This window comes from Streptomyces sp. NPDC052299 (assembly GCF_040679335.1).
In the GTDB taxonomy this organism is placed as follows: domain Bacteria; phylum Actinomycetota; class Actinomycetes; order Streptomycetales; family Streptomycetaceae; genus Streptomyces.
Map to the genome: position 1 here is coordinate 1 of NZ_JBFAUP010000008.1, position 229124 is coordinate 229124.

The window sequence follows — 229124 nt, forward strand, 5'->3', positions numbered from 1 at the left end:
CGTTTCGTCGATCCGGTCGACGAGCAGGCGTACCTGTACACCCAGTTCGAGGTGCCGGATGCGCGCCGGGTCTTCGCGAGCTTCGAGCAGCCGGACCTGAAGGCGACGTTCCGGTTCACTGTGAAGGCGCCGTCGGGCTGGACGGTGATCTCCAACTCGCCGACGCCGGAGCCGAAGGACGACGTCTGGTCGTTCGAGCCGACGCCGCGCATCTCCTCGTACATCACCGCGCTGATCGTCGGGCCGTACCACTCGGTGCACAGCAGCTACGAGAAGGACGGCCGGACCGTCCCCCTCGGCATCTACTGCCGGCCCTCGCTCGCCGAGTACCTGGACGCGGACGCGATCTTCGACGTGACCCGGATGGGCTTCGACTGGTTCCAGGAGAAGTTCGACTACGCGTACCCGTTCGCCAAGTACGACCAGCTCTTCGTCCCCGAGTTCAACGCGGGCGCGATGGAGAACGCGGGCGCGGTCACCATCCGCGACCAGTACGTCTTCCGGTCCAAGGTGACCGACGCGGCGTACGAGACGCGGGCCGAGACCATCCTGCACGAGCTGGCCCACATGTGGTTCGGCGACCTCGTCACCATGGAGTGGTGGAACGACCTCTGGCTGAACGAGTCGTTCGCCACGTACACCTCGATCGCCTGCCTGGCGTACGCCGAGGGCTCGGGGTGGCCGCAGTCCTGGACCACGTTCGCCAACTCCATGAAGACGTGGGCCTACCGGCAGGACCAGCTGCCCTCCACCCACCCGATCATGGCCGACATCCGCGACCTGGACGACGTCCTGGTCAACTTCGACGGCATCACGTACGCCAAGGGCGCCTCGGTCCTCAAGCAGCTCGTCGCGTACGTCGGCATGGACGCGTTCTTCAAGGGCGTCCAGGCGTACTTCAAGGCGCACGCCTTCGGCAACACACGGCTGACCGACCTCCTGGGCGCGCTGGAGGAGACCTCCGGGCGCGACCTGAAGACCTGGTCGAAGGCGTGGCTGGAGACGGCCGGGATCAACATCCTGCGTCCGGAGATCGAGACCGACGAGAACGGTCACGTCACCTCGTTCACCGTGCTGCAGGAGGCGCCCGCGCTGCCCGCGGGGGCCAAGGGCGAGCCGACGCTGCGGCCGCACCGGATCGCCATTGGCTGCTATGCCATCGACCCTGCCGCCGACGGCAAGCTGGTCCGCACGGACCGGATCGAGCTGGACGTCGACGGCGAGCGCACCACCGTGCCGTTCCCGGCGGGCAAGGCGCGCCCGGCCGTCATCCTGCTCAACGACGACGACCTGTCGTACGCGAAGGTCCGCCTGGACGAGGAGTCGCTGCGGGTCGTCACCGAGCACCTGGGCGACTTCACCGAATCCCTGCCGCGCGCCCTGTGCTGGGCCTCCGCCTGGGACATGACCCGCGACGGCGAGCTGGCCACCCGCGACTACCTCGCGCTGGTCCTCTCGGGAATCGGCAAGGAGTCGGACATCGGCGTCGTGCAGTCGCTGCACCGCCAGGTCAAGACGGCGATCGACCTGTACGCGACGCCGGAATGGCGCGAGGCGGGCCTGACGCAGTGGACCGAGGCGACGCTCGCGCACCTGCGCGCCGCCGAGCCCGGCAGCGACCACCAGCTGGCCTGGGCGCGCGCCTTCGCGGCCACCGCCCGCACCCCGCAGCAGCTGGACCTGCTCCGCTCGCTGCTCGACGGCACCGAGGCGATCGAGGGCCTGACCGTGGACACCGAGCTGCGCTGGGCGTTCGTCCAGCGGCTCGCCGCCACCGGGCTCATCGACGAGGAGGAGATCGACGCCGAGTACGCGCGGGACCGGACGGCGGCGGGCGAGCGCCACGCCGCCTCCGCGCGGGCGGCGCGGCCGAGCGAGGAGGCGAAGGCCGAGGCGTGGGCGTCGGTCGTGGAGTCGGACAAGCTGCCGAACTCCCTCCAGGAGGCGGTCATCGCCGGCTTCGTGCAGACGGACCAGCGCGAGCTGCTGGCCCCGTACACCGAGAAGTTCTTCGCCGCGGTGAAGGGCGTCTGGGACTCGCGGAGCCACGAGATGGCCCAGCAGGTCGCGATCGGCCTGTACCCGGCGCTCCAGGTCTCGCAGGAGACCCTGGACGCCACGGACGCCTGGCTGGCCTCGGCCGAGCCGGGCGCGGGGCTGCGCCGGCTGATCTCGGAGTCCCGTTCGGGCGTGGAGCGCGCGCTGCGGGCCCGGACGGCGGACGCGGCAGCAGCGACCGCGTAACCCGGCTGGAAACCGCCCGGCGGACAGGCGCTGAAGCGCAGCCGTCCGCCGGGCGGGGGCTCACGAGGCCGACGCCTCGTAGCGGGCCCGGAGGTCCGCCGCGCCGGACTCGGTCAGGGAGCCGTGCAGGCGCATCCGGGCGACTCCGCCGTCGGGGAAGGCGTCGAGGCGCACGTGAGTGACCACGGCCTCGTCCGGCAGCGTGAAGCGGTGCAGGGTGTCGGGCTGGAGGCGGGTGCGCGGGATGATCTCGGACCACTCACCGCTCTCGCCGTCCCGGCCGTGCAGGGCGATCCAGCCGGCCGCGTTGCCCTTGAGGTAGGCGGTGTCGATCTCGACCGCGCGGACGGCGCCCTGGGCGGGCAGCCGGAAGCGGACCCAGTCGTTGGTGTCGCGGACCCGGCGGCGGCGGTTCTCCCAGCCGTCGTCCATCTTGCGCGAGGTGCCCGGCAGGATGATCTGGGTCGGCGAGGAGTAGAACCGGTCCGAGGCGTCCTCGTAACTGCCGCCGTTCAGGACCGAGATCAGGTCGAACGTGCCGAGCGTGGCCAGCCAGGACGGGTCGGGGACGACCTCGCCGTGCACCCGGAGGCGTGCGATGCCGCCGTCGGGGTGCTGGCAGAGGCGGATGTGGGTCCAGCGGCGTCCGCCGGTGATCTCGAAGCCGTTGGCGGCGTGGCCGCGCACGGGCGTCGGGGGGACGATCTCCTCCCACTTCACGTCGTCGGCGAGCAGTTCCTCCGGGCCGGGCGCGCCCTCGACGCAGGTGGCCTGGACGGAGACGCGCTGCGGGTAGTTGCCCCGGAAGTGGGCGGTGTCCACGACGATGCCGCGGATGATGCCGGGGGCGCCGAGCCGGATCAGCGCCCAGTCGTGCTCGTCGGGGGCCGGGAACGGGTGCCGGGCGTCCGCGCCGCGCCGGCGGCGGGTCTCCCAGCCGTCCATGATCTTGCCCTTGTGGCCGAAGTGCTCGGGGTCGAAGACCGCGCGTTCCCGGACGAGCAGGTTCTCGCGCTGGGCGAAGAACTCGTCGTTGGCGGCGATCACGCCCGCGCCGAGCCGCCGGTCGGCGAGGTCCACGAGGCCGGTGAAGGGGAGGTCGGCGGTGCGGTAGTCGGCGTAGGGGTCACCGCCGCCGTACGGTGCCGCCTCGTTGGCGTGGGGGTCGTCGTGCCGGATCTCATTCTGTTCGGTGGTCATGCGGTCACTGTCGTACGCCGGAAGCCGGTAGGTCCATCGAAAGTTTCCGCATGAATCGTTCAGCTGGGCTGAACGGTGGTGCCGTCCCCGTACGGCTCCGCCGCCTCGCGCAGCGCCGCGAGGACCCGGGCCACGGCGGGGGCGTCCTCTCCCCCGCGCCGGACGGCGGCGACGACGTGGCGGCGGGGCCGGTCCGCGTCGAGGACCCGCATCACCACGCCCTCCCGGCCGTGCCGTTCCACCGAGGCCATGCGCGGAACGAGCGCGATCCCCAGGTCCGCGGCGACCATGGCGAGGATCGCCGTCCAGCCGGACGCGCTGTGCGCCTGCTCGGGTACGAAGCCCGCCGCCCGGCACGCGGAGACGGTGATCTCCGACCAGGGGCCGGAGCCGCCGTAGATCCAGGGCTCGGCGGACAGGTCGGCGAGGCGCAGTCCGGGCGCGTCCGCGAGGCGGTGCCCGGCCGGGAGCGCCACGTCGAGCGGGTCGGCGAGCAGCGGCAGAACGGCGAACCGGGGGTCGCGGGCCGTCGGCGCGTCGGCGGCCAGCGACAGGGCGAGGTCGACCTCGGCGGCGGCGAGCAGTTCGTACGCCTGGGCGGCCTCCGCCTCGCGCACCCGGACCTCGGGGCCGGGGCGGGGGTCGGCGCGCAGCCGCTGCACGGCCGGGACGACGAGGGCGGGCACGGCGGTGGCGAACGCGGCGACCCGGACCTCGCCCGCCTCGCCGCGCAGATAGCCGGTCAGCTCGGCGTCGGCGCGTTCCAGTTGGGCGAAGACCGCCTCGGCGTGGCGCAGGACGAGCTGGGCGGCGTCGGTGAGGCGGACGCGGCGGCCCTGTGCCTCCAGGAGCGGCACGCCGAGCTGTCTGGCCAGGTTGGAGAGCTGCTGCGAGACCGCCGAGGGGGTCATCAGCAGGGCGTCGGCGGTCGCGGTGACCGTGCCCCGGTCGCGCAGGGTGCGCAGGATGCGGAGCTTCTTGACGTCCCACTCGGTCATGGGCGCAACCTACCGCCGCGTCCGGGTCCGGACATGCGGGTGCGCCGCGCGGTAGCGGCTACCGTGCGGCGCACCCGTGCCGTGCGGGACGGGACCGGGGCGGGGCCCCGGTCGCCGGGCAGGTGGGTCAGGCCTGCTTCTTGGACTTGTCGAGGACCATGACCAGGCCCGCGATGACCCCGAACAGGACGAGCGGCGCCAGGACGAACAGGCCGAGCGTGTCGAGCACGCTCAGGCCGGTACCCGGGTCGTCGCCGTCGTCGCGGGTGAGCGCGAGCGCGGGGGACGACATCAGCAGCATCATCAGCGTCGTTCCGGCGGCGACGGCGCCGGCGCGCATAGCGTTCTTCTTGTCCACGGTGCAAACGTAGCGAACGCCCGCGCGGGCCGCGCGCCCGGGGGTGCCGTACGGGGCCCGGTCATGGCAGGCGGGCCTCCCCGGGCTCCCGCGGGGCGCGCAGGACGTCCATCAGGCGGTGCAGCCGGGGCGAGGCGGCCAGTTGTTCCAGCGTGACCGGGACGCCCTCGGCGTCGGCGACGGGCAGCCGCCAGTTCGGATACTGGTCCCAGGTGCCCGGGAGGTTCTGCGGGCGGCGGTCGCCGACGGTGTCGGGGAGCCAGATCCCGGTCATCCGGGCGGGGGTGCGCAGCAGGAAGCGGTGGACGGCTTGGACGGCCGCCTCCTCGTCGGCGCCGCCCTCGGCCCCGGGAAGCGCGGCGCCGCCGGGGAGCAGGCCGAGCCGGGTGAGCAGGGCCAGCCACTCGGCCGTGTCCGCGCCGTCCTCCCGCAGCTCCTCGTCCAGCGGGCGGGTGAGCAGGCCGAGGCGGTGGCGGAGCGCCACGTGGTCGCCGGTCAGCCGGGCGGCGGTGGACGGCAGGTCGTGGGTGGTCGCGGTGGCCAGGCAGTCCCGGCGCCACCGCTCGGGGGCCAGGGGGCGTCCGTCGCCCGCCCAGTCCCGCTCGAACCAGAGCACCGAGGTGCCGAGGACGCCGCGACGGGCCAGCGCCTCGCGGACGCCGGGCTCGACCGTGCCCAGGTCCTCACCGACGACGACGGTGCCGGCCCGGTGCGCCTCCAGGACCAGGACGGCGAGCATCGCCTCCGCGTCGTGCGAGACGTAGGTGCCCTCGGTGGGCGGGCGGCCCTCGGGCACCCACCAGAGCCGGAACAGGCCCATCACGTGGTCGATGCGGAGGGCGCCCGCGTGGGCGAGGACACCGCGCAGCAGGCCGCGGTACGGGGCGTAGCCGGAGGCGGCGAGGGCGTCCGGGCGCCAGGGCGGCAGACCCCAGTCCTGGCCGCGCGCGTTGAACGCGTCCGGGGGCGCGCCGACGGACATGCCGTGGGCGAAGGCGTCCTGCTGGGCCCAGGTGTCGGCGCCGCCGGGGTGCACGCCGACCGCGAGGTCGTGGACGACGCCGACGGGCATCCCGGCCTCCCGGGCGGCGCGCTGGGCGTCGGCGAGCTGGCCGGCGGTCAGCCAGGCGAGCCGGCAGTGGTGGTCGACCCGGTCCAGCAGCTCGGCGCGGGCGCGGGCGGTGGCGTCGGAGCGGGGGTCGCGCAGCTCCTCCGGCCAGTCGTGCCAGTCGGGGCCGTGCACCTCGGCGAGCGCGCACCACAGGGCGTGGTCCTCCAGGGCGCGGCCTTGGGCGGCGAGGAAGTCGCAGTAATCGGCGTGCCGGCCGGGGGTGAGGGGGACCGCGAGGATCAGGTCGAGGGCCTGCCGCTTGAGGGCCCAGACGGCGTCCCGGTCGATGAGGGCGCCCTTGTCCAGGACGGCTTCCCGCAGCTCGGCGCCCTTGCGGCGCAGCGCGTCCAGGTCGACCGGGTCGGGCACGTGCCCGTACTCCGGGACGGACTCGACGCGCAGGTGCACGGGGTCGGGGAAGCGCCGGGAGGAGGGGCGGTAGGGCGAGGGGTCGGTGGGGTCGCCGGGCAGCGCCGCGTGCAGCGGGTTGACCTGGACGAAGCCGGCGCCGAGGCGGCGGCCGGACCAGGAGGCGAGGTCGGCGAGGTCACCGAGGTCGCCCATGCCCCAGGAGCGGGCGGAGAGCAGGGAGTAGAGCTGGACCAGGAAGCCGTGGGTGCGGGCGGGCGGCTGGGGGGCGCGGTCCGGGGCGACGACGAGCGTGCAGTCCTGGGCTCCGCGGCCCGGCGCGCGGACGGTGAGCCGGTGCACGCCGAACGGGGGCTCGGTCCACCAGGCGCTTCCCGGTCCGGCCGGATCAGGTCCCCCGGTGGGGACCCGCAGCAGGACCGGCTCGTCGCTCTCCTCCGGCCGGACCGTCAGCTCCGTGCCGGGCGGCAGTCCGGTCAGCGCGGGCGGGAGCGGTTCGCCGGACCACACCACCAGCGTGTCCGGGAGGAGCCGATTGCGGGCGGCCGACTCGGCGGCGGCGAGTGCGTCGCGTACCGCTTCGGGCGTCGTGGCGTCGACACCGAGCGCGCCGAGCACGGCGACGACCGTGGTCTCGGGGACGGACCCGGTGACGCCGGCGGACGGGGAGAAGGAGGTGGCGACGCCGTGCAGTGCGGCGAGCCGGGACAAGCCCATTCAGACTCCTGGGGACTCCGGGCCCCATGCGCAGCCGGACGCGGCCGGTTCGCTGGTCAGCGGGGCGAGGACGGCGAGCGGGGGCTCGCTGGTCAGGGGGGTGGCCTCGGCGAGCGGGGGCTCGCTGGTCAGGGGTATGGCGTCGGCGAGCGGCGCTTCGCTCGTGAGCGGGCCGGGCACGGCGGCGGGGGACGCGCTGATCAGCGGGGCGGATGCCTGTTTGGGGAGGGCGGAGAGCGGGCGCTGCGCGGTGGCGGGCATGGTGGCCTCCTGGCCGTGGAGAACAGGACAGTGACGGCCTACCCAGCGGGCGCCGCCGCAGACGTAGGCGTTACAACAACGAGTTCAACGTGCTCCGGGTCACATTCCGTTCCCGAAGGGCCCGTTGCCCGCAAGACGTTCGCCTTTTTCGGCCATTCGGCGCTGTCTTTCGCGTATCGCCCCGCCGCACGCACCCCGTTCATCACACCGGTCACATCAGGGCATTTCCGTACCGAACACCTCGCGCATTGACACCCTCGCGCGCGGGGTGGTGGGCTCGGTACCCACGGGTAGGGCGAGGGGAGAGACAGGGATGCGGCTCAGTGGGAGGACGCGGGCGACGGCCGTCGCCGTGGCCGTGCTCGGCGGGCTGCTCGCCGCCGGGGCCCCGCCCGCGCTCGCCGCTCCCCCGGACCCGGCGTCCAGGTCCGCGGCCGACCGGAGCCGCGCGGCGGACTCCGCGCTCCCCGCCGTGTGGCCGCGCCCGCAGAGCATGGCGGCGGCCGGGCCCGCCGTCGCCCTGGGCCGCGAGGTCACCCTGATCGCGGACGCGGAGGCCGACCCGTACGCCGTGAAGGAGCTGCGCGCGATCCTGGCGGACGCCGGGGTGCGCACGGTCCACGAGGCGCTGCCGGGTGCCGGTCCTGTCCTGCGTCTCGGCGGCGACGGGGCGGCGGACGCACTGCGCGGCCTGGGCGCCCCGGACCGCGCGGACCTCCCGGCGGGCGGCTACCGGCTGGCGGCCGGGCGGGTCGCGGAGCGGGACACGGTGGCCATCGAGGGCGTCGGCGAGGACGGGCTCTTCCACGCGGTGCAGACGCTGCGCCAGCTGGTCCGGGGCGGGAAGGTCGCCGGGGTCACCGTGCGGGACTGGCCGTCCACCGCCGTGCGCGGGCTGACCGAGGGGTTCTACGGGCAGCCGTGGAGCCAGGAGGACCGGCTCGCGCAGCTCGGCTTCCTGGGGCGCACCAAGCAGAACCGCTATCTGTACGCGGCGGGCGACGACCCGTACCGCCAGGCCCGTTGGCGCGACCCGTACCCGGCGGCGCGGAAGGCCGGCTTCCGGGCGCTGGCCGAGCGGGCCGCGGCCGAGCACGTGACGCTCGGCTGGGCGGTGGCGCCGGGCCAGTCCATGTGCCTGTCGTCGGACCGTGACCTCAGGGCGCTGAACCGCAAGATCGACGCGATGTGGGACCTGGGGGTGCGGGTCTTCCAGGTGCAGTTCCAGGACGTCAGCTACAGCGAGTGGCACTGCGCGGCCGACGCGGACGCCTTCGGCAGCGGCCCCGCGGCGGCGGCCCGGGCACAGGCCCGGGTCGTGAACGGCGTGGCCCGGCACCTGGCGGAGCGGCACGCGGACGCCCCGCCGCTGTCGGTGATGCCGACCGAGTACTACCAGGACGGGGCGACGGCGTACCGCACGGCGCTCGCCCGGGAGCTGGCGGACGGGGTCGAGGTCGCCTGGACGGGCGTCGGGGTCGTGCCGAGGACCATCACCGGCGGCGAACTGGCCGGGGCGCGCGCCGCGTTCGGGCACCCGCTGGTGACCATGGACAACTACCCGGTCAACGACTACGCGCAGGACCGGATCTTCCTCGGCCCGTACACCGGCCGGGACCCGGCGGTGGCGTCCGGTTCGGCGGCGCTGCTCGCCAACGCGATGGAGCAGCCCGCCGCGTCCCGCATCCCGCTCTTCACGGCCGCCGACTTCGCGTGGAACCCGAGGGGCTACGACCCCGCGAAGTCCTGGGACGCCGCGATCGACGACCTCGCGGGCGGCGACGGCCGGAGCGCCGGCGCGCTGCGGGCGCTCGCGGGCAACAGCGCGGGCTCCGTGCTCGGCTCCACCGAGTCCGCGTATCTGCGGCCGTTGATCGCCGCGTTCCGCGAGGCGTACGCGGACGGCGCGGGCAAGGCGCTCGACGCGGCGGCGGACCGGCTGCGGGACGCCTTCGGCGAGATGCGGGCGGCCCCGGCGCGGCTCGCGGGCGTCGCCGGGGGCCGGCTCGGCGCCGAGGTCCGGCCGTGGAGCGCACAGCTGTCCCGCTACGGCCACGCGGGCGAGCTGGCCGTGGACCTGCTGTGCGCCCAGGCCCGGGGCGACGGCGCCGCCGCCTGGCGGGCGTCCCTGGCGCTGGAACCGGTCCGGAAGGACATCGCGGCGGGCGGCGCGAAGGTCGGCGAGGGCGTGCTCGACGCGTTCCTCGACCGGGTCCGCGAGGACGCCCGCTCCTGGACCGGCACGGACCGGCCGGGCGGCGAGGTGTCCGAGGCGCCGGGCAGCTACACGGTGCGCCTCGGCCGGGCCCGTCCGCTGGAGGCGGTCACCGCGACGACCGTGCCGGACGACGGGGTGGCCGCGGGCGCGACGGTCCAGGCGCATGTGCCGGGCGAGGGGTGGCTCGCGCTCGGCCCGTTGTCGGCGAGCGGCTGGACCCAGGCGGCGGGCGAGGGGGTGCGGGCCGACGCGGTCCGGATCAGCTGGCCGGCCGCGACCCCGCTGGCGGACGGGGCGCCGCCCCTGGTCATCCCGCCCCTGGCGGGGGCGTCCGTCCGCGCGGGGGCCGCCCCGGAGGTGCGCTCCCTGGTCCCCTGGTTCGGCGACGAGCCGGCCGCCCGGCTGGACCTGGCACGCGGCGAGACGGACGCGGTCATCGGCGGCGGGCCGCAGGAGGTCCGGGCCCGGCTGTCCGGCCGGCGCCCCGCCGAGGTGAGCGGCCGGCTGACCGCGAAGGCGCCCGGGGGCATCGAGGTCCGGGTGCCGAAGCGGACGACCGTGCCGCGCGGGACGCGGACCGAGGTCCCGGTGCGGATCACGGTCCCGGAGGACACCCCGGCCGGGGAGTACGAGGTGCCGTTCGCCTTCGGCGACGAGAGGACCACGCTGACCGTCCGGGCCTACCCGCGCACCGCCGGACCCGACCTGCTGCGCGGGGCCGCCGCGTCCTCGTCGGGCGACGAGACCGAGGACTTCCCGGCGTCCGCCGCGTCCGACGGCGACCCGGAGACCCGCTGGTCCTCACCGGCCGCGGACGGGGCGTGGTGGCAGGCGGAACTGGCCGCGCCGGTCCGGCTCGGCCGGGTGGTGCTGCACTGGCAGGACGCGTACGCCTCGCGCTACCGCGTCCAGGTCTCCTCGGACGGCCGCACCTGGCGCACCGCCGCGACCGTCCGCGAGGGCCGGGGCGGCCGCGAGTCGGTGCGGATGGACGCGGAGGACACCCGGTTCGTGCGCGTCGTGGGCGACGAACGGGCCACGAAGTACGGGATCTCGCTCTGGTCGGCCGAGGCGTACGCGGTAGCGGAGGACGACTGACTGGGCACGGGCAGGCCGGGGCCCCGGGGCGGCGGCGGGCCGCCCCGGAAAGCACGCGGGCCCGGTCTCAGGCTGAGATGCCGTCGATCCGGGCCATCGCGTCGTCCGCGCCGAACGGTTGCAGATAGGGCAGCCAGCGCGGGTCGCGGTGCCCCGTGCCGATGATCCGCCAGGCCAGTCCGGTCGGCGGGGCGGGCTGCTGGTGCAGCCGCCAGCCGAGCTCGGGCAGATGGCGGTCGGCCTTGACGTGGTTGCAGCGGCGGCAGGCCGCCACCACGTTGTCCCAGGCGTGCCGGCCGCCCCGGCTGCGCGGGATGACGTGGTCGACACTGGTCGCGGCGGCCCCGCAGTACATGCAGCGCCCCCCGTCCCTGGCGAACAGGGCCCGCCGGGTCAGCGGCACCGGACCCCGGTAGGGGACGCGGACGAACCGCTTGAGCCGGACGACGCTGGGGGCCGGGACGGTCCGGGTCGCGCTGTGCATGAGGGCGCCGGACTCTTCAAGACAGATGGCCTTGTTCTCGAGGACGAGGACGAGTGCGCGGCGGAGCGGTACGACGCCGAGCGGCTCGTACGACGCGTTGAGAACCAGGACATGCGGCACGTATGCCTCCTTGTACGCCGGCGGCGCGTGGCTCGCGCCGGGACGATCTCCGCTCTCAGTCTCCCCTCACGCCTGGTCGGAGCGCCACCACGTACGGGTAACGGGCCGGAACGAATTTTTCCCGCAGGGGTCCCCCGTTAGTGTGGTTGTTCAGCGCTCTTCCGCTCAGCGCCCGCCCCCTGGAGGTCTCGCCGTGTCCCTGTCCGCCCTGTTGGCCGCAGCCCCGTCACCCGAGCCCGGCGGCTCGCTGGACGAAGCCGCGAAGCAGGCGGGAGACGCCGCGGGCTGGGTGGAGGAGAACTGGTCCACCTGGCTGAACACCGGGCTGCGGATCGTCCTCATCGCGGCCGTCGCGGTCGTCCTGCGCCATCTGGTCCGCCGCGCCCTGAGCAAGTTCATAGAACGGATGAACCGCAGCGCGCAGGCCGTCCAGGGCACCGCGCTGGGCAGCCTCCTGGTCAACGCGGAGCGCCGCCGCCAGCGGTCGGAGGCGATCGGCTCGGTGCTCCGTTCGGTGGCCTCGTTCCTGATCCTGGGCACCGCCGCGCTGATGATCCTGGGCGCGTTCCAGATCAATCTGGCCCCGTTGCTCGCCTCCGCCGGGGTCGCCGGTGTGGCGCTGGGCTTCGGCGCCCGCAACCTGGTCACCGACTTCCTGTCCGGGGTCTTCATGATCCTGGAGGACCAGTACGGGGTCGGCGACCAGATCGACGCGGGCGTCGCCTCCGGCGAGGTCATCGAGGTGGGCCTGCGGGTCACGAAGCTGCGCGGCGAGAACGGCGCGATCTGGTACGTCCGCAACGGCGAGGTCAAGCGGATCGGCAACCTCAGCCAGGGCTGGTCCACGGCGGGCGTCGACGTCCAGGTCCGCCCGACGGAGGACCTGGAGAAGATCCGTGAGGTGATCACCGAGGCGGCCCAGGTGATGGCCAAGGAGGAGCCCTGGAGCGAGCGGCTGTGGGGCCCGGTGGAGATCCTGGGCCTGGACACGGTGCTGCTGGACTCGATGACCGTCCGGGTGAGCGCGAAGACCATGCCGGGCGAGGCGGCCGGTGTGGAGCGGGAGCTGCGCTGGCGCATCAAGGTGGCGCTGGACGCGGCGGGCATCAGCATGGTGACCGGCGCCCCGGAGGAGGCGCCGGAGGGCGCCGACCCCACGGCCGGGATGGCCGCCCCGTCCGCGTACGCCTCGGCGACATCCCCGCAGTCGCTCGCGACGGCCCCGATCCCGCCGCCGAGCACCACGAAGTAGGGCCTTTCACGTCGGGCAGGCCGGGGACCGCGAGGTCCCCGGCCGCTGTCGTTTCCGGCCGGGTAACGCTTTGGTTGCCACCGGCCGTCAGGTCATTGACGCCCCGGTGGCCCGGGCCCTACCTTCCTCTCACCGAACAGGAAACTTTCCTAACAGAGGGCAGGTGCCACGCTCATGGCCGGAAACACGCCGGGTACACCCAGCGTCCTGCGCGCCATGAACGACCGCGCCGCCCTCGATCTGCTCCTGGAGCACGGCCCCCTGTCGCGGACCCGGATCGGGAAGCTCACCGGACTCTCCAAGCCCACCGCCTCCCAGCTGCTGGCCCGCCTCGAAGCCGCCGGGCTCGTCGTCGCCACCGGGACCGCCGCCGGGCGCCCCGGCCCCAACGCCCAGCTGTACGCGGTCAACGCCGCCGCCGCCCACGTCGCCGGGCTCGACGTCAACGCGCACCGCATCGTCGCCGCCGTCGCCGATGTGACCGGCGAGACGGTCGGGGAGTTCGAGCTGCGGACCCCCGGGCGGCGCGCCGACGGCGTGGTGCGCGAGGTGACCGAGGCGCTGGACGGCGCGGTGGCGGCCGCCGGGCTGACCCGGGCCGACGTGCACCGGGTGGTCATCGGCACACCGGGCGCCTTCGACCCGAACACCGGCCGGCTGAGGTACGCCTCGCACCTGCCCGGCTGGCACTCCGCCACGCTGCTCGACGAGCTGGCGGCGGTGCTGCCGATGCCCGTCGAGTACGAGAACGACGTCAACCTCGTCGCGGTGGCCGAGCAGCGGCGCGGCGCGGCGCGGGGCCACGACGACTTCGTGCTCCTGTGGAACGAGGAGGGCCTGGGCGCCGCCCTGGTCATCAACGGCCGGCTGCACCGGGGCTTCACCGGAGGTGCCGGCGAGGTCGGCTTCCTGCCGGTGCCGGGGGCGCCGCTGGTCCGCCAGGTCACCAAGGCCAACGCGGGCGGCTTCCAGGAACTGGCGGGCGCCCAGGTGCTCGCGCGCCTGGCCCGGGAGCTGGGCATCGAGGAGGCGCCGGGCTCCGGCACCCACCACGAGATCGCCGCCGAGCTGGTGGGCCGGGCCGCCGAGGCCGTGGAACGGGGCGAGGCGGGGCCGTACGCCGCGCTGCTCGACCGGTTCGCCACCGGCCTCGCGACCGGCCTGGCCTCCCTGGTCGCCGTCCTCGACCCGGAGATCGTCGTGCTCTCCGGTGAGCTGTTCTCGCGCGGCGGGGAGCAGTTGCGCGCCCGGGTCGCGGCCGAGCTGGCCGAGCTCGCCGCGTCCAGGCCCCGGCTGCTCGCCGGGGACGTCACCCACCGGCCCGTTCTGCGCGGCGCGCTGGAGAGCGCGCTCGCGACCACCCGCGACGAAGTGTTCGACACCTCGCGCTGACCACTCACGCCACTGCTTTCCCGTACACGCCCCGTCCCAGCCCACCGCTTCACCGGGAGACACCACCATGTCCGGAAACCGCCGGAAGCCGGCCGTCGCGCTCGCCGCGACCGCCGCGATAGCCCTGTTCGCCTCCGCCTGTACCGGGCAGAGCAATGCGGGGGCCAACGATGACGCGTCCAAGGAGACGACCATCACGTTCTGGCACGGCTGGAGCGCGCCGGGCGAGGTGAAGGGCATCGAGGCCACGATCGCCGCCTTCGAGAAGGCCCACCCCAACATCCACGTGAAGGTCGTCGGCAACATGACCGACGACAAGATCAACCAGGCGCTGCGCGCCGGCGGGTCCAAGGCGCCGGACGTGGTCTCGTCGTTCACCACGAACAACGTGGGCAAGTTCTGCTCGTCGAAGGCGTTCGTGGACCTCAACCCGTTCCTGAAGAAGGACGGCATCGACCCCGAGGCGACCTTCCCGAAGGCGATGAACGAGTACACCCAGTACGAAGGGGTGCGCTGCACGGTCCCGCTGCTGGGTGACGCGTACGGGCTCTACTACAACAAGGACGCGTTCGAGAAGGCCGGGATCGCGAACCCGCCGAAGACCTGGTCCGAGTTCGCGGCCGACGCCAAGAAGCTGACGAAGACCAAGGGCGACTCGTACGAGCAGCTGGGCTTCATGCCGAACTACCACGGCTACGAGTCGACCACCGAGCACTACCTCGGTGCCTGGAACCCCACCTACTTCGACGCGGACGGCAAGTCGAACATCGCGAAGGACCCGGCGTTCGCCGCGCTGCTCACCAACCAGAAGAAGCTGGTCGACTCGCTCGGCGGCTACGCGAAGCTGGAGAAGTTCCGCACCGGCTTCGGTGACGAGTGGGGCGCCAAGCACCCGTTCCACACCGGCCAGGTCGCCATGCAGCTGGACGGTGAGTGGCGGCTCGGCATGGCCGAGGACACCAAGCCGGGCTTCGAGATCGGGGTGGCCCCGATGCCCGTCGCGGACGACGAGGCCGACACGTACGGCAAGGGCTATCTGACCGGCACCATCGCGGGCATCGCCTCGACCTCCAGCAAGCAGAACGCCGCCTGGGAGCTGGTCAAGTTCATGACGACCGACACCGACGCGGTCGTGAACTTCGCCAACGCCATCCACAACGTCCCCTCCACGCTGGCCGCGCTGAAGTCGCCGAAGCTGAAGTACGACCCGCGCTTCAAGACCTTCCTGGACATCGCCGCGAACCCGAAGTCGACCACCACCCCGCCCTCGGTGAACGGCGGCGCGTACCTGACGTCCCTGCAGAACCTCGGCTTCGACGTCGAGAAGGGCAAGCAGACGGACATCCAGGCCGGTCTGGAGAAGACCGCGAAGGAAATCGACGCGGCGATCGCCCAGGCGAAGTAGAGCCGACGCGATGAGCACGTACACACTCCGTTCGAAGCGCCGCAGGTCGGCGCTTCGGACGGCGGCCTTCATGTCGCCCTGGCTGATCGGGTTCTGCGTCTTCTTCGCCTACCCGCTGATCTCCACGGTCTACTTCTCCTTCACCAGTTACGACGGGTTCGCCGCCCCCGAGTTCAGCGGCTTCAAGAACTGGTCGTACGTCTTCGGTGACTACCCGCTGTTCTGGCCGGCGTTGCGCAACACGCTGTGGCTGGTCGTCGTGATGGTGACCTGCCGGGTGGTCTTCGGACTCGGCGTCGGGATGCTGATCACCAGGATCAAGACGGGCACGGGCGTCTTCCGGACGCTGTTCTACCTGCCCTATCTGGCGCCGCCGGTCGCGGCCACGCTGGGCTTCGTCTTCCTCCTCAACCCCGGGACCGGGCCGGTCAACTCGATCCTCGGCGACCTGGGGATGGGCACGCCCGGCTGGTTCACCGACGCCACCTGGTCGAAGCCCGCGCTGACCGCGCTCGCAGTGTGGGGGGTGGGCGACCTGATGGTGATCTTCATGGCCGCGCTGCTCGACGTGCCGAAGGAGCAGTACGAGGCGGCGGAGCTGGACGGGGCGACCGCGTACCACCGGTTCCGGTACGTCACGCTGCCGAACATCTCGCCGATCATCATGTTCGCCGTGGTCACCGGCGTCATCCAGACGATGCAGTACTACACCCAGCCGCTGGTGGCCGGGAAGGTCGCGTCCGGCGTGATGGGCGGCTCGGGCCAGCAGTTCGAGCCCGGCTATCCCGACAAGTCGACACTGACGCTTCCGCAGCTGGTCTACAACCTCGGTTTCCAGCGCTTCGACTACGGCTCCGCCTGTGTGGTCGCGCTCGTTCTCTTCGTCCTCGCCATGGCGTTCACCGCACTGCTGATGCGGCGCCGCAGCGGACTGATCCAGGCAGGTGAGTGACATGGCGCAGGTTCTCGACCTCCCGGAGACCGCCGGACCGGCGGGTGGCCCCGCCACCCCGGCCCAGCGCGTCGCGCGCCGCAAGGCGCTGCTGAACTGGATCGCCGTGCACGCGCTCGGCGTCGCCGCCGCGCTCTTCTTCGTGCTGCCGTTCGTCTTCCTCGTGCTCACCTCACTGATGAGCGACCAGCAGGCCCTCACCCGGGACCTGTGGCCGCACCCCTTCGAGTGGGCCAACTACAAGCGGGTGTTCGACACCCCGGGCTTCCTGACCTGGTGGCGGAACACCCTGCTGTACGCGGGCCTGGGCACCGTCCTCACGGTGGTGTCCTCGCTGCCGGTGGCGTACGCGCTCGCCAAGTTCCGCTTCCGCGGCCGGCGGCTTTCGCTGATGCTCGTCATCTCGATGATGATGCTGCCGCCGCAGGTCGTGGTCATCCCGATGTACCTGTTCTGGGCCAAGCAGCTGGACCTGTCCGGCACGCTCTGGCCGCTGATCATCCCGATGGCCTTCGGCGACGCGTTCTCCATCTTCCTGCTGCGGCAGTTCCTGCTGACCATCCCCGACGAGTACCTCGACGCGGCGAAGGTCGACGGCTGCGGCGAACTGCGCGCCCTGCTGCGCGTGGTGGTGCCGATGGCCAAGCCGGGGATCGCCGCCGTCGCCCTCTTCCAGTTCTTCTACGCCTGGAACGACTACTTCGGCCCGCAGATCTACGCCTCGGAGAACCCGGGCGCCTGGACGCTGAGTTACGGCCTTGAGTCCTTCAAGGGCGCACACCACACCGACTGGAACCTGACCATGGCCGCGACCGTTCTGGTCATGGCCCCTGTGATCGTCGTCTTCTTCTTCGCACAGAAGGCCTTTGTCGAGGGCGTCACACTGACCGGAGTAAAGGGCTGAACCATGAAGCTCGCTGTAGTGGGTGGCGGGTCCACCTACACCCCCGAACTGATCGACGGATTCGCCCGGCTGCGTGACACGCTGCCGGTCGAGGAGCTGGTCCTCGTCGACCCGGCCGCCGACCGGCTCGACCTCGTGGGCGGCCTCGCCCGGCGCATCTTCGCCAAGCAGGGCCACCCGGGCCGCATCGTCACCACCTCGGACGTCGACGCGGGCGTCGCCGGAGCGGACGCCGTCCTGCTCCAGCTGCGCGTCGGCGGCCAGGCCGCCCGCAACCAGGACGAGACCTGGCCCCTGGAGTGCGGCTGCGTCGGCCAGGAGACCACCGGGGCCGGCGGCCTCGCCAAGGCGCTGCGCACCGTCCCGGTCGTCCTGGACATCGCCGAACGCGTCCGGCGCACCAACCCGGACGCCTGGATCATCGACTTCACCAACCCGGTCGGCATCGTCACCCGCGCCCTGCTCCGGGCCGGGCACAAGGCCGTCGGCCTGTGCAACGTGGCCATCGGCTTCCAGCGCAAGTTCGCCCGGCTGCTCGACGTCGCCCCCGCCGAGGTGCACCTCGACCACGTCGGGCTGAACCACCTCACCTGGGAGCTGGGGGTGCGCCTCGGCGGCCCCCGGGGGGAGGACGTGCTGCCCCGGCTGATCGCCGAACACGGCGACGCCATCGCGGACGACCTCCACATGCCGCGCGCGGTCGTGGACCGGCTCGGCGTCGTCCCCTCGTACTACCTGCGGTACTTCTACGCGCACGACGAGGTCGTCCGCGAGCTCGGCACCAAGCCCTCGCGGGCCGCCGAGGTCGCCGCCATGGAGAAGGAGCTCCTGGCGATGTACGGCGACCCGGCGCTGGACGAGAAGCCCGCGCTGCTCGCCAAGCGCGGCGGCGCCTTCTACTCGGAGGCGGCCGTGGACCTGGCGGCGGCCCTGCTGGGCGGCGGCGGCTCGGCGCACCAGGTGGTCAACACGTACAACAACGGCACCCTGCCGTTCCTGCCGGACGACGCGGTGATCGAGGTCCAGGCGAAGGTCGACGGCTCGGGCGCCACGCCGCTCGCCGTGCCCGCCCTGGACCCGCTGTACGCGGGGCTCATCGCCAACGTCACGGCGTACGAGGGCCTGGCGCTGGAGGCCGCGCTGCACGGCGGCCGGGACCGGGTCTTCAAGGCGCTGCTCGCGCACCCCCTGATCGGCCAGTTCGAGTACGCCGACGCGCTGACCGACAAGCTGATCGCGCACAACCGGGAGCACCTTTCGTGGGCGTGAACGGTTCCGTCCTCGCGATCGACGCGGGGAACAGCAAGACCGATGTGGCCCTCATCGGTGCGGACGGCACGGTGCTGTCCACGGCCAGGGGCGGCGGTTTCCAGCCGCCGCTGGCCGGAGTGGAGACGGCCGTCGACGTGCTCGGCGCGGCGGTGGAGCGGGCGTTCACCGAGGCCGGGGCGGACGCCGGGCAGGTCGCCCACGTGTCCGCCTGCCTCGCCAACGCGGACCTGCCGGTCGAGGAGGAGCAGCTGACGGCGGCGCTGGCCGCGCGCGGCTGGGGCCGGACCGTCGAGGTGCGCAACGACACCTTCGCGATCCTGCGCGCCGGGGTGGACGAGCCGCGCGGCGTGGCCGTGGTGTGCGGCGCGGGCATCAACTGCGTCGGCATGGTCCCGGACGGGCGCACCGCGCGCTTCCCGGCGATCGGGCGGATCTCCGGTGACTGGGGCGGCGGTTCGGGTCTGTCCGAGGAGGCGCTGTGGTTCGCCGCGCGCGCCGAGGACGGCCGGGGAGAGCCGACCGAGCTGGCCCGGACGCTCCCCGCGCACTTCGGGCTCGGCTCGATGTACGCGCTGATCGAGGCGCTGCACCTGGGCCGCATCGCGCCGGAGCGCCGACACGAGCTGGCCCCGGTGCTCTTCGCCACGAGCGCGGCGGGCGACCCGGTCGCGCGGGCCCTGGTGGACCGGCTGGCCGAAGAGGTCGTGGCGCTGGCCTCGGTCGCGCTGACCCGGCTCGGGCTGCTGGACGAGGAGGCGCCGGTGCTGCTCGGCGGCAGCGTCCTGGCGGCGCGTCACCCGCGGCTGGACGACCGCATCCGCGAACTCCTCGCGGCGCGGGCCCCGAAGGCCGTGGTGCGCGTGGTGCAGGAGTCACCGGTCCTCGGCGCCGGGCTCCTGGGCCTGGATCACACGGGCGCCGCGCCGGAGGTGCACGCGCGCCTGCGGGCGCAGTACGCCTGATCACCGGGCCGTCAGGGGCGCCCCGTGGCCTGCGGGTTTCGGGGCGCCCCACGCGTTCGGGAACCGATCGGGCGTCCCGGTCGTGTTGTTGAGGGGAGGACGGCCCGGTGGGGGATCGTGCCGTTCGCCTTGATCAACGGCGCCGGTCTTGATCGAATGCGGTTGACTGCGGCCGGTCGCGGCCGGCCGCGGCGTGGTCCGGTGCCCGATCCAGGCGTTCTGGATGTGGGTGCCGGTCCCTGAGGCCATACTTCTGGCCGGGCACCAGCCTCCCGATCGGCCGGGGGCGGGCCGCCGTCAGTGACCGAGGGGGAGGTCGAGTGACACACCCGCCGAGTGCGCGTGAGGCGCTGCAACGCGCGCTGGGACAGGCGCCCGCGCCGGAGGCCGCGCCCGTTCCGGCGCCCGTGCCCGTGCCCGTGCCACAGCAGCCGAGCGCCCGGGCCGCCGTGATCGGGCAGTTGCGTGCCGCCGCGACCACCGAGCCGGGGCGGCTGCGCGTCATCGGGGCCGTCCTGGCGCTCCTGGTCCTCGCGTTCGGGGCGGTGACGGCGGTCCAGATCAACGACCGGGCCGCGTCCGCCGACGACGTGGTGGAGCGCAGCCAGCCGCTCAGCGCCGACGCGGCGGGCATCTACCGCTCGCTCGCGGACGCGGACGCGGCGGCGGCGAGCGGCTTCCTGGCCGGGCCGCAGGAGCCGCGCGCGGTGCACGACCAGTATGTGAAGGACATCGAGGAGGCGTCCCGGCTGCTGGTGAAGGCCGCGGCGAACACGGACGCCGCCACCGCGTCCGCCCGCGAGATCACCACGCTCAACGAAGGGCTCCCCCGCTACACGGGCCTGATCGAGCGCGCCCGCGCCAACAACCGCCAGGGCCTCCCGCTGGGCGGCGCCTATCTGCGGTACGCGAACCAGACGATGTCCGGCGAGCTGCTGCCGGCCGCCGAGCGGCTGTACGCGGCGGAGACCGGCCGGCTCGGCGACGACCAGGGCTCCGCCCGGTCCTGGCCGCTGCTCGCGCTCGGCACCGGTGTCGTCGCCCTGGCCGTGCTGGCCTGGGCGCAGCGCCGCAACTACCGCCGGACGAACCGGGTGTTCAACCACGGCCTGCTGGCCGCGACGGCCGCGACGACGGTGTTGCTGCTGTGGCTCGCGGTCGGGCACACGGTGGCCAGGTCCGGCCTGGCCGAGGCCGATTCGCACGGGCAGCGGCCGATGGACGTGCTCAACCGGGCCCGCATCGACTCGCTGAAGGCGCGCGCCGACGAGAACCTGACGGTGGTCGCCCGGGGCGCGGTGCTCACCGCGGACGGCAAGAACGACAAGTACGAGACCGACTACACGGCGGGCATGAAGGCGCTCGGCGGCGAGCTGGCCGCGGCGGCGAAGCTGGCCGAAGAGACCGGGGACGGCGAGGGCGGCAAGCCGGTCGCCGCGGCGGCCGAGGCGGTCAAGGAGTGGCAGGGCCGCCACCGTACGGCCCGCAGGACCGACGACGCCGGGGACTACGAATCGGCCCTGGAGCAGATCATCGGCCAGGAGAACTCCACGGGCGAGTCCTTCAAGAAGGTGGACGACGCGCTGCGCGACGCCCTGGCGCACGAGCAGGACGACTTCACCCGGGCCGCACGGGACGGCCGCGGCGCGCTGGGCGGCCTGCCGGCCGGCGCGGTGATCCTGGCCGTGCTGGGCGCGGTCGCGGCGATCGTCGGCGTCAACCGCAGGCTTTCGGAGTTCCGGTGAGAGGGGGATCGATGACAGCGAAGAACCCGAAGGGCATCGGCCGGCTGCGCGGCTGGGGCGGGGTGACCGCCATGGCCGCCGCCTGCGCGCTGACCGCGTCGCTGACCCTGCTGCCCCTCTCCCACCCGGGCGACGACGTCTTCGGCCCGCAGGTGACGGGGCCGGGCGCGGCGCACGCCCTCCAGGCGAAGGCCGACGCCTGCACGGACCCGGAGGCGAGCCTGCGGCCGGGCGCCGTGGACGGGGACGCGGTCCGCAAGATCAAGGAGCGCGGCAAGCTCATCGCGGGCGTGGACCAGAACAGCTTCCAGTGGGGCTTCCGCAATCCGGCGACCGGGGACCTCGAAGGCTTCGACATCGACCTGGTCCGGGCCATCGCCAAGGACATCCTCGGTGACGGCGGCAAGGTGATCTTCCGGGCCATCCCGACCAACCAGCGCATCGCCGCGCTGGAGAACGACAAGGTCGACGTGGTCGTGCGGACGATGACGATCAACTGCGCCCGGCTGAAGCAGGTCTCGTTCTCCACCGCCTACTTCCAGGCCGGCCAGCAGGTCCTCGCCGCGAAGGAGGACCACTCGATCACCGGTTTCAACTCCACGCTGGCCGGCAAGCGCATCTGCACCGCCGAGGGCTCGACGGCGTACGACGCCCTGGAGAAGGAGTCGTTCGGCTCGGTCTTCAAGGACGAGCACGACGGCACGGCGGCCGACGAGGACCGGCTGACCGTGCCCAACCAGCTGGACTGCCTGGTACGGCTCCAGCTGGGCGAGGTCGACGCGGTCGTCACGGACAACGCGCTGGCCGCGGGCCAGGCCGCCCAGGACCCGGCGGTCGAGCTCAAGGGCGACCCGTTCACCACCGAGTACTACGGCGTGGCCACGAAGAAGGGCGCGGACGACCTGGTGTCCCGGGTCAACAAGGTCCTGGTCGACTACCGGGCGGGCGGCGCGGACAGCCTCTGGATGAAGTCGTACCGCGCCTGGCTCCAGGAGGGCCTGCCGGGGGTCCAGGCCCCGCCGGAGCCGAAGTACCGGGACTAGCGGCGGCCCCGCCCTGCGGGCGGCGGCACTGATCCCGCGGGGCCCAGGCCCGGCGGGGAGAGCGGAGAGTGATCGATGGGCGTCGCTGGCCCCTTCCCCAGCTACGCGGCCCGGCCCCCCGGTCCGGTCATGGACCGGGACGAGGCCGACCGCGCGCTGTCCCGGCTCGGCGCGGAGCACGAGGCGATCGAGACCTCGCTCCTCGCCCTCCAGGACCACGCGGGCCGCAGGCTCCTGGAGGGCGCCGAGCTGTCCGGTGTCACCAGGGAGCGGTGGGCCGTCACCGAGCGGTCGGTCACGCTGCTGTGGAGCTACTTCGACGCGTACACGGGGGTGCTCGAGCGGGCCCGCGAGGTGCGGGCCCGGCGCCGCCACCCCAACCGCGAGGACCTGACGGCCCTGACCGAACTGCTGCGCGGCCAGGGCGTCACCGTGGCGCACGCCGTCGCCGGGCACGACCCGTCCGTCTCCGGCCCGGCCCGCCTCTCCGAGCGGTTCACGCTGGAGGAGCTGGTCTCCCGGATGAACGGCCTGTACGCGAGCGCCCTGGACATGGTCGTGGCCTCGGACACGGTGTGGTCGGCGATGCCCGCCCGCATAGACCTCCTCGCCGCCGAGCTGCGCCGCACCCACTCGCTGGCGCACTCGGTGGGCGTCCGGCCCGGTGAGCACCCGGCGGGCGACGAGCTGGAGGCGATCACCGGCGAGCTGGCCACGCTGCGGGCGCAGGTGATCTCGGACCCGCTGGCCTTCTGGCTGCCGGGCCCCGGCAGCGCGGCGCCCGGCGGCGGACGCCCCGACACGACGCGCTACGACCGGGCGGCCCGGGCGCTGGAGGAGGTGCGGCGCGAGGTCGAGGCGGTGCTCGCCGTACGGCAGGACGCCGAACAGCGGCTGGTGCACCTGCGCGACGTGCTGTCCCGGGCCGATCGCACGCTGGCCGAGGCCCGGGTGGCGCGCGGCGAGGTGCTGGCCAAGATCGCCGCGTCGGAGGTGCCCGTGGTCAACGGACCGCCGACCGTCCTCCAGGAGCGGCTGGCCGCCGCGTCGGAGTACCGCAGGCACGCCCGCTGGCACCGCCTCTCGCCGCTCCTGGAGACCCTGGAGCGGGAGGCGGAGGAGGAGTTGCTGCGGGCCCGCGAGCAGCTGACGGCGGTGACCGCGCCGCTGGCCGTCCGGGCGGAGCTGCGCGGCCGGCTCGACGCGTACAAGGCGAAGGTGGCCCGCAACGGCCTCGCGGAGGACCCGGTCCTGATCGAGCGGTACGACGCGGCGCGCCGGATGCTGTGGAGCGCCCCGTGCGATCTGCGGGTGGCGGCGCAGGCGGTGCAGCGCTACCAGGACGCGGCCCTGGACCTGCTGGGCAGAGGTGACCAACCGTCGTGGCGGCGGGGCGAAGAGGGGGAACGGACATGAGTACGCAGTGCCAGCGCCCCGCGTGCGAGGGCAGTTACGAGGACATGGGCGGCGGTGAGCTGTACTGCGACACCTGCGGCCTGGCGCCCGTCGTCTCCCCGAACGGGATGGTGAGTTCACCGCCCACCGGGGTCGCGGTCGGCGGGCGGGGCAGCCGGGGGTCCAACAGCGCTTCGGCGCGCAGCAGTTCGCAGTCCTCCTCGCGGGCTTCCTCGCGGTCCTCGTCGCGGTCCTCCACGTCGCGGCGTTCGGTGTCGGGGCGGCTCTCGCGTTCGCTGTCGGTGTCCGGCCAAACCGGCACGCACTCGGTGTCGGTGCGCTCGTCCGCCAAGTCGACCAACGCCTCCGGCCGCAACCGGCTGGGCGCGGGCCTGGTGCAGGTGCCGGACGTGCCGCGGCCCGACCCGCGTACGGCCGTGATGGAGAACCCGGAGGTGCCCGAGCGCAAGCGGTTCTGCTCGCGCTCCGACTGCGGGGCACCGGTGGGCCGGGCCCGGGGCGACCGGCCGGGCCGCACCGAGGGGTTCTGCACCAAGTGCGGCCACCCGTACTCCTTCGTGCCGAAGCTGGAGGCGGGCGACGTCGTCCACGGGCAGTACGAGGTCGCGGGCTGTCTCGCGCACGGCGGGCTCGGCTGGGTCTACCTCGCGGTGGACAAGGCGGTGTCGGACCGCTGGGTGGTGCTCAAGGGCCTGCTGGACACGGGTGACCAGGACGCCATGGCGGCGGCGATCTCGGAGCGGCGGTTCCTCGCGGAGATCGAGCACTCCAACATCGTCCGCATCTACAACTTCGTGGAGCACCTGGACCAGCGGACCGGTTCGCTCGACGGCTACATCGTCATGGAGTACGTCGGCGGCAAGTCGCTCAAGGAGATCGCCAACGAGCGCCGCACACCGGCCGGGAAGCGCGATCCCCTGCCGGTCGAGCAGGCGTGCGCGTTCGGCATCGAGGCCCTGGAGGCCCTGGGCCACCTGCACAGCCGCAACCTGCTGTACTGCGACTTCAAGGTCGACAACGCGATCCAGACCGAGGACCAGCTGAAGCTGATCGACATGGGCGCGGTCCGCCGGATGGACGACGAGGAGTCGGCGATCTACGGCACCGTCGGCTACCAGGCGCCCGAGGTCGCGGAGGTCGGCCCGTCGGTCGCCTCCGACCTGTACACGGTGGCGCGCACCCTCGCGGTGCTCACCTTCGACTTCCAGGGGTACACGAACGTCTTCGTGGACTCGCTGCCGGACCCGGACAACATCGAGGTGTTCCGGAGCTACGAGTCGTTCTACCGGCTCCTGGTACGCGCCACCGACCCCGACCCGGCGCGCCGGTTCGCCTCGGCGGCGGAGATGGCCGAGCAGCTGACGGGCGTCCTGCGCGAGGTGGTCTCGCTCCAGTCGGGGCGCCCGCGCCCGGCGCTGTCCACGCTGTTCGGGGCGGAGCTCCGGGTCACCGACACGGAGCTGTTCGCGGACGCGGCGGGCGAGGTGTCGCGCCTGGGGGCGCGGGCCGCCGCCGGGCCGGGAGGCTTCCTCGGCCGCCGCCGGAACGGGACGAGCGCCCCGGCACCCGCCGCCGCGACCCCGCCCGGGGGCATGCCGGGGGCGCTGCCCGCCGGTCCGCCTCCCGCCTCGCCCACGGGGGCGGCACCGGTGCCATCGGCCGCCACCCATGTCCGTACGCCGGGCGGGGCGGGCACCGGTCCGGGCCCCCTGCCGTACGCGCCCGCCGCGAGCGTCCCCGCTCCGCGCAGCCCGGTCCCCTCCCCCGGTGCCGCTCCGGTGCCGGCGGGCTCCGGATCTCCCCGGCTCGCCGGGCTCGACGTGCGGGGGACCTCGCTCGCGCTGCCCGTGCCGCGGGTCGACGCGAGCGACCCGAACGCCGGGTTCCTGGCCGGGGTGATGGCCTCGGCGCCCGCCGAACTGGTCGCCGCGCTGCAGGCGGTGCCCACCGCGTCGCTGGAGACCAGGCTGCGGGAGCTGCGCGCCTACCTGGAGATGGGCGACCTCGCCGCCGCCGCGGAGACCCTGGCCGCGCTGGAGGGGCAGCACGCCGACGACTGGCGCGTCGTCTGGTACCGGGGCCTCACCTCGCTGGTGACCGGCGACAAGGAGAACGCCGCGCTTTCCTTCGACGCGGTGTACGACGCGTTCCCCGGGGAGCCCGCGCCGAAGCTGGCCCTCGGCATCTGCGCGGAGGTCCTCGGGCAGCTGGACAACGCCGCCGAGTACTACCGGCTGGTGTGGCTGACCGACCCGAGCTTCGTGAGCGCGGCCTTCGGTCTGGCCCGGGTGCAGATCGCGGCCGGGGACCGGAGCGCGGCGGTCCGGACGCTGGAGTCGGTGCCGGAGGCGTCGATCCACTACACGGCGGCCCGGATAGCCGCCGTCCGGGCCCGGCTGCGCGAACGGGCCCCGGACGAGCCGCTGATGGCGGACCTGACGGCCGCCGCGGCCCAGGTGTCGGCCCTGTCGGGGCTGGGGCTCGACGCGGTCCGGCGGGAACGCCTCTCGGCCGAGGTGCTGGGTACGGCGCTGGACTGGGTACTCTCCGGTAGCCCTTCGGGGCCGCAGTCGGCCGCGCACGCCGGGCCGCACGGCCCGGGGACGCTGCTCGGCAGCGAGCTGGACGAGCGCGGACTGCGGTTCGGCCTGGAGCGTGCGTACCGGATGCTCGCCCGGCTCGCGGAGCCCGGGGCCGAGAGGATCGAACTGGTGGAGCGGGCCAACCGTTTCCGCCCCCGAACGTGGGTGTGAACATGTCGCAGAACCACCAGGAGAACGCCTTGCCGAGGTGCCCCGGCTGCGAGGAGCCGCTGGAGCAGGGCGACTTGTTCTGCGGCGCCTGCGGGTACGACCTGTCGGCCGTGCCCGAGCCGCCCCGCGACCGCCCGACGGTCGCCATCGCCACCCCGGGAGCGGCGGCCGCCCCGGGGGTCCGTCGCGACGGACCCGGTGCCTCCGGCGACTTCGAGCTCGCCGCCCCGGGTGCGGCGCCCGATCCCCGTGCGGTCCCGGAGCCTCCGCGGGCCCCCGCCCCGGCCCCGGCGGCCGGCGGCAAGGTGTGCGTGGCCTGCCGGGCCGGGCGGGTCGACGGCGACGGCTACTGCGAGAACTGCGGCCACGCGCAGCCGCGCGAGCGCGACCACATGGAGCAGGAGCTCGGCGCGGTCGCCGCGGTGAGCGACCGGGGGCTGCGCCACCACCGCAACGAGGACTCGTTCGCGGTGTCCACGACGGCCCTGCCGGACGGTTCGGCGGCCGTCGTGGCGATCGTCTGCGACGGGGTGTCGTCGGCCAGCCGGCCGGACGAGGCGTCGGCGGCGGCGGCGAGCGCCGCCAACGAGTCCCTGCTGGCGTCGCTGCCGCGCGGCACGCATCCGCAGCAGGCGATGCACGAGGCGATCGTGGCGGCTGCGGATTCGGTCAACCGGCTGGCCCAGGAGCCCGGGGGGCCTGAGCGCGATCCGCACCGCCACCAGAACGCCCCGGCGTGCACGCTGGTCGGCGCGGTCATGGCGAGCGGGCTGCTCGTCGTCGGCTGGGTCGGCGACAGCCGCGTGTACTGGGTGCCCGAGGACCGTTCCACCGCGCCCGCCCGGCTCACCGAGGACGACTCGTGGGCCGCGCAGATGGTGGCGACCGGCCTGATGAACGAGGCGGAGGCGTACGCGGACGAGCGCGCCCACGCCATCACGGGCTGGCTCGGCGCGGACGCGTACGAACTGGAGCCGCACACCGCCTCGTTCAAGCCGGACCGGCCGGGCGTCGTGGTGGTCTGCACGGACGGCCTGTGGAACTACGCGGAGTCGGCCGCCGAGATGGCCGCCGCGGTGCCGGAGGACGCCTACGCCCGCCCGCTGCACGGCGCCCAGGTGCTGGTCGGCCACGCCCTGGACGGCGGCGGCCACGACAACGTAACAGTGGCCCTGCTGCCGTTCGCCGTGTCACCGCAAGGGGGTGCCTGACAAATGCCCGTGGAAGAAGGAGCGGCGTCTGGCGCGTGCGATCGCAAGGCGCCGGGAAGTCCTCGGATGGGGCCTCCCCTGCTCGTCAGAGCTTGGGGAAGGAGCTACTAGGGCTTTTCGGCAACGCCGCGAGCGTGCGTGCCAGACGCCGCGACGCCGCGGGGATTTGTCAGGCACCCCCTGGGGGCAGGCTCCGCCTGATACCGGGTGATTCACCCCTCTACGCCTTTGTCCGTACCTCTGGCTTCATCCGACACGTGGAGCCTCAAGGAGCCGATCAGATGGCCAACTTCTCCAAGTCGAACGTGCCGCAGTTCTCCGTCGAGGTGTACCAGAACGAGTTCCTGCCCGAGGGCGGCCGCGAGGTGAACGGCATCATCACGGTCACCTCGACCGGGGGCGGCACCACCGGGGGCGTGCCGCTGCCGGGGCGGGCCGCCGGGGCCGCCGTGGTGATCATGGTGGACTGCTCGGGTTCGATGGACTACCCGCCGACCAAGATGCGCAACGCCCGCGACGCGACGGCGGCGGCCGTGGACACCCTGCGCGACGGCACCTCGTTCGCCGTGGTCGCCGGGACGCACGTGGCCAAGGAGGTCTATCCGGGCAACGGCCGGCTCGCGGTCGCCGACCCGCGGACCCGGGCCGAGGCCCGGGAGGCCCTGCGGCGGCTGAGCGCGGGCGGCGGTACGGCGATCGGGACCTGGCTGCGGCTGGCGGACCGGCTGCTCGGCGCGGCGGACGTGGACATCCGGCACGGCATCCTGCTCACCGACGGGCGCAACGAGCACGAGTCGCCCGAGGACCTGCGCGCGGCGCTCGACGCCTGCGCGGGGCGGTTCACGTGTGACGCCCGCGGGGTCGGCACCGACTGGGAGGTGAAAGAGGTCACAGGGATCGCCTCGGCGCTCCTCGGCACGGCCGACATCGTCGCCGACCCGGCCGGGCTCGCGGCGGACTTCACGCGGATGATGGAGAACGCCATGGGCAAGGAGGTCGCGGACGTGGCGCTGCGGCTGTGGACCCCGGTCGGCGTGGAGATCCAGTTCGTGAAGCAGGTGGCGCCGACGGTCGCCGACCTGACCGCCCGCCGCACCGAGGCGGGTCCCCGCGCCGGGGACTATCCGACCGGTTCCTGGGGCGACGAGTCCCGCGACTACCACGTCTGTGTCCGGGTGCCGGAGGCCGGCATCGGGCAGGAGATGCTCGCCGCCCGGGTGTCGCTGATCCTTCCCGACCCGTCGGGCGGGGCCCCGCAGACGCTCTCGCAGGGGCTGGTGCGGGCGGTGTGGACGGACGACATGGTGGCGTCGACCTCGATCAATCCGCAGGTGGCGCACTACACGGGCCAGGCCGAACTGGCACAAGTCATCCAGCAGGGGCTCGATGCCCGCAAGTCGGGAGACTTCGACGGCGCGACGGCCAAACTGGGCCGGGCGGTGCAGTTGGCATCGGCGTCCGGGAACGAGGACACTGCGAAACTGCTTTCGAAGGTGGTAGACGTGGTCGATGCGGCGACGGGTACTGTGCGACTGAAGGCGAAGGTCGCGGAAGCGGACGAGATGACTCTCGAAACGCGCTCCACGAAGACGGTCCGCGTCAAGAAATAACCACATATCCGCAACGATCAGCCGCCCGCCGGTTCAGGTCCGCCGGGCGGCGGAGCACGCCACATGACCGGCCCGCGGGCCGGAGAAGGAGAGGGGGAAGCGCCGACATGCCGACCTGCCCGAACGGACACCAGTCGGGTTCCGAGGACTGGTGCGAGGTCTGCGGCCACCGCATGACCGGGGCGGGCGCGCCTGCGGGTGCGGTCCCCCCGCCGCCTCCCCCGCCGCCCGCTCACGGTTACGGATATCCCCGGCCGCACGACCCGGACGCGACCGCCCAGGCCGAGCTGTGCCCGCAGTGCCGGACGCCGCGCGAGGCGATGGCGCCGTTCTGCGAGGAGTGCCGCTGGAACTTCCTCACGAACACGGCGACGTCCTACACCCCGCTGGCCCCCCGGCACAACATCCCGGGCGACCCCGGCCCCGCCGGCAACCGGCCGCCGGGCTTCCCGGCGCAGCAGCCGCCGGGCCCGCCGCAGTCGCGCGACCCCTTCGACTACCAGGGCTCCCGCCCCTCGCAGGTGAACCGGTCCGCCGAGCCCCTGTCCGCGGGGCCGGGCCAGTCCGGCCACCAGGGTCAGGGCCAGGGGCAGCCGCCCTTCGGCCAGGGCCCGCAGGGCGGCCCGCCGCCGTTCGGCCAGGGCGGCCCCGGCCCCCAGGGCCCCGGCCCTCAGGGTCCTGGCCCGCAGGGCCCCGGTCCCGGACCGCAGGGCCGGCAGGGTCCGCCGCCCCCGCCGCCGTACCAGCAGGGTCCGCAGGGCGGCCCGCAGAGCTCGCCGCCGCCGTTCCAGCAGCAGGGCCCGCCGCCCGCCTTCCAGCAGCAGACGGCGCCGCCGCCGGCCCCGCCGCGCTCCGACGGCGACGACTGGCTGCTGTCGCCGCCTTCGCAGCCCGCGCCCCCGCCGGGTCCGGGCCCGCAGCCCCCGTTCCCGGGCCAGCAGGGCCCCGGCCAGCACGGCGGCCCCGGTCCGCAGGGTCCCGGTCCTCAGCATGGCCCGGGCCCGCAGGGTCCCGGCCAGCACGGCCCCGGCCAGCACGGCGCCCCCGGCCCTCAGCACGGTCCCGGCCCCGGTCAGCCGCCGCTGTCCAACAACTGGACCGCGTTCATCGCGCCCGACCGCGAGTACTTCCTGGCGATGATGCAGCGCAGCGGCCCCGAGGCGACCGGGCTCAACCTGCCCGCGTACTCCCCGGAGCAGCAGCTCGCGCTCACCGGCGGGCAGATCACGATCGGCCGCCGCCGGCACAGCACGGGCGAGTCCCCGGACATCGACCTGTCGGTGCCGCCGGAGGACCCGGGCGTCTCCCACCAGCACGCCGTGCTGGTGCAGCAGCCGGACGGCAGCTGGGCCGTGGTCGACCAGAACTCCACCAACGGCACGACGGTCAACGGCTCCGAGGAGCCGATCCAGCCCTACGTCCCCGTGCCGCTCCAGGACGGCGACCAGGTGCACGTCGGCGCATGGACGACGATCACGGTGCGCCGGGACTGACCGACCGCGCGTGAAAGGGCGGGCGGTGAAGGGGGTGCCCCTTCACCGCCCGCCCTTCGCTGTGGTAGTTCGCGCTACGAATGACCGGTCGGGACGGGTCCGTACCGCTCGCGGCTGTCATATTCTGTTCACATGCGAAAGGCCGACGAGGGGCAGATGGGGATCGCCACCGCTTTGGTGCGCTCCGCATTCCTGGTGAATGCCGTGTACGCCGATTCCGGCCGCGAACACGGAATCACCGCCCAGCAGGGCCAGCTGCTCTGCGTGCTGATGGTGAAGCCGTACGGCATGCGCGAGCTGGGCGCCGTACTGGGTCTGGCGAAGTCCAGCCTCACCGGCCTGGTGGACCGGAGCGTGCAGCGCGGCCTGGTGCGCCGGGAGCCCGACCCGGAGGACGGGCGCGCGGTGCGGGTCGCCCCGACCGAGGCCGGGAGCGCGCTCGCCGAGGTGTTCTACGCGGAGACCTGCCGGCGCGTCGAGGCCCTGACGGACGGGCTCGACGCCGCCGACCGGGAGCAGCTGACCGCGCTCCTGGGCCGCCTGGTGCTGGAGAACAAGGTCCCCGTGGTCTTCCGCGGCGAGTCCTGCGAGAACGCCCCGGCGGTCACCCCCGGCTGCTGAGGGCCACCGGCACGTCAGCGCACGATGCCGAAGAGCTCCGCGAAGCGCCCGGTGAACAGGTCCTTGCCCTTGTACGCGCTGACCTCCTCCGCGGACAGCAGCACCGGCCCGCCCGGCGAGGGGACCTGCCCCACCCCGCCGCCGGGCCCGAGCGGAAGCAGCGCGGACCGCACCGGGGACGGCAGATAGACGGCCGCCGGGTCCTCGCCGCGCACCTGGGCGAGGATGTTGGCCGCGACCACCTCGGCGTGCTTCATCGCGTAACCGGCCATCTTGGCCTCGGCCAGGTCGGTGAGGTCGCCCAGGGCGTAGATGTGGTCGTGGCCCACGACGTTGAGCCGTTCGTCCACCGGGACCCGGCCCTGCGCGTCGCGCTCGGCGACCCGGCCGTCGGCGAGGTAGTCGCCGTTGGAGCGCACGCCGTGGCAGCGGAACCAGATGTCGGCCGCGATGCGCTCACCGCCGTCGGTGGTCACCGTGAACGGGTCGAGCCGCCCGGGGCCGGCCGCCGGCTCGCCGGTGAGCGCGGTGGACAGCCGCAGCTCGACGCCGAGCGCGTCCAGCTGGCGCAGCAGTTCCTCGCGGACCTCGGGCAGGAAGCCCGGCAGCAGTTCCTCGGCCGGGTCGGTGATGACCACGTGCTTCTCGGGCCAGACCGCCTTGATCTCGCCGGACAGCTCCAGGCCGACCGGCCCGGCGCCGGTGATCAGGACCCGCGCGGCCCCGGCCAGCTCCTGGTGCGCCGCCCTGATCCGGGCCAGCGCCTCGCCCGCCAGGTCGGTGTCGGTCTTGGCCGGGAAGGGGTAGTCGGACCCGGAGGCGAACACCAGGTAGTCGGCGTCGACGCGCTCGCCGCCGGCCAGGGTGACCCCGCCGGGGTCCACGGCGACGGCCCGCTCGCGGCGGACGGTGCCGCGCTTCAGCAGGGTGTCGTACGGGAAGAAGATGTTCTCCGCCCAGTCGGGCCTGACCAGCGCCCGCAGTGAGCCCGCCGCGTGGACGAATGCGTCCTTAGGGTCGACCAGCACCACATCGGTTTCCTCGTCGAGCGCCTTCGCGACGGCGGAGCCGCCGTATCCGCCACCGATGACGACGACGGTGCGATTCCCTTTTCCGTTTGTCATGCCGACCCCAGCCCTTGAATGGAGATCCTATTTCGTTCGTTGCACGAACCATAGTAGTTCGCACAACGAACCGACAAGAGCGGAAAGGGAAGGAACGGAGAAGATCCCCCGGGCCCGGCGTACTGCGCGTCTGCGACCATGGACGGGTGACTGAGAATCCGCGCGACACGGTGCAGGAGCCGACCTTCTACGAGCAGGTCGGCGGCGAGGAGACCTTCAGGCGCCTGGTCCACCGCTTCTACCAGGGCGTCGCCGATGACCCGCTGCTGCGGCCGATGTATCCCGAGGAGGACCTCGGTCCGGCCGAGGAGCGGTTCGCGCTGTTCCTCATGCAGTACTGGGGCGGACCGCGCACCTACAGCGACCGGCGCGGACACCCCCGGCTGCGGATGCGGCACGCGCCGTTCCGGGTGGACCGCGCCGCGCACGACGCCTGGCTGCACCACATGCGCGTCGCGCTGGACGAGCTCGGCCTCGCCCCGGAGCACGAGCGCCGGCTCTGGGACTACCTCACCTACGCGGCCGCCTCGATGGTGAACACCGACGGCTGACCACTGGTCACCGATCGCCCACATCCGTGCGGAATCCGGTGCTCCGCGGCCGGATAGCGGTCACGAATGCATCAAGTTGTACCCGTAAGCGGTTTCCAGGGACGCGGGCCGTCTGACAGCATCCAGACAAAGCCGGGGGCGCGCGTGCGGTGAGTGGTGACTGGGGGGCAAGTGACGGGGTTCGTCTTTCTGCGGGTGAGGGCGCACCGGCTCCTCCTCGCGGCGGCCGTGCTGGCCGTGCTCCTGACCACCTCGGTCCTGGCCGCGCTCACCGCGTTCTCCGGTTCCGTCGGCGACGCCGCGCTGCGCCACACGCTCACCCACCGCTCCGCCGTCCCCGCCTCGCTGGTGGTCTCCGCGCAGCTGGACCCGGACGAGCGGCAGCCGGCCGACGCGGCGGCACGCAAGGCCGCCCGGGAGACCTTCGACGGACTGCCGGTGACCGTGCGGAAGCTGGAGGCGTCCGGCCCGTACGCGCTGCCGCGCAACCTCCAGGACCCGGCCGCCCGGCGCGGTGATCCCGACCTCACGCACTTCGCCTCGCTGGACCGCAGCCGTGTCCGCCTCACCGCCGGACGCATGCCCGCCGCCGGGGCGGGGAAGACCGGCGCCCCCGTCGAAGTGGCGCTGCCCGCGACGGCCGCCGATGCGCTGTCGCTGAAGCCCGGCGCCCGGCTGAGGCTCACCGACCGGCTGAGCGGCCCGGCGGTGGACGTCGTGATCACCGGGCTCTACAAGGCCGCGGACCAGGCCGACCCGTACTGGCAGCTGGACGAGCTCGGCGGGCGCGGCGTCCGCAAGGTCGTCTTCACCACGTACGGACCCCTGCTCACCGACCCCGCCGTGCTCGGCTCCGGCCGGACCAGCTCGGGCGAGGTGTCCTGGCTGGCGTCCGCCGACTTCCGCTCGGTCACCACGGACCGGATGGCGGCGCTGCGCGACGCGGCGACCGCGGGCCCGAAGAAGCTGCTGGCCGAGCCCGGCTTCGCGGACGGGGCCACCGCGCAGACCTCCCTGCCCACCGTCCTGGAACAGATCGACCGCGCCCTGCTGGTCTCCCGCTCGACGCTCACCATCGTGGCCGTGCAGCTGGTCCTGCTCGCCGGTTACGCCCTGCTCCTCGTGGCCCGGCTGCTCAGCAGCGAACGCGCGGGAGAGACCGAACTGCTGCGGGCGCGCGGCGGCTCCCGGGCCCGGATCACCTGGCTCGCCTCCGTGGAGGCGCTGCTCCTCGCGCTCCCGGCGGCCGTCGTCGCACCCCTGCTCTCCGGCCCGCTGACCCGGCTCCTCGCGGACCGCAGCGAGCTGTCCCGGATCGGGCTCCGCCTGGACACCGGGGTCACGGGACAGGTGTGGCTGATCGCCGCCGTCACCGCGCTGGCCTGCGCGCTCGCCGTCGTGGCGCCCGCCCTGACCGCCGGCGGGGGCCGCCGCACCACGCGTTCCGCCGCCCTGCCGGGCCCGGTGCGGGCGGGCGCCGACCTCGCGCTGCTGCTCGTCGCGGCGGTGGCGTACTGGCAGCTGGACCGGCAGACGAAGGGCTCGGGGAGCGGCGCGCTCAGCGGGGACCGGGCGGGCGGGCTCGGGATCGACCCGCTGCTGGTGGCCGCGCCCGCACTGGCCCTGCTCGCCGGCACCGTACTGACGCTGCGTCTGCTGCCGCCCGCCGCCAGGCTGGCGGAGCGGCGCGCTTCCGGCGGGCGGGGGCTGGCGACCGCGCTGGCGGGCTGGCAGTTCAGCCGTCGGCCGCTGCGGGGCGCCGGACCCGTGCTGCTGCTGGTCCTCTCGGTGGCGATGGGCATGCTGGCGATCGGGCAGAGCGCGTCGTGGAACCGCTCGCAGAGCGACCAGGCCGACTTCCGGTCCGGCGCCTCGGTGCGCATGACCGCCGGCATCAACACGGACCCGGCGAAGGCACCCGCGTACGGGCAGCTGCCGGGAGTCCGCGAGGCGGCGCCCGCCTACCGCACGACGGTGAGCCTTTCCGGCGAGCGCACCGCCGAGATCCTCGCCCTGGACACCGCGCACGCCGACGAGCGGATGCTGATGCGCGACGACCTCGGTGACGGTCCGGTGGCGGAGCTCTTCGACACCCTGACCCCGCCGAAGGCGGCCCGCGCCGGGCTGCCGCTGCCGGAGCGCAGCTCGCGCCTCCACTTCGACGTACGGATATCCGCCGACGGCGCCCCCCGCGAGGTCTCGCCGTCCGGCATGACCGCCCGGGTCTCCGTCCTCCTGGAGGACCGCTACGGACTGCCCTACCAGGTCGTCGCCGGGTCCGTCCCGGTCGACGGCAAGGCGCACCCGCTCTCCGTCGCCGTGGCGCCCGCGGGCGGGTTCGCCGTCACCGGGATCGAGCTGAGCGGCAAGCAGCCCGTGGACCGCGCGGAATCGCACCGGCTGACCGTGAGCGCGCTGCGGACCACCGCCGCCGACGGCACCGAGCGCCCCGTCCCGGTCCCCGACGGCTTCCGCTGGCAGGGCGAGAAGACCGAGGACGCCCTCCTCGACGAGCCGAAGCCGGGCACGCCCCTCACCCCGGCCGCGTCGGCCGCCGCCCCCCTCTCCGTCGGCTACTCCACCGGATCGGTCACCGCCGAGGACGCGGCGTACGCGGTCCCCACGATCGGCGTGCGGCTCACCGCGGCCCGGCCCGAGGCACCGGCCCTGAACGCCGTGGCCACGGACGCGTACCTCAAGGCGACCGGTGCGAAACCCGGTCAGAAGGCCGATGTGACCGTGGCCGGCGAGACGGTCCGGGTGACGATCACCCGGACCGTGCACCGGCTGCCCACGACCGGACCCGGCTCGGGCTCCTCCGCCGCGTCGGCCGAGTCCCAGCGGGCCAGGGACGGCGGGGCGCTCCTGCTGGACCTGCGCGCCCTCGGCGAGGTCTTCGCCGCCCGCCCGACCGCCCGGCTGACCGCCACGGAGTGGTGGCTGAGCACCGACCCCGGCCGGACGGCGGAGGTGGCGGCGGCGCTCCGCGCGCAGCCCGACACCGACCCCGTCCAGGTCCAGGTGCGCGACGAGATCGCCGACGAGCTGGTCACCGACCCGCTGGGGGCGGGCCCGCAGTCCGCGCTGCTCGCCGTCGCGGTGATCGCCGCCGCACTGGCCGCGGTCGGCTTCGCGGTGACCGCGGTCGGCTCGCAGCGGGAACGTTCCGCCGAGTTCGCCGTGCTCCGGGCCCTGGGCACCCCGCGCCGCCAGCTGGCCCGGATGACCGCCGCCGAACAGGGCGTCCTGATCGCCATCGCGCTGCTCGTCGGGGCCCTGCTCGGGGCCCTGCTGACCCGGGCGGTCGTGCCGCTGATCGTGCTGACCGGGCAGGCCGCCCAGCCGGTGCCGCCGGTCCTGGTGCGGCTGCCGCCCGGACAGGTCGCCGCGCTGCTGGCCGGAGTCGCCGCACTGCCCCTCGTCATCGTCGCCGTTCTGGCCCTGCGCCGCGCCGACCCCGCGACCTCGCTGCGCACCCAGGGGGACAACTGACATGAGTGCCCGAACCCCCCGCGCCGCGGCCCCCTGGGTGCGCACCCGGCTGCGCACCGCACCCGGCGCCGCCTGCGCGTTCGCGCTGCTGGTGCTGGTGACCGCGTTCCTCGCCGCCGCCCTCCCGCGCTCCGTCGACGCGTACGAGACGAAGGGGCTGCGCCACGACCTCGGCACGGCGGCCCCGGCGCACAGCGTGCTGGAGCTGAAGGGCCCCCAGCCCGGCCTCGAACTGCGCCCGGCGGCGCGCGAGGCCGCGGTGCGCGAGGACACCATGGCCGCCGCCCACGCCCAGATCCTGAAGCGGCTGCCCGCCCCGCTGCGCGCCGACACCGCCGAGTCGGCGTACGGGGTGCGCACCTCGACGCCGATCGCGGCCCAGGAGCCGTGGTTCCCGCGCCCGTTCGGCCTGGACCCGACACTGACGTACGTCACCCGGTCCGGGCTGTCCTCCCACGCCACCCTGCGCACGGGCAGCTGGCCGGCCACGCACGGCACGGTGTCCCTGACCACCCGGGAGGTCGAGGCCGCCGTCACCGAGGCGACCGCGAAGGCGCTGCGGATCAAGGCCGGTGCCACGATCGCCGTCCCCACCCGGGGCGAGGACACCCTGACCGTACGGATCACCGGCATCGTCGCCCCGAAGAACCCGGCGGGTTCCTACTGGTCGGCCGAGCCGCTGCTGCGGACGCCCTCGCTGGTGGCCAAGCCCACCAAGGACACGCCCCGCTACTACTGGATCGCCGCGCTGCTGCTGCCGCCGGACGCCGCGCCCGCCCTGCTCGCCACGCCCGGACAGCCCGAGCTGTACTGGCGGATCGCGCCGGACGTCTCGCGCCTCACCGCGCTGGACGTACCGGAGCTGCGGACCTCGGTGGCATCGCTGGAGGGCGGCCCGGGGCTGCTGGCGATGCGCGACGTGGCCGGTGCCACGGTGAGCATGGCGACGGACCTGGACGAGATCCTGACCGGGTACGACGGGATGCGGACCGCGATCCAGCCGGTCGTCACCGTCGCCGCCGTCGGCATCGGCGCGGTCGCCGCCGTCGTCCTGCTGATGACGGGCGGGCTGCTGGCGAGCCGCAGACACGCCGAACTCGCGCTGCTGCGGGCCCGGGGCGGCTCCCTGCGGGGCATCGGTGGCCGGCTCCTCGCCGAGACCGCGGTCACCGCGGTGCCCGCCGGGGCGCTCGGCCTGCTGCTCGCCGTGGTCGCCGTGGGCGACGCCCGGCTGTGGCCCGCGGCGGCCGGCGCCGGGGCGGTCGTCGCGCTGGTCTGCGTCGCGCTCCCGCTGCGCACCGCCCTGCGGCACCGCACCCCGCAGACCCACATCGACCGGGACGACCTGGCGACCGCCCGCCCGTCCCGGCGGCGCACCGTCGCCGAAGTCACCCTGCTGGTCCTCGCCGTCGGCGCGGTCGCGGCGCTGCGCCGACGCGGCACGGACGCGGAGGGCGGCACCGACCTGCTGGTCAGCGCCGCGCCGGTACTGGTCGCCCTGATCGCGGCGGTGGTGCTGGTCCGGCTCTACCCGCTGCCGCTGCGCCTGGCCCTGCGCTCGGTGTCCCGGCTGCGTGGGGCGGTCGGCTTCCTGGCGCTGGCCCGGGCCGGGCGCACCTCGGCCGCCGGCACCCTGCCGCTGCTCGCCCTGCTGGTCGCGCTGACCACGGCCGCGTTCGGCGGTTCGGTGCTGGCCGGGGTCGCGGGCGCCCGCGACGACGCCGCCGTCCTGGCCACCGGCGCCGACGCCCGGGTCACCGGCGAGGCCGACTCCGTACCGCTGTCGGCCGGTCTGGTCCGCGCGGTGGAGCGGGCCGACGGGGTACGCGGATCGGCCCGGGTCCAGGTCGAGTTCGGGGTGGCCCTGCCGGCCCCGGACAACGGCACCCAGGACGCCAAGGGCACGACCCTGGTGGGCGTCGACCCCGCCACGTACGCCGCGCTGGCCCGCTCCACCGGGCTCGGCCCGTTCTCCGCCGACCGGCTGCGGGCGAAGGGCGCGGCGGTCCGCGAGGGGACTCCGCCGGACGAGGACCGGGTCGTGCCCGCCCTGGTCTCGCCGTCCGTCGCCGAACGCCTCGGCGGCCGGCCGCTCGGCCTCCGCTCGCTGGCCGGCAACTTCAAGGTGCGGGCCGCCGCCACGGTCACGCGGACGCCCGCCGTGGACGGCAGCTCCTTCATCGTCGTGGACGCCGCCGCGTTCACCCACCGGCAGACCACGGCGCTGCTGCTGACCGGCTCCGGACTGGACGCGAAGGAACTGCGCGCGGCGGCCCGGCACGCGGGCGAGAAGGCCTCCGTGCGGCTGCGCTCCGAGGAGCGGGCCACGTACGTCGACACCCCGATGCAGTCCGGGGCGGAGCGGATCTACCTGGCGGCGATCATCGCCGGCGCCGGATACGCGCTGCTCGCCGTGCTGCTCTCGCTGCTCCGGACCGCGCCGGAGCGCACCACGCTGCTGGCCCGGCTGCGCACCATGGGCCTGACCTCGCGGCAGGGCGGGCGGCTCCTGGGCTTCGAGGCCCTGCCGCAGGCGCTGCTCGCGGCCGTCGGCGGGCTCCTCGTCGGCTGGGCGACCATCGCCCTGCTGGCCCCGGGGGTCGACCTCGTACGCCTGGCACTCTCGTCCGGCCCCGGTACCGGCCCGCTGGACAGCGCGCCGCTGCGCACCGATCCGTGGTCGCTGGTCCTCCCGGCGCTCGGGGTCATCGTGCTGACCGGCGCGGTCGCCGGTGTGCAGGCGTGGTGGGCCGGCCGCCGCGGATCGATCACCGAACTCAGGGCAGGAGACTCCCGATGACGACGCCGTCGACCGATTCCACGCTGGCGGAGCTCGAACAGCGGGCCGCCGCCCGGCGCGACCGGCCCTCCTATGGCCATGACGCGCTGATCGCCTGCGACCGGCTGGTGCGCATCTTCACCACGGACGGGGTGGAGGTGCAGGCTCTCCAGGGCCTCGATCTGCTGGTGGAGGAGGGCGAGCTGCTCGCGCTGGTCGGCGCGTCCGGCAGCGGCAAGTCGACGCTGATGAACATCCTGGCGGGCCTGGACGAGCCGACGGCCGGGGCGGCGAAGGTGGCGGGCTGCGACCTGCTGTCCATGGGCCCGAAGGAACGCCTCCGCTACCGCCGGGACGTGGTCGGCTTCGTCTGGCAGCAGACCGCCCGCAACCTGCTGCCGTATCTCACGGCGATCCAGAACGTCACCCTGCCCATGCAGCTGCGCGGCCGGGGCCGCGGCCGTGAACGGGCGGCGCGCGCCGAGGCGTTGCTGAAGATGCTGGAGGTCGAGGACTGCCGCGACCGGCGCCCGCAGCAGATGTCGGGCGGCCAGCAGCAGCGGGTGGCCATCGCCGTCTCGCTCGCCAACTCCCCCTCGGTGCTGCTCGCCGACGAGCCGACCGGCGAACTCGACTCGGCCACCGGCGAACAGGTCTTCGCCGCGTTCCGCCGCGCCAACGAGGAGCTGGGCACGACCATCGTGATCGTCACCCATGACCAGGCGGTGGCCAGTGAGGTGCGGCGCACGGTCGCGATCCGCGACGGCCGCACGTCCTTCGAGGTGCTGCGCCGCACCGAGGTCGACGCGGCGACCGGCCAGGAGTCCCAGGTCGCCCGCGAGTACGCGATGCTCGACCGCGCCGGACGGCTGCAACTGCCCGCCGACTACACCGAGGCGCTGGGCATGGAGCACCGGGTGATGCTGGAGCTGGAGCAGGACCACATCGGGGTGTGGCCGGACGGCCCGAAGGGCGGGTGACCGGCCCCGGAAGGCCGGCTGACCGGCCGTTAGTATCCGGCCATGACGACGTTCGAACGCGAGATCACCGAGCCGGTCGACCTGTGCCTGCCCGACGGCCGCCTCGACCCGGCGGCGGTCGGCTGGTCGCGGACCCCGCTGCACCGCACCCAGCTGCGCGGCTGGGGCCGGACGAAGCGGTGGGAGTACTGGTGCGTGACCACGCCCACCCATCTGGTGGCGCTGACCGTCAGCGATCTGGACTTCCTCGGCCTGAACAGCGTCTACCTGCTGGAATACGCGCCCGGCGGCCTTGAGTTCGAACGTACGGCGATCCTGCCCGCCGGTCTCGGCGCCCGCCTCCCCGACGTGGTGGCCGGCTCCCCCGGCGCCCCGGCCGTGGTGACGGGCCCGGCGCGCCCGACGGGCGGCAAGGTGCGCGTGGAGATCCGCGACGAGCCCGGGGGCACCCGGCTGCGGGCCCGCTGTCTGACCCCGGAGCGGGTCCCGGTGGAGGTGGACCTCCTCGTCGCCCGCCCGGAGGGCCACGAATCGCTCTCCGTCGTCGTGCCGTGGAGCAGCCGCCGCTTCCAGTACACCTCCAAGCAGACCGCGCTGCCCGCGTCCGGCCGGGTCAGGGTGGGCGGGGAGTTCCTGGATTTCGACGGGGACGACACCTGGGCGGTCCTGGACCACGGCCGGGGCCGCTGGCCGCGTACGGTCCGCTGGAACTGGGGCGCCGCCTCCGGCCGCACCGACGGGCACACCCTGGGGGTCCAGCTCGGCGGGCAGTGGACGCTGGGCACCGGCTCCACCGAGAACGCGCTCTGCGTGGACGGCCGGCTCAGCAAGATCGGGGAGGAGCTGGACTGGCGCTGGTCCGCCTCGGAACCGCTCCGGCCGTGGACGGTCCGCACCCCGCTGACCGGGCAGGTCGACCTGACGTTCACCCCGTTCCACAACCGCCGTGTCCGCACCGAGGCGGGGGTGCTGGCCAATCGCACGGACCAGCTGTTCGGCCACTACGACGGCACGGTCCGCGCGGACGACGGGACGCGGATCGCGGTGGAGCGGCTGCTGGGGTGGGCGGAGGACGTGCGGATGCGGTGGTGAGCCGGCTCTCAGCCGTTCACGGAGACCGCGAGGTTCCCCAGGCCGCCCGCCGCCCCGGCCCGGCGCAGGGCGACGGAGCCGTACGGGGTGCGCAGGCGCAGCCAGCTGCCGGCCGTCAGGAGGGCGACCGGGAAGGCGGGGTCGGCGCGCAGGAAGCCGAGGGACTGCGCGGCGTGGACCGCGCGCAGCGGGAGTTCGGTGTCCGCGAGGGTGCGGGACCAGATGTCGTGGCCGATGCGGTCCCGCTCGGCACGGGTGCGCCGGTCCTCGGGCAGGGCCTCGTCGCGGACCCGGAATTCGTTGACGGCCGCGGTGAGCGCGGCGCGCAGGGCGACGGGTCCGGGGAGCCCGGACCGCTCCCGCCAGCCGCCGCGCGGCGGGAGGACACCGGCCCAGGGCGGTCCGGTGACCGGCGCGGGCAGGGCGGCGTGGTCCCGCCCTTCGTCCGGCAGGGCTTCCAGGAGGTCGCCGGCCGACACGGTGACGTCGAAGTCGTGCGCGTCGGCGAGCCGGGCCGTGCGGATCGCCAGCACGTCGAAGGACGGCGGCCTGCCGAACACGGCGAGCGCGCCGCCGCCCGCCTGGAGGCGTACGGCGGCGGCGCGGTCGTAGTGGAGCAGCCGCCCGAGGAAGGCGCCGAGATCGGCGGCCTCCCTCGCGTCGGCGAACCGCAGCGGCTGTACGGACACGGTCATACCGCGGCGGGCTCCTCGGCCAGGTACTCCTGGAGGAACAGCTTCTCCTCCGGGGAGATGCGCCGGGGGCGCTCGGCGGCCAGGTCGTACGGCACGACGACGGTCGAGGCGCGTACGTAGACCTGGTCCGGGTCCTTGATCTCGTAGGCGATCGTCAGGGACGCGGCGCCTATCTTCGTGACCCAGGACTCGACGGTCACCGGCCGGTGCCGGTGGACCAGCGGCCGCACGTAGTCGATCTCGTGCCGCGCCACGACGGAGCCGCCCGCAAAGGACGGCGAGCCGTCCCCGGGCGCCAGCCGGAACATGAAGTCGATCCGCGCCTCCTCCAGATAGCGGAGGAAGACCACGTTGTTGACGTGGCCGAAGGCGTCCATGTCCGACCAGCGCAGCGGGCAGCTGTAGATGTGACGAGCCAAGACGATCAGCCTCGCGTGAGCTTCTTGTACGTGGCGCGGTGCGGACGGGCCGCGTCCGGGCCGAGGCGGTCGACCTTGTTCTTCTCGTACGACTCGAAGTTGCCCTCGAACCAGTACCACTTGGAGTCGCCCTCGTACGCCAGGATGTGCGTGGCGACGCGGTCCAGGAACCAGCGGTCGTGGGAGATGACGACGGCCGCGCCGGGGAACTCCAGGAGGGCGTTCTCCAGCGAGGACAGGGTCTCGACGTCGAGGTCGTTGGTGGGCTCGTCGAGGAGCAGCAGGTTGCCGCCCTCCTTGAGCGTCAGCGCCAGGTTGAGGCGGTTGCGCTCACCACCGGAGAGGACCCCGGCCGGCTTCTGCTGGTCCGGGCCCTTGAAGCCGAACGCGGAGACGTACGCCCGCGAGGGCATCTCGACCTGGCCGACGTTGATGTAGTCCAGCTCGTCCGAGACGACGGCCCAGAGGGTCTTCTTCGGGTCGATGTTGGCGCGGGACTGGTCGACGTAGGAGATCTTGACGGTCTCGCCGACCTTGATGGAGCCGCTGTCCGGCGTCTCCAGGCCCTGGATCATCTTGAACAGCGTGGTCTTGCCGGCGCCGTTCGGACCGATGACGCCGACGATGCCGTTGCGCGGCAGCGTGAACGACAGGTCGTCGATGAGGACCTTGTCGCCGAAGGCCTTCGAGAGGTTCTCGACCTCGACGACGATGGAACCGAGGCGCGGCCCCGGCGGGATCTGGATCTCCTCGAAGTCCAGCTTCCGCATCTTGTCGGCTTCGGCGGCCATCTCCTCGTAACGGGCGAGACGGGCCTTGGACTTGGTCTGGCGCCCCTTGGCGTTGGACCGCACCCACTCCAGCTCTTCCTTGAGCCGCTTCTGGCGCTTCTCGTCCTTGCGGCCCTCGACCTTGAGGCGGGCGGCCTTCTTGTCGAGGTACGTGGAGTAGTTGCCCTCGTACGGGAGCGCGCGGCCGCGGTCCAGTTCGAGGATCCACTCGGCGACGTTGTTGAGGAAGTAGCGGTCGTGGGTGACGGCGACCACGGCGCCCGCGTACTTGGAGAGGTGCTGCTCCAGCCAGTTCACCGACTCGGCGTCGAGGTGGTTGGTGGGCTCGTCGAGGAGCAGCAGGTCGGGCGCCTCGATGAGGAGCTTGCAGAGCGCGACGCGGCGCTTCTCGCCACCGGAGAGGTTGACGACGGGCCAGTCGCCGGGCGGGCAGCCCAGGGCGTCCATGGCCTGCTCCAGCTGGGCGTCCAGGTCCCACGCGTTGGCGTGGTCCAGGTCCTCCTGGAGCTTGCCCATCTCGTCCATGAGCGCGTCGGAGTAGTCGGTCGCCATCAGCTCGGCGACCTCGTTGAAGCGCTTGAGCTTGCCCATGACCTCGGCGGCGCCGTCCTGCACGTTCTCCAGGACCGTCTTGTTCTCGTCGAGCTCCGGCTCCTGCATGAGGATGCCGACGCTGAAGCCGGGCGACAGGAACGCGTCACCGTTGGACGGCTGCTCCAGGCCCGCCATGATCTTCAGCACCGTGGACTTACCGGCGCCGTTGGGCCCCACGACACCGATCTTCGCGCCGGGCAGGAAGTTCAGGGTGACGTCATCGAGGATCACCTTGTCGCCGTGCGCCTTGCGCGTCTTGCGCATGGTGTAGATGAACTCAGCCAAGAGAAACCGTCCGGCAATCGATGTGTGGGCAGATACACCCCATCTTGCCTGACGGCCGCCTCTTGACGGAAACCGGTCCGGTGCGCGATACGCGCGGTCCCGGGTCGCGGTACGTGCGGGCCGGGCGGGGCGGTGCGGCGGGGGTGCGCGAAGGCCCCGGCGGGCCGAAGCCTGCCGGGGCCTTGATCAGTGCGTGTGACGGTGTGCTACCGCTGGTCACTCACTGGCGGTGCGGCCCTTGCGGCGCAGGAGCACGACCGCGCCGCCGCCGACGACGACCAGGGCGATGGCGATGCCCGCGATCATCGGGGTGGCGCTGGAGCTGCCGGTCTCGGCGAGGTTGGTGTCGTCGCCGCCCGTGTTGCCGCCGGCCGTGGCCGTGGTCGTCGTGGGCGTGTCACCACCGGTCTGGGTGTCGGTGCCACCGCTGCCGCTGCCGCCGGTGCCGCTGCTGGTGGTCTTGCAGTCCAGGACGCCCTTGAAGGTCTTGGAGAAGCCGTTCGGGCCCGTGACCGTGATGTCGTAGGCCTGGTCCTCGGCGACCGGCACGGTGACGGTGACGGTCTTGCCGGCCTCGACGGTGTTCTCCTTGCCGTCGAGCTCGAAGGTGAACGCCTCGTCGCCCTTGTTGCCGACGGTGATGTCGACGCCGCCCTTGTCGCAGTTCTTCTCGGCGGTGGCCGTCGGGATCGGGCCCTGCTTGGCCCAGGTGGCGGTGGCGGTCGCGGAGACCGTCGACTCGCTGGAGCCGGCCAGGATCTGGGTCTGGCTCTTGGTGACCCCGGCGAACGCGCGGCCGACCGGGACGGAGGTGGCGGCCTGGACGGTCAGCGAGGCGGTGCCCTCCTCGGAGCCGGCGGGCACGTCGAAGTAGAGCTGGTCGCCGTCGGACGCCGTGGTGACGGGCTTGCCCGCCTTGTCGGTGACCTTCACACCGCTGGCGAGGTCCGCCGGCGGGGTCACCGTGGCCTGGCCGGCGTTGGTGCGGACGGTCACCGGGCCGAGGCGCTCACCGGACCGGCCGGAGACCGCGACCGGGTCGAGCGCGAGGGACGCCTTGGGCTCGGGGGTGACGGTGGCGGACTTCTCCAGCCAGTCCGCGAGCTTCTCCGCCTGCTCGTCCTGGGCGGTCACGTCGACGTGGTCGGAGAACCGCCAGATCGCGACCTGGGTGCCGGCCGCCGCGGTCTTCTCGGTGAGCGTGCCGGTGCCGGCCGCCTTGGCGAGCTCCGAGAGGTTGTCGACCTGGGGGTACGAGTGCTGCAGGACCCAGAGGATCTTGCCGGCGTCCTTGTTGCTGCCGAGCGAGGTCTGGCCCCAGGGGGTCTCCAGGTACTTCGCCTGGTCCTGGGTGTGGTTGTGGATGTCGATGCAGTACGTCTTGAGCTTGCCGCCGCCGTCGACGTTCATCTCGAACAGGCCCGCGGACACCTTGTCCTTCTTGCCGCCCGTGTGGACGTAGGCGGTGTCATAGGTCTTGAGGCCGTCCAGTACGGCGGTGGCCCCGCCCTGGTGCGCGGGCACCTCGTCGGCCGTCGCGGTCCCGGCGCCGACGAGGGCTCCGGCCACGACCAGGCCGGACGCCATCGCGGAAGCGGTCAGCCGGGCTATGCGCCCGCGTCGTGCGGTCGGGACCGTCGCCTTGGCGGACGAGGCGGTCGCTGAAGAAACAGAAAACACTTATTTCCCCTCCGGGCGAGACCCTCGCGCCCGGTACGCGTGTGGGGATTGTCCCGCCTGCTACTCAAGTGCCTTGTGAGTACGGGGAGATCCTATGGAGCGGGCCATGAACAGTCCCCCGTCATACCATCCGACAACCATTCCGAATCGCAATCGTTATCCCGGGCAACACGCGCCCCCTTGCGCCCCCGCCCGGCCCACCCGGTCCTCACGCGGTGACCAGATCGGAGTCGGGCTTCCGGGGCGCCGCACCCCCTTTCTGACGCACCGTCCGCCGCCGCGCCGCCGTCCGCTCTCGCACCGGCGCCTCTTCCGACGGCTCCGCGCCGCCCGCCGGTCCGTCCTCGCCCACCGGCTCCCCGCCCGGCCGCTCCGGCGCCTCCCGCACCGCCCACGGATCGGCCCCCGCCGCCACCGGCGCCGGACCGTACCTCGATGTCAGCCCCGGCTCGCCCCGGACCACCCGGCGGAAGGCCGCGGTGCCCCGGGTCAGATCGTGGCCCACCGCCACCGCCTCGATGTCCACGAAGGTCCGGCGCTGCCCCTCCACCTCCTCCTCGCGCACCTTGAGCCTGCCGTGCACCACCAGGGGCTCCCCCACCGCGACCGAGCCCGTCAGATTCGCGGCCAGCGTGCGCCACGCCCACACGGTGTAGAAGCTCGTGTGCCCGTCGGCCCAGGCTTCCTTGGCCCGGTCCCACCGCCGGGGCGTCACCGCGAACCTGAACCGGGCCATGCCCCCGGTCGCCGTGTCCCGGAACTCCACCGCGGTCGCCGCGTTGCCCACCAGCGTCACCAGCGTCTCGTTCATGACTCCGCCTCCCCTTCGCCCGGGTCCCGTGACCGCGCCGTACGCGCGGTCACCGGTCCCATGCTGGAGGGGAGGCGGAAATCCTGCCGGGAGCTGTGGACTAACGGCCCGTTGTGGAAAACTCCGTTACCGCCACGTAGCGTTCGCGCACTTCGCGGTAGCGCATCAGCTCGGCCGCGACCGGGTCGAGCACCCGGGCCCGCCCGCAGGCCGCCGCCGCCTCGCGCAACCGCCGTTCGGCCTCCTGGCCGTACCGCCGGGCGGGCCCCCGGGCCGCCGCCGCGCACGACCACTCGACGAGCGGGCCGCCCACGATGCCCGCGAGCATCACCAGGGTGGGCGTCAGCAGCCCGGGCTCCAGTACGCCGATGATCTGGCCGGCCAGCCACAGGCCGCCGAAGATCTGCAGCAGCGTCATCGCGACCTGCGCCAGCACCGCTGCCGGCCACCACGCGGGACGCGGCGGCTTCCCGGCGGCGCGCCCGCCCCGGGCCTCCCCCGCCGGGCCTCCCGCGGCCTGTGACGCCGAAGCGCACACCGCCGCACCGCCCGCGCCCCGCGCCGCCGTCTCGCCGCCCGTCAAACGCTCCGCCAGTTCGTCCAGCGCGTCCGGCAGCCCCTTCGCCCCGTGCACCGCGGCCTCCCGCACCGCCTGCGCCCAGGGCCCGGGCAGCCCGGCCGCGGCGTCGTCCGCGACCGTGCGCACGGCCTGCTCGACGCGCTGGCGTGCGGTGAGCCGTTCCTCGGGCGGGGCGGCGAGCGGGACCCGGTCCCGGCTGCCGGGCTGCCGCGTGGCCTCGTACCAGCGCCACAGCCGCAGCCACGGCGTGCCGCAGGCCCGTCCGGCGTTGCGGCGCCACTCGCGCTCGGCCGCCTGGCCCGCCGCCGCCGCGCCCACGGCCTCCGCGAGCCGGTCCGTGAACTCCTCCCGGGCCCGCTCCCCCAGCCCCGGCCGTCCCTCGGCGACGTACACCGGGCGGAGCCTGGCCGCCGCCGCGTCCACATCGGCGGACAGCCGGCGGGTGGCGGCCGTGCGGTCCTGGACGAACCGGCCCAGCAGCTCGCGCAGTTCACCGACTCCCTCGCCGGTGAGGGCGGAAAGCGGCAGGACGGTGGCTCCGGGCTCGCCGTGCTCGCCGAGCGCCATGCCGTCCTCGTCCAGCAGCCGGCGCAGGTCGTCCAGGACCTGGTCGGCGGCCTCGCCCGGGAGCCGGTCGATCTGGTTGAGCACGACGAAGGTGACCTCGGCGTGGCCGGCCAGGGGCCGCAGATAGCGCTCGTGCAGGGCGGCGTCCGCGTATTTCTCCGGGTCCACCACCCAGATCACCGCGTCGACCAGCGCGAGCACCCGGTCCACCTGGTCGCGGTGGCCCTTCGCCGCCGAGTCGTGGTCGGGCAGGTCGACCAGGACGAGGCCCTGCAGCGCCTCGTCGGCCGCCGCGCCCGGCGACGGCCTGCGCCGGAGCCTGCCGGGCACGGCGAGGCGGTCCAGCAGCCCGGCGGCCCCGTCGGTCCAGGAGCAGGCGAGCGGGGAGGAGGTGGTGGGGCGGCGCAGGCCGGTCTCGGAGAGCTGGGCACCGGCGAGCGCGTTGAAGAGGGCCGACTTCCCGCTGCCGCTCGCCCCGGCGATGGCGACGACGGTGTGCCGGGAGGAGAGCCGCTGCCGGGCGGCGGCCTCGTCCAGCACCCGGCCCGCCTCGGCGAGCGCGGCCCGGTCCAGGCGGGCCCGGGAGAGCCCGACGAGCTCGCGCAGGGCGTCCAGGCGCGGCCGGAGCGGGCTGCCGGAGTCCACGTACGCCTCGACCTGCGGCCGTCCGTCGTCCTCGTCGCCCGGGGTCTCGTCCGGGGCCTGCTCGGCCTCCTTGCGGGCGGCCTGCGCGCGCCGGGCGATCAGCCCGTCGTCCCAGCCGGTGCCGGAACGGGCGGCGTCGGAGCCGGAGGTGCCGGAGGTGCCGGAGGTGCCGGAGGTGCCGGAGGTGCCGGAGGTGCCGGAGGTGCCGGAGGTGCCGGAGGTGCCGCAGGCTTCGGAGCCGGCGTCCGACAGCTGCTCCCCGGTCCCGCCCTGCCCCGGGTTCTCGTCAGTGACGGCAGTCATCGCTGCCACCTCTCCTTCTGCAGTAGGGACAGCGCGGCAATGAGTTCGGCCTGTGGCTCGGGGGCCACGTCGAGGGCGTCCAGGGGGGCGAGCCGCCGGTCGCGTTCGCCGTTGAGCACGTGGTCGAGGCAGTTGGTGAGCAGCGCGCCGCCCTTGTCGCGCAACCGCAGCGCGCCCTGCGCCCCGATGCGTTCGGCGAGCTGTTCGCCGGCGGTGCGGGCGCGGCGTCCGCCGAGCAGGGCGGCGGCCAGCAGGGTGGCGACGGTCTCGGGGTCCGGGGCGGTGTTGCGCTCCATCAGGCGCAGCTCCTCCTCGGCGAGTTCTTCCAGGATGCGGCGCCATCTGCGTACGGTCATGTCGATCCGGCCCCGGATGTCCTCGGCCGGTCCCCAGCCGCCCTCCTCACGGCCCGCAGCCTCGAAGGCGAAGGCGGCCGCCGCGGGCTCCTTGCGCCAGACGGCGCGGATCTGCTCGTCGGCGGCGGCGACGCCGCACTCCAGGAGCGCGGCCAGGCTCTCGACCAGCGCGTCGAGCACCTCGTCGGAGGTGCTGTACGTGGGGTAGCCGCGCCACCTGGTCCGGGCGTCGCCGGCGAGCGCGCCGCCGTTCTTCAGCCTGCGCCGGAGCCGGGCGCCCTCCTTCCGGTACGCCTCCTCGACCACGCCCGTGAGCCGTACGGCGGCGGCGTACTGCGCGGCGACGGCTCCGGCGAGCGCGGGCATCCGGACGTCGAGGGAGTCGATGACCCCGGCGGCGGTCCGGCCGACGGCCTGCTGGCGGGCGGCCGGGTCCTGGGCGCGGTGCGCAAGCCAGGCGCGGAGCGGGGCGACGGCGGTGGTGGGCAGGAGGCCGCTGCCGCCGCCCGCCGATTCGGGCAGCTCGGGGATGGTGAAGCGGGGCACCTCGCCGAGCCCGGCCTTGGTGAGCAGGGCCCCGTACTGGCGCGAGACCTCGGCGATCACCTGGTGCGGGACGCGGTCGAGGACGGTGACGAGCGAGGCGTTGTACTCCTTGGCGGTACGCAGCAGATGCCAGGGCACGGCGTCGGCGTACCGGGAGGCCGTCGTGACCATGACCCAGATGTCGGCGGCGCAGATGAGTTCGGCGGCCAGGACCCGGTTTCGCACCACGAGGGAGTCGATGTCGGGGGCGTCCAGCAGGGCGAGTCCGCGCGGCAGCCCGGTCGCGGTCTCGACGCGCAGCGCGGTGCCCTCCTCGGCCGCGTGGCCGTCGGGTCCGTCGAGGTCGTCGCACTGGCCGGGCTCGGGGTACTCCTCGGGCGGCAGCCAGACCCGGGTGAGCTGCGGCAGCACCCGTACGTCCACGAACCAGTGCTGGTCGTCCGGGTGGCAGACGAGGACGGGCGTGCGGGTGGTGGGCCGCAGCACCCCGGCCTCGCTGACCCGGCGGCCCACCAGGGAATTGACGAGCGTCGACTTGCCCGCGCCGGTCGATCCGCCGATGACGGCGAGCAGGGGCGCCTCGGGGTCCTTGAGCCGGGGCAGCAGGTAGTCGTCCAGCTGGGCGAGCAGCTCGGTCCTGGTCTGCCTGGCGCGGGGGGCGCCCGGCAGCGGGAGTGGGAGACGCACGGCGGCGACACGGTCGCGCAGGGCGGAGAGTGCGTCGATGAGCTGAGGCCGTACGTCCAAGGTCACCACATGCGAAGAATGCCCAATTTTGGAGCCTTTTTGAAGCGTATAGCCACCTCTGCGCGCCGGTTCCTCCGTCCGGACAGAGGGGATGAGTGGGGCGCAGGCATAACGAGTGCACAACACCCGTGGCGTGAAGCGTCAAAAGCGGTGCGTGATCCGGGCCTACCTGCGATTATCGTTTCGCTTCACCGAACCTCCACATCGTGCCACGCAGGTGAAGCAACGAGGTCGAGCCAATCGGAGCCCTATCCTTGTCCCGGCAAGGTCACGGACCGCCCGGGTCCCGGGGCTCCTGACCACCGCAGCCACCACCCGGCCCCCGTAGCTCAGTGGATAGAGCAGGTGCCTTCTAAGCACTTGGCCGCAGGTTCGAGTCCTGCCGGGGGCGCATCCGCCCAGCCGCCCGCGCCGGACCTCCCCCCGAGGGAGGTCCCTTTTTTTCGCGGGGCACAGCACGCTAGCGCGATCCGTGTAGTGACCGCGTAAAAACCGCCGCGCCCCGGGAGAGCGCGCCGCTCCCCCGGGGCGCCGGTGCCCTCCGTCAGTCCATCTCGCCCTCTCCCCTGTCCTCCACGGCGTCCCCGCCGCCCTTCAGCCGGTCCGCGCGGGTGATCGCGTCGGCCAGCTTCGTCACCGAGGCGTCCTCGGTCGTCGTGGCCAGCTTCTCGGCCCGGTCGGCGAGTTCGCCGAGGCCCGGGGTGCCGGGCAGGCCCGCCCCGCGCAGGTTCTCCGCGAAGTAGGCGGCCACCGCCGTCACCTGGAGGCGGGTGCTCCGGCCGCCCCAGAGCTTGCCGGTGATCGCCCCGGTCGCCACGGAGCCGGTCTCCTCGTGCGGCTTGCGGGTCTTCGGGTCGAGCCAGCGCACGGTCGCGGTGGCGACATGGCCGGAGGCGCCGTCGCGCAGCCGCACCGCGTACAGGGCGGTGACGGTGTGACCGGGACCGACCTCGCCGCCGTCCACGGTGTCGTCGCGGAAGTCGTCGTCGGCGACCTTGCGGTCCTCATAGCCGATCAGCTTGAACTTCTCGACGGTCTTCCGGTCGAAGGCGACCTGCGCCTTGGCGTCCCGGGCGGTCAGTTCGAGGTGGGCGGGGAGCTGGTCCACGAAGACCTTGCGGGCCTGTTCCTCGTCGGCGATGTACGTGGTGTGGCCGTCGCCCTTGTTGGTCAGCCGCTCCATGAACGCGTCGCCGTAGTCGCTGCCGACGCCCACGCCGAACAGCGTGATGCCGTGCTCGCGGCGGGCCGAGTCGATCCGTTCGAGGATGTCGTCCGCCTCGGTGTCGCCGGTGTTGGCCAGCGCGTCGGAGAGCAGGACGACGCGGTTGTTGACGCCCTTGCGCCGGCCCTCCACCGCCTCCTCGTAACCGCGCTCGATGCCCGCCCCGACGTTGGTGGAGGCGGCCGGTTCCAGTGAGTCGACGGCGTCGCGGATGCTGCTCCGGTGGCCGCCCAGCCGGGTCATCGGAAGGACGGTCTCCGCCTCGTCGCTGAAGGTCACCAGGCTGATCGAGTCGTCGTCGCGCAGTTCGTCCGTGAGGATGCCGAGCGAGGTCTTGACCAGGCCGAGCCGGTCGGGCGAGTTCATCGAGCCGGAGACGTCGACCACGAAGGTGAGGGCGGCCGGGGGCCGTTCGTCGGTGCTGGGCGCGGCCTTCGTGGCCAGGCCGACCCGGACCAGCGACCAGTCGCCGTCCTCGCCGGCGGCCCTGGCTCCGTCGACGGAGACGGAGAAGCCGTTGCCCTCGGGGCGCCGGTAGCCCTGGCGGAAGCTGTTGACGAACTCCTCGGGCCGCACGGTCTCCGGTCCGGGCAGCCGGCCGTCGGCGAGGGTGCGGCGGGCGTAGCCGTACGAGGCGGTGTCGACGTCCAGCGCGAAGGTGGAGAGGTAGTCGGGCGGTGCCGTCTCCTTGAGCCGGTCCGCCTCGCCCTCCTGCTCCTTCGCCCCACCCGTGTAGGCGGGCGCGGGCGCCCCCGCGCGCCGTTCGTCGGACGTCGCCTTGCCACCCCCGTCGTCCGTCCCCGAGCAGCCGGTGAGCAGCACGCCCGCCGCGAGCAACAGCCCCACTGCGCCCCGGTACTTCCGTGTGCGGTGTTCCATCCCGTACCCCCTGTGTCGTCACGTCAGCACTTGTGAATGTGACGTGCGAGGGGGCGGCCCGGACCGGCCGAAAGGGTTGCGGAACGATCTCGATGCGGCAACGACGAGCGCGGAACCGGCGGAATGTCAAGCTCAGGACACGATGTCCTTACGGCTGAACCCGCGGAACGCGAAAGCGAACAGGATCAGGGCATACGTCACCGATACGGCCGCGCCCTTCGCCATGCCGCCCCACTCGATCGTGGGCTGGAGCGCGTCCGCCCAGGCGAACTGCCAGTGGGCGGGCAGGAAGTCGCGCCAGGAGCCGAGCGCGGTCACGGCGTCGAGCACATTGCCGACGATGGTCAGTCCGACCGCGCCGCCGACCGCGCCGAGCGGGGCGTCGGTCTTGGTCGACAGCCAGAACGCGAGCCCCGCGGTCACCAGTTGGGAGACGAAGACGAACGCGACGACGAGCGCGAGGCGCCCCACCGCGTCCCCGGCCGACAGCGCTCCCCCGGTCGGCAGCTGGAGCGGCCCCCAGCCGTAGGCCGCGGCCCCGGCCGCGAGCGCGACGAGCGGCAGCAGCACCATGGCGGCCAGGCTGAAGCCCAGCGCGACGACGAGCTTGCTCCACAGCAGCCTGGCCCGGGGCACGGGCGCGGCCAGCAGATAGCGCAGCGAGGACCAGCTCGCCTCGGAGGCCACCGTGTCGCCGCAGAACAGCGCGACCGGCACGACGAGCAGGAAGCCCGCCGAGACGAACAGGCAGGTCGCGGCGAAGTTCGCGGCGGACGCGGTCGCCGTGTCCATCAGCGTGATCCGGTCCCCGCCGCCGGGCCCGCCGTCCGGGGTGCCGCCGATCGCGAACGCGATGATCAGGATGAACGGCAGCGCGGCCAGCACTCCGCCCATGAGCAGCGTGCGGCGTCTGCGCAGCTGCCGGACCGCCTCGACGCGCAGCGGGAGGGTGTGGCGGGCCCGGTAACCGGGCGCCTCGGGGGCCTCGGCGAGGCCGGCTGCGGTGCTCATGCGGAGCCTCCGGAGATCAGGGTGAGGAAGGCGTCCTCCAGGCGGCGGTGCGGGCCGACGCCCGTCAGCGGCACGTCGAGGCGGACCAGCTCGGCGACCAGCTGCGGCGCGCTCGCCCCGTCGAGCCGGACGAGGAGCCCGTGCCCGTCGTCCGTGCGGACGGCGGAGCCGATGCCCGGCAGGGCGGCGACCTTCTCCACGAGGGGTTCGGTGAGCGGGTCGGCAGCGGTGACCAGGAGCATGTCGCCGGAGCCCGTGATCTCGGCGACGGGGCCCGCCTGGACGAGCCTGCCCCGGTCCATGACGACCAGATGCGTGCAGGACTGCTCGACCTCGGACAGGAGGTGGCTGGAGACGATCACGGTGCGGCCCCCGGCCGCGTAGCGGATCATCACGTCCCGCATCTCGCGGATCTGCGGCGGGTCCAGCCCGTTGGTCGGTTCGTCCAGGATGAGCAGGTCCGGCATGCCGAGCATGGCCTGCGCGATGGCGAGCCGCTGCCGCATGCCCTGCGAGTACGTGCGCACGGCGCGGGCCAGGGCGTCACCGAGCCCGGCGATCTCCAGGGCCTCCTCGATGCGCGCGTCCTCGTCGGGGCGTCCGGTGGCCTTCCAGTACAGCTCAAGGTTGGCGCGCCCGGACAGGTGCGGCAGGAATCCCGCGCCCTCCACGAAGCAGCCGACCCGGGACAGCACGGGGGCGCCGGGGCGGATGGCCCGCCCGAAGACCCGGATCTCGCCGTCGTCGGGGGTGATGAGCCCCATGAGCATGCGCAGGGTGGTGGTCTTCCCGGCGCCGTTGGGGCCCAGCAGGCCGAGCACCTGCCCCTTCTCGACACGGAAGGAGAGGTCGCGCACGGCGTACCTGTCGGCCGACTTGGCGTACTTCTTGGACAGACCGGTGATCTGCAGCGGAACGTCGGCGAGTGCGGGGTCGGGTGCGGGCGTCGCGGTACGGCGCCGGGCGGTGAGCAGCAGGGCCGCGGCGATCACCAGCGCGGCGGCCGGCAGCCCCCAGGTCCACCAGGGCAGCGCGGCCGAGGCGGTTCTCAGGCCGGGGGCGGTGGGCAGCGTGAGGGCCCCGTCGAGGGAGACGGTGTACGTGGCCGGCTCGGCCGGGGACGCGTAGCCGAGGTCGGTCGCGGCGAGGACGAGGCGGAGGCGGTGGCCCGCGTCGAGTTCGTGGTCGACGGCGGGCAGGGTCAGCTCGACCGGCTTGCCCTGCTGCTCCGGCGTGATCCGGTACGGCGCGACGAGCTGGGCGGGCAGCACCTGCCGCTTCCCGTCCGGCGACACGTCGTACACCTTGCCGAACAGGACCGCGTCGCCGTGGTCGGCCCGCACGGTCACCCGGACCGTGGGGGCGCCGGTGATGCGGCGGGCGGCGGGCAGCGGGGCGGAGTCGAAGCGGGCGTACTGGCCGGGGAAGTCAAGGGCGAGGCCGCCGACGCCGAGGGTGGAGAGCTGGGCGAGCGAGCCGCCGACGCCGGGCACGGCGGAGATCGACGGCGGGTTGGCCCCCGCGGGGTTGCTGATCTTCTGGGTGCGCCCGTGCAGTGCGACGGCCAGCGGGCCGCTGTGCAGGCCCGGGTACGTGTCGCTGCTCGCGCCCCGGGTGAGGGCGGCGCCGTCCGTGGAGTCGATGCCGCCGGTCCGGGTGACGCGGAAGGCGGGGCCGGTGTCGGTGCCCTCCTCCCCCTTCAGGTACCGGTCGAACCAGGCGGCGATCCTCTTCTGTACCCGGCCGGTCTCCATGTCGCCCCCGTCGTGCCCGCCGGCCGCCCAGTCGACGGAGACGGGGGCGCCGTTGGCGGCGATGGCCTTCGCCATGGCATCGGCCTGGCCGAGCGGGAACAGGGAGTCGGTCTGGCCCTGCACGATGAGCGCGGGGGCCTGGATGCGGTCGGCGACGGCGCTCGGGGAGCGCTTCGTGAGCAGGGCGCGCGCGGCGGCGTCCGGCTTGCCGCTGACGGCGACCCGTTCGTACAGGTCGCACAGCTCCTTCTCGAAGTTGCCGCAGCCGCCGCCGGAGTTGACGAAGATCCCGGCCCAGAGCTTCTTGAACACCCCGTCCGGGAAGAGCGCGTCGGCGAGGTTCCAGTAGGTGATCTGCGGGGCGATGGCGTCGACACGGTCGTCGTACCCGGCGGCGAGCAGCGAGACCGCGCCGCCGTAGGACGCCCCGGTGATGCCGACGCGCGGGTCGCCCTCGGCGTCGAGCCGGACCTCGGGGCGGCCGGCGAGCCAGTCGATCAGCCGGGACACGTCCTTGACCTCGCGGTCCGGCGCGTTCAGCCCGATCTCGCCGCCCGACTTGCCGAAGCCGCGCGCGGACCAGGTGAGGACGGCGTATCCGTCGCGGGCCAGCTGCTCGGCCTGCGCCCGGGTCTCCGTCTTGCTGCCGCCGAATCCGTGGCCGATGAGCACGGCGGGCCGCCGCCCGGCGTCCCCGGCCGTGAAGTACGAGGTGTCGAGCGAGACCCCGTCGACGCGCATCATCCGGTCCTGGCGGCGCACGGCCGGGCCGCTGTCGTCGGCCACCGCCGTCCAGGTGCCGGCACCGGCGAGCACGAGGAGCGCGGCGCCCGCCGCCGCCCACCGGCCTCGGGTGCGGGGCAGCAGCCGCCGCCACCGGGACGTACGCGCAACAGGGGAGTCCATGCGTCCGACCCTATGCGGCCCGCCGCCCCGTCCCACCTGCCGCCGGGCTGAACTCCCGGGCATCCTCGAGGCGTACGGAAGCGGGCCTCGTACTCCGGACGCGGTATGTCCCGGGTCGCGAAGCGCGCTCTAGACGGCTTCGCGGGCCGTGGGCAGCGGGGTGCCCTCCGGCAGCGGGTAGGGCGTCTCGGCGGGCAGCAGCGCGGTCGCGGCCTCCGTCTCGCCCGCCCTCGCCAGCGCGTGGATCTCCCGGGCGAGCGGGGTGACATCGCGGATCGAGACCGTCCACTCGTCCGCGTAGCGCCGTGACGCCTCCCCGGCCAGGCCGAGCTGGAGCGAGCGGTACGGGAGCCGGTTCAGCTGGAGGTCGCGCTCCGGGTCCCACTGGACGCGGGCGGGGGCTCGGCGCAGATCGCGCTGCCAGGTGGCCCGGTCCGGGTGCACGCCGTCCTGGTAGTGGGAGAGTTCGGCGTGACCGAGGGCCCAGTCGAAGCCCTCGCGGGTGATCTCGACGGCGAGGACGGTCTCCTGGCCCTCCTTCGTCCCCCAGCCGCAGCGGTACATCATCCACAGGAAGCTCGGCTTGATCCACGTCATGCGGTCGCGCTTCCAGGCGGCCGGGAAACGCCCGTCGCGGGCGGCGGGCAGGCCGAGCGACGGGGTGTACGCCTGATAGACGGTCACGGTGCCGGCGGTGTGGAGGGCGCGGATCTGGTGCTGGGGCGGGATGGCTGCGGATGGGATCATGCAGCCATCCCAGCACCGGCGGCGGTGGGACGGCGAACGAGTTTCCGGCCGGTGCTAGCGCGCGGCGTGCATCACGCGGACGCCGGACCACACGACGACGTGGTCCCCGGTCGACGCCTTCGCGCCGGAGGTGGAGTTCCCGTAGTAGTTCCAGCGCCAGGTACCGGACTCGGCGGCCTTGACGGTGGTCTTGAGCGCCCCCGTCGAACTGGACGTCACCTTCTTGACCGTCGTGTACGAGGACGCGCCGTCCGCCTTGAACTGCAGGCTGACCGTGCGGCCCCCGTACCCCTGGTACGTGTGGGTGTCCCAGTTCGCCCGGGTGACCTTGCCGGTCACGGTGAGCGTCTTGCCGATCACGACCGGCTCGGGCGCGGCGTTGACGGTGACGCGGGTGGCGCGCTGGACCTGGACCGGGATGTTCATGTCGTCGAAGTCGTAGTCGTCACCGACGTAGAAGATGCGGGCAGCGGTCCGCCAGGTCCCCGCGTCCTCGTTGCCGAAGTCGACGTGGCGCGGGTCGATGGTCAGCCATTCCTTGAAGTCGCAGACCCCCTTCGCCACGGGGTGGCAGTCAGTGGTGGTGATGCTGTTCCACAGGGCGTCGCCGCCGTCGAGTCTTCCCCGGTAGGGATACACCACCGGTCCGTAATCGAACTTGCGCGTGGTCGTCATCCGGAAGGAGCCCGTTACCTCGACCTCCTCCTGCACCCCGATCACGATCGGCTTTCCGCTGTTGAGCGATACCCGGGAGAAGGAGGCTCCCCCCTCCGCCGCCCCCGCCGGTGCCGCCGCCATCGTGGTGAACACGGCTGCCGCTCCCACGGCCACCACCGTGTTCCACATCGTCTTCGCCATACGAAAGACCGTCCCCTCCCTTGAAAAACCGGAACGTCAGTGGGACCGGGGAGGACCCGACCCGGTTGTACGCCGTACGGCAACGATCGGGTCACGCGCTCGGAGCCGTACAAACGCATGGCGGAGGCCATGACATTCGTCATGCGGAGGTCGGTACACGCGGCTCTGCCGGGGAGGGGGCCCCGATCGGCAGTCTGTACGTGTCGAGAGCGGGAGCCACGGAGGCGCCGCCGCAACGGGAGGAACCGACATGAGCAGCCCGGCCGCCACACTCACCGCACCCGTCGCCGAAGCCGCCCCGATCGCGCCCCGCAAGGCTTTCGTGGACAGCCTGGCGCCGCTGCTGGTGGACGTCGCGCTGCCGGTCGCCGCGTACTACGCGCTGAAGGCGGCGGGGCTCGGCACGTTCGGCGCACTGGCCTGGAGCAGTGTGGTCCCGGCGGTCCGCACCGTGTGGGGCGCGGTGCGCGAGCGCCGGCTCAACGGCCTCGCGGCGCTGATGGTGTCGGTCAACGCGGTCTCGCTGCTGCTGGGCCTGGTGTCCGGTGACCCCCGGCTGATGCTCCTCAAGGACAGCGGGGTGAGCAGCATCATCGGCCTGACGTTCCTGGTGACGGCGGTGCGGGGCCGCCCCATGCTGTCGGCGGGCCTGCGGCCGTGGCTGACCCGGGGCGAGGCCGCCAAGTCTGCCGCCTGGGAACGGCTCTCCGCCGGTTCGCCGGCGTTCCGCAAGGCCGAGACCCGGTTCTCGGCGGTGTGGGGCGGGGCGCTGCTCGCCGAGTGCGCGGTGCGGGCCGTGGGCGCGTACACCGTGCCCGTCGAGACGATGGTGTGGGCGGGGACGGTGCTCATGGTCGTCTCGATGGTGCTGGCCTTCCTCGTCTCGGGTCGCTTCGGGGTCGTCCCGATGGAGCGCATGATCGCGGCCGAGGCCGAGGCCGCCGCCGCGACGGACCGCTGACGGTCCGCCAGAACGCCGCAGGGCCACTCCGGGGGAGTGGCCCTGCGGTCATGTGCGGCCCGAAAATCGCTTGACCTCGGTGTTTACCGTTCTCGTATGACTGATTCGCTGAGGCTGGCCCAGGTCGGCGCCGGGAACGTGGACGAAGCGATCGGGCTGCGGGTGCGGCCCGATCAGGAGCATCTGGTGGCGCCAGTGGTGAAGTCCCTGGCCGAGGCGTACGCGCACGGGGAGGCCGCCTGGCCCCGGCTCGTCCTCGACGGCGACCGGCTCGTCGGCTTCCTGATGGCCTTCCTGGACATCGACTTCGCGGGTGACGGCACCGGGCGCGACATCCGCTCGGGGCTGTGGCGCCTCAACATCGCGGCCGGTGAACAGGGGCGCGGCTACGGCCGGTTCGCGGTCGAGTCGGTGGCCGCCGAGATCCGCCGGCGCGGCGGCACCCGCATGTACGTCACGTGGCACCCCGGCGACGACGGCCCCGAGGGCTTCTACCTGGGGCTCGGATTCCGGCCCACGGGCGAGACGAGCGGGGACCAGACGGTCGGGGTGCTGGAGCTGGGCTGAGGGACGGGCCCGGAGCCCGGCCCGTCCCTCGGACCGTCGCCGGGTCAGTGGTTCCTGGGGAAGCCCAGGTCCACGCCTGCCGGGGCGTCCGCCGGGTCCGGCCAGCGGGTCGTGGTGACCTTGCCCCGGGTGTAGAAGTGGACGCCGTCGTTGCCGTAGATGTGGTGGTCGCCGAAGAGGGAGTCCTTCCAGCCGCCGAACGAGTGGTAGCCGACGGGGACCGGGATCGGCACGTTGACGCCGACCATGCCGGCCTCGATCTCCAGCTGGAAGCGGCGGGCCGCGCCACCGTCGCGGGTGAAGATCGCGGTGCCGTTGCCGTACGGCGAGGCGTTCATGAGGGCGACGCCCTCCTCGTACGTCGCCACGCGCAGCACGCACAGCACCGGGCCGAAGATCTCGTCCCGGTACGCGTCGGAGTCGGTGGAGACGTGGTCGAGGAGCGAGAGGCCGATCCAGTGGCCGTCCTCGAAGCCGTCGACGGTGAATCCGGTGCCGTCGAGGACCACTTCGGCGCCCTGGGCGGCGGCGCCGGTGACGTAGGAGGCGACCTTGTCGCGGTGGGCGGCGGTGATCAGCGGCCCCATCTCGGACGTGGGGTCCGTGCCGGGGCCGATCTTGATCCGGGCGGCCCGCTCCTTGATGCGGGCGACCAGCTCGTCGCCGATCGCGCCCACGGCGACGACTGCGGAGATCGCCATGCAGCGCTCCCCCGCCGAGCCGTACGCGGCGGAGACGGCGGCGTCGGCGGCGGCGTCCAGGTCCGCGTCGGGCAGCACCAACATGTGGTTCTTCGCGCCGCCGAGCGCCTGCACGTGCTTGCCGTTGGCCGAGGCGGTGGCGTGGATGTGGCGGGCGATGGGCGTCGAGCCGACGAAGGAGACGGCGGCGACGTCCGGGTGGTTCAGCAGCGCGTCGACCGCGACCCGGTCCCCGTGCAGGACATTGAGCACACCGTCCGGAAGCCCGGCCTCCGCCGCCAGCTCGGCCAGCAGGTTGGCGGCGGACGGGTCCTTCTCGCTGGGCTTGAGCACGAAGGTGTTGCCGCAGGCGACGGCCAGCGGGAACATCCACATCGGCACCATGGCCGGGAAGTTGAACGGGGTGATCCCGGCGACCACGCCCAGCGGCTGACGGATCGAGGAGACGTCGACCCGGTGGGAGACCTGGGTGGACAGCTCGCCCTTGAGCTGCGTCGTGATCCCGCAGGCCAGCTCCACGATCTCCAGACCGCGCGCCACCTCGCCCAGCGCGTCGGAGTGCACCTTGCCGTGCTCGGCGGTGATCAGGGCGGCGATCTCGTCGCGGTGGGCGTCCAGCAGCGCGTGGTAGCGGAACAGCACCGCCGTGCGGGCGGAGAGCGAGGAGTCGCGCCAGGTCCGGTACGCGTCCTTCGCCGCCGCCACCGCCGTATCGGCCTCGTCCGGCGAGGCGAACGCGACCCGGGTGGTGACGGCGCCGGTGGCGGGGTCGGTGACCTCGCCGTAGTTGCCCGAGGTGCCCTCGACGGTCTTGCCACCGATCCAGTGGTTCACGGTCTTCATGCTGTGGCTCCTTCAGAGGTGACGGCGTCGGCCGGCGCTGTGTCGTTCGTACTCTTTCCGTGCTTCGACCGCCGCGGGGCGGGTGGCCGTCCCGGCCACGGGGACATCCCACCACGCCTGCGCCTCCGGAGGACCCTGTCCGGCGCCGGGTGTTGCCGTCTCGACGTGTACGCAGACGGGCCGGGCTTCGGCGCGGGCCTCGGCGAGGGCCGCCCGCAGCCCGGCCACCGTCCCGGCACGCAGCACCCGCATGCCGAGCGAGGCGGCGTTGGCCGCGAGGTCCACGGGGAGCGGCGGTCCGGTGAAGCCTCCGTCCGCCGAGCGGTGGCGGTAGTCCGTGCCGAAGCCCTCACCGCCGGTCGCCCCGGAGAGGCCGCCGATCGAGGCGTAGCCGTGGTTCTGCAGGACGACGAGCTTGACCGGCAGGTTCTCCTGGACGGCGGTGACGATCTCGGTGGGGTTCATGAGGTAGGTGCCGTCACCGACGAGCGCCCAGACCGGGCGGCCCGGCGCCGCCGTGCACACGCCGATCGCGGCCGGGATCTCGTAGCCCATGCAGGAGTAGCCGTACTCCACGTGGTACTGGCGCGGGGAGCGGGTCCGCCAGAGCTTGTGCAGGTCGCCGGGGAGCGAACCGGCCGCGTTGATGAGGATGTCCTCGTCGGTGACGAGCTCGTCCAGGAGGCCGAGGACCTGGGTCTGGGTGGGGCGGGCATCCGGGTCGGGCGTGGCGTACGCGGCGTCGACGCGCCGCTCCCAGCGGGCCTTGGCCTCGCCGTACTCGGCCTCGTAGGCGGGGTCCGTACGGTGTCCGGCCAGGGCCTCGGTGAGGGCGTCGAGGGCGGTGCGGGCGTCGGCGACGAGCGGGAGGGCGGCGAGCTTGTGGGCGTCGAAGCCGGTGAGGTTGACGTTGAGGAAGCGGACGCCGGGGTGCTGGAAGAGGGTCGCGGACGCGGTGGTGAAGTCGGTGTACCGGGTGCCGACTCCGATGACGAGGTCGGCGGTGCGGGCGAGGTCGTCGGCGGTGGCGGTGCCGGTGTGGCCGATGCCTCCGACGTCGGCGGGGTGGTCGTGGCGCAGCGAGCCCTTGCCCGCCTGGGTGGAGGCGACGGGGATGCCGGTGGCGGCGGCGAACGCGGCGAGGGCGTCCTCGGCGGCGCTGTGGTGGACCCCGCCGCCCGCGACGACGAGGGGGCGGCGGGCGGCGCGCACCGCCCGTACGGCCCGGCCGAGTTCGTACGGGTCGGGGGCGGGGCGGCGCACGTGCCAGACCCGCTCCGCGAAGAACTCCGCCGGCCAGTCGTGCGCCTCGGCCTGGACGTCCTGCGGCAGCGCGAGGGTGACCGCGCCGGTCTCCGCCGGGTCGGCCAGGACGCGCATGGCGTGCAGCGCGGCCGGGATCAGGGCCTCGGGGCGGGTGATCCGGTCGAAGTAGCGGGAGACCGGGCGCAGGCAGTCGTTGACGGAGACGTCGCCCGCGTACGCCACTTCCAGCTGCTGGAGCACGGGGTCGGCGGGGCGGGTCGCGAAGGTGTCGCCGGGCAGCAGCAGGACGGGGAGGTGGTTGACGGTGGCGAGGGCGGCGCCGGTGACGAGGTTGGTGGCGCCGGGGCCGATGGACGTGGTGACGGCGTGGGCGGACAGCCGGCCGGACTGGCGGGCGTGGCCCACGGCCGCGTGCACCATGGCCTGTTCGTTGCGGCCCTGGAAGTACGGCATGGCGGGTCCGGTCTCCAGGAGCGCCTGGCCGATTCCGGCGACGTTGCCGTGGCCGAAGATGCCCCAGGTGGCGGCGATCAGCCGGTGGCGTTCGCCGTCGCGCTCGGCGTACTGGCGCGCGAGGAAGGCGATGAGTGCCTGGGCGGTGGTGAGGCGGCGGGTGCCGCCACCGGCCGGTCCGGTCGTGCCGGGCGTCGCGGTCATGCGTGGTCCTCCGGTCCGTGGAGCGGCAGCCGGGGGTCGACCGGCTGGGACGGCCAGGTGTCGCGCACCCACCGGTGGTCGGGGTGGTCGCGGATCAGCCACTCCCGCTGCTCGCCGGGGCCCGCCATGACGTTGAGGTAGTACAGGGTGCGGCCGGGCTGGGCGATGGACGGGCCGTGCCAGCCGTCCGGGATGAGGACCGCGTCGCCGCTGCGGACCTCGGCCAGCACGTCCGTGCCACCGGGGCGGGACGGGGAGACGCGGTGGTAGCCGAGGCCGTCGTCCTCGACCTCGAAGTAGTAGATCTCCTCCAGGACGGACTCCTCGCCGGGGTGGTGCTCATCGTGTTTGTGCGGCGGGTAGGAGGACCAGTTGCCGCCGGGCGTGAGGACTTCCACGGCGATGAGGCGGTCGCAGTCGAAGGCGTCCGCGGCGGCGAAGTTGTTGACCTGGCGGGAGCAGGTGCCCGCGCCGCGCAGTTCCACGCGTACCTCCGGCGCGGGGCCGTAGCGAGCGGGGAGTCGTCGCTCGCACTTCGCTCCTGCCAGGGCGAAGCGGCCGCCTGCGCCGGAGGCGATCTGTGCGTGGGCGTCGCGCGGTACATAGGCGAAGTCGGAAACGCCGCTGAACACGCTCCTACGGCCCAGCAGTTCAAAGATCTCATCTGAGATGTGCACCGTACAGCTGCCGGTCAACGGCAGTACGATCCACTCGCTCTCCCCGGTGACGAGTGTGTGAACTCCTCCCGGTTCCAGCTCCAGCACGCGGAGCCCCGAGCGCTCCCAGCCGGCCAGGTCCGGGCCGATGTCCAGGGTGTACGGGCCGTGCGCGGTGGAGCCCGAGGGCAGGTGGTATGCCGGATCGTCGCGCATGCTCAGGCTCCTTCGGTGTGTGCGGTGACCGCGCCTTCGGCGAGCGCGGCTTCGATCTCGTACGGGAAGGGCATCGCGGAGGAGCAGGCGAGCCGGGCGGCGACGATGGCGCCGGCGGCGTTGGCGTACCGCATGGTGCGCGCGATGTCCCAGCCGCTCAGCAGCCCGTGGCAGAGGGCGCCGCCGAACGCGTCGCCCGCGCCGAGGCCGTTGACCACGTCGACGGGGAGCGGCGGGACGTCGGCGACGGTGCCGTCCCGGTGGACGGCGAGGACGCCCGCGGGGCCCTGCTTGACGACGGCCAGCTCGACGCCGGCCCCGATGAGGGCGCGGGCCGCCGCGTGCGGTTCGCGCTCCCCGGTGGCGATCTCGCACTCGTCCAGATTGCCGACGGCGACCGTCGCGTGGGCCAGGGCCTCGCGGTAGCGGGCGGACGGGCCCGGCCCACCGGCGCCCGGCGGCCAGAACACCGGCCGCCAGTCGAGGTCGAAGACGGTGATGCCGGAGCGGTCGCGGGCGCGCAGCGCGGCGAGGGTCGCCGTGCGGCTCGGCTCGGCGCACAGCCCGGTGCCGGTCATCCAGAACACCCGGGCGGCCCGGACCGCTTCGAGGTCCAGCTCGGCGGTGTGGATCTCCAGATCGGGGGCCTTGGGCTGCCGGTAGAAGTACAGCGGGAAGTCGTCGGGCGGGAAGACCTCGCAGAAGGTGACGGGTGTCGGGTAGGCGGCGACGGGCGTCACCCACCGGTCGTCCACCCCGAACTCCCGCAGCTGCTCGCGCAGGTAGTCACCGAACGGGTCCGCGCCGGTCCGGGTCACCACGGCGGTGCGACGGCCGAGGCGGGCGGCGGCGACGGCCACGTTGGACGGGGAGCCGCCGAGGAACTTCCCGAAGGTGTCGACCCGGGCCAGCGGCACGCCCGTCCGCAGCGGGTAGAGGTCCACCCCGATCCGCCCCATCGTGATCACGTCGTACGGCTGCTCAGGCATGAAACGTCCCTTCGGCTGGGCGCCTGTACCTGGATCATCTCCGCTCGGGTCACCGTCAATCGCCCGCCGCACCGGCGACTGCCCGCGCTCCTGCGGGCGTCCCCCCGGGGCGCCCCGACGCTTTCGCCGACGCTCCCGGGTGCTTCGCGCGGTTCGACGGGCCTCGGCAGTGACGTGGAGCCGGTTCGGGCTGTTGTCCTCGGTGAGACCGGGCCCCCGGGCCCGCCCCCCGCACTCACCGAGGAGCGACCACCATGTCCCGAACCCCCCTGTCCCCGCGCCGGTCCGCCGGCGCCTCGGCCCTGACCACCGGGCTCCTGGCCGCCGTCGCGCTGGCCGCCGCCGTGGCGGCCGCCCCGGGGGCCGCCGCCGATGCCGAGAATGTGCCCCCGGCCGGGTCCAGCCCCGTGTGCGCCTTCTACGACGGGGACGGGCTGACCGTCTTCGGCGACCGGGGCGACCGCGCCTTCCAGGTGCAGTGCATGCTGGCCAACCGGCGCTACCTGCCGTGGGACGCGGTGGACGGGACGTTCGGCCTGCGCACCCTGGACGCCGTCCGGCGCTTCCAGGCCGACCACCCGCCCCTGCTCGGCACCGGAGTGGTCGACGCGGACACCTGGACCGCGCTCTGGCGCGGTGACGTCCCGGTCGACGCCGCGGCGTGACGCCGGGCGGGGTCCGCGCCGCCCGGCGCCCGGCTCACGTCCGCGTGCGGTTCACGCGCCGCTGGGCACCCGTTCCGCCTCGGCGTCCCGCTCCGGTATGGACTCCGGCGCATCCGGCCGCCCGGGCCCGCCCTCGCTCAGCCCGAACCGCTGGTGGAACCTCCGCAGCGGTGCCGGGGCCCACCAGCTCGCCCGGCCCATGAGCTTCATGACCGTCGGGACGAGCAGGCTGCGGACCACCATCGCGTCCATGAGCACGGCGAGCGCGATGCCGAGGCCGAGCATCTTGGTGTTGGTCACCCGCGAGGTGCCGATGGCGACCATCACGACCGCCAGGATCACGGCCGCCGCGGTGATCAGCCCGCCGGTGCGCCGCAGTCCGAAGGCGACGGCCTGCTCGTGTGCGCCGGTGCGGTCGTACTCCTCCTTGATCCGGGAGAGCAGGAACACCCCGTAGTCCATGGAGAGGCCGAAGGCGACGCAGAACATGAGCACCGGCAGCGTCGTCTCTATGTCCCCGGTACTGGTGAAGGCGAGCGGCCCGGACAGGTGGCCGTCCTGGAAGACCCAGACGACGGCTCCGAACATCGCGGTGAGGCTCAGGGCGTTGAGCACGACGGCCTGGACGGGGATCAGGACGCTTCCGGTCAGCAGGAAGACCAGCAGCAGCGTCACCACGGCGATGATGCCCACCGCCCATGGCAGCCGGTCGCCGATGGCGGCCTTGGAGTCGACCAGGACCGCCGCCGTGCCCGTCACGGAGGTGTCGAAGGGGGCGGGCTCGGCGCGCAGGTCCTTCACCAGGCGCTGGGTCTCCTCCCCGACCGGCTCGCCCTTGCCGAGCACGCTGAAGTAGGCGTTCCGCCCCTCCGTGACCGGCCCGTCCACCCGGAGGACCCCCGGCAGCGCGGCGAGCCTGCTGCGGTAGTCGGCGTACTGGGCGGGGGTCGCCCCGCCCTCCGCCAGGATGTCGAGGCTCCCGCCGGGGCTCCCGGGGAAGCCGTCCCGCAGATGCTGCTGCACCACGTGGGACTCGGAGGCGGCGGGCAGCTGCCGGTCGTCCGCCGTACCGAACTTCACGCCCAGGAAGGGCAGTCCGAGGAGGACGAGCCCGACGCCCGTGACCACCGCGAAGACCGGAGCCCTGCGCATCACCAGAGCCGTGAACCGGGCCCACCCCGCACCGGCCTCCGCCTGCGGCTCCGGGCGCCCGCGCCGCAGCAGCCTCCGGAGGTCGAGGGAGTTCACCCGGCGGCCGAGGAGCATCAGCGCGGCCGGGAGGAGGATCAGCGCGGCTGCGGCGGCGAGGAGCACCACGGCGATGCCCGCGTAGGCGAAGGAGCGCAGGAAGTACTGCGGGAAGACGAGCATCGCGGCGAGCGACACCGCCACGGTCAGCGCGGAGAACAGCACGGTCCGGCCCGCCGTGCGCAGCGTCGCACCGATGGCCTCCCTGGTCGGGGCCCCGGCCGCCAGCTCCTCGCGGAAGCGGCGCACGATGAACAGGGCGTAGTCGATGGCGAGCCCGAGCCCGAGTGCCGTGGTGAGGTTCTGGGCGAAGACGGAGACGTCGGTGAACTCGGTGATGCCGCGCAGCACCGCGTTGGTCCCCAGGATGGCGACGATGCCCACGCCCAGGGGCAGCAGGGCGGCGATGGCGCTGCCGAAGACCATGACGAGCAGCACCAGCGTCACCGGAAGGGCGATCATCTCGGCCCTCAGCAGGTCCTCCTGGATGATCGTCTGCATCTCGTGCTGCACGGCCACGGGCCCGCCGATCGAGACGTGCACCGGCCCGTGCTCGCCGCGGTAGGCCGGGGCCAACCGGTCCAGCACCTCGCCCGACGCCTTGTCGTCGCCCTCGATCCGGGCGGCGATCAGCGCCTCCTTGCCGTCCTCGGCGCGCAGCGCGGGCGCCTTGTCCTGCCAGTAGGAGCGGACGCCGACGACATCCGCCTCACCGGCCAGCCGCTTCGTCAGGCGCGCCGCCTCGGCCGCCACGGCGGGGTCGTCGACGGAGGCGCCGCCGCTGTCGACGAGCAGCAGCAGATTCGGCTGGGAGGCAGGGAACTCACGCTCCAGCGCCTTCGTGGCGTAGGTCGACTCCGCGTCCGGGGCCTGCCAGCCGCCGCTGCCCATGCGGTCGGCGACCCCGCTGCCCGCGAGGACCGCGAGCGCGGTGATCACCAGTGCCGTCAGCAGCGAGAGCCGGGGACGCGCGGTGACGAAGCGCGTCCAGCCTCCCGGTCGCCGCGGGCCGTTGACTTCAGGCATGGTGCGATGTCCCCTTTCCCCGGATCCGGGCGCGCGGGGCGGCAGCACGAGGCAGCCGCGCAGGGCAGCATGGATCAGTCATTGCCACATACACTGGCAAACACGAGTCATCGCTCGCGTTTCTCAAGAATGCGAGCGACCACTCGCGTTTGTCAACCGCGCACGAAAGCTGGGGATTCACCGTGTCGCAGTCCAGAGCGGCCGGCTCCGAGGACACCGGGGCCACCCGGGGAGCCGGGGCCACCGACCACACCGACACCCCCGCCCGGCCGCGCAGGCGGCAGGCCCGGGGCGAGGCCCGCATCGCGCAGCTGCTCCAGGCCGCCGCCAACGTGTTCTGCACGACCGGCTACACCGCGGCGAGCACCAACGCCATCGCGCGGGAGGCCGGGGTCTCCCCCGGCACGCTCTACCAGTTCTTCCCCAACAAGGAAGCCATCGCGGTCGAGCTCGGCGACCAGCTCCTGACCCGCTGGCGGGACACCTACGGGGCCGCGTTCCTGGCCGACCACCTGGAGCTCCCGCTGGACCGGATGCTCGACGCCACCCTCGACCCGCTGATCGAGTTCAACTGCGCGAACCCGGCGTTCACGGTCCTGATGCACGGCTCCGAGATTCCCGGCATGGTCACCAAGGACCACGACGCCGTGCACGTCACGATGCTGAGCCGCGTCGAGACGATCCTGGCCGGATACCTGCCGGACAAGCCACCGGCCGAGGTCACCCGGATCGCCACGATGATCTTCAACATCTTCAAGTCCGGACTGGACGTGATCATGGCGCACGAGGGGGACGAGCGCGAGGCGTACATCCAGGAGATGAAGACGGTCCTCCACCGGTACCTCGAACCCATGCTCCCCGACGACACGGCGACCGGACCCCGCTCGCGTCATACCCCCTAGGGGTATAGAGTGGGCTCGTGGAGGCGCACCGGTACGCGCCCATCCGCCCCCGTGTGCCCGTCGAAGAGGAGAACACCATGACCGCCGAGACCCAGCTCCCCCAGGCGACCGGCTCCTGCTGCTCGCCCAGCGGTTCCTGCCACGACAGCGCGGGCGCCGACGCCGGACAGTCCGGCGTGACCACCGTCTACCAGGTGGCCGGCATGACCTGCGGCCACTGCGAGGGCGCCGTCTCCGAGGAGGTCTCCGCCATCGAGGGTGTCACCTCGGTGAAGGCCGTGGCGTCCACCGGGCAGGTGACGGTGGTCTCGCAGGCCCCCCTGGACGACGAGGCCGTGCGCGCCGCCGTGGACGAGGCGGGTTACGAGCTCACCGGGCGCGTCTGACCGACCCGGGAGCGACCCGCACCACCCGCACCACTCGCACCACCCGTCACCGCCGGGCCGGACCGACCAGCAGATACTGGTGGGGTACGGCCCGGTCGGCGTTCCAGGAGTACGGACATGCACAGCGCATCGGATACGCACAGCACGACGGAGGCCGGAGCCCCGGCGGAGCCTTCGCGGGCCGAGTTCATGATCGGCGGCATGACCTGCGCCTCCTGCGCGGCCCGCGTCGAGAAGAAGCTCAACCGGATGGACGGCGTCACCGCCACCGTCAACTACGCCACCGAGAAGGCCCGCGTCAGCTATGACGGCGCCGCCGTCTCCGTGGACGATCTTGTCGCCACCGTGGAGCGGACCGGCTACACGGCGAAGCCGCTGCCCGGGGCGGCCGTACGGACCCCCGGCCCCGCCGCCATGGAAGCCCCCCGGGCCACCGGACCCGCCGCGACCGCCGAAGCTCCGCACACCACCGCCGCCCCGGACCCGCGGCCCGCCGGGCCCTCCCGCCACGAGCCCGCGCCGCGCGCCCCCCGACCGGAACCGGAACCGGAGGCCCCACCGCACCCCCACGCCGCCGAGGACACTCCCGACCCCGCCCTCACCGCCCTCCGGCAGCGGCTCGTCGTCTCCGCCGTGCTCGCCGCCCCCGTGGTCGCCCTGGCGATGATCCCCGCCCTCCAGTTCGACTTCTGGCAGTGGCTCTCGCTCACCCTCGCCGCGCCCGTCGTGGTCTGGGGCGGGCTGCCCTTCCACCGGGCCACCTGGACCAACCTGAGGCACGGCGCGGCGACCATGGACACCCTCGTCTCCGTCGGGACGCTCGCCGCCTTCGGCTGGTCGTTGTGGGCGCTGTTCCTCGGGGACGCCGGAATGCCCGGCATGCGGCACGGCTTCGACCTGACGGCCTCCCGGGCCGACGCCTCGTCCACCATCTACCTGGAGGTCGCGGCGGGCGTCGTCACCTTCATCCTGCTGGGCCGCTACCTGGAAGCGAAGTCCAAGCGGAGGGCCGGGGCCGCGCTGCGCGCCCTGATGCGCCTCGGCGCCAAGGACGTGACCGTCCTGCGCGACGGCGCCGAGGTCCGCGTCCCCGTCGCCCGGCTCGTCGTGGGTGACCGCTTCCTCGTCCGCCCCGGCGAGAAGATCGCCACGGACGGCACCGTGGTCGAGGGTTCCTCGGCGGTGGACGCGTCCATGCTCACCGGCGAGTCCGTGCCCGTGGACGTGGCCGTCGGCGACACGGTGACCGGCGCGACGCTCAATGTCTCGGGCCGCCTCGTCGTGGAGGCGACCCGCGTCGGCGGGGACACCCAGCTGGCCCGGATGGCGAAGCTGGTGGAGGACGCGCAGAACGGCAAGGCCGAGGTGCAGCGCCTCGCGGACCGGATCTCGGCGGTCTTCGTCCCGGTCGTCCTGCTGCTCGCCCTCGGCACGCTCATCGGCTGGCTGCTGGCCACCGACGACGTGACGGCCGCGTTCACGGCGGCGGTGGCGGTCCTGATCATCGCCTGCCCCTGCGCCCTCGGCCTCGCCACCCCGACCGCGCTCATGGTCGGCACCGGACGAGGCGCCCAGCTCGGCATCCTCATCAAGGGCCCCGAGGTCCTGGAGTCCACCCGCCGCGTCGACACCGTCGTCCTGGACAAGACCGGCACCGTCACCACCGGCCGCATGACCCTCCAGGCCGTCCACACGGCCCCCGGAACCACCGAGACCGACGCCCTCCGCCTCGCCGGAGCCCTCGAACACGCCTCCGAACACCCCATCGCCCAGGCCGTCGCCACCGGAGCCACCGACCGCACCGGCACCGCCCTTCCCACCCCCGAGGACTTCGCCAACGTCCCCGGCCTCGGCGTCCAGGGCACCGTCGAGGGCCACACCGTCCTCGTCGGGCGCTCCCGGCTGCTCGCCGAGGCCGGAATGCCCCTCCCCGACGCGCTGGCCGCCGCCGTCACGGACGCCGCCGCCCAAGGACGTACGGCCATCGCGGTCGGCTGGGACGGCGAGGCGCGCGCGGTCCTGGAAGTCGCCGACGCGATCAAGGACAGCAGCGCCGAGGCCGTCGCCGCGCTCCGGGATCTCGGTCTCACACCGATCCTGCTGACCGGTGACAACCGCGCCGTGGCGGAGTCCGTGGCCCGTGAGGCCGGGATCGGGGAGGTCCGCGCCGAGGTGCTGCCGGAGGAGAAGGCGCACGTCATCCGGGGGCTCCAGGAGCAGGGACGGGTCGTCGCCATGGTCGGCGACGGGGTCAACGACGCCGCCGCGCTGGCCACCGCCGACCTGGGCCTGGCAATGGGCACCGGCACGGACGCGGCGATCGAGGCGAGCGACCTCACCCTGGTTCGTGGAGATCTCAAGGTGACAGCGGACGCCATCCGCCTCTCCCGACGCACCCTCACCACCATCAGGGGCAACCTTTTCTGGGCATTCGGCTACAACGTGGCCGCCCTACCCCTTGCGGCATTTGGGCTGCTCAACCCTATGATTGCCGGAGCGGCGATGGCCTTCTCATCGGTCTTCGTCGTGACGAACAGTCTGCGCCTGCGGTCCTTCACGTAATTTCCACAATGAGATTCAGATCACATCGGTTTCAGGGTAACCATTCGATGGGCTCGTAAGTCTTAGAGTGCGATGCCAAGGATGTCTTGGGGGACGTCCGACGGAGCGTCTTGGGGGATGCTCCGGGCAAGAGTGGGCCGGGGCACGTACACCGGGGAGCTTTGAGCGGCCCTCCCGTCGGTACGTACCCCGGCAGACCACAGCGCAGTAGCAGGACAAGCAGTACCGAGGCACAGCCCAGGAGCTACGGCTCCCACTGAACGCCCGGCCGGATCCCGTGGGGGGAATCCGCTCCGGGACATGGGAAGCGCCTCGCTGTCGGCCCGTGGGGGGATCGATGGCGAGGCGCTTCTCTCTTGCGCGGGAGCGCTCCCGGACCGGCCCTCGCCGCACATACCCACGGAACGCCACACGCCCCCGGCCGCCGCGTCGCTCGGGGCGAAGGCGCGGCAGGCGGGGGCGCGGGTTCCGGCGTCAGTCAGGGCCGGGGAAAGCGCGAGGGATCGTTCAGCGGCCCTCGACCGGGACGAAGTCGCGCAGGACCTCGCCGGTGTAGATCTGGCGCGGGCGGCCGATGCGGGAGCCGGGCTCCTTGATCATCTCGTGCCACTGGGCGATCCAGCCGGGGAGCCGGCCGAGCGCGAAGAGCACGGTGAACATCTCGGTCGGGAAGCCCATCGCGCGGTAGATGAGGCCCGTGTAGAAGTCCACGTTCGGGTAGAGGTTGCGCGAGACGAAGTACTCGTCGGAGAGCGCGTGCTCCTCCAGCTTGAGCGCGATGTCCAGCAGCTCGTCGGACTTGCCGAGGGCGGACAGCACGTCGTGCGCGGCGGCCTTGATGATCTTGGCGCGCGGGTCGAAGGACTTGTACACCCGGTGGCCGAAGCCCATCAGGCGGACGCCGTCCTCCTTGTTCTTCACCTTGCGGATGAAGGAGTCGACGTCGCCGCCGTTGGCCTGGATGCCTTCCAGCATCTCCAGGACGGACTGGTTGGCGCCGCCGTGCAGGGGGCCCCAGAGCGCCGAGATGCCGGCGGAGATCGAGGCGAACATGTTCGCCTGCGAGGAGCCGACCAGGCGCACGGTGGAGGTCGAACAGTTCTGCTCGTGGTCCGCGTGCAGGATGAGCAGCTTGTCGAGCGCCGAGACGACGACCGGGTCGAGCTCGTACTCCTGGGCCGGGACCGAGAAGGTCATGCGCAGGAAGTTCTCGACGTAGCCCAGGTCGTTGCGCGGGTAGACGAACGGGTGACCGATCGACTTCTTGTACGCGTACGCGGCGATGGTCGGGAGCTTGGCGAGCAGCCGGATGGTCGAGAGGTGGCGCTGCTCCTCGTCGAACGGGTTGTGGCTGTCCTGGTAGAACGTGGACAGCGCACTGACGACCGAGGACAGCATGGCCATCGGGTGGGCGTCGCGGGGGAAGCCGTCGAAGAACCGCTTGACGTCCTCGTGCAGCAGCGTGTGCTGGGTGATCTCGTTCTTGAAGGTCGACAGCTCGTCGACCTTGGGAAGCTCACCGTTGATCAGCGTGTACGCGACCTCGAGGAAGGTCGAACGCTCCGCGAGCTGCTCGATCGGGTAGCCGCGGTAGCGCAGGATGCCCTGCTCGCCGTCGAGGTAGGTGATGGCCGATTTATAGGCAGCGGTGTTGCCGTATCCACTGTCCAGCGTCACCAGGCCGGTGTTCGCCCGGAGCTTCCCGATGTCGAAGCCCTTGTCGCCGACGGTGCTGTCGATCACCGGGTAGGTGTACTCGCCATCGCCGTACCGCAGTACCACAGCGTTGTTGGTGTGCTCGCTCACGTCATCCCTCACCGACGTAGTGCCTCTTCTTCGAGGTTCCCTGACTGTCTCCACCCTCCCCCATTTGGCTCAGGAGAGTGCACTCGGGGTCGTCCATTGGACCTACTCGCGGCACTGAGTGCCGCGAACTTAGCCATCCTGCCCCCTTGACTGCGGTTCCGGAAGACCTCCGTGATGTTTCCCACCGATTTGATCGATCATTTTTACCGACGATCCTCCGTCGCCGCCTCCCCGGAGCCGGTGATCCAGCGCCGTACAGCGTCTGCCTGCGGAAACCGTGCGGACCGCCTGGCCGATCGCCTGTCGCGAGCCGACCAGCACGACGAGCTTCTTGGCCCTGGTCACGGCGGTGTAGAGCAGGTTGCGCTGGAGCATCATCCAGGCACTCTTCGTGACGGGGATGACGACGGCCGGGTACTCGCTGCCCTGGGAACGGTGGATCGTCATGGCGTACGCGTGGGCGAGCTCGTCCAGCTCGTCGAAGTCGTAGCCGATCTCCTCGTCCTCGTCGGTGAGCACCGTCAGCCGCTGTTCGTCCAGGTCGAGGCCGGTGACGACGCCCACGGTGCCGTTGAAGACACCGTTTTCCCCCTTGTCGTAGTTGTTACGGATCTGGGTGACCTTGTCCCCCACCCGGAAGACCCGACCGCCGAACCGCTTCTCGGGCACGCCCGGCCGGCCCGGGGTGATCGCCTGCTGGAGCAGACCGTTGAGATGCCCGGCCCCCGCCGGGCCCCGGTGCATCGGCGCGAGCACCTGGACGTCCCGGCGCGGGTTCAGCCCGAACTTGGCCGGAATGCGGCGGGACGCGACGTCCACCGCGAGCACCCCGGCATCCTCCGTCTCGTCCTCCACGAAGAGGAAGAAGTCACTGAGCCCCTGGGTGAGGGGCGGTACGCCGGAATTGATGCGGTGCGCGTTGGTGACCACGCCCGACTGCTGGGCCTGGCGGAAAATCGTGGTCAGCCGGACGGCGGGCACGGGGCCGCCCTCGGCGAGGAGGTCCCGCAGCACCTCCCCCGCGCCCACGGACGGCAGTTGGTCCACATCGCCGACGAGCAGCAGGTGGGCACCCGGTGCCACCGCCTTCACCAGCTTGTTGGCGAGCAGCAGATCGAGCATCGACGCCTCGTCCACGACGACCAGATCGGCGTCGAGCGGGCGGTCCTTGTCGTACGCCGCGTCGCCGCCGGGCTTCAGTTCCAGGAGGCGGTGCACGGTGGACGCCTCGGCGCCCGCCAGCTCGGAGAGCCGCTTGGCCGCCCGGCCGGTGGGCGCGGCGAGGACCACCTTCGCCTTCTTGGCGCGGGCCAGCTCCACGATGGACCGGACCGTGAACGACTTGCCGCAGCCGGGGCCGCCGGTGAGCACGGCGACCTTCCGGGTCAGCGCGAGCCGTACGGCGGCCTCCTGCTCGGGCGCCAGCTTGGCGCCCGTCCGGCCCGCGAGCCACTTCAGCGCCTTGTCCCAGTCCACGTCCGCGAAGGCGGGCATCCGCTCCTCCGGGGTCCGCAGCAGCCGCCGTACCTGGGCGGCGAGGGAGATCTCCGCCCGGTGGAACGGCACCAGGTACACCGCGGTGACCGGCTCCCCGCCCTCGGGCGAGGGCACCTTCTCCCGTACGACGCCCTCCGGCTCCTCGGCCAGCTCGGCCAGGCACTCGATGACGAGCCCGGTGTCCACCTGGAGCAGCTTCACCGCGTCCGCGATCAGCCGCTCCTCGGGCAGGAAGCAGTGGCCCTGGTCGGTGGACTGCGACAGCGCGTACTGCAGCCCCGCCTTCACCCGTTCCGGGCTGTCGTGCGGGATGCCCACGGCCTGGGCGATCCTGTCGGCGGTCAGGAAGCCGATGCCCCAGACGTCGGCGGCCAGCCGGTAGGGCTGGTTCTTCACGACGGAGATCGAGGCGTCCTCGTACTTCTTGTAGATCCGCACGGCGATGGACGTCGAGACGCCGACGCCCTGGAGGAAGACCATGACCTCCTTGATGGCCTTCTGCTCCTCCCAGGCGGCGGCGATCATCTTCGTCCGCTTGGGGCCCAGCCCGGGGACCTCGATGAGGCGCTTGGGCTCGCGCTCGATGATGTCCAGCGTGTCCACGCCGAAATGGGTGGTGATCCGGTCGGCCATGACCGGCCCGATGCCCTTGATCAGCCCGGAGCCGAGGTAGCGCCGGATGCCCTGGATCGTGGCGGGGAGGACGGTCCGGTAGTTCTCGACGTGGAACTGCTTCCCGTACTGCGAGTGGGACGCCCAACGCCCCTCCATCCGCAAGGACTCCCCGGGCTGCGCCCCGAGCAACGCCCCGACGACGGTGAGCAGATCGTTGCTCCCGCGCCCGGTGTCGACTCGGGCGACGGTGTAGCCGTTCTCCTCGTTGGCGTACGTGATCCTCTCCAGAACGCCTTCCAGGACGGCCAGGTTGGGGGTGTGGGGCGTGGTGGTGGCCATGGGGCGACGGTATCGGGTGGGTGCGACAGCACGGCTCCCAGCGCGAGCGGGCCTCGACTGGTACCATAAGCAGTACCAGTCGGTCGCGGTAGAAGAGGTTCCGAGATGTCGATAACGGCAAGCGAAGCCCGAAAGCACCTTTTCCCGCTGATCGAGCAGGTCAACGAGGACCATGCCCCCGTGCACATCACCTCGCGCAAGGGCAACGCGGTCCTCATGTCCGAGCAGGACTTCACCTCGTGGCAGGAGACGATCTACCTGCTGCGCACCCCCGCCAACGCGCGTCGACTGCTCGACTCCATCGCGGAAGCCGAGGCGGGCGGGACCGAGTACCACGAACTGACGGACGTGCCGGACGACGACGGCGAGGGACGCGCGTGAAACTCGCGTTCACCACGCGTGGTTGGGACGACTACACCTTCTGGTCGGAGAGCGACCGGCGCATGACGCGTCGCATCAACAAACTGATCGCCGACACCATCCGAGACCCCTTCAACGGCATCGGCAAACCGGAGCCGCTGCGGGGCGACCTGAGCGGCTACTGGTCGCGGCGCATCGACGACGAGCACCGTCTCGTGTACAAGCCGACGGAGTCGGAGCTCATCGTCGTGCAGGCCCGGTACCACTACACCTGACTTCGCGGATCGGTCAGGAGGCCACCGCGGTCAGCGAGCGGCTGTGCTTCGGGGTCTCGATCTCGTCGATCAGGGCGACCGCCAGGTCCGCGTACGAGAAGGAGTCGGCGTCCGGCAGCAGGGCCTCGCCGCCCGTCCGGTAGTGACCGGTGCGGTCGGCCCGGTCGTCCAGGAAGACCGGCGGCGGGGCGAGCACCACCCAGTCGACGGGGGTCTCGGCGGTGCGCAGTACGTCCAGTTCCGCCGCGTGGCCGAGCGAGAAGGTCCGGGCGTCCGCCGGGAAGCCGGGGGTGTCGTGGAGCATGACGCCCGGCGCCGCCTCCAGCGTCGTACCGATCCCGACCAGCACCAGCCGGGGCACGCCCGCCCGCTCCAGCCCGGTCAGCAGCGCGTGCGCCGCACCCACGAAGAACTCCGCCGACGGCACGTCCATCCGCGCCGCCGCACCGATCGCCGCGTCATGGCCCTCCGCCACCGCCGCCACGCTCTCCGCGTCGGTCACGTCCCCGGCGACCACATCCACCCCGGGCCCGGCGAGCTCCGGGTGCGTGGCGGGGTCCCGCACCACGGCCGTCACCCGGTGTCCCCGCTCCACGGCCTCCCTGACCGCCCGCCGCCCCGCGCGTCCACCGGCTCCGAACACAACGATCCTGCTCATGGGTCGCCCCCCTGCCAGGGCCCGCGTCGTCCGCAGGCCGTCGCCGCGACGCTAGACCGGCAACCCATGGTTTCCGCAACGATAGTTACGTACGCTCGGCGGCGTGAGCCAACCCCTTGATGCCGATATGTTCACCGGCTGCGACCACACCGAATCGCCGTTCCGGCTGGGCGGCAAGTGGACCGCGAAGATCGTCCGGTGCCTGGAGGACGGCCCCCGGCGCTTCTCCGAACTGGCGGTCCCCCTGCGCGGCATCACCCCGAAGGTCCTCACCGAGACCCTCCGCTCCATGGAACGGGACGGCCTGATCACCCGCACCGTCGGCGACGGCATCCCGCCCCGCGTCGACTACGCGCTCTCCCCGCTCGGCCGCTCGTTGCTCGCCCCCATGGCCGCCTGCTGCGCCTGGGCCGCCGCGCACCTCCCGGAGGTGGAGGGCGCCCGCGAGGCGTACGAGGGCGCCGGGCAGGCCCTCCGCTGACGCCTTGGCCCCTTCCGGCACGAGAGCCCGCCGCCCGGCCGCGGCCCCGCCCCGGGGCGGGGCCGTTCCCGCCCGGAGCCGGGTCCTGGAGCGCTGTCTTCCGCCTGCCGTACGCCTGTACGGTGTGCGTTCCGTGCTGCCGCCCGAAAGGTGCTGAGTGTGTTCCGTTCCCGCGTCCTCGCCCTCCCCCTCGTAGCGCTCGCCGGAGCCGTGTTCGCCCTGGCCGGCTGCTCGTCGGACGACGGGGGCTCCGGCAAGGACGCCCCGTCCGACGGCGCGGGGAAGAAGGGCACGGCGAGCGCGCCGGCCGATGACGGGAAGGACGACGGTGACGCCGGTTCCGAGGCGTCGGGGTCGGGCAAGGGGTCCGCGAAGCTCACGTACAGCGGGGGTGCCAGTGGCGAGGCGTCCATCGCGGAGGTGACCTGCGCGGTGCTGGCCGGGAAGCTGGCAGCCGTCAACGCGCCGGACAACTCCGGGAGTTCCGACCCGGCGAAGCCGTCCTTCTCCGCCGTCCTGAGTGACGGCAAGGCGATGACCACGTTGGTCACGGAGGACGGCAAGACCTATCTGGCCACCTCGGCGCCCGGGATCACCAGCCGGGAGAGCGGCGGCACGTGGGTCGTCACCGTGGCCGGGCTGAAGCTGCAGCCGGCCGAATCGCAGGGCGACGCGATCACCGTCGACGGGGACATCACCTGCGGGTCCGTCGCCGGGGTGTAGGACGCCCGTCGCACCCGCACCGGCGCCCCGGGACCCGCACCGCACAGGCGGGCCCCGGGGCGGACCGGCTTCAGCAGGCGTGTTCCGCGTAGCGGGACGCCACCTCCGCCAGGACCTCCGCGCCGTCCCTCGCCCACAGCGCCTCGTTGAAGATCTCCACCTCGACCGGGCCGTCGAAGCCCGTCGCCTCCACCGCCTCGCGGAAGAAGCGGAAGTCCACGCTGCCGTCGCCGAGTTGGCCCCGGCCGAGCAGGACGCCCGCCGGGAGCGGGGTGATCCAGTCCGCGAGCTGGAAGGAGTGGATGCGGCCGGACGCACCGGCCCGCGCGATCTGGGCGGGGGCCTGGTCGTCCCACCAGAGGTGGTACGTGTCCACGACGACGCCCACCTGCTCGGCGGGGAAGCGCTCGGCGAGGTCCAGGGCCTGGGAGAGCGTCGAGACCACGCAGCGGTCCGAGGCGAACATGGGGTGCAGGGGCTCGATGGCCAAACGCACCCCGCGTTCGGCGGCGTACGGGGCCAGCTCGGCCAGGGCGTCCGCGATGCGTTCGCGGGCGCCGTACAGGTCCTTGCTGCCCTCCGGGAGTCCGCCCGAGACGAGGACCAGGGTGTCCGTGCCCACGCCCGCCGCCTCGTCCAGCGCGGCGCGGTTGTCGTCCAGGGCGCGGGCCCGCTCCGCCGGGTCCAGGGCGGTAAGGAAGCCGCCCCGGCACAGGCTGGTGACGGTCAGACCGTGGTCGGCGACGAGGCGGGCCGTCGCCTCGACCCCGTACGACTGCACCGGGGCCCGCCAGAGGCCCACCTTGTCGATGCCCGCCTTCGCGCAGCCCTCGGCCAGCTCGGGGAGCGACCACTGCTTGATGGTCTCCTGGTTGATGGAGAGACGGCCGTCGCTCATCGGGTGCCTCCCTGCACGGTCAGCAGCGCGCGCATCCTCGACTCCGCCAGCTCCGGGTCCGGGAACAGGCCGAGTCCGTCGGCCAGTTGGTACGCCTTCGCCAGGTGCGGAAGCGAGCGGGCCGACTGGAGGCCGCCCACCATCGTGAAGTGGTCCTGGTGGCCCGCCAGCCAGGCCAGGAACACCACGCCCGTCTTGTAGAAGCGGGTCGGCGCCTGGAACAGGTGCCGGGACAACTCGACCGTGGGGTCGAGCAGTTCGCGGAAGCCCTTCGTGTCGCCGGTGTCCAGCACCCGTACCGCGTGCGCGGCCAGCGGGCCCAGCGGGTCGAAGATGCCGAGCAGCGCGTGGCTGAAGCCCCGGTCGTCGCCCGCGATCAGCTCCGGGTAGTTGAAGTCGTCGCCGGTGTAGCAGCGGACCCCGCTCGGCAGGCGGCGGCGCACGTCGATCTCGCGGTCCGCGTCGAGCAGCGACATCTTGATGCCGTCGACCTTGTCCGGGTGCTCCGCGATGACCTGGAGGAAGGTGTCGGTGGCCAGGTCCAGGTCGGTGGAGCCCCAGTAACCTTCGAGTGCCGGGTCGAACATCGGGCCGAGCCAGTGCAGGACGACCGGTTCGGTGGCCTGGCGCAGCAGATGGGCGTACGTCTCCAGGTAGTCCTGGGGGCCCTTCGCGGCGGCGGCGAGCGCACGGGAGGCCATCAGGATGGCCTGGGCGCCGCTCTCCTCGACCACGGCGAGCTGTTCCTCGTACGCCGCGCGCACCTCGGCGAGCGTCGCCGGGCCGGGTGGCAGCTGGTCCGTGCCGACGCCGCAGGCGATGCGCCCGCCGACGGTCTTGGCCTCGGCGGCCGAGCGGCGGATCAGCTCCTCGGCGCCCGCCCAGTCCAGGCCCATGCCGCGCTGCGCGGTGTCCATGGCCTCGGCCACGCCCAGGCCGTGCGCCCAGAGGTGGCGGCGGAAGGCGAGCGTGGCGTCCCAGTCGACGGCGGCCGGGGAGTCCGGCGTGGTGTCGGCGTACGGGTCGGCGACGACGTGCGCGGCGGAGAAGACCGTACGGGAGGCGAGCGGCGCCCCCGTCGGGGTCAGGTCGAGCGGGGTGGCCCGGGGTTCGTACGGGCCCTGCGGGAGATGGATGGTCACGGTGACGGCTCCTCGGGGCCGGAGGGGAGGCGGGGGGTCACAGGGACAGCTCCGGGACGTCCAGGCGGCGGCCCTCCGCGTGGGACCTCAGTCCCAGCTCCGCCAGCTGCACGCCGCGCGCGCCCGCCATCAGGTCCCAGGTGTAGGGCTCGTCCAGCACGACGTGGCGGAGGAACAGCTCCCACTGGGCCTTGAAGCCGTTGTCGAAGACCGCGTTGTCCGGGACCTCCTGCCACTGGTCGCGGAAGGACTCGGTGACCGGCAGGTCCGGATTCCAGACCGGCTTCGGGGTGGCCGAGCGGTGCTGGACGCGGCAGTTGCGCAGGCCCGCGACGGCGGAGCCGTGGGTGCCGTCCACCTGGAACTCGACCAGCTCGTCGCGGTTGACCCGGACCGCCCAGGAGGAGTTGATCTGCGCGACCGCACCGCCCTCCAGCTGGAAGATGCCGTAGGCGGCGTCGTCGGCGGTCGCGGCGTAGGCCTTGCCGTGCTCGTCGCGGCGCTCCGGGATGTGGGTCTGGACGTGCGCCTGGACGGTGGTGACCCGGCCGAACAGCTCGTGGAGCACGTACTCCCAGTGCGGGAACATGTCCACGACGATGCCGCCGCCGTCCTCGGCGCGGTAGTTCCAGGACGGGCGCTGGGCCTCCTGCCAGTCGCCCTCGAAGACCCAGTAGCCGAACTCGCCGCGCACGGACAGGATCTCGCCGAAGAAGCCGCCGTCGATGAGGCGCTTCAGCTTCAGCAGGCCCGGCAGGAAGATCTTGTCCTGGACGACGCCGTGCTTGATGCCGGCCTCCTGGGCCAGCCGGGCCAGGTCGAGGGCGCCCTCCACGTCCGTGGCGGTGGGCTTCTCGGTGTAGATGTGCTTGCCCGCGGCGACGGCCTTCTTGATCGCCTCCACCCGGGCCTGGGTGACCTGGGCGTCGAAGTAGATGTCGACGGTGTCGTCCGCGAGGACCGCGTCCAGGTCGGTCGACCACTCGGTCAGGCCGTGGCGGGCGGCCAGCTCCTCCAGGGCGTGGGCGCGGCGGCCGACCAGGACCGGTTCCGGCCACAGCACGTCGCCGTTGCCGAGATCGAGGCCGCCCTGCTCGCGGATCGCGAGGATCGAGCGCACCAGGTGCTGCCGGTATCCCATGCGTCCCGTCACGCCGTTCATGGCGATGCGCACTGTCCTGCGTGTCACGAAAGTTCCCTCCGTACAGCCGTAGCAAGCGCTTTCTATGCGGGATGACGCTAGCCTGCCGACAGCGGCCCGGACAAGAGGGGGCCCGTCAATCGGTCACCGGCCACGGAGGAAAGCGATGACAGTCACCCTGGCGGACGTGGCGGCCCGCGCCCGGGTGTCCCCGGCCACCGTCTCCCGTGTGCTGAACGGCAATTACCCGGTGGCGGCGTCCACCCGGGAACGGGTGCTGCGCGCGGTGGACGACCTGGACTACGTGCTGAACGGGCAGGCCAGCGCCCTGGCGGCGGCCACGTCCGACCTGGTCGGCGTCCTCGTCAACGACATCGCCGACCCGTTCTTCGGGATCATGGCGGGCGCCGCGCAGACCGAGATCGGCGGGCCCGGCGACGGGTCCGGCCGGGCGGGCGGCGAGAAACTGGCGGTCGTCTGCAACACCGGCGGCTCCCCCGCCCGCGAGCTCACCTACCTCACGCTGCTCCAGCGCCAGCGCGCCGCCGCCGTCGTCCTCACCGGGGGCGCCGTGGAGGACCCGGAGCACCAGGCGGCGATGGCCGCGAAGCTGGCGAAGCTCGCGGAGGCGGGGACCCGGGTGGTGCTCTGCGGGCGGCCACCGCTGCCGGACGGGGCGTCCGTGGTGGCGGCCCTGGCCTTCGACAACCAGGGCGGCGCCCGGCGCCTCACCGGCCATCTGCTCGCCCTGGGCCACCGCCGCATCGGCTATGTCGCGGGCCCGCTGGAACGGACCACCACCCGCCACCGCCTGGCCGGTCACCGCGAGGCGATGCGCGCGGCGGGGGCGGCCGGGGACGAGGACCGACTGACCGTGCACGGCTCCTACGACCGGGGCTCCGGCTACGACGCCACGGTCGAACTCCTGCGCCGCGAACCGGGGATCACGGCCGTCGTCGCCGCGAACGACACCGTGGCGCTCGGCGCGGCGGCGGCGATGCGCGACCGGGGGCTGCGCATCCCGGAGGACATCTCGGTGGCCGGATTCGACGACCTGCCGGTCTCGGTGGACGTGGTCCCCGCCCTGACGACCGTGCGGCTGCCGCTCTTCGAGGCGGGGGCGCGGGCGGGCAGGCTGGCCATGGGCAAGGAAGACCCGCCGCCGGGCGGCATCGCGCTGATCCCGGCCGAGCTGATGGTGCGCGGCTCGACGGCGGCCCCCCGGGGATGAGCGTCACGGGGCGGGGTACGTGTGGGGGCGCCCGCCTCTCGTAGGGTGCGGCGGCACGGAACGACGGAAGGAAATCGCACGTGAAGCTCGCTTTCTCCACCCTCGGGGTGCCGGGGCTGCCCATCGCCGACGTCGTCCGGCTGGCCACCGAGAACGGCTACCAGGGGGTCGAGCTGCGCGCCCACCCCGAGGAGCCGGTGCACCTGGGGCTCGGGCAGTCCGAACGGGCGGCCGTGCGCGCCGAGTTCGAGCGCGGCGGAATCGCGGTCCTAGGCGTGGCGGGGTACGCGAAGGTAGCCGCCGAGGGCTACGACCAGCCGGTCCTGGACGAGCTGGCCGCGCTGACCGAGCTGGCCCGGGACCTGGGCGCGCCCTACGTCCGGGTCTTCCCCGGGGGCGGTGACCAGGACCCGGCGGAGGCCGACGCGGCCGCCGCGCGCAGGCTCGGGGCGGCCGCCCCGTACGCCGCCGACCTGGGCGTGCGCCTGCTCCTGGAGACCCATGACTCGCACCGGGCGGGGGCCGACGCGGCCCGGGTGGCCGGGACGGTGGGGCACAAGAACATCGGTGCGCTGTGGGACGTCATGCACACCTGGCTGGCGGGCGAGGAGCCGGTGGCCAGTCACGCGGTGCTGGCCCCGCACCTCGGCTACGTACAGGTGAAGGACATCGCGTCGGCCGAGGACACCACCCCGTTGGCGCTGGGCGCGGGGGTGCTTCCGCTGCGGGCGTGCCTGGACACGCTGGACCCGGACGGCTGGGTCTGCTGGGAGTACGAGAAGCGCTGGTACCCGGAGGCGGTGGAGCTGCCGGGGCTGCTGGGCGCGGGGCGCGAGCACCTGCTGAGGCTGGGCGCGCCCAAGCAGTAAGCGGTATCGGCCGGGCGGCGGGCTGCGGGGCGGACGGGCGAGGGCGTCCGGGACGCGCTCAAAACGGCCCGCACCCTTGACCGGAAGTTATTTTCTGGATATCCGTGCTCCTTGGAAGTTTCTTTCACCCCCTCGTCACCGAGAACGGCCGAAGGAGCTCACGTGCACCACCGCACCTCCAGACGCACCCTCCTCACCGCCACCGCCGCCACCGCCGTCGCGGCGGCAGCGGGCATGGCGTCCGCCCCCGGGGCCCTCGCCTCCCAGGGGTCCGCGCACAGCAGCCACGACTCCGCCGCCACGACCCGGCGGCTGAAGCGGCTCATCTCCCGGATGAGCCTGGAGGAGAAGGTCGGCCAGCTCTTCGTCATGCGGGTCTACGGGCACTCCGCCACCGACCCCGACCAGGCCGACATCGACGCCAACCTCGCCGAGATCGGGGTGCGTACGGCCGCCGAGATGATCGCCAAGTACCACGTCGGCGGGATCATCTACTTCGCCTGGGCGCACAACACCCGCGACCCGCACCAGATCGCCGAGCTCTCCAACGGCATCCAGCGCGCGGGCCTCGCGGGCCCGTCCGGCCTGCCGCTGCTGATCTCCACCGACCAGGAGCACGGCATCGTCTGCCGCGTCGGCGAGCCCGCCACGCTGATGCCGGGCGCGATGGCCCTGGGCGCGGGCGGTTCGCGCTCCGACGCCCGCAGGGCCGGACAGATCGCGGGCGCCGAGCTGGCGGCGATCGGCATCAACCAGAACTACGCGCCGGACGCGGACGTCAACGTGAACCCGGCCAACCCGGTCATCGGCGTCCGCTCCTTCGGCTCGGACCCGCAGTCCGTGGCCGGGATGGTCGCCGCGCAGGTGAAGGGGTATCAGAGCGCCGGGATCGCCTCCACGGCCAAGCACTTCCCGGGCCACGGCGACACGAGCACCGACAGCCACACGGGCCTGCCGGTCATCGGCCACAGCCGGGAGCAGTGGGCGGAGCTGGACGCGCCCCCGTTCCGGGCGGCCATCGCGGCGGGCATCGACTCGATCATGACCGCGCACATCGTGGTGCCCGCGCTCGACCCGGCGGAGGACCCGGCGACCCTCTCGAAGCCGATCCTCACCGGCATCCTGCGCGAGGAGCTGGGCTACGACGGGGTCGTGGTCACCGACTCCCTCGGTATGCAGGGCGTGCGCACGAAGTACGGGGACGAGCGGGTGCCGGTGCTCGCGGTCCAGGCCGGCGTGGACCAGCTGCTGAACCCGCCGAGCCTGGACGTCTCGTGGAACGCGCTGCTGGCGGCCGTCAAGAGCGGCGAGGTCAGCGAGGCCCGGCTCGACGAATCGATCCTGCGCATCCTGCGGCTGAAGACGAAGCTGGGACTCTTCGACCAGCCGTTCGTCTCCGCGGCCGGGGTGGACCGCACGGTCGGCACCCGGGCGCACCTGGCCCAGGCCGACCGGATCGCCGAGCGCACGACGACCCTGCTGGCCAACGAGTCCCGGCTGCTGCCGCTGTCGCGCCGTTCGCACCGGAACCTGCTCGTGGTGGGCGCCGACCCGGCCTCGCCCTCGGGCACCACGGGCCCGCCGACGACGACGCTGGCCGGGGCGTTCAACGAGCTGGGCTTCGCCGCGACCGCGCTGTCCACCGGCACCGCGCCCACCAAGGCGGCCATCGACGCGGCGGTGGCGGCGGCACGGGACAAGGACGCGGTGATCGTGGGGACGTACAACGTCTCGGCGACCAGCTCGCAGCGCACCCTGGTCACCGCGCTCACCGCGACGGGCGTACCGGTGATCACGATCGCCATCCGCAATCCGTACGACATCGCGCAGCTGGCGGGGACCGGGCACCGGGCGCACCTGGCCGCGTACTCCTGGACCGACGTCGAACTGCGCGCGGCGGTCCGGGTGATCGCGGGCCGGGCCCGGCCGGAGGGGAAGCTCCCGGTCCCGGTGCAGCGGGCGGACGACCCGTCGAAGGTGCTGTATCCGGTCGGGTACGGGCTGACGTACTGACCCGCGTCCCGCCCCGGTGGTCGTGTCACCACGGCCACCGGGGCGGGTTCACGTCACGGACGCCGCACGCCGAGGCGGTGGTCGGTCGTCAGGTCCTTGTTGTCGAGCCGCGCGTCGAACTTCGCGAGCGGCTTCGCCTTGGACTCGTCCTGCTGGACGGCGGCCGGGGCGACGCCCGCCCAGCGCAGGATCGCGGCCGTGGCCGTGGCGTTCTCCGAGGGCACCAGACCGGCGACGTTCGAGCCGTGGTTCCCGCCGGGGACGGTGAACACGTAGCTGTCACGGGCGCCCGCCCCGAGCCGGAAGCGCTCCGCGCCCCACGGGTCGTTCTCGCCGTAGACGTACAGCATATGCGTGGCGTTGTGCTTCACCCAGGTGTCGACGTCGCGCATCACGGACGGCTGGAACTTCATCGGGATGGAGCGCGGGACGAAGTTGCGCGGCGGCTGGTAGCCGTAGCGGCTCAGCTCGCCGAGCCAGGGCTGCTCGATGTCGGGCGAACCGAGCTGGGTGCCCGCCTGGTAGTAGTACGGCGTGTAGTTGGCCAGGCCCTGGTCGGCGTAGGCGGAGAAGCCGGAGATCGCGTCGACCGAGTCCCAGATCTCCTGGTCGGTCGCCTTCTTCGCGTCGGCCGGGAGGGAGTCGCAGTCGGCGAGCAGGCTGTACTGCCAGAACGCCCACACGTAGTCCATGACGACGGCCTCGTACGCCTTGTCCAGCGAGCCGACGGTCTCGAAGGTGTAGCCGTTGTCGGCCGCGTACCGGGCGTACTTCTCCTCCAGCGGCGCGCGGCGGATCAGGGCTTCGCGCTGGACGCCGCTCAGCTTGTCCCGGCACTCCTTGGTGCCGACCTTCGCGAAGAACCGGTCGTACGCCGAGTCCTCGTTGTTCACCACGTCGTTGGGGGCGACGTAGGCGACGACGCCGTCCATGTCCTTCGGGTAGAAGCGCTCGTAGTACGTGGCGGTCATGCCGCCCTTGGAGCCGCCGGTGGTCAGCCAGTTCTTGGAGTAGATCCGCTTGAGCGCGGTGAAGACCCGGTGCTGGTCGCTGGCCGCCTGCCAGATGTCCAGCTTCGACCAGTCGGCGGGCGAGGGCCGCGACGGGGTGAAGTAACGGTACTCCAGCGAGACCTGGTTGCCGTCGATGATCCGGGTGGGCTCGGAGCGGCTGGGGTTGGTGGAGACGTTGTAGCCGCCGGTGTAGAAGACCGTGGGACGGGAGGTGTCCTTGTGCAGCAGGGTGATCCGCTGCTGGAACGTTCCCTTGGACGGGTGGCGGTGGTCGATGGGCTGGGTGTAGTTGAGGACGAAGTAGCGGTAGCCCGCGTAGGGCTTCTCCTCGATGAGACTCATTCCCGGGATGGCCAGGATGCGGTCCTTGATGTCCGTGCTCGTTCCGCTGTCGTTCACGGCGGTAGCGAGCGGGGCCGGTACGGCGGCGGTGGCCGCCCCGGCCGAGGCACCCGTCGCGCTCACCGTGCCGATGAGCACCGCGAGCGACAGGATTCCTCTGAGCGCCTTGCGCATGACGCGTCCTCCCCTGAGACGTCTCCGGATCTCCGTGGGACGCCTCTTGGTCCACAGCTGACGCGGTGAACCTAGCGGGGCAACACGCGTACCACCAGACCTCCTTGCCAGGGGTCCGGGAGCTGTCACCCGGTCAGCAGAGAATCCAGCCCGTGCGGGCGCCCTTGCCGTCGACCGTGCCGGAGACCCGCACGCAGCGGTTCAGGGCGTGGACGGTCACCGGGCCCGCCAGCCGCGTGAAGCGGCCGCTGTCCGTGACGGGCAGGCCGCCGCGCGGCTGGATGGTCACGGCCATGGGGCGGCGCTTGCCGGGCCTGGCGGCGACGGCGGTGACGCAGGCGTAGGCGCGTGACTTGTAGACGCGGAGCTCGCCCGTCGCGAACGTGACCGTCTTCCTGGGGCGGCCCGCGCAGACCGAGGCGGCGTCCGCGCTCCCCGCGACCGCCCCGCCGGTCACCAGTGCGAAGGCGGTGGCCAGGGCGAGGACCGCGGCATGGCGGCGGATCCCCCGCCGCGCGCCCCGGTCGTGCCCCTTGGTCCCTCTGGTCACAGCAGCCCCATCGCTTCCTCGAACACCCGCGCCTCCATCCAACACCTGGGCGCATATGCCTGTACCCGCCTACGACGCGGGAGGCCATCCGGAGGTTGCATCCGGCGGGCCCGGCGGCTGCGGGGGCCGGGGCGGCCCACCATGGAGCCGGACAGGACAGACCACCACGAAAGGCAGGAACCGCCATGACCCGAACCCGCACCGCCGGTCGTACGCTGCTCGCCTCCGCGCTCCTCGCCGCCGCCGTCGCCGTGCCCGCCGCCGCTGCGGCCGCCCCGCGCGAGGCGGCCGCCGGGGCGACGGTCGCCGACGAGACCGCGACCCAGGAGTCCCGGCTGGTGGACGACTTCTACAGCGCCTACATCGACGCGGTGGCAGCCGAGGACGGCGGCGACCTCGCCACCGCGCTGCGCGGCTTCTACCTCACCCCCGCCCTGCGCGACCGCCTCGCCGAGTGGGAGGCGGCCAACCACGCGGACGGCGTGCTGCTCGCCCAGGACGTCCCCGTGGACCACCAGGTCACCGCGGGCCACAGCGGCGCCGGGCACACCTGGTCGACGGTCCGGCTCACCTGGGGATCGCCGGAGGACCCCACGTACACCTACCTGACGGTGCGCTCGGACCTCGCGACCGGGAAGATCTCGGCGATCCGCGACGGGGAATAGGCCCCGGGTCACACGCCCGCGGGTTCGTCCTCCCCTATGAACGTGCGCCACAGCACCGCGTAGTGACCGTCGCGGGCCAGGAGTTCGTCGTGGGTGCCGTCCTCCACGACCCGGCCGTGGTCCATCACCACGACCCGGTCCGCGCGGGCGGCGGTGGTCAGGCGGTGGGCGACGACGAGCGTGGTGCGGCGGCCCGCGAGCCGGTCGGTCGCCTGGTTCACCTGCGCCTCGCTGGCCAGGTCGAGGGAGGCGGTCGCCTCGTCCAGGAGCAGGATGTCCGGGTCGACCAGTTCGGCGCGGGCGAGCGCGATCAGCTGGCGCTGCCCGGCCGAGAGGTTGCGGCCGCGCTCGGCGACCTCGTGGAGATAGCCGCCGTCCAGCGTGGCGATCATGTCGTGCGCCCCGACCGCCCTGGCGGCCGCCTCCACCTCCGCGTCGGTGGCGTCCGGCCGCCCGTAGGCGATGGCGTCGCGCACGGTCCCGGGGAAGAGGTACGCCTCCTGCGGGACGACTCCGAGCCTGCGCCGGTACCCGGTGAGCCCGAGGCCACGCAGGTCCGCGCCGTCCACGGTGATCCGGCCGTCCGTCGGGTCGTAGTACCGGGCGACCAGCTTGACCAGGGTGGACTTCCCGGCCCCGGTCTCCCCGACGAACGCGACGGTCTGCCCGGCCGGGATGCGCAGGTCGACGCCCCGGAGGGCCGCCTCCTCGTCCCCGTAGGCGAAGGACACGTCCTCGAAGGCGATCTCGCCGCGCAGTTCGCGGACCTGGCGCGGGTCGTCGCGGTCGGTGGTGGAGGCGGGCTCCCGCAGGAGTTCCTGGATGCGGCCGAGGGAGACGGCGGCCTGCTGGTAGCCGTCGAAGACCTGGGAGAGCTGCTGGACGGGCGCGAAGAACAGGTCGATGTAGAGCAGGTAGGCGACCAGCGCGCCCGCGGTGAGCGTGGAGTCGTCCACCCGGTGGGCGCCGACGATCAGCACCGCCGCCGCGGCCACCGAGGACAGCAGCTGGACGAACGGGAAGTAGACGGAGATCAGCCACTGCCCGCGCACCCGGGCCTCGCGGTACTCGTCGCTGCGCGCGGCGAACGCCTCGGCCCCGTCCCGCTCGCGCCGGAACGCCTGCACGATGCGGAGTCCTGCGACGGACTCCTGGAGGTCGGCGTTGACGACGCTGATCCGCTCCCGGGCCAGCTCGTACGCCTTGACGCTCTTGCGGCGGAAGAAGACGGTCCCGACGACGAGGACGGGCAGGGTCGCGAAGACGACGAGGGCCAGTTCCACGTCGAGGACCAGCAGCGCGACCATGATGCCGAGGAAGGTGACGACGGAGACGAAGGCGGTGACCAGGCCGGTCTGGAGGAACGTGGACAGCGCGTCCACGTCCGTCGTCATCCGGGTCATGATGCGGCCGGTCAGCTCGCGCTCGTAGTAGTCGAGCCCCAGGCGCTGGAGCTGGGCGAAGATCTTCAGCCGCAGCGCGTACAGCACCCGCTCACCGGTGCGGCCGGTCATCCTGGTCTCGCCGATCTGGGCCGCCCACTGCACGAGGACGACGACCAGGGCGAAGGCGGACGCCGTCCAGACCGCGCCCAGCGCGAGCTGGGTGACCCCGTCGTCGATGCCGTTCCGGATCAGGACCGGGAGCAGCAGCCCGGCCCCGGCGTCCACGGCGACCAGGCCGAGGCTGACGAGCAGCGGCAGACCGAAGCCGCGCAGCAGCCTGCGCAGCCCGTAGGAGTCCTCGGGGCGCACGGCGCGGGCCTCGTCCACGTCCGGGGTGTCGTTCGCCGGGGGCAGGGCGTCCACCTGGGCGAGCAGTTCGGGTGTGGCGGGCGTGCCCGCCGCGCCCGCGCTGCGGTCCTGCTCCCGGCGCACCCACAGCGCGGGCGTGATGCCGCGCTCGGCGTCGAACTCGGCGTCGATCTCCTCCTGGAGCGCGCGGTCCCGTTGCGGTTCCTCGGGGGCGGCTGCCGGGCGGTGGCCCGGTGAGGGGCTGCCCAGCTCGTCGGGGTCGGTGAGCAGGCGCCGGTAGAGGGCGCAGCGGCGCTCCAGCTCCTCGTGGGTGCCGAGGTCGGCGAGGCGGCCCTCGTCGAGGACGGCGATGCGGTCCGCGAGGTTCAGGGTGGAGCGGCGGTGGGCGATGAGCAGGGTCGTGCGCCCGGCCATCACCTGGCGCAGGGCCTCGTGGATCTCGTGCTCCACGCGGGCGTCCACGGCGGAGGTCGCGTCGTCCAGGAGCAGGAGGCGGGGGTCGGTGAGGATGGCGCGGGCGAGGGCGATGCGCTGGCGCTGGCCGCCGGAGAGGGTGAGCCCGTGCTCGCCGACCTTGGTGTCGTAGCCGTTCGGCAGCTCGGCGATGAAGCGGTGGGCCTGGGCGGAGCGGGCGGCCTGTTCGATCTGCTCGTCGGTGGCGCCGGGCAGGCCGTACGCGATGTTGGCGCGGACGGTGTCGGAGAACAGGAAGCTGTCCTCGGGGACGAGGCCGATCGCGGCGCGCAGCGAGTCGAGGGTGAGCTCCCGCACGTCGTGGCCGCCGACGAGGACCGCGCCGTGCGTCACGTCGTAGAAGCGCGGCAGCAGCAGCGAGACGGTGGACTTGCCGCTGCCGGACGCCCCGACGACGGCGACGGTCTCGCCGGGTTCGATGGTGAGCGAGAAGCCGTCGAGGACCGGGCGGCGGGTCTCGTCGTAGCCGAACCGGACGTTCTCGAACTCCACGCTCGCCGGGGCGTCGGCGGGCAGCTCCTTGGTGCCGTCCTCGAGGGAGGGCTCGGTGTCGATGAGCTCCAGGACGCGTTCCACTCCGGCGCGGGCCTGCTGGCCGACGGTGAGGACCATGGCGAGCATCCGGACCGGGCCGACGAGCTGCGCGAGGTACGTGGAGAACGCGACGAACGTGCCGAGGGTGATCTCGCCCCGGGTGGCCAGCCAGCCGCCGAGGGCCAGCATCGCGACCTGGCCGAGGGCGGGCACGGCCTGGAGGGCGGGGGTGTAGCGGGAGTTCAGCCGGATGGTGCGCAGCCGGCCCGCGAACAGCTTGCGGCCGACCTCGCGCAGCTTGCCGGTCTCCTGCTCCTCCTGCCCGAAGCCCTTGACGACGCGGACGCCGGAGACGGCCCCGTCGACGACGCCGGCGACGGCGGCCGCCTGCGACTGGGCGTACCAGGTGGCGGGGAAGAGGCGGGCGCGGGAGCGGCGGGCGATGTACCAGAGGGCGGGGGCGACGGCGACGGCGACGAGGGTCAGCAGCGGTGACAGCCAGGCCATGATGACCAGGGAGATCAGGAACAGCAGCACGTTCCCGATGGTCATGGGGAGCATGAAGAGCAGGCTCTGGATGAGCTGGAGGTCGCTGGTCGCGCGGCCGACGACCTGCCCGGTGGACAGTTCGTCCTGCCGCTTGCCGTCGAGCCGGGTGATCGTCCCGTACATGCCGGTGCGCAGGTCGTGCTGGACGTCCAGGGCGAGCCGGCCGCCGTAGTAGCGGCGGATGTAGGTGGAGGCGTAGACGAGGGCGGCCGCCACGATCAGCAGGCCGGTCCAGACGGCGAGGGAGCGGGTGTGGCCGACGACCACGTCATCGATGATCACCTTGGTGATCAGGGGGACGAGGGCCATCACGGCCATGCCGGCCAGCGAGGAGCCGAGGGCCAGCAGGACGTTGCGCCGGTAGCGCCAGGCGTATCCGCTCAGTCTGCGCGCCCAGCCGCCCCGCTGCCCGCGTTCCGTCTCCCGTGCGTCCGCCACCCGGTGCCTCCCGTCCGACCTGTTCCGACGGAAGGCACCAACACGGTGTGCTGCGGATTTCATCCCTCCGCAACAAATACGGGACCTGGGACCCAGGTCCCGCCGGGTTCGTGGCTAGGAGCGGGCTGCGTGCATGATGCGCGGGTTGAGGTCCTTGTGGACGACCCGGGCGACGGCCTGGATGGTGTTGATGCCGTCGGTCATCGTCTTGTTGTCCTGGGTGAGCACGGTCAGCCCGTAGTCGTGGCCGTTGCCGGTGAAGGCGCCGATGCTGTGGACCCGCCAGCCGTGGGTGGAGCGCTGCAGCCAGCCGTTCTTGAGCTGGACGGTGGTCCCGGGGACGGCACCGGCCGGGGTCCCCCAGCGCTGCGAGGAGACGACCTTCCTCATCAGCCCCAGCTCGTAGGAGCGGGCGCTGTCGGTGAGCACGGAGTTCTTCGAGGTGAGCAGGGTCAGCAGCCGCTGCTCGTCCTGGGCGGTGATCTGGGTCAGGCCCCAGTAGCCGCCGGAGCCGGGCACGGTGTGGGTCATCCCGGCGGCCTTGAGGAAGGCGTTGATCTTGGTGACGCCGAGCTGCTTCCACAGGCTGGTGGTCGCGTCGTTGTCGGACTTGGTGATCATCTTGGTGCTGAGGTCGATCTCGCGCTGGGTGAGGTAGCGGTTGTGCTTGGCGTTGTCCCACAGGAGCGTGGCCAGCACGGTCGCCTTCACGACGCTCGCGGAGTCGTACTTGCTCGTGGCGCGCAGCGTGCACGTGGTGTTGGTGGACCGGTCGTAGAGCGCGAGCGCGACGGTGGACTTGCGGCCCTTCAGCGCGGCGGTGATGTCCTTGGTCAGCTGCGCGGCGAGCCCGGTCCGCCCGGAGGTGCAGCTCACGGCGGTGGTCGCGGCGGACGCGGGCGCGGCGGCGAGGGCGACGGGCGCGAGGACCCCGGCGGCGACGGCGGCACAGAGCGCGGCGCGGCGGCGCCCGGTGGTGCGGGACGTGGTCATTGGTGCGTTCCCCCTGAACGGTTCCTGTGGGCGGCCCCCCGGCACGCCCGCAAGAGATGACTCGCGGGGGGCCGGAAGGTTGTACGGGCCCGGACCCCGGGGTTCGCCGCCGTTCCGGGACGGGTAGCCATGAAGTCCGCCGGTGGATCAAGGGAGGGCACATGGCCGACGGTCAGCTCACGGACGCCTATCGCTGCGGACAGTTGTACGCGGCACTCGCGGCGCTCGAACGGCTCGGCTCATCGAACGGGAAGGCGTCGCTGGACGACAAGGGGGCCCGGTCGAAGGCGTCGGAGAAGCCGCTGAACGAGTTGCGCAGGCATGTGGAGCAGGTGGTCCCGTACCTCATGCAGGCCCAGCAGCTGCGCCGGGGTCCGCAGGCCGCGGCCGTCTTCCGGGCGATCCCCGAACTGCTGCCCCACGCCAAGGAGCTGCCGGCCCACCTGAGCCACGCCCAGCGGGAGGACTTCCACCTGGGGTGGTGCGCGCAGGTGAAGGCGCTGGAGGGCGCCGCGAAGTGAGCCGCCCGGGGCCGCCGCGGCGGCCCCGGGTCCGCTACAGGTGCGTCGGCTCGAACATCTTCAGCAGGGCCGGGAGTACGACCACCGAGGGCCCCGGCCGGCCGAACGCCTCCGCCAGGTCCGCAGCGAGCGTTTCGGGGCTCGTCCGGACCGCCGGGACGCCGAAGGACTCGGCGAGGGCCGCGAAGTCGGGGCGGGCCAGCTCCGTACCGGTGGTCTCGCCGAAGGCGCCGGTCAGGTACTCGCGCAGGATGCCGTAGCCGCCGTCGTCCACGATCAGCCAGGTCACCGGCAGGCCGTACTGCCGGGCGGTGGCCAGTTCCGCCAGGGAGTACATCGCGCCGCCGTCGCCGGAGACCGCGAGGACCGGCCGGGTCGGGTCGGCCACCGCCGCGCCGAGCGCCGCCGGGAAGGCGTAGCCCAGGCCGCCCGCGCCCTGCGCGGAGTGCATGGTGTTCGGGCGGCGGGCGTCGAACGCGGCCCAGGCCCAGTAGCTCAGGATCGTCATGTCCCAGAAGCTGGGCGAGGCGTCGGGCAGGGCGGTCCGGATCGCCGTCAGAAGGTCCTGTTCCAGCTCGCGGCCCTGGCCGGCGATCCGGTCCCGGACCCGGGCGAGCACCCCGGCCGCCCGGTCCGCGGCTGCCGGGTCCTCGCGCGGGGCGACCGCGTCGATGAGGTCGGCGAGCGCGTCGCGGGCGTCCGCGTGGATGCCGAGCGCCGGGAGGTTGGCCTCCAGCTTCCCGGCGTCCGCCTCGATCTGGACCACCCGGCCGCGCGGGGCGAACGTGTAGTAGTTGGAGGAGAGTTCACCGAGTCCGGAGCCGACGACGAGCAGGACGTCGGCGTCCGCCAGGAAGTCGGTGACGTGCCGGTCCTCCACCCACGACTGGAGCGAGAGCGGGTGGACCCAGGGAAAGGCGCCCTTCCCGCCGTACGTGGTGACGACGGGGGCCGCCAGCTTCTCGGCCAGCGCCCGCAGCTTCCCGGAGGCGTCGGACCGTACGACTCCGCCGCCCGCGACGATCGCCGGGCGCTCGGCGTTCGACAGCAGGTGCGCGGCGACCGCGACGAGCTCCGGGCGGGCGTGGAGTTCGCGCGGGGTGGCGTCCGGGGCGAGGACCACGGGCAGCCCGGTCTCCGCGTCCAGCACGTCCTGCGGGATCTCGACCCAGACGGGGCCGTGCGGGGCCGTCAGCGCGGACTCCCAGGCGGCGGCGATCGCGGACGGGATCTGCGAGGCCGCGCGCACGGTGTGGACGGACTTCACGACGTCCCGGAACGACGCCTGCTGGTCGCGCAGTTCGTGCAGATGACCGTGGCGTCCGCCGCCCAGACCCCGGACCGGGACCTGGCCGGAGACCGCGAGCACCGGCGCGGAGGCGGCGGCCGCCTCCTGGAGCGCGGCGAGCGAGGTCAGCGCGCCGGGCCCGGTCGACAGGAACAGCGGGGCGACCTCGCCGGTGATCCGCCCGTAGGCGTCGGCCGCGAAGCCCGCGTTGTTCTCGACGCGCAGCCCGACGTACTGGAGCGACGAGCGGCGCAGCGCGTCGAACAGCGCCAGCGCGTGCTGTCCGGGCAGCCCGAAGACCGTCGTCGCGCCGAGTCCCCGCAGCGTCTCGACGACGAGGTCGCCGCCGGTGCGCCCCGGTGGGGGATTCAGCGCGGCCTCGATCTGCGCCGGGGTGAGCTCGGGCCGCTCGTCGTGGTGGTCGTGACTCAACGCTGCCGGGCCTCCGCGATCTGCCGGGTCATGATCGTCGTCAGCTCGTACGCGGTGTGCGAGGCGGCGACGGAGGTGATCTCCGCGTGATCGTACGCGGGGGCGACCTCGACCAGGTCGGCGGAGACCAGGTGGCAGGAGGCCAGGCCGCGCACGATCTCCAGCAGCTCGCGCGAGGTGAGGCCGCCGGCCTCCGGGGTGCCGGTGCCGGGGGCGTGCGCCGGGTCCAGCACGTCGATGTCGATGGAGATGTACAGCGGCCGGTCGCCGATGCGCCCGCGCAGCTGGTCGGTGATCTCGTCCACGCCGCGCCGCATCACGTCGGCGGAGGTGACGATCCCGAAGCCCATCTTGGCGTCGTCGGTGAGGTCCTGCTTGCCGTAGAGCGGGCCCCGGGTGCCGACGTGGGAGAGCGCCGAGGTGTCGAGGATGCCCTCCTCGACGGCCCGGCGGAACGGGGTGCCGTGGGTGTAGGCGGCGCCGAAGTAGGTGTCCCAGGTGTCGAGGTGGGCGTCGAAGTGGAGCAGCGCGACCGGGCCGTGCTTCTTGGCGACGGAGCGGAGCAGCGGCAGCGCGATGGTGTGGTCGCCGCCGAGCGTCATCAGCCGGGCGCCCGTGGACAGCAGCTCGTCGGCCGCCGCCTCGACGGTCTCGACGGCCTCCTCGATGGCGAACGGGTTGACCGCGATGTCCCCCGCGTCGGCGACCTGCGCCAGGGCGAAGGGCGAGGCGTCCTGCGCCGGGTTGTAGGGGCGCAGCAGGCGCGACGCCTCACGGATCGCGTTGCCGCCGAAGCGGGCGCCGGGCCGGTAGGAGACGCCCGAGTCGAACGGCACCCCGACGACGGCCACGTCCGCCGTGCCGACCTCGTCCAGGCGGGGCAGCCGGGCGAACGTCGCCGGTCCCGCGTACCGGGGGACGCGGGAGGAGTCGACGGGGCCGCGGGGCGTCTCGTTGCTGGTCATGACGGGGGGTGCCCTTTCCTGGGATGCGTGTGCCGGGGCGACGTTAGGGGGCCGCGGGGCCGGACTGAAGTGTACGTTTCGTCCACTCACCCACCGGAACGGATGAAACCCCCACGCCCCGCCCCGCGCGCCCGCGATCCGGCCACCCGAGGTGTCCTTCCCGTCACCCCATGGCTTATGTTGCAGTGGCAAAGGGGGGTCGCATGGCACGGGATTACGACAGTCAGCTGCTGGAGTCGGTGGGAGTACGCCGCCGGCGGATGCGCGACGCGCTCCTGTTCGGCACCGGCCGTGCGCGGCGGACGGCCGACGAGCGCCTGGGCAAGGTGTTCGCGGGCATCGCGATCACCGCGGTGCTGTGCGCGGGCTGCGTCGGGTGGTCCTTCCTCCAGCACACCCTGGACAAGCAGAAGGCCGAGCAGGAGAAGCAGCAGCGGCAGTACCAGCAGTACAACCGCTGACCGGTTGACGGATGTGACCGATTGCCCCCGAAATCCCTGGACGTCGCGATGATTGGTTTTCGTCAGTGAGTACGGCAGTGAGTACGGCGATGGCTTCCCGGGCGGAAATGAGCCGGGTGACCCTGGTCGGCGAGCGGCGCCGCGCGGATCTCGTCCTGCCGTCCGACACCCCGGTCGGGCAGCTCCTTCCGGACATTCTCCAGCTGCTGGACGACCGCGCCGCCTCCCGCCCGCTGACCCGGCAGCTGCTCACCGCCGACGGCTCGGCGCTGCCGCACGACGCCACCCTGGCCTCGGCGGGCATCGGCGACGGTGCCGTGCTCCGGCTGGTCCGCAGCCACGCGGCGCCACCCGCCCCGGTGGTCCACGACGTCACGGACCAGGTGGCCGACAGCCTGGACCTGCAGACCTGGCGCTGGCGTCCGGCCGCCCGCCGCGTCGGCGCGGGCACGGCGACCGCGGTCTTCGCGGTGACCGCCGCGCTGCTCGCCCGCCGTGAGTTCCCGCTGGGCGCCCTGGCCGGGGCGCTGGCGGGCGTCACGGTCCTGCTGCTGGTGGCCGGTGCGCTGGTCGCCCGGCTCGGCCGGGGCAACCGCCCGCTGGCGACCGCGCTCCTCCTCGTCTCGGCCGGGCTCGGCGTCCTCACGGCGTGGACGGCCGCCGACGCGTACGACTGGTCCGGTGAGCTGCGGCTGGCGGCCGTGGCCGGGGCGGTCGCCCTGTCGCTGGTGCTGCTCGGGCTGCTGTCGCCGCTGGGGCGGGGCGGGCTGATCGGGGCGCTGGCCACGGCCGTGCTGACGGCGGTCTGGGAGGCCGTCGCGGCCGTCGCGGCGGACCCGGCCCGGCTCGGCGCCGTGATGGCCGTGTTCTCCGTGGTCCTGCTCGGCCTGCTGCCCCGGCTCGCCCTGATGGCGTCGGGCCTCACGGGGCTGGACGACCGCCGCTCGGGCGGTGCCTCGGTCAGCCGCCACGACGTGGGCAACGCGCTGGCCGCCACGCACCGGGGCCTCGCCCTGGCGACGCTCGTCACGGCGGTGTCGGCCGCCGCCGGCGCCCACCTCCTGACCACGGCGGACCGGCCGACGGTGTGGACGGTGCTGCTGCCGTGCCTGGTCGCGGTCGTGCTGCTGTCCCGGGCGCGAGCGTTCCCGCTGGTCGCGGAGGTGGTGGCGCTGTTCGCCGCCGCCGCGTTCACCGGGGTGCGGCTGGTGGTGCTGTGGCTGGACCACTCCGGGGGCGCGGGGCCGGTCGCGGTCCTGTGCGCGGCCGCGCTGCTGCCCCTGATCGCGCTGGTGGCGGAGCCTGCCGAGCACGTACGGGTGCGGCTGCGGCGGACGGCCGACCTCATCGAGTCGATCGGCGTCGTGGGGCTCTTCCCGCTCGCCGTCGGGGTGTTCGGCGTCTACGGGCAGCTGCTGAACAAGTTCTGACGACTCCGAGACCACACACGGGCGCTCCCGGCGGGGCATCGAAGCGGCGAAGAAGGGCAGACATGCCGAACGCGGACCACAACTGGCAGGGCGACCTCCTGCGCGACCTGAAGAGGCCGGGCCCGGCCGGGACCCCGGCGGCCCAGGAGGCCCGGCGCCCCGCGGTCCCGCCCGCGCGGACGGAACCGGCGACGCAGGCGCCCGCCGCCCGCACCTGGCCCGGGACGCCGACGCCTCCCCCCACCCCCGACTCGCTCCCCGTCCTCGACCAGGCGATGGCCGCCGTGGCGCGGAGGCCGGTGCGCGGTGAAGCCGTCGCCGTACGGGCCGCGCGCGCCGTGCGCCGCATCGTCTCCGGGTCCGCCGCCCGGGAGGTCGCCGCGCTCACCCGTACCGCCGAGGTGCTCCAGCAGCCGGTGACGACGGGGCGGCAGATCGCGGTCACGTCCATCCGGGGCGGCGCCGGCAAGACGACGGTGACCGCGCTGCTCGGCACCACGTACGCGCACTACCGGCAGGACCCCGTCCTCCTCGTGGAGGCCGACCCGGCGCTGGGCTCGCTGCCGCTGCGGCTGGGCGCCGAGGCGCTGCGGTGGACCACGGCCGACCTGGCGGACATCGCGGTCCCGCAGATGTCGCTGCTCGACGTCACCGGTTATCTCACCCAGCTCCCGGACAACGCCTGGCTGCTGCCCGGCAGCCAGGGCCGGATCGGGGCCATGATCGACACCGTCACGTACGAACGGGTGATGGTCGCCCTGCGCCGCTACTTCGGGGTGACCGTCGTGGACTGCGAGACGCTGCCCGCCGAGGTCGCCCGGGTCGCCCTGTCCGCCGCGCAGGCCCGGGTGCTCGCGGCGCCCGCCACGCTCGACGGTGTGACCAGCACGTACGCCGTGCTCCAGTGGCTGCGGGCGCTCCCCCCGCACGTCATCGAGGGGACCGTCGTCGCACTCTCCGTGATGACCCCGCGCCCCGGCATCGACCTCGACGCGGCGGCCGAACGTCTCGCCACGACCGGCGCCCGCGTCCGGGTCCTGCCGTACGACCGGCACCTGGCGGCCGGCGGACCGCTGCGCACCGGACTGCTCTCGCGCCCGGCCCGGCTGGCCGCCACCGGCCTCGCCGCCGAGGTCTTCGAGCTGTCCCAGAAGCGCCGGTGACCCCGGTGCCACGTTCGTACGCCCACCCGGCCGAGATTCCCGGACGGAGCCGATGAGCACCCGCCTGATCCACCGCCCCGCCCGCACGACGCGCCCGCCGGCCGACTCCGAGCCGCGCACCATCGAGGCGCCGCCGAACCTGCCCGAGGGCAAGTCCGGGAACATCGCGATGTCGCTGCTCCCGGTCGCCGGGGTCATGTCGTCCGTGGTGATGATGACGGTGGTCCGCAACAGCCAGTTCGCCGGGCTCGGCGCGATCATCCTCGTCGTCACGGTCATCGGCTCGGCGGTGCTGCTGCTCTCCCAGCGCGGCAAGGCGCAGCGGACCCGGCGCACCCAGCGCGAGGCGTATCTCGCCTATGTGGAGGACCTGCGCGAGGAGTTGTCGGCCGAGGAGCGGGTCCGGCGGGAGCAGGCGGACGTGCTCAACCCGTCCCCGTACGCCCTCTACGACATCGTGCGCGACCCGGCCCGGCTCTGGGAGCGGCGCAGGGCCGACGACGACTTCCTGCGGATACGGGCCGGCACGGGCGAGATGCCGCTGCGGGACCTCCGGATCGGCGAGCAGGGCTCGTGCGTCCTCACCCCGCCCGACCTCTTCATGCTCAACGAGGCATCGGCCCTGGTGCAGCGGTTCCGCAACGGCACCGAACTCCCCCTGACCGTCCCGCTGGACCGGGCCGGGAACGTCAGCGTCGTCGGCCCCCGCGAGGACGGCCTGCGGGTCGTGCGCGCCCTGCTCGTCCAGGCGGCCGCCCTGCACGCGCCGGACGACGTGGCCATCGCGGTCGCCGCGTCGGGTGAGCGCATGGGCGACTGGGAGTGGGCGAAGTGGCTGCCGCATCTGCTCGACCCCGAGCAGTCCGACGGACCGGTCGCCGCCCGCCGCATCGCGCCCTCCGCCGAACGGCTGGCCCGGCTCCTCGGGCCCGAGCTGCGCCGCCGCGCCTCGTACGCGGCCGAGGTGCGCCGGGGCCTGGCCGGGCGGGACGCGCTCGCGATGAACTCCCGGCTGCTCGTGGTGGTCGACGGGCACGGCGAGGACGCCGTGGACCTGCCGCGCCCCGACGACGCGGTCGGGCTGCGCGAGATGGGCGTGACCGTGGTGCACCTGCTCGACCGGCGGGTCCAGGAGCCGGACCACGTCAACGTGCGCCTCACCGTGGACGGCACCGACGTGGTCGTGGAGGACCTGCGCGCGGCGGAGCCCGTCGAGTCGCACGGCACGGTGGACGAGGTCGGGACGGACTTCGCGGAGGGCCTGGCCCGGATGATCGCGCCGCTGCGGCTGTCCGCCGAGTCCCTGGCCGACGCGCCGCTGGCCGGGCCCGTCGAGTTCGCCGCGATGCTCGGCATCCAGGACGTGGCGGCGCTGGACCTGGACCGGCTGTGGGCGCCGCGCGGCGAACGGGCCTTCCTGCGGGTGCCGATCGGGATCAGCGACGCGCACGAGCCGGTGCTCCTGGACCTCAAGGAGTCCTCCGAGCTGGGCATGGGTCCGCACGGGCTGTGCGTGGGCGCGACGGGCTCCGGCAAGTCGGAGCTGCTGCGCACCCTGGTCCTCGGCCTGGCCGCCACGCATCCGCCGGAGGACCTGGCGCTCGTCCTGGTCGACTACAAGGGCGGCGCCACCTTCGCCCCGTTCGCGGACCTGCCGCACGTGGCGGGGGTCATCACCAACCTGGAGAACCAGGCGGGTCTGGTCGAGCGCGTGCACTCCTCGCTCGCCGGTGAGGTCAAGCGCCGCCAGCAGGCCCTGAAGGACGCGGGCAACGTCGCGGACATCGGGGACTACGCGGCGCTGCGCGCGCAGAAGCGGCCGGACCTGGAGCCGCTGCCGCACCTGTTCGTGGTGATCGACGAGTTCGGTGAACTCCTCACCGCCAAGCCGGACTTCATCGACCTGTTCCTGTCCATCGGCCGGATCGGCCGGTCCATCGGCGTGCACCTGCTGCTGTCCAGCCAGCGCATCGAGAGCGGCAAGCTCAAGGGCCTGGAGACCTATCTCTCGTACCGCCTCGGCCTGCGCACCTTCTCCGCCGACGAGTCGCGGATGGTCCTGGACACCACGGACGCCTTCCACCTGCCGCCGCTGCCCGGCTTCGGCTTCCTCAAGGTGGACACCAGCCACTACACGCGCTTCAAGGCGGGATACGTCTCCGGCGCGTACCGGGGCCCCGTCCGGTCCGCCGACGAGGAGGAGACCGGGCCGCTCGCCCTCCCGTACGAGGCGTACAACACCCTCGCCGGGCCGGACAGCGCCCCGCAGGACCGCGAGCCGTCGGCCCGCCGCCGGGAGACCGGGCCGACCGAACTCGCGGTCATGGTGGACCAGCTGACCGGTGCGGCGCCCGGGGTGCGGAGCATCTGGCTGCCCCCGCTGCCCGCGGCGGTCACCCTGGACGCGGTCGCCGGACCGCTGGACGCGGGGGTGAGCGGGATGCGGCTGACCGGGGTGCGCCCGGACGCGGGCAGGCCGGGCACCCGGCAGCGCGGCCCGCTGCTCGTCCCGCTCGGGCTGCTGGACGACCCGGCCAAGCAGTGGCAGGGGCAGTGGCTCCTCGACCTCACGGTGGCCGGCGGCCACGTGGCGGTCATCGGCGGCCCGCAGTCCGGCAAGACGACGCTGCTGCGCACCCTGGTCCTCTCCCTCGCGCTCACGCACACCCCGCAGGAGGTCGGCGTCTACGGCCTCGACCTGGTCGGCGGCGGCCTCCAGGCGCTCGCCGGGCTGCCGCACGTCGGCGGCGTGGCCGGCCGCGCCGACCGGGAGCGGGCGGCGCGCACGGTCGAGGAGGTGCGCGCGATGCTCACGCTGCGCGAGGAGCTGTTCCGCGAGCACGGCATCGACTCGGTCGAGCAGCTGCGCACCCTGCACGCGGCGGGGCGGCTGCCGGAGCTGGCGTCCGCCGAGATCGTCCTCGTCATCGACGGGTTCGGCGCACTGCGCGACGACTTCGACGAGCTGGACGACGCGGTCGCGGACATCCTCAAGCGGGGCGGCGGCTACGGCATCCACGTCGTCGCCGGGATGCTCCGGTGGAACGACGTGCGCATCGCGATCCAGTCCAACTTCGGCACGCGCGTGGAGCTGCGGCTCAACGACCCGGGCGAGTCGAGCATCGACCGCAAGCTGGCCGAGACCCTCTCCCCCGACGAGCCGGGCCGCGTCCTCACCGACGGGAAGCTGTTCGCCCAGGTCGCCCTGCCCCGCACGGACGGGGTCGCGGAGACCTCGGAGCTGGGCGCGGTCCTGGAGCGCGCCGCGCGCACGGTCCGGGCCACCTGGCACGGCGAGGTCGCCCAGCCGGTGCGGGTGCTGCCGCACGTGCTCGAACCGCATCTGCTGCCCGGCCGGGCGGCGGAGCCGGAGCGCGTGCCGCTGGGCCTCGACCAGTCGGCCCTGGCGCCCGTGCTGCTGGACCTCTTCGGCCACGACCAGCACCTCCTGGTCCTCGGGGACAGCGAGTGCGGCAAGACGAACCTGCTGCGCGCGGTCGCGCAGGGGCTCGCCGACCGTTACGGCGAGGACGACCTCGTCTTCGCGGTAATGGACCCCCGGCGCTCGCTGCGCGGGGTGGTCCCGGAGGAGCTGAACGGCGGTTACGCGTACAACTCCAAGCTCTGCATGGGACTTTCGGCCGCGATCGCCTCCGAGCTGGAGAAGCGGCTGCCGGACGAGAACGCCCGCCTGGAGGACCTGGAGCCGGGCAGCTGGGGCAAGGGCCCGCGCATCGTGGTCCTGGTGGACGACTACGACGTGCTGACGACGGCGGGCCAGTCGCCGCTGGCCGCCTTCCTCCCGTACATCCCCTCCGCCGTGGACATCGGCCTGCACTTCGTCCTGTCGCGGCGGGTGGCGGGGGCGGCGCGCGGCATGTACGAGCCGGTGGTGCAGAGCCTGCGGGAGTCGGGGGCCTCGGCGCTGGTGATGTCCGGCGACCGCAGCGAGGGCCAGCTCTTCCCCGGCGTGTACGCCGCCCAACAGGCCCCGGGCCGGGGGGTGTTCATCCAGCGGGGGCGCCCGAACCGGCTGACGCAGACGGTGTTCGTGCCGCACTGACGTACTCCTTCGCAAAGCGCGACTACGGGGGCATCCGGCCCGATCGCCCGACCACCGTGACGACATGGCCGATTGCAGATTGCAGTAGCGACGCGCGGATTGATAGACATGACGCTGGAACGAACACAACCGTTCGAGGTTCGACGCATGGGGGGAAGCCGATGAAGTTCGACATGGGGTCCACGGTCCTGTCGACGCTGCTCAAGCACTCACAGGGCTCCAGCACCGATCTGGGCACGCTGATCCGGCAGTTGATCGCCGCGGCGGAGCCGCTGGAGGGCAAGTTCAACGGCGCGGGCAAGATCGCGTTCGACGACTTCAAGAACCGCTCCGACGAGATCACCGCGGCGCTGAACGCCTCGCTCTCCGGCATCCTGGGCGGCCAGCAGGGCATGGACGCGGCCTTCGGCTCGGGCGAGCAGGAGCAGGGCGAGAACGCGCGTACGCAGATGGCTTCGGCCAACTTCGACGCGGCCCGCTTCGGCGCCCGCTGAGCCGGCGCGAACGGCACTCTCGACGCATCCGTACACATTCCTGACGGGGAGAAAAAGGCATGGCAGGAAAAGGCGGCAACACGGACCGGCGCTCGTACGACACCGGCGCATCGACCGAGGTGCAGGGCAGCCTCCAGACGGTGATCGCCCAGCTCGAACTGGTCATCACGGCCCGGGACGGCCAGGTCAAGGCCGCGATGAGCGACTTCGCGGCGGACGGCGTGGCCGACGAGTACCACGGCAAGGAACTCCGCTGGCAGGCGACCTCCCAGGAGGTCAAGAACATCATCCAGCTCCTCCGCTCCACGCTGGAGAAGAACGACGGCACGGCCCACCAGACCCTGGCCCGCGCGAAGGCGGCCGTCGACAACATCGGCTGACGTCACGACTCCGGGGGGGGCGGCCGGTGACGGCTTGGGACATCAAACCGCAGGGTGTGCAGGGGCAGCTGAAGAAGGTCGGCACGCACGCCGGTGACCTGGAGAAGGCGCTGAACGCCATGGTCACCGCGATGTCGGAGGCGGCGACGCACGCGGGTACGGCGGTGCCGGGCTCGGCGGCGTCGCTGCCGGTCGCCGGGCCGGTGGCGGTGGGGGCGGAGCCCCTGTCCCACCCCACCCTGGGACCGGTCGCCGCAGCGCTGGGCACGTACATGACGGAGCGGAAGCCGCAGCTGAAGTCGATGGCGGAGCGCATCCAGGCCGCCGTGCTGGGCGCCGCGACGGCGACGAACGAGTACGTGGAGGGCGACCTCGACACGGCCAAGCGGGCCCAGGACGCCGCCAGATCGGTCCGCCTGGACGTGCTGAAGGACATCAGGACGGCCAAGTGAGCAAGAACGAGGCGGTCACCCCGTCGGGCATACCGGTCTTCACCGGCAACCTCGCCCTGCTGGACACCAGCGTGACCAAGCTGACGAAGAGCGGGGCGTCGACCGCCACCGCCGCGGGCGACGTCCACAGCAGCTTCGGCGGCCTCCAGGCGTTCTACGAGGCGCCGGAGGCCGACCAGCTGTTCGCCACGACGAAACCGGTCGCGGACCGCGGGACCTCCCTGAAGTCCGAGCTGGAGACGATCACGGCCGCGCTGTCCACGTACTCGGCCGACGCCTACCCGCTGGTCGAGAAGCTGAAGGAGCTCAAGCGCGAGGCCGAGTCCTTCGTCGTCCGGATCAAGGACGACGACAAGTGGCGCGAGGACGGCGACCTGGTCGAGGAGAACAACCGCCGCCACGACGAGATAGCCGAGACCTGGGCGGCGTTCCAGGCCGTGGAGCGGGCCTGCCACGACAAGATCGTCGCCCTGGTCGGCGGCCCCGCGCTGAAGACGGACGACGGCTCCGGCAAGAAGGGCACGTACGGCTACGACGCCGAGACCCTGAAGCACGCCGGGGGCCTGCCCTGGGGCGACCCGGTCGAGGAGTCCAAGCCCTGGTGGCAACTGCACGAACACGCCTGGGACTTCGTGAAGGGCTTCTTCGTCGACGGTGTCTGGGGCACGATCAAGGGCCTGGGCACCCTGGTCGGCACCGACGGCTGGGACTCCGCCAAGCAGGCGTGGTCGGGCCTGGGGAAGCTCGCCACGGGCGTGGCGATCACCGCTACTCCATTGGCCGGCCTGTACTGGGGACTGCCGGACGACAAGCTGCCCTCCTACGTGCGTGAGTCCCGCACGGCGATGAAGGAGACCGGGAAGGCGCTGCTGGCCTGGGACCAGTGGAGCGAGAACCCCTCCCGGGCCACGGGCGCGGTGGCGTTCAACGTCGTCACGACGGTGTTCACCGGCGGCACGGGCGGCGCGGCCTCCGGCGCCGGAAAGGCGGCCGTCGCGGCGAAGGCCCTGTCCACGGCGGGCAAGGTGGGCCGGGTCGTGGACCCGATGACGTACGTCTTCAAGGGCGCCGGCATGGGCCTGACGAAGATCGGCGACGGCCTGGCGGCGCTCAAGGGCCTGGGAAAGCTCGAGATACCCAGCCTCCCCGAGGGCGCGGTCACCCTCCCGGAAGGCGCGTTCAAACTCCCCGACGGCACCCTGCACCTGCCGGAGGGCGCGGCGGTCCCGGAGGGCGCGTTCGAGGTCCCGAGCCGCGCGGTCAAACTCCCGGACGGCGCGGAGATCCCCCCGGGAGCGATGGATCTGGGCGACGGCGTGGTCCGCCTCCCGGAGGGCGTACAACCCCCCGCGGGCTCCCTCCGCATCCCCGAGGGCGCGCTCAAACTCCCCGAAGGCACGACGGCCCTGCCGGAGAACGTGCTCAGGGGCACGGACGAGGCCGGCAACACGGTCTACCTGGACGGCCACGGCAACCTCCTGCGCGAGGACGGCACCCTCCTCCAACACCACTCGGCGGCCCACCAGGAGGGGGCGGGGGCGAGCACCACCCGCCCGGAAACGCCGAGCAGGGCTTCCGAAATGGCCGGAGTCGGCGCTCACTCCGCCCAGAACTCGATCAGCCACCAGCCACCTGGCTCCGGCACAACGGACAGAGCCACCACCGGCGGACGCGGCAACGGCACGCCGACTGCCGTCAACCACGGCACCGGCCATGCTGCCCCTGAGCAGAGCGCCAGCCATGGAAGAGGCGACGGCAGCGGACCAGGTCACCGTCCCGCCACCACCCACGGTCTGCCCGAGCCCCGGGATCCACGCACGTACACCCCGGCCGAACGCCAAGCAATCATGGAACATCAAGTGGAGCGTGCGAATTACGATCTTGCGTACCGCAAGGAGTACTACCGCAAAAACGGCTACCGCCTCAGCGAGACCCGCACCGACTGGACGAATATCGTCCCTCCGCAACTCGTTGAATTGCCCGATGGCACCTGGGTGGCGAAGTCAGATCTCGCACCCCCGCTCCCCCCTGCCTACCTCGACGACATGCCGCTGGAGAGGGGACGAACGGCGGCCACGCCAGAGGCCCGCGCGGAGCTAGACGAACTAGCAAAGGCCCGGCACGACGCCATCGCCGCAGACCATCCGTTCCATGTGGAGCACGGCAACGCCAGGAAGGAATACAAGCTCCACCGAACCGACGAATTGCGCGCAGCATTGGAAGAAGCAGCCGAAAGACACAGAGGCCCCCACAACGCATCAACCAAAGCCAGCGAAACATATGGGGAAGGCGTAGCACGCCTACACGCCATCCCTGAACTTTATCCGAACGCCAGGCCGGAAACCTTGCACGGACCCAAAAATGGCAACGCCCAGTTCGATCAGGTCTACAAGGACGGGGATCGATTCATCGTCGTAGAGGCGAAGAGTCATACCGATACACCACTGGGGGAACGCCTGATCAATGGGGCGCGCTATTCTCAGGGTTCACGCACCTACTTCCTCGATATACTCGACCAAATGAAGAAAAGACGGCGAAAGTTTCCCAGCGAAGGAAAGCTGTCGACCGACCTGCGAAACGCACTACGGGACGGCCGAGTCGATTACATCGTCGTCAGGGGCCGGGACAACGCAGGTACATACACTGGGTACTCGACTCAGAAGTTCGACATCAGGGAGCCTTCGTGACCGTGACCATCCCTCGCCATGGCGTGCCAGGGCCCGACGACGAAGGTTTCGCACGAGCCCTGACCGAGGAGACCCTCGACGAGATCTCCTCGATCGAGCAGTCGCCACACATGCTCGACGCCCTGTGGAACTCCGTCCGCACATGCGTCGGCGCCCGGTCGACAGTCGACCCCACGTGCTCAGGCATCGAAACCTGGGAGGCCGTGGTGAACGCCATGCAAGTGGGATCGGCGATCTTCCGCGCCGCCACCGCCAGGGGTGACACCTTCGAGTGCCGCATCCATCACGAGATGCGCACGCTCCCTGTCACCGGCGCCAGGACCTACACCAACGCGCCGTCGTGGATCGATGCGTTCTACTTCGCCGCCATCTGCCGCGACCAGGAACGGCTGACCGAACTGAGCGAAGTACCCATGGCCGTGTTGCGCGGCTCAGGTGCACAGCACGACGAATATCTCTATCACTGGGTAGCCACGCTGCAGGCATATTGGTCACGTCAGCAACCCGCAATGGTCGAGGCCCTCACAGCAGCCTTCCAGACCTCCCACCCGGACGTAACCGAGATCGCCCCGCGAGACTGGCTGCAGAAAATCTCGTACCCGCCGATCAACCTTTTCTACCGGTTCATCAAACATGACCACGACGGCTTCAACGCCGCCCTCGCGGAAGCACTTGAACTTCACAAAACGTACTGGACACAGGACGAGGACCACGAGGAGGACACCAAGGGCCTATGGGCCATCGGCCCGCTTGCCATAACGTGCCTCGCCTACGACGGAGACTTCCCCATCGAGGTCGAATCCGACTACCTCCCTCAGCACATCCTCCAACGCAGCTGGGTCGGAGAGTTCCCCGTCTGACCCTCCGGCGCAGATTTCAAGACCTTCATGATCGACACCAAGGGAACGTTGTTCATGCCGGAGGAAGCACTGTGATCACGAGCACTCCCGTGGCCCGCTGGACATGGGGACGCGACAGTCGTCCCGGAAACGAAATCGCCGCATGCTTCCACGACCTGACCACCGCCTGGGCCGTCCTGATCGAGCACCAACTGGTATCCGAAAATCCTCACATCTCCTTGTTCGTCTCAGAATCCGGCCGATCGAATAGTTATCTGTTCAAAGAGAGTTTCGAGCTGGACACGCTCCGGTCCGACACCGGACAAAACCTCACCAAACAGGTCAAGGAATCCCTGCGCCCGGGAGAGGTCGGGTCTGCTTACGCCAGCCTGAAGTGCACCGGCGTGATCATCGACGGTGTCCATGAAATTCGCGAGGAGAACCTTTTCCTGATCGGAAGCTCAGCTTTCCTCGACTACGTGAGCACCGAGCTCGCGACGTTCTCCGATGCATGGATGCCGTACGACCTCAAAGGTCGCGCGCAGCCGAATGTCCATGCGGCCAACGCCGGCCGATTGTCGGCCGCCCTGCAGAGCCTGTCCGAAGGACTGAGCTCGGAGACCGACCCGGACGACCCGACCTACTTCGGCCGTCCGACCGAGACGGGGGTCGAAAACTTCCTCCGGGAGGACGGAAAACCGACCGATGTGTGGTCCAGCTTCGAAATCCCCTACCGATACAACGACTTCACCCACGCTCCAGGCTTCGGTCGCATCGGCTACCAGCGCACAGCGGAAGGCGAAGTCGAATACGTACCCGTGCTCGGTGAACACGGACTGCTGGGATACCTCTGGGCCTCCGACGCCGAGCACGCGGCCAGCTTCGAGCCGCAGGACGTCGGCGACGACGAGACGTACCGCTCCGGACTCCGCTGGCTAGGCCGCCTGCGCGCCGCCCACGACGCGGGCCTGACGCCCTCCGAGGCCCTGCGGCACCTTACCGGCCATCTCCCGGAGGGAGGCCACTCCGTCGGCCGCATGAGCCTCACCGCCCTCCGAGGACTGGCCGCCAAGCAATGACAGAGCCCTACACGGGAACCGGCCACGGGATCGAGGTGCCGGAGCCCGCCTCACAGGCCGCCGACTGGACCGCGGCCAAGCACCGTCACGCCGCAGGCATCGCTGCAATGATGAGCCTGACTCCCGGCATGCCGTCCGTCACCGGACAGGATTACGCCTCCCAGCTCATGTGCCCCCAATGGTCCTCGGCCGACGGACCACCGAGCAGCACGCCGACTTTGACAATGCAAGGGACTCTCTCATGACCGTAGTCATTGCTCGCCACGACCTCCAGAGAGGAGCCGAAGCGGAGGAGCACGCTCACCAGTTGAGCGAGGACCTGGTCGAGGAAATGGACGAGTTGGACGACTCATCGGACTTGATCGACTTCACGTTCAGCTCCTCCCTGCTGGTACTCCGTGCCCGCTGTGCCATCGATCCGCGGGCCTCCAAGGTGGAGACGTGGGAAGCCACGGTCAACGCCATGCAGGTCAGTTCGGCACTGTTCGCTGCGAGCGCGGTGAACGAAGGAACTGTCGAATGCCGGATCAACAGGAAGCTGCGCACCATCCCCGCCGCCGGCCCGCTGTCCATGGCCGACGCGGGCAACTGGCTGTCCGCCTTCTGGCTCGCCGTCATCTGCCGTGACGAGAAACGGATGACGCAGCTCAGCGAAATCCCGCTGGAACGGCTGCGGTCACCTCAGGGGCAGTACGACGAGTACATCTACCACTGGGTGGACACCCTCCAGACCTGGTGGCTCCGCGGCCTCGGCCTCGCCGACAAACTCATCGCCACCATCGAGGCGTCCGACCCCTCCGTGGCCCAGATCGCCCCCCGAGACCTGATGGACGGCGTCCTCTACCCACCCATCAACCTCTTCTACCATTACGTCCGCCAGGACCGGGACGGCTTCGCCCCCGCCCTCGCCGACGCCCTCAAGCTCCACAAGGCGTACTGGACCCTCACCGAAGACCGGACCACGGACATCGACGGCAGCATCGCCCTCGGCCCCCTCGCCATCGCCTGCCTCGCCCACGACGCCGACTTCCCCCTCGACATCGAATCCGACTATCTCCCCAAGCACCTCCTCCAGCGCACCTGGATCGGCGAGTTCCCCACCTGACGGCAACCGCACTACTCGCCGGGCCGCCCGAAGAGTTCCACCCCCGAACGGAGCGCGGCGACCATGTCGGCCCGGTTCGGAGCCTCCCGCGAGCGCGCGGTCTCGAAGCCGGTGATCACGGCGCGGGGAAGGTAGTCACTGTCCACGGCAGGGGTCCAGCCTCTGCGGCGGTGGGCCAGTGCGGCGAGCGCGAGGGGGGTGAGCGGCAAGAGGGAACGGGGCTGTGAGCTGACCTCGCCGAACGACTTGTACGTCAGCAGTAGCCGGCCCAACGCCGCGTCGAACGCCTCCCCGTCCCCCGCCGCAAGGCCGCGCAGCGCCAGGAGGGCGAGATAGTCGGGGCGCTCCCCGACGTCGCGCCCAAGTTCGGCACCGAACGCGCGGATCCGGGCGAGCCCGGCGTCGATCGCGGCGAGCACCTGTGCCTCCGTGGGCGGATAGTCCGCGTCGTCGTCGTCCAGGTCCCCCAGGACGTACGCCATGAGGCCGTCGGCAAGCGCGTCGACGGGAAGGCCGGCCCCCTCCTGAGACTTCCGCGCGTGGTAGAACGCCTCGCGGTGGCGCTCGACCGTGTCCGTGAGCACGGCCAGACAGAAGGCGTCGAGCCAGTCGGACGAGCCGAGGGAAACACGGCTTCCGTCCGCACCCGCGTCGTAGGACACCCCGAAGTTCACGTAGTCCAGGGAGACCGTGAAGGGGTGGCCCGGGAAGTACGCGGCGAAGGCGACGGCGCCGGTCGCCGCCTGCTCTGCGGCACGGAGGACGTGTTCCGCCTGCGGGGTGTCGAGTGCGGGGTGCTGGACGGACAGCGCACCGAGGTGGTCGAGGAACTCCTCCGCCAGCAGGGACCAGTCGTTGGCGGTCATCCGCTCCGAGGACATGGTCCGCACCAGCCCTCCGATCCGTCGGTCGAAACCGTCCCGGGCGGCAGAGACCCGCGCCTCGTCGAGTACATGCCGCTCTATGTGCACAGCTCCACCGTTTCGTTCCGCTCACGTCCGCCCGAAGGCGCGGACCGCGCATCACCCTATCGACCGGAAGTCGCCAAAGGCCCGCCCCCGCGTGCTCCGCATCACCCTGGACAGCCCCATGACCGCCGGGTAACTTTTAACCATGGCTGAGCAAGCGCTTAGCCATGCTCCGGAAGACGTAGACCCAGAAGACGTAGCAGTCGCAGCCGACCAGGGAGGCACCCCGTGCGCCGTACGGTATTCAATGAGGACCACGAGGCGTTCCGGGAGACCATCCGGGCCTTCATCGCGGCCGAGGTCGTGCCCGTGTACGAGGAGTGGTTCGCCGCCGGGCAGGCGCCGCGCGAGTTCTACAAGCAGCTCGGTGAGCTCGGCGTCTTCGGGATCAACGTCGACGAGGAGTACGACGGCGCGGGCATCGACTCGCACAAGTACGAGGCGGTCATCTACGAGGAGACCGCCCGGGCCGGCGTCTCCTTCGGCGGCTCCGGCGTGCACACGCTGCTCGGCCTGCCGTACATCAAGATGCTCGCCACCGACGAGCAGAAGAAGCGCTGGCTGCCGAAGTTCGTCACCGGCGAGGAGATGTGGGCCCTCGCGATGACCGAGCCGGGCACCGGGTCGGACGTCGCGGGCATGAAGACCACCGCCAAGCTCTCCGAGGACGGCACGCACTACGTCCTCAACGGCGCCAAGACGTTCATCACCGGCGGCGTCCACGCCGACCGCGTCATCGTCTGCGCCCGCACCTCCGCCCCGCGCGAGGACGACCGCCGCTTCGGCATCTCGCTGTTCGCCGTGGACACCAAGTCCGAGGGCTACTCCATCGGCCGCAAGCTCGACAAGCTGGGCCTGAAGGTCTCCGACACCGCCGAGCTGGCGTTCGTGGACGTCAAGGTGCCCGCCGAGGACCTGCTCGGCGAGGAGAACAAGGGCTTCGGCTACCTCGGCACCAACCTGGCCTCCGAGCGCTGGGGCATCGCCTTCGGCGCGTACGCCCAGGCCGCCGCCGCCGTGCGGTTCGCCAAGGAGTACGTCCAGGAGCGCACCGTCTTCGGCAAGACCGTCGCCTCGTTCCAGAACACCAAGTTCGAGCTGGCCGCCTGCCAGGCCGAGGTGGACGCGGCCCAGGCCGTCGCCGACCGCGCGCTGGAGGCGCTGGACGCCGGTGAGCTGACCGCCGCCGAGGCCGCCTCCGCGAAGCTGTTCTGCACCGAGGTCGCCCACCGCGTGATCGACCGCTGCCTCCAGCTGCACGGCGGCTACGGCTTCATGAACGAGTACCCGATCGCCCGCCTGTACGCGGACAACCGCGTCAACCGCATCTACGGCGGCACCAGCGAGGTCATGAAGTCGATCATCGCCAAGTCCATGGGCCTGTGAGGACCGCGTCCGCACAGCCATGAGCACCGCACTCGATTCCCTGCTCGATCTGCTCGACCTGGAGCGGATCGAGCAGGACATCTTCCGGGGCACCAGCCGCTCGGCGGTCGTGCCCCGGGTCTTCGGCGGACAGGTCGCGGCCCAGGCGCTCGTCGCCGCGGGCCGCACCGTCCCCGCGAACAAGGCCGCCCACTCGCTGCACGCGTACTTCCTGCGGATGGGCGACCCGGGCGCGCCGATCGTCTACACCGTGGACCGCATCCGCGACGGCCGCTCCTTCACCACCCGCCGGGTCGTCGCCGTCCAGCACGGGCAGCCGATCTTCCACCTCTCCGCGTCCTTCCAGACGTACGAGGACGGCCTCGAGCACCAGGCGGACATGCCGCCCGCACCCGACCCGGAGACGCTGCCCACGGCGGCCGAGATGCTGCCGCGGTACGCCGACCGGTTCAGCGACCCGGGCATGGTGGACCGGCTGATCGAGGCGCGGGCCGCCGTCGATCTGCGGTACGTGGACGCGCCGCCCTTCGGCACGGTCGGCGAACCCCGCGAGCCCAGGTCGCAGGTGTGGTTCCGTACCAACGGCAAGCTGGCCGACGACCCGCTGCTGCACGTCTGCATGGCCACGTACGTCTCCGACATGACGCTGCTCGACTCCGTGCTGCTCGCCCACGGGCGCGGCGGCTGGGCGGTCGGGGACGTCGTCGGCGCCAGCCTGGACCACGCGATGTGGTTCCACCGGCCGTTCCGGGCCGACGAGTGGCTGCTGTACGACCAGGAGTCGCCGTCCGCGTCCGGCGGGCGCGGCCTCGGCCAGGCCCGCATCTACACGCAGGACGGCCGGCTCGCGATCACCGTCATCCAGGAGGGTGTGGTCCGCGTCCCCCGCTGACCGGCCCCCGGCCGCGCGTCGGACATGAGCGGGCCGGGCGCGGACATACTCACCGGCATGACTGACGCGAAAAGCAGTGGTGGGGGGTCCACGTTCACCGTCGTCGTCGCGGCGCTGGCCAATCTCGGCATCGCCGTGGCGAAGGCGGTCGCCGGGCTGATCAGCGGGTCGAGCGCGATGCTCTCCGAGGCGGCCCACTCGGTCGCGGACACCGTCACCGAGGTGCTGCTGCTCACCGCGCTCAAGCGCAGCGAGAAGCCGGCCGACGAGGACCACCCGCTGGGATACGGCCCCGAGCGGTACATCTGGGCGCTGCTGGCGTCCGTCGCCACGTTCGTCGGCGGCGCGGTCTTCTCGATCTACGACGGGGTGCACACCCTGCTCGCGGGCGAGGACCTGGGCGACCCGCTGATCTCGTACCTCGTGCTCGTCGTCGCCTTCCTCCTGGAGGGCTTCTCGCTGCGGACCGGGCTCAAGCAGGTCCGCCAGGAGGCCGAGGAACTGGGCGCGCCCGCCCGGCACTACTTCCGGCGCACCCCGGACACCGCCGTCAAGGCCGTGGTGATGGAGGACTCGGCGGCCCTGCTCGGCCTGCTGCTCGCGGCGGGCGGGCTGCTCGGCGGCCAGCTGACCGGGTCCGGGGTGTGGGACGGCATCGCCTCGCTGCTCATCGGGGCGCTGCTGGTGTACGTGGCGTGGGTGCTCGGCCGGTCCAACGTCCAGCTGCTGATCGGGCGACCGGTGTCGCGGCCGATGCGGGACGGCATCCGGGAGGAGCTGCTCGGCGTCGACCACCTCATCTCCGTACTGGAGCTGACCACGCTCATCCAGGGACCGGACGAGATCCTGGTCGCCGCGAAGGTCGACTTCCGGGACACGGTCACCGCCGAGCAGGTCGAGACGGCGTGCGAGCAGGCCGAGCGCCGGCTGCGGCAGCGGTACGCATCCATCAAGCGGGTGTACCTGGACCCCACGTCGGGCCGGGAGGCGCGGCGCCGGGCCCGCGCGGAGGAGGAGGGGCCGTGAAGCCTCAGAGCAGCCCCGCCGCGTCCAGCAGGTAGTCCGTCATCGGGTCGTAGAAGCGCGGGTCCAGGACGTGGTCGTCCAGCGGGACCGCCACCTGGAGGGTGCCCTCGGACTCGCCGAGGAACAGCGCGGGGTCGTTGCAGTCCGCGTAGCCGATGGCGTCCAGGCCGCGCTGCGCGGCGCAGCCCGCCCAGCCGTGGTCGGCGACGACCAGGTCGGGCAGCGGGCGGCCCTCGCGTTCCAGGCCGTCGAGGACGGCGGCCATGGGGGCCGGGGAGTGGGTGTGCCAGAGCGTCGCGCCGCGCTCCTGGACGGCGACGTCGGCGAACTGGAAGACCATTCCCTCGTCGGCCATCAGCCCGCCCGGGATGCGTACGATCTCGCAGCCGGCCGCCCGCAGCGCCTGCGCGGTCTGGCGGTGGACGTCGAGCAGGCCGCCGGGGTGGCCGGTGGCGAAGAGGACCCGCTCGGCGCCCTCGACGGCCTTGCGGAGCCGGGCGGCGGCCCGCTCCAGGGCGTCGACGGTCAGCTCGGGGTCGATGGTGTCCTGCCCGAACCGGTGCTCCGGGTCGTCGCTGACCCCGCACCGCTCGGCCATCACGGCCAGCACGTCCTGCTCGTCGCGCCACCGGTCGCCCAGTTCCAGGCCCAGCCAATAGTGCCGGTCCCCGTTGGCCAGGCTGCGGTAGTGGGCCAGGTTGTTGTCGCGCGGGGTGGCGACGTCCCCCGCGATGCGCGTGCGGACGAGGTGTTCGACGAGGGCGGCGCGGCTGGATATCGGCATGGGGCCATTGTGCCGTGACGCCCGCGCGGCGTCCCGGTCGTCCGCGGGACGGTCAGCCCGGCTGCCGCTCCCCCGCCGCCGCGAAGGCTCCCCGGGCCAGCCGGTGCAGCAGCGCCGCCGTCTCGGCGCGCCCCGGCAGCGCGCCCGGGCGGCCGAGGTGCGGGGTGGAGTTGAGCAGGCCGAACACCGCGTGGACGGCGGCGCGGGCCTCGTGCTCGGGGAGGTCCGGGTAGAGGTCGCGGACGACGGAGACCCACACCTCGACGTACTGCCGCTGGAGCCGGCGCACCCGCTTGCGGTCGGTGTCCCGCAGGCGGTCCAGCTCCCGGTCGTGCAGGGTGATCAGGGGGCGGTCGTCGAGGGCGAAGTCGATGTGGCCCTCGATGAGCGCGTCCAGCAGGGCCTCGGGCGATCCGTCGCCGGAGGCGGCGTCCTCGGACACCCGGAGCTCCCCGCCGGCCAGCAGCCGTTCGCTGATGCCGACGAGGAGCTCGGCGAGCATCGCGTCCTTGCCGGGGAAGTGCCGGTAGAGGCCGGGGCCGCTGATGCCGACGGCGGCCCCTATCTCGTCTACGCCGACACCGTGGAAGCCGCGCTCGGCGAAGAGCCGGGCGGCCTCCCGGAGGATCTGCTCGCGGCGGGTGGGGGCCGCGACGCGGGCGGCGGCATGGGTGCTCATGAGCAGCCATTCTAGACAGGCGGGTTAGCGCTCGTTAACCTGTGATCACGTTAACGCTCATTAACACAGTGGCGTTGGCGATCGGAACGGCGCGGTACGGGCAAGGGGGCTCGACACGATGCAGCAGGCACCGGTGCTGACGAGCGCGGCGGATCCCGCCTCGGCGGCCTGGCAGGCCAACGAGGCGGCGCACCACGCGCTCGCCGACGAGCTGCGCAAGCGGCTCGCCACGGCGAGGCTCGGCGGAGGTGAGAGGGCCCGCGCCCGGCATGTGGCGCGCGGCAAGCTGCTGCCCAGGGAGCGGGTGGACACCCTGCTCGACCCGGGCTCGCCCTTCCTGGAGCTGGCCCCGCTGGCGGCCGACGGGCTCTACGGAGGCGCCGCCCCGGCCGCCGGGGTGATCGCCGGGATCGGCCGGGTCAGCGGCCGGGAGTGCGTGGTCGTCGCCAACGACGCGACGGTCAAGGGCGGCACCTACTACCCGATGACCGTGAAGAAGCACCTGAGGGCCCAGGAGGTGGCGCTGGAGAATCGTCTCCCCTGCCTCTACCTGGTGGACTCGGGCGGCGCCTTCCTGCCGATGCAGGACGAGGTCTTCCCGGACCGCGAGCACTTCGGCCGGATCTTCTACAACCAGGCCCGGATGTCGGGGGCCGGCATCCCGCAGATCGCGGCGGTCCTGGGCTCCTGCACGGCGGGCGGGGCGTACGTCCCCGCGATGAGCGACGAGGCCGTCATCGTCCGGAACCAGGGCACGATCTTCCTGGGCGGTCCGCCGCTGGTGAAGGCCGCCACCGGCGAGGTGGTCACGGCCGAGGAGCTGGGCGGCGGCGAGGTGCACTCCCGTACGTCGGGTGTCACCGACCACCTCGCGGAGGACGACGCGCACGCGCTGCGGATCGTCCGGAACATCGTGGCCACGCTGCCGGAGCGGGGCGCGCTGCCCTGGTCGGTGCGGCCGGTCGAGGAGCCGAAGGTGGACCCCGCCGGGCTCTACGGCGCGGTCCCGGTCGACTCGCGCACGCCGTACGACGTGCGCGAGGTGATCGCCCGGGTGGTCGACGGCTCGCGGTTCGCCGAGTTCAAGGCGGAGTACGGCACGACGCTGATCACCGGCTTCGCGCACATCCACGGCCACCCGGTCGGGATCGTCGCCAACAACGGCATCCTGTTCTCCGAGTCCGCCCAGAAGGGCGCGCACTTCATCGAGCTGTGCGACCAGCGCGGCATCCCGCTGGTCTTCCTCCAGAACATCTCCGGCTTCATGGTCGGCCGCGACTACGAGGCCGGGGGCATCGCCAAGCACGGCGCGAAGATGGTCACCGCCGTCGCCTGCACCCGGGTGCCGAAGCTGACCGTGGTCGTCGGCGGGTCCTACGGCGCGGGCAACTACTCCATGTGCGGCCGGGCCTACAGCCCCCGCTTCCTGTGGATGTGGCCCAACGCGAAGATCTCCGTCATGGGCGGCGAGCAGGCCGCGTCCGTCCTCGCCACGGTCAAGCGCGACCAGCTGGGCGACGACTGGAGCGCCGAGGACGAGGAAGCCTTCAAGGCCCCGATCCGCGAGCAGTACGAGACCCAGGGCAACGCGTACTACGCCACCGCCCGGCTCTGGGACGACGGGGTGATCGACCCGCTGGAGACCCGGCAGGTGCTGGGGCTCGCCCTGACCGCGTGCGCCAACGCGCCCTTGGGCGACGCCGGCTTCGGCGTCTTCCGGATGTGAGGAAGAGATGACGATGTTCGACACGGTCCTCGTCGCCAACCGGGGCGAGATCGCGGTCCGGGTCATCCGGACCCTGCGCGAGCTGGGCGTCCGCTCGGTCGCCGTCTTCAGCGACGCGGACGCCGACGCGCGCCACGTGCGGGAGGCCGACACGGCGGTACGGATCGGCCCCGCGCCCGCCTCGGAGAGCTATCTGAGCGCCGACCGCCTCCTGGAGGCCGCCCGCCGCACCGGCGCCCAGGCGGTCCACCCCGGCTACGGCTTCCTCGCGGAGAACGCGGCGTTCGCCCGCGCCTGCGCGGAGGCGGGGCTGGTCTTCATCGGGCCGCCCGCCACCGCGATCTCGCTGATGGGCGACAAGATCCGGGCCAAGGAGACGGTCGCCGCCGCGGGCGTCCCGGTCGTCCCCGGCTCCTCCGGGAGCGGGCTGAGCGACGTCGAGCTGGCGGAGGCTGCTGCCGGGATCGGCATGCCCGTGCTGCTGAAGCCCTCGGCCGGCGGCGGTGGCAAGGGCATGCGGCTCGTCCGGGACGCGGCGCTGCTCGCGGACGAGATCGCGGCGGCCCGGCGCGAGGCCCGCGCCTCCTTCGGCGACGACACGCTGCTGGTGGAGCGGTGGATCGACCGGCCGCGCCACATCGAGATCCAGGTCCTGGCCGACGCCCACGGCAACGTGGTCCACCTGGGCGAGCGCGAGTGCTCGCTCCAGCGCCGTCACCAGAAGATCATCGAGGAGGCCCCGTCCGTCCTGCTGGACGGGGCGACCCGGGCCGCGATGGGCGAGGCGGCCGTCCAGGCGGCCCGCTCCTGCGGGTATGCCGGCGCGGGCACGGTGGAGTTCATCGTCCCGGGCAACGACCCGTCCTCGTACTACTTCATGGAGATGAACACCCGCCTCCAGGTCGAGCACCCGGTGACCGAGCTGGTCACCGGCCTCGACCTGGTGGAGTGGCAACTGCGCGTCGCGGCCGGTGAGCCGCTGCCGTTCGGGCAGGACGCCGTCACGCTCACCGGGCACGCCGTGGAGGCCCGAGTCTGCGCCGAGGACCCGGCCCGCGGCTTCCTGCCCTCCGGCGGCACCGTGCTCGCGCTCCACGAACCGCAGGGCGGCGGGGTCCGCACCGACTCGGGGCTCGTCGGGGGCGGCGAGGTCGGCAGCCTGTACGACCCCATGCTGTCCAAGGTCATCGCGTACGGCCCCGACCGGGCGACCGCGCTGCGCCGGCTGCGGGTGGCCCTCGCGGAGACGGTCGTCCTCGGCGTCCCGGTCAACGCGGGCTTCCTGCGCCGGCTGCTGGCCCACCCGGCCGTGGTGGCGGGCGAGCTGGACACCGGCCTGGTGGAGCGCGAGGTCGCCGCGCTGGTCCCGGAGGGCGTGCCGGAGGAGGTGTACGCGGCCGCCGCGCTGCTGCGGCAGCACACCGCGTCCGCCGCCGCCCGCCCCGCTCCCGGCGCTTGGGCCGACCCGTTCTCCGCGGGGAACGGCTGGCGGCTCGGCGGCGCCCCGGCCCGGACGGTGCTCGACTTCCACATCCCGGGCCACGACCCGGTCCAGGTGGGCCTGCGGCCGTGCGGCGGCGGGGACACCGAGCTGACGTTCGGCCATGTCGGCGAGGGCGCGAGCCCGCCCGCCCCGGAATCGGGGTCCTGCGGACCGCTGGGGCCGCTGCCCGGTACGGCGGAGAAGGCCAGGACCCTCGCGGCCGGTGACGGCCGGATCGCGTTCGAACTCGCCGGAGTCACCCATGTGTTCGCGTACGCGGTCTCCCCGGAGGGGCACTGGCTCGGCCGGGACGGCGACAGCTGGCACGTCCGCGACCACGACCCGGTCGAGGCGTCGCTGACCGGTGCCGCCCGCTCGGGCGCGGACACGCTCGCCGCGCCCATGCCCGGGACGGTGACCGTGGTGAAGGTGGCCGTCGGGGACGAGGTCGCCGCCGGGCAGAGCCTGCTGGTGGTGGAGGCGATGAAGATGGAGCACGTCATCTCCGCGCCGCACGCCGGCACCGTGACCGAACTCGACGTGACCGCCGGGTCCACGGTGGCCATGGACCAGGTGCTCGCCGTGGTCGTGCCCGCCGCCGGTGCCGGGGAGGACGCATGACCACCGAAGCCCGCGCCCTGCCGATGGCCGTGCCCGCCGAGGGGCTGCCCGCCCGGGTCCGCATCCACGAGGTCGGTGCCCGCGACGGCCTCCAGAACGAGAAGGAGGTCGTCCCGACCGAGGTGAAGGCGGAGTTCATCCGCCGGCTCGCGGTCGCCGGGCTGACCACCATCGAGGCGACCAGCTTCGTGCACCCCAAGTGGGTGCCCCAGCTCGCCGACGCCGAGCGGCTGTTCCCGATGCTGGGGGACATCGCGGACGTCGGTGACGTGGCGCTGCCGGTCCTCGTGCCGAACGAGCGCGGGCTGGACCGGGCCCTGGCGCTCGGGGCCCGCGGGATCGCGGTGTTCGGCTCGGCGACGGAGACGTTCGCCGCGCGCAACCTCAACCGCACGGTGGACGAGTCGCTGGCCATGTTCGCGCCGGTGGTGGCCCGGGCCAGGGCCGAGTCGGTGCACGTGCGCGGCTACTTGTCGATGTGCTTCGGCGACCCCTGGGAGGGCGCCGTGCCCGTCGCGCAGGTCGTCCGGGTCGCCAGGGCGCTGATGGACCTCGGCTGCGACGAGCTGTCCCTCGGCGACACCATCGGCGTCGCCACCCCCGGCCACGTGACCGCGCTGCTGACCGCCTTGAACGAGGCGGGGGTGGCCACCGACGTGATCGGGGTGCACTTCCACGACACCTACGGCCAGGCCCTGTCCAACACCCTCGCCGCGCTCCGGCACGGGGTGACCACCGTGGACGCCTCCGCGGGCGGCCTCGGCGGCTGCCCGTACGCGAAGAGCGCGACGGGGAACCTGGCCACCGAAGACCTGGTCTGGATGCTCGACGGCCTCGGCATCGAGACCGGCGTCGATCTCGGCGAGCTGACCGCCACCAGCGTGTGGCTCGCCGGCCACCTGGGCCGACCCAGCCCTTCCCGCACCGTCCGCGCCCTGTCCCACGAGGAGCAGTGATCCACCGATGTCCCTGGACCACCGGCTGACCGCCGAGCACGAGGAACTCCGCCGCACCGTCGAGGAGTTCGCCCACGACGTCGTCGCCCCGAAGATCGGCGACTTCTACGAGCGGCACGAGTTCCCGTACGAGATCGTGCGCGAGATGGGGCGGATGGGCCTGTTCGGGCTGCCCTTCCCGGAGGAGTACGGCGGGATGGGCGGCGACTACCTCGCCCTCGGCATCGCCCTGGAGGAGCTGGCCCGGGTCGACTCCTCGGTGGCGATCACGCTGGAGGCGGGCGTCTCGCTGGGCGCGATGCCGGTCTACCGCTTCGGCACCGAGGAGCAGAAGCGGCGGTGGCTGCCGAAGCTCTGCTCGGGCGAGGCGCTGGGCGCGTTCGGCCTGACCGAGCCGGACGGCGGCTCGGACGCGGGCGGGACGCGGACGACGGCCGTGCGCGACGAGGCGGCGGGCGAGTGGGTGATCAACGGCTCCAAGTGCTTCATCACCAACTCCGGCACGGACATCACGGAGTTGGTCACGATCACGGCGGTGACCGGTCGCAAGGAGAACGGCGCGCCGCTGATCTCCTCGATCATCGTCCCCTCCGGCACCCCGGGCTTCACGGTGGCCGCGCCCTACTCCAAGGTCGGCTGGAACGCCTCGGACACCCGCGAGCTGTCCTTCGCCGACGTCCGCGTCCCGCTGGAGAACCTGCTCGGCGAGGAGGGCCGGGGCTACGCGCAGTTCCTGCGCATCCTGGACGAGGGCCGCATCGCCATCGCAGCGCTGTCGACGGGCCTGGCGCAGGGCTGTGTGGACGAGTCGGTGAAGTACGCCGCCGAGCGGCACGCCTTCGGAAGGCCGATCGGCGCCAACCAGGCCATTCAGTTCAAGATCGCGGACATGGAGATGCGGGCGCACATGGCCCGCATCGGCTGGCGGGACGCGGCGTCCCGGCTGCTGGCGGAGGAGCCGTTCAAGAAGGAGGCGGCCATCGCCAAGCTGTACTCCTCGACGGTGGCCGTGGACAACGCCCGGGAGGCGACCCAGATCCACGGCGGCTACGGCTTCATGAACGAGTATCCGGTGGCCCGCATGTGGCGCGACTCCAAGATCCTGGAGATCGGCGAGGGCACCAGTGAGGTCCAGCGCATGCTGATCGCCCGCGAGCTGGGACTGCAGGCCTGACCCGAGACCGGGTTCGTACGGGCCGGGGCCCCCGGTGACCACAATCTGAGGTTAGGCTAACCTTCCCTCGAACGTGTCACCGGCCGGTCCCCGGCTCGTACGAAAGCGGACTCCGTCATGAGCTCTACCCGAGTGTCCCGTCCCACCCGCCGCGGCCTGCTGGCCATGGGCGGCGCCGTTGGCCTCGGCGCCGTGCTCGCGGCCTGCGGCGGCAGCGACGCGAAGGACTCCGCCGGCTCGGGCTCCAAGAGCACCGACGCCGGGCCGTGGAAGTTCAAGGACGACCGGGGCCAGGTCGCCGAGGCCGAGTCCGTCCCGAAGAACATCGTCGCCTTCACCGGTGTCGCCGCCGCCCTCCACGACTACGGCGTCGAGGTCAAGGCCGTCTTCGGCCCGACGAAGACCAAGGACGGCAAGCCGGACGTGCAGGCCGGCGACCTCGACATCGACAAGGTCGAGATCCTGGGCAACGTCTGGGGCGAGTTCAACGTCGAGAAGTACGCGGAGCTCGGCCCGGAGCTGCTGGTCACGGCGATGTGGGAGAAGGACGCCCTCTGGTACGTGCCGGACCAGTCCAAGGACAAGATCCTCAAGCTCGCCCCGAGCGTCGCCCTGTGGGCCGCCGAGACCACGATCCCGAAGGCGATCCAGCGCCACGAGGACCTGGCGGCCTCGCTCGGCGCCGATGTGAAGTCCGCGAAGGTCACCGCCGCGAAGACGCGGTTCGAGAAGGCGGCGGCCCGGCTGCGCGCGGCCGCGAAGTCGAAGCCGGAGATCAGGGTCATGGTCGGCTCGGCCAGCCAGGACCTGTTCTACGTGTCGCTCGCCAAGATGTCCGCCGACACCCTGTACTTCCAGGAGCTGGGCGTGAAGTTCGTGGCGCCGAAGGTGAATGCGGCGGGCTTCTTCGAGGAGCTGAGCTGGGAGAACGTCGACAAGTACGACGCCGACATCATCATGATGGACAACCGCTCCTCGGCCCTCCAGCCCGAGGCGCTGACCTCCAAGCCGACCTGGGCGCAGCTGCCCGCGGTCAAGGCGGGCCAGGTCGTTCCGCGTACGACGGAGCCGATCTACAGCTACGACAAGTGCGCGCCGATCCTGGAGGACCTGGCGAAGGCCATCGAGAACGCCAAGAAGGTCGCCTGACGCGGCCGTTCACCGCCCCGGCGGCCGGGAAAGCCCGGCCGCCGGGGCGGTCGCGTGTCAGCCCCCGCTCGTCTCCGAGGCGGGCCACGGGACCTGGGGCGAGCGGTAGTAGTCGATGCCCTGGGCGGTGAACCGCTCCCCGAGCGCCGCCAGACGCACCTTGTACGTGTCCCAGTCGTGCGTCGACGCCGGGGACCAGGCGAGCTCGGCCGCGCCGGGCAGCCGCGGGAACGCCATGTGGTCGATGTCGTCGCTGTCGGTCAGGGTCTCGGCCCAGATCGGCGCCTCGACGCCGAGCACCGAGCCCTCCGGGGCGCCGGCGAGGTACGTCCCCGGGTCCCAGTCGTAACTGCGCTGGACCTCGACCAGCCCGGCCCACTTCAGGCCCAGTTCGGTCTGGTCGTTGTACTTCATGTCGAGGTAGATCCGGTCCGCCGGGGACAGCACGAGCTTCGTGCCGTTCTTCGCGGCGTCCACCACCTGCTGCCGGTCCGCGGCGCTGGTCTTGTCGTAGCCCCAGTACTGCGCGACGGCGCCCGGCACCGGGTCGGCGCCGGTCAGCTGGTGCCAGCCCATCACGGTCTTCCCGTACTTGCCGACGATCGCCTGGGCCCGGTCCATGATCTCCACGTAGTCCTCGTGGGTCGTGGAGTGCGCCTCGTCGCCGCCGATGTGGAAGTAGCGGCCGGGCGTGAGCGCGGCCACCTCGCCGACGACGTCGTCGATGAAGTCGTACGTGACGTCCTTGCCGGCGCACAGCGTGCTGAAACCGACCTTGATGCCGGTATAGAGCGGCGGCGCGACGCCGTCGCAGTTCAGCTCGGCGTACGAGGCGAGCGCGGCGTTGGTGTGGCTCGGCATGTCGATCTCCGGGACCACTTCCAGGTAGCGGGAGGCCGCGTAGCGCACGATCTCCTTGTACTGCTCCTTGGTGTAGTAACCGCCGGGCCCGCCGCCGACCTCGGTGGAGCCGCCGTACGTGGCCAGCCTCGGCCAGGAGTCGACGGCGATCCGCCAGCCCTGGTCGTCGGAGAGGTGGATGTGGAAGGTGTTGATCTTGTACTGGGCGACCTGGTCGATGTAGCGCTTGACCTCGTCCACCGAGAAGAAGTGGCGCGCGACGTCGAGCATCGCGCCCCGGTAGGCGTAGCGGGGGGTGTCGGTGATGGAGCCGCCCGCGATCCGCCAGGGGCCCTTCTGGCGGGTGTCGCGCTCCACTTGGGCCGGGAGCAGCTGGCGCAGCGTCTGGACGCCGTGGAAGAGCCCCGCGGGCTGCCTGGCGGTGATGGTGACGTTGCCGCGCCCGGAGGTGAGCGTGTAGCCCTCCGCGCCCAGCTTGCCGGCCCGGGGGTCGAGCCGGAGCCGGATGCCGTCGGCGCCGTCCTTGGTGGTGACGGGCAGGGCGAACCCGGTGGAGGGGCGCAGCAGGCCCGCCAGGTAATCGCCGATCTTCCGGGCCTCGCCGGAGGCGCCGACGGTCCGGATTCTGGTGGAGCCGTTGAGGACGTACGGGTCGCCGCCGGGTCTGACCGAGGCGGGGGCGGGCACCACCTGGCCGAGCGGCCTGGGTGCCCACGCCGCCGTGGCGGTGCCCGCGGCGGACGCCTCGGGGGCGGCGCACGCGCTGGAGACACCGGCCGCCGCGACGAGAAGCAGCGAGCCGAGGAGCCGGGGCAGCGCACGGGGAAGAGCACTGCGACGTACCGTGTGCAGTCTCACAAGCCGGGTCCCTTTCTGGGGGTCACTCTGCGGGGTCTCCTGACCTTTCTCCGTCGCCATGCGTACCGCGCGTCTCACGGGTGGTCAAGGTGTAGACCACTTACCGGCGTTGGTCACCCAGGCACCCTGATGAGCTTTTGCGGCTTATGTACACATTCACCCTTTCGGCTCCGACCACTTCCGCGCCGCCCCCTCCTCCGCACCCCGCGCCACCCCGCGCGAAATCCACCCAAGACAGAAAAAGGGGGCCAGTATCGCGGCTCCCTGCCCGATATCGGGCAGGATTGTTGCGCTCGACTGTCTTCCGCCGCAGTATCGACGGGTGCTCGAACGCCTCTCGTCGTACGACGACCTCATTGACCACGTGGTGCGCAGCACCACGCTGCCCCGCGGCGAAGCCGCCCGGGTGATCCTCGACGTGCTGGCGTACTTCGACGAGACGACCGAGGTCTTCGTCCGCCGCCGCCACCGCGAACTGCAGGCCGGCGGCCTGGTGAACACGGAGATCTTCGAGCGGATCGCGGCCGAACTGCCGCACCGCGCGGTCGCGCCGCCGGAGCTCTCGCTCCGCCAGCTGCGCCGGATCGTCTACGGCTGAGGCCACCTCACGGCCGGGTACCCCTTCACTTGTTCGTCGTCGGAGGACAGAAAGCTCTATGTGCGGAATCGTCGGTTACATCGGAAAGCGTGACGTGGCCCCGCTGCTGCTGGAGGGCCTGCAGCGGCTGGAGTACCGGGGTTACGACTCCGCCGGGATCGTGATCACCGGGAAGCCCGCGGCCGGGAAGCCCGCCGCGCTGAAGTCGGTCAAGGCCAAGGGCCGGGTCCGCGAGCTGGAGTCCCGGGTCCCCAAGCGGTTCGCCGGCACCACCGGCATCGCCCACACCCGCTGGGCCACCCACGGCGCCCCCAGCGACGAGAACGCCCACCCGCACCTGGACGCCGAGGGCAAGGTCGCCGTCGTCCACAACGGGATCATCGACAACGCCGCCGAGCTGCGCGCCCGGCTGACCGCCGAGGGCGTCGTCTTCCTCTCCGAGACCGACACCGAGGTGCTGGTCCACCTGATCGCCCGCTCGGACGCCGGGACCCTGGAGGAGAAGGTCCGCGAGGCCCTGCGCTCCGTGGAGGGCACCTACGGCATCGCCGTCCTGCATGCCGACTTCAACGACCGCATCGTGGTGGCCCGCAACGGCTCCCCGGTCGTCCTCGGCATCGGCGAGAAGGAGATGTTCGTCGCCTCGGACGTCGCCGCCCTGGTCGCCCACACCCGCCAGGTCGTCACGCTGGACGACGGCGAGATGGCCACCCTGAAGGCCGACGACTTCCGTACCTACACCACGGAGGGCTCGACCACGACGGCCACGCCGACCACCGTGGAGTGGGAGGCGGAGTCGTACGACATGGGCGGCCACGACACGTACATGCACAAGGAGATCTCGGAGCAGGCGGACGCCGTCGACCGGGTGCTGCGCGGCCGGATCGACGACCGCTTCTCCACCGTGCACCTGGGCGGCCTCAACCTGGACGCCCGCGAGGCGCGCGGGGTCCGCCGCATCAAGATCCTGGGCTGCGGCACCTCGTACCACGCGGGCCAGATCGGCGCCCAGCTGATCGAGGAGCTGGCCCGCATCCCCGCGGACGCCGAGCCCGCCTCCGAGTTCCGCTACCGCAACCCGGTCGTGGACCCCGACACGCTGTACGTCGCGGTCTCGCAGTCCGGTGAGACGTACGACGTGCTGGCCGCCGTCCAGGAGCTGAAGCGCAAGGGCGCCCGGGTCCTCGGCGTGGTCAACGTGGTCGGCTCGGCGATCGCCCGCGAGGCGGACGGCGGCACCTATGTGCACGCGGGGCCCGAGGTGTGCGTGGTCTCCACCAAGTGCTTCACCAACACCGTGGTCGCCTTCGCGCTGCTCGCCCTGCACCTGGGCCGCATCCGGGACCTGTCGGTCGCCGACGGCAAGCGGATCATCGAGGGCCTGCGCAAGCTGCCCGCCCAGATCAGCGAGATCCTTCAGGGCGAGGACGAGATCAAGCGGCTGGCCGCCGAGTACGCGGACGCGAAGTCGATGATGTTCATCGGCCGGGTGCGCGGCTACCCCGTGGCCCGCGAGGCGTCGCTGAAGCTCAAGGAGGTCTCGTACATCCACGCCGAGGCGTACCCCGCGTCGGAGCTGAAGCACGGCCCGCTCGCCCTGATCGAGCCCGCGATGCCGACCGTGGCGATCGTGCCGGACGACGACCTGCTGGAGAAGAACCGCGCCGCGATGGAGGAGATCAAGGCCCGCAGCGGCCGCATCCTCGCCGTGGCCCACCAGGTCCAGGAGAAGGCCGACCACACCATCGTCGTACCGAAGAACGAGAACGAGCTGGACCCGATCCTCATGGGCATCCCGCTCCAGCTCTTCGCGTACCACACGGCGCTGGCCATGGGCCGGGACATCGACAAGCCCCGCAACCTGGCCAAGTCGGTCACCGTCGAGTAGTCACGTTACGCGGACGGGTCCCCACGGTCGGTGACCGCGGGGGCCTTCCGCGTACGGCCCGGAATCGGCCCGGGGCGGCCGGGAAGGGCCCATGCGGCGTTTTCCACAGGCGAGTTGGCGCCACGGGCCGGGAAGGCGTCCGGGCGGCTACGGGATGACCACGACCGGGCGCTGGGCGCGGCGGGCCAGCCGGCCGGCCACCGAGCCGAAGATCTTGCCCACCAGACCGTGCGTGGAGCCCACCACGATGGCGTCCGCCGAGTACTCCCGGCCGACCTCCTCCAGCTCGTGACAGATGTCCCCGCCGCGCTCCACGAGCACCCAGGGCACCTCGGCGAGGTAGTCCGCGCAGGCGAGTTCCAGGCCCAGGACCTCGGTGCGGTGGTCCGGCACGTCCACGAAGACGGGGGGCTCGCAGCCCGCCCAGACCGTGGTCGGCAGCCGGTTGGCGACGTGGACGATGATCAGACCGGAGCCCGTCCTGCGGGACATGCCGATCGCATAGGCGAGGGCCCGCTCGCTCGAGGTCGAGCCGTCGAAGCCGACGACGACCCCATGCCGGAAGGCGGGATCGCACGGACGGCGCGCTTGTTCGGCCGCCAGCGGGTCCGACAAGGGGTCGGCTACCTGCTTGCGGTCCGCGGGTTCGGGGATTTCGTGACCGGCCATCGGTGTCTCGGCGAAGAGAGTCCTCGTGAGGAGAGCGACGTGGGAAGGAGCGTCAGCGGGCGGTGTCGTGGTGTCCGGGAATCATCTTCCCAACCCCTTACCCCCAAGGGTACGGCTCCACTCCTCCATTGCCCGCCCCGCGCACAGCGGCGTGCGGCGTTTTCCGGAGCATGCCCGAGACCGGGCCCCCGTGGCAATGCCGGTTGCCCTCTACACAGACGTACCGGCCACCGCCCGGACCCCTTGCGGTGCCCGGCGGAACCGCTCCGGCCGAGCCCGTGCGGGCCGTCCGGGGGCGTCGCCCGAGAGGAGCGGAACCCACCCTTCCGGGGGAGCCGGCCGAACTCCGGGGGCCGTCCGGAACCCACCGCACGGTCTGCTCCGGGGACGGCCGGTAGAGCGGTATTCGGCTGCCCGTCCGGACCGGTCCCCGGCCGGGTGCTCCGCACCCCCCGCCGGGGCCGCCGACCCCGGCGAGGGGGCGTGCGGGGGCGGGTGGGCGCCCCGGGTTGTGCGCCGGTAGAACGACTGATTCCCGCACACGCGACCGTACATTTTCAGCCAACTTCAAGGACCGGTCCATTCCTTGTCGAAATGGCCGATCAACCCCCTTGCCACCAGGCAGGAAGAGACCGGGCGGTACGCTTCCGCCCAATGGGGACGGGCCATGAACGCCGGACGCACTTCCCTGCGCGGGCCGCGAGTGAAACGCTTCGTGATCGAACGCTTCCCGCCAGGTTGCCTTGTCGACAATGAGCCGGTTGGTGAACTTGTCACGACGGCACCACGGGACGCAGTAGATTCGATCTTGGGCGTCTATAAGGCCGGGGACTCGTGCACGACCGAGGGGACAAGTGCAGGTGCGACAGGCCCGTAAGGACCAGGAAGACGCGAACACCGAGGGGGGCTTAGCGTCATGAGCCAGGACTCCGCCGCCGCAACGGAGGCTGTACGGAAGCTGGGCGGAAGACGACGCCGGGAAGTCGTCGCCGTCCTGCTCTTCAGCGGTGGCCCCATCTTCGAGAGCTCCATCCCGCTGTCGGTGTTCGGAATCGACCGCCAGGACGCGGGAGTTCCGCGCTACCGGTTGCTCGTGTGCAGCGGCGAAGAGGGACCGCTGCGCACCACCGGAGGACTCGAACTGACCGCGCCCTACGGGCTGGAGGCGATCAGCAGGGCCGGCACCGTCGTGGTGCCCGCCTGGCGCTCGATCACGTCGCCGCCGCCCATGGAGGCGCTGGACGCGCTGCGCCGCGCCCACGAGGAGGGCGCCCGCATCGTGGGCCTGTGCACGGGGGCCTTCGTGCTCGCCGCCGCCGGGCTGCTGGACGGCCGGCCGGCCACCACGCACTGGATGTACGCACCGACGCTGGCCAAGCGCTATCCGTCGGTGCACGTCGACCCACGCGAACTGTTCGTGGACGACGGGGACGTGCTGACCTCCGCCGGGACGGCGGCCGGCATCGACCTGTGTCTGCACATAGTCCGCTCGGACCACGGCACGGAGGCCGCCGGGGCACTCGCCCGCCGGCTCGTCGTGCCACCCCGGCGCAGTGGCGGTCAGGAGCGCTACCTCGACAGGTCTTTACCTGAGGAGATCGGCTCCGACCCGCTCGCCGAGGTCGTCGCCTGGGCGCTGGAGCATCTGCACGAGCAGTTCGACGTGGAGACGCTGGCCGCGCGCGCCTACATGAGCCGCCGGACCTTCGACCGGAGGTTCCGCTCGCTGACGGGCAGCGCACCGCTCCAGTGGCTGATCACCCAGCGGGTGCTGCAGGCGCAGCGCCTCCTGGAGACGTCGGACTACTCGGTGGACGAGGTCGCGGGCCGCTGCGGCTTCCGGTCGCCGGTCGCGCTGCGCGGGCACTTCCGCCGCCAGCTCGGCTCCTCCCCCGCCGCGTACCGGGCCGCCTACCGGGCCCGCCGTCCGCAGGGCGGGGCACCGGAGCCGGTCATGGTGACGGAGGTGGCGGTGCCCAGCCAGGGCACCGCCCAGAGCCGCCGTCCCGCCGTCCCCGGACCGTCCGGCGCCGCACCCGCGGCGCTGGAGGCGAAGGCGGGCACCGACGTGTTCGCCGCGGGGCGCCCGGCCCTGCCCGGGCAGCGGAGCGCCCCGTAGGGTGGGGCCCATGAACGACCGCATGGTGTGGATCGACTGCGAGATGACCGGGCTCTCGTTGGCGGATGACGCGCTCATCGAGGTGGCCGCGCTGGTCACCGACTCTGAGCTGAACGTGCTCGGTGAAGGGGTGGACATCGTCATCCGCCCGCCGGACGCGGCGCTGGAGACCATGCCCGAGGTGGTGCGGCAGATGCACACCGCCTCGGGCCTCCTCGACGAGCTGGCCGGCGGCACGACGCTGGCCGACGCCGAGGAGCAGGTCCTCGCCTACGTCCGCGAGCACGTGAAGGAGCCCGGGAAGGCGCCCCTGTGCGGAAACTCGGTCGGCACCGACCGCGGCTTCCTGTCCCGGGACATGCCGCTCCTGGAGGGCTACCTCCACTACCGGATCGTGGACGTCTCCTCCATCAAGGAGCTGTCCCGCCGCTGGTACCCGAGGGCGTACTTCAACAGCCCGGAGAAGAACGGCAACCACCGGGCGCTCGCCGACATCCGCGACTCGATCACCGAGCTGCGGTACTACCGCGAGGCGGTCTTCGTCCCGCAGCCCGGCCCGGACTCCGAGCAGGCCAAGGCGGCGGCCGCGCGGGTCTCGCAGCCCCGCGCCTGAAGGCGCTGGTCACGGCCCTCCCGGGGGCCGTGACCACCCGCCGGGAAATGAGTGCGCGAGCACCCTCCCGGACCCTGTACACTTTTTCTCGGCCGGTCGGAAAGACCGGACGCGGTGGGTATAGCTCAGATGGTAGAGCACCTGGTTGTGGTCCAGGATGTCGCGGGTTCGAGTCCCGTTACTCACCCTGAAGGATCAGCCCCCGACCTGTCACAGGTCGGGGGCTGATGCGTTTCCCGGGCCTTACGCGGGCCTGTCGGCCGCCTCCAGGGGGCGCCAGGCCGGTCCGTCGCCGTCCAGGACGACCCGGCCGAAGACCGCGTCCGCGAAGTGGATGCCGAAGGCGAGCGTGCCGGGCTCCGCCAGCTCGGCGACGAGGCGGCGGCGGTGCTCGGCGGACCCGGCCGGGTCGTGGTCGTAGACACAGGACCACTCGGGCCGGTCCACCTGGACCGGCGAGTGCAGCGAGTCCCCGAAGGCGATCAGCCGCTTCCCGCCCCCGGTGATGACGTACTCCGTGTGGCCCGCGGTGTGTCCGGCGGTGACCCGCGCCCGGACGCCCGGGAAGACCTCCTCGCCGTCGGCCACCGTACGCACGTGGGGCGCGAGGGCGTCCAGCCCGTCGCCGGGCTCCCGGGCGGCCCATTCCGGCTCCGCCACCAGGTACGCGGCGCGGGAGAAGAGCCGTCCGTGGGTGGCCCAGCCCGTGTGGTCCGGGTGGAGGTGGCTGAAGGCGACGGCCTCGATGTCCTCCGGGGCCCGGCCGAGCGCGGCCAGGGCGGCGGGGAGGTCGCCGCCGCGCATGGCGCCGTTGGGGGTGGCCGGGTCCGCCGGGAGCGTGTGCGGACCGAAGCCCGCGTCGATCAGGAGGGCGCGGTCGCCGTGCTCCACCAGGAGGCCGCCGACGCTCGCGACCAGGTGCCCGGAGGCGTCCAGGTGCTCCGGATGGGCCGCCCAGAACGCGTCGGTGCTGTCCGGCAGCCAGGCGGTCGGGCGGCCCTGGATCACCCCGTCCGGCACGAAGGACACCGTGGTGTCGCCCAGACGCAGGGTGCTCGGGTCGGTCATGGCGTCGCTCCTCGTTCGTCGCTGTGGGACGAGGTCACCATAAGCATCCAACTAGAATCATTCAAGTTGTAATTATTCTTGCTTGATGGACTTGCTAGAGTGAGTCCATGACCACACCCCCCGAAGCGCAGGCCGCCGCCGAGCGGGAGCTGTGCGGGCTGGTGAACGGGCTGGCCGCCCGGATCGCCGATCACGTGCGCAAGCGCGCCGTCCCCCTCGGCCTCACCGCGCCCCAGGCGACGGCGCTGCGGGAGATGACCGGACCGATGACCATGCGCGAACTGGCCGAACGCATGAGCTGCGAGCCGTCCAACGCCACCTTCGTCGTCGACAAACTGGAGAAGCGGGGCCTGGTCGAACGCCGGCCCCACCCCACCGACCGGCGCGCCCGGCACCTCGTACTGACGCCCGAGGGCAACGGCCTGCGCGCACGGCTCCTGGAACTCCTCGCCGAGGACTCACCGCTGGCGGGGCTCGGCCCGGAAGGGCAGCGGGCCCTTCAGGAGCTGCTGGAGAAGACGACCGGCCGGCCGAGCTGACCGACGAACTCCGCCCACGCGCCCGGCTCGAAGGCGAGGGCGGGGCGGGACGGGGTCTTGGAGTCGCGCAGGCGGACCGCCGTCGCGGGTTCGGAGGGCAGTGCCACCTCGACGCAGTCGGGGCCCGCCGAGTCGCAGTAGCTGGACCTGGTCCAGTGCAGGGGCATGGTTCTCCTCCGGTCGTCCTGCCTCACGCGGCGCCGTAGCCGTCGGGCCGGTGGACCGGGAGCGCCGAGACCCCGAGCTCCCGGCGCATGGTCTGCCGGACCTCGTACAGGCCCTCCGATGCGCGCTCCAGCCGTTCCCTGATGTCCTCCAGGGACTCGTCGGCCGGCTCCCCCCGCTCGTGCCGGCCCAGCAGGGCGTGGATGCGGTGCAGTTGCTGCACGACGCCGCCCCCGACGGACAGCACGGGGTCGCTGATCACCATCTGGGCCTCGGCGTACACGTCGCGCAGGACCTGGCGGGGCTCCTCCCGCTCCTGGCTCCGTCCGGGGCGCGTCTCCCCCGCGGCGAGGGCGAAGTAGTCCTTCGACAGGACCGAGTGGAACTGCCGCAGGCGCTGGTTGAACACCGCGTAGGAGGCCCGCCGTACGGCCAGGGCCTCGCGGCGTTCGTCCGCCAGCAGCTCCTCCCGCCGCAGCCGCTCCGCGCGGTCGAGCTCCACCGTCTTGGCCCGCAGGGCGCCGCGGTGCGCCAGCACGCCGGACACGAGGGTGCCCGCCACCCCCACCACGGCCACGATCAGAGCGGTCAGAGAAGGGTCCACGCCTCAGAAGCTACTCGAAGTGCGCGCCGGGCGAACCCAGTTGCGGCAACCGGGCGTCACGACGAGTCGCGGACCACCAGCTCGGTCGGCAGCACGATCTGCGCCCGGTCCGCGTTCTCGCCGGCGATCATGTCGAGCAGCACCCGGGTCATCGTGCGGCCCATCTCCTCGATCGGCTGGCGCACGCTGGTGAGGGCCGGGTCCATGTGGCGGGCCACGGCCGAGTCGTCGAAGCCGATGAGGGCGACGTCGTCCGGGATGCGGCGGCCGGCCTCGCGCAGGACCTGGCGGGCACCGGCGGCCATCACGTCGGACGCGGCGAAGACCGCGTCCACGTCGGGGCGGCGGGCGAGCAGGTCGCGCATCGCCCGGGCGCCGCCCTCCTCGGAGAAGTCGGCGGGGGCGATCAGCCGCTCGTCGGGTTCCAGGCCCGCGTCGCGGACGGCCTGGCGGTAGCCGTCCAGGCGGCTCTGGGAGGCGTAGACGTCGAGTCGGCCGGTGATCGTGGCGATGGAACGGCGGCCGCGCGAGGCGAGGTGTTCCACGGCGCCGCGGGCGCCCTCGAAGTTGTCCGAGTCGACGGAGGACAGGGACTCGGCGGCGGATCTGCGGCCGTTCATCACGGCGGGCATGCCGAGCTGTTCCAGCAGGTCGGGCAGCGGGTCGTCGGCGTGCACGGAGACCAGCAGCACGCCGTCCACGCGGTGCGCGGTGAGGTACTGCGCGAGCCTGCGGCGCTCGCGGTCGCTGCCGACGAGGGTGAGCAGCAGTTGCATCTCCGTGTCGGCGAGGGCGGCGCCGACCCCGCGCACGATGTCGGAGAAGTACGGCTCCGCGAAGAAGCGGCTCTCCGACTCGGGCACGACGAGCGCGATGGCGTCCGTGCGGTTGCCGGCCAGCGCGCGGGCCGCGCGGTTGGGTACGTAACCCAGCTCGGCGACGGCGGCCTCGACCGCCTCCCTGGTGTGGGCGCTGACCCGGGGCGATCCGTTGATGACGCGCGAGGCCGTGCCCCGGCCGACCCCCGCCCGCGCCGCCACCTCTTCGAGCGTGGGCCGGCCCCCGCTCCGTACTCGCGCTGCCGTCATGGCTGCCTCCCGTTCGCGGTCAATTTCTCACAGTCGGATAACCAAACCAAGTCCTGGCGTTGGTTCCCTTGACACTCTGCGGGACCGGTCGGCCGCTCCCCCGCCCCCTGGAGTGGGAGCGCTCCCACTCTACGCGCGTGGTCAAGCGGAACGCACAGGCCGGGGGCGAATGGGCCGAGACCCGGCACCGTGTGCCGGGTCTCGGGGGTGGGTGGCGCGGCGGATCAGGCCAGGTCCTCCAGCGGCGGGAGGGCGTGGCGGCGGATCACGTCGGCGTACCAGTGGGCACTGTCCTTCGGGATGCGGCGCTGGGAGGCGTAGTCCACGTACACGGCACCGAACCGCTTCGAATAGCCGTACGCCCACTCGAAGTTGTCCATCAGCGACCAAAGGAAGTAGCCGCGCACGTCCGCGCCGTCGGCGACCGCACGCTGCACGGCGTCGAGGTGGCCGTGCAGGTAGGCGATGCGCTCGGGGTCCTGGACCCGGCCCTCGGGCGAGACGTAGTCGTCGAAGGCGGCGCCGTTCTCGGTGACCATGAGCGGGATGCCGGGGTGCTCGCGGGTGACGTCCATGAGCAGGTTGTAGAGCCCGTTGGGGTCGATCGACCAGTTCATCGCGGTGGTCGGCTTGCCGTCGGCGAGGTGGAAGGCGACGTGCTCGGAGCCGGGCCACGGGGAGTAGTCGCTCGCGCCGTGGCCGTCATTGCGGGTGTCACCGGCGCCCTCGGCGGGCGTGGAGACCAGGGTCGGCGTGTAGTAGTTGATGCCGAGGACGTCGACCGGGCGCGCGATGGCCTCCAGGTCTCCGTCCTGGACCAGCTTCGACCAGTCCACCACGTGCGCGGTGTCCGCGAGCAGGTCCTCCGGGTAGGCGCCGTGCAGCATCGGGCCGGTGAAGACCCGGTTGCCGACCGCGTCGATGCGGCGGGCGGCGTCCGCGTCCTCGGGGCTGGAGGTCAGCGGGCGGACCTGGTGGAGGTTGAGGGTGACCGAGGTCTGCGCGGTAGCGGGGAGTTGACCGCGCAGAACCTCGATCGCCCGGCCATGGGCGAGGTTGAGGTGGTGGGCCGCCCGCAGGGCGGAGGAGGCCTCGGTGCGGCCGGGGGCGTGCACCCCGGAGCCGTAGCCGAGGAAGGCCGAGCACCACGGCTCGTTGAAGGTGGTCCAGGTGGCGACGCGGTCGCCGAGCGCGCCGGCCATGATCGCGGTGTAGTCCGCGAACCGCTCGGCGGTGGCGCGCTCCGGCCAGCCGCCCGCGTCCTCCAGCTCCTGGGGCAGGTCCCAGTGGTAGAGGGTGGCGACGGGCTTGATGCCCGCCTCGAGGAGCTCGTCGACCAGCTTGCGGTAGAAGTCGAGCCCGCGCTCGACGGCCGGGCCGCGGCCGGTGGGCTGGACCCGGGACCAGGAGATGGAGAAGCGGTACGCCTTCAGCCCCAGCTGCTTCATCAGGGCCACGTCGTCGCGGTAGCGGTGGTAGTGGTCGGCGGCGATGTCGCCGGTGTCGCCGTTGCGGACCTTGCCGGGGGTGCGGCTGAAGGTGTCCCAGATGGAGGGCGTCCGCCCGTCCTCGGCGGCGGCACCCTCGACCTGGTAGGCGGCGGTGGCCGCTCCCCAGACGAAGCCCGTCGGAAAGGTGGTGGTGGTTTCGGGCACCGGCTTCGGGGCGATGTCAGGTCGTACAGCAGTCATGCGGGAGCGCTCCCAGGGGTGTGAAGGACGGGGCGTTGACGGGTGGGGCTGCGGGGCCCGTACGGTCCGCGGGGCGGGCGGGACCGTACGGCTCCGTGACACAGCAGCGGCGAGCGGGTGGTCAGCCCTTGACGGCGCCGGACATGATGCCGCCGACGATCTGCTTGCCGAAGATCACGAACACCACGAGCAGCGGCAGGGTGCTGATCAGCGCGCCGGCCATCACGATGCTGGTGTCGGGGGTGTACGAGGCACTGAGCTGGCCGAGGGCCACCTGAAGGGTGGGGTTCTCCTGGCTCAGGGCGAGGTAGGGCCAGAAGAAGTCGTTCCACGCCTGGACGAAGGTGAGCATGCCGAGCACCATCATCGCGGGGCGGGCCACCGGCAGCACCACGCTCAGCACGATGCGGAAGTTGTTCGCGCCGTCGATCTTGGCGGCCTCGATCAGCTCGTACGGCAGCGCCTCGCTCAGGTACTGGCGCATGAAGAACACACCGAAGGCGCTGACCAGGGTCGGGAAGATCACCGCTTCCAGGTCCCCGCCCCAGCCGATGTCGGACATCATCATGAACAGCGGGACGACGCTGAGCTGCGGCGGGATCGTCAGGGTCAGGATGACGCCGGTCATCAGGGCGTTCCGGCCGCGGAAGCGCATCTTGGCGAAGGCGTAGCCGGCCAGCGTGCAGAAGAAGAGCGTCGCCGCGGTGATGCAGGCGGACACGATGACGCTGTTGACGATCGCCTTGCCCAGGTGGGCCTGGGTCCACGCGGCGTCGAGGTTGTGGAAGAGGCGTCCGCCCGGCAGGAACGGCGGGGTGGTGGCCAGCACCTCGTCCTGGGTGTGGGACGCGGCCACGAGGGTCCAGTACAGCGGCAGCAGCGAGCCGATGCCGATCACGGCCAGGGCGATGTAGGCGAACGGGCCGCCCTTCAGCTGCTGCCCGGCACCGGGCCGGAAGCGGCTGCGCCCCTTCGGTGCGCGGTGGGCGGAACGCGCCGGGAGGCCTGGCTCCGAGACTTTGGTGGGGCTGGTGATGGTCATTGGAATTCGCTCCCGGTCAGACCGCGGATTTGCGTACGAAGCGGCCGATGAGCCAGTTGACCGCGGCGATGATCAGCAGGAGGGCGAGCATCGCCCAGGCCACTGCGGCGGCCGGACCGAGGTGCCCCAGGTTCCAGCCGTAGTTGTAGAGGTAGACGCTGAGGGTCTCGTACTGATTCTCGTTGCCGCCGGTCTGGCCGAGGGTGCCGCCTTCGAGCAGCAGGGGCTCACCGAACAGCTGCATCGATCCGATGGTCGAGATGACGATCGTGAAGAGGATCGTGGGGCGGAGCGACGGGATGGTCACCTTGCGGAACTGCTGCCAGCGCGAGGCGCCGTCGAGCGAGGCCGCCTCGTACAGGTCGGACGGCACGGCCTGCATCGCGGCCAGGTAGATCAGGGCGTTGTAGCCGGTCCAGCGCCAGATCACGATGACCGAGATGGCGATCTTGGACGTCCAGTGGCCGTTGGCCCAGTTGGTGTCGCCGAGGCCGACGAAGTGCAGCACCCAGTTGAGCAGACCGCCGTCGGCCCGGAAGACCAGGGCGAAGACGAGGGCGGCGGAGGCCACGGAGGTGGCGTACGGGGTGAGGATGACCGTGCGCCAGAAGGTGCTGGCCCGCAGCTTGTAGTTGAGCAGGTGGGCCAGGCCGAGCGCGACGAGCAGCTGCGGGACGACCGAGATGACACCGATCAGGAAGGTGTTGCTGACGGCCGTCCAGAACTCGGAGTCGTGCAGGATCTTGTCGAAGTTGTCCCAGCCGACCCACTCCATCTGGTCCATGCCGGTCATCTCGACCCGGTGCAGGGCGATCCAGCCGGTGTAGAGCAGCGGGTAGAGCCCGAAGGCGCCGAAGACGAGGAAGAACGGGGCTATGTAGGCGTACGGAGACGCCTTGTCGTCGAACCGCCAGAGCCGGCTGCGCCAGTTCTGCCGGCGGGCGTTCACCGGTTTGTGCTGGGAGCCGCGGGGTGGCGGCGCGTATGCGTCCCGGGTGGGAGTCGAGGTGGCCACGAGCGGGAGTCCTTCCCTGGATTGCTTGAGTTACCCGGGTACGGGGATGGCTGGGCCGTTTACGCCGCACCCCTCAGGAACACGCGGGTGCGGGCGGCCCGGGGAGGGCCGCCCGCGCCGGGCGCGACCGGCGGTCAGGCCGGACGCGCCCTGGCGAACGTCAGCCGATGACCTTGTCGATGGCCTTGGTCGCGGCCTCCCACGCGGCGTCGGGCTTGGTGCCGCGCTGCTCCATGTTGTTGATCTGGGTGGAGATGGTGTCCTTGATGGCGGCGTCCTTCGGGCCGAGGATCGTCTCGGGGATGGACTTGGCCTCATCGGCGTAGATCTGGCCGATCGGGGCGTCGTTGAAGTACGGCAGGGTGGCGTTCTTCACGTCCGGCAGCTCGTAGGCGCCCGTGTTGGACGGGAAGGAGCCGATCGCCTTGAAGACGGCGGCCTGCTGCTCGGGGGCGGTCAGCCACTTGACGAGCTTGGTGGCCTCGTCGACGTGCTTGCCGGACTTCGGGACGCCGAGGAAGGAACCGCCCCAGTTGGCCGCGGTCGCGCCGGGGGCGGTGGTGATGTCCCACTTGCCCTTGTTCGCCTCACCGGCGTTCACGGAGATCTGGCCGGCCATCCAGGCGGGGCAGGCGACGGTGGCCATGGTGCCCTTGCGGAGCGCGGCCGCCCACGGGTCGCTGAACTGCGCGAGGCCCTGGGTCAGCTTCTTCTCCGCGGCCTCGGCGGCCAGGTTCCAGCCCTGCTGGACGCTGGGGCTCTCCTTGTAGATCGCCTTGCCGCTCTCGTCGTAGTACTGCTTCGCGTTGGAGCTGACGACGGCGTTGTACATGGCGCTGGCGGAGTCCATGAAGTACGTGCCCGCGGGCGCCTTCTTCTTGTACTCCTCACCGAGCTTGAGGTAGTCCTCCCAGCCGCCGGAGATCTTGGCCGCGACCTCCTTGCGGTCGGTCGGCAGACCGGCCTTCTTGAACAGCTCGGTGTTGTAGCAGAGCGACATCGGGCCGATGTCGGTACCCGCGCCGATCACCTTGCCGTCGGCCGTGGTCGCCTGCTTCTCCTTCCACGACACGAATTCCTTGACGTCGATGACCTTGCTCAGGTCGACGAACTGGTCCGCCTTGGTGTCGACGAGCTCCTTGATGCGGCCGACCTCGAGACCCTGGACGTCGGCGAGACCGCTGCCCGCGTTCAGCTGCTGGAGCAGCTTGGGGTAGTAGACCTTCTCATCGGCGGTGGTGTCTTCCTTCACCGTGATGTTCGGGTGCAGCTCGTGGTACTTGGCGAAGAGACCGGCTTCCTTGTAACCGAACTGGCCGTAGTCGGCGACGGTCAGCGTGATCTTCCCGTTCGCGTCGGAGGACTCGTTCGAGTCGGAGTCGTCGCTGCTGCAGCCGGTCAGCAACAGCGCCGAAGCGGTCAGGCCCGTGGTGGCCAGGACCGCGACTCTGCGGCTCCGGCCGGCGACGGTGCGGGTGATACGCATTCCACTACTCCTTGTTCCAGGGTGGGACTGGCTCACTGCGTGGCATACGCGCTGGTGAGTGCGGGTGCCGGATGGGTTTGGGGGGAGTACACGGGCAGTGCCGTTCACGCGAGAAATCCTCGTGTGATGTGGGAGCGCTCCCATGCGTCGATGTCGGAAGATTGCTGCCTTCGGGGGGTGGGTGTCAAGAGTTGAAGACGCTTCCGTTGCGCGAGCGTGTCCTGCAAGTCACGAGACCGTGTCCGGCCGAGGGCTTGCCAAAGCGGTGCGCCGCGCTGCGGCGCGCGGCGGGATTTCGAATTCCCGCAGGTGAGGGGAGGGTTGACAGTGGATCATGGTTGAGCCATCAGCAAAAACCGGCTGCGGGGCCGGTTTTCCGGAACGCCCCGGAAACAGCCCGCCGGAGCCCGGGGGGCCTCGCCGGGAAGTGAACGGGGTACGGCACGGAGGGGGCGCGGATCCGGACCCGCGCGTTCTTTGCCCGAAGCCGGGGTCCGGATGGTGGCGGCGACGGGGTGCGGGGCGGGGGCCCCGGCGTCACTCCCCGCGCAGCCGGGACAGCGTGGCTTCCAGTTCCTCCTGGGCCGCCCGGGCGGCCCGTTCCGGGTCGCCCGCGACGATGGCCGTGACGAGGGCGCGGTGGCCCTCGTGGCCGTGCCGGGGGTCCTGGCGGCGCAGGCCCAGGAGGTCCACGAGGTCGATGAGCCCCTGGCGGAGGGCCGGGACGAACTCGGCGAACAGGTCGGTGAGGACCGGGTTGTGCGCGGCGGCCACGACCGCCCGGTGCACGGCGATGTCCGCGTCCACGAAGTCCGCGTCGTCGACGCCCGCGCCCGCCTCCAGCCGGGCGGTGAGCGCCGCGTCGAGGGCGGTCAGGTCCTCGTCGGTGCGGCGGCGGGCGGCGAGGCGGGCGGCCTGGACCTCGATGAGCATGCGGACCTCGTAGACGTCGGTGACCGACGCCCTGCGCAGCCGTACCGGCCAGTCCTCCGTGACGTGGTCCGCGACGACGAAGACTCCGGCGCCCTGGCGGGACCGGAGCAGGCCGAGGGTCGCGAGCGTGCGGACGGCCTCGCGGACCGTGGAGCGGCCCACGCCCAGCTCGCGGGCGAGGGTCGTCTCGCCCGGGAGCCTGGTGCCGACCGGCCAGTGCCCCTCGGTGATCCGCGTGCGCAGATGACTGGTCGCCTGTTCCACGAGAGGGCTGGGGCGGAGGGGGCCGGACGGGGGCACGTCATTCACCTGTCAGGTTGTCTGAGGGGTTGCGTTCTGGTTACTGTACCGCCCATGACGTACCGCGGTCTCCTCCTTCTCGGCTGCCGCGGCGGGGCCTGAAGCGATCGGCACCCCGCCGCGGGGTGCCGTGCTGTGCCGGTCGCATCCGGCGATGCGAGAAGAGACACCGTTCATGCCCGAGTCCATGTCCGCGGCCACGTCCGACGCCCGGTCCCCGATGCACAGCTTCCCCACCATCTGCACGCCGCGCGGCCCGGTCCCCCAGGCGGCGCCCCGCTGGAACCCGCAACGGTCCAGTTCGATGCCCTCGCACCGCTACCGCTCGGCGTTCGACCGGGTCGCGGTCCCGCTGACCGGGCGGAGCTGGCCGCAGGCCCGTATCGAACGCGCCCCGCTGTGGGTGCCGGTCGACCTGCGGGACGGCAACCAGGCCCTGGCGGAGCCGATGGACACCCCGCGCAAGCGGCGGATGTTCGACCTGCTGGTCGCGATGGGCTTCAAGGAGATCGAGGTCGGCTACCCGTCCGCGAGCCGCACCGACTTCGACTTCGTACGCCACCTGGCGACGAGCGGGGCCGTGCCCGACGACGTCACCGTGGTCGTCTTCACCCCCGCCAGGGCCGACCTGATCGACCGCACCTTCGAGTCCGTGGCGGGCCTGGACCGCGCCGTCGTCCACCTCTACATCGCCACCGCCCCCGTCTGGCGCGAGGTGGTCCTGGGCCGCGACCGGGCCGGGGTGCACGGCGTGGTGCTGGACGCGGCCCGGCAGATGGACCGGCTGGCCCGGGCCAGGCCCGGCGCGGACATCCGGTTCCAGTTCTCGCCCGAGGTCTTCAACCTGACCGAGCCGGACTACGTCCTGGAGATCTGCGACAGCCTCACCGAGCTGTGGGACGCCTCGCCGGACCGGCCGGTCGTCCACAACCTGCCGGCCACCGTGGAGATCGCCACGCCCAACGTCTACGCGGACCAGATCGAGTACATGCACCGCCATCTGGCCCGGCGGGACTCGGTGATCCTGTCCGTGCACCCGCACAACGACCGGGGCACGGGCGTGGCCTGCGCGGAGCTGGCGGTGCTGGCGGGCGCCCAGCGGGTGGAGGGTTGCCTCTTCGGCAACGGGGAGCGCACCGGCAACGTCGACCTGGTCAACCTGGCGCTCAACCTGCACGCGCAGGGCGTCGACCCGATGATCGACTTCTCGGACATCGACGAGATCCGCCGCACCGTCGAGCACTGCAACCGGCTGCCGGTGCCGCCGCGCCATCCGTACGGCGGGGACCTGGTGTACACCGCGTTCTCCGGCACCCACCAGGACGCCATCAGCAAGGGCTTCGCCCGCCGGGCGGACGGCGCTTCGGAGCTGTGGGAGGTGCCGTACCTGCCGATCGACCCGGCCGACGTGGGGCGTACGTACGAGGCGGTCATCCGGGTCAACTCGCAGTCCGGCAAGGGCGGCATCGCGCATCTGCTGCGCACCGGCCACGGCGTGGACCTGCCGGCCGGGATGCGGGCGGAGTTCTCCCGCACGGTCCAGGAGGCGACCGACGACAGCGGTGCGGAGGCCACCGGGAAGGACCTGTGGAACCTCTTCGAGGCGGCGTACCTGGTCCCCGGGCGGGACGGCGGAATCGCCCTCACCTCCTGGTCGGCACAGACCGGCCCGGCCGGTGAGCACCGCATCGTCTGCACCCTGCGGGTGGACGAGCGGGAGGGCGATTACGAGGGGACGGGCAGCGGCCCGGTCACGGCGTTCGCGGACGCGCTGGCGGCGGCCGGGGTGGAGGCGGCCGTCCTCGAACTGCCGGAGCAGCGCCCCGACGGGACCGGGACGACGACCGCGTACGCGCGCTGCCGGGTGGGCGGCCGGGAGCGCTGGGGCGCGGGGCGGGACGCCTCGGGCGTGGCCGCGTCCGTGGCGGCGGTGCTCTCGGCGGTGAACCGGGCGCGCGGGTAGGGGTGCGCCCCCGGCCGGGAGGAAGGGGGGGTGCTCGACCCGGCCGGGGGACGGTGGGGCGCGCACCCCGGCCGGGGGTGGGGGGAAGGGGGGCCGGGCCGGGGTGCGCGGAGGGGGTGTGGTCCTACGGGGTCCTACTTGTACGCGCCGAACGCCTTGGTGAAGGCGAGGGGTTCCTGGGCGATCGAGCTGCACGAGGCGTCCGCGGTGGGCTTGGCGCCGCCCGCGCACTCCTTGTCCCGGGTGCCCGACCACATCGCGAGCCAGGCGAGGCCCTTCTCCTTCGCGAACGCGACGAGCTGGGTGGCGTCCTCGACCTTGAAGACCTCGGTGCTGACGTCGTTGACGCCGATCATCGGGGTGACGGCGACGGCCTTCCACGCCTCGGCGTCGGAGAGCCCGAGCACGCCCTTGATCTGGGCCTGCGTGGCGGTGGCGGCCTGGACGGCGTAGGTGCCCATGTCGCCGCTGTAGGAGGCGCCGTAGTCCATCGCCATGATGTTGACGGCGCCGATGTCCACCCCGTTCTTCTTCGCGTCCGCGATCAGGTCGACGCCGGGCTGGGTCAGGCCCTCGGGCATCACCGGGAGCGTGAAGGACACGTCCAGGCCGGGGTGCGTCTTCTGGAGCTGCGCGATGGCCTGCGAGCGGCGGGTGTTGGCGGCGGTGTCGGGGAGCGCGCCGCCCTCGACGTCGAAGTCGACCTTGGTCAGCTTGTACGTGTCGACCACCTTGCCGTACGCGGCGGCGAGGTCGGCGGCCGACGAACAGCGCAGGGCGAGCTCCGATCCGGCGGCCCCGCCGAAGGAGACCCGGACGTCGCCGCCGGCCGCGCGCAGGGCGCCGATCTGCGAGGCGACGTGGTCGTCAGCGAGACCGGTGACGCCGCCCCAGAGCGGGGCGCAACTGCCGCCGGAGGTGATGAAGGCGAGGTTGAACTGCTTGACGCCGGTCTTGTTCGCGGTGTCGACCAGGTCGTACGCGGGGTAGAGCGAGGTGTCCACGTACGGGGCGAATCGGGCGCCGCTCGCGGTGCCACCGCCGTCGTCGGTCTTCGTGGGGGTGGGGGTCGGCGTCGGGGTCGCCGTTTCGGTGGGCTTCCCGGTGGGGGTGGCCGTGGGGGACGGGGGCGCGGACTCGGTGGGGCGGCCGCTGGGTTCGGGGGTTGCGCCGGGGTCGACGGAGCAGGTGGCGCCGTCGATCAGGCAGCCGGTGGGGTCGGCCGCGGTGCCGTCGGAGGCGGCGACGAAGCCGATCGTGACGGACTGCCCGGCGGCCAGTTGCTTGTTCCAGCTCGCGGGGCGGACGGTGACGTGGCTGCCGCTGACGGTGTGCTCACCGTTCCACAGCGAGCTGAGCTTCGTGCCCGCCGGGAGGTCGAACTCCAGCGTCCAGCCGGTCTTCGCGGAGCCGGTGTCGTTGGTGACGACGTACTGCCCGGTGTAGCCGCCGGTCCAGCCGCTGGTACGGGTGTACGCGGCGCCGACCGCCGAGGCCTGCGCCGTCCCGGTGAGGGCGAACACCGTCCCGCCGATCACGGCGGCGGCGACGACCGAACCGATCACCTTGGTCCTGGTGCCCATCGTGCGCCGGTGCGTACTCGTGCCCATCGCGTTCCTGCCTCGTCGTACGGGAGTGGGGGATGCGGGAGCACGCTAGCGGCTGCGGAACGGGCAAATGGGGCGAGCCGGGCCGAGGCCGAGGTTCTTAGGACTGCCTTAAGGAGCGCATCGGCCGCGCTAAAGGTTCGGACGGGACGCGCCCCTGAGGCGCCGCCGCCGGCGCCCCACCCGGTGGCCGCGCCCGCCGTCCCGCGGGCGCTGCCCGTCCAGCCCGATCCAGACCCGGACCTCCGTGCCGCCCAGCACCGAGCGGCCGATGCGCACGTCGCCGCCGGTGGACTCGGCGACCCGGCGCACGATGTCGAGCCCGAGCCCGGTCGACCCCACCGCGTCCCGGGCCCCGCCGCGCGCCAGGGCCGCCTTCGGGTCGGCGATCCCGCCCCCGGCGTCCGAGACCAGCACGATCACCGCGTCACCGCTGTGGTGCACGTCGACCGCGAAGGCGGTGCCCTCCGGGGTGTGCCGGAAGACGTTGCCGAGCAACGCGTCGAGCGCGGCGGCCAGTTCGGGCCGGGCGACCGGGATGCGCACCGCACGGTCCACCCCGGCGAGGCGGACCTCACGGCCCTCGTCCTCGGCCAGCGCGGACCAGAAGGCCATCCGCTCGCGGATCACCTCGGAGGCGTCGCAGCCGGCGCCGGGGCCGCCCGGCTGGGTCTGGGGGCGCTGCTCGCGGGCGGTCCGGATGATCGTGTCGACCTCGCGTTCCAGCTGTTCGACGGCCGCCCGGGTCTGCTCGGCCGCGGGCCCCTCGCCGAGCGACGCCGCGTTCAGCCGGAGGACGGTGAGCGGGGTGCGCAGCCGGTGCGAGAGGTCGGCGGCCAGTTCGCGTTCGTTGGCGAGGAGCTGGACGACCTGGTCGGCCATGGAGTTGAACGCGACTGCGGCGGACCGCAGTTCGTCCGGCCCTTCCTCGGGGACGCGGGTGCCGAGCCGCCCCTCCCCCAGGTCGTGGGCGGCGCCCGCGAGGCGGCGGGCGGGCCCGACCATGCGGATGCCGAGGCGGTCGGCCACGGCGACCGAGCCGACGACGAGCGCGACGCCGACGGCGGCCAGCATCAGCCAGGCGGTGGTGACCCCGTGGGACACGGCTGCCTCGGGGACGAACACCTCGACCACCGCGACGTCCTTGGGCCCCACCGCGGTCGGCTGGAGCAGCACGGAGCCGCCGGTGACCCCGGTGATCGCGGCGCGCCCCGAGACGCGCACGGTCTCCAGCTCCTCGCGGGTGGCGCGGCCCCTGCCGATGTCGACCGCGATGCCGTCGGGCTCGCCGGAGGCCGGGATGTGGACGGCCATCCGTCCGGCGGCGCCCGGTTCGGTGGTGAGGACGGCCTTTTCGAGCTGGGTCCGGTCCGTGGTGATGGACAGCGTCGGGCCGATCGTCGCGGCCTGCCGTTCGGCGTCGGAGAACGCGCGGTCGCGGGCCATCTCCTTGACGACGAGCCCCAGGGGCACGGCGAAGGCGATGACGACCATGGCGGTGACGGCCAGGCAGACCTTGACCAGCGCCCATCTCATGCCGGCTGCTCCGGCGCCGGGGGCTGGAGCTTCACGCCGACGCCGCGCAGGGTGTGCAGATAGCGCGGCCGGGCCGCCGTCTCGCCCAGCTTGCGGCGCAGCCAGGAGAGGTGGACGTCGATGGTCTGGTCGTCGCCGTAGGACTGCTGCCAGACCTCGGCGAGGAGTTCCCGGCGGGGGACGACGACGCCGGGGCGCCCGGCCAGGAAGGCCAGCAGGTCGAACTCGCGGCGGGTGAGGTCGAGCGCGGTGCCGTCGAGTTCCGCCTGCCGGCGCAGGGGGTCGACGCAGAGCCCGCCGACCTGGATGACGCGCGGGGACGGCGCCTCGCCCCCGACGGCCCGGGCCCGGCGGAGCACGGCAGCCATCCGGGCCGACAGGTGCTCCACGGAGAACGGCTTGGTGAGGTAGTCGTCGGCGCCGTCGTTGAGGAGCCGGACGATCTCGCTCTCGTCGTCCCGGGCGGTCGCGATGATGACGGGCACGTCGGTGATGCCGCGCAGCATCTTCAGGGCCTCGGAACCGTCGAGATCGGGCAGCCCGAGATCGAGAATGACCACGTCGAACCGGAAATGGGCGACTTCACGCAACGCTTCGAGCGCGGTGCCGACGCTCCGTACGGTGTGACCGGCCTCCGTCAGGTGTCGGATGAGGGCGGAACGTACAAACTGGTCGTCCTCGACCACGAGCACACTGGGCATGGGCGGCACCGTACGCCATCCCCTCTGCCCGGGTGTCATGTCCACCAGTTTCGTGGTGCAGGATGTTGATGATGCAACGAGCTCTGGTACACGCGCTGGCGTGGTCGCTCGCCACCGGCGCGGCGGTCACGGTTTCGTGGTGGGGTGTGCGCTCCGTGCTCGCGGGCACGGTGTACGACCCGCCCCGCGCGGTGCCGGTCGCGGCGCCGACCACCGAGAGCCTGACGTCATCGACGCACCGCCCGGCCCCCCCGGCCTCGCCGTCGCCCAGGCCCCGGACCACAGCTCCCAAGCCGCCCGCCCCCTCTTCCCGCAAGCCGTCCCCGTCCCGCACCCCGGAGCCCAACACCCCGCGCCCGGCGTCCGGGACGACCGCCGCGGCCGGGAAGGCGCGGAGTTACGCGACCGACGGCGGCCGGGTCGTCTTCGAGTTCGGGGCCGACGCGGCGGAGCTGGTGTCGGCGACCCCGGAACCGGGCTGGTCGATGCGGGTGTGGTCCAACACGAAGTGGATACGGGTCGACTTCGCCCGGGACGACGGCACGACGGTCTCCGTCTTCTGCACCTGGAACGATCACGCGCCGCAGGTGGACATCGTCAACTCGTAGCCCGTACGGGAGGGAAGTCAGCGGAACGCGTCCGGGGGCGGCGGCGGTGACGGACGGGCGTCCGCGTCGCGCACCGGGGCCGCACCACCGGTGAAGTCGGCGAGGGCGCGGCCGTGTTCGACGCGTCCGGGGTGCGGGTCCGTCGCGACGCGGCGGGTCAACTGAGCGATCTCCGGCGGCGTGTCGGAGGCGAGCAGCACGGCGTTGCCGAAGCGGCGGCCCCGCCACACCGTGGGGTCGGCGGCGAGCGCGAGTTCGGGGAAGACCGTGGCGGCGGTGGCGATCTGGCCCCGGAGGTGGGCCAGCGGCGGCCCGTCCGCGAGGTTGGCGACGTAACTCCCGCCGGGCTTCAGGACGCGGCGCACCTCGGCCAGGAACTCGGTGCTGGTCAGGTGCGCCGGGGTGCGGGCGCCGCTGAACACGTCTGCGATGACGAGGTCGGCCCAGCCGTCCTGGATCTTCCCGAGCCCCGCGCGGGCATCGGTGGACCTGACCCGGATTCTGGCCTGCGGGTCCAGCGGCAGTTCGCGGCGGACCAGTTGCACGAGCGCCGCGTCGACCTCGATGACCTGCTGGGTGGACCGGGGCCGGGTGGCCGCGATGTACCGGGCGAGCGTGAAGGCCCCGCCGCCGAGGTGCACCACGTGGAGCGGCTGCCCGGCGGGCGCGACGAGGTCCGCGATGTGGCCGATGCGGCGCTGGTACTCGAAGGAGAGGTACGTGGGGTCGTCCAGGTCGACGTGCGACTGCGGGGCCCCGTCGATCGTCAGCGTCCAGGCACGGCGGCGCTCCCGGTCGGGCACGAGTTCGGCGAGACCGCCGTCCACGGGCTCCGAGACGTTGCTCTCCGGGGCGCCGCGGCCCGCGCGCCCCTTGCCGCCGGCCGCTCCTCGACGTGCCACTGCTTCTCGCCCCTGCCCACTGCTCACCGTGTCCGGGACGGGCCGATCCGCGCGGCCCGCCGTCCGGCCATTATCGGTGCGCCGCGGGCGGACGGCTCAGCGGCAGTTGTCGGCGGCCTCGATCAGTCGGGCCGCCTGGTCGAGCGCGACGCGCAGCACGGCGGGGTCGGTGACCGGGGTGTCCGCGGCGGGCGGCAGCAGCCAGCCGCTGCCGGAGACCGGCGGCTCGGCGGGGATGCGCAGCCCCCGGCCGTCGGTCCGCGTACAGGCGCTGCCCGGTACGTCCCAGCCCTGCGCGGTGCCCGGCGGCACCAGGAACCCGAGGGTGTCGCAGGCGCCGTCGTGGATGACCGGGCCCACGACATCCTGCGCCGTGCCCCGGCGCAGGATGTCCACGGCCTCGAGCCCCTGCCGTGCGGGCACGGTCACCAGATCGCAGGGCTCGTCGGCGGACGCCGCACCGCCCGTCGCCATGTCGATGTGCAACAAGGGACCTCTCCTCTCATCGCCGGAGCCGCGTTCCGTCTCCACAGGGACCAACGCCCCGACCGCGTCAAGGGCTACGGTGCGACACCGCCGCAAAGGGTGGCAGTTCATGGCGGATCGCGGCCGAGATGCCCGGTTCATCCGGAAACGCTGCGTGTGCGCACTGTCACAGCGGGTACGTTCTTGCTCCGCCGGGACACCGGAAACGTCGCCCGGCTCGCACCGAGAGGGCCATGCCATGGTGTCGACACGGGCAGTTCCCAACCTCGCCTTCCGGCGGCTGCGCGGCCCGCGCTCCGCCGGGGAGTTCGCTGCCGCGGTACGCAGGTCCGCTCGCGAGATCGGCGAGCAGGTCGCGTGCGACGCCCGGTACATCGGACGCGTGGAGTCCGGCGAGATCCGCTGCCCCAACTACGCGTACGAGCGGGTCTTCCTGCACATGTTCCCCGGGACGACCCTGGAGGACCTGGGCTTCTCGCCCCGCGCTTCGGTACGCGGGCGGGCGGCCAGGTCCGCGGCGGGCGCCCCGCCCCCGACTGCCCCGCCGCCGGAGCCCGGCGGCGACGACGAGGAGAGCGACGTGCTGCGTCGCGTGTTCATGACGAGCGGCACCACCGCGGTGGCGGCCGTCTCCCTGGGACTGGGCCTCGGCGGCCCGGCCGCCGCCCTGCCCCTGCAACGCCGGGTCGGCGACACGGAGGTGAGCGCCGTCGAGCGGGCGGTGCGGCAGATCCGGGTGCTGGACGACCGGCACGGCGGCGACTGGCTCTACCGGCGCGCCTCGCAGCCCCTGCGGGCGGCGTACGCGCTGCTCGACGCGGGGACCGTGAACCGGCGCTCCACGGCGGACCGGCTGCACTCCGGCGCCGGTGAGCTGGCCATCTCCGTGGGCTGGCTGGCCCACGACTCGGGCCGCTTCGAGGACGCCCGCTCGCACTACGCGGAGGCGCTGGCCACCGCGCGGGTCGCCGGTGATCCGGCGCTGGAGGCGCACGCGTTCTGCAACGTGTCCTTCCTGGCCCGCGACACCGGGCGGCCGCGTGAGGCGGTGCGCGCGGCGGAGGCCGGTCAGCGGGCCGCCGAGCCGCTGGGCTCGCCCCGGCTGCGGGCGCTGCTCGCGCTGCGGGAGGCGGGGGGCCGGGCGGGGCTCGGGGACCGGACGGGCTGCGAGCGGGCGCTCGGCCGGGCGCACTCCGCGTTCTCGCGGGGGCCTTCGGGGGCGGACCCGGAGTGGATGAGCTTCTTCCGCGAGGCGGAGCTGGAGATGCTGGAGGCCCAGTGCTGGGCCGCGCTCGGGGAGTGGGCGCGCGCCGCGCGCCACGCGGACCGGGCGGTCCGCCTCCAGGACCCCCACTTCACCCGCAACCTCGCGCTGTACCGCGCGGAGCTCACCTGGGACCTGGCGCGCGGGGGCCGCCCCGAGGAGGCGGCCTCGGCCGGCCACGCGGTCCTGGACCTCCTGGACGAGGTCCAGTCCTCCCGCGTCCGCGCGATACTGCACGACACGGTGCGGGCCCTGGGGCCCCGGACGGCGGCGACTTCCGCGGTACGCGACTTCCTGGACCGCGTCGAAGGCGTGCCCGCCTCCCCGGCCCACCCCAGCCCGTCCGGCGCTTGAGGACGGGCTGGGTTTCACGCGTTGCTCACCGCTCAAGGTGCCCCGTGTCGTTCCATTTCTGGATCGCCGGGGCGCCGTACGCCCAGCCCAGGACCGACAGCGACGTCGGGGCCAGCCAGATGCGGGCGCCGAAGGCGATGTCCTCGCCCAGCCAGCGCGCGCCGAGCGCCCGGAGGATGTGGCCGTGGGCGAAGACCAGGACGTCCCGGTCGGCGGACCGCGCCCACTCCACGATCTCGTCGGCGCGGGCCGACACCTCGGCGGTGCCCTCCCCCTCCGGCACCCCGTCGCGCCAGATGAACCAGTCCGGGCGGCCCGTCTTGATCTCGGCCGGGGTCATCCCCTCGTAGGCGCCGTAGTCCCACTCCATCAGCGCGTCCCACCGCTCCGCGCGGTCGCCGAAGCCGGCGAGCTCGCAGGTCTCGGCGGCCCGGACGAGCGGGCTGGTGCGGACCTCGAGGTCGTGGAGGTCCGTCCACGGCGCCCGGTGCAGCCGCTCGCCGAGCAGCTTGGCCCCCTCCCGTCCGGCGTCGAGCAGCGGAATGTCCGTCCTGCCGGTGTGCCTGCCGTTGAGGGACCATTCCGTCTGCCCGTGCCGGGCGAGCAGGATGCGCGGTGCCATAAAAGGGTTCTCCCTGAAAAAGCTGGGACCTGGGATGCGGAATCTGAGACCTTGTTCCCATCATCCCGTATCTGCCCGTGAGGCAACCGGGCGGGCCGCGACGGCGTCCCACTGACCACAGACGAATCAGAGCAGCTGAGGGGTGCCGACCACACCCCCGGGGGACACGCGCCCGACGCGCACCGTACGGTTGAACGCCCGCAGTCGGCCGCATGAACACGTGATGGAGAAGTTCCGGATGCCGCACGCCACCACCGCGCACGCTCCGCGCCACCGGCCCCGCTGGTGGACCGAGCTGCCGCTCCTGGCCCTGGTGTACGCGGCGTACTCCGGGGGCCGCCTCCTCGCACGCGGCGACGTGTCCACGGCCGTCGACCACGGCCTGAGCATCCTGCGCCTGGAGAAGGCGCTGTTCCTGAACGCGGAGCACCCGCTCAACCGCCTCTTCACGGCGCACCCCTCCATAGGCATACCGTCCGACTTCGCGTACGCCTCCCTGCACTACGTGGTCACCCCGGCCGTTCTGATCTGGATGTTCCGCCGCCACTCGGCCGCGTACCGCAGGGCCCGCACCTGGCTGATGACCTCCACGATGCTCGGCCTGATCGGCTTCACGCTGATGCCGACGTGCCCGCCGAGGCTGCTCGACGCGAAGCACGGGTTCGTGGACACCATGGCGCAGTACAGCTCGTACGGCTGGTGGGGCACGGAGGCGAGCGCCCCGCGCGGCATGGGCGGGATGACCAACCAGTACGCGGCGATGCCCAGCCTGCACGTGGGGTGGGCGCTGTGGTGCGGCATCCTGCTGTGGCGCCACGCCAAGCACCCCGCGCTGCGCGCCGCGGGCATCGCGTACCCGCTGATCACCACGTTCGTCGTGATGGGCACCGCCAACCACTATCTGCTCGACGCGGTCGCCGGGTGCGCCGTGATGGGCGTCGGGGCCCTCCTCGCCCGGCCCGTGATGCGCCTCGCCGACCGGGTCAAGGCCGCGGTCCTGCCCCGCTTCTCGCGGGCTTCCGCCGCGACGGAGTCCCCGGATGTCAGTGCCGGGTGCGAGACTTCGGCGGGTGAGCGAATCCCCGGCCAGCGGACCTCCTCCGCAGAACCATCCGACGCGGCAGCAGCGGCCGGTCCGCCTGCCCGGGCCGACGGCGCCGACCGGTCGGGACGCACCCCCGACGGGGACCCTGCGGCAGCGACTCGCTGAGCTGAGAGGCCCGGCGGTCGCCCCGCGCCCGCTGGACGCCCGCGCGCTCGCCGCCCTCGCCGCCAACCCGGGCTGCAAGCGCCGCGCCCTGCTGGACGGGGCCGGGGTCGACAAGGGCGCGCTCGCCTCGGCGCTGGGCTCACCGGCCCCGTTCGGCCAGTCCCAGTTCGCCTTCATGCGGGGCAACGCCTTCGAGGCCCGGGTCAAGGCCGACGGCGGTACGGAGCTGATGCGCCTGCTGCACGAACGGCTGGGCGGCTCCGGTGAACCGCCGCGCGCGGTGGCGACGCCCGACCTGGCCGCCGCCGGGCCCGAGGGTCGCGCGGCCAGGACCGCGCTGGCGCTGCGGGAGGCGACGGAGGCCGGCGGCTGGGCGCTGCTCGACCACCCGATGCTGGCCCTGGAGGTGGCGGGCTCCCCCGCCTATCTGGAGCCGGACGCGGTCGTGGTGCATCCGGACGGCACGTGGACGGTGGTCGAGATCAAGTCGTTCCCCATGATCGACGGCTCGGCGGACGCCGCGAAGGTGGGCGCGGCGGCCCGCCAGTCCGCGGTGTACGTGCTGGCCCTCGAACGGGTCGCGGAGGTCACGGACGGGGCGCGGGTGGGACACCGGGTGCTCCTGGTGTGCCCGAAGGACTTCTCGAACCTGCCGGCCGCCTCCGTCGTGGACGTACGCAAGCAGCGCGCCGTCACCCGCCGCCAGCTGACCCGGCTCACCCGCATCGAGGAGATCGCGGCCGCCCTCCCCGAGGGCGCCTGCTTCGACCCGGCGCGCTCCCCCGAGGACCTGGAGTCGGCGGTCGAATCGGTCGCCGCGGCCTACGCCCCGGAGTGCCTGTCCGCCTGCGAGCTGGCCTTCCACTGCCGGGCCAGGGCCCGGTCCGAGGGTGCCGTGGAGGCGCTGGGGCGCGGAGTGCGGGGCGAGCTGGGCGGCCTGACGACGGTCGCCGGGGTGCTGGCCGCCGCCGCGGGCAAGGAGGGCGATCCGGCCGATCCTGCGGTGGCCGCCCTGCGCCGCGCGGCGGCGTTGCGCGCCGAGGCGCTGGAGGGGCGGGCCGCATGTCGCTGATCAACACGCTGGCCCGGCTGGAGGCCGTGGAGAGCGGGCGGGCCCGGCCGACGGCCACCGTGCGCCACCGCCGCCTGAGCGACCGGCCGCTGGTCCTGGTCCCGCTCACCACGGCGGGCGAGGCGGGCGCCCCGCTCGGCGCGCTCGTCGGCACGGACCGGGAGGCGCCCCGGCTGCTGGCCGTCGCCCAGCCGCGCGACCGGGACCTGCGGTTCGCGTTCCTCGCCGAGTTGGCCGAGGCGGTCCTGCCGCACATCGAGGCGTACGCGGACGTCATCGAGCCCGCCGAGCGCAACGAGACCGATCCGGCGACCGGAAAGCGGGTCAAGGTCGAGACGGAGCTGTGCGTGGACGCAGCTCAGATCGTCGTCCCGAGCCGGCCGGGCATCGAGTTCGTCCGGCTGCTCGGCCGCTCGATGCGCTTCCGGCGCACCGCCGAGGACGACCCGGACACGCCGTATCCGGCCCCGGCCCGCGTCCCGCTGCTCGGCCGCTGGCTGACGCATTACGGGGAGCGGGCCCGGGTCCCCGGCTCGTCCCTGCTGCTGGCCTGCACCGATCTCCTGAACCGGCACTGGGCGACCGGCCAGTCGAATCTGGAGGACCAGCATCTGGGGGCCCTGCTCGCCTGGATCGACCCGCCGGCCGGCGAGTCCGGTGCGGAGGCGGCGCTCCGGGCGGAGCTGGCCCGGGACGCTGCGGGGCAGCTGCTGTGCCCGCCGGCCGGCCCGGCCACCGACCCGGACTTCGACAACCGGCTGCTGGCCCCGGCGATCGAGAAGTACGACCGGGCGCGCGCCTCGTTCGCGGCGGCCGAGGACGGGCTCGCCGCCGATGCCCGGCTGGCCGAGCTGTCCGGGGCCGAGCGCGAGATCAGGGCGCTGCTGGCCGGGGTGCTGCTGCCGACGTGGGACGCGGTGTGGCGGGGCCTCGACCTGCTGCGGGAGCTGCCCGAGGGGTCCAGGACCGAGGACCGCTGGACCCGGGACCGCTGGTCGTTCACCGCCCATCGCGACCGGGTGCGCTCCGGTGAGCCGCCCCAGCCGCGCCGGGACGACGCGGTGACGGCCGCCCGCAAGCTGGCCGCCCGGGAGACGGCCCAGGCGCAGCTGGAGGCGCAGGAGGCGCTGGACGACCCGCTCGTCCTGGCGGGCCGCCGGCTCGCCGGGGAGGCGTTCGTCGCCGAGGTGTGCGCGGTGGAGATGGCGTACAGCGAGTCCAAGCGGCCCTCGCCGCGCCCGCTGGTCACGGTCCGCACCGAGGAGCGGCCGCAGCTGGGCGCGGGGGTGAAGGTCTACCGCTCGCTGGACGGCAAGCCGCAGACCGCCGAGTTCGTGGCGTACGCCCCGGCGGACGGGACGGACGGCGAGGACGGCGCGCTGTCGCTGGTGCTGCGGATCACGGACCGGATGGGGCGCGGCAAGGAGCCGGCGCCCGGTTCGGTCCCGGAGCCGGGCGACCGGATCGCCTGGACCCTGTTCGAGCACGACCAGCGCGGCGGGCCGCAGCTGCCGGACGCGGAGGAGACCCCGTGGACCCACGGCGGTCCGCCCGGCGGCCTGGAAGCGGCCGAGCTGCCCGATCCCGTGACCCCGGAGGACCTGCTGTGACGGCCGTTTTCGACCCGGGCGCGGCGGCGGGCCTGGCCACCGCGAAGATCCTGGACGACACGCTGAACGGCACGGCCCGGGGAGTCGTGGTGGACTCCCCGCCGGGCGCCGGCAAGTCGACGCTGGTGGTGCGCGCGGCGCTGGAGCTGGCCGCGGCGGGCCGCCCGCTGATGGTGGTCGCCCAGACGAACGCGCAGGTGGACGATCTGGTGGTGCGGCTCGCGGAGAAGGACCCGGAGCTCCCGGTGGGCCGGCTGCACAGCAGCGACTCCGATCCGTACGACAAGGTGCTCGACGGCCTGGCGAACGTGCGGAAGTCGGCGAAGGCGGCGGATCTGGCCGGGCTCGACGTGGTCATCTCGACGGCGGCGAAGTGGGCCCATGTGAAGAACGTGGAGCCGTGGGGGCACGCGATCGTGGACGAGGCGTACCAGATGCGCTCGGACGCGCTGCTCGCCGTGGCCGGGCTCTTCGAGCGGGCGCTGTTCGTGGGCGATCCGGGGCAGCTGGACCCGTTCTCGATCGTCGGCGCGGACCAGTGGGCCGGGCTGAGCTACGACCCGTCGGCCAGCGCGGTGAGCACGCTGCTCGCGCACAACCCGGAGCTCCCGCAGCACCGGCTGCCCGTCTCCTGGCGGCTTCCGGCGTCGGCGGCGCCCCTGGTGTCGGACGCGTTCTACCCGTACACCCCGTTCCGCAGCGGTACGGACCACGGGGACCGGCGGCTGTCCTTCGGGGTGGCGTCGGACGGGTCGGCGGCGGACCGGGTGCTGGACGAGGCGGCGGAGTCGGGCTGGGGGCTCCTCGAACTCCCGGCCCGGCGCACCCCGCGCACGGACCCGGAGGCGGTGCGGGCGGTCGCCCAGGTGGTGCGCCGGCTGCTGGACCGGGGCGGTGCTGCCACCAGCGAGCGGTCGCCGGACCCGGCCCCGGTGACGGCGGACCGGGTGGCGGTCGGCACGGCGCACCGCGACCAGGCGGCGGCGGTGCGCGCGGCCCTCGCGGAGCTGGGCGTGACCGGGGTGGCGGTGGACACGGCGAACCGGCTCCAGGGGCGCGAGTTCGACGTGACGGTGGTGCTGCACCCGCTGTCGGGGCGGCCGGACGCCACCGCGTTCCACCTGGAGACGGGCCGCCTGTGCGTCCTGGCGTCCCGGCACCGGCACGCGTGCGTCGTGGTCTGCCGGGAGGGCGTCGCGGACCTGCTGGACGAACATCCCTCGACGGAGCCGGTCCAGCTGGGCGTCACGGTGAAGTTCCCGGACGGCTGGGAGGCGAACCACGCGGTGCTGGCGCATCTGGCGGAACACCGGGTGCGCTGGAGTTGTTGAGTGCGCGGGGGCACGGCCGGGCCGGCGCACGCCCCGCGCCGCAGGCTTCTGCGCCCTTGCGGCGGACGGGACAATGAGGGGTGCCGTCGGGCTGTCCGAAGACGGCGGTTCGGCGACATGCCCCGGGAGGAAGAGCACATGGCACAACCCGAGCAAGGCGAGCAGCGGCGGCTGCGTCCCGCACCCCTGCTCTTCGAGCCGGCGGCCGCCGTCGCGGACCCGGAGCACTTCTTCGACCTGGAGTCGATGGACGATCCGAAGGAGCTGCTGGGCCGGGCGACGGAGCTCGCCCTGGCCTTCCGCGCCGCGACCGACCGGGCGGTCGAGTTCCAGGCGATGGCGGCGGCTCAGCTGGCCGACCCGCGCCGGTTCGACCGGCTCAGCACGGCGGACATCGCGCGGCGCGCGGAGTGGACCGAGGACTACGCGAAGAAGATGGTCGAGTTCGGGCGCACGCTGCTGAACACGCCGCAGCCGAACGAAAGGCCCTAGGTACGGGCCCCGGGTACCACCACCCGGCATATGCCCGCGCGAACCATACCCCTCGTGCCGTTCTCCTGTCCCGATTTCCGGCAACTCTCGGAATCCGCTTGATCACTCCGGGTAGACCTGTGCACATGACCGCATGGCTGCCCGACGAAACGACCCTGCACCACGGCGACGGACCCTGCCTCCGCGCCGGCCACGAGGCCGACCTGTTCTCGGCCCTGCGCGAGCCCGCGCGGAACCAGACGGCACAGGTCACGGCCGCCGGTGCCGCGTGGCTGGCCGGGGCCACGGCCTACCCGCGCAGCGCCCTGGCCCAGTGGGAGACGCGCCCGACGGCGCCCGGGGTCCTGCCGTGCGGCACGGCGTTCGACGTGGTGAACGTACCCACGCTGTTCGGTCGCCGGATGCTGGAGCACCTGTGGGCGGACGGTCCCGGCTCGGGCCCGGTCGCCGCGCACCGGGGCCGGATGCTGCTCTTCGCCTCCCCGGGGACGGCCCAGCGGCTGCCGTCGCTGCTGGACTGGGAGGAGTGGGGCGGCGGCCCGCAGAGCCGGAACGGCGGCGGTACGAAGGTGCCCCCGCTGCTCTGTCACGGCACCGGGGACGCGGTGACGGTCCCGCCCCTGACCTGCGACGCGAAGTACACGGGGCCCCGCTGGCTGGTGGCCCCGGACACCCGGACCCCGTGGCTGCCGGGGCCGGACGTGCTGCTGTGGGCGTGCGTCCGGGTGGCCCGGTCGGCGCCCTCTCCGGCGCCCCGGATTTCGATTTTTCCTCTCACCGATCCGAGTGCTAAGGTCTACGACGTCAGCAGGCGCCGCTAGCTCAGTTGGTTAGAGCAGCTGACTCTTAATCAGCGGGTCCGGGGTTCGAGTCCCTGGCGGCGCACAGACGGAAGAAGCCCCTCGCGGAAGCGGGGGGCTTCTTCGTTGTCCGGACGAGCCCGGTCAGGTTCCCGTGGTGATGCGGACGGTGTAGGCGCCCGAGGGCGTCCGGTCCGCGACCTCGACCGTGGCGTGGGCGCCGGGCACGGAGTACGTCTCGCCGACGCGCAGCGGCGCGTCCGCGAGGGGCGGGTAGACCGAGCGCTCCCAGCAGGCGTCGCTGTCCGGATGCGTGTCGAGCACCTCGACGGGGCCACCGCCGGACGGGGTCTCGTTCCGCACCCGGTAGAGCAGGACGCCCTCGGCGCAGGTCGAGAGGTCGTTGCCGGTGGAGGCGCGCGCCTCGACGGCCACCGCGCTGCCCTCGCCGGTCCTGATCACGGCGAGCCGGGTGCCGAGCGAGGCGCCGGGCACGGGCACGTCGGCCATCGGTTCGAGGGTGACGACGCGGTCGCTCTGGACGCAGACCACCTGCCGGTCGTCCAGCCAGCCCAGCTTCCACTTGTGCCAGCCGAAGAGGTCCGGCGCCAGGCCGAACTGGCTGCCCATGACGTCCCAGTCGCCGACGTAGGTGTCCCAGTCGCCCTTGCCGTCGGTGGGCCGGTGATAGAGGTCGGGCAGGTCGAAGACGTGTCCGGTCTCGTGGGCGAGGACGTTGTGGTCCGGCGGGTGCTGCTCGAAGACGGTGACGACGCGCTTGATGTCCGTACCGTCGGCGTGCAGCGGCCGGTCGAAGTTGACGACCTTGGTGGCGTCCGAGTCGACGCCGGGGGCGTCCGGGTCCGCGACGAGGTAGACGATGTCGTAGCGCGAGAAGTCGATCCGACGGTCGGCCACGCGGATCGCGTCGCGCAGATAGGCGCTCCGCCGGTCGCTGGCCCAGTCGCGCCGTATGCCGTACCAGGTCGAGGGCTTCGGCATCCGGATCCACTCCCGCTGCGGGTGCGGGCGCAGCGTGAACTTCCCGTACGAGGCCCGCTGGAAGAACTGGGTGGTGGCCGGGAAGTAGTCGGCGGTCAGCTCGGCGGGGGTGGTGGCCGGCTCGGCGTCCGGGAACGAGAGGAAGACCATCACCGCGTCGAGGGCGCGGCCGGGGCGCGGGTAGGCGCCGTTCCAGCGGTCGACGCCGAGGGAGTGGTGCGCGGGGGTGCGGGGCAGCGCGCAGGGGGTCGCGTCCCCGGTGGCGGCGGCAGCGGGCCCGGTGACGAGGGAGGTGGCGACGAGCGCCAGCAGCGAGATCAGCCCGGCGGCCAGCCCGCGCGGACTGGGTCGCTCCACCCCTGGGGGCCCGGGCTGACGCGGCACATCTACCTCCGGTACGGAGCGGACACCTGGAACCCTCCCGTCCACCTTGTGGCGTTATGGCCGTTTCGTCACGTTGGACTCCCCCAGTCGTGTCGGGCATCTCCGCACCCGATTCCTTCACGGACAGTCACAATCGATCACCCGCGTAGCGCGAGGGAACCACGAGAGAACAGAGGTGCGCAGAATCAATCAGGCAGGGACAAACCGGATCTCCGCCCGCATGGGCCGTGCGAGTCGCGAGCGGGGCACCCGAGGGCCGGGGCGCTGGATCGGCCCGGGGCGGGCCCTCTATGCTTCACCTCGCTTTCCTGCGCGGTTTCCGCCTCTGACGACGGCACTCCACGCGGCGGGCCAGTCCGGTCAGAGGTGTCCGGGACAGAACTGCAGGGCGGAGCGAACGGTGAGCGCAACCTCCGAAGGGCCGGGGCCCGAGGCGCCCTCCGCACAGCGATCCGACGTCACGCAGAGTTACGGAACGTGGCCGCCCGACGCGTCCGCCACCGAGGCGCACGACTACCGGGCCGCGTTCCGCGCCGCGACCCTGCCGATGGCCGTGGTCGACCACGAGGGGCTGATCGTCACCGCGAACGAGGCGCTCGGCGCGCTGGCGGGCACCGGGGCGGCGGCACTCACCGCGCAGTCGGCGGCCGATCTGGTCGACCTCGCGGCGGACGCCCGCGCCTGGCACGCGTACCGCGAGGTGCTGCACGGCCGGAGCTCCCGCTTCCGCTGCACCCGCCGCCTCAAGCACCCCGACGGGCGCTCGCTGTGGGCCGAGATCACCGTCGTACCGCTGCCCGACGCCCGGCAGGCGGACGGTGAGGACGCACCGGGTCAGGTGCTGCTCTCCGTCGCGGACGTCAGCGACCGGCGCGAACTCCAGAAGCGGCTCCGGCATCTCCAGATGCACGACCCGGTGACCCGGCTGCCCAACCGGGCGCTGTTCTTCGAGCGGTTGTCGGCGGCCCTGCGCACCGCGCCGCACGAGGACGGCACCGGCTCCCGCGTCGGGCTCTGCTATCTGGACCTGGACGGCTTCAAGGCGGTCAACGACACCCTGGGGCACCGCATCGGCGACCGCCTCCTCGCGGCCGTCGCCGCCCGGCTCACCGACTGCGCCGGGCAGAAGGGGGCGTACCCGTCCGGTGCCCCACTGGTGGCCCGGCTCGGCGGCGACGAATTCGCGGTCCTGGTCGAGGAGTCCACCGGCACCGAGCAGCTGACCGGCCTCGCGCGCACGGTGCTGGGCGCGCTTCAGCAGCCGTTCGACCTGGGCGGGCAGCGGCTCTCGGTTTCGGCGTCGATCGGGGTGGTGGAGCGGCCCGTCGCGGGCACGTCGGCCACCGGGCTGATGCAGGCCGCCGACACCACGCTGTACTGGGCGAAGGCGGACGGCAAGGCCCGCTGGACCCTGTTCGACCCGGAGCGCAACGCCCACCGGATGACCCGCCAGGCGCTCTCCTCCACGCTCCGCCCGGCCGTGGAGCGCGGCGAGTTCACCATCGAGTACCAGCCGCTGGTCGGCCTGGCCGACGGGGTGGTGCGCGGGGTGGAGGCGCTGGTGCGCTGGAACCACCCGCAGTTCGGCATGCTCTCGCCGAATCGGTTCGTCGCGATCGCCGAGGAGGACGGCTCGATCGTGCAGCTCGGCCGCTGGGTGCTGCGCTCCGCCTGCCGCCAGGCCAGGCGCTGGCAGCTGGACCACCCGGAGCGGCCGCCGCTGTTCATCAGCGTCAATGTCGCGGTGCGCCAGGTCTGGGACTCCGACCTGGTCACCGATGTCGCGGAGATCCTGGCGGAGACCGGGCTCGACCCGGCGCTGCTCCAGCTGGAGCTGACCGAGTCGGCGGTGATGGGCTCGGCGGGCCGCCCGCTGCGGGCCCTTCAGGCGCTCAGCGACATGGGCGTCCGGATCGCCATCGACGACTTCGGCACCGGCTACTCGAACCTCGCCTACCTGAGCCGCCTCCCGGTGTCCGTGCTCAAGCTGGACGGCGCGTTCGTACGCGGCTTCCGCTACGAGGACGGCGCGCACCCCAGCCCCGCCGACGAGACGATCGTGGAGGCCATGGTCGAGCTGGCGCACCGGCTGGGCCTGACCGTCACCGCGGAGTGCGTGGAGACGGCGGGCCAGGCGGAGCGGCTGCGCCGGATCGGCTGCGACACCGGACAGGGCTGGCTCTACTCACGGGCGGTGGCCCCGGAGCGCATCGCCGAACTGATCGGAACCCGCGCCCCGGGGGCGTGACCTGGCGGCTTACGCCTCCGGCATCCCGTACGCGTCGGCGATCAGGCCGTAGCTGCGCAGCCGGGCGTCGCCGCTGTGGGCGTTCGCGGTGATCATCAGCTCGTCGGCGCCGGTGCGCTTGACCAGGTCGTCCAGGCCGGAGCGGACCTCGTCGGCGGTGCCGTGCACGATGTTGACCAGCCAGTTGTCCACGAACTCCCGCTCCATCGGCGAGAAGGCGTACGCCTCCGCCTCCTCGGGCGTCGGTACGAGACCGGGCCGCCCGGACCGCAGCCGGAGCATCGACAGCGCGCCGGTCAGCACCTGGCGCCGGGCCTCGCGCTCGTCGTCGGCGGCCAGCGCGGCGACGCCGATCAGGGCGTACGGGGCGTCGAGCACCGTGGACGGCTTGAAGGAGTCCCGGTACAGCTCCAGGGCCGGCACGGTGTTCTGGGCCGAGAAGTGGTGCGCGAAGGCGAACGGCAGCCCGAGCACCCCGGCGAGCCGGGCGCTGAAGCCGGAGGAGCCGAGCAGCCAGATGGGCGGGCGCGCCGGGGACTGGACGCCGCCCTCGGCGGTGGCCTGGACGGGGCCGGGGACCGCGTGGATGCGGGCGTAGGGGTGCCCGTCGGGGAAGTCGTCGTCCAGGAACCGGGTCAGCTCCATCAGCTGCTGCGGAAAGTCATCCGCCCCCTCGTTCAGCCGGTCCGTGCGCCGGAGCGCCGCCGCCGTGGCGCCGTCCGTGCCGGGGGCGCGGCCCAGGCCGAGGTCGATGCGGCCGGGGGCCATCGCCTCCAGAGTGCCGAACTGCTCGGCGATGACCAGCGGGGCGTGGTTCGGCAGCATGACGCCGCCCGAGCCGAGGCGGATGCGCTCGGTGCGGGCGGCGGTGTGGGCCAGGATGACGGCCGGGGACGAGGAGGCGACGCCGGGCATCGAGTGGTGCTCGGCGACCCAGTAGCGGTGGAAGCCCCGGCTCTCGGCGAGCCGGGCGATCTCCACGCCGGTGCGCAGGGCCTGGCTCGCCGTGCGGCCCTGGCCGACGGTCACCAGGTCCAGCACGGACAGCGGCACGGGGGCGGTGCCCCGGGCCGTGCCGCGGATCTCGTCGCCCTGGATCTCGTCGCCTCGAATCTCGTCCACGTTCTGGCCCTCTCCGGTGGTGCGCGTCGGTGCTCGTACGTCCGCAGAGCACGAACAGGAGGAGGGCTCCGTTTATTCCGCGCCCCGTGTACCGGGGGCGGCACCGCCCGCCTCTTCTACCGGGTCTTCCTGCTGTGCGCGTACGCCCGCCCGCTCCCCCGGGTCACCGGGGCCGGCGGCTGCTCGCGGTGGGCGAAGAGCGCGCCGAGCCGCGGGGCCCAGGCCGGGCGGTCGGCCAGGCGCAGGGCCTCGCGGGCCGCCACCTGGTTCGCGGTGAGGACGGGCTTGCCGAGCGCCTCCTCCAGCTCGGGGATGTGGGAGACGGTGTGCAGGGCCGTGTCGGGGATCAGAACGGCCTCGGCCTCGGGACGGTCGGCGGCCCTGGCCAGGTCGAGCACCTGCTCCGCGCCCCAGGCGGCGGCCTCGGCGGCTTCGGTGACGCCCGCCGCGTGGATGCCGGCCACCGCCAGGCCGGTCTCCCGGAGGAACGCGGCGAACCGCTCGGCGAGCGCTTCCGGGTAGGTCGCGGCGATCGCGACGCGCTCGGCGCCCAGCTTCCGCACGGCGTGGACGAAGCCGATCGAGGTGCTGGACGCGGGCACGCCCGCCGCCCGGGCGAGGGCCGCGACCTGGTCGTGGGCGCCCTGCCACCCGTGCGGGAAGCTGCCGCCGTCGCAGGCCCAGACGATGGACTGGACCCCGGAGCGTTGCAGCTCCTCGATGCCGGCGGCGAGCCGGCCGGGGGTGCCCAGGGCGCTCAGGGCCTCCTCGCGGTAGGCGGCGTCCGGGCTCTCGGTGTGGTGGACGACGAGTCTGATGGTGCTGTCGAGGAGGATCTCCATGCGCGGGTAGTCGTCCTCGGCGAAGTGGCCCGGGTAGAGGAATCCGACGGTCGTCATGTCCACCCTTTCTCTGCGCCTGCGTCTGCGTCTGCGCCGCGGGCTCGCGGCGGCACTGACCGGTTTCCCCGCTCCTGTTCCAGTATTCCGCCATCCGCCCCGGTTCTCGCCCCGGGCGGATGGCGCGTGCATGAACGACGACGGGCCGGGCACTCGTCGCGGTACGGCACCGGGGTACGGGACATCCCGCGCATACCCCGCCTTCCGCCCTGCCCGCGGACACGGGAAGGTCACCCTCCGGCCACCGTTCGATTACATGCGCCTTCTTCCTGAATAGAAACCCCGGATCGGGCAGGCGCCAAGCCTGTCCGGACTGTTCGAACCCTTCAGGAGATTGCGAACCATGGCTGACTTCCCGAACCTGTCCCGCCGGGGATTTCTCAACCGATCGGCAGCGGTGGGCGGTCTGCTCGTCGTCCCGGGCCTTCTCGCCGCGTGCAGCAAGACCGGTGAGGGCTCCGCCGACGGCGAAGGCGCGCTGGAGAAGCTCCGCAAGCAGGGTTTCGTGCGGGTCGCCTACGCGGACGAGGCCCCGTACGGCTACATGGAGGGCAAGGAACTCAAGGGCGAGGCGCCCACGTTGCACCGCGAGATCTTCAAGGCCCTCGGCGTGGACGAGCTGAAGCCCACGCTCTCCGAGTGGGACGGCCTGATCCCCGGCCTCCAGGCCGGCAAGTACGACGTGGTCAGCGCCGGTATGGCGATCACCCCGGAGCGCTGCGCCAACGCCCTCTTCTCGGAGCCGGAGTTCATCTCGCCGACCGCGATGATGGTGAAGAAGGGCAACCCGAAGAAGGTCACCGACCTCGCCTCCGCGAAGGAGGCCGGGATCACCATCGGTGTGATGGCGGGCGCGGTCGAGGGTTCGTACGCCAAGGGCGCCGGCATCCCCGAGGGCAGGATCAAGACGCTGCAGAAGCCGCAGGACGGCGCGGACGCGGTCAAGGGCGGCCGGGTCGACGCGTTCCTGCTGACCGGCATCTCGCTGCGCTGGCTCGCCAAGACGAACGAAGGCACCGAGGTCACCGAGGCGTTCCTGCCCGAGGCGGACGGGGTGAAGCAGTACAGCCCCGGCGGCGCCGTCTTCCGCAAGGGCAACGAGGAGCTGCGCGACGCGTTCAACCGCGAGCTGAAGAAGATCGTCGCCGACAAGTCCCGCTATGTGGAGCTCCTGCGCGACTACGGCTTCGGGGCGACCGAGCTGCCGCCGGCCACGCTGAAGACGGCCGATCTGTGCAAGGGCTGACAGGGACGGTACCCACCGCATGAATGATTTCTTCTCGGCCTTCGCCGACGATCTGCCGCAGCTGCGGTCCGGCCTGTGGGTGACCCTGGAGGCCACGGTGTTCGGCGCCCTGGTGGCGCTGCTCCTGTCGTTCGTCCTCGGCCTGATGTCGCTGAGCCGGCTCATGCTGTCGCGCGGGGTCTCCCGCGTGGTCGTGGAGTTCTTCCGCGGCACCTCGCTGTACGTCCAGCTGTTCTGGCTGTACTACGCGATGCCGCAGCTGACCGGGTACGAACTGACGCCGCTGGTCTGCGGGGTGCTGGCGTTCGGCCTCAACTACGGGGCGTACGGCGCCGAAGTGGTGCGCGGTGCGGTCAACTCCGTACCGCGCGGGCAGTACGAGGCGGCGCTCGCGCTGAACATGTCGCCGCTGCACCGGATGCGCAAGGTGATCCTGCCGCAGGCGTGGGTGCAGATGATCCCGTCGTTCACCAACCTGCTGATCCAGCTGCTGAAGGCGACCCCGCTGCTGTGGCTGATCTCGGCGGCGGACCTGATGACCGCCATCGAGAAGCTGCGCAGCCGTACGGGCGAGACCCTCACCGCGTACGCGACGCTGCTGGTCTGCTACTTCGTCCTGGCCTACGCCCTGACCCTGCTCATGAACCTGCTGGAGCGGTCCGCCAAGCGGCGGCTCGGTCTGGCGGCGGGCGGGAAGAGCCTGCTGAAGAGCCGTAGCGCCGTGTCCGCCGCCCAGGCCGGAGGTGCCAGGTGAACAGCGACTTCGACTGGGGAGCCGTCGGCGACGCGTTCCCCCTGCTCCTGGACGGGTTCTGGACCACCCTGCTGGCCACGGTCTTCGGCACCCTGGTCGCCGCGGTGCTCGGGCTGGCCATCGCGGTCGCCGGGCGGGCCCCGAGCCCGCTGGTGACCGTGCCGGTGAGGGCGGTGATGGAGTTCATCCGCTCCACCCCGCTGATCGTGCAACTGGTGGGCGCGGCGGCGCTGTTCACCTCCGTGGAGCCGCTGACCGTCGGCATCGCGGTGCTGGGTGTCCACTACGCCACGTACACCTCCGAGGTGTACCGCGCGGGGATCGACGCCGTGCCGAAGGGGCAGTGGGAGGCGTGCCGGGCGCTGTCGATGACGCCCCGGCGGACCTGGCAGGCGGTGATCCTGCCGCAGGCCGTGCGCAACGTGGGGCCCGCGCTGGGCAACTACGCGATCTCGATGTTCAAGGAGACGCCCTTCCTCGCCGTGATCACCGTGCACGAGATGGTCTTCGAGGCACGCGACTACGGCACCAAGCACTTCGTCTACACCGAGGTGTTCACGCTCGCCGGCCTGATCTTCCTGGTCGCGAGCTACCCCACGTCACTCCTGATGAGGAAGCTGGAGAAGCGCCTTGGCCACTGAGCCCCTCCCCCTGCAGAAGAACGCGGCCACGGCCTCCGAGGCCGTCGCGCCCGTCGACGCCGCCAAGGACGGCGGCCACCCGCTCGTCCGCTTCGACAAGGTCGTCAAGCGCTACGGGGACCACACGGTCCTGGACGAGCTGGACTTCACCGTCGAGCGCGGCGAGCACGTCACGCTGATCGGGCCCAGCGGCTCGGGCAAGACGACGATCCTGCGCCTCCTGATGACGCTGGAGCGGGTCAGCGACGGCGTGATCTGGATCAACGGCGAGCCGCTGACGCACACCCGGACGCCGGACGGCTCGCTGAAGCCGGCGTCCGAGAAGCACCTGCGGGCGGCCCGCCGGAGGATCGGCATGGTCTTCCAGCAGTTCAACCTCTTCCCCAACATGAAGGTGCTCCAGAACATCACCGAGGCGCCCGTCAACGTCCTCGGCATGGACCGGGACAAGGCGGAGGCCCGGGCCCGGGAGCTGCTGGAGCTGGTCGGGCTCTCCGGCAAGGTCGACGCGCACCCCTCGCAGCTGTCCGGCGGGCAGCAGCAGCGGGTCGCGATCGCCCGGGCGCTGGCGATGGAGCCGGAGATCCTGCTCCTGGACGAGGTGACCTCCGCGCTGGACCCGGAGCTGGTGGCCGGGGTGCTGGAGCTGCTGACGGACATCGCCAGGAACACCGACATCACGATGCTCTGCGTCACCCACGAGATGAGTTTCGCCCGGGACGTCTCGGAGAAGGTGCTGATGTTCGACGCCGGGCGGGTCGTGGAGTCCGGTTCTCCGGAAAAAATCTTCTCCGATCCCTCGCACGAACGCACGCGCGAATTCCTCAACGCAGTGCTGTGACCTCGGCATCCGTCGCCCACCCATGACGTTGGCATATGCCAGACGGGTGCGCCCCTGCTGACAGCTCCGGGGCGCACCCACGAGTCCGCCGCACCCCGCCCCGAACGGGCCGTCGGCGGCTATCGTGGTGGCGAGGCAGAGGCCCCGCGAGCCGGCCTCCGGTCCCGACTGACAGGGGAAGCCGTGGTGTTGAAGCCCGAACCGACCGCGCCGTTCCACTCGGTGCAGTACGCCCTTCGCGTTCTCGAAACGGTCTCCAAGCACGGCAGCGGGGTCACCGAGACCCAGCTCTCCCGGGAGACGGGGTTGCCCGTCGGCCACCTCACCTCCCTGCTGCTGACACTGCGCCGCGAGGGGTACGTCGAGCAGATCACCGACGGGGCGTACGTCATCGGCGCCTCGCTGCTGCTCCTCGGCTCGGGCGCGGCCCGCCGCCAGGCGCTGGAGTCCAAGCTCCAGCAGACGCTGGCCCAGCTCCGCGACTCGGTCGGCGCGGCGGTCTACATCAGCCGGTACGTCGACGGCGAGGTCCGCGTCACGCAGTACGCCGACAGCCCGCTCACCCCGGCGGTCAACGAGTGGGTGGACTTCCGGTCGGCGGCGCACGCCTCGGCGATCGGCAAGTGCCTGCTGACCCAGCTCGACCAGAACGGCCGCCGCGACCACATCGCCCGGCACAAGACGCCCCGGCTGACCTCGCGGACGATCACCAGCGAGAAGGTCCTCTTCTCCAAGCTGGACAGCCAGCCCGCCACGGTCCCGGTGCTCGATCTCCAGGAGTACGCGGTCGGCACGGTGTGCGCGGCGGTGCCGCTGACGGCCGGGTCGTCGGCGGGCTGCCTGGCGCTGTCGATGCCGGTGAAGGACGCGCACCGACTGCGCGCGGCGGCGGACACGCTGAACCGGCGCGCGGCCCCGATGCTGCTGTCGCTGGCCCTGTAGGACCGGCCGGCCGCACGGGCCGGCGGGTGGTCATCAGCACCCCTCCGGACCAGGTATTATTTTCACGTCAGCAGGCGCCGCTAGCTCAGTTGGTTAGAGCAGCTGACTCTTAATCAGCGGGTCCGGGGTTCGAGTCCCTGGCGGCGCACAGACAACGCACGAGGCGGTTTCCGTATCCACGGAGACCGCCTCGTGCGTTTTGTGCTGCCCGCAGCCATGTACGAACGTTTTACACAGTCGTACTAGACAACTGTTTTAAACAGCCGTACATTCCTTGGCATGACGAACCCCACGAGCACCACCGCCGCCCCCGGCGCACTCGCCGGACGTCGGGAGTGGACCGCCTTCCTGGTCCTGCTCCTCCCCCTCCTCCTCGTCTCGATGGACGTCTCCGTCCTCTTCTTCGCGATCCCGTCCATCGACCGGGACCTCGCCCCCAGCGCCACCCAGCAGCTGTGGATCTTCGATGTGTACGCCTTCGCACTGGCCGGCCTCCTCATCACGATGGGTTCCCTGGGCGACCGCATCGGGCGCCGGAAGCTGCTGATGATCGGGGCACTCGCCTTCGGCGCGGCCTCGGTCTGCGCCGCCTACGCGAACAGCCCGGAGATGCTGATCGCGGCCCGGGCGGTCCTCGGGATCGGCGGGGCGACACTGATGCCCTCCACGATCGGGCTCGTGCGCAACATGTTCCGCAACGAGCAGCAGCGGGCGAAGGCGATCGGCATCTGGTCGGGCGCCATGGCCGGCGGGGTCGCGCTCGGCTCGGTGCTCAGCGGGGTGATGCTCCAGCACTTCTGGTGGGGCTCGGTCTTCCTGATCAACGTGCCCGCGATGGTGCTGCTGCTGGTGCTCGTGCCTCTGCTGGTCCCGGAGTTCAAGGACCCCAACCCCGGCCGCTTCGATTTCCTGAGCGTCCCGCTGTCCATGGGCGCGGTGCTGCCGGTGGTGTACGGCATCAAGGAGAGCGCCGCCCACGGGCTCGACATCACGTGGGCCGCGGTCATCGCCGCCGGGCTGGCCGTCGGCTGGGTCTTCGTCCACCGGCAGCGCACCCGCCCCGACGCGATGATCAGCCGGGAGCTGTTCCGGGGCCGGGGCTTCGGCACCGGGATCGGGCTCAACGCGCTGGCCGCCTTCGCGATGATGGGCTCGGCCTTCTTCACCACCCAGTACCTGCAGTCCGTGCTCGGCATGAGCACGATGGAGGCCGCGCTGTGGAGCCTGGCCCCGTCCCTGGCGGTGGGCGCGGCGGCGCCCGCGGCGACCGCGCTCGCCCAGCGGTTCCAGCGGGCCTACGTGGTCTGCGGCGGGTTCACCGTCGGCGCGGCGGGCTTCGGGGTGTTCACGCTGGCCGGGACCGACTCGCTGGTCCTGCTGCTGATCGGCTCGGGCGTGATGAGCAGCGGCATCGTCGCGGTGATGGCGCTCGTGTCGGACATGGCCATGGCGGTCAGCCCGGCGGAGAAGGCCGGCTCGGCCGCCTCGCTCCTGGAGACCGGGCAGGAGTTCGGCGGTGCGCTGGGCATGGCCCTCCTGGGCGCCGTCTCCACCGCGGTCTACCGGGCGGACATGCCGGCCTCCGCCCCCGAGGTCGCCCGCAAGACCCTGCCGGGCGCGCTGGCGACCGGCGACCACTCGCTGATCGCGATCGGCCGGGACGCCTTCGTCCACAGCATGCGGTACGCCTCGGTGACCGGCTCCCTGGTCCTGCTGACCGGCGCGGTGCTCGCGGCGACCCTGCTGCGCCGGGCGACCCGGGCGGCGGCCACCCCCGGGGAGACCGCCGTCGAGGCGCAGGCCGCTCCGGTCCCGGCACGGATCTGACCGTGGCCCGGCCGGCACCGGCACAGCGAAACCCCGGGGAGTCCTTGGACTTCCCGGGGTTCGCCGTGCTGCCCGCCGACAGCACGACGGTCACCGGCGGACGTCAGAGGCGCACCTCAGAACTGCACGTCCGAGCACGCGTAGAACGCGTTGGCCGTGTCCGCGATGTTCCAGACGCTCAGGATGATGTGCTTCCCGGACTTCTGGGTGGGGATGGTGCCCTGCTGGGTCAGGGTCGCCGGGGGCTGCTGGCCGCCGTACGGCACCGTCATGAAGGGCTGCGGCTCCAGGTCGGCCCGGGTGAGCGGCTTGGTGGGGTCCCAGCCGTCCTTGGTGATGTAGTAGCGGAAGTCCGTCGTGGCGTGCCGGGCGGTGAACTGCCAGCGGAAGCTGAAGCCCTGACCGGCGGTCACCTTGGTGGCGGGCCAGTTGCCGCCGCGCGGGTCGTCCAGCTGGGCGAATTCGCCGTGGCCACCGGAGCAGATCTTTCCGTCGGCCGGCCCGGCGGCGGGGAAGCCCTTGGGTCCCTCGACGCTCTGCGGCTCCCACTGGATGTTGCCGCAGCCGGTCACCGTGCCGTTGGCACACAGCTTCTGACGGCTGATCGGGTTGTCCGTGTAGCCGTGGCTGCTGGCGCTGCTCGTCGCGAACATCGAGACGCCCGCTACCGCAAGGCCGACCAGGGCCGCGCTTGCCTTCATACGCATGAGATGTCGCTCCTCGGATCGTGGGGGGAGTGGGGATTCCATGAGCACTGCCGCGTACGCGCGTTCTGCGGTCTAGACCAAGGCTTAGATTATTGCCGTGCCTTGACCATGTCCAGACCAATGAGCGCGGGATTCCGGTTGCCCCGGAACCTCCCCCCGCGCCTCCTCAGCTGCCGTCGCCCCCGGTCCGCCCGGTGTAGAACGCCACCGTCAAGTCCTTGACCAGCGCCTTCCGTTCGTAGTCGTCCAGCTCCACGAGACCCCGTTCCGTGAGCCGGCTGACGGTGTCGTCCACGGCGTCCACGACCGAGGTCAGCACGCTGTCCCGGTGCTGCGCGTCGATCGCCGCGATCCGGCGCCGCTGCATGGCCGCGGCCACCTCCGGGGCGTACTCGATCCCGGTCGGCTGCGCCGAGTACACCTCGACGCCGACCGGCTCGCAGTCCGCCTTCAGCAGCCGGGTCAGCGCGTCGCCGACCGCCTCCGCGTTGCGCAGGGTGCGCGCGTCCTCGTGGAAGGCGTCGGCGGGCAGCTGGGACAGGACCCGGGCCATCGCGGCCTCGACCTGCTCGCGCAGGTACGCCTCGTGGTCCTCGATCCCGAGCGCCGCCCGCACGGTGTCCTTGACCCGCCACACGACCTGGACGACGACCCGCAGCGCCGTGCCGTTCGCGTCCACGGCGGGCAGCGGCTCGCTGCGCCAGTGCCGCAGCCGTACGTCGATCCGGCGGCGCAGCAGCAGCGGGCTGACCCACACCAGGCCGGTGCGCCGCACGCTGCCCCGGTACTGCCCGAAGAGCGTGAGCACCCAGGCGTGCCCGACCCGTCCCCGGCCCAGGCCGCCGAGCGCGAAGAGCACCACGGCCGCCAGGAACACGAGCGCCGACCAGGCGCCGGTGGGCAGCCCTTCGTACGGCCGCGGGCCGAGCCCGACCCGGGCGAGCACGGAGGCCGGGACCACCCCGGTCCACCACAGGACGGCGCCCGCCGCCGCGATCCCGCCGAAGCCGGTGAGCAGCGCGGCCCAGCCGGGCAGCGCGGGCCCGGGCCGCTCGCGCAGCCGGGGGTCGGCGTCGGGGGCGGGCCGGGTCGAGGGCCGCACCTGGGGCGTCCTCGGCACGGGCGGCCGCCGCACCCCGGCCCCGGGGTCGCCGCCGCCCGGCCGCACGACGGTGGGCGGCACGGCGGCCGCACCGGCGCCCCGGTCCTCGCGGAAGAGCAGGTGGACGGGGATGGAGGCGGTGCGCTCGTTGGCGATGACCGCCTGGTGGCGCCCGCTGTCCCGGACCGGGTCGGGCCCGGGCACACGGGCCCCGGTGAGGGCGAGGACGGGCTCGGGCCGCGGCGCCTCCACGTGGGGCACGGCGTCCTCGGGCTCGGCTTTTTGCGGCACGGCGTCCTCGGGCTCGGCGCTTCCGGGCGGGGCGTCCTCGACGAGGGCCGGCGCGGGCACCTCGGCGGGGCGCGCGTCCTCCGGGGCCAGGTCGTCGCGCACCGCGTCCTCCGGCACCGCGTCCTCCGGCTCCTTGGCCCGAGCCTCCGCCGGCACCGAAACCGAAGCCGAGGTGGCCCCCAGCGAGGCCCCGCGGTCCTCCTCGCCCGACGGGAGATCGAGCACCAGATCGACCACGGAATCCGTGTCACCGCTGTCCGGAGCGGGTGGCTCCGGCGGCTCCGCGACCTGGACGACCACCTCGTCGTCCGAGGGCACCGACACCGACACCGGTCCGAAGAGCGGGGGTGGCTCGGGGGTGCGGGGCGCGGCCGGGGTCGCGCCCCGCACCGGCAGCCCCTCGGCGACCGGTTCGCCCGCCGCGGCCCGCGCGGCCCAGGCGTCCGTGACGCTGCCCGCTCCGCCCGGGCCGACCCATTCCCGTACCGGGACCGCTCCGTACTCCGTCTCCTGGCCGTACTCCGGGTTTCCGGAGCTGTCCGACGCCGTGGATCGCATTTCCGCCTCCGTCATGTCCGTCGTGTCACGCGAAGAGTCGCCGCCAGGTATCCGGGCCCGGATAGCCGTCGGCCTCCGTCCCCCGCCAGCCCTGGGCCTTCTGGAAGGCCTCGACATTGCGCCGGTCCGCCTCGGTCCACCGGGGGCTGGGACCCAGCCGGTAGTGCGCGCCGTATCCCTTCTTCACCAACTGTTTTCCGAGCCTGTCGACATGGCTGTTCGACTGACCGGGCCGGAAATAGCCCCGTCCGGGGAAGGCCGGAGCCGTCTTGGAGCCGCCCGTTCCGTTCGCGGCGGGGATGTCGCGGCCGGTTCCGGTCACCAGCAGCTTCCAGGTGTCCGGGCCGGGGATGCCGTCGGCCTCGGCGCCCTTCCACCCCTGGGCCTGCTGGAACGCCCGGGTGGCCCGGCGGTCGGCGTCGGTCCAGACCGGGTCGGGACCGATCCGGTAGAAGCGCTGGCCGCCCCGGGCGACGAGCATGGCGCCGAGCCGGGTCACGTACGCGTTCTTCGCGCCGGTCCCGAACTTCGCGGCGCCGGGGAACGGCTCCTTCTCCGCCTCGCTGCCGGACTTCCCCGTGCTCAGGCCCTTGTAGCGGTAGGCGACATAGCTCGCGGAGTTGGTCCAGTACGCCATGGGCGTCGTCTGCCTGCGGGTGTGCGGCTTGGTCTGCTCGTACGCCGTGTAGCGGGTGTGCGTGCTGTCGGTCCAGCCACCGAAGATCGTGACGTGGGAGCCGTTCCCGGGGTCGGCGAGGTTGTGGAAGAGCAGGATGTCGCCGGGCTGGAGGTCCGCGCGGGCGATGCGGGTGCCGTACGCGGCGAGGCTGCCGGTCCACTCGTTGCCTGGCAGGTTCCAGGCCATCGACACATAGCCGGAGCAGTCCTGCCGGTAACCGTCCGACCAGTACTTCGACATGCTGTACGGGACCCGCGCGTCCAGCCACTTCTTCGCGCGGTCGATGATCTCGGTCCGGGTCGTCGCCCGCGGCTCGGCCGTCGCCGCCTGGGCCGCCGCCGGTCCCGGCGAACCGGACCCCCGGAGCGGCCCCGGCAGCCCCTGCGGGCTGTCCGGCAGCGGGCCGATGCCGGTCGGCACCCCCGTACCGGGCACCGGGGCCGGGTCGGCGGGCGCCCCGGCGGACTCCGCGGCCCCGCCGCCGAGCACCACCCCGGCGGCGGTGACCAGCACCATCGCGCGCCGCGCGCCGTGCGCGGCCGGGTGGCCCCCGTGCCGCATGGGCAGCCCTCCGGCGGCGGTCCGCCGCTGGTCGGCGCAGCCGGGACACGGACAGTCGATGGCGGGTGCGTACTCCTCGAAGTCCGGCACAGTCATGCGATTCCCCTCCGCAGTCGTCAAGTTCCTCGGGCGCATCTGCTCGGGCGTCAGCGTGTCAACGCTCGTGACCCACGTCGCGACATACCGCAGTTTGACGGATAGAAGGGAAAAAACGACCATCCGACAGGCCGGGAAGACCGGACGCCGCTGGAGGATGGTCGGGAGCACCGCTGGGGATCGGGTAGAGTTTTCCAGGTCAGCAGGCGCCGCTAGCTCAGTTGGTTAGAGCAGCTGACTCTTAATCAGCGGGTCCGGGGTTCGAGTCCCTGGCGGCGCACGCACAGCCAAGGCCCCCTCGCTTCGCGCGAGGGGGCCTTGGTCGTTCTCCCCCCCGCCTGCGGAGGGTGACCGGTTATCGACGTAACGTCAGAAAGCGGCTGGGCGGACGGGGCACGTCCCCCTACAGTGGGGGTGCGGCGGCCCCGGACGCCATCGACCTCCCGTGTCCGTGCCGGGCCACTCCCGCGGCCCGCGCACCGCGGTCGAGGACCGGCCCGGCCGCAGCCCGGGGAACGGGCGGCGGCCGGGCCGGGTACCGGTCTCCGCGCGGGTCAGGCGGCCTTCGCCGCGCTCTTCTCCGCCGTCAGGTAGGCCGAGACGACCACGTTCGCGGTGTACGAGTGGGACTTCTGGTCGTACGTGCCGCCGCAGGTGATCAGCCGCAGCTCCGCCCGCCCGTCCTTGCGGGGCCCGTACGCCTTCTGGGCGTCGAACCGGGCACGGGTGAGGACCTGGACGTCGTCGATGGTGAACTCGGCGACCGTGCCGTCCGCGCGGGCCACGTCGACCTTCGCGCCGGGGCGCGCCGCGCTGAGCCCGTAGAAGACGGCGGGCTTGGTCTCGGTGTCGACATGGCCGACGAACAGGGCCGGTCCCTCGGCGCCGGGCCGGGTGCCGTCCCCGTACCAGCCGACCGTCTGGGGCGTGTCGAAGGACGGCGGCTCGATGGCGCCGTCCGCGTCCAGGCCCCGGGAGACGACGGGGGCCTCGACGCCGATCGACGGGATCGTGACGCTCTTCGGCGCGACGCCCCCGATCGGCGCGTGCGCCGGGGGCAGCGGCACGCCGAGCGGGCGCCCGACCGCGGCGACGTCGCCGGTGGTCGGGGCCGAGCCGATGCCCGAGCCGTCCGTGATCCCGCGGCCCCAGAGCCACAGGCCCAGCAGGATGACGGCCCAGGTCACCCCGGTGAGCAGTCTGCCGCGCCCCGCCGCCTCCTGAGGTGCGGACATGTCAGTCGGCTGCCGGGCGGCGACGGCGCACGCTGCGGAAGGCGACGGCGACGGCCGCGACGGCGGCCAGCCCGAGGCCGATCACCTCATGGGTGGTGCCGGGGCCGTCCTGCTCGGCGGTCTCGCTCGCGAGCACGGCGGTGCCTCCGCCGCCCGCGTGGACCGGGGCGATGGGCACGGGCCGCTCGCGGTGCACGACGGTGAGGGTGGCGGTCACCCGCGTGTGCTTGTCGCAGACCGCCTCGACGTCGTAGTCACCGGGCTCGGCGTCCGGGCGGACGCGGGCCTCGGCGTAGAGCGTGCGGTCGCCGCCGGACGAGAAGCGCGCCTCGGAGACGAAGGCGTCGGAGCTCCCCTTGGCCTCCTTGGCCTTGCAGCCGGACAGCTCCAGCTCGACCTCGCCGCCGGGGGCGACGGACGAGGGCGAGACCGACAGGGCGGCGCGGGACCGGGAGTCCTCGTGGCCGGAGCCGGATTCGGCCAGTGCCGAGGGGATCGGCACCAGGGTCGCCGCGGCCAGTGCGGCGGCACAGAACGTGAGGGGTATGGAACGCATCGTGAACCTCCTGATGGAAGGTTCACGCCTGCGGGTGGTTTCCGCATCCGCAGCGCGGGGGCGCTGGGCCGGTGGAGTGGGGAGCGGGTCCGGGCGCCGGCCCGCTCCCCCGTGCCGTCCGGTGTCAGGCCGGCTCGACGAGGTCGACGAGGTTCGCGATGGAGTCCACGACCGTGGACGGCCGGAACGGGTACTTGTCGATGTCCGCGACCGTGGTCAGCCCGGTGAGCACCAGGAACGTCTGCATGCCCGCCTCCAGGCCGGCCAGCACGTCGGTGTCCATCCGGTCGCCGATCATGGCGCTGGACTCGGAGTGCGCGCCGATCGCGTTGAGCCCGGTGCGCATCATCAGCGGGTTCGGCTTGCCCGCGAAGTAGGGGGCCTTGCCGGTCGCCTTGGTGATCAGGGCGGCGACGGAGCCGGTCGCGGGCAGGGGGCCCTCGGCGGACGGGCCGGTCTCGTCCGGGTTGGTGCAGATGAACCGGGCGCCCGCGTTGATCAGCCGGATCGCCTTGGTGAGCGCCTCGAAGGAGTACGTACGCGTCTCGCCGAGCACCACGTAGTCCGGGTCGTGGTCGGTGAGGACGTAGCCGATGTCGTGCAGGGCGGTGGTGAGCCCGGCCTCGCCGATGACGTACGCCGTGCCGCCGGGGCGCTGGTCGTCCAGGAACTGGGCGGTGGCGAGGGCGGAGGTCCAGATGTTCTCCACGGGCACGTCCAGCCCCATGCGGTTCAGCCGGGCGTGCAGGTCGCGGGCGGTGTAGATCGAGTTGTTGGTCAGGACCAGGAAGGGCAGTCCCGATTCACGCAGCCGCTTGATGAAGGCGTCGGCGCCGGGGATCGGGGTGCCCTCGTGGATGAGGACCCCGTCCATGTCGGTCAGCCAGGACGAGATCGGCTTGCGCTCTGCCATGTGGGACTCCAGTTGCCGTACGCCAGGTGCGGGGACGCCGGCGGCACCGCGTTGTGCAGCGCCGACGCCCCCGAGTCTAGGCACCCGACCGATCCGGAGGTACTGGCCGACCACCTGATGATCAGTGACCGGCGCGGCGGGTCCGGCGGGCCGCGAGCACCATCGCGCCGCCGCCGATCAGGAATCCGGAGACGGTCAGGGCGGGCAGGGCCACGGGGACGGAGAGGCCGGTCGCGGCGAGCTGCGGGACCCCCGCCGGATCGGTGCCCGGTGGCACGGGGCGCCGGGTGGTGCCGGTCCGGCCGGAATCCGCCTGCCCCTCGTCGCCCTTGCCCTTCACCGTGCCGCTCCCCTCGTCCTCGTCCTCGCCGGTGCCGCCCACGTTCTCCCGGCCCGTCCCGTCCGCGTGCTCGCGGTCGCCGTCCGTCTCGCCCGTCCCGGTGGTGTCCTCGTCGTGCTCGACCACGGAGAACGGGTAGTCCTCGGACTCGCCGACCCACTCCCCGTCGCCCCCGTCGCCGCTTCCGCCGCCGCGGCGCTGCACGATCGCGGCGTTCGCGGTGATCCGGCCGGGGCTCGTGTCGGAGGTGAAGCCCAGCCGGACCTGGACGGTGACCGTGCGTCCGGCGGGCACGGTGAACCCGGGGAAGGCGTCGTCGCCCTCGCCGCCGAAGACTCCGATGTGCTCGTCCCGGTCGGTCGTCTCCCAGGTCACGCGGTGCTCGACGCCGGGGTGGGCGCGCTCCGAGAACTGGAGCTGGATCTGGTCCGAGGTCAGCGCCCGTTCCTCGTCGGTGAGGACGAGCACGGGGTGGATCGCCCGGCAGGACTCGGTGGTCGTGTTCGTCAGGTCCAGGAACCAGGTGCCGTAGCCGCCGCCGGAGGCGTAGGTGTCGGGTCCGCCGTGGATGCGGGTGTCGATGGGGAAGCCGGCCGACGCGGGGTTCCCGCAGGCCGGCTGCTGGTCGGCGGTGGCCGAGCCGGGCACGCCCGCCCGGATCGGCCCGCCGGCCGTTCCGGCGACCGTGCTGCGCTGCGGGGCGGCGGACGCGGTCGCCCCGCCGAGGACCACGGGCATCACGCTCGCGGCGGCCAGCCCGAGCGCGAGGCCGTGCCGGGTGCGGCCGGCGCCGGGGGGTTCGGTGGGCTCGGTGGGCTCTGCGGATTCGGGGGGCATGGCAGGGCAGCCTCCACTTCGTACGGCACGGGCCGGTGGGAGCGCGGGGCGCCGCGGGCGGCGCGGCTCCGGGCACCCCTCGGGGGGTGGCCGACCCTGCCACGCGCGCGCGAGCGCCCCGCGGAGGCGTGCCGGGGGGCCGCCCGGACGGCGGGGCGGGGGCGCCCGGACGGCGGAGGGCGGGGGCAGCCGCGCAGCGGAGGGCGGGGCCCCGGTCCGGGGCGGCGGGGCACGCACGCCGGCGTCCCCGGGTCAGCCCGCTGGGGCGCCCGGGTCGGCCCGCCGGAGTCCCCGGGTCAGTCCGCCGCCCCCGGTTCAGCCCGCCGCGGGCGCCCCGGCGGTGTCCACGCGTCCGAACAGCGGCGCCAGCACCAGCTGCGCCGCGCCCTCCGCGACCGGGTGGCGGCCCTCCTGGTGGGCGGTGACCGGGACCGGGGTGTCCCGCGCCCCGTCGCGGCGGGAGCGCTCGTCCAGGACCGCGCGCACCCCGCGTACGTACGTGCCGGGGTCGGCGGCGACCGTGCGGCCGCCCAGGACCACGCGGTCGATGTCGAGCAGCCCGACGAGGTTGGCGGCGCCGGTCCCGAGCACCCTGGCCGCCTCGGCCGCGTCGCCCCGGCGGACGGCGGCCAGGCACAGCGCCTCCAGGCAGCCGCGTCCGCCGCAGCCGCAGCGGAGGCCGTCCAGCTGCACGGTCTGGTGCCCGAACTCGCCCGCCCCGGTCCGCTCCCCCCGGTGCACCTCGCCGCCGAGGACGAGCCCCGCGCCGAGGCCGGTGCCGAGGTGGAGGTACGCGAAGTCGGCGGGGCCCCCCGCACCGAGGGCGAGGCCGAGGGCGGCGGCGTTGGTGTCCTTGTCGAGGACCACGGGCAGCCCGGTCCGGGCGGCGAGCGCGTCGCGCAGCGGGTAGCCGTCCCACTGCGGGAACCCCGTGACGCGGTGCAGCACCCCGCCCCGGTGGTCCAGCGGCCCCGGCGCGGCGACGCCCACCCCGAGCACCGGCAGCGCCCCGTCCCCCCGCACGGCGGCGACCGCCCCGGCGGCGGCCGTCAGCACCTCGTCCGCCGGGGCCCCGAAGTCCAGCGGAGCCGTACGGCTTTCGGCGACGACCCCGGCGAGGTTCACCAGCACCACGGTCAGCCCGTCGCGGTCCAGGTGCAGCCCCACCGCGTGCCCCGCCCCGGGGACCAGCCGCAGCACGGTCCGGGGCTTGCCGCCCGTGGAGGCGCGGCGGCCCGCCTCGGCGGCCAGGCCCTCGGCCCGCAGCCGGGCGGTGATCTTGCTGACGGCCTGCGGGGTGAGCCCGGTGCGCTCGGCGAGTTCGAGCCTGCTGATGCCGCCCTCGCCGGCCACCCGCAGCAGGTCGAGCACGAGGGCCGCGTTGTGGCTGCGCAGGGCGGGGAGGTTCGCGCCGGTGTTGCTCCTGTTCACGGACCCATTGTGGCCCGCGCTTGCACTTTGGCAACAGCGTTGCCAAAGTGGATGGCATGACCTCCCACACCTCCGGCTCCCCCTTGCGCGTCGGACTCGTCGGCTACGGCCTGGCGGGGTCCGTCTTCCACGCCCCGCTGATCACGGCCACCGAAGGACTGGTCCTCGACACGGTCGTCACCCGCGACGAGGAGCGCCGCGCCCAGGCCCGCGCTGCCCACCCGGACGTACGCTTCGCCGGCTCGCCCGACGAGCTGTGGCAGCGGGCGGACGAGCTGGACCTGATCGTCATCGCGTCACCGAACAGGACCCACGTACCGCTGGCGCGGGCGGCCCTGGAGGCCGGGCTTCCGGTGGTGGTGGACAAGCCCGTCGCGGGCACGGCGGCCGAGGCGCGGGAGCTGGCGGCGCTGGCCGATGAGCGGGGGCTGCTGCTCTCGGTCTTCCAGAACCGCCGCTGGGACAACGACTTCCTCACCCTGCGCGCCCTCCTCGCGGACGGCGCCCTGGGCGAGGTCCAGCGCTTCGAGTCCCGTTACGAGCGCTGGCGCCCGCGGCTCAAGGGCGGCTGGCGCGAGTCCGGCGATCCGCGGGAGATCGGCGGGCTGCTGTACGACCTGGGCAGCCATGTGGTCGACCAGGCGCTGACCCTGTTCGGCCCGGCGGCCCAGGTGTACGCGGAGTCGGACCTGCGGCGCCCGGGCGCGGCGGCCGACGACGACACGTTCGTGGCGATCACCCACACCTCGGGCGTCCGCTCGCACCTGTACGTGAGCGCCACGACGGCCCAGCTCGGCCCGCGCTTCCGGGTGCTCGGGTCGAGCGCGGGCTTCGTGAAGTACGGCCTCGACCCCCAGGAGGCCGCCCTGCGCGAGGGCGCCCTGCCGACCCGGGGCGAGCCGTGGGGCGAGGAGGGCGAGGAGCTGTGGGGCCGGCTCGGCGCGGGCGAGTCCCCGCTCACGGGCGGCGGCACCCCGGTCCCCACACTCCCGGGCGACTACCCGGCGTACTACGCGGCGGTCAACGACGCGCTGCGCGGCACGGGCGACAATCCGGTGACCGCCCTTCAGGCCGCCGAGGCCCTGGACGTCCTGGAGGCGGCCCGCCGCTCGGCCCGCGAGGGGATCACCGTCACCCTGCGGCCCGTCGGCGCCCCCGCCCACGTCACCGAGGAGCAGCCCGTATGAACCCCACCGCTCCGACCATCTCCGAGCTGATCGCCCAGGAGCGCCGGCTCACCCTGCCGCACTTCGGCTACGACGACGCCTACGCGCTCGGCGGGCTGCTGGTCTCGCTGGCCAGGGAGCGGCACGCCCCGGTCGCGATCGACATCCGGCGCGGGGCACAGCAGCTGTTCCACGCGGCGCTGCCCGGTTCGAGCGCGGACAACGACGCGTGGATCGACCGCAAGCGCCGGGTGGTCGAGCGGTACGGCGAGAGTTCGTACCTGGTGGGGACGCGGTTCCGGGCGAAGGGGACGACGTTCGACGAGGCGTCCCGGCTGGACCCGGACGTGTACGCGGCGCACGGCGGCTCGTTCCCGGTCGCGGTCGAGGGCGCGGGCGTCATCGGCTCGGTGACGGTCTCGGGGCTGCCGCAGGCGGAGGACCACGCGCTGGTGGTGGAGGCGCTGGAGCAGTTCGTGTCGCGGATCGGCGGCTGACCCGCACGGAGGGGTGAGATCCGCGTACGAACGGACCTCACCCCTCCGATGTATCGAGACACCCTAGGCGTCCTTGAGCTCCTGCCGCTGCCGGCCCAGCCCTTCGATCTCCAGCTCCACCACATCGCCCGCCCGCAGGTACGGCTTGGGCTCGGGCTGCCCCATGGCGACCCCGGCCGGGGTGCCGGTGTTGATCACGTCGCCCGGGTAGAGCGTCATGAACCGGCTCAGATAGCGGACGACCTCGCCGACCGGGAAGATCTGGTCGGCGGTGGTGCCGTCCTGCTTCAGCTCGCCGTTGACCCAGAGCCTCAGCGGGAGCGCCTGCGGGTCGGCGATCTCGTCGGCGGTGACCAGCCAGGGGCCCAGCGGGTTGAACGTCTCGCAGTTCTTGCCCTTGTCCCAGGTCCCGCCGCGCTCGATCTGGAACTCGCGCTCGGAGACGTCGTGCGCGACCGCGTACCCGGCGACGTGGGCGAGCCCTTCCTCGGCCGTCTCCAGATAGCGCGCGGTGCGCCCGATGACGACGGCGAGCTCGGCCTCCCAGTCGGTCTTCACGCTGCCGCGCGGCACGAGCACGGTGTCCTCGGGCCCGACGACGGTGTCCGGGGCCTTGAAGAACAGGATCGGCTCGTCCGGGATCCGCGCCCCGGTCTCCGTGGCGTGGTCGTGGTAGTTCAGCCCGATGCACACGATCTTCCCGATGCGGGTGAGGGGCGGGCCGGCCCGCAACCCCTCGGCATCGAGCGGCGGCAGCCCGCCGGGCGCCGCGGCGGCCGCACGCACCCGGGCGAACGCGTCCTCGTCGGCGAGCAGGGCGCTGTCGATGTCGGGGACGATGCCCGACAGGTCACGGAGGGTTCCGTCCCCGTCCAGCAGCGCCGGTCGTTCCGCGCCCGCCGTACCCACACGAAGCAGCTTCAAGAGTCGTTCTCCTCGGTCGGGATCAGGCCCGTCGGATGGGTAGCGGCCATCGCAGGCTTGTCCGATCCTCCAAGACATCCGATCACTCCGCAAGACCCTGTTCACCACCTGGACCGGCGCCGGTCCGGCCCCCGCTACGCGGCCGTGGCGACCGCGGCCCCCGGCGCGGTCATGTCGCGGTACAGGAAGGCCCGCTCGATCGCGGTCCAGGTCGTGCTGGTGACCACGTACAGCGCCGCGGCCAGCGGCACGAAGGCGACGGTGAAGAGGGTGAAGAAGGACATCAGCGGCATGAGCTGGTTCATCGCGCCCATGCCGGGCACCGGCTGCCCGTCGGGGCCGGTGGGCGGGGTGACCGGGTTGGCGGCCATCTGACGCTTCGTACGCCCGTAGTTGAAGGTGGCGACGGCGGCCACGATCGCGAAGAGGCCCAGGTAGACGAGGCCCTGCGCGCCGAAGACCCCGCCGTGCGACAGGGCGTCGTGCCAGCGCTCGCCGAGCGGCGCGTCGAAGAGCTGGTGGCCGAGGAGCGAATTGGCCTCGTCGCCGATCCTCTGGCTGGAGAAGAGGTGGTAGAGCAGGAAGAACGCCGGCATCTGAAGCAGGCTCGGCAGACAGCCGGAGAGCGGCGAGACCTTCTCCTCGCGGTGCAGCTCCATGAGCGCCTTCTGCATCCGCTCGCGGTCCTTGCCGTGCTTCTTGCGCAGCTCGGCGATCTGCGGCTGGAGCCGGCGCTGGGCCTTCTGCCCGCGTGCGGCGGCCCGCGAGAGCGGGTGCACAGCGAGCCGGACGAGCGCGGTGAACAGGACGATCGCGGCGGCGGTGGACGCCCCCTGGAAGAGCGGGTGGAGCAGGTCGGCGAGGGCGCCGACCAGGCTGGCGAAAGCGGACATGAAGGCGGACATGGGTGAGCCCTCCGGGGGTCTCGTCGTGCCGGGAAGTCGATTCGGCGTGACGGGTCCGCGTGAGTGGCTGAGGTGTCCCTACGCGGCCGTCAGGAGGGCACGGCCCGGCGCTCGGGGGCGGCGGCGCCCCTGCGCGTCCGGGTCCCGTTGCGGAAGGAACGCGGTGCGCTTCTCCCGGTCGCGGATGGCGGTGCGGACCCGGGTGCGGGGCACCGGGGCGGCACAGCGGGCGCTGATGACCGAGCAGGCGACGAGCGCGGTGCCGGCGGCGGCCGTGGCGGCGAGCGCGACGGCGGCGGAGAGGCTGCCGCCCTCGGCGAGGAGCACCTCGGTGAGCAGGAAGAGGAGCAGCCCCGCGGGGCGCAGGACGCGGGAGAGACCGTCGCGTACGCGGCTCATGGCGTCGGTGACCATGGGCGGTGCCTCCCTTCCGTATGCGCTCCTGTCGGTCCATCCGTTATACACGACCGGCCGCACCGGTCAACGTACGTTGACAGCCGTCCGGTCCGCCTCCACCTCGTCCCGGGCCAGCACCTCGTCGTCCGGCCGTTCGTCGCGCTCGCGCGGACCGGCGTACGTCACCAGGAGCGCGACGGCCAGGTTGGCGGCGAGGGCGACGATGCCCGCGTTCACGCCCCACACCGGGTCGTGCTCCGTGAAGACGAACCCGCACACCACACCGACCCCGACGACGAGCCCGGACAACGCCCCGAGCAGCGTCAGCCGCCGCCACATCAGCCCCAGCAGCACCATGGGGAGCAGCTGCGCCATGCCCTCGTACGAGATGAGCGAGAGGCGCACGAGGGTGTTGGGGGCGGTGTACGTGAGGAGCAGCGCCAGGGAGCCCGCGACCACGACGACCAGTTGGGCGGCGCCCTTCTGCCGGCGTTCCCAGCGCGGCACGAGCGAGAGCACGCTGCGGCCCCACATCGTGCCGATGACCAGCATGAAGACGGCCATGGGCACGATCGAGGAGAGCGCGGCGGCGACCCCGATGACGCCGACGGACCAGGCGGGCAACGAGTCCGTGACCAGCTTGAAGAGCGCGAGGTTGGACTCGGCCCCGACCAGCCCCGGCACCACGAACAGCGCCGCCATGCCGAGCAGCATCGGGACGAAGAGCAGGACGTTGTAGGCGGGGAGCCACATCGCGTTCCGGCGGAGCACGTCGGCGTTCTTCGCGCCGAGGTAGCCGGCGACGGTGGTCGGGAAGATCACCACGGTGAGCGAGTTCAGGAACGACGTCGTGATGAACCACGCCTGTCCGAGTCCGCTGTCCCCGTGCCCCGGGAAGGTCAGCCAGTCGCTCTTCTCGGTGACGAGCCGGTCCAGGAAGGGTCCGTACCCGTCGAAGTAGTGCACGGGCACGTAGATCGCCAGGAAGCCGAGCGTGACGATGACCAGCAGGTCCTTCAGCACGGACACCCAGGCGCTGCCGCGCAGCCCGCTGACGACGACGAAGCCGGTGGTGACGGCGAAGGCGATGAAGTACGCCCAGTTCAGGCTGATGGCACCGTACGAGATCGTGGAGACGACAACGCCCATGCCGGTGATCTGCAGCTGGATGTACGGAAGCAGGAACACGGTCGCCAGGACGGCGACGAGCGCGCCCAGCCAGGGCCGCCCGAAGCGGTGCGCCACCATGTCGGTGATCCCCACGAGACCGTGCTTGCGCGCGTACGCCCACAGCATGGGCCCGACGACGTAGCCGACGGCGTAACCGCAGGACATGTACGCGACGACGTACAGGACGGGCGCCCCGTAGTTGTAGCCCCAGCCGGCGGCGCCGAGGTAGCTGAAGCTGGTGTAGCCCTCACCGGCCATGAGCACCCAGATGAAGACGGTCCCCAGGCTCCGCCCGCCCACCGACCACTCGGCGAGCCCGCCCCCGCCGCCGCGCCCGCCGCGTACGGCGAGCAGCCCCAGGGCGACGGTGGCCACCATGAAGACCCCGAAGACGGAGGTCGCGACGGCCGCGTTCACCGGCGGTCACCCCGCCGGGTCAGCCATACGGCGACGGGGGTCAGCAGGGTCGCCCCGAGCAGCCAGAAGAAGAGGAACGGCAGCCCGAGAACGACGGGATGCACCCGGTTCACGAACGGCAGCGCCCCGAGGTAGAGCACGTAGGGGACCAGCAACCACAGCAACTGCGGACGTCGTCTGAGCACGTCGGCAAAGGTTACGGCCTATGGGCGGCCGTTGCGGCCGGGGAGGCCCGCCGGAACACCTGAAGGCTGTCGTTCGGCCTCCAAGTGGGCGATAGTGAAAGGGGTTTCAGATCCAACGGGGAGGCGGAGCATGGCTGTTTCGAGGGCTGCGCGTGTCACTGCGTGGGTCGTCGCCGTGGTGGCGGGACTGGTCTCGGTGGGGCTGATCGTGATCATGGTGGTCGATCCCGGTACGGCCGACCTGGCTGCCGCTGTCACAGGCGCCGTCGTCGGACTCATCGCCCTCGCCGTGTCCGTGGCCGCGCTGATCCGCGATTCCGGGACGGGCGGCGGGCGGCCCCGGGTGCGCTCGGAACGAGGCGGGATCGCCGCGGGCGGGGACGTGGTCGGCAACGCAGTGGGCAACCACTCCACTGTCGTCGGTCGCCCCAGTGAGCGCGGAAGGAGCCGCGGTGCCGCGCAGCGGGCGGACATCCGTGCCGGACGGGACGCGATCGCAGCCGCCGGTGACGTACGGGACAACGCCCTGGGAGAGGGAAGCGACCGGCGATGAGCTTTCGCAGGCGCCGCCGGAAGGGCACCGAAGCCGAATCTGTGACGGCGGAGGGGCCGCCGGCCGGGGAGCGTCCCGGGCCGATCACGGCGGACGAAGGCGCGGTGGCGGCGGGCGGAAGCGCGAACCACAACGCGCTCGGCCCCGGCAGCACCGTGCACGACCTTCGATGGGCGCATATCCACATCGCCACTGATGAGGTGGCCTGGCCCGTCGAGATCGGCAGGGTGCCCGGACTCGCCTCGGCGTTCCAGCCGCGCTCCGCGTTACGAGAGAGCATCGACGCTGCGCATGACCGTAACGGGGTCGGGCCCTCGGCACAGATCCTGTCCGGTGGTGGCGGGACGGGCAAGTCCCAACTCGCCGCCTTCTACGCGGCCGAGGCGATCAGTACGGGCACGGACCTGGTGCTGTGGGCGGATGCGGGCGAAGTCGAGCAGGTCATCGCTCTGTTCGCCCAGGCAGCCGTCCGCATCCGAGTGCCGGGTGCGACCGGTGAAGACACCGAGCAGGACGCTCGTGCGCTGCTGGCGTGGCTGGCCACCACGGAACGACACTGGCTCGTGGTCCTCGACGATCTCAACGACCCGGCGGGCATGAGCGGCTGGTGGCCGCACAGCCGGACCCGTACCGGACGGGTCCTGGTGACCACCCGCCTGCACGACGCGCGCATCACGGGCAACGGCAGGCGCCGCGTTCCGGTCGGCGTCTACACACCAGGCGAGGCAATCGCGTATCTCCGCACCCGCCTGGCCGAGGACGACGCTGAGCATCTTCTCGACGATACGGTCGGCGATCTGGCCGCCGCTCTCGGGCATCTGCCGCTCGCTCTCGGACACGCGGCCGCCTACATGCTCAACCAGGACCTGCCGTGCGCCCGGTACCTGGCCCTGGTCGGAGACCACAGCCGGACCCTCGGACAGTTGCTCCCCGACGACGCCGATGCCGAGGGCTACGGACGGGAGGTGACCGCCACACTGTTGCTCGCACTCGACGCCGCCCAGCGCACCGAGCCTGCCGGCCTCGCCCGCCCCGCCCTCCGTCTCGCCGCCTTCCTGGAGCCCGCCGGGCACCCCCGCGCCGTGTGGACGACGCCCGCCGTCCTGGCCTACCTCACCGAGCACCGAGCCGCCGCCCCGCACGGCGTACAGCGCCCCGGACCCGTCACCGCCGAGCAGGCTGAGGCGATCCTGCGGGTGTTGCACAAATACGCCATGGTCAGCAGTGACCAGGGGACGGTACGAATCCACGCGCTCACCGCCCGCGCCGCCCGCGAGCCGGTCGACGAAGCGGCCGTTCCCTGCATCGCGCGTGCAGCCGCCGACGCCTTACTCGGCATCTGGCCCGACCCCGATCACAGCGATCCCGAACTGGCTGCCTCCCTGCGCGCCAACACCGGCCGGCTGCACGAGCTGACCGGTGAGCACCTCTGGCGGCCGGAGGGGCATGAGGTTCTCTACCGGGCCGGGGGGAGTTGGGCCGCAGCTGGCCTCACCGCGACCACCGCCGCTCACTGGGAACAGCTCGCCCGCACCAGCCGCGCGATCCACGGCCCGGTGCACGACAACACCCTCCGAGCCTGCGCGGAGCTCGCCTACCTGTTTCGCGGTACGGGGCGGGGGGCGGAAGCCATCACGCTGACGGAGCGGGTCGCCGCCGACTGCGTACAGCTTCTCGGCCCCACTCACCACAAGACCCTCATGTTCCGCGCCGACCTCGTCACCTTCTACGCGGACACCGGGCGAGAGCCGGAAGCCCTGGCCCTGGCAGAGGAAATTCTGGCCATCCGGGAAGGCACCCTCGGGCCCGAACACGCCGACACCCTCACCGCCCGCTCCGCGCTCGCCTTCGCCCACAGGGTGATGGGGCATGTCGAAGAGGCCCTCGACCGGACTCAGGATCTCCTGGCCGACCAGACACGAGTCCTCGGACCGGCACACCCCCACACTCTCAGGACGCGCGCCAACCTCGCTGCCTCATACGCGGATGTCGGGCGCACCGGGGAGGCCGTCGCCGAGACGGAACGGCTCCTGGCCGACCGTGAACGCTTCCTCGGCCCCGGCGATCCCGACACCCAGCTGAGCCGCTCCACCCTCGCGTCGGCCTACGGCCAAATGGGGCGCTTCGAGGAGGCCGTCGCGCAGACGGAACGCCTCCTGGCCGACCGGGAACAGCTCAAAGGCCCCACCCACCTCGACACCCTCCGCACCAGGACCGAGCTCGCCCTCCGATACGTCTACGCGGGGCGCGTCCTGGAGGCCATCGCGCTGGAGGAATCCGTCGTGGCCGACTGCGAACGACTCCTGGGCCCCACCCACCTCGACACCCTCCGGGCCCGCAGCAATCTCGCCTCCACGTACGGGGACGCGGGGCGCTTCGCGGACGCGATCGCCCTGGCGGAAGGCGTCCTGGCAGACCGGGAGCGGCTTCTCGGGCCCGACCACCCCGAAACCGTCGGCAGCCGTGCCCTGCTCCAGGCCCTTGCCCTCTCCGCCGGTCAACGGCTCGACGAGTAGGTCACAGGGACCCCGAGGCCGGCAGGGCCACCGGCGGCGCGGGCTCGGCGGTTCGATCCCGAGGAAGACGCCGAGGGCTGTCTCCGCGCCCGCCGACGGTCCGCCCGGCGAGCCACCCCGCGCCGCAGGCCGCTCCGCACGACGAGTTCGCTCCCCGCAACACTCCGGAACCGGGACAAGGCTCACTCCCCCCGGGCCGCGACATGCCCCTCGCCGCGCCCCCGCACAGCAGTACGGTGTGGTGCATGCGCCCCGAGACTCCTGCCGACCACATCTCCGAAGCCGAGCGCCTGCTCCGCACCGCGGCGCAGTACCCCGAGGACCACGAGCCGCTGCTCCTCCAGGCCGCGGCCCACCTGGAACTCGGCGGGGACCGCGCCCGCGCCACGACGCTCTACGACGAACTGCTCGGCGACCCCCGCACCGAGCACCCGCACCTGGTGAAGGCCCTCAGCGCCGCGAACCTCTGGGAGTACGGCCACGAGGCGGAGGCCCGCGCGCTGATCGACGGCGTCCGCGTGGCGGCCCCGCAGGAGGCGGCCCCCTGGGAGATCGCGGCGGAGACGCTGGAGGCCCACGACGAGCTGGAAGCGGCCCACGACCTCTTCTCCACGGCCCTGCGCCTGCTGATCGCCCCGGGCGAGGAGGTCCCGTACGCCACCCAGTCGCTGCTGACCGGCCGGCACCGGGTCCGCCGCCTGATGGGCGTCGCGCACGACGCCTGGGACGAGCTGGCGGACACCCTGCACACCGCGGCGGTCCCGCTGGACGAGCTCCACGACCCGAAGCGCCTGTGGTCGCTCGGCTCGTCGGACCCGGGCGAGCTGCGCGCCGAGATCACCCGGCTGCGCGCCGAACTGGGCACGTACCGGACGGCGTTGTCCCGCCCGTTCCCGGTCGCGGTGCTGCACTGGCCGGAGGCCGAATTCCGCGAACTCCTCACGGCGTACCCGGGCCTGGGCAGCGAATACGTGTCCCACCCGGACCACCTGGCCCGCCTGGAGACGGCCCTCCGCGACCTCCAGGCGGCGGGCACCCCGAACCTGGGCATCGTCCGGGGCACGGTCCCCTCCTACGAAGCCTTCGCCGCCTCCGAATCCGCCTCCCCGGCCGACCCTGACCTCCTCCCCCAGTACGCGACGACCCTGGCCGCGAGGGGACGCGCGGTGCCGTGGCCGCCGCCGAAGAGCGCGGAGTGCTGGTGCGGGTCGGGGGAGTCGTACCGGGGGTGCCACGGGGGGCGGGTGTAGGGGGCGTCGGGGCCGGGGCGCACCCGGCTCCGTACGCTTCGCCCATGCCCGAACTCCAGCGCCTGCGCCCCGACCACGCCCCGGCCGTCCTCGCGTTCGAGAAGGCCAACCGCAGCTTCTTCGCGGCGTCGGTCCCGGACCGGGGCGACGACTTCTTCACCGACTACCCGCCCCGCCACGCGGCCCTGCTCGCCGAACAGGAGGCGGGCGTCTGCCACTTCCACGTCCTGGTGGAGTCGGGCGAGGTCCTGGGCCGCTTCAACCTGATGGACGCGGCGGAGGGCGCCGCCGAACTGGGCTTCCGCCTGGCGGAGAAGGCCACGGGCAGGGGCCTGGCGACGACCGCGGTGCACGACCTCTTCGACCTGTGCCGCACCCGGTACGGCCTGACGGAGCTCAGGGCGCGGGCGGCGGTGCGGAACACGGCGTCACGGGCGGTGCTGAGGAGGACGGGCTTCGTGGAGACGGCCGAACAGGTACAACTGAACGGGGAACGAGGGCTGGGCTTCATCCGTGAGCTGATCCAGAGCCGCTGACCAGTCATCTGCTGACTGCGAATTCCCCTTCCCGCGGGGAATCCTGGTGTGGCAGATCGCTTACCCAAGGTCACCCGGGCAATGCGGATCGAAGCCCAGGCTGACTGCAAGTCCGCCTGCTGCTGCTTCCGCGTGCTCCGCCTACCATGTGCTCAGACTCATCTCAGCTGACGGCAGCGACAGCATGATCTCCTGGTGGGTCACGACAAGCTTCAGGGGGAGCAAGTGGGACCGGTCGAACCTCTGTTGATGCAGCGTTTCAGGTCGTGGCTCGAGTCGGCGCCATCAGCGGACGACTCTGACCGGGCGCCGTTCTTCACCGAAGGCATTGTGGTCCTCGATACGAACATCCTGCTCAGCCTGTACGAGTACACCGAGTCGGCGCGCGCGGAAGTGTTCACGGCCCTGGAGTCCGTGTCAGAACGGCTCTGGATGCCACACCAGGTGGGCTTGGAGTTCGTGCGCGGAAGGCGGAGCACGCTGGAATCACGCAAGGCTGCTCTCGCCGAGGCCGCCAAGGGCGTAAACCAGCATCTGATGCAAGCGGTGAAATCGGTCCTGGCCGCGCGCAACGTTGTAACCAAACAGCTTGCGAAGTATGGAGCCGCCTCCGAAGCGATTGAGGAGCTGGACGCCCTCATCAACGATCAGGCCGTGAAGACTCTGCTGCAGGAATACCAGGCCGCCCTGAAGGATCACCTCGACGCCCTCAAGTCGCAGCATGGGCTTCCAGTTGACCTGACCGAAGCCAATGACCCCGTCCTTCTCCGCGTCGCCAGAATGTACGGCGACCGCATCGGCGCCCAGCCCGGCGACGCTGTACTTCGGGCACGGATCGAGGAAGCGGTGGGTTTCCGGTTTCCAAACGCGATCCCCCCAGGATACGGAGATCTCGGCAAGGAAACACCGATGCGAGCCGCAGGTGACTTCCTCGTCTGGGAAGAGCTTGTCGAGCATGCAAAGAACCTTCCGCACGGTTCCCGGCGCATACTCTTCGTCTCCAATGACACGAAGGAAGACTGGTACGAGACCAGCAAGGGGACGGGTGGGACGAAGCGCCCTTCTCCCATGCTGTTCGAAGAACTGCGGGCACGGGCGGATGCTGAACTGCGCATCGAAACCGCTTCGCTGTTCTTCGGCGGCATCAAGCAGTTCCTGCACGCGAAGCTGAAGGAAGCCACTTACGAAGAGATCGAGCGCGTCTCGTCGGCTCAGGAGAGCCACGTGCCGGAGGAGGAGGACAGCCTGGTCACAGTGGACAGCGCGCCCCACGTTTCGCCGCCCCCCGGCCTCGCCACCGAGGCGTCCCGCTCTGTCGGGCTCGCCACGGCTGGCACACGAGCCGCTCTGGCATCCAAGGCACCGTCCTCCCGCGTCTTCCAGTGGTGGCTGATCGGCGTCACTGCGCAGCTGGACCGACGCACTTCTTCGGCAACGGAGCCCAGAGTCGACATCGCCGCCGCTTGCCGTGGCGACAAACCCCGGTCCGGCTCCTGGGAACCCGCCACTGTTTTCAGGCCGGAGCACTGGGTGTACCGCGACTCCTCGTGGATCGCCTCCTGGTTCGTCGGGCTGCTCAAGGAGTTGCCACAATCCGATCACGCAATCCTTCGAAGCCTTGCTGCACAACAGGCTGAAGCTAACCGGTCCGCGCTTGAGTGACAGCCACATCGGCAGATGACTGAAGACGGAACAAGCGAACAGAATTCTGCGTAGCCCGACCCTGCCGAAGCAGAACCCGAAGAGGAGTCATGAAGAACGAAGAAGCGCACGCCGCCTGGGAACGCCTCAAGCCGAATACCCATTTTGCGGTCGGGCAGTTGGCGGATCTGATCGCAGACGACAACGGATCAGCTGATGCAGTATTCGGCGCCTACATGGTCGCGAAGAAAGATCTGGCTCGCTCGATGCAGGAACTACTTCGCTCCACTCTTCCGCCATCCCGCCCCGCATTCGAGGAACTGCGCTCGCGCATCAGTCAGTCCCTCCAGGAGCGGTTCGGCGACCGCGTTCCCCAAAAATACCTCGCCGTCCCATATGACACCGTCGCCAATCAGGACCTGTTCGGCCTTCTTCACGAGCACCTGGGCCAGCCGGTTGAAACAACTGTTTTGCGCGCTGTCAACGCGGATGACATCCACACCGAGCGGCGCATACGCGAACTGCGCGAAATGGGACTGCGCCTCGAAGCAGCAAAACGCGACGGTGTGGGATATTACGTACTGAAGTCGCTCGATCTCGACCCCGACCAGATGAAAGCTCTCGTCGTCAAGGCGATCAAGAAGTCCTCGGCGCCAGAGCCGGAGCAGAATCGGCTGATCGGAATTCTCGAGGAGTGTTGAGTGACTGTGCAGAACATCATCTCTGCGCAGTCAGCTGATCTTTGACCGGTGCTGACTGAAGAGGTCATGACGCTGGTGGTCGTCCTGGCCCACGAAACCCTTGAACATGCCGATACTGTAAGCAACAGCCCCATTCGAGCGTGTCACTGCAGTCATCTCGAAGTCGTGCTTCAGATGGTTAATGTGCCGCTCAACCTCAGGCTGCCCCATGATTTTTCCCGCTGCCTCAAGCTTGGCGATGATCTGATCGACGGACAGTGCACGCGGGCTGTTGACCAGCAGCTTGTACACAGGGTCGGTGACAACGTCAGCAGTTTCGACGAGGTCACGCGGCTCGCCGACCTTGTTCAGCGCATTCCTGATCGAAACTCCGAGCGCCTTGGCGACGGGCGGGGGAAAAGCATTTCCGATCTGACGGTAGACGCTGGTCTTCCGGCCATGAAACCGCCAGCGGAAGTCATCCTCGCCCCCGTCGCCCTCAGCATCGGCGTCCTGCCACCCCTGGATGCGGGCCACCATGGCCGTGGTGAGCTTCGGACGCGGCTGCCCTTCGATAACCGGGGGACCAGCCGCAGGCGGTGCCGCGTCAGCAACGCCCATGGCATCGACGCCCTTCGCAGCCCATGCTCGCTTCGCTCGCGTAGGGCCCAGATCGGCACCACCGTGCTTTTTCGACCCGCCGACGATGGTGGGGGCGATGCCACTGGCTGATTCGGCCCACTTCTGGGCGCCCGCCCAGCCTCCTGCCGCCATGAGATCGACTAGCAACTCGCCCACCGGCTTAGCGCTTCCTGGGCTGGGCTCCGGCCACTTGAAGTACGGGGCAAACTCCCGCTGGAGCGCGACCAGTACAAATCGGGGCCGCAGTTGAGAGACCCCGAAGTCGTCCGCCTGGAGGAGCTGCCACTCTGCGATATACCCGTGCTCCTTGAGCCGGTCGAGCACATGCTGACGATAACCAGAAAAGCGATTGGCGCTGAGCCCACGGACATTCTCCAGCAGAAGCGCCTTAGGCTGGACCTTTCCGCAGAGTTCGATTGCCCAGGCAAACAGGTCGCGCTCGTCGCTTGTTCCTAGCTGCTTGCCTGCAATGCTGAAGGGAGGGCAGGGGACCCCGCCAGCAAGAAGGTCCAGATTCTCCGCATCGACAGCGGGGTTCCAGACTGCGGGATCGGCGACGTCACCGACCCGGACCGACTTCTCCGCTGCCTCCTCGCTGTAGCCGAGGAACTCCACAAGGTTGCACCGCAAGGTTTCGGCAGCCTGGCGGTCGAGCTCGACAGCGAGCCGGTGGCGGAAACCCGCCCGCTCCAGCCCCAGGGTCTGGCCGCCCGCGCCCGCGCAGATCTCGACGACCTCAAGCGGCTCTCCAGATTCGGTGGCCGGCATAGCGATCTCCCTCCAGGCACGCCAGGCTCTCTAGCGCAGAACCGGCGGGTGCAACTCTGCAGCCGCCTTGGTAAACACACAGACATCCGGCAGCACTAGCGCAGTGGTCATTTCTCAATGCAAGCAAGCCAGACAAGAGTGTGGAGTCTACGCGGCGGGTCCGACAGCTTCCATCTGCGCGGGCGCGGCGGAAGTGCCTGCTGTACTGGTCAGGTGTCCAGGGCCCTCCGGACCTCCTGCCGGGCTTCCTCGGGAAGGCGGCGATAGGCGTTCCAAGCCCTTTCGAGCGGAGTCGAGCCCCGGCGCCCTCGCTCCGCCCAGCGGGCCAGCCGCCGCTGGTCGGCCGGATCGAGGCGCTTGATCTCGGCTACAACCTCGTCAGACCGCGCAGGCCGCCCGTCATCGCCTGCACGACATCGCTTGCACTCCGTGACGAGCAGGGTCTCCTCGCGCCCGTCAGGCAGGACCGTAAGGCGCCGGGTGACTGACAGTACTGCCGTCTGATTTGAGTCATCCGCGTACTGCTCCGCACCCCCGATGCCACACACCGTGCACATGTAGTCATCGCGCGCGAGCACGGCCTGCTTCTGCTTGGCCGAGAGGGCCTTCTGAGGAGAGGCTGCCCGCCGCGCGGCCGGGTCCCACACCGGAACCCCCGCCCGCACAAACCTCTGGTCCTCGGCCAGAAGCGAGGCGTCTTCGGTGCTCGTGAGGACAACCCACTTGAAGTCCCGGAGATCACGGAGGCGGCGGTCAACCTGGGAGATGCCTGGGAAGGCACGGCGGAGTTGCTCCTTGGTGAAGGTGTTGCCTTCGCCGATCTCCTGCACCAGCCACAGTGCACACTTGATCATGGTTCCACCCTTGAATTCCGGGTCGTCCCAAGCCGGGAGGGTCACCTCTGCTCCGTTCATCGAGTCCGCAGATGTCCGAGTCTGAGTGATCACCGGTCCAGTTGTCAGCGGCTCCTGCCATTATTTCTGGCGAGTACGCGACTTTACCCAGAAAGGTTCTGACCATGGCTACGAAGTTCGGTGTCCCCCCGGAGGGCGGGCGGATCCGGTCCATGGTCGAGGAACGCCTCAAGCAGGCCATGGCCGACGACGGGGCCAAGATCACGGTGGAGTGGCGCGGCGAGCAGCGGCACCTGAACGTGATCTCCATGCCGGTTGATCTCCTCTACCTGAACCCCGACACCCACCGCATCCGCGCGCAGCGCACCCTGGACCCCGACCGGAACCGAGTGCTGGAGGAACAGCCCTGGAGCGAGGCAGCTCAGGACTACCTCGCCCACCTCCTAAGCCGCAGTCCCTCGAATCCGAACCAGATCGATCCCGACTTCACGGCACTGCAGGACGAACTCGATGATTTCGGGCAGAAGGAACCCGGCATCATCAGCCCCGACGGCATCCTCGTCGACGGAAACACCCGTTGCGCGGCTCTCCGCAAGATCGGCATCAAGGACATCCGCGTCGGTGTGCTGCCAGCAGACACGTCGCGGCGGGACATCAATAACGTCGAGCTGGCGCTTCAGTTGCGCAAGGACAAACGGCGCGACTACTCCTATATCAACCGCCTGATCGCCATCGAAGACGAACTGGCCAACGGGCGTCGGGAGGAGGACGTGGCCCGGGACTTCAACATCAAGACCGGCACCCTTCGCCAGGACCGGTGGGTGTACCAGTTGGTCACCGACGCTCTCGACCGGAGCAAGGGCCTCGCCAGCGGAGTCAGTCTGCGTCTGGTGGACTTCGAGGAGCAGCAGGAGAAGCTCCGCGAACTGCAGCGCGACTACACGCAGCTCGCTAAGACGGATACGGATGCCGCCGAACGGCTCAAGGAATCCCGGCTCGCGATGGTTGTGCTCAACTATCCGAAGACTTCGGTGCGGCTCGCTGAGGCCGATTTCCACGCCCGCTACCTCGACGAACGTCTGCCAGCGGATCTGCGGCCGGCTGAGCAGGCATCCTCCGCAGTCGCCATCCCGGGCCTGCCGGGCATCGCAGTTCCGGACGCCACTGCCGCGGTCAAGACGACCCGCGCCCTCACCGACCTGCTTCTGCAGGCCAAAGCCGCTTCTCTCGCCGGTGACAAACTCACGCCCGCAGAGGTGTCCGAGGCCACAGCCAAGATCAAGGCCGCCCGCGAGACGTTCGACGTCGCCGTCAAAATGGCCGGTCAGAACGCCCAGCTTCAGAAACGGAAGATCGCAGTACCGGAGCGCCTGACGGATGCCGCCGACTACGTGAACCAGTGTGCGTCGGAGTTCGCCGAGGCGAAGTCGAAGCGCGCGCTCGACGAGGATGCGTTCGATGACGCGCTGCTCACCCTTCGCGCGAGCCTGGCGCGCCTGGCCAAGCAGGCCGGCCGTACATTCAGCTCGCCTGGAGACGGCGTTGAATGGCTGCTCAATGCCACCCGGGAGAGCTGATGGATGCCTTCGCTGACGCACCGAGCCTGGAGATCGGCTTCGGGGACAGCGTGACGACGGCCCGGCTGCGAGCCGGTTCCGGGCACGAGGGCGACTTGCGCCGCCTGGCGATGCGTTTCCGCAGCAGTGTCCAGCGCTCTCCCGCCAGCATGGACGTAGACATCGACGACTTGCTGACCAACCTCGTTGCGCTGACCACATGGCCTGCCCAGTCGAGTGTGTCGTGGGATGGCCAGCTGGCAGCACTTGCGACGGACTCGGCCGTGGACGCCCAGACCGTAGCCAGACGTCTCGACCCCCTGTCGGAGGGCGCCGAGGAAGTACAAGAAGACCAAATCGACGGCCTTCTCGGGGCTTGCTGGACTGCTGAGCTCACGCCCTTCCAGCGCCGGGACATCGCCAAGCTTCTCTCACTGCGCCACGGCGCCAACTTCTCTGTACCCGGCGCAGGCAAGACACGCGTCGGGCTCGCTGTCTTCCAGGCACTGCGCCGCACCAAGGGCATTGAGCACCTGCTGATCGTCGGCCCGAAGTCCTGCTACGAGTCGTGGCAGGCCGAGAACGCGCACTGTCTGACTGAGCCGCTGCGCATGGAAGTCTTCTCCCGCAGCATCGACCCGGCCGCGGATGCCCTGCTCGTGAACTACGAACGCCTCAGCCCTGCCGTCGACGATCTGGGGCAGTGGCTCACCTCCCGCCCCTCCATGATCATCCTTGACGAGGCGCACCGGATGAAGCTTGGCGCCGAGGGGACATACGGGGCGGCCTGCCTCGCTCTGGGCCCCCGGGCCCGCCACCGGTTGATCCTCACCGGCACCCCGGCTCCCAACGGCGTCAAGGACATCGAGAATCTCTTTGGCTTCGTGTGGCCTGGACACGGCCGCCAGAAGGTCACGCAGGCGGTTGCTGGCGGGGACCTCGCCAGGGCCAGCCAGGCGCTGCGTCCGCTGTTTACGCGCACCACCAAAGGTGAGCTCCGCCTTCCGCCGGTGAAGACGACGCTCCGGCCGCTTCCGATGCCTCCTCTCCACCAGGAGGTGTACGAGGCGCTGCTCGGCCGGTTCTCGGCCCGGGCTGCCGGAGCAGAAGACGACTTTCAGGCACTGGGAAAGATCATCGTCTACCTGCTTATGGCGGCCACCAGCCCCGCCCTGCTCGCCGTCGGTACTACACGGCACGAGCCGCTCACGTACCAGGTGCCCCCTCTGACCGTCCCCAGGGGAAGCCCGCTGTCCGAGCTCATGCGAGACCTTCCCAGTTACGAGATGTCGCCGAAGTACCGCGAGGTCCTGGCCGTCGTCGCTGGTAACGCGGCCAACGGCCGCAAGACCTTGGTATGGTCCACGTTCGTCCGCAGCCTGAACACCTTGGAGAGGCTCCTCAAGGAGTTCCGTCCGGCGATGGTCCACGGAGGCACGGTGGACCGCGAAGCGGAGATCGAGCGCTTCCGGAACGACCCGGACTGCATGGTGCTTCTGTCCAACCCCGCTACGCTCGGTGAGGGCATCAGTCTGCACCACGACTGTCACGACGCCGTGTACGTGGATCGCGACTTCGCCGCCGGGCGCTTCCTGCAGAGCCTCGACCGGATTCACCGCCTCGGTCTCGCACCGGAGACGGAGACGCGCATCACTGTGCTCACCACCGAAAGCACCATTGACGAGGTCGTGGATCAGCGGCTGAGTGACAAACTGCTTTTCATGGGGCGCATCCTCGACGACCCCGCTGTCCGGGAGCTCGCGGATCTCGCCGAGGAACCTGCGGTCGGCGGCGGTCTCGACCAGGGGGACCTGCAGGCGCTGATGGGTCACCTGCGTGCCCATTCCGGCTAGCCCCGTCCTGCGTGCCGCCGCAAGGTGGCTGGAGCGGCTTCCTGACTCCAGCGCCGCGCGATGCCGTGCGCTGTTCACGAACCATGCCGACTTCAGCGACCTGACACCCACCCAGTACGAAGCCGCGTACTCATGGCTGGAAGGGAACGGCCTGCTCACGGTCTCCCACAGCAGTGCCTCGGTGAGTGAGCAGATCTTCCGTACCGCTCTCGCCGCCAGTGACACCCCTTGGCTCCCGGACGCCGACGTCCTGGTCCGCAGCCCAGAGGAGCTTCCCGAAGACGCCCTGCGGGCTGCGGAAGCCCTGGGGATCACGGAATGCGAGGCGTACGAACAGGTCAACGCAGTCTGGGGGAAGGCAGACGCAGAGGCACGGGCTCGTATCGGAAATGCGGGTGAAATCGAACTCGCGAGGCATATCGCCATGGCTACTGAGGCGCGGGTGGAGCACGTCGCCGCGTACTCCGATGGTTTCGGCTATGACATTGCCGTGCACGCCCGGCAGCACACACTCCATATCGAAGCGAAAAGCACGGTGCGTCGCGGAAGGCTGGCCTTTTACCTGTCCCGGCACGAGTACGAGACAATGCGCCGCGATCCGGCATGGCAGCTCGTGCTGGTCCAGCTGACCCAGGCCCTCGCCATCGCCGCCGTTGCCTCCGTGCCCGCCGACTGGATCGGCGCTCAGGTTCCTGTGGACAAGGGTTCTTACGGGCGCTGGGAGGCGTGCCGTTTCGACGTTTCACCGGAGGTACTCATCCCTGGCATTCCACGGCTGGCCCCCGTGCTCGATGCCGGAACGACCGGGCTATTGCTGCCGGGCGGGCGGGAAGGCTGAGGCCTGGGCGGCAGCAGTGCTCCGCCTCAGCTCCCACGCCGGACAGAACGCCCAGAGAAGGTGCCGTCAGTCGGCAGAGGAGTGGGTACCCTACATTCCCTCCCGGGAAGCTGCCCCTTGCCGGTCGCTGAACCCACTGACGAAGTCCCGTGACGACAATCTGGAGTGACCCCGGTGCCTGAGCCCAGAGACTGGACTCCTCCAGACGGCTCATGGGCCTCTTCCGCCGCACGTCGTCGAAATATGCAGGCAATCCGCAGTCGCGACACGCAACCGGAACGGCTTATCCGTCGACTCGTACATGCGAACGGCCTCAGGTACCGGGTCGCCGCCAGGCCATTGCCAGATCTCCGGCGCACTGCGGACCTAGTCTTCCGTCCAGCGAAGGTTGCCGTATTCGTCGATGGCTGCTATTGGCACGGCTGTCCCGAACACTACGTGAAGCCCAGAACCAACCCGGGCTATTGGTCAGAAAAGGTGGCACGGAACATAGCCAGAGACCGTGATACGGATAGGCGCCTGACCGAGGCCGGCTGGCTGGTTCTGCGTTTCTGGGAACACCAGGACTCAACAGCGTGCGCCTCGGTAATCGTCGCCGCCGTCCGCGATCGCCGAGGCAACCTGCCCTGTTAAGACGCCTTCCGCCCCAGCAAGCGAGGGCTCTGAAGACGCCCGTGCATCCAGGCCAGCAGGAACCCGGGCACGAGGTGCCGGTCTCACCTCCCCGGCTCTGCCAGCCCTTGCACGCGTGCACGAGCGGGGTACCCCAGCGCCGGCGGCTCCCCCGTGGTCCACACCGGCCGCACCGCCATTCCGCTGGCCCGCCACCCGCCGTCCGTGCGGCGGAATCGTCCCTCGTACACCCCGCCCACCGTGAAGAGTGTCGAGTCCCGGTGCACGTGGGTCATGTGGGCGTTCCACGTGGCGTCGGCCGTGTGGGCGTCCGGCGCGATGTGGATGAGGACGTCCGAGGAGATGTGCTGCGTGGCGGCGAAACGGCCAACTGACTCTTCCGCGAGGCGGATCGCCTCGGTGCCGGTGGCCTCTCCGACCGGGGACGTCACGTGGAGGTCATCCGTGAAGTAGGCGTCGGCCCAGCCCTCTTCGAAGCGACGCTCGTCCAGCGTACGGAAGAAGCCGCTGATGAGGGCGGCGATCTCGGCGTGGTCCTGGGGGCTCGGGGTGGTGTTCATGTGGTCCATGACCCGATCGTGCGACCTCAACCAGGCTTGAGGTCAACCGACTTCGTTCGAGCGGTACGCTCACGCCACGCACCCCGCTCGCATCCGAGGGAATCCCCATGGCGCCCCGCCCCCTTCTCTTCCTGGACGTAGACGGGCCGCTGAACCCGTACGCCGCACAGCCCGAGCGGCGGCCCGCGGGTTACACCACCATCCGCGTCCCCCGTACCGCCCTCGCCGCCACGGGGCAGAGCACGCTCCGCTCCTCCGCGCGGCCGTTGCGGGTGTGGCTCAATCCTGCCCACGGCGAGGCGCTGTTGGCGCTCGACTACGAGCTGTGCTGGGCCACCACCTGGATGAACGACGCGAACACGTGGATCGGGCCCGTCCTCGGGCTGCCCGAGCTGCCGTTCGTGGACTTCGGCGAAGGGCTGTTCCGGGAGCGGCGGGACGGTGTGCACTGGAAGTGCGAGGCGTTGCTCGCGTACGCGGGCGGCCGTCCCTTCGCCTGGGTGGACGACGAACAGAGCGACGCCGACCGGGCCCACGTGAACGCCCACCACCCGGGCCCCGCGCTCCTCCACCACGTGAATCCGCGGATCGGGCTGCGGGACGACGACTTCGCGGCCCTGGCCTCCTTCGCCGCGTCCCTCACCACCGGTCCCGCCTGAGCGGATGCGCCGGGCCACCTGCCCGGTATCCCACTTCCTCTCCAGCGCTCCACGAGCGACGATGGGGGGCAAGCAAAGCGAGGGTCGGCAGTCCGTGGCCCTCCGGCAGAGCGGGGGAAGACATGGTTCTGGTCATCGGTCTCGTGGTCGTTCTGGGCGCGGTCCTCGCCGCGTGCCTCGTAGCGCTCCGGATGCGCGGCGGGTCCGGGCACGGCGAACGCGGGGCCTGGGAGAGCGGGGCGGCGGGGCAGGGGCAGGCGCAGGGCCTGGCACACGGGCACGCGCAGAGCCAGAACATGGGGCCGTACGGGGGTTGAGCGCGGCGCGGTCCCGGGACGCGTCCGGCGGCGCCCTCAGCCCGGCGGGGCCTCCCGTACGCGGCCTAGCGGTTCACCGACACGACGACGTACGCGCACGCGACGACCGCCGCCAGGCATGCCACGGCGGCCACGACCGCGACGCAGCCGAGCGCCGTCACCGTGCCGGTGATCGCCGTCCAGCCGACCCGCGTCGCACGCTGCGCGCGTCGGACGGCGTCGTCGTAGGCGCTGTCGTCGGACCAGTCGTTTTCAGCCATGCTTCCCGGCCCCCCGTTCCGTCGTGCCCGGGCCCGCGAGACGGGACAGGGCACCACGCGTAACTCCGTTCGCACCACGCTACTCGCGACGCCCCAACCCCCGCCGCCGGGCCATGCGCCCCGTGCACGGTCGTGGGTGACGACCCGCCGGCGATACCCACGCTGATAGCGGCGCCGACCGAACACCTCTGGGACGTCGTGGGACGTAGTGGTGATGGTCGGCAGCGGAATCCACAAGTCCCCGCGCCACGCGGGCACTCGCGCTCAACCAACATGGCCGCGGCGGGCCCAACTCACGCATTTTTACGGGCTCCGCAGCGCAAGCCGGTCGCGTCACTGCCCCAGCGAAGCAACCAGCCGCTCCAGTGACCTCCGGGCGGGCGGCCCCCAAGTCGACTTGCCGTTGGGCAGCCCCTGGTCGCCGTCGTCCGCGATGAGCAGACCACTCAGTGCGCGCAGGACCGCCCAGCCACGGGCACGGCGAAGAGTTGCCGCGTCCGGGGTGGGCCGATAGGCGGCGTGGAAACGGTCGGCGGCGTTGTCCGGGAGCAGAATCCAGGCGGCGGCGAGGTCGCAGGCCGGGTCCCCCGCGAAGAGGTCACCGAAGTCGATGACCCCGCAGAACGTGCCGTCGGCCGTCAACACGTTGGCGGGATGCAGGTCGCCGTGGAGCCACAGCCCGGGCCCGTCCCAGTCCGGGGCGGCGACCGCGTCCTCCCAGACGCGACGAACGGGCCCCGGATCGGCGACCAGCCCCCGCCGGGTGACGGCGTCGAGCGCCCGGCCGAAGTGCTCCCCGTACGGCCCCAACGGCCCGCCCCGCCCCCGCCCGACGGGCGCCCCGTCCGGGGCCACCTGGTGCAGCGCCCCGAGAAACCGCGCCAAGGTGTCGGCCGCGTCCTCGGCCCGCGTAGCCGGAGCGCGGTCGGCAGGCTCCCCCGGCACCCACGTGGTGACCAGCCAGGGCCGCGGAAACCGCCCGGACGGCACGCCCAGCCGCTGCGGCACGGGAACGGGCAACGGAAGCCCCGGAGCGAGCCGGGGCACCCAGGCATGCTCCTTGAGCAACAGCTCATCCGCGGACTCGGTGGCCCACGGCAACCGCACGGCAAGCTCCTCACCCAGCCGCCACAACTGATTGTCCCAACCACGTGCGCCGAGGCTGAGGGGGAGCTCGGCAAGATCGGGGTGCTGTTCGCGAAGAAGGGCCCGGATGAGGTCGGGGGTCAGGGCGGTGGGGGTGCGGGGTTGCGGGTTGGTCATGCGGGGGGAGCGTAGTCGGGGTGGGGGGGGTCGGGTATCCACGCGTGTGCGGGGAGCAGGGTCGCGACTACCAGCGCTCGGCGACAGTGTCGGGGCCATCCCCGCGCGTGCGGGGAGCAGATGATGTCCGTCGCCGCGGACCGGATGCGGTCGGGGCCATCCCCGCGCGTGCGGGGAGCAGTCTTCGCGACCTGCGACTTTATCCCGCGCAGGGGCTGTTTCTGACCACTTTCACGTACTCCGGCATAACCGCCTCAGCGCATCGAAGCGCGTAAAACGCCACGACCCGACTTCTCTCCTGCCCGACACGAAAAGCCTGACGCCGTCAGGCCGCAGGGCCGCGTTCGCTCACGGTCGGGGCCGGAACGGGCAGCGTGGGGTGGGGCCCGCCAGGGCCACCGCGCTCGGCGAGCAGCCGATTGCGGTGGTCGCTGCGGCGGACGGCCGTGACGATCACGATGACAACGCCGAGGCCGACTCCGAGGAGGGGCAGAACGATGGCCAGCACCGCCCCGCCCAGGAACGCAACGATGCCGCCGGGCTTCCCGAAGGCGTACTGGGACGGCCCTACGGATGCGCAGGTGATCTCGTAGTTGCCCGTGCGGGACACGTCGATGTCGTACAGAGGGTTCCAGGTCTCGTCCCGGGTGAGGAACACGTCGATGCCCGGACCGCTGAGGTGCGGATCGCCCGGTCCGGTGATGCTGCAGTCCTGAGCCGCTGACGGGCCCCTCTCCTTGATCCAGATCGTGCGCTCGCTCTCCGGGCCGAGCTGGAGGGAGACGGTGTCGCCGTCGGCGAACTGGTGGCTGGTGTCGACCGCGTCGATCACGTCGTTGAAGCGGTACACCCCGATGACCGCGCCCAGCGCGATCAGCACGGCTGCGGTCGCGGCCGCTATGGCGTACCAGTAGCGGCCGGGCCGGAGTTCGTTCGCCGGTATGTGCGGCGGGACGGAGGGCAGCATCGAGGCATCTTAGACCGATGCCTGGGAGGGCGGTCATCTCCGCGCACGCGGGAGCGAATCCGCCCGTACGGGCCGAGGTCCCCCCGCGGGTGCGGGGAGCAGGTCTCCTCGCTCCAGTACACGCCTTCCTCGCAGGAGCCATCCCCGCACGCGCGGGGAGCAGAACAGATGGACGAGTTCGGCCGTACCGGGGCCGGGACCATCCCCGCACGCGCGGGGAGCAGGACGAGCGGCCGGGGGTCCTTCATGACGAGGAGGGACCATCCCCGCACGCGCGGGGAGCAGTGGAAACGCTCTACGGGATGTGGGCGCACCTGGGGACCATCCCCGCACGCGCGGGGAGCAGACTGCGTGACCTGCGGGTTTGCCTCGGGGCAGTGGCGTTTCTGACCACTTTCGCGGACTCCGGCATAACCATCTCAACAACCCCACAGCTGGCATACACCCCACACCCTAGGTCAACTCCCCACCTACGCAGCCCCGTTCCCGTCAGCCCGCCACGCATCGCCCCTCACACCCACTCCCCCACCTCATCCAGCCAGACCCGCTCCCCCTCACCCACCCCCCGCACCGTCACCCCGAACCGTTCCCACCCCGGCCGTCCCCGCTCCACCCACCACGCATACGCAGCCTCCACCTCATCCCACAACCGCCGCCGACCCCGCTGCCACACGCGGGCCGCAGGCCGTCCGTCCTCCACCAGCGCGCACGCCCAGGACCGGTCGTTTCGGCTGTAGAGCCAGAGGGGTTGGGTGCCCCGCACCTTCTCGGCGGCCATGTACGTGCAGGCGGGGACGCGGAGGCCCAGTGCGAACGTCAGGGGGCTGAAGCGGTCGGCGGCGGACAGGGCCCTCGCGGCGTCGGAGGTGGTCGTTTCCGGGGCGGGCAGCGGGCCGGGGGCGTACGCCTCGTGGTCGATCGGGGCCGTCCGGTGCGCCCTCAGTTTCATGAACTCCACCGGGCCCAGGAAGCGGCCGCTCGCGCTCTTCCCGGCCGCGTCCACCGTCAACCGAAGTACCGCGTCCGCGTTCGTGAAGTCCGTTCCCCACGGCGCCACGATCACACCCCCGGGCCGCGTCTGTTCGACCCACGCGTACGGGATCGCGCGCACCCCGCACGTCCCGATCACCCGGTCGAACACGCCCCGCCCCGGCGCCCCCGCGCGGCCGTCGCCGTGGATCACCTCCACCGGCGCGCCGAAGAAGTGAGCCAGGGCGTCGCGCGCCCGGTTCGCCACCGCCTCGTCCACCTCCACGCTGACGACGTTGTCCTCACCCACCTTGTGCGCCAGCAGCGCGGCGTTCCAGCCCGTCCCCGTACCGATTTCCAGGACGCGGCAGTAGTCGTCCACCGTGAGCGCGTCGAGCATCCGGAAGACCACGCTCGGCATCGAGGCCGACGACGTCGACAGCCTGCCCGGCTCGCGGCCGGCGTGCGCCCCGTCGTCCCACTGCGTCACGACCGGCACGTCCGCGTTCGCGTACCCGCGCCACGCCTGCGCGTCCTCCGTCCGCGATACGTGCACCGTCCGCCCGCTCGCCATGTCGTACGGCCAGATCGTGTCCGGTAAGAACGCCTGCCGGGGCACCCGCGCGTAGGCGTCCAGCCAGCCCGTCTTCAGTACGCCGCCGGTCGTGAGCGCGTACGCCACCTCCTCGCGCGTGGCGTACGCGCTCACCGTCTGCTCGCTCATGCCGCCGCCCCGCCCTTCGGCGGGTTGGAGTGGGCCGGTTCACCGGCCGCCCGGAGCGCGTCGCCGTTCGTCGTTCCGTTCATGACCTCGTTCACTCCGTTCAGCCCTTCCCGGGTTACGTGTTGACGCCCCGCCGTGCCCCCTGGTCGCGCCGTCACAGGCGGTACTTCGCGTGCATCGCGTTCGTCTCCCGTACGCGCTCGCGGATGGCGTCCGACGACGACGCCCCGGCCTTCGGCGGGGCATCCGGGCAGATGGGCGCCCCGCACCGGCACGGTGGGAACGCCCCGAGCGAGGCGTACCGCGCGATGTCCGGGTCCCTGCGCAGCTCGCGGCTCGCGGGTTCCTCGTCGGTTCGGGTGGGGAGTGGGCCGGGGGCCGGCGCGGGTCGATGCTTTTCAACAGGCACGTTTACGTGTCCCTCCGTAGCGATTTCACTACCAGGAGCGCTCAGATTGGCTTAGCCTCGCGCAATCGGCAACGTGGCAACGTAGCGGTCAGGGAGGGCACGTTGGCCAACATCAAGGAACTGAATCCGAACGCATCACCGCAGGCCGCCTACGGCGCGCGTTTACGAAAGATGCGCGAGGCGCGAGGCTGGACTCAGGACCACTTCGCATCCATGATCGGGTGCAGTGGACGCCACGTCTCGGCAATTGAGACCGGTCGAAAACCTGCAACCCTGCTGTTCTCCCGCAAGATCGATGCTGTTTTCGGTCTGGCGAGCACGCCCGATTCATTCGAGCGTGAATGGCGCAAGCTCAGGCGCGGCAGCATGCTGGAGGGTTTCCCCGAGTACGTAGGGTACGAGGGCAGGGCTGCGGAAATCCGTCTCTTCCAGGTCTCTCTCATTCCCGGCCTGATGCAGACCCCGGAGTACGCCCGTGCCTTGAACCACAGCTACGTGCAGCGCGGGTCCGTCACCCATGAGCAGGCCGAGGAACGCATCTCGCTCGTGCTGGAACGGCAGTCCAGGCTAGCGACGCAGCGGCCGCCATTGGTATTCGCCATCGTGGACGAGAGCTGCCTCCTCCAAGCAGTTGGCGGCCCGGAGGTCATGAAGGCTCAGCTGAAGCGAATGGAAGAACTGGCTGCACTTCCGAACTGGTTCATTCATGTGGCGCCGTTCTCCCTCGGAGAACGGCGAGCATTCCACCTGCCTGTCAACCTGCTCACTCTCCACGGTCGATCCGTCGTCGCCTACGCTGAATCCGAGGCCCAGGGACACGTCGAACGCGAGACATCTCTCGTGGTGCCCATGCTCACCGCCTACCATCAACTTCAGGGGGATTCACTGTCGCAGGCGGAAACCGTGGATTTGATCCGCCAGTTGCGAAGGGGCACTTCGTAGTACCCAACTCTTCTTGCGGGTGAGGAAATGCGTACGGCTCGCCCGACGGCCGCCGCGACGGGGGCGACGCGGACCGCCCCGCCGCGTGAGGCCAGGCAGGGCGGCGGCGCGGCTCTGGTGGCCTCCACCGACGCGTTCTCGTCGTGGAAGGTGTCAGGACGGGAGAGTTCAACACGCTCTGACCGACGACCGACCGCTGCTACGGGGCCCGCGCGTGAGGCGGCGTACGAGGAGCGCGTGTCGCCGTCGTGCTCAGGCGAGGGGCTTGTGCATGACGACGCAGGGCCGGTCGTGGGCGAGGTCCTGGCGGCGGTCGATCTCGTACCAGCCGAGCGAGGTCCAGAAGGCGAGGGCATCCGGGTTGTTCTCCAGTACGGCGAGCCGGATGCCGCTCAGCCCCTCGCCCCGGAACCGCTCCTCGACCAGCCCGGCGAGCCGCCGCCCGATGCCTGTACGCCGGGAGCGGCCGTCCACCATGAGCAGCCCGATCCAGGGCAGGCCGTCCTTCGGATGCCGGTCGAGCAGACAGACAATTCCCGCGAGACGCCCTCCCCCATCCCGGGCAAGCAACACCTCGCCGCCCTCCGTGGCGACTTCCCCCTTGAGATCGGCCTCAACCTCGGCGGCCTGAATGCTCTCGGGGTCGTACTCGCCTGCCGCGCGCCAGTAGGCCGGATTGCTGGCGTAGAGCGCGACGACCTCTCGGATTTCCTCGGCCGTGAAGGCGAGGGGCCGGAGGCTGAGGGGTTCAGGGTGGGCGGGCATGGCGGCCAGGGTACGTGGGTGGCCTCGGGCCACGCGGAGTGCGGGGCGCCCGAGGCGTCACGACGGTCCGTCCCCACGATCGCGGGGAGCGCACGGGCGGCGGGCCCGGCGGCGGCCCCGAGCCGGGATCATCCCCGTGGTGACGGGGAGCACGGGTCCACGGTGAGGATGCGGATGTCGTGGATGGGGCATCCCCGCACGCGCGGGGAGCACGGGAACCCCGCGATGGACGACCCCCGGTCCTGGGGACCATCCCCGCACGCGCGGGGAGCACCACTGTCACAGAGCCAGCGGCAGAACTACCTCGGGACCATCCCCGCACGCGCGGGGAGCACTCTTCGTGACCTGCAGGTTCATCTCGCGGCGGCGCAGTTTCTGACCACTTTCGCCCACTCTGACATAACCGCCCCAACCCCCACACAGGCCACACTCCACCCATCCTAGGCCAACTCCCCGCGCCACAGCCCTACTTCACCCGACCTCGCCCTCCACCCCCACCCGGTACACCACCTTCCCCTCCACCACCTCGAACCCCAGCGCCCCGTAGAACTTCCTCGCCCCCGGGTTGTCCATGTCCGCCATCCACTCCACCCGGCTGCACCCCTCCCGGGCCGCAGCCACCCCGCGCAGCTCGCCCATCAGGCGGGCGCCGAGGCCGCTCCCCCGCCACGGTTCCGTCACGTACAGCTCCTTCAGGAAGAGGGCGTGTGTCGTCCCCCTCGCGGGCCACAGGAATGAGTACGCGGCCATCCCGGCGAGGGGGCCGTCGCCCGGGTCGGCGACCAAGGCGTGGGCCAGGGGCGCCGGGGCGAACAGGGCTGCCTCGATCTGGGAGCGGCGTTCCGTGAGGGGCTGGATCTCCGTGGCGCCGTAGAAGCGTTCGATCTCCTCGATCAGGTCCGCCAGGCGCGGGATGTCGTCCTGGTGGGCGGGGCGGATCGTCACAGTCATGGGGATCTCCTTCGGAGGGGGCGTCGTGCGCGAGGATGCCCGCCATGGGATTCCACCTCAACTGTGTACTCGCCCTCGACGCGCGCGTGTTGGCGCTCTACGAGCTGGCGATACCCGGCGGTTCCGCCTACGTCCCACGCACCGACAGCACCCCCGCCTCCGCCCCGCCGGGGCCACGCACCGGCAGCGCCCCCGCCCCCGCCCCGCCCGGGCCACGCACCGGCGGCAACTCCGCCCCCGCCCTCCCCGAAGGGTGGGTGCTTCCCGCGCCCTGGGAGCTCGCGCATAGCGTCGGTCGGCTTGTCTACGACCCGGCGGGGATCACGCCGGCCGACCTCGACGGCTGGCGCGCCGCGGCAGGGGTGCCCTCGCGGTCCGATCCGCTCGACGCGTTCGATGACGACGATTTCCTGCTGGGTTCCTTCCTCAGCCTCGCCGCGCCCGTCGTCGTCATCAGCGACAGCACCTTCGGCGGGCAGCTCCTCCATGAGTACGCGGCCGCCTTCCGGGAGGGCGCGCTCGTCGCGGCATGCGGCGTGGACCACGACGAGGGGCGGGCGTTCCGGCTGGCCGACGGCGCATTTGGCCCCGCCGACCCCGTGTCCGTCCGGCCCGTCGCCGAGTCCGTCGGCCACCTCCACGACGGCCTGCGGGGGGCCGATCTCTTCCAGGGGTACCTTCCGCGCAACGCCAACCACGAGGGGCGGCGTCACCGCGAGACGGCGGCCGGGCCGGTGCCGTACGTCCGTGCCGACTGGCGGGACCGCTTCCCGGTGCTGCGCCGGGTCCCCCAGCCCGGGGCGGCGGGGCCCGACGCCCCGCCCATCGGCCTGCCCGACGCTCACTGAAGGGCCGAGTCGCGCCCGGCCCGGCAGGCCCAAGCGGTCCGGGCGGTCCGGCCGGACCGGGGCCATCCGGCCCCACGTAGGGTGCCCGGATGATTGTGATTCCTGAAGAGTTCGCGCGGTCCACCGTCGAGCGCGAGGGGAGTGCCGGGGCGGCGTGGATCGCCGACCTGCCCGGCATGGTCGAGGGCCTGGCCGATGAGTGGGGGTGCGTCCTCGACGGCGACGTCACGCACGGCGGCGTCGGCGTCATCGTCCCCGTGCGCCGCGACCACACGCCCCCCGCCGTGCTGAAGGTCTCCTTCCCGCACCCCGGCAACGACCACGAACCCGACGCCTTCGTCGCGTGGGGCGGGCGCGGGGCAGTCTCCCTGTACGAGCGGGACGACGCGCGGTACGCGATGCTGCTGGAACGGGCCTCGCCCGTGGCGTTGGACGAGGCCGTCGACGGGGACGAGGTGGTGACCATCGCCGCGCGGCTCGGGCGGCGGCTCGCCGTGCCCGCGCCCGACGGGATGCGGCTGCCCCGGCTCAGCGACCACGTCGGGAAGTGGGAGGACGAACTCCGCACGGACGCCGCCGAACTCACGCACGCCCTGCCGCGCCGCGTGCTGGACGCCGCCCTCGCCACCGTGAGGGAGCTGGGGCGGGAGCAGCCCGACACGCTCGTCCACGGCGATCTGCACGGGCGGAACATCCTGCGGGCCGAACGCGAGCCCTGGCTGGCCGTCGATCCCAAGGGGTACGTGGGCGACCGGGCGTACGACGCGGGGGCACTGATGAAGTCCCGCGCGTACACCCTCGCGGGCGCCGCCGACCTCCGCGGCGCCGTCCACCGCATCGTGGACGTCTTCGCGGACGCCGCCGAGCTGGACCGCGAACGGGTGCGGCGATGGGCGCAGTTGCACGCCGTGCGGGCGGCGTTCTGGGCCCGGCGGCACGGGTTCCGGGTCGCCCGCGGCGGGCCGGAGCTGGAGTGGATCACCGCGTTCGCGGACCGGCTGGCCGAATTGCTGACCGAGCCCTCGGGACGGCCTTCGGCACGCTGAAGCGCCCGGGCCCGCGAGGGGCCCGGTCTGCGAGGACGCGGGCCTCATCGAGGCGTTCAGAACCGCCCAGGCCCGCGAGGCCCCGGCCCCGTCACGGCCTCACGCGACGGGGCCGTCAACCGTCGGCCTCGAAGAGCGGCTGCCCCGAAGGGCCACCCCCCGCAGGCGCGTTCCGCTCACCGGGCCCGTGCTGCCGCCCGCACGGGCCCCTGCTGCCGCCCGCACGGGGCGGGCGTGCCGAGCGCGGGCACGGCTGCCCCGGCGAGCAGCGCGAGGGCGCCTGCGGCCAGGCACTTGCCGAGCCGCGGGGCGTACGTCACATACGGGTCGCGAGGTCCGCGTCCGTGATCGGCCGGAGCACCCGGCACGGCGTGCCGAGCGCCACGCTCATCGGAGGAATGTCGCGGCTCACGACGCTGCCCGCCCCGATCACCGAGCCGTAGCCGATGCGGACCCCCGGCAGGACGACCACGTTGCTGCCGATCCACACCTTGTCCTCGATGACGATGGGCTCCGAGAAGCGGCCGAAATCCGCCCGGCGCGCGGGGTGCACCGGGTGACCCGTCGTCGTCAGGGTCACGCTCGGGGCGATCATGACGTCGTTGCCGATGCGGATCTCCACGTCGTCCACGAACGTCAGGTTCACATTGCCGAAGAAGTCGTCACCGATGTGCACGTTGCTGCCGAAGGCGGCATGGAACGGCGCCTGGAGGACCGTGCGTTCGCCCACCGATGCGAAGATCCGGGTCAGCAGCGCGCGCCGCCCCTCCGCATCGCCCGGGGGCGTCCGGTTGTACGCGAAGATCTCGTCCGCGCGCCGGGCCGGGGCCAGGAAGGCCGCCTCGGTCTCCGTGTAGACGAGCCCCTTCGCGATCCGGGCCCGTATCTCATCCTGATCGGTTTCAGCCATCGTGCGGTGTTCCCTTCATCCGGCGGGACGTCCGGTGCCACGAACCATAGAACCTCGGGCCCGAGTCGTCCGATCTATTGACGTGCTCCTGACTAAATGGCTTCATGGGAGCGCACGGCGTGGGAGCGCTCCCACATCGAGCGTGACCCACCGTACGTCCGCCCTCTCCCCCTCCCTCCCTCTGGAGCCGCAGTGAGAACAGCGAGACATCCGGCACGGCGCCCCGCCGCCGTCGTCCTCACCGTCCTGGCCACCCTCCTCGGGTTCCTCGCGCTCGGCGGCCTCGCCCCCGCGCAGGCCGCGTCCGCCGCCGGAACCGGTCTGCACATCAGCGACGGCCGACTGGTCGAGGGCAACGGCAACGACTTCATCATGCGCGGCGTCAACCACGCGCACACCTGGTACCCCGGCGAAACCCAGTCCCTGGCCGACATCAAGGCGACCGGCGCCAACACCGTCCGCGTCGTGCTGTCCGACGGCTTCCGCTGGAGCAGGAACGGGCCGGACGACGTCGCCGCCGTCATCGCCGACTGCAAGGCGAACCGGCTCATCTGCGTCCTGGAGGTGCACGACACCACCGGATACGGCGAGGACTCCGCCGCCGGGACGCTCGACCACGCGGCGGACTACTGGATCTCCCTGAAGGACGTCCTCCAGGGCCAGGAGGACTACGTCGTCATCAACATCGGCAACGAGCCCTGGGGCAACACCGATCCGGCCGGCTGGACCGCCCCCACCACCGCCGCGATCAAGAAGCTGCGGGCCGCCGGGTTCGCGCACACGATCATGGTGGACGCGCCCAACTGGGGCCAGGACTGGCAGAACGTCATGCGGGACAACGCCCAGGCGGTCTACGACGCCGACACCACGGGCAACCTGCTCTTCTCGATCCACATGTACAGCGTCTACAACACCGCCCAGAAGGTCACCGACTATCTGAACGCCTTCGTGGACGCCGGACTGCCCCTGGTCATCGGTGAGTTCGGCGGCCCCGCCGACCAGTACGGCGACCCGGACGAGGACACGATGATGTCCGAGGCGCAGCGGCTCGGGCTCGGCTGGATCGCCTGGTCGTGGAGCGGCAACACCGACCCGGTCCTCGACCTGACCATCGGCTTCGACCCGGCGCAGCTCAGCTCCTGGGGCGAGCGCGTCTTCCACGGCGCGGACGGCATCGCGGCGACCTCCCACGAGGCGACGGTCTACGGCGGCGCCACCGAGGAGGACACCGAGGCCCCGACCGCCCCGGGCACCCCGGCCGCCTCCGCCGTGACCGACACCTCCGCCACGCTGACCTGGGCCGCGTCCTCCGACAACGTTGCCGTCGCGGGCTACGACGTGGTCCGCGTCAGCGGCGGTACGGAGACCAAGGTCGCCTCGTCGGCCACGACGAGCGTCACCGTGACGGGCCTCGCCGCCGACACCGCGTACTCCTTCGCGGTCTACGCGCGCGACGCGGCCGGCAACCGTTCGGCGCGGTCGGCCGCCGTGAGCGTGACCACGGACGAGGGCTCGACCACTCCGGCGGGCAGCTGCTCGGTCGGATACAAGGTGGTCGGCCAGTGGCAGGGCGGCTTCCAGGGCGAGATCACCATCCGCAACACGGGCACCGCCGCGATCGACGGCTGGACGCTCGGTTTCGCCTTCGCCAACGGGCAGACGATCACCAACATGTGGGGCGGCACGCCCACGCAGTCCGGCGGTGCGGTGAGCGTCGCGCCCGCCTCGTACACCGCCACGATCGCCCCGGCCTCCTCGGTGACCGTGGGCTTCACGGGCAGCCAGACCGGTACGAACACGGCCCCGGCCGCGTTCACCCTCAGCGGCGCGGCCTGCACGGTCGCGTGACACGGCACCCGGCCGGCGGGGGCTCGCGCCCCGGCCGGCCGGGACCGCCGACTCAGCCGGCCACCGAGGCACGTTGATACGTCAGATACGCCGCTCCGCTCCCGAGGACCGTGTGGTCCGTGAGCGTCCAGGCGGCCGGCTCGAACGCGGCGTTCCGGCCGAAGAGCGGGATGCCCGCGCCGGTCGTCGTCGGGCTGAGCTTCAGGATCAGCGTGTCGATCTCCGCGTAGAGCGAGGCGGCCAGCTCGCCGGCGCCGACGAGCCAGATGTCCTTGCCGTCCTCCTGCTTCAACTCCCGTACGCGCGCGACGGGATCACTCGCGACGAGCTCCACCGCCGGGTCCGGGCTCTCACCCAGGGTGCGGGAGAACACCAGGTGCCGCAGGTGCGGGTAGGCGTCCGTGAGTCCGGCATCGAGACCGATCTCGTACGAGCGCCTGCCCTCCAGGACCGTGTCGAAGCGCGTGCCCTCCGCCGTCACCCCGAGGGCGGCCCGCGCCGGGCCGGGCAGGGTCTCCGGGTACTCCGCGATCAGGTGCTTGAGGTAGTCCTCCGGGATGGGCCAGAAGCCGTCCGGGCCGGTGGGATCGGCTCCGTCCGGGCCGGCGATGAAGCCGTCGAGGGTGGCGGCGATGAAGTACACCAGCTTGCGCACAGGGGACCCTTCGTCCGGAGAGCGGCCTTCGGTGGGGGGCCGTCGGCCGTCCATGATCGAACGGGTGGACGGGAGTTGCAACGGAAAAGTCCCGTCACACCTCGGTGCCGTCCAGCGCCGGGGCGATCACCGCGAACGCGCGGTCCGTGAGGTCCGCCGGGGTCTCCGTCGAGCCGTCGGCGCTCCAGTGGTGCAGCACGGCGTCGAACGCGTCCAGCGCCATGCCCGCCGCCAGCCTCGGATAGAGGTCCCGCTCCGCGTCCCGCCCCAGCCGCTCGGCCAGTTCCCGGGCGAGGTCGTCGCGCCACCGTGCCTGGCGCTCCAGGAAGCGGGCCAGCAGCGCGGGAGTGCGCAGGATCAGCCGTACGACGCGCAGCGCCCGGTCCCCGTGGTCCGCGCACTCGCCGAGCGGCACCCAGATCGCGTGGCGCAGCGCGACGGACGGCGGCTCGGCGGCCGGGCGGGCGGCCAGCTCGGTGCGGATGCCGGTGCCCATGTCCGCGAGGAACTGGACGACCACGTCCTCCTTGGACGCGAAGTAGCGGAAGAACGTCCGCTTGGAGACGCCCGCCGCCGCCGCGATCTCGTCCACCGTGACCGCGTCGTAGCCCTTCAGGGCCAGCAACTGCAGGGCGGACTCCGTCAGTTCGTCGGAGACCAGCCGGCGCTTGCGCTCGGCCAGGGTCGCTCGGGGAGTACTCACCCTCCTCACGGTACTCCATGCCGCCCATGTCACCAAGTGACATATTGACACTCGCTGCCATGCAGGGCAGCCTGTGCCGCATGACACAGCAGGAACGCTGGACCGCCGAGCACATCCCCGACCAGACCGGGCGCGTCTTCGTCGTCACCGGGGCCAACAGCGGCCTCGGCCTGGCCACGGCCCGGGCCCTCGCCCGCCGGGGCGGGCACGTGATCCTCGCCGTACGCGACGAGGCGAAGGGCCACCGCGCGGCGGCGGAGCTGACCGCCGCGCAGCCGGACGCCCGGCTGGAGGTGCGCCGGATCGACCTGGCCGACCTCGATTCCGTACGCGCGTTCGCGAAGAAGCTGCACGCGGACCACGCGCGGCTCGACGTGCTCGTCAACAACGCCGGGGTCATGGCGCCGCCCCGGACGCTGTCCCCGCAGGGCCACGAGGTGCAGTTCGCGGCGAACCACCTCGGACACTTCGCGCTCACCGGCCTGCTGCTCGGCCTCCTGACTGCGGGCACCGACCCCCGCGTGGTCACCGTCAGCTCGCCCAACCACCGCAAGGCACACCTGTACTTCGACGACCTCACGGGCGAACGGCGGTACTCGCCGATGGGCTACTACAACCAGTCCAAGCTGGCCAACGCCGTCTTCGGCCACGAGCTGCACCGCCGCCTCACCGAGGCCGGCAGCCCGGTCCGCAGCCTGCTCGCCCACCCCGGTTACACCGCCACCGGCCTCCAGACCGGCGGCCCCGTCGCCCCGGTGTCCCTGCTGTTCGGCCGCGTGCTCAGGCCGCTCGCCCAGTCCCCCGACCGGGGGGCGCTGCCGCAGCTCTACGCGGCGACCCGGCCGGGCCTGACGGGAGGCGAGTTCATCGGGCCGGACGGGAGGGGCGAGCTGCGCGGGGCGCCGACCCGGGTCGGGCTGTCCGCCGGGGCGGCCGACGCCGTGACGGGGCGCCGGCTGTGGGCGGTGTCGGAGGAGGCCACGGGCGTGCGGTTCGCGTTCCCCCGATCCGGCTGAATCAAGGCGCTCCCACCGCTCCGCAGCGCCCCGGGATTTGGATAAGGTGCCGTGTCTACAGCAGCGCTCTCCGGGGGAGTTACGAGTTCATGAGCGGTCAGCAGCCAAGCAGAGGCGGCGCCTCACAGGTCTTCCAGCCCCTCGCGGCCGACGACCCCACCACCATCGCCGGGTACCGGCTGGCCGCCAAGCTCGGCGCGGGCGGCATGGGCAAGGTGTACCTGTCGTACACGCCCGGCGGGCGGCCCGTCGCGATCAAGGTGATCCGGCCCGAGTTCGGCGAGGACGCTGAGTTCCGGCGGCGGTTCGCGCAGGAGGTGCAGTCCGCGCAGCGCGTGCAGGGGCTGTTCACCGCGCCCGTGATCGACGCCGACACCCAGGGCGCGCAGCCGTGGCTCGCCACCGCCTACGTGCCGGGCCCGTCGCTCGCCGACGCGGTCGTGGAGCACGGCGCGCTGCCCGTCGACGCGGTGCTGCTGCTGATCGCGGGCATGGCCGAGGCGCTGCACGTTATCCACGGGGCGGGGATCGTCCACCGCGACCTCAAGCCGTCCAACGTGCTGCTCGCGGCGGACGGGCCGCGCGTCATCGACTTCGGCATCGCGTACGCGGCCGACGCGACGTCGCTCACGGGGAGCGGCGTCACGATCGGCACCCCGTCGTTCATGGCGCCGGAGCAGGCCGCCGGGCGCAAGGTCACCGCCGCGACGGACATCTTCGCGCTGGGCCAGGTCGCGGTGTTCGCGTCGACCGGGACGCCCGCGTTCGGCGAGGGGACCTCGCACGGGGTGCTCTACCGGATCGTGCACGAGGAGCCGGACCTCGCGGGCGTGCCGGAGCGGCTGATGGAGCTCGTGGGGCGCTGCCTCGCGAAGAATCCGGAGGACCGGCCGTCGGTCGCCGAGGTGATCCAGCTCTGCCAGACCGCGAACGCGGAGACGGTGCTGCGGCGGCCGGAGGACTGGCTGCCGAAGCCGGTCGCGGCCGACATCACCGTACGGGCCGCCGCGCCGGCGCCCGTGCAGACGCCGCCGCCGCCGTCGGCCGCCCCGGCGACGCCGCCGGTGGCCGCCGCGCCCCCGGCCGCCTATTCGCCCACGACCCCGGCGCCGAGCACCCCGCCGCCGGGGTACGGCCCGCCGGTCACGCCCGTGCCCGGGCAGGGCCCCGCGCCGGTGGGGCCCGGTGCCTACGGCGCGCCCGCGACGCCTTCGGAGCCGGCCTCGGCGTACGGCGCGCCCTCGGCGCCTTCCGGGCCGACCCCGGCGTACGGGTATCCGGCCGCCCAGCAGCCGTCGTACGGGTATCCGGGGCCGGGGGCCGCCTCGTACTCCGGCGGGGTTCCGCCGCAGTCCCCGGTGACGCAGGCCGCCGCGCCGACGCCTCCGAAGCGGCGGCGGGGGCGGGCGGCGGCCATCGCGGTCGTGGCCGCGCTGCTGGTCGGTGTGGCCGGGGGCGGGACGGCGTACTTCCTGTCGCAGAAGGACGACGACAAGGGGTCGCAGAGCGACACCACCGCCCAGGGCAAGAACTCGCCCGCCCCCAAGGCGAGTTCCACGCCCGGCGCGGATGCCACCGGGAGCGGTGTCGATGACGGCACCGAGCAGCCCGAGGGGGAGACTCCCGCGACGGCGGACCCGACGCCGGAGGACTTCACCGGGATCAACCTCACCGTCGGATACCACCTCACGTTCGGCGATGCCGAGGTGCGCCCGCAGGAGGGCGAGGACGACGGGTACGAGCTGACGTACGACTCCGGCGGGTACCTGGAGGCGGAGAGCGAGGGCGGCAAGCTGATCCTGCTCGACCCGGGGCAGGTCGGCTCACTGGACGTGTGCCGGACGGAGACGCGGTTCGCCAACAACATCGAGATCAGCAAGCTGTCCAAGGGGCGGCAGGTGTGCGTGACGACGGGGACGGGGCACATGGGGCTGGTGACGTATCAGGGTCACTCGCCGGAGGATTCGCCGAGTGACTACATCACGCTCGATGTGACGGTGTGGCGGAACGCGGTGCGCTAGGGGACGGCGCCGGGCGGGGGCTCCGCCCCCGCAAACGCCTCAGCCCGTGATCAGCCGCTGGAGCGCCGGGGCGTACAGGTCCGCGATGCGTTCCGGCGTCGCGGACGCCCCCGCGCCGTCCCGGTGCAGGCTCAGCGTCGCGCCCAGGCCCAGCAGGTGACCCGCCAGGAGCTCCGCGCGCAGCGCGCGGTCCTCGCCGGGGAGGCGGGCGGTCAGGGCGTCGGTGACCTGTTCGTGGAAGCGGTCGCGCAGCAGGGAGCGTTCGTCCTGGTTGCCCAGGGAGAAGACCACCCGCAGCAGCGGGTCCGACTGGAGCGCGCGGCGGTGGTCGACCAGGGTGACCACCATGTGGCGGCCCAGCGCGTCGAGCGGGGCGTCGAAGAGCTGCGCGGCGGCCGGGCCGAAGTCGGCCACCGTGTTGAACAGCTCCTCCTTGCGGCCGAAGTGCTTGACCACCAGCGAGGCGCTGACCCCGGCGTCCGCCGCGATCCCCCGGATCGTCACCTCCGCGTACGGCCGCTGCGTGAACGCCCGCCGGGCGGCGCGCAGGATGGCGTCCCGCCCGGTGCCCGCGTCCGTGGCCGGGTTCGCGGCGATGGCCTGGCCGCCGGTCATGCGCCCTCCTGGATTCCCGCCGGCCGCGCACCCCCCGTCAGGGTGCCCGGCGTCCTGCGGCTCTCCTCGACCGTACCCGCCCCGGACGGCTTGCGGCCCGGCAGCATGAGCGTGACCAGCAGGGCCAGCAGCGCCGCGCCCGCCGCGATGACGAAGACCAGCTGGTACGCGTGCAGGGTCGGCGCGATCCGGCCCCCCGCCCGGAAGGTGAGGTTGGCCAGGACGGCGGCCACCGTCGCGCTGCAGAACGCCTGCCCGATCGACCGCATCAGGGTGTTCAGGCCGTTCGCCGCCCCGGTCTCGCTGACCGGGACGCCGCGCATCACGAGGGCCGGGAGCGCCGAGTACGCGATGGCCGTGCCCGAGGCGACGACCGTGGCGCCCGCGACGATGAGCCACAGGCTGTGGCTGGTGAAGTACCGCACCCCGTAACCGGCCGCGATGATCCCCGCCGCCAGCGCGAGGCTCACCTTGGGGCCGTGCTTGGCGGAGATCCGGGCGGAGACCGGGGACAGCGCCACCATGGCGACCCCGCCCGGCAGCAGGCACAGACCGCTGACGACGAGCGACGCGCCGAGCCCGTAACCGGTCGCCTTCGGCTCCTGCACCATCTGCGCGGTGACCAGGGAGTTCGCGTAGAAGGCGAAACCGATGAGCAGCGCCGCGATGTTGGTGAGCAGGACGGCCGGGCGGGCGGAGATCCGCAGGTCGACCATGGGCGTCGCCACGCGCAACTCGTACGCCCCCCAGATCAGCGCCACCACGACGGCCGCCACGAGCAGGCCGACCGTCCGGCCGGAGGTCCAGCCCCAGTCACCGCCCTGCGTCACCGCGAGCAGCAGGCAGACCAGCGCGCCGGACAGGCCGAGGGCGCCGAGCGCGTCGAATCGGCCCCGGCTGCGCAGCGGGGACTCCGGTACGAAGGCGAGGACGAGCACGATGTCGATGAGGCCGATGACCCCGGAGACCCAGAACATCGTGTGCCAGTCGAAGTTCTCGACCACCAGCGCGGCGATCGGCAGGCCCACGGCGGCGCCGATGCCGAGCGTCGAGCTCATCAGCGCGACGGCGGACAGCACGCGCTCGGGCGGCAGTTCGTCGCGCAGGATGCTGATGCCGAGCGGTACGACGGCGATCGCGGCGCCCTGGAGCGCGCGGCCGGTGATCAGCACGCCGATGTGGGAGCTGATCCCGCAGAGCACCGAGCCCACCACGAGCACCACGAGCGAGGCGACGAGCACCCGGCGCTTGCCGTACATGTCGCCGACCCGGCCGAGCACGGGCGTGAACACCGCACCCGTCAGCAGCGTGACGGTCACCAGCCAGCTCGCGGCGGCCGGGGTGGCGCCGGTCAGCTCGGGGATGTGCGGGAGCAGGGGCACGACGATCGTCTGCATCACCGCGACGACGACCCCGCAGAAGGCCAGCACGCCCACCGCGAAGCGCGGGTGCGGGGCCTGGGCCGCGGGGGTGGTCGGGGCGGCGGGGGCGGGTATGTCCGCAGGCATGGTTCTCCGTTGCCGACTCGGGGTGCACGGATGTTCACCCCCCAGGGTAAACGCCTGTGCACCCCCTCGACGACCGGAGGGCGGAAGCGCGGGTTAGCCTCGGGTCGGGCGCCGGTGCGGCGCTTTGCGCGAGGCGGTCACGGACGCGCCGGGCGCACACCCCATGACGTGGACGAAGGCGGAGGTGACCGCGATGGCGAAGGTGCCGGCAGCGGCGGTGGCGGCGGGCGGACTGGTCGGCGGTTACGCCGTGGCGCGGTGGACCCGCAAGCGTCCGCTGGGCGGGGTCGCGCTCGCGGCGGCGGGCGGCGTCGCCGCGTACGAGTGGAACCGGCAGGCGGGCCCGCGCGCGGCCGTCGCGCTGACCACCGCGTACGTGGCCGCGTTCGCGGGCTCGCACCCGCTGGCCAAGAAGGTCGGCGCTTGGCCCGCGGTCTTCACCGTGGCGGGCACGGTGGCCGCCGCGTCCTGGGCGGTCACCCGCCGGGCGTCGTGACCGAAGCGGTCCCGGGGCCCCGGTCCCGGGACCGCGTCACCTCCACAACGCCCACGACACCGTGTGGATCGCCAGCCCCGCCAGCGCCCCCACCACCGTGCCGTTGATGCGGATGAACTGCAGGTCACGCCCGATGTGGGCCTCGATCTTGCGGGACGTCTGGTCCGCGTCCCAGCCGGCCACCGTGTCGCTGATCAGCGACGTGATCTCCGTCCGGTACGTCGTGACGACATACGCCGCCGCGTCCTCCAGCCACCCCTCCAGCTTCCCCTGGAGCCGTTCGTCCGTGGCCAGCCGGGCGCCCAGCGACATCAGCGAGGCCCGGGCGCGCAGCCGCAGCTCGCTCTGCTCGTCCTCCGCCGCCGCGATGACCATCGCGCGCACCGACGCCCAGGCCGAGGCGATGACGTCCTGGACCTCGCCGCGCCCCAGGATCTCCGACTTCAGGCGCTCCACCCGGCCCCGGGTCTCCGAGTCGGTCTGGAGGTCGGCCGCGAAGTCCGCGAGGAACGTGTCGATGGAGCCGCGCGCCGGATGCCCCGGCATGTCCCGCATCTCGGTGACGAAGCGCAGGAGCTCCTTGTAGACCCGCTCCCCGACCCGCTTGTCCACGAACCGGGGCGTCCAGCCCGGCGCCCCGCCCTGCACCGCGTCCATCACCGAGTCTCCGTGCAGCACGAGCCAGTCGTGGGCCCGGGCGCAGACCAGGTCGACCAGCTTGCGGTGGCCGCCGTCCGCGACCACCTTCGCCAGCATCTTGCCGAGGCCCGGGCCGATCTCCACCGCGTTCGCCCGCCGGGTGATCGCCTCTCCGACGACGGCCTGGACGTCCGCGTCCCGCAGGACGGTGAGCGCCCCGCGCAGTGCGGTCGACAGCTCGGCCGTGACCCGGTCCGCGTGGGCCGGCTCCGCGAGCCAGCCGCCGACCCGGCGACCGATGCCCAGCGAGTGAATCCGGTCACGTACGACGTCCCCGGAGAGAAAGTTCTCGCCGACGAAGGAACCGAGGGACGCCCCGAGCTGGTCCTTCTTGGTGGGAATGATGGCGGTGTGCGGAATCGGCAGACCGAGCGGACGCTTGAAGAGGGCCGTGACGGCGAACCAGTCGGCCAGCGCACCCACCATGCCCGCCTCGGCGGCCGCCGCGACGAAGCCCGGCCAGCCGCTCACCCCCTCGTGCTTCGCCCAGGTGGCGAGGACGTACACCAGCGCGACCAGCAGAAGGAGGCCGGTGGCCGTGGTCTTCATACGGCGTACGCCACGACGTTTCTCCTCGTCCGCCGCGGTGTACGCGAACGAGGCGAGGCCCCCGGGTCTCGCCCGCCCACCGGGCCCCGGAGGCAGTTCGCCCCGCTCGGTCCGCCCGGTCCCGTCGATCCGTTCCATCCGCTCCACCCGTCCGCGTACGCACAGCCCCAGACGTCCGCTACGCATTGTGCCTACCTGACCTACTCCCGGGCCGCACGTCGAGTTCCCCGCGCCCTGCCGCATCATGGGAACAGGTCCACTCCCCCCGCATTCCTCATTTCCGCAAGGAGACACACCGCCCATGCCCAGGCGCCAGGGGTACGCCCTGCTCATAGCCCTCGTGGCGGGTACCGCCGCGCTCGCCGCAGCCGTGGCGTTCGCCGGTTCCCTGCTGTTCGGCGGGGACAGGGCGACGGCCGCCGCCACCACGGCCCCGCAGGGCGTGGCCCACAGCCCGGCCGCCCCGGCGCGGTCCTCCGGGCACTGGCTCGCCACCTGGGCGGCGTCGCCCGTCGCGGGCGTGGCCGACCCGGCGCAGGCGGAGGACCAGAGCCGCCGCGTCATCCGTAACGTCGTGCACACCAGCATCGGCGGCACCGAGGCCCGCGTGACGCTGTCCAACCTGTTCGGCACGCAACCCCTGCTCATCGACCACGTCACCGTGAACACCCGACCCGTGACGTTCCGGGGCGCCGCGTCCGTCACGGTCGCCGCGGGCGGGCAGACCGTCAGCGACGCCGTCGCCGTCCCGGTCGACGCGGACGCCGACCTCGTGGTCACCCTGCGCACCCCGACCGCCGACGGGCCGGTCACCACGCACCCGAACAGCCACCAGACCTCGTACACCGAGGACGACCGGGGCACCTGGGCCACCACGCAGTGGCGCTACCTCACCGCCGTCGATGTGCGGGGCGGGACGCGCGCGTCGGCGACGCTCGTCGCGTTCGGCGACTCGCTCACGGCGGGCACCGGCTCCACCACCGACGCGAACACCCGCTGGCCCGACCTCCTCGCCGACCGGCTGGACGGCCGGTACGCGGTGGTCAACGCGGGCATCGGCGGCAACCGCCTGCTGCTCGACGGCATCGGCCCGCGCGCGCTGGACCGCTTCGAGCGCGACGTCCTCGGCGTCTCCGGCGTGAAGACGGTCGTCATCGCGCTCGGCATCAACGACGTGCAGGCGTTCCCGAACGAGACCGACCCCGAGCGGATCACCGGCGCCCTGCGCACCCTCACCCAGCGGGCCCACGCGCGCGGCCTGCGGGTCATCGGCGCGACCCTCATGCCCCACCGGGGCTACGCCAGGTGGACCGCCGCCGGTGAGCAGGTGCGCCGGTCCGTCAACGCGGAGATCCGGGCCGGCGGAGTCTTCGACGAGGTCATCGACTCCGACCTCGCCCTGCGCGACCCGGCCCACCCCCAGCGGCTGCGCCCCGCCTACGACTCCGGCGACCACCTGCACCTCAACGACGCCGGGTACGCCCGCCTCGCGGCGCTGCTGGACGTGGACGCCCTGACCGGGGACCGGCCGAAGGTCGACGCGCTCTGACCGGAGGGGCTAGCGCCCCTCGCCCTTCTCCAGGCTCCCCCGCGCGCGTTCCGCCTCCCGCAGCCGCTGCCTCTCCGCCTTGCTGCGCTTGTGCTCCACCCCGACGCCGCCCATGAGCGCGAAGCCGGTGATCCGGACCCGGGGCGCGTCGGGCGCGGGGGCCGGCTCGTCCTTGGCGTGCTCCCCGAAGCCGCCCATGATGCCGATGCCCCGGACGTCCACGTTGAGGTCCGGCGGGACCGTCACATGGAGGCCGCCCATGATCGTGAAGCAGCGGATCACGGTCTCGCGGGACTCGAAGTTCGCCTCGCGCAGGTCGATGTCGCCGCCGCCCCACATCGAGAACGCGGTGAACACCTTGCCGACCGTCCAGTTGCCCCGGCGGCGGAAACCGCCCCAGAACGCGAAGCCGCCGGTCGACGTCGCCGGCCGCCCGATCCGCTCCGACCAGCGCGCCGCCGAGCCCGACCTGGGCTGCACGGCGGCGGGCGCCGACGAACCGGAGCCTGCGGACGGCAGATCGCGGACGAGCGGTTCCAGCTCGCCGTGCGTCCGCGCCTTGTACGCGGTGTCGAGCCGCTGCTCGAACTCCTCCATCTCGAGGCGCCCTTCGGCGACCGCCTCACGCAGGATCTCGGCAACACGTTCACGCTCGGCGTCGGAGGCCCGCATGTCGGGGAGTTCGCTCGTCATGGAACGCAGCCTATTGAACGGCCGCGCTCACGTCACCGGCTCCCCTGGCCGTCTCGGACGCGTACATCTTCGCGATCACCGCCTCGATGTCGGGCTCCCGCACCGAAAGGTCCGCCAACGGATACTCCGCGGCGATCCGCGCCACCAGCGGGGCCGCCGACGCGGACGCCGGGAAGGCCAGCCACTGGCGCGGCCCCTCCACCTTCACCGTCCGCACCGATGGCTCCGACTCCAGCCGGATCGGCGGGAGTTCGCGTTCCAGGTCGACCACGAGCGTCCGCTCGCTCTCCCCCACCTCGTGCAGCCCGGTCAGCGCGCCGTCGTACATCAGCCGGCCGTGGTCGATCACCATCACCCGGCTGCACAACTGCTCGATGTCCGTGAGGTCATGGGTCGTCAGCAGCACCGTCGTCCCGCGCTCCGCGTTCAGGTCCCGGAGGAACTGCCGCACCTTGGCCTTGGACACCACATCGAGGCCGATCGTCGGCTCGTCCAGATACAGCACCTCCGGGTCGTGCAGCAGCGCCGCCGCGATGTCCCCGCGCATCCGCTGCCCGAGCGACAGCTGACGCACCGGCACGTCCAACAGCTCCCCCAGGTCCAGGAGTTCGACACACCGGTCCAGATTGGCCCGGAAGCGCGCGTCCGGCACCCGGTACATGCGGTGCATCAGCCGGTACGAGTCGCGCAGCGGCAGGTCCCACCAGAGCGTCGTCCGCTGCCCGAAGACCACACCGATCCGGTGCGCCAGCCGCGTACGCTCGCGCGAGGGGTCGATGCCCGCCACGCGCAGGGAGCCGCCGCTCGGGGTGAGGATGCCCGTCAGCATCTTGATCGTGGTCGACTTCCCGGCCCCGTTCGGCCCGATGTAGCCGACCATCTCGCCGCGCTCCACCCGGAAGCTGATCCCGTCGACCGCCCGCACCTGGCGCCGCTCCCCGCGCAGGAAGCCCGTCCTGCGGCGGACGTCGAAGACCTTCTCCAGCCGGTCCAGCTCGATGAAGGCCGTCCCGGTGCCCGTGTCCGTACTCATGCCGCTCCCTCTCCGTCCGTCAACTTCCCGTACTCCGGTACGCCCGCAGCCCCGCCCGCCACGCCAGACCCGCCCCGGCCGCGCAGACCGCGGCCACCACCGGCGGCAGGAACGCCACCCACTCCGGCAGCCCCAACGGCAGCTCGCGGCCCAGCACGTACAGCGCCGGCAGCCAGTTCACGAAGGCCAGCGGAACCACGAACGTCACCCCGCGCACCAGGTCCTTCGCGAAGATCGTCGGCGGATACTGGAGCAGCGTGTTGCCGCCGTACGTGAACGAGTTCTGCACCTGCGAGGCGTCCTGCGCGACGAACTGGAACGCCCCGCCCGCCACGAACACCGCGCCGAAGATCACCGCCCCGCTCAGCAGCATCAGCGGCAGCAGGACCGCCTTCGCCACGGTCCAGTCGATGTCCGCCGCCACCAGCCCGTAGCCCAGGACCAGCAGCCCCTGGGTGATCCGCCCCAGCCTGCGCAGCGCGAACCGGTCGGCCGCCACCTGCGCGAGGACCGGGACGGGCCGCACCAGCAACGTGTCCAGCGTGCCGTCGCGCACCCGGCGGCCCAGCCGGTCCATCGACCCCATCAGCAGGTCCGCCAGGCCGAACGCCGTCCCCGAGGCCCCGTACAGCAGGGCGATCTCCGGGAGCGTGTAGCCGCCCAGCGCGTCGACGTGCGCGAACATCAGCATGATCGTCACGAAGTCGAAGGCCGTCGCCGTGAAGTTGCCGACCGCCGTCATCACGAAGGACGCCCGGTACGCCATCGTGGAACGCAGCCACATCGACACGATCAGCCCGTACGCCCGCACCCCCTCCACCAGCCGCGGGCGCGGGGCGAACACCGCCCCCGGCGCCTCCGGCACACCCGCCTCCGCCACCTCAGCCACCCTGGACCACCACCCTCCGCGTCGCCACGCCCTGCACCATCCGCCCCACCAGCAGCAACACCGCGGCCCATGCCGCCTGGAACACGTACACCCGCACCAGCCCCCAGCCCGTGTGCTTGCCCAGGAACACGTCCGCCGGCACCTGGAGCAGCGCCGACCACGGCATCAGCCGCGCCACCTCGCCCAGCAGCCCCGGGAACAGGCTGAGCGGCAGCAGCATCCCCGAGAAGAACAGCCCCGCCAGGAAGGCGATCTGCGCCGCGCCCGCCCCGTCCATCAGCCAGAAGGCGGACAGCGCCACCAGATAGCGGATCGCGAAGCTCACCACCACGCCCAGCGCCACCGAGACGAGGAACGCCAGCCACGGCCCCGCCGACCCCGGCAGCGCCAGGTCGAACGCGAGCCCGCCGAGCACCATCGGGACGATGCCCCGCCCCAGCAGGTGGAAGGCCGCCCGCCCCAAGTCCTGCGCCAGCCACCACAGCTGGAGGTCGACCGGCCGGTACAGGTCCACCGCGATGTCGCCCGTGCGGATGCGCTCGATCAGCTCGTCCTCGAAGCCGCCGCCCATCATCACGCAGGTCATCAGCAGCGCCTGGCCCAGCCAGACGAAGGTGAGGGCCTGCGGCATGTCGTAACCGCCGAGCCGCGGCCGCTCGTCCCACAACGCCATGTACGTGTAGGCGAGGATGAATCCGAAGACGGTGTTGGTGAACACCCCCGCCGCCGTCTCGATCCGATAGGTGGCGTAACGGCGGAAACCGCCCGCCGCCACCACCGCGTAGACCCGCACAGCAACCGCCTCCCCGTCAACGGGTGCCGCACCGTGCGTGGACACCAAAGCGCAGGAGCCTAGTCCAGCCGGGGCAGCCGCCGCGAGCGCTTTTCGGCCGTCGATCCAAGGGATATGCGCCAGAAAAGGGCACTATGGGGGAACTGACCGCGGCCGAGGAGTCTGCACCGACATGAGCGACGAGCCACAGCAGCAGAACGGGGACACCGACCCGCCGGGCTGGACCCCCAGGGACCTGCCTGCCGACGCCGCCGCCCCGGGACCGGCCCCCGAAGGCGAGGCCGCCGAAGCCACTGGCGCGAAGAAGCCCAAGCGCCCCAAGCGCACCGGCTGGCGGCGGCTGATCCCCACCTGGCGCATGGTCCTCGGCGGCATCCTCCTCCTCGCCCTGATCCTCATCGGCGGCTTCTTCGCCGGCTACCAGCTCGTCGACATCCCCCCGGCCAACGCCACCGCCACCGCCCAGTCGAACGTCTACCTGTACGCCGACGGCACGGTCATCGCCCGCGACGGGGACGTCAACCGCGAGAACATCAAGCTGGCCCAGGTCCCGCGCACCGTCCAGCACGCCGTCCTCGCCGCCGAGGACCGCGACTTCTACTCCGAACGCGCCGTCGACGTGAAGGCGATGTTCCGCGCCGGCTGGAACACCCTCACCGGCAAGGGCAAGCAGGGCGGTTCGACCATCACCCAGCAGTACGTCAAGAACTACTACCTGGGCCAGGAACAGACCGTCGTCCGCAAGATCAAGGAATTCTTCATCTCGATCAAGCTCAACCGGGAACAGTCCAAGGACCAGATCCTGGAGGGCTACCTCAACACCAGCTACTTCGGCCGCAACGCCTACGGCATCCAGGCCGCCGCCCAGGCGTACTACGGCAAGGACATCGGCGACGTCACCACCGCCCAGGGCGCGTACCTCGCCTCGCTGCTCAACGCCCCCAGCGCCTACGACGTCGTCGCCTACCCCGAGAACAAGCCCGCCGCCGTCGCCCGCTGGAACTACGTGCTGGACGGCATGGTCAAGGAGAAGTGGCTCGACCCCGCCGAGCGCGCCGCGATGACCTTCCCCGTGCCCGGCCCCGTCAAGCCCGCCAACAGCCTCTCCGGACAGCGCGGCTACATCGTCAAGGCCGTCGAGGACTACCTCGTCGACAACGACATCCTGGACGAGAAGACCCTCGCCACCCGCGGCTACCGCATCACCACCACGCTCCAGCGCAAGAAGCAGGACGCCCTCGTCGAAGCCGTCGAGGACAAGGTCATGTCCAAGACCGACGACGACCGCGCGGCCGACCGCGACGTCCGCGTCGGCGGCGCCTCCATCGACCCCGCCACCGGCCACGTCGTCGCCATGTACGGCGGCGTCGACTACACCCGGCAGTACGTCAACAACGCCACCCGCCGCGACTACCAGGTCGGCTCCACCTTCAAGCCGTTCGTCTTCACCTCGGCCGTCGCCAACGACTCCACCACCCAGGACGGCCGCCGCATCACCCCCAGCACCATCTACGACGGCACCAACAAGCGCATGGTCGAAGGCCCCGACGGACCCACCGGCTACGACCCGGCCAACGAGGACGACCGCTCTTACGGCCCCATCACCGTGTCCACCGCCACCGACAAGTCCGTCAACGCCGTCTACGCCCAGATGGCCGAGGACGTCGGACCCGAGAAGGTCCGGCAGACCGCCATCGCCCTCGGCATCCCCAAGGACACCGCCGACCTCACCCCCACCCCCTCCATCGCACTCGGCGTCGCCACCGCCAGCGTCCTGGACATGACCGAGGCGTACGCCACCCTCGCCGCCCACGGCAAGCACGGCGCCCACGTGCTGGTCAGCAAGGTCACCAAGGACGGCGAGGACGTCACCCTGCCCCGCCGTACGGTGAAGCAGGCCGTCAGCCGCGAGGCCGCCGACACCACCACGTCCATCCTCCGGAGCGTCGTCGAGGGCGGCACCGGAACGGCCGCCCGGGGCGCCGGCCGACCCGCGGCCGGAAAGACCGGCACCGCCGAGGAGGACCGGGCCGCCTGGTTCGCCGGCTACACCCCCGGCCTCGCCACCGTCATCGCCGTCATGGGCCAGGACCCGTCCACCGGCGCCCAGAAGTCCCTCTACGGCGCGCTCGGGCTCCCCCGCATCAACGGCGGCGGCGCCCCCGCCGAGACCTGGGCCCACTACACCGGGGCCGCGCTGAAGGGCACCCCCGTCCAGGACTTCGACCTCGACGTGGAGGAGGGCACCGACGACACCGCGCTGCCCACCGCCGAGGACACCGCCCCCGGCGACACCGGCCGCCGCAACCCCTCGGCCAGCCCCCGCCGCACCCCGCCCACCACCCCGTCCCGGACCCCCTCGGCCCCGACCGCCCCCGGCACCACGGACAACCCGGCCGGAGGCACCGGCGACGGCGGCACCACGGACGGCGGGGCGGACACGGGCGGCGGGGACGGCGGGGACGGGGGCGGGGACACCGGGGGCGGCGACATCGGCGGCTTCCTCGACGGGCCCCGGGGCACGCGGGCGCCCAGCCCCCGCCCCTGAGACCGGGCTCAGTGCCCCGAGGTGGCCTTCAGCCCCACCACCGCCACCAGCAGCAGGCACACGAAGAAGATCCGGGCCGCCGTCACCGGCTCGTGCAGCACCACCATGCCCAGGACCGCGGCACCCGCCGCTCCGATCCCGACCCAGACTCCGTACGCCGTACCGATCGGCAGGGTCCGGGCCGCATGCGACAGCAGCATCATGCTCGCCACGATTCCGAGGCCCGTGAACACGCTCGGCCACAGCCGGGTGAACCCCTCGGTGTATTTCATCCCGATCGACCAGGCCACTTCCAGCAGACCGGCGACGACCAGCAGAACCCACGCCACGACAGCACCTCCGACGAGACAGAACACGCGAACAACACGGGTGCGTCGTCTTTGCGAAACCCGGTACGGCGCGTCTCGTCGGGTACCTCAACCGTAGCAAAAGAAGGGCGAAGGGCCCGGTGACAGCCGTCACCGGGCCCTTCGCCCACGGGTCTACAGATACAGACCGGTCGAATCCTCCGAGCCCTCGAACCGGTCCGCGGCCACCGCGTGCAGGTCGCGCTCGCGCATCAGCACGTACGCCACGCCCCGCACCTCGACCTCCGCCCGGTCCTCCGGGTCGAACAGCACCCGGTCCCCGGGCTCGACCGTCCGTACGTTCTGCCCCACCGCCACCACCACGGCCCACGAGAGACGGCGGCCGACCGCGGCCGTCGCGGGAATCAGAATGCCCCCGCCGGAACGCCGCTCGCCCTCGGGCGACTCGGACCGGACCAGCACTCGGTCGTGCAGCATCCGGATGGGCAGCTTGTCGTCGGTGTTCTCGCTCACGCCCCGCAACCTACCGGGCGGCGGGCCGCCCGCCTACGAGGGGTCAGCGCTTGCGGCGCGAGGAGACGACGACCAGGCCGACCACGCCCACCGCCAGCAGCGCCACCGGGATCACGCGCTCCAGCCGGGGACTGCCCGTCTCCGACACGAACTGGGCCTTCACGTCCGACACCGCCCGGTTCACCGCCACGTACGCCCGGCCGGCCGTCCGGTCCACGGTCCCGGCGACCCTGGCCTTCGCGTCACCGATGATCGTCTTCGGGTGCACCCGCACCCCGATCTCATCGAGTACCACCGCAAGCTGCTCGCGCCTGCTGATGATGTCCGCCTCGATCTGCGCAGGGGTCCTGGCATCCGACACCGCGCCGCCTCCGTGGTCCTCGTCCGGTAAACCTTCATCGACAGTCTGTCAGTTCCGCCGCATCCGCACCCGGCGGCACCCCCATTACGCTCGGTCCCTTAGACCCCACGTACCAACGAGGAGAACCATGAGCGAGCGCCTCACTCCCGGCGACACCGCCCCCGCCTTCACCCTGCCCGACGCGGACGGCAACGACGTCTCGCTCGCGGACCACAAGGGCCGCAAGGTCATCGTCTACTTCTACCCCGCAGCGCTTACCCCCGGTTGCACCAAGCAGGCGTGCGACTTCACGGACAACCTCGACCTGCTCGCCGAGGCCGGCTACGACGTCATCGGGGTCTCGCCGGACAAGCCGGAGAAGCTCGCGAAGTTCCGCGACAAGGAGAACCTCAAGGTCACACTGGTGGGCGATCCGGCCAAGGAGACTCTTGAGGCGTACGGC

196 protein-coding genes, 5 tRNA genes, 1 CRISPR repeat array and 1 riboswitch (1 of these 203 running past the window's edge) are annotated in these 229124 nt (G+C 72.3%); of the genes, 106 read left to right on the forward strand and 95 right to left on the reverse strand.

The genetic code is table 11. From position 1 onward, the window contains the following. Positions 1-2244, forward strand: a 2244-nt coding sequence (pepN, locus tag AB0L33_RS15215) for an aminopeptidase N (RefSeq protein WP_365681442.1), incomplete at its 5' end; no start/stop codon positions are given. Positions 2245-2304: 60 nt separating this feature from the next. On the opposite strand, the gene alc is transcribed toward pepN, so the two are convergent. From alc to AB0L33_RS15240, 5 genes are all read right to left on the reverse strand, one after another. Further along, positions 2305-3444 carry an allantoicase gene (alc, locus tag AB0L33_RS15220; protein WP_365681444.1) on the reverse strand — a complete coding sequence of 380 codons (1140 nt, stop codon included), beginning with the start codon at positions 3442-3444 and terminating at the stop codon, positions 2305-2307. Between the two features lie 59 nt (positions 3445-3503). After that, positions 3504-4442 (reverse strand): LysR substrate-binding domain-containing protein, encoded by a 939-nt coding sequence (locus tag AB0L33_RS15225; protein WP_365681446.1) that lies wholly within the window; start codon positions 4440-4442, stop codon positions 3504-3506. Between the two features lie 127 nt (positions 4443-4569). Further along, positions 4570-4800 (reverse strand): hypothetical protein, encoded by a 231-nt coding sequence (locus AB0L33_RS15230; protein WP_365681448.1) that lies wholly within the window; start codon positions 4798-4800, stop codon positions 4570-4572. A gap of 61 nt (positions 4801-4861) precedes the next feature. Continuing rightward, a complete protein-coding gene (malQ, locus tag AB0L33_RS15235) occupies positions 4862-6997 on the reverse strand; it encodes a 4-alpha-glucanotransferase (RefSeq protein WP_365681450.1) in 2136 nt (711 codons plus the stop codon). Beyond that, the gene (locus tag AB0L33_RS15240) at positions 6998-7258 is read right to left on the reverse strand and encodes a hypothetical protein (RefSeq protein ID WP_365681452.1); all 261 of its coding nucleotides are present in this window, start codon (positions 7256-7258) and stop codon (positions 6998-7000) included. A gap of 313 nt (positions 7259-7571) precedes the next feature. Between AB0L33_RS15240 and AB0L33_RS15245 the strand changes: the two genes are divergently transcribed. Next, complete coding sequence (locus tag AB0L33_RS15245; RefSeq protein WP_365681454.1) at positions 7572-10574, forward strand: beta-N-acetylglucosaminidase domain-containing protein; 3003 nt, start codon at positions 7572-7574, stop codon at positions 10572-10574. 67 nt (positions 10575-10641) lie between these two features. Here the strand turns inward: AB0L33_RS15245 and AB0L33_RS15250 are convergent, their stop codons facing one another. Then, positions 10642-11178: an HNH endonuclease gene (locus AB0L33_RS15250; protein WP_365681456.1), complete on the reverse strand. Its 537-nt coding sequence runs from the start codon at positions 11176-11178 to the stop codon at positions 10642-10644. Positions 11179-11371: 193 nt separating this feature from the next. On the opposite strand from AB0L33_RS15250, the gene AB0L33_RS15255 reads away from it, so the two are divergent. The 15 genes from AB0L33_RS15255 (at position 11372) to AB0L33_RS15325 (ending at position 31209) form a co-directional block, all read left to right on the forward strand. Further along, positions 11372-12430, forward strand: coding sequence for a mechanosensitive ion channel family protein (locus tag AB0L33_RS15255; RefSeq protein ID WP_365681458.1), 1059 nt, complete (start codon positions 11372-11374; stop codon positions 12428-12430). 174 nt (positions 12431-12604) lie between these two features. Next, positions 12605-13822 carry an ROK family transcriptional regulator gene (locus AB0L33_RS15260; protein WP_365681460.1) on the forward strand — a complete coding sequence of 406 codons (1218 nt, stop codon included), beginning with the start codon at positions 12605-12607 and terminating at the stop codon, positions 13820-13822. A gap of 67 nt (positions 13823-13889) precedes the next feature. Further along, positions 13890-15227, forward strand: coding sequence for an ABC transporter substrate-binding protein (locus tag AB0L33_RS15265; RefSeq protein ID WP_365681462.1), 1338 nt, complete (start codon positions 13890-13892; stop codon positions 15225-15227). A gap of 10 nt (positions 15228-15237) precedes the next feature. Next, positions 15238-16179 carry a sugar ABC transporter permease gene (locus tag AB0L33_RS15270; protein ID WP_365681464.1) on the forward strand — a complete coding sequence of 314 codons (942 nt, stop codon included), beginning with the start codon at positions 15238-15240 and terminating at the stop codon, positions 16177-16179. A 1-nt stretch (position 16180) separates the two neighbouring features. Further along, positions 16181-17083 carry a carbohydrate ABC transporter permease gene (locus AB0L33_RS15275; protein ID WP_365681466.1) on the forward strand — a complete coding sequence of 301 codons (903 nt, stop codon included), beginning with the start codon at positions 16181-16183 and terminating at the stop codon, positions 17081-17083. Positions 17084-17086: 3 nt separating this feature from the next. Beyond that, the gene (locus AB0L33_RS15280) at positions 17087-18352 is read left to right on the forward strand and encodes a 6-phospho-beta-glucosidase (protein ID WP_365681468.1); all 1266 of its coding nucleotides are present in this window, start codon (positions 17087-17089) and stop codon (positions 18350-18352) included. Beyond that, on the forward strand, positions 18343-19317 hold the full coding sequence (locus tag AB0L33_RS15285; protein WP_365681470.1) for a BadF/BadG/BcrA/BcrD ATPase family protein: 975 nt from the start codon (positions 18343-18345) through the stop codon (positions 19315-19317). The genes AB0L33_RS15280 and AB0L33_RS15285 overlap by 10 nt, the downstream gene beginning before the upstream one ends. 419 nt (positions 19318-19736) lie before the next feature. Further along, positions 19737-21062 (forward strand): hypothetical protein, encoded by a 1326-nt coding sequence (locus tag AB0L33_RS15290; protein WP_365681979.1) that lies wholly within the window; start codon positions 19737-19739, stop codon positions 21060-21062. Between the two features lie 11 nt (positions 21063-21073). Continuing rightward, positions 21074-22105 (forward strand): glutamate ABC transporter substrate-binding protein, encoded by a 1032-nt coding sequence (locus AB0L33_RS15295; RefSeq protein WP_365681472.1) that lies wholly within the window; start codon positions 21074-21076, stop codon positions 22103-22105. Between the two features lie 75 nt (positions 22106-22180). After that, positions 22181-23521, forward strand: coding sequence for a hypothetical protein (locus tag AB0L33_RS15300; RefSeq protein ID WP_365681474.1), 1341 nt, complete (start codon positions 22181-22183; stop codon positions 23519-23521). Continuing rightward, positions 23518-26274, forward strand: a complete 2757-nt coding sequence (locus AB0L33_RS15305) for a tetratricopeptide repeat protein (protein WP_365681476.1) — start codon at positions 23518-23520, stop codon at positions 26272-26274. Before AB0L33_RS15300 ends, AB0L33_RS15305 begins: the two co-directional genes overlap by 4 nt. A gap of 2 nt (positions 26275-26276) precedes the next feature. Then, positions 26277-27485, forward strand: coding sequence for a PP2C family serine/threonine-protein phosphatase (locus AB0L33_RS15310; protein ID WP_365681478.1), 1209 nt, complete (start codon positions 26277-26279; stop codon positions 27483-27485). Between the two features lie 281 nt (positions 27486-27766). After that, positions 27767-29095, forward strand: a complete 1329-nt coding sequence (locus AB0L33_RS15315; RefSeq protein WP_365681480.1) for a VWA domain-containing protein — start codon at positions 27767-27769, stop codon at positions 29093-29095. A gap of 107 nt (positions 29096-29202) precedes the next feature. Next, a complete protein-coding gene (locus AB0L33_RS15320; protein WP_365681482.1) occupies positions 29203-30588 on the forward strand; it encodes an FHA domain-containing protein in 1386 nt (461 codons plus the stop codon). 156 nt (positions 30589-30744) lie between these two features. Then, a complete protein-coding gene (locus AB0L33_RS15325; RefSeq protein ID WP_365681981.1) occupies positions 30745-31209 on the forward strand; it encodes a MarR family winged helix-turn-helix transcriptional regulator in 465 nt (154 codons plus the stop codon). A gap of 14 nt (positions 31210-31223) precedes the next feature. Here AB0L33_RS15325 and AB0L33_RS15330 read toward each other — a convergent pair whose 3' ends face one another. Next, entirely contained in the window at positions 31224-32333 is a 1110-nt protein-coding gene (locus AB0L33_RS15330) for an FAD-dependent oxidoreductase (RefSeq protein WP_365681485.1), read from the reverse strand. A gap of 146 nt (positions 32334-32479) precedes the next feature. Here AB0L33_RS15330 and AB0L33_RS15335 point away from each other — a divergent pair, with 146 nt between their 5' ends. The 5 genes from AB0L33_RS15335 (at position 32480) to AB0L33_RS15355 (ending at position 41227) form a co-directional block, all read left to right on the forward strand. Beyond that, a complete protein-coding gene (locus AB0L33_RS15335; protein ID WP_365681487.1) occupies positions 32480-32884 on the forward strand; it encodes a globin in 405 nt (134 codons plus the stop codon). 171 nt (positions 32885-33055) lie between these two features. Further along, positions 33056-36376 (forward strand): FtsX-like permease family protein, encoded by a 3321-nt coding sequence (locus AB0L33_RS15340; protein ID WP_365681489.1) that lies wholly within the window; start codon positions 33056-33058, stop codon positions 36374-36376. A gap of 1 nt (position 36377) precedes the next feature. Next, the gene (locus AB0L33_RS15345; RefSeq protein ID WP_365681491.1) at positions 36378-39176 is read left to right on the forward strand and encodes an FtsX-like permease family protein; all 2799 of its coding nucleotides are present in this window, start codon (positions 36378-36380) and stop codon (positions 39174-39176) included. After that, positions 39173-40135: an ABC transporter ATP-binding protein gene (locus AB0L33_RS15350; RefSeq protein ID WP_365681493.1), complete on the forward strand. Its 963-nt coding sequence runs from the start codon at positions 39173-39175 to the stop codon at positions 40133-40135. The genes AB0L33_RS15345 and AB0L33_RS15350 overlap by 4 nt, the downstream gene beginning before the upstream one ends. A gap of 42 nt (positions 40136-40177) precedes the next feature. Next, entirely contained in the window at positions 40178-41227 is a 1050-nt protein-coding gene (locus tag AB0L33_RS15355) for a DUF2804 domain-containing protein (RefSeq protein WP_365681495.1), read from the forward strand. Positions 41228-41235: 8 nt separating this feature from the next. Here AB0L33_RS15355 and AB0L33_RS15360 read toward each other — a convergent pair whose 3' ends face one another. The 7 genes from AB0L33_RS15360 to AB0L33_RS15390 form a co-directional block, all read right to left on the reverse strand. Continuing rightward, on the reverse strand, positions 41236-41922 hold the full coding sequence (locus AB0L33_RS15360; RefSeq protein WP_365681497.1) for a hypothetical protein: 687 nt from the start codon (positions 41920-41922) through the stop codon (positions 41236-41238). Beyond that, entirely contained in the window at positions 41919-42341 is a 423-nt protein-coding gene (locus tag AB0L33_RS15365; protein WP_365681499.1) for a thioesterase family protein, read from the reverse strand. Before AB0L33_RS15365 ends, AB0L33_RS15360 begins: the two co-directional genes overlap by 4 nt. A 5-nt stretch (positions 42342-42346) precedes the next feature. Continuing rightward, positions 42347-44011 (reverse strand): energy-dependent translational throttle protein EttA, encoded by a 1665-nt coding sequence (gene ettA / locus AB0L33_RS15370; RefSeq protein WP_365681501.1) that lies wholly within the window; start codon positions 44009-44011, stop codon positions 42347-42349. A gap of 216 nt (positions 44012-44227) precedes the next feature. Further along, positions 44228-45691 (reverse strand): LAETG motif-containing sortase-dependent surface protein, encoded by a 1464-nt coding sequence (locus AB0L33_RS15375; RefSeq protein ID WP_365681503.1) that lies wholly within the window; start codon positions 45689-45691, stop codon positions 44228-44230. Between the two features lie 208 nt (positions 45692-45899). Further along, on the reverse strand, positions 45900-46502 hold the full coding sequence (locus AB0L33_RS15380) for a single-stranded DNA-binding protein (RefSeq protein ID WP_365681505.1): 603 nt from the start codon (positions 46500-46502) through the stop codon (positions 45900-45902). A 100-nt stretch (positions 46503-46602) separates the two neighbouring features. After that, the gene (locus AB0L33_RS15385) at positions 46603-48597 is read right to left on the reverse strand and encodes a GTPase (RefSeq protein ID WP_365681507.1); all 1995 of its coding nucleotides are present in this window, start codon (positions 48595-48597) and stop codon (positions 46603-46605) included. After that, positions 48594-50246 carry a dynamin family protein gene (locus AB0L33_RS15390; protein WP_365681983.1) on the reverse strand — a complete coding sequence of 551 codons (1653 nt, stop codon included), beginning with the start codon at positions 50244-50246 and terminating at the stop codon, positions 48594-48596. The genes AB0L33_RS15385 and AB0L33_RS15390 overlap by 4 nt, the downstream gene beginning before the upstream one ends. Positions 50247-50564: 318 nt before the next feature. Between AB0L33_RS15390 and AB0L33_RS15395 the strand changes: the two genes are divergently transcribed. After that, a tRNA-Arg gene (locus tag AB0L33_RS15395) sits at positions 50565-50637 on the forward strand. 153 nt (positions 50638-50790) lie between these two features. On the opposite strand, the gene AB0L33_RS15400 is transcribed toward AB0L33_RS15395, so the two are convergent. The 5 genes from AB0L33_RS15400 to AB0L33_RS15420 all read right to left on the reverse strand — a co-directional run bounded on the left by AB0L33_RS15400 (position 50791) and on the right by AB0L33_RS15420 (position 57626). Continuing rightward, positions 50791-52350: a von Willebrand factor type A domain-containing protein gene (locus AB0L33_RS15400; RefSeq protein WP_365681509.1), complete on the reverse strand. Its 1560-nt coding sequence runs from the start codon at positions 52348-52350 to the stop codon at positions 50791-50793. A 132-nt stretch (positions 52351-52482) separates the two neighbouring features. After that, positions 52483-53361 carry an ABC transporter permease gene (locus AB0L33_RS15405; protein WP_365681511.1) on the reverse strand — a complete coding sequence of 293 codons (879 nt, stop codon included), beginning with the start codon at positions 53359-53361 and terminating at the stop codon, positions 52483-52485. Beyond that, entirely contained in the window at positions 53358-56021 is a 2664-nt protein-coding gene (locus tag AB0L33_RS15410; protein ID WP_365681513.1) for an alpha/beta fold hydrolase, read from the reverse strand. The genes AB0L33_RS15405 and AB0L33_RS15410 overlap by 4 nt, the downstream gene beginning before the upstream one ends. A gap of 129 nt (positions 56022-56150) precedes the next feature. Continuing rightward, on the reverse strand, positions 56151-56768 hold the full coding sequence (locus AB0L33_RS15415; RefSeq protein WP_365681515.1) for a DUF4291 domain-containing protein: 618 nt from the start codon (positions 56766-56768) through the stop codon (positions 56151-56153). 54 nt (positions 56769-56822) lie between these two features. Next, positions 56823-57626: a hypothetical protein gene (locus AB0L33_RS15420; RefSeq protein WP_365681517.1), complete on the reverse strand. Its 804-nt coding sequence runs from the start codon at positions 57624-57626 to the stop codon at positions 56823-56825. A 250-nt stretch (positions 57627-57876) separates the two neighbouring features. On the opposite strand from AB0L33_RS15420, the gene AB0L33_RS15425 reads away from it, so the two are divergent. Together AB0L33_RS15425 and AB0L33_RS15430 are read left to right on the forward strand one after the other, a co-directional pair. Next, the gene (locus tag AB0L33_RS15425) at positions 57877-58587 is read left to right on the forward strand and encodes a VC0807 family protein (RefSeq protein WP_365681519.1); all 711 of its coding nucleotides are present in this window, start codon (positions 57877-57879) and stop codon (positions 58585-58587) included. Between the two features lie 96 nt (positions 58588-58683). Further along, complete coding sequence (locus AB0L33_RS15430; protein ID WP_365681521.1) at positions 58684-59154, forward strand: GNAT family N-acetyltransferase; 471 nt, start codon at positions 58684-58686, stop codon at positions 59152-59154. Between the two features lie 44 nt (positions 59155-59198). Here AB0L33_RS15430 and AB0L33_RS15435 read toward each other — a convergent pair whose 3' ends face one another. The 4 genes from AB0L33_RS15435 to iolC are packed head-to-tail and all read right to left on the reverse strand — an operon-like array spanning position 59199 to position 64482. Then, positions 59199-60698, reverse strand: coding sequence for a CoA-acylating methylmalonate-semialdehyde dehydrogenase (locus AB0L33_RS15435; RefSeq protein ID WP_365681523.1), 1500 nt, complete (start codon positions 60696-60698; stop codon positions 59199-59201). Positions 60699-60710: 12 nt separating this feature from the next. Further along, a complete protein-coding gene (gene iolD, locus AB0L33_RS15440) occupies positions 60711-62621 on the reverse strand; it encodes a 3D-(3,5/4)-trihydroxycyclohexane-1,2-dione acylhydrolase (decyclizing) (protein WP_365681525.1) in 1911 nt (636 codons plus the stop codon). Next, complete coding sequence (gene iolB / locus AB0L33_RS15445) at positions 62618-63493, reverse strand: 5-deoxy-glucuronate isomerase (protein WP_365681527.1); 876 nt, start codon at positions 63491-63493, stop codon at positions 62618-62620. The genes iolD and iolB overlap by 4 nt, the downstream gene beginning before the upstream one ends. A gap of 2 nt (positions 63494-63495) precedes the next feature. Further along, entirely contained in the window at positions 63496-64482 is a 987-nt protein-coding gene (gene iolC / locus AB0L33_RS15450; RefSeq protein WP_365681529.1) for a 5-dehydro-2-deoxygluconokinase, read from the reverse strand. Positions 64483-64736: 254 nt separating this feature from the next. Between iolC and AB0L33_RS15455 the strand changes: the two genes are divergently transcribed. Beyond that, positions 64737-65147, forward strand: coding sequence for a peptidoglycan-binding domain-containing protein (locus AB0L33_RS15455; RefSeq protein ID WP_365681531.1), 411 nt, complete (start codon positions 64737-64739; stop codon positions 65145-65147). Between the two features lie 51 nt (positions 65148-65198). Here AB0L33_RS15455 and AB0L33_RS15460 read toward each other — a convergent pair whose 3' ends face one another. Further along, complete coding sequence (locus AB0L33_RS15460) at positions 65199-67421, reverse strand: MMPL family transporter (RefSeq protein WP_365681533.1); 2223 nt, start codon at positions 67419-67421, stop codon at positions 65199-65201. Between the two features lie 182 nt (positions 67422-67603). Between AB0L33_RS15460 and AB0L33_RS15465 the strand changes: the two genes are divergently transcribed. The 3 genes from AB0L33_RS15465 (at position 67604) to AB0L33_RS15475 (ending at position 71271) form a co-directional block, all read left to right on the forward strand. Further along, positions 67604-68323, forward strand: coding sequence for a TetR/AcrR family transcriptional regulator (locus AB0L33_RS15465; RefSeq protein WP_365681535.1), 720 nt, complete (start codon positions 67604-67606; stop codon positions 68321-68323). 77 nt (positions 68324-68400) lie between these two features. Further along, a complete protein-coding gene (locus tag AB0L33_RS15470; protein ID WP_365681537.1) occupies positions 68401-68709 on the forward strand; it encodes a heavy-metal-associated domain-containing protein in 309 nt (102 codons plus the stop codon). 117 nt (positions 68710-68826) lie between these two features. Continuing rightward, a complete protein-coding gene (locus AB0L33_RS15475; RefSeq protein WP_365681539.1) occupies positions 68827-71271 on the forward strand; it encodes a heavy metal translocating P-type ATPase in 2445 nt (814 codons plus the stop codon). A gap of 507 nt (positions 71272-71778) precedes the next feature. Here AB0L33_RS15475 and AB0L33_RS15480 read toward each other — a convergent pair. Next, positions 71779-73077, reverse strand: a complete 1299-nt coding sequence (locus tag AB0L33_RS15480; protein ID WP_018518088.1) for a citrate synthase — start codon at positions 73075-73077, stop codon at positions 71779-71781. A 129-nt stretch (positions 73078-73206) separates the two neighbouring features. Next, complete coding sequence (locus AB0L33_RS15485; protein ID WP_365681541.1) at positions 73207-75528, reverse strand: ATP-dependent RecD-like DNA helicase; 2322 nt, start codon at positions 75526-75528, stop codon at positions 73207-73209. A gap of 105 nt (positions 75529-75633) precedes the next feature. Between AB0L33_RS15485 and AB0L33_RS15490 the strand changes: the two genes are divergently transcribed. Then, positions 75634-75909 (forward strand): type II toxin-antitoxin system prevent-host-death family antitoxin, encoded by a 276-nt coding sequence (locus tag AB0L33_RS15490; RefSeq protein WP_365681543.1) that lies wholly within the window; start codon positions 75634-75636, stop codon positions 75907-75909. Next, positions 75906-76163 carry a Txe/YoeB family addiction module toxin gene (locus AB0L33_RS15495; protein WP_365681545.1) on the forward strand — a complete coding sequence of 86 codons (258 nt, stop codon included), beginning with the start codon at positions 75906-75908 and terminating at the stop codon, positions 76161-76163. The genes AB0L33_RS15490 and AB0L33_RS15495 overlap by 4 nt, the downstream gene beginning before the upstream one ends. A gap of 13 nt (positions 76164-76176) precedes the next feature. On the opposite strand, the gene AB0L33_RS15500 is transcribed toward AB0L33_RS15495, so the two are convergent. Beyond that, positions 76177-76821, reverse strand: coding sequence for an NAD(P)H-binding protein (locus tag AB0L33_RS15500; RefSeq protein ID WP_365681547.1), 645 nt, complete (start codon positions 76819-76821; stop codon positions 76177-76179). 127 nt (positions 76822-76948) lie between these two features. On the opposite strand from AB0L33_RS15500, the gene AB0L33_RS15505 reads away from it, so the two are divergent. Further along, positions 76949-77302, forward strand: coding sequence for a helix-turn-helix domain-containing protein (locus AB0L33_RS15505; protein WP_365681985.1), 354 nt, complete (start codon positions 76949-76951; stop codon positions 77300-77302). 159 nt (positions 77303-77461) lie between these two features. Continuing rightward, complete coding sequence (locus AB0L33_RS15510; RefSeq protein ID WP_365681549.1) at positions 77462-78025, forward strand: hypothetical protein; 564 nt, start codon at positions 77462-77464, stop codon at positions 78023-78025. A gap of 70 nt (positions 78026-78095) precedes the next feature. On the opposite strand, the gene AB0L33_RS15515 is transcribed toward AB0L33_RS15510, so the two are convergent. From AB0L33_RS15515 to AB0L33_RS15525, 3 genes are read right to left on the reverse strand one after another with little or no spacing between them, the layout of a single operon-like run. Beyond that, positions 78096-78923: a sugar phosphate isomerase/epimerase family protein gene (locus AB0L33_RS15515; RefSeq protein WP_365681551.1), complete on the reverse strand. Its 828-nt coding sequence runs from the start codon at positions 78921-78923 to the stop codon at positions 78096-78098. Beyond that, entirely contained in the window at positions 78920-80065 is a 1146-nt protein-coding gene (locus AB0L33_RS15520) for a dihydrodipicolinate synthase family protein (protein WP_365681553.1), read from the reverse strand. Before AB0L33_RS15520 ends, AB0L33_RS15515 begins: the two co-directional genes overlap by 4 nt. Before the next feature lie 37 nt (positions 80066-80102). Further along, positions 80103-81254, reverse strand: a complete 1152-nt coding sequence (locus AB0L33_RS15525; RefSeq protein WP_365681555.1) for a Gfo/Idh/MocA family oxidoreductase — start codon at positions 81252-81254, stop codon at positions 80103-80105. A 118-nt stretch (positions 81255-81372) separates the two neighbouring features. On the opposite strand from AB0L33_RS15525, the gene AB0L33_RS15530 reads away from it, so the two are divergent. The 3 genes from AB0L33_RS15530 (at position 81373) to AB0L33_RS15540 (ending at position 85319) form a co-directional block, all read left to right on the forward strand. Beyond that, on the forward strand, positions 81373-82437 hold the full coding sequence (locus AB0L33_RS15530) for a LacI family DNA-binding transcriptional regulator (protein WP_365681557.1): 1065 nt from the start codon (positions 81373-81375) through the stop codon (positions 82435-82437). Positions 82438-82517: 80 nt separating this feature from the next. Then, complete coding sequence (locus AB0L33_RS15535) at positions 82518-83306, forward strand: sugar phosphate isomerase/epimerase family protein (RefSeq protein ID WP_365681559.1); 789 nt, start codon at positions 82518-82520, stop codon at positions 83304-83306. A 162-nt stretch (positions 83307-83468) separates the two neighbouring features. Continuing rightward, positions 83469-85319 (forward strand): glycoside hydrolase family 3 N-terminal domain-containing protein, encoded by a 1851-nt coding sequence (locus AB0L33_RS15540; RefSeq protein ID WP_365681561.1) that lies wholly within the window; start codon positions 83469-83471, stop codon positions 85317-85319. A gap of 53 nt (positions 85320-85372) precedes the next feature. Here the strand turns inward: AB0L33_RS15540 and AB0L33_RS15545 are convergent, their stop codons facing one another. Further along, entirely contained in the window at positions 85373-86848 is a 1476-nt protein-coding gene (locus AB0L33_RS15545) for a S28 family serine protease (protein WP_365681563.1), read from the reverse strand. A 133-nt stretch (positions 86849-86981) separates the two neighbouring features. Then, positions 86982-87398, reverse strand: a complete 417-nt coding sequence (locus AB0L33_RS15550) for a hypothetical protein (RefSeq protein ID WP_365681565.1) — start codon at positions 87396-87398, stop codon at positions 86982-86984. A 185-nt stretch (positions 87399-87583) separates the two neighbouring features. Here AB0L33_RS15550 and AB0L33_RS15555 point away from each other — a divergent pair, with 185 nt between their 5' ends. Next, positions 87584-88063 (forward strand): hypothetical protein, encoded by a 480-nt coding sequence (locus AB0L33_RS15555; protein ID WP_365681567.1) that lies wholly within the window; start codon positions 87584-87586, stop codon positions 88061-88063. Positions 88064-88071: 8 nt separating this feature from the next. Here AB0L33_RS15555 and AB0L33_RS15560 read toward each other — a convergent pair whose 3' ends face one another. Together AB0L33_RS15560 and AB0L33_RS15565 are read right to left on the reverse strand one after the other, a co-directional pair. After that, entirely contained in the window at positions 88072-91812 is a 3741-nt protein-coding gene (locus AB0L33_RS15560) for an ABC transporter ATP-binding protein (RefSeq protein ID WP_365681569.1), read from the reverse strand. 114 nt (positions 91813-91926) lie between these two features. Next, a complete protein-coding gene (locus tag AB0L33_RS15565; protein ID WP_365681571.1) occupies positions 91927-92805 on the reverse strand; it encodes a serine hydrolase in 879 nt (292 codons plus the stop codon). Positions 92806-92966: 161 nt separating this feature from the next. On the opposite strand from AB0L33_RS15565, the gene AB0L33_RS15570 reads away from it, so the two are divergent. Next, positions 92967-93326: a hypothetical protein gene (locus AB0L33_RS15570; protein ID WP_365681573.1), complete on the forward strand. Its 360-nt coding sequence runs from the start codon at positions 92967-92969 to the stop codon at positions 93324-93326. A gap of 34 nt (positions 93327-93360) precedes the next feature. Here the strand turns inward: AB0L33_RS15570 and AB0L33_RS15575 are convergent, their stop codons facing one another. After that, the gene (locus tag AB0L33_RS15575) at positions 93361-95046 is read right to left on the reverse strand and encodes a thiamine pyrophosphate-binding protein (RefSeq protein WP_365681575.1); all 1686 of its coding nucleotides are present in this window, start codon (positions 95044-95046) and stop codon (positions 93361-93363) included. Next, positions 95043-96011: an agmatinase gene (gene speB / locus AB0L33_RS15580; protein ID WP_365681577.1), complete on the reverse strand. Its 969-nt coding sequence runs from the start codon at positions 96009-96011 to the stop codon at positions 95043-95045. Before speB ends, AB0L33_RS15575 begins: the two co-directional genes overlap by 4 nt. A gap of 203 nt (positions 96012-96214) precedes the next feature. Between speB and AB0L33_RS15585 the strand changes: the two genes are divergently transcribed. The 11 genes from AB0L33_RS15585 (at position 96215) to AB0L33_RS15635 (ending at position 110164) form a co-directional block, all read left to right on the forward strand. Continuing rightward, positions 96215-96472, forward strand: a complete 258-nt coding sequence (locus AB0L33_RS15585) for a hypothetical protein (RefSeq protein ID WP_161212351.1) — start codon at positions 96215-96217, stop codon at positions 96470-96472. An 89-nt stretch (positions 96473-96561) separates the two neighbouring features. Further along, positions 96562-97902 (forward strand): type VII secretion integral membrane protein EccD, encoded by a 1341-nt coding sequence (gene eccD, locus AB0L33_RS15590; protein WP_365681580.1) that lies wholly within the window; start codon positions 96562-96564, stop codon positions 97900-97902. 62 nt (positions 97903-97964) lie between these two features. Further along, positions 97965-99065 (forward strand): MinD/ParA family protein, encoded by a 1101-nt coding sequence (locus AB0L33_RS15595; RefSeq protein ID WP_365681582.1) that lies wholly within the window; start codon positions 97965-97967, stop codon positions 99063-99065. 52 nt (positions 99066-99117) lie between these two features. Beyond that, entirely contained in the window at positions 99118-103128 is a 4011-nt protein-coding gene (eccCa, locus tag AB0L33_RS15600; RefSeq protein WP_365681584.1) for a type VII secretion protein EccCa, read from the forward strand. Positions 103129-103289: 161 nt separating this feature from the next. Beyond that, positions 103290-103622: a hypothetical protein gene (locus AB0L33_RS15605; protein WP_365681586.1), complete on the forward strand. Its 333-nt coding sequence runs from the start codon at positions 103290-103292 to the stop codon at positions 103620-103622. Positions 103623-103681: 59 nt separating this feature from the next. Beyond that, complete coding sequence (locus AB0L33_RS15610) at positions 103682-104002, forward strand: pore-forming ESAT-6 family protein (protein WP_365681588.1); 321 nt, start codon at positions 103682-103684, stop codon at positions 104000-104002. Positions 104003-104028: 26 nt separating this feature from the next. Further along, on the forward strand, positions 104029-104454 hold the full coding sequence (locus AB0L33_RS15615) for a DUF6507 family protein (protein ID WP_365681589.1): 426 nt from the start codon (positions 104029-104031) through the stop codon (positions 104452-104454). Positions 104455-104525: 71 nt separating this feature from the next. Beyond that, positions 104526-107141: a hypothetical protein gene (locus AB0L33_RS15620; RefSeq protein WP_365681591.1), complete on the forward strand. Its 2616-nt coding sequence runs from the start codon at positions 104526-104528 to the stop codon at positions 107139-107141. Further along, positions 107138-108001, forward strand: coding sequence for an immunity 49 family protein (locus AB0L33_RS15625; protein WP_365681594.1), 864 nt, complete (start codon positions 107138-107140; stop codon positions 107999-108001). Before AB0L33_RS15620 ends, AB0L33_RS15625 begins: the two co-directional genes overlap by 4 nt. Positions 108002-108072: 71 nt before the next feature. After that, a complete protein-coding gene (locus tag AB0L33_RS15630) occupies positions 108073-109059 on the forward strand; it encodes a hypothetical protein (protein ID WP_365681596.1) in 987 nt (328 codons plus the stop codon). 241 nt (positions 109060-109300) lie between these two features. Continuing rightward, positions 109301-110164: an immunity 49 family protein gene (locus AB0L33_RS15635; protein WP_365681598.1), complete on the forward strand. Its 864-nt coding sequence runs from the start codon at positions 109301-109303 to the stop codon at positions 110162-110164. A gap of 11 nt (positions 110165-110175) precedes the next feature. Here the strand turns inward: AB0L33_RS15635 and AB0L33_RS15640 are convergent, their stop codons facing one another. Next, positions 110176-111135, reverse strand: coding sequence for an Imm49 family immunity protein (locus tag AB0L33_RS15640; RefSeq protein ID WP_365681600.1), 960 nt, complete (start codon positions 111133-111135; stop codon positions 110176-110178). Between the two features lie 225 nt (positions 111136-111360). Between AB0L33_RS15640 and AB0L33_RS15645 the strand changes: the two genes are divergently transcribed. The 3 genes from AB0L33_RS15645 to AB0L33_RS15655 are packed head-to-tail and all read left to right on the forward strand — an operon-like array spanning position 111361 to position 114436. Continuing rightward, on the forward strand, positions 111361-112518 hold the full coding sequence (locus AB0L33_RS15645; RefSeq protein WP_365681602.1) for an acyl-CoA dehydrogenase family protein: 1158 nt from the start codon (positions 111361-111363) through the stop codon (positions 112516-112518). Between the two features lie 19 nt (positions 112519-112537). After that, positions 112538-113410 carry an acyl-CoA thioesterase II gene (gene tesB / locus AB0L33_RS15650; protein WP_365681604.1) on the forward strand — a complete coding sequence of 291 codons (873 nt, stop codon included), beginning with the start codon at positions 112538-112540 and terminating at the stop codon, positions 113408-113410. A 57-nt stretch (positions 113411-113467) separates the two neighbouring features. Beyond that, positions 113468-114436 (forward strand): cation diffusion facilitator family transporter, encoded by a 969-nt coding sequence (locus AB0L33_RS15655; RefSeq protein WP_365681606.1) that lies wholly within the window; start codon positions 113468-113470, stop codon positions 114434-114436. 4 nt (positions 114437-114440) lie between these two features. Here AB0L33_RS15655 and AB0L33_RS15660 read toward each other — a convergent pair whose 3' ends face one another. Then, positions 114441-115220 carry a phosphatase gene (locus tag AB0L33_RS15660; protein WP_365681608.1) on the reverse strand — a complete coding sequence of 260 codons (780 nt, stop codon included), beginning with the start codon at positions 115218-115220 and terminating at the stop codon, positions 114441-114443. A 52-nt stretch (positions 115221-115272) separates the two neighbouring features. Beyond that, positions 115273-115899 (reverse strand): TetR/AcrR family transcriptional regulator, encoded by a 627-nt coding sequence (locus tag AB0L33_RS15665; protein ID WP_365681610.1) that lies wholly within the window; start codon positions 115897-115899, stop codon positions 115273-115275. A 118-nt stretch (positions 115900-116017) separates the two neighbouring features. Between AB0L33_RS15665 and AB0L33_RS15670 the strand changes: the two genes are divergently transcribed. The 5 genes from AB0L33_RS15670 to AB0L33_RS15690 all read left to right on the forward strand — a co-directional run bounded on the left by AB0L33_RS15670 (position 116018) and on the right by AB0L33_RS15690 (position 123008). Next, the gene (locus tag AB0L33_RS15670) at positions 116018-117625 is read left to right on the forward strand and encodes a carboxyl transferase domain-containing protein (RefSeq protein WP_365681612.1); all 1608 of its coding nucleotides are present in this window, start codon (positions 116018-116020) and stop codon (positions 117623-117625) included. 7 nt (positions 117626-117632) lie between these two features. Beyond that, entirely contained in the window at positions 117633-119729 is a 2097-nt protein-coding gene (locus AB0L33_RS15675; RefSeq protein ID WP_365681614.1) for a biotin carboxylase N-terminal domain-containing protein, read from the forward strand. After that, positions 119726-120685 carry a hydroxymethylglutaryl-CoA lyase gene (locus tag AB0L33_RS15680; RefSeq protein ID WP_365681616.1) on the forward strand — a complete coding sequence of 320 codons (960 nt, stop codon included), beginning with the start codon at positions 119726-119728 and terminating at the stop codon, positions 120683-120685. Before AB0L33_RS15675 ends, AB0L33_RS15680 begins: the two co-directional genes overlap by 4 nt. A 7-nt stretch (positions 120686-120692) precedes the next feature. Next, positions 120693-121859 (forward strand): acyl-CoA dehydrogenase family protein, encoded by a 1167-nt coding sequence (locus AB0L33_RS15685; protein WP_365681618.1) that lies wholly within the window; start codon positions 120693-120695, stop codon positions 121857-121859. A gap of 117 nt (positions 121860-121976) precedes the next feature. Beyond that, a complete protein-coding gene (locus AB0L33_RS15690; protein WP_365681620.1) occupies positions 121977-123008 on the forward strand; it encodes an ABC transporter substrate-binding protein in 1032 nt (343 codons plus the stop codon). A 57-nt stretch (positions 123009-123065) separates the two neighbouring features. Here AB0L33_RS15690 and AB0L33_RS15695 read toward each other — a convergent pair whose 3' ends face one another. Further along, positions 123066-124727 carry a beta-N-acetylhexosaminidase gene (locus AB0L33_RS15695; protein ID WP_365681622.1) on the reverse strand — a complete coding sequence of 554 codons (1662 nt, stop codon included), beginning with the start codon at positions 124725-124727 and terminating at the stop codon, positions 123066-123068. A 322-nt stretch (positions 124728-125049) separates the two neighbouring features. Here AB0L33_RS15695 and AB0L33_RS15700 point away from each other — a divergent pair, with 322 nt between their 5' ends. Next, entirely contained in the window at positions 125050-125325 is a 276-nt protein-coding gene (locus AB0L33_RS15700) for a hypothetical protein (RefSeq protein WP_018105728.1), read from the forward strand. A gap of 58 nt (positions 125326-125383) precedes the next feature. After that, positions 125384-127213 (forward strand): glutamine--fructose-6-phosphate transaminase (isomerizing), encoded by a 1830-nt coding sequence (gene glmS, locus AB0L33_RS15705; protein ID WP_365681624.1) that lies wholly within the window; start codon positions 125384-125386, stop codon positions 127211-127213. A 147-nt stretch (positions 127214-127360) separates the two neighbouring features. Here glmS and AB0L33_RS15710 read toward each other — a convergent pair whose 3' ends face one another. Further along, positions 127361-127882 (reverse strand): universal stress protein, encoded by a 522-nt coding sequence (locus tag AB0L33_RS15710; RefSeq protein ID WP_018105726.1) that lies wholly within the window; start codon positions 127880-127882, stop codon positions 127361-127363. A 916-nt stretch (positions 127883-128798) separates the two neighbouring features. On the opposite strand from AB0L33_RS15710, the gene AB0L33_RS15715 reads away from it, so the two are divergent. The 3 genes from AB0L33_RS15715 to AB0L33_RS15725 all read left to right on the forward strand — a co-directional run bounded on the left by AB0L33_RS15715 (position 128799) and on the right by AB0L33_RS15725 (position 130801). Beyond that, positions 128799-130001: a helix-turn-helix domain-containing protein gene (locus AB0L33_RS15715; RefSeq protein ID WP_365681627.1), complete on the forward strand. Its 1203-nt coding sequence runs from the start codon at positions 128799-128801 to the stop codon at positions 129999-130001. Between the two features lie 10 nt (positions 130002-130011). After that, positions 130012-130614 carry an oligoribonuclease gene (orn, locus tag AB0L33_RS15720; RefSeq protein WP_365681629.1) on the forward strand — a complete coding sequence of 201 codons (603 nt, stop codon included), beginning with the start codon at positions 130012-130014 and terminating at the stop codon, positions 130612-130614. Positions 130615-130728: 114 nt separating this feature from the next. After that, positions 130729-130801, forward strand: a tRNA-His gene (locus AB0L33_RS15725). Between the two features lie 56 nt (positions 130802-130857). Here AB0L33_RS15725 and AB0L33_RS15730 read toward each other — a convergent pair. Beyond that, positions 130858-131682: an MBL fold metallo-hydrolase gene (locus AB0L33_RS15730; protein WP_365681631.1), complete on the reverse strand. Its 825-nt coding sequence runs from the start codon at positions 131680-131682 to the stop codon at positions 130858-130860. Positions 131683-131789: 107 nt separating this feature from the next. On the opposite strand from AB0L33_RS15730, the gene AB0L33_RS15735 reads away from it, so the two are divergent. After that, positions 131790-132221, forward strand: a complete 432-nt coding sequence (locus AB0L33_RS15735; RefSeq protein ID WP_365681633.1) for a MarR family transcriptional regulator — start codon at positions 131790-131792, stop codon at positions 132219-132221. On the opposite strand, the gene AB0L33_RS15740 is transcribed toward AB0L33_RS15735, so the two are convergent. From AB0L33_RS15740 to AB0L33_RS15775, 8 genes are all read right to left on the reverse strand, one after another. Next, on the reverse strand, positions 132182-132388 hold the full coding sequence (locus tag AB0L33_RS15740; protein ID WP_365681635.1) for a DUF397 domain-containing protein: 207 nt from the start codon (positions 132386-132388) through the stop codon (positions 132182-132184). The genes AB0L33_RS15735 and AB0L33_RS15740 overlap by 40 nt on opposite strands. 23 nt (positions 132389-132411) lie before the next feature. Continuing rightward, on the reverse strand, positions 132412-132990 hold the full coding sequence (locus AB0L33_RS15745) for a hypothetical protein (RefSeq protein WP_365681637.1): 579 nt from the start codon (positions 132988-132990) through the stop codon (positions 132412-132414). A gap of 56 nt (positions 132991-133046) precedes the next feature. Continuing rightward, a complete protein-coding gene (locus AB0L33_RS15750; protein ID WP_365681639.1) occupies positions 133047-134078 on the reverse strand; it encodes a LacI family DNA-binding transcriptional regulator in 1032 nt (343 codons plus the stop codon). Between the two features lie 224 nt (positions 134079-134302). Further along, the gene (locus AB0L33_RS15755; RefSeq protein ID WP_365681641.1) at positions 134303-135769 is read right to left on the reverse strand and encodes a GH1 family beta-glucosidase; all 1467 of its coding nucleotides are present in this window, start codon (positions 135767-135769) and stop codon (positions 134303-134305) included. A 121-nt stretch (positions 135770-135890) separates the two neighbouring features. Then, positions 135891-136811 (reverse strand): carbohydrate ABC transporter permease, encoded by a 921-nt coding sequence (locus AB0L33_RS15760; RefSeq protein WP_365681643.1) that lies wholly within the window; start codon positions 136809-136811, stop codon positions 135891-135893. A 16-nt stretch (positions 136812-136827) separates the two neighbouring features. Next, positions 136828-137826 carry a sugar ABC transporter permease gene (locus AB0L33_RS15765; protein ID WP_365681645.1) on the reverse strand — a complete coding sequence of 333 codons (999 nt, stop codon included), beginning with the start codon at positions 137824-137826 and terminating at the stop codon, positions 136828-136830. A 160-nt stretch (positions 137827-137986) separates the two neighbouring features. Next, positions 137987-139312 (reverse strand): extracellular solute-binding protein, encoded by a 1326-nt coding sequence (locus AB0L33_RS15770; RefSeq protein WP_365681647.1) that lies wholly within the window; start codon positions 139310-139312, stop codon positions 137987-137989. A gap of 537 nt (positions 139313-139849) precedes the next feature. Next, on the reverse strand, positions 139850-140545 hold the full coding sequence (locus AB0L33_RS15775; protein ID WP_365681987.1) for an FCD domain-containing protein: 696 nt from the start codon (positions 140543-140545) through the stop codon (positions 139850-139852). Positions 140546-140720: 175 nt separating this feature from the next. Here AB0L33_RS15775 and AB0L33_RS15780 point away from each other — a divergent pair, with 175 nt between their 5' ends. Then, positions 140721-142508, forward strand: a complete 1788-nt coding sequence (locus AB0L33_RS15780; protein WP_365681989.1) for a 2-isopropylmalate synthase — start codon at positions 140721-140723, stop codon at positions 142506-142508. A 134-nt stretch (positions 142509-142642) separates the two neighbouring features. Here AB0L33_RS15780 and AB0L33_RS15785 read toward each other — a convergent pair whose 3' ends face one another. The 3 genes from AB0L33_RS15785 to AB0L33_RS15795 form a co-directional block, all read right to left on the reverse strand. Next, positions 142643-144118: a cellulose binding domain-containing protein gene (locus AB0L33_RS15785; protein ID WP_365681649.1), complete on the reverse strand. Its 1476-nt coding sequence runs from the start codon at positions 144116-144118 to the stop codon at positions 142643-142645. A 129-nt stretch (positions 144119-144247) separates the two neighbouring features. Next, positions 144248-145651, reverse strand: a complete 1404-nt coding sequence (locus AB0L33_RS15790; protein WP_365681651.1) for a HAMP domain-containing sensor histidine kinase — start codon at positions 145649-145651, stop codon at positions 144248-144250. Further along, on the reverse strand, positions 145648-146352 hold the full coding sequence (locus AB0L33_RS15795; RefSeq protein ID WP_365681653.1) for a response regulator transcription factor: 705 nt from the start codon (positions 146350-146352) through the stop codon (positions 145648-145650). Before AB0L33_RS15795 ends, AB0L33_RS15790 begins: the two co-directional genes overlap by 4 nt. 68 nt (positions 146353-146420) lie before the next feature. Here AB0L33_RS15795 and AB0L33_RS15800 point away from each other — a divergent pair, with 68 nt between their 5' ends. Continuing rightward, complete coding sequence (locus AB0L33_RS15800) at positions 146421-146960, forward strand: hypothetical protein (RefSeq protein WP_365681655.1); 540 nt, start codon at positions 146421-146423, stop codon at positions 146958-146960. Between the two features lie 17 nt (positions 146961-146977). Here the strand turns inward: AB0L33_RS15800 and AB0L33_RS15805 are convergent, their stop codons facing one another. Both AB0L33_RS15805 and AB0L33_RS15810 read right to left on the reverse strand, forming a co-directional pair. Next, positions 146978-147862, reverse strand: coding sequence for a fused MFS/spermidine synthase (locus tag AB0L33_RS15805; RefSeq protein ID WP_365681657.1), 885 nt, complete (start codon positions 147860-147862; stop codon positions 146978-146980). A 96-nt stretch (positions 147863-147958) separates the two neighbouring features. Then, positions 147959-148336, reverse strand: a complete 378-nt coding sequence (locus tag AB0L33_RS15810) for a hypothetical protein (RefSeq protein WP_365681991.1) — start codon at positions 148334-148336, stop codon at positions 147959-147961. A 250-nt stretch (positions 148337-148586) separates the two neighbouring features. Between AB0L33_RS15810 and AB0L33_RS15815 the strand changes: the two genes are divergently transcribed. Further along, a complete protein-coding gene (locus AB0L33_RS15815) occupies positions 148587-149966 on the forward strand; it encodes a tetratricopeptide repeat protein (protein WP_365681659.1) in 1380 nt (459 codons plus the stop codon). Positions 149967-149991: 25 nt separating this feature from the next. On the opposite strand, the gene AB0L33_RS15820 is transcribed toward AB0L33_RS15815, so the two are convergent. Beyond that, positions 149992-150588 carry a histidine phosphatase family protein gene (locus AB0L33_RS15820; RefSeq protein WP_365681661.1) on the reverse strand — a complete coding sequence of 199 codons (597 nt, stop codon included), beginning with the start codon at positions 150586-150588 and terminating at the stop codon, positions 149992-149994. A 238-nt stretch (positions 150589-150826) separates the two neighbouring features. On the opposite strand from AB0L33_RS15820, the gene AB0L33_RS15825 reads away from it, so the two are divergent. From AB0L33_RS15825 to AB0L33_RS15855, 7 genes are all read left to right on the forward strand, one after another. Further along, positions 150827-151798 carry a phosphatase PAP2 family protein gene (locus tag AB0L33_RS15825; RefSeq protein ID WP_365681993.1) on the forward strand — a complete coding sequence of 324 codons (972 nt, stop codon included), beginning with the start codon at positions 150827-150829 and terminating at the stop codon, positions 151796-151798. Further along, positions 151779-152870: a hypothetical protein gene (locus AB0L33_RS15830; RefSeq protein ID WP_365681995.1), complete on the forward strand. Its 1092-nt coding sequence runs from the start codon at positions 151779-151781 to the stop codon at positions 152868-152870. Before AB0L33_RS15825 ends, AB0L33_RS15830 begins: the two co-directional genes overlap by 20 nt. Next, positions 152861-154480, forward strand: a complete 1620-nt coding sequence (locus AB0L33_RS15835; protein WP_365681663.1) for a hypothetical protein — start codon at positions 152861-152863, stop codon at positions 154478-154480. Before AB0L33_RS15830 ends, AB0L33_RS15835 begins: the two co-directional genes overlap by 10 nt. After that, positions 154477-155811, forward strand: a complete 1335-nt coding sequence (locus AB0L33_RS15840; RefSeq protein ID WP_365681665.1) for an AAA domain-containing protein — start codon at positions 154477-154479, stop codon at positions 155809-155811. The genes AB0L33_RS15835 and AB0L33_RS15840 overlap by 4 nt, the downstream gene beginning before the upstream one ends. A gap of 138 nt (positions 155812-155949) precedes the next feature. Further along, positions 155950-156303: a hypothetical protein gene (locus tag AB0L33_RS15845; protein ID WP_365681667.1), complete on the forward strand. Its 354-nt coding sequence runs from the start codon at positions 155950-155952 to the stop codon at positions 156301-156303. A 125-nt stretch (positions 156304-156428) separates the two neighbouring features. Further along, positions 156429-157124, forward strand: coding sequence for a bifunctional DNA primase/polymerase (locus tag AB0L33_RS15850; RefSeq protein WP_365681669.1), 696 nt, complete (start codon positions 156429-156431; stop codon positions 157122-157124). Then, positions 157115-157188, forward strand: a tRNA-Lys gene (locus tag AB0L33_RS15855). The genes AB0L33_RS15850 and AB0L33_RS15855 overlap by 10 nt, the downstream gene beginning before the upstream one ends. A gap of 59 nt (positions 157189-157247) precedes the next feature. Here the strand turns inward: AB0L33_RS15855 and AB0L33_RS15860 are convergent. Then, entirely contained in the window at positions 157248-158462 is a 1215-nt protein-coding gene (locus AB0L33_RS15860) for a M6 family metalloprotease domain-containing protein (RefSeq protein WP_365681671.1), read from the reverse strand. Positions 158463-158889: 427 nt separating this feature from the next. Here AB0L33_RS15860 and AB0L33_RS15865 point away from each other — a divergent pair, with 427 nt between their 5' ends. Beyond that, a complete protein-coding gene (locus AB0L33_RS15865; RefSeq protein ID WP_365681673.1) occupies positions 158890-160737 on the forward strand; it encodes an EAL domain-containing protein in 1848 nt (615 codons plus the stop codon). 9 nt (positions 160738-160746) lie between these two features. On the opposite strand, the gene AB0L33_RS15870 is transcribed toward AB0L33_RS15865, so the two are convergent. Together AB0L33_RS15870 and AB0L33_RS15875 are read right to left on the reverse strand one after the other, a co-directional pair. Further along, entirely contained in the window at positions 160747-161859 is a 1113-nt protein-coding gene (locus AB0L33_RS15870) for an LLM class flavin-dependent oxidoreductase (protein ID WP_365681675.1), read from the reverse strand. A gap of 116 nt (positions 161860-161975) precedes the next feature. Continuing rightward, positions 161976-162758: a decarboxylase gene (locus AB0L33_RS15875; protein WP_365681677.1), complete on the reverse strand. Its 783-nt coding sequence runs from the start codon at positions 162756-162758 to the stop codon at positions 161976-161978. Between the two features lie 343 nt (positions 162759-163101). Here AB0L33_RS15875 and ehuB point away from each other — a divergent pair, with 343 nt between their 5' ends. The 7 genes from ehuB (at position 163102) to AB0L33_RS15910 (ending at position 169009) form a co-directional block, all read left to right on the forward strand. Further along, on the forward strand, positions 163102-164004 hold the full coding sequence (ehuB, locus tag AB0L33_RS15880) for an ectoine/hydroxyectoine ABC transporter substrate-binding protein EhuB (RefSeq protein WP_365681679.1): 903 nt from the start codon (positions 163102-163104) through the stop codon (positions 164002-164004). Positions 164005-164023: 19 nt separating this feature from the next. Continuing rightward, a complete protein-coding gene (gene ehuC / locus AB0L33_RS15885) occupies positions 164024-164758 on the forward strand; it encodes an ectoine/hydroxyectoine ABC transporter permease subunit EhuC (protein WP_365681681.1) in 735 nt (244 codons plus the stop codon). Beyond that, entirely contained in the window at positions 164755-165399 is a 645-nt protein-coding gene (locus AB0L33_RS15890; RefSeq protein WP_365681683.1) for an amino acid ABC transporter permease, read from the forward strand. Before ehuC ends, AB0L33_RS15890 begins: the two co-directional genes overlap by 4 nt. Further along, complete coding sequence (gene ehuA / locus AB0L33_RS15895) at positions 165389-166240, forward strand: ectoine/hydroxyectoine ABC transporter ATP-binding protein EhuA (RefSeq protein ID WP_365681685.1); 852 nt, start codon at positions 165389-165391, stop codon at positions 166238-166240. Before AB0L33_RS15890 ends, ehuA begins: the two co-directional genes overlap by 11 nt. 183 nt (positions 166241-166423) lie before the next feature. Next, complete coding sequence (locus tag AB0L33_RS15900; RefSeq protein WP_365681687.1) at positions 166424-167182, forward strand: IclR family transcriptional regulator C-terminal domain-containing protein; 759 nt, start codon at positions 166424-166426, stop codon at positions 167180-167182. A gap of 74 nt (positions 167183-167256) precedes the next feature. Beyond that, positions 167257-167330: transfer RNA gene (locus AB0L33_RS15905), tRNA-Lys, on the forward strand. 131 nt (positions 167331-167461) lie between these two features. Further along, positions 167462-169009: an MFS transporter gene (locus tag AB0L33_RS15910; protein ID WP_365681689.1), complete on the forward strand. Its 1548-nt coding sequence runs from the start codon at positions 167462-167464 to the stop codon at positions 169007-169009. A 116-nt stretch (positions 169010-169125) separates the two neighbouring features. Here AB0L33_RS15910 and AB0L33_RS15915 read toward each other — a convergent pair whose 3' ends face one another. From AB0L33_RS15915 to AB0L33_RS15925, 3 genes are all read right to left on the reverse strand, one after another. Continuing rightward, complete coding sequence (locus AB0L33_RS15915) at positions 169126-169716, reverse strand: lytic polysaccharide monooxygenase auxiliary activity family 9 protein (protein WP_365681691.1); 591 nt, start codon at positions 169714-169716, stop codon at positions 169126-169128. Positions 169717-169882: 166 nt separating this feature from the next. Next, entirely contained in the window at positions 169883-171667 is a 1785-nt protein-coding gene (locus AB0L33_RS15920) for an SPFH domain-containing protein (protein WP_365681693.1), read from the reverse strand. A 25-nt stretch (positions 171668-171692) separates the two neighbouring features. Next, on the reverse strand, positions 171693-173003 hold the full coding sequence (locus AB0L33_RS15925; protein WP_365681695.1) for a peptidoglycan-binding protein: 1311 nt from the start codon (positions 173001-173003) through the stop codon (positions 171693-171695). A 206-nt stretch (positions 173004-173209) separates the two neighbouring features. Here AB0L33_RS15925 and AB0L33_RS15930 point away from each other — a divergent pair. Further along, positions 173210-173283: transfer RNA gene (locus AB0L33_RS15930), tRNA-Lys, on the forward strand. 274 nt (positions 173284-173557) lie between these two features. Here the strand turns inward: AB0L33_RS15930 and AB0L33_RS15935 are convergent. From AB0L33_RS15935 to AB0L33_RS15955, 5 genes are all read right to left on the reverse strand, one after another. Continuing rightward, positions 173558-174238 carry a class F sortase gene (locus AB0L33_RS15935; RefSeq protein WP_365681697.1) on the reverse strand — a complete coding sequence of 227 codons (681 nt, stop codon included), beginning with the start codon at positions 174236-174238 and terminating at the stop codon, positions 173558-173560. 1 nt (position 174239) lies between these two features. Continuing rightward, positions 174240-174794: a hypothetical protein gene (locus tag AB0L33_RS15940; protein WP_365681699.1), complete on the reverse strand. Its 555-nt coding sequence runs from the start codon at positions 174792-174794 to the stop codon at positions 174240-174242. Positions 174795-174918: 124 nt separating this feature from the next. Further along, positions 174919-175707 carry an HAD-IIA family hydrolase gene (locus AB0L33_RS15945; RefSeq protein WP_365681701.1) on the reverse strand — a complete coding sequence of 263 codons (789 nt, stop codon included), beginning with the start codon at positions 175705-175707 and terminating at the stop codon, positions 174919-174921. A gap of 121 nt (positions 175708-175828) precedes the next feature. Then, a complete protein-coding gene (locus AB0L33_RS15950) occupies positions 175829-176884 on the reverse strand; it encodes a hypothetical protein (RefSeq protein WP_365681703.1) in 1056 nt (351 codons plus the stop codon). A 315-nt stretch (positions 176885-177199) separates the two neighbouring features. After that, positions 177200-178315 (reverse strand): ROK family transcriptional regulator, encoded by a 1116-nt coding sequence (locus AB0L33_RS15955; protein WP_365681705.1) that lies wholly within the window; start codon positions 178313-178315, stop codon positions 177200-177202. A 56-nt stretch (positions 178316-178371) separates the two neighbouring features. Between AB0L33_RS15955 and AB0L33_RS15960 the strand changes: the two genes are divergently transcribed. Further along, the gene (locus AB0L33_RS15960; protein WP_365681707.1) at positions 178372-179502 is read left to right on the forward strand and encodes a Gfo/Idh/MocA family oxidoreductase; all 1131 of its coding nucleotides are present in this window, start codon (positions 178372-178374) and stop codon (positions 179500-179502) included. Further along, a complete protein-coding gene (locus AB0L33_RS15965; RefSeq protein ID WP_365681709.1) occupies positions 179499-179978 on the forward strand; it encodes a heme-degrading domain-containing protein in 480 nt (159 codons plus the stop codon). The genes AB0L33_RS15960 and AB0L33_RS15965 overlap by 4 nt, the downstream gene beginning before the upstream one ends. 63 nt (positions 179979-180041) lie before the next feature. Here the strand turns inward: AB0L33_RS15965 and AB0L33_RS15970 are convergent, their stop codons facing one another. From AB0L33_RS15970 to AB0L33_RS15990, 5 genes are all read right to left on the reverse strand, one after another. After that, the gene (locus AB0L33_RS15970) at positions 180042-180902 is read right to left on the reverse strand and encodes a fumarylacetoacetate hydrolase family protein (protein ID WP_365681711.1); all 861 of its coding nucleotides are present in this window, start codon (positions 180900-180902) and stop codon (positions 180042-180044) included. Between the two features lie 134 nt (positions 180903-181036). Next, a complete protein-coding gene (locus tag AB0L33_RS15975; RefSeq protein ID WP_365681713.1) occupies positions 181037-181807 on the reverse strand; it encodes a YidC/Oxa1 family membrane protein insertase in 771 nt (256 codons plus the stop codon). 78 nt (positions 181808-181885) lie between these two features. Further along, positions 181886-182221 (reverse strand): DUF6412 domain-containing protein, encoded by a 336-nt coding sequence (locus AB0L33_RS15980; protein WP_365681715.1) that lies wholly within the window; start codon positions 182219-182221, stop codon positions 181886-181888. Between the two features lie 66 nt (positions 182222-182287). Then, positions 182288-183790 (reverse strand): sodium:solute symporter family protein, encoded by a 1503-nt coding sequence (locus AB0L33_RS15985; RefSeq protein ID WP_365681717.1) that lies wholly within the window; start codon positions 183788-183790, stop codon positions 182288-182290. Further along, a complete protein-coding gene (locus AB0L33_RS15990; protein ID WP_219575923.1) occupies positions 183787-183945 on the reverse strand; it encodes a DUF3311 domain-containing protein in 159 nt (52 codons plus the stop codon). Before AB0L33_RS15990 ends, AB0L33_RS15985 begins: the two co-directional genes overlap by 4 nt. A 160-nt stretch (positions 183946-184105) precedes the next feature. On the opposite strand from AB0L33_RS15990, the gene AB0L33_RS15995 reads away from it, so the two are divergent. From AB0L33_RS15995 to AB0L33_RS16020, 6 genes are all read left to right on the forward strand, one after another. Then, positions 184106-184528 carry a hypothetical protein gene (locus AB0L33_RS15995; RefSeq protein ID WP_365681719.1) on the forward strand — a complete coding sequence of 141 codons (423 nt, stop codon included), beginning with the start codon at positions 184106-184108 and terminating at the stop codon, positions 184526-184528. Beyond that, entirely contained in the window at positions 184525-187044 is a 2520-nt protein-coding gene (locus tag AB0L33_RS16000; protein ID WP_365681721.1) for a tetratricopeptide repeat protein, read from the forward strand. The genes AB0L33_RS15995 and AB0L33_RS16000 overlap by 4 nt, the downstream gene beginning before the upstream one ends. A gap of 245 nt (positions 187045-187289) precedes the next feature. Continuing rightward, positions 187290-188294, forward strand: coding sequence for an SEC-C domain-containing protein (locus AB0L33_RS16005; RefSeq protein WP_365681723.1), 1005 nt, complete (start codon positions 187290-187292; stop codon positions 188292-188294). Between the two features lie 44 nt (positions 188295-188338). Next, complete coding sequence (locus tag AB0L33_RS16010; protein ID WP_365681725.1) at positions 188339-188830, forward strand: GNAT family N-acetyltransferase; 492 nt, start codon at positions 188339-188341, stop codon at positions 188828-188830. A gap of 195 nt (positions 188831-189025) precedes the next feature. Further along, entirely contained in the window at positions 189026-190492 is a 1467-nt protein-coding gene (locus tag AB0L33_RS16015) for a PIN-like domain-containing protein (RefSeq protein ID WP_365681727.1), read from the forward strand. A gap of 89 nt (positions 190493-190581) precedes the next feature. Beyond that, positions 190582-191172 (forward strand): hypothetical protein, encoded by a 591-nt coding sequence (locus tag AB0L33_RS16020; RefSeq protein WP_365681729.1) that lies wholly within the window; start codon positions 190582-190584, stop codon positions 191170-191172. 30 nt (positions 191173-191202) lie between these two features. On the opposite strand, the gene dcm is transcribed toward AB0L33_RS16020, so the two are convergent. Together dcm and AB0L33_RS16030 are read right to left on the reverse strand one after the other, a co-directional pair. Beyond that, positions 191203-192561 (reverse strand): DNA (cytosine-5-)-methyltransferase, encoded by a 1359-nt coding sequence (dcm, locus tag AB0L33_RS16025; RefSeq protein WP_365681731.1) that lies wholly within the window; start codon positions 192559-192561, stop codon positions 191203-191205. A gap of 209 nt (positions 192562-192770) precedes the next feature. Beyond that, positions 192771-193460 carry a hypothetical protein gene (locus AB0L33_RS16030; RefSeq protein WP_365681733.1) on the reverse strand — a complete coding sequence of 230 codons (690 nt, stop codon included), beginning with the start codon at positions 193458-193460 and terminating at the stop codon, positions 192771-192773. Between the two features lie 119 nt (positions 193461-193579). Between AB0L33_RS16030 and AB0L33_RS16035 the strand changes: the two genes are divergently transcribed. The 4 genes from AB0L33_RS16035 to AB0L33_RS16050 all read left to right on the forward strand — a co-directional run bounded on the left by AB0L33_RS16035 (position 193580) and on the right by AB0L33_RS16050 (position 198295). After that, positions 193580-194992: a ParB/RepB/Spo0J family partition protein gene (locus tag AB0L33_RS16035; protein ID WP_365681735.1), complete on the forward strand. Its 1413-nt coding sequence runs from the start codon at positions 193580-193582 to the stop codon at positions 194990-194992. Then, positions 194992-196824 carry a DEAD/DEAH box helicase gene (locus tag AB0L33_RS16040; RefSeq protein ID WP_365681737.1) on the forward strand — a complete coding sequence of 611 codons (1833 nt, stop codon included), beginning with the start codon at positions 194992-194994 and terminating at the stop codon, positions 196822-196824. The genes AB0L33_RS16035 and AB0L33_RS16040 overlap by 1 nt, the downstream gene beginning before the upstream one ends. Next, entirely contained in the window at positions 196808-197662 is an 855-nt protein-coding gene (locus AB0L33_RS16045; RefSeq protein ID WP_365681739.1) for a DUF3883 domain-containing protein, read from the forward strand. The genes AB0L33_RS16040 and AB0L33_RS16045 overlap by 17 nt, the downstream gene beginning before the upstream one ends. Positions 197663-197836: 174 nt before the next feature. Next, positions 197837-198295, forward strand: coding sequence for a very short patch repair endonuclease (locus tag AB0L33_RS16050; RefSeq protein WP_365681741.1), 459 nt, complete (start codon positions 197837-197839; stop codon positions 198293-198295). An 83-nt stretch (positions 198296-198378) separates the two neighbouring features. On the opposite strand, the gene AB0L33_RS16055 is transcribed toward AB0L33_RS16050, so the two are convergent. Next, on the reverse strand, positions 198379-198864 hold the full coding sequence (locus AB0L33_RS16055; protein ID WP_365681743.1) for a nuclear transport factor 2 family protein: 486 nt from the start codon (positions 198862-198864) through the stop codon (positions 198379-198381). A 98-nt stretch (positions 198865-198962) separates the two neighbouring features. Between AB0L33_RS16055 and AB0L33_RS16060 the strand changes: the two genes are divergently transcribed. Both AB0L33_RS16060 and AB0L33_RS16065 read left to right on the forward strand, forming a co-directional pair. Further along, positions 198963-199514, forward strand: coding sequence for a hypothetical protein (locus tag AB0L33_RS16060; protein WP_365681745.1), 552 nt, complete (start codon positions 198963-198965; stop codon positions 199512-199514). Positions 199515-199636: 122 nt separating this feature from the next. Continuing rightward, positions 199637-199831: a hypothetical protein gene (locus tag AB0L33_RS16065; RefSeq protein ID WP_365681756.1), complete on the forward strand. Its 195-nt coding sequence runs from the start codon at positions 199637-199639 to the stop codon at positions 199829-199831. Between the two features lie 65 nt (positions 199832-199896). On the opposite strand, the gene AB0L33_RS16070 is transcribed toward AB0L33_RS16065, so the two are convergent. From AB0L33_RS16070 to AB0L33_RS16085, 4 genes are all read right to left on the reverse strand, one after another. Continuing rightward, a complete protein-coding gene (locus AB0L33_RS16070) occupies positions 199897-200091 on the reverse strand; it encodes a hypothetical protein (protein ID WP_365681758.1) in 195 nt (64 codons plus the stop codon). Positions 200092-200424: 333 nt separating this feature from the next. Next, positions 200425-201354 carry an aminoglycoside phosphotransferase family protein gene (locus AB0L33_RS16075; protein ID WP_365681760.1) on the reverse strand — a complete coding sequence of 310 codons (930 nt, stop codon included), beginning with the start codon at positions 201352-201354 and terminating at the stop codon, positions 200425-200427. A gap of 325 nt (positions 201355-201679) precedes the next feature. Then, the gene (locus AB0L33_RS16080; RefSeq protein WP_365681762.1) at positions 201680-202321 is read right to left on the reverse strand and encodes a hypothetical protein; all 642 of its coding nucleotides are present in this window, start codon (positions 202319-202321) and stop codon (positions 201680-201682) included. A gap of 77 nt (positions 202322-202398) precedes the next feature. Continuing rightward, positions 202399-202667: direct repeats of the CRISPR family, unit length 25 nt; unit sequence CCATCCCCGCACGCGCGGGGAGCAG. Positions 202668-202832: 165 nt separating this feature from the next. Next, entirely contained in the window at positions 202833-204014 is a 1182-nt protein-coding gene (locus AB0L33_RS16085; protein ID WP_365681764.1) for a methyltransferase domain-containing protein, read from the reverse strand. A gap of 511 nt (positions 204015-204525) precedes the next feature. Here AB0L33_RS16085 and AB0L33_RS16090 point away from each other — a divergent pair. Beyond that, positions 204526-205365: a helix-turn-helix transcriptional regulator gene (locus AB0L33_RS16090; RefSeq protein ID WP_365681766.1), complete on the forward strand. Its 840-nt coding sequence runs from the start codon at positions 204526-204528 to the stop codon at positions 205363-205365. A 252-nt stretch (positions 205366-205617) separates the two neighbouring features. Here the strand turns inward: AB0L33_RS16090 and AB0L33_RS16095 are convergent, their stop codons facing one another. Together AB0L33_RS16095 and AB0L33_RS16100 are read right to left on the reverse strand one after the other, a co-directional pair. Continuing rightward, positions 205618-206130, reverse strand: coding sequence for a GNAT family N-acetyltransferase (locus AB0L33_RS16095; protein ID WP_365681768.1), 513 nt, complete (start codon positions 206128-206130; stop codon positions 205618-205620). 471 nt (positions 206131-206601) lie between these two features. After that, complete coding sequence (locus tag AB0L33_RS16100) at positions 206602-207081, reverse strand: GNAT family N-acetyltransferase (protein WP_365681770.1); 480 nt, start codon at positions 207079-207081, stop codon at positions 206602-206604. Positions 207082-207125: 44 nt separating this feature from the next. On the opposite strand from AB0L33_RS16100, the gene AB0L33_RS16105 reads away from it, so the two are divergent. Both AB0L33_RS16105 and AB0L33_RS16110 read left to right on the forward strand, forming a co-directional pair. Next, the gene (locus tag AB0L33_RS16105) at positions 207126-207929 is read left to right on the forward strand and encodes a hypothetical protein (RefSeq protein WP_365681772.1); all 804 of its coding nucleotides are present in this window, start codon (positions 207126-207128) and stop codon (positions 207927-207929) included. An 89-nt stretch (positions 207930-208018) separates the two neighbouring features. Then, the gene (locus tag AB0L33_RS16110) at positions 208019-208975 is read left to right on the forward strand and encodes an aminoglycoside phosphotransferase family protein (RefSeq protein ID WP_365681774.1); all 957 of its coding nucleotides are present in this window, start codon (positions 208019-208021) and stop codon (positions 208973-208975) included. Between the two features lie 176 nt (positions 208976-209151). Here AB0L33_RS16110 and AB0L33_RS16115 read toward each other — a convergent pair whose 3' ends face one another. Together AB0L33_RS16115 and AB0L33_RS16120 are read right to left on the reverse strand one after the other, a co-directional pair. Beyond that, the gene (locus AB0L33_RS16115) at positions 209152-209295 is read right to left on the reverse strand and encodes a hypothetical protein (RefSeq protein ID WP_365681776.1); all 144 of its coding nucleotides are present in this window, start codon (positions 209293-209295) and stop codon (positions 209152-209154) included. Then, on the reverse strand, positions 209292-209885 hold the full coding sequence (locus AB0L33_RS16120; RefSeq protein WP_365681778.1) for a sugar O-acetyltransferase: 594 nt from the start codon (positions 209883-209885) through the stop codon (positions 209292-209294). The genes AB0L33_RS16115 and AB0L33_RS16120 overlap by 4 nt, the downstream gene beginning before the upstream one ends. A gap of 192 nt (positions 209886-210077) precedes the next feature. Here AB0L33_RS16120 and AB0L33_RS16125 point away from each other — a divergent pair, with 192 nt between their 5' ends. Beyond that, entirely contained in the window at positions 210078-211733 is a 1656-nt protein-coding gene (locus AB0L33_RS16125) for a cellulase family glycosylhydrolase (RefSeq protein WP_365681780.1), read from the forward strand. A 52-nt stretch (positions 211734-211785) separates the two neighbouring features. Here the strand turns inward: AB0L33_RS16125 and AB0L33_RS16130 are convergent, their stop codons facing one another. Both AB0L33_RS16130 and AB0L33_RS16135 read right to left on the reverse strand, forming a co-directional pair. Continuing rightward, positions 211786-212388, reverse strand: a complete 603-nt coding sequence (locus tag AB0L33_RS16130; protein WP_365681782.1) for a dihydrofolate reductase family protein — start codon at positions 212386-212388, stop codon at positions 211786-211788. A gap of 94 nt (positions 212389-212482) precedes the next feature. Continuing rightward, positions 212483-213091 carry a TetR family transcriptional regulator gene (locus AB0L33_RS16135; protein ID WP_365681784.1) on the reverse strand — a complete coding sequence of 203 codons (609 nt, stop codon included), beginning with the start codon at positions 213089-213091 and terminating at the stop codon, positions 212483-212485. 80 nt (positions 213092-213171) lie between these two features. On the opposite strand from AB0L33_RS16135, the gene AB0L33_RS16140 reads away from it, so the two are divergent. Together AB0L33_RS16140 and AB0L33_RS16145 are read left to right on the forward strand one after the other, a co-directional pair. Then, positions 213172-214107, forward strand: a complete 936-nt coding sequence (locus AB0L33_RS16140) for an oxidoreductase (protein WP_365681786.1) — start codon at positions 213172-213174, stop codon at positions 214105-214107. An 89-nt stretch (positions 214108-214196) separates the two neighbouring features. Continuing rightward, on the forward strand, positions 214197-216128 hold the full coding sequence (locus AB0L33_RS16145) for a protein kinase (protein ID WP_365681788.1): 1932 nt from the start codon (positions 214197-214199) through the stop codon (positions 216126-216128). A 39-nt stretch (positions 216129-216167) separates the two neighbouring features. On the opposite strand, the gene AB0L33_RS16150 is transcribed toward AB0L33_RS16145, so the two are convergent. Both AB0L33_RS16150 and AB0L33_RS16155 read right to left on the reverse strand, forming a co-directional pair. Continuing rightward, the gene (locus AB0L33_RS16150; RefSeq protein ID WP_365681790.1) at positions 216168-216743 is read right to left on the reverse strand and encodes a TetR family transcriptional regulator; all 576 of its coding nucleotides are present in this window, start codon (positions 216741-216743) and stop codon (positions 216168-216170) included. After that, the gene (locus tag AB0L33_RS16155; protein ID WP_365681792.1) at positions 216740-218251 is read right to left on the reverse strand and encodes an MFS transporter; all 1512 of its coding nucleotides are present in this window, start codon (positions 218249-218251) and stop codon (positions 216740-216742) included. Before AB0L33_RS16155 ends, AB0L33_RS16150 begins: the two co-directional genes overlap by 4 nt. Before the next feature lie 163 nt (positions 218252-218414). Here AB0L33_RS16155 and AB0L33_RS16160 point away from each other — a divergent pair, with 163 nt between their 5' ends. Next, complete coding sequence (locus AB0L33_RS16160; protein ID WP_143616173.1) at positions 218415-218747, forward strand: hypothetical protein; 333 nt, start codon at positions 218415-218417, stop codon at positions 218745-218747. Between the two features lie 36 nt (positions 218748-218783). Here the strand turns inward: AB0L33_RS16160 and AB0L33_RS16165 are convergent, their stop codons facing one another. Further along, entirely contained in the window at positions 218784-220181 is a 1398-nt protein-coding gene (locus AB0L33_RS16165) for a DUF445 domain-containing protein (protein ID WP_365681794.1), read from the reverse strand. A gap of 115 nt (positions 220182-220296) precedes the next feature. On the opposite strand from AB0L33_RS16165, the gene AB0L33_RS16170 reads away from it, so the two are divergent. After that, positions 220297-221544 carry an SGNH/GDSL hydrolase family protein gene (locus tag AB0L33_RS16170; protein WP_365681796.1) on the forward strand — a complete coding sequence of 416 codons (1248 nt, stop codon included), beginning with the start codon at positions 220297-220299 and terminating at the stop codon, positions 221542-221544. A 9-nt stretch (positions 221545-221553) separates the two neighbouring features. Here the strand turns inward: AB0L33_RS16170 and AB0L33_RS16175 are convergent, their stop codons facing one another. Genes AB0L33_RS16175 through AB0L33_RS16190 form a run of 4 tightly spaced genes read right to left on the reverse strand, consistent with a single transcriptional unit; the run spans position 221554 to position 224952 of the window. Further along, positions 221554-222216: a DUF1707 domain-containing protein gene (locus AB0L33_RS16175; protein WP_365681997.1), complete on the reverse strand. Its 663-nt coding sequence runs from the start codon at positions 222214-222216 to the stop codon at positions 221554-221556. Positions 222217-222247: 31 nt separating this feature from the next. Continuing rightward, complete coding sequence (locus tag AB0L33_RS16180) at positions 222248-223270, reverse strand: ATP-binding cassette domain-containing protein (RefSeq protein ID WP_365681798.1); 1023 nt, start codon at positions 223268-223270, stop codon at positions 222248-222250. A 19-nt stretch (positions 223271-223289) separates the two neighbouring features. After that, a complete protein-coding gene (locus tag AB0L33_RS16185; protein WP_365681800.1) occupies positions 223290-224159 on the reverse strand; it encodes an ABC transporter permease in 870 nt (289 codons plus the stop codon). Beyond that, positions 224152-224952 carry an ABC-2 family transporter protein gene (locus AB0L33_RS16190; RefSeq protein WP_365681802.1) on the reverse strand — a complete coding sequence of 267 codons (801 nt, stop codon included), beginning with the start codon at positions 224950-224952 and terminating at the stop codon, positions 224152-224154. Before AB0L33_RS16190 ends, AB0L33_RS16185 begins: the two co-directional genes overlap by 8 nt. Before the next feature lie 172 nt (positions 224953-225124). Between AB0L33_RS16190 and AB0L33_RS16195 the strand changes: the two genes are divergently transcribed. Then, complete coding sequence (locus AB0L33_RS16195; protein ID WP_365681804.1) at positions 225125-227500, forward strand: transglycosylase domain-containing protein; 2376 nt, start codon at positions 225125-225127, stop codon at positions 227498-227500. A gap of 8 nt (positions 227501-227508) precedes the next feature. Here AB0L33_RS16195 and AB0L33_RS16200 read toward each other — a convergent pair whose 3' ends face one another. The 3 genes from AB0L33_RS16200 to AB0L33_RS16210 all read right to left on the reverse strand — a co-directional run bounded on the left by AB0L33_RS16200 (position 227509) and on the right by AB0L33_RS16210 (position 228682). Next, positions 227509-227829 (reverse strand): multidrug efflux SMR transporter, encoded by a 321-nt coding sequence (locus tag AB0L33_RS16200; RefSeq protein WP_018105629.1) that lies wholly within the window; start codon positions 227827-227829, stop codon positions 227509-227511. A 39-nt stretch (positions 227830-227868) separates the two neighbouring features. Next, a riboswitch (guanidine-III (ykkC-III) riboswitch) is annotated at positions 227869-227941 on the reverse strand. A gap of 41 nt (positions 227942-227982) precedes the next feature. Then, complete coding sequence (locus AB0L33_RS16205; RefSeq protein WP_365681806.1) at positions 227983-228321, reverse strand: co-chaperone GroES; 339 nt, start codon at positions 228319-228321, stop codon at positions 227983-227985. A gap of 43 nt (positions 228322-228364) precedes the next feature. Next, complete coding sequence (locus tag AB0L33_RS16210; RefSeq protein ID WP_365681808.1) at positions 228365-228682, reverse strand: DUF3618 domain-containing protein; 318 nt, start codon at positions 228680-228682, stop codon at positions 228365-228367. A gap of 127 nt (positions 228683-228809) precedes the next feature. On the opposite strand from AB0L33_RS16210, the gene bcp reads away from it, so the two are divergent. Continuing rightward, positions 228810-229124: the 5' portion of a thioredoxin-dependent thiol peroxidase gene (gene bcp, locus AB0L33_RS16215; RefSeq protein ID WP_365681810.1), read on the forward strand. 153 nt of this gene lie beyond the right edge of the window; the window shows 315 of its 468 coding nt (coding positions 1-315); it begins with the start codon at positions 228810-228812; its stop codon lies beyond the right edge, outside the window.

Bases quoted from the DNA above. Each gene is read 5' to 3' on its own strand.
- AB0L33_RS16080 (WP_365681762.1), bottom strand. From the start codon at position 202,321: ATGCTGCCCTCCGTCCCGCCGCACATACCGGCGAACGAACTCCGGCCC.
- AB0L33_RS15245 (WP_365681454.1), top strand. From the start codon at position 7,572: ATGCGGCTCAGTGGGAGGACGCGGGCGACGGCCGTCGCCGTGGCCGTG.
- AB0L33_RS15915 (WP_365681691.1), bottom strand. From the start codon at position 169,716: ATGCGTATGAAGGCAAGCGCGGCCCTGGTCGGCCTTGCGGTAGCGGGC.
- AB0L33_RS16145 (WP_365681788.1), top strand. From the start codon at position 214,197: ATGAGCGGTCAGCAGCCAAGCAGAGGCGGCGCCTCACAGGTCTTCCAG.
- AB0L33_RS16170 (WP_365681796.1), top strand. From the start codon at position 220,297: ATGCCCAGGCGCCAGGGGTACGCCCTGCTCATAGCCCTCGTGGCGGGT.
- AB0L33_RS15850 (WP_365681669.1), top strand. From the start codon at position 156,429: ATGACCGCATGGCTGCCCGACGAAACGACCCTGCACCACGGCGACGGA.
- AB0L33_RS16095 (WP_365681768.1), bottom strand. From the start codon at position 206,130: ATGCCCGCCCACCCTGAACCCCTCAGCCTCCGGCCCCTCGCCTTCACG.
- AB0L33_RS15240 (WP_365681452.1), bottom strand. From the start codon at position 7,258: ATGCCCGCCACCGCGCAGCGCCCGCTCTCCGCCCTCCCCAAACAGGCA.
- AB0L33_RS15660 (WP_365681608.1), bottom strand. From the start codon at position 115,220: ATGCCGATATCCAGCCGCGCCGCCCTCGTCGAACACCTCGTCCGCACG.
- AB0L33_RS15750 (WP_365681639.1), bottom strand. From the start codon at position 134,078: ATGACGGCAGCGCGAGTACGGAGCGGGGGCCGGCCCACGCTCGAAGAG.
- AB0L33_RS16165 (WP_365681794.1), bottom strand. From the start codon at position 220,181: ATGCGTAGCGGACGTCTGGGGCTGTGCGTACGCGGACGGGTGGAGCGG.
- AB0L33_RS15795 (WP_365681653.1), bottom strand. From the start codon at position 146,352: ATGCCCAGTGTGCTCGTGGTCGAGGACGACCAGTTTGTACGTTCCGCC.
- AB0L33_RS15435 (WP_365681523.1), bottom strand. From the start codon at position 60,698: ATGAAGACCGTGAACCACTGGATCGGTGGCAAGACCGTCGAGGGCACC.
- AB0L33_RS16070 (WP_365681758.1), bottom strand. From the start codon at position 200,091: ATGGCTGAAAACGACTGGTCCGACGACAGCGCCTACGACGACGCCGTC.
- AB0L33_RS16120 (WP_365681778.1), bottom strand. From the start codon at position 209,885: ATGGCTGAAACCGATCAGGATGAGATACGGGCCCGGATCGCGAAGGGG.
- dcm (WP_365681731.1), bottom strand. From the start codon at position 192,561: ATGCCGGCCACCGAATCTGGAGAGCCGCTTGAGGTCGTCGAGATCTGC.
- AB0L33_RS15920 (WP_365681693.1), bottom strand. From the start codon at position 171,667: ATGCGATCCACGGCGTCGGACAGCTCCGGAAACCCGGAGTACGGCCAG.
- AB0L33_RS15910 (WP_365681689.1), top strand. From the start codon at position 167,462: ATGACGAACCCCACGAGCACCACCGCCGCCCCCGGCGCACTCGCCGGA.
- AB0L33_RS15515 (WP_365681551.1), bottom strand. From the start codon at position 78,923: ATGAGCGACGGCCGTCTCTCCATCAACCAGGAGACCATCAAGCAGTGG.
- AB0L33_RS15350 (WP_365681493.1), top strand. From the start codon at position 39,173: ATGACGACGCCGTCGACCGATTCCACGCTGGCGGAGCTCGAACAGCGG.
- AB0L33_RS15405 (WP_365681511.1), bottom strand. From the start codon at position 53,361: ATGAGCACCGCAGCCGGCCTCGCCGAGGCCCCCGAGGCGCCCGGTTAC.
- AB0L33_RS15345 (WP_365681491.1), top strand. From the start codon at position 36,378: ATGAGTGCCCGAACCCCCCGCGCCGCGGCCCCCTGGGTGCGCACCCGG.
- AB0L33_RS16055 (WP_365681743.1), bottom strand. From the start codon at position 198,864: ATGGACCACATGAACACCACCCCGAGCCCCCAGGACCACGCCGAGATC.
- AB0L33_RS15280 (WP_365681468.1), top strand. From the start codon at position 17,087: ATGAAGCTCGCTGTAGTGGGTGGCGGGTCCACCTACACCCCCGAACTG.
- AB0L33_RS15585 (WP_161212351.1), top strand. From the start codon at position 96,215: ATGGCACGGGATTACGACAGTCAGCTGCTGGAGTCGGTGGGAGTACGC.
- AB0L33_RS15740 (WP_365681635.1), bottom strand. From the start codon at position 132,388: ATGCCCCTGCACTGGACCAGGTCCAGCTACTGCGACTCGGCGGGCCCC.
- AB0L33_RS15460 (WP_365681533.1), bottom strand. From the start codon at position 67,421: ATGCCTGAAGTCAACGGCCCGCGGCGACCGGGAGGCTGGACGCGCTTC.
- AB0L33_RS15690 (WP_365681620.1), top strand. From the start codon at position 121,977: ATGAGCTCTACCCGAGTGTCCCGTCCCACCCGCCGCGGCCTGCTGGCC.
- AB0L33_RS15425 (WP_365681519.1), top strand. From the start codon at position 57,877: ATGAGCAGCCCGGCCGCCACACTCACCGCACCCGTCGCCGAAGCCGCC.
- AB0L33_RS15845 (WP_365681667.1), top strand. From the start codon at position 155,950: ATGGCACAACCCGAGCAAGGCGAGCAGCGGCGGCTGCGTCCCGCACCC.
- AB0L33_RS16085 (WP_365681764.1), bottom strand. From the start codon at position 204,014: ATGAGCGAGCAGACGGTGAGCGCGTACGCCACGCGCGAGGAGGTGGCG.
- AB0L33_RS16175 (WP_365681997.1), bottom strand. From the start codon at position 222,216: ATGCGGGCCTCCGACGCCGAGCGTGAACGTGTTGCCGAGATCCTGCGT.
- AB0L33_RS15505 (WP_365681985.1), top strand. From the start codon at position 76,949: ATGTTCACCGGCTGCGACCACACCGAATCGCCGTTCCGGCTGGGCGGC.
- AB0L33_RS16195 (WP_365681804.1), top strand. From the start codon at position 225,125: ATGAGCGACGAGCCACAGCAGCAGAACGGGGACACCGACCCGCCGGGC.
- AB0L33_RS16105 (WP_365681772.1), top strand. From the start codon at position 207,126: ATGGGATTCCACCTCAACTGTGTACTCGCCCTCGACGCGCGCGTGTTG.
- AB0L33_RS15735 (WP_365681633.1), top strand. From the start codon at position 131,790: ATGACCACACCCCCCGAAGCGCAGGCCGCCGCCGAGCGGGAGCTGTGC.
- eccD (WP_365681580.1), top strand. From the start codon at position 96,562: ATGGCTTCCCGGGCGGAAATGAGCCGGGTGACCCTGGTCGGCGAGCGG.
- AB0L33_RS15260 (WP_365681460.1), top strand. From the start codon at position 12,605: ATGGCCGGAAACACGCCGGGTACACCCAGCGTCCTGCGCGCCATGAAC.
- AB0L33_RS16010 (WP_365681725.1), top strand. From the start codon at position 188,339: ATGCCCGAACTCCAGCGCCTGCGCCCCGACCACGCCCCGGCCGTCCTC.
- AB0L33_RS15675 (WP_365681614.1), top strand. From the start codon at position 117,633: ATGACGATGTTCGACACGGTCCTCGTCGCCAACCGGGGCGAGATCGCG.
- tesB (WP_365681604.1), top strand. From the start codon at position 112,538: ATGAGCACCGCACTCGATTCCCTGCTCGATCTGCTCGACCTGGAGCGG.
- AB0L33_RS16110 (WP_365681774.1), top strand. From the start codon at position 208,019: ATGATTGTGATTCCTGAAGAGTTCGCGCGGTCCACCGTCGAGCGCGAG.
- AB0L33_RS15565 (WP_365681571.1), bottom strand. From the start codon at position 92,805: ATGACCACGTCCCGCACCACCGGGCGCCGCCGCGCCGCGCTCTGTGCC.
- AB0L33_RS15935 (WP_365681697.1), bottom strand. From the start codon at position 174,238: ATGTCCGCACCTCAGGAGGCGGCGGGGCGCGGCAGACTGCTCACCGGG.
- AB0L33_RS16005 (WP_365681723.1), top strand. From the start codon at position 187,290: ATGCGCCCCGAGACTCCTGCCGACCACATCTCCGAAGCCGAGCGCCTG.
- AB0L33_RS15470 (WP_365681537.1), top strand. From the start codon at position 68,401: ATGACCGCCGAGACCCAGCTCCCCCAGGCGACCGGCTCCTGCTGCTCG.
- AB0L33_RS15730 (WP_365681631.1), bottom strand. From the start codon at position 131,682: ATGACCGACCCGAGCACCCTGCGTCTGGGCGACACCACGGTGTCCTTC.
- AB0L33_RS15315 (WP_365681480.1), top strand. From the start codon at position 27,767: ATGGCCAACTTCTCCAAGTCGAACGTGCCGCAGTTCTCCGTCGAGGTG.
- AB0L33_RS15325 (WP_365681981.1), top strand. From the start codon at position 30,745: ATGGGGATCGCCACCGCTTTGGTGCGCTCCGCATTCCTGGTGAATGCC.
- AB0L33_RS15960 (WP_365681707.1), top strand. From the start codon at position 178,372: ATGACCTCCCACACCTCCGGCTCCCCCTTGCGCGTCGGACTCGTCGGC.
- AB0L33_RS15975 (WP_365681713.1), bottom strand. From the start codon at position 181,807: ATGTCCGCCTTCATGTCCGCTTTCGCCAGCCTGGTCGGCGCCCTCGCC.
- glmS (WP_365681624.1), top strand. From the start codon at position 125,384: ATGTGCGGAATCGTCGGTTACATCGGAAAGCGTGACGTGGCCCCGCTG.
- ehuB (WP_365681679.1), top strand. From the start codon at position 163,102: ATGGCTGACTTCCCGAACCTGTCCCGCCGGGGATTTCTCAACCGATCG.
- AB0L33_RS15385 (WP_365681507.1), bottom strand. From the start codon at position 48,597: ATGACTGCCGTCACTGACGAGAACCCGGGGCAGGGCGGGACCGGGGAG.
- ehuC (WP_365681681.1), top strand. From the start codon at position 164,024: ATGAATGATTTCTTCTCGGCCTTCGCCGACGATCTGCCGCAGCTGCGG.
- AB0L33_RS15265 (WP_365681462.1), top strand. From the start codon at position 13,890: ATGTCCGGAAACCGCCGGAAGCCGGCCGTCGCGCTCGCCGCGACCGCC.
- AB0L33_RS15330 (WP_365681485.1), bottom strand. From the start codon at position 32,333: ATGACAAACGGAAAAGGGAATCGCACCGTCGTCGTCATCGGTGGCGGA.
- AB0L33_RS15455 (WP_365681531.1), top strand. From the start codon at position 64,737: ATGTCCCGAACCCCCCTGTCCCCGCGCCGGTCCGCCGGCGCCTCGGCC.
- AB0L33_RS15410 (WP_365681513.1), bottom strand. From the start codon at position 56,021: ATGGACTCCCCTGTTGCGCGTACGTCCCGGTGGCGGCGGCTGCTGCCC.
- AB0L33_RS15965 (WP_365681709.1), top strand. From the start codon at position 179,499: ATGAACCCCACCGCTCCGACCATCTCCGAGCTGATCGCCCAGGAGCGC.
- AB0L33_RS15655 (WP_365681606.1), top strand. From the start codon at position 113,468: ATGACTGACGCGAAAAGCAGTGGTGGGGGGTCCACGTTCACCGTCGTC.
- AB0L33_RS15815 (WP_365681659.1), top strand. From the start codon at position 148,587: ATGGTGTCGACACGGGCAGTTCCCAACCTCGCCTTCCGGCGGCTGCGC.
- malQ (WP_365681450.1), bottom strand. From the start codon at position 6,997: ATGGGCTTGTCCCGGCTCGCCGCACTGCACGGCGTCGCCACCTCCTTC.
- AB0L33_RS15430 (WP_365681521.1), top strand. From the start codon at position 58,684: ATGACTGATTCGCTGAGGCTGGCCCAGGTCGGCGCCGGGAACGTGGAC.
- AB0L33_RS15270 (WP_365681464.1), top strand. From the start codon at position 15,238: ATGAGCACGTACACACTCCGTTCGAAGCGCCGCAGGTCGGCGCTTCGG.
- AB0L33_RS15925 (WP_365681695.1), bottom strand. From the start codon at position 173,003: ATGACTGTGCCGGACTTCGAGGAGTACGCACCCGCCATCGACTGTCCG.
- AB0L33_RS15490 (WP_365681543.1), top strand. From the start codon at position 75,634: ATGTCGATAACGGCAAGCGAAGCCCGAAAGCACCTTTTCCCGCTGATC.
- eccCa (WP_365681584.1), top strand. From the start codon at position 99,118: ATGAGCACCCGCCTGATCCACCGCCCCGCCCGCACGACGCGCCCGCCG.
- AB0L33_RS15780 (WP_365681989.1), top strand. From the start codon at position 140,721: ATGCCCGAGTCCATGTCCGCGGCCACGTCCGACGCCCGGTCCCCGATG.
- AB0L33_RS15485 (WP_365681541.1), bottom strand. From the start codon at position 75,528: ATGGCCACCACCACGCCCCACACCCCCAACCTGGCCGTCCTGGAAGGC.
- AB0L33_RS16075 (WP_365681760.1), bottom strand. From the start codon at position 201,354: ATGACCAACCCGCAACCCCGCACCCCCACCGCCCTGACCCCCGACCTC.
- AB0L33_RS15225 (WP_365681446.1), bottom strand. From the start codon at position 4,442: ATGACCGAGTGGGACGTCAAGAAGCTCCGCATCCTGCGCACCCTGCGC.
- AB0L33_RS15820 (WP_365681661.1), bottom strand. From the start codon at position 150,588: ATGGCACCGCGCATCCTGCTCGCCCGGCACGGGCAGACGGAATGGTCC.
- AB0L33_RS16000 (WP_365681721.1), top strand. From the start codon at position 184,525: ATGAGCTTTCGCAGGCGCCGCCGGAAGGGCACCGAAGCCGAATCTGTG.
- AB0L33_RS15810 (WP_365681991.1), bottom strand. From the start codon at position 148,336: ATGGCGACGGGCGGTGCGGCGTCCGCCGACGAGCCCTGCGATCTGGTG.
- AB0L33_RS15755 (WP_365681641.1), bottom strand. From the start codon at position 135,769: ATGACTGCTGTACGACCTGACATCGCCCCGAAGCCGGTGCCCGAAACC.
- AB0L33_RS15570 (WP_365681573.1), top strand. From the start codon at position 92,967: ATGGCCGACGGTCAGCTCACGGACGCCTATCGCTGCGGACAGTTGTAC.
- AB0L33_RS15945 (WP_365681701.1), bottom strand. From the start codon at position 175,707: ATGGCAGAGCGCAAGCCGATCTCGTCCTGGCTGACCGACATGGACGGG.
- AB0L33_RS15770 (WP_365681647.1), bottom strand. From the start codon at position 139,312: ATGCGTATCACCCGCACCGTCGCCGGCCGGAGCCGCAGAGTCGCGGTC.
- AB0L33_RS15760 (WP_365681643.1), bottom strand. From the start codon at position 136,811: ATGACCATCACCAGCCCCACCAAAGTCTCGGAGCCAGGCCTCCCGGCG.
- AB0L33_RS15320 (WP_365681482.1), top strand. From the start codon at position 29,203: ATGCCGACCTGCCCGAACGGACACCAGTCGGGTTCCGAGGACTGGTGC.
- AB0L33_RS15595 (WP_365681582.1), top strand. From the start codon at position 97,965: ATGCCGAACGCGGACCACAACTGGCAGGGCGACCTCCTGCGCGACCTG.
- AB0L33_RS16160 (WP_143616173.1), top strand. From the start codon at position 218,415: ATGACGTGGACGAAGGCGGAGGTGACCGCGATGGCGAAGGTGCCGGCA.
- AB0L33_RS16140 (WP_365681786.1), top strand. From the start codon at position 213,172: ATGACACAGCAGGAACGCTGGACCGCCGAGCACATCCCCGACCAGACC.
- iolB (WP_365681527.1), bottom strand. From the start codon at position 63,493: ATGCGCGACGATCCGGCATACCACCTGCCCTCGGGCTCCACCGCGCAC.
- AB0L33_RS15790 (WP_365681651.1), bottom strand. From the start codon at position 145,651: ATGAGATGGGCGCTGGTCAAGGTCTGCCTGGCCGTCACCGCCATGGTC.
- AB0L33_RS15275 (WP_365681466.1), top strand. From the start codon at position 16,181: ATGGCGCAGGTTCTCGACCTCCCGGAGACCGCCGGACCGGCGGGTGGC.
- AB0L33_RS16040 (WP_365681737.1), top strand. From the start codon at position 194,992: ATGGATGCCTTCGCTGACGCACCGAGCCTGGAGATCGGCTTCGGGGAC.
- AB0L33_RS16180 (WP_365681798.1), bottom strand. From the start codon at position 223,270: ATGAGTACGGACACGGGCACCGGGACGGCCTTCATCGAGCTGGACCGG.
- AB0L33_RS15500 (WP_365681547.1), bottom strand. From the start codon at position 76,821: ATGAGCAGGATCGTTGTGTTCGGAGCCGGTGGACGCGCGGGGCGGCGG.
- AB0L33_RS15950 (WP_365681703.1), bottom strand. From the start codon at position 176,884: ATGCCCCCCGAATCCGCAGAGCCCACCGAGCCCACCGAACCCCCCGGC.
- AB0L33_RS16150 (WP_365681790.1), bottom strand. From the start codon at position 216,743: ATGACCGGCGGCCAGGCCATCGCCGCGAACCCGGCCACGGACGCGGGC.
- AB0L33_RS15400 (WP_365681509.1), bottom strand. From the start codon at position 52,350: ATGGAACACCGCACACGGAAGTACCGGGGCGCAGTGGGGCTGTTGCTC.
- AB0L33_RS15475 (WP_365681539.1), top strand. From the start codon at position 68,827: ATGCACAGCGCATCGGATACGCACAGCACGACGGAGGCCGGAGCCCCG.
- AB0L33_RS15825 (WP_365681993.1), top strand. From the start codon at position 150,827: ATGCCGCACGCCACCACCGCGCACGCTCCGCGCCACCGGCCCCGCTGG.
- AB0L33_RS15310 (WP_365681478.1), top strand. From the start codon at position 26,277: ATGTCGCAGAACCACCAGGAGAACGCCTTGCCGAGGTGCCCCGGCTGC.
- AB0L33_RS15420 (WP_365681517.1), bottom strand. From the start codon at position 57,626: ATGGCGAAGACGATGTGGAACACGGTGGTGGCCGTGGGAGCGGCAGCC.
- AB0L33_RS15835 (WP_365681663.1), top strand. From the start codon at position 152,861: ATGTCGCTGATCAACACGCTGGCCCGGCTGGAGGCCGTGGAGAGCGGG.
- AB0L33_RS15530 (WP_365681557.1), top strand. From the start codon at position 81,373: ATGACAGTCACCCTGGCGGACGTGGCGGCCCGCGCCCGGGTGTCCCCG.
- AB0L33_RS15360 (WP_365681497.1), bottom strand. From the start codon at position 41,922: ATGACCGTGTCCGTACAGCCGCTGCGGTTCGCCGACGCGAGGGAGGCC.
- AB0L33_RS16035 (WP_365681735.1), top strand. From the start codon at position 193,580: ATGGCTACGAAGTTCGGTGTCCCCCCGGAGGGCGGGCGGATCCGGTCC.
- iolD (WP_365681525.1), bottom strand. From the start codon at position 62,621: ATGACCGCGACGCCCGGCACGACCGGACCGGCCGGTGGCGGCACCCGC.
- AB0L33_RS15545 (WP_365681563.1), bottom strand. From the start codon at position 86,848: ATGCGCAAGGCGCTCAGAGGAATCCTGTCGCTCGCGGTGCTCATCGGC.
- speB (WP_365681577.1), bottom strand. From the start codon at position 96,011: ATGACCAGCAACGAGACGCCCCGCGGCCCCGTCGACTCCTCCCGCGTC.
- AB0L33_RS15415 (WP_365681515.1), bottom strand. From the start codon at position 56,768: ATGATCCCATCCGCAGCCATCCCGCCCCAGCACCAGATCCGCGCCCTC.
- AB0L33_RS15680 (WP_365681616.1), top strand. From the start codon at position 119,726: ATGACCACCGAAGCCCGCGCCCTGCCGATGGCCGTGCCCGCCGAGGGG.
- AB0L33_RS15710 (WP_018105726.1), bottom strand. From the start codon at position 127,882: ATGGCCGGTCACGAAATCCCCGAACCCGCGGACCGCAAGCAGGTAGCC.
- AB0L33_RS16155 (WP_365681792.1), bottom strand. From the start codon at position 218,251: ATGCCTGCGGACATACCCGCCCCCGCCGCCCCGACCACCCCCGCGGCC.
- AB0L33_RS15605 (WP_365681586.1), top strand. From the start codon at position 103,290: ATGAAGTTCGACATGGGGTCCACGGTCCTGTCGACGCTGCTCAAGCAC.
- AB0L33_RS16020 (WP_365681729.1), top strand. From the start codon at position 190,582: ATGAAGAACGAAGAAGCGCACGCCGCCTGGGAACGCCTCAAGCCGAAT.
- AB0L33_RS15300 (WP_365681474.1), top strand. From the start codon at position 22,181: ATGGGCGTCGCTGGCCCCTTCCCCAGCTACGCGGCCCGGCCCCCCGGT.
- iolC (WP_365681529.1), bottom strand. From the start codon at position 64,482: ATGCCTGAGCAGCCGTACGACGTGATCACGATGGGGCGGATCGGGGTG.
- alc (WP_365681444.1), bottom strand. From the start codon at position 3,444: ATGACCACCGAACAGAATGAGATCCGGCACGACGACCCCCACGCCAAC.
- AB0L33_RS15785 (WP_365681649.1), bottom strand. From the start codon at position 144,118: ATGGGCACGAGTACGCACCGGCGCACGATGGGCACCAGGACCAAGGTG.
- AB0L33_RS15685 (WP_365681618.1), top strand. From the start codon at position 120,693: ATGTCCCTGGACCACCGGCTGACCGCCGAGCACGAGGAACTCCGCCGC.
- AB0L33_RS15980 (WP_365681715.1), bottom strand. From the start codon at position 182,221: ATGGTCACCGACGCCATGAGCCGCGTACGCGACGGTCTCTCCCGCGTC.
- AB0L33_RS16100 (WP_365681770.1), bottom strand. From the start codon at position 207,081: ATGACTGTGACGATCCGCCCCGCCCACCAGGACGACATCCCGCGCCTG.
- AB0L33_RS16065 (WP_365681756.1), top strand. From the start codon at position 199,637: ATGGTTCTGGTCATCGGTCTCGTGGTCGTTCTGGGCGCGGTCCTCGCC.
- AB0L33_RS15670 (WP_365681612.1), top strand. From the start codon at position 116,018: ATGCAGCAGGCACCGGTGCTGACGAGCGCGGCGGATCCCGCCTCGGCG.
- AB0L33_RS15940 (WP_365681699.1), bottom strand. From the start codon at position 174,794: ATGCGTTCCATACCCCTCACGTTCTGTGCCGCCGCACTGGCCGCGGCG.
- orn (WP_365681629.1), top strand. From the start codon at position 130,012: ATGAACGACCGCATGGTGTGGATCGACTGCGAGATGACCGGGCTCTCG.
- AB0L33_RS15355 (WP_365681495.1), top strand. From the start codon at position 40,178: ATGACGACGTTCGAACGCGAGATCACCGAGCCGGTCGACCTGTGCCTG.
- AB0L33_RS15995 (WP_365681719.1), top strand. From the start codon at position 184,106: ATGGCTGTTTCGAGGGCTGCGCGTGTCACTGCGTGGGTCGTCGCCGTG.
- AB0L33_RS16060 (WP_365681745.1), top strand. From the start codon at position 198,963: ATGGCGCCCCGCCCCCTTCTCTTCCTGGACGTAGACGGGCCGCTGAAC.
- AB0L33_RS15665 (WP_365681610.1), bottom strand. From the start codon at position 115,899: ATGAGCACCCATGCCGCCGCCCGCGTCGCGGCCCCCACCCGCCGCGAG.
- AB0L33_RS15800 (WP_365681655.1), top strand. From the start codon at position 146,421: ATGATGCAACGAGCTCTGGTACACGCGCTGGCGTGGTCGCTCGCCACC.
- AB0L33_RS15380 (WP_365681505.1), bottom strand. From the start codon at position 46,502: ATGAACGAGACGCTGGTGACGCTGGTGGGCAACGCGGCGACCGCGGTG.
- AB0L33_RS15305 (WP_365681476.1), top strand. From the start codon at position 23,518: ATGAGTACGCAGTGCCAGCGCCCCGCGTGCGAGGGCAGTTACGAGGAC.
- AB0L33_RS15715 (WP_365681627.1), top strand. From the start codon at position 128,799: ATGAGCCAGGACTCCGCCGCCGCAACGGAGGCTGTACGGAAGCTGGGC.
- AB0L33_RS15555 (WP_365681567.1), top strand. From the start codon at position 87,584: ATGACCCGAACCCGCACCGCCGGTCGTACGCTGCTCGCCTCCGCGCTC.
- AB0L33_RS15610 (WP_365681588.1), top strand. From the start codon at position 103,682: ATGGCAGGAAAAGGCGGCAACACGGACCGGCGCTCGTACGACACCGGC.
- AB0L33_RS15635 (WP_365681598.1), top strand. From the start codon at position 109,301: ATGACCGTAGTCATTGCTCGCCACGACCTCCAGAGAGGAGCCGAAGCG.
- AB0L33_RS15875 (WP_365681677.1), bottom strand. From the start codon at position 162,758: ATGACGACCGTCGGATTCCTCTACCCGGGCCACTTCGCCGAGGACGAC.
- AB0L33_RS15295 (WP_365681472.1), top strand. From the start codon at position 21,074: ATGACAGCGAAGAACCCGAAGGGCATCGGCCGGCTGCGCGGCTGGGGC.